The organism is Jujubicoccus corallicola (assembly GCF_047345645.1).
Lineage (GTDB): Bacteria > Pseudomonadota > Alphaproteobacteria > Rhodobacterales > Rhodobacteraceae > JBLEFH01.
Genome location: NZ_JBLEFH010000004.1, coordinates 55,287 through 280,709, shown reverse-complemented (window position 1 = coordinate 280,709; position 225,423 = coordinate 55,287). Strand labels below are relative to the sequence as shown.

Below are 225,423 nucleotides of genomic sequence, written 5' to 3'. Positions count from 1 at the left end.
CGAGCCATTCCTGCGGGTCACGCTCTTCGTTCAGGACCGGGCCGAGATCGCCCATGATGCCCGCGCGCTCAAGGCGTTCCAGAACCTGTTCTTGCTGGGCGCAAAGGCTGTCGAGCGCTTCCTGCGCGGATTTCGCACCCGAGGACGCATCCCCGATATTCTGCCACCAAAGCTGTGCCAGCTTCGGATAGTCAGGAATATTGGTGCCGGTCGGCGACCACTGGGTCCGGGCCGGGGAGCGGTAGAACTCGACGAGACCGCCAAGCTCCGGCGCGCGCTCGGTGAAGCTTTCATGGTTCACGGTCGACTCGCGAATGAAGGTCAGGCCCGCATGGGCTTTTTCCACGTCCACGGTCATCGAGGTCACGAATTGGGCATAGAGCCACGCGGCTTGCGCGCGGTCCACCGGGGTGGATTCCATCAACGTCCAGGAGCCAGCGTCCTGATAGCCGATCTTCATGCCTTCTTCCCAATAGGCGCCATGCGGGCTCGGGGCCATGCGCCATTTCGGGGTGCCGTCCTCGTTGAGAACCGCCGAAGCCCCATCGCCCACCATGTCGGCGGTGAAGGTGGTGTACCAGAACATCTGCTGGGCAATCTCACCCTGCGCAGGGACCGGACCGGCTTCGGAGAAGGTCATGCCAGCGGCAGCGGCGGGCGTGTATTCCTTCAGCCATTTGATATATTTCTCAATGGCGTAGACGGCAGCGGGCGCGTTGGTCGCACCGCCGCGGGCCATGCAGGAACCGACGGGCTGGGAGTTTTCATTCACTCGAATGCCCCACTCATCGACCGGCAGACCGTTCGGCTCACCCTTGTCACCAGCGCCAGCCATGGACAGCCACGCATCGGTGAAGCGCCAGCCGAGCGACGGGTCTTTCTTGCCGTAATCCATGTTGCCATAGACCTCGCCCTCATAGCCCATATGCGACAGATCGCGGCCCGTGAAGAATTCGGCAATGTCCTCATAGGCGGACCAGTTCACCGGCACACCCAGCTCATAGCCGTATTCCGCTTCGAAATCGGCCATGTTCTTCTCGTCGGTGAACCAGTCATGGCGGAACCAGTAGAGGTTCGCGAATTGCTGGTCGGGGAGCTGATAAAGCTGCTCATCGGGTCCGGTAACGAAGCTCAGACCGATGAAATCATCGAGATTGAGGTTCGGGTTGGTCACATCCGCGCCCTCGCCTTCCATCCACTCGGTCAGGTTGCGCGCCTGCTTGTAGCGCCAATGGGTGCCGATGAGATCGGAATCGTTGACATAGGCGTCATAGATGTTCTGGCCCGACTGCATCTGCGTTTGCAGCTTCTCGACCACATCGCCCTCACCAATGAGGTCATGGGTCACGTTGATCCCGGTGATGCGCGAGAAAGCCGGAGCGAGGACATTGGCCTCATATTCATGGGTGGTGATCGTCTCGGAGACGACCTTGATGTCCATGCCCTGAAACGGCTCCGCGGCGTCCACAAACCACTGCATCTCCTCTTCCTGCTCCTCGCGGGAAAGGGCCGAGCGCTCGATGGTTTCATCGAGGAAGGCGCGGGCGGCCTCCATATCGGCAAATGCGGGCGCGCCTGTGAGGGTCAGCGCCAGCGCCACAGCGGTGGTGGATGTCAATCCAAGCGTTTTCATAGTGGTTCCTCCCTTATTGAACCGAAGTTTGCGGGGCGCGCGGCCCCGGCATCATCACACCCAGCGGAACACCGCTGCGGCGTAAACAAGACAGACGGCGAGCGCCCAAGGCTGCGGCCCGAGGCCAAGCCCGAGCCAAGCCAGATTGATAAAGGCGCTGCCCAGCAGGGTGATATAGAGCCGATCCCCCCGCGTGGTTTCGAATTGCAGGATCCCCTTGCGCGGCGTCTCCGGGTAACGGATCGCCAGCACGGTGAAGAGGATCAGAAGACAAGCGATGATGACAAAGAAAATCGCTGTCGGTAGGGTCCATGCCATCCAAGCCATAGTTAACGATCCTTCCTCGGGATTGAGTTGAAAAAGACAGGGACGTTGAAGGCAATTTTGTTCACCATTTCCTTCGATGCACCGCCTTTTAGCTCGCCGAAATTGAAAACACGGATGCCGCCTTCGCCATCAACATTCGTTGTAATGGCGATCTCAAAGGTGATTTTCTCTGGTGCCCATACTTCAGTTTCACCGACATAGCCGGGAGCAATCCATGATTCATCTGAGGTTGCCCGTGCCTCCGTAATTCCGAGTTCAATCTCCCGAAGTGTTTCTGCTACAAATTTAGACAACTTCATCACACCCTCCCCAGAGCGAAGCCCTTGGCGATGTAGTTGCGGACGAAATAGATCACGAGCGCGCCCGGAATGATGGTCAGCACGCCTGCTGCCGCGAGGACGCCCCAGTCGAGGCCGGAGGCGGAGACGGTGCGGGTCATGGTTGCCGCGATCGGTTTGGCTTCCACCGAGGTCAGCGTGCGGGACAGGAGCAGTTCTACCCAGCTAAACATGAAACAGAAGAAGGCCGCGACGCCGATGCCCGACGCGATCAGCGGCATGAAAATGCGGATGAAGAAGCGGGGGAAGGAGTAGCCGTCGATATAGGCGGTCTCGTCGATTTCCTTGGGCACGCCGCGCATGAAGCCTTCTAAAATCCACACCGCGAGCGGCACGTTGAAGAGACAGTGGGCCAGCGCCACGGCGATATGCGTATCGAACAGGCCGACCGAGGAATAGAGCTGGAAGAACGGCAGCGCGAAGACCGCGGGCGGCGCCATGCGGTTGGTCAGCAGCCAGAAGAACAGGTGCTTGTCGCCCATGAACTCATAGCGCGAGAAGGCATAGGCCGCCGGGAGCGCCACGGTGATCGAGATAACCGTGTTCATCACCACATAGATCAGCGAGTTGACGTACCCCATATACCAGCTCGGGTCCGTCAGGATTTTGGTGTAATTCGCCAGCGTGAAGTTGTTGGGCCAAAGCGAGAAGCTTCCGAGGATTTCCGCGTTGGTTTTGAAGCTCATATTCACGAGCCAGTAGATCGGGATCATCAGGAACAGCAGGTAGAGCGTCATCACGATGGCCGAACCATTGGGCGCAAAGCGGCTTTTGCGCTTGCGGGTGCGGATCACGCCGTCATCGCCGGGGGTGAGGTCTTCGGGGATCTGAGACATCACTTGCCCTCCCTTTTGTCGAGATTGGTCATGACCGTGTAGAAGACGTAGCTGACCAGCATGATCACGAGGAAATACATCAGGCTGAACGCCGCCGCCGGGCCGAGATCGAACTGTCCCAGCGCCATTTTTACGAGATCGATGGACAGGAACGTCGTCGCATTGCCGGGGCCGCCGCCTGTGACGACGAAGGGCTCGGTGTAGATCATGAAGCTGTCCATGAATCGCAAGAGAATCGCGATCATCAGAACGCCCATCATTTTTGGCAGTTCAATGTAGCGGAACACCTTCCAGCGGCTCGCCTGGTCGATCTTGGCGGCTTGATAATAGGCATCGGGGATGGATTGTAGACCCGCATAGGCGAGGAGCGCGACGAGCGAGGTCCAATGCCAGACATCCATCACGATGACCGTGGCCCAAGCGGCGAAGAAATCCTGCGTGTAGTTATAGGAAATGCCGAGCGAGGCGAGCACATGGCCGAGCAGGCCGATATCCACCCGCCCGAAAATCTGCCAGATCGTGCCAACCACGTTCCATGGGATGAGCAGCGGGAGCGACATGACGACGAGGCAGAAGCTGGCCCAGAACCCCTTTTTCGGCATGTTGAGCGCGACGAACACGCCGAGCGGGATCTCGATCGCGAGGATGATGCCGGAGAACACCAACTGGCGGCCAAGCGCGTTCCACATGCGCTCGGAGTTCAGCATGTCCTCGAACCACATCAGGCCGGACCAGAAAAACTGGTTGTTCCCGAAGCTGTCCTGAAAGGCGTAATTGACCACCGTCATCAGCGGGATCACGGCGGAGAAGGCGACGAGGATCAGAACCGGGAGGACGAGGAACCAGGCCTTTTGGTTAACGGTCTTGTTCATGCGACGACCTCCATATTGTTGCGGGACTCGTTCTCCTTGAGGTCCCGCCAGATCGTGAGGATCATGGCGCCGACATCTTTGGTTTCGAGATTATGCGGGGTATAGGGCGGATTGCGCAGCCACATATTCGCGCCAAGCTCCGTGCGGCCAAACTCCCGCCGGTCGGACGCGACTTCTCCCGCGAGGACGACGTAAAGCTCATCGCCGGGATGGCGCACCGTCGGGAGTTTCCGGCCCGCGCCGATGATCATGAATTCGACCACGCCTCGGGTCCATACCAGCGGCCCTTCGCGCATCGCGACCGGGAGCCACGCCGAAAATTCATAGACGCGGCTGGGGTAATCTCCGGGCGGGAACATGTTCGCCCAACCTTCTTCGCCAAGTGAGAGCGCGGATTCGGCCAGGGCGCGGGTCTCGTCCGTGCTGTCACCCATTTTGTGGAGCAAATAGCTGGGATCAATAAAGAGATCGGAGCGGTGTTTTTGGCCCAAATCATCCAGCGGCGGCAAAGCGCTCGCAAAATCACGCACGATGCCCTCGTCATGGGTCGCCATAAAATCATGGATTTGCGTGTAAATCCGTTGGATCATGGCGTCTCACCGTCCGGGGCGACGCGCCAGTCATTCTCATAGATATTGATGCCTTCCGGGGCCGCGCTGATCCGCGTGCTGCCCGAAGGGATCGGATCATCCTCGCCCAGAATGGCGTTGATCTCGCGGCCCTCGACATCCATCCGCACGATCTTGTGCCGCCCGACATCCTCGACGCGGGTGATCTGCGCCGGGATGCCAATCTCGTCACTCAGCCGGACAAATTCCGGGCGCACCCCGATCTCGACCTTGCCCGAGAGCGGACGATAGCCCGCCCCGAGGCCAAGTTCCTGCCCGCCGACATTGGCGCGGTTCCCGTCTACATCGGCGGACAGAAAGTTCATCCCCGGCGAGCCGATGAAATAGCCGACAAAGCTATGGGCCGGACGTTCGAAAAGTTCCTGCGGTGTGCCAATCTGTACCACACGCCCATCATACATCACGACGACCTTATCCGCGAATGTGAGCGCTTCTGTCTGGTCGTGCGTCACATAGATCATGGTGTGGCCGAACTCGTGATGGAGGCGCTTGAGCTGGGTCCGCAGCTCCCATTTCATATGCGGGTCGATCACGGTCAGCGGCTCGTCGAAGAGGAGCGCATTCACGTCCTCACGCACCATCCCGCGCCCGAGGCTGATTTTCTGCTTTTCATCCGCACCAAGGCCGCGCGCCTTACGGCCAAGCTGGTCTTCCATCCCGATCATCTGCGCGATTTTCTGCACCCGTTCAGCCACATAGGCCGCATCACGACCCCGATTGCGCAGCGGGAAGGCGAGGTTATCGCGCACGGTCATCGTGTCGTAAACGACCGGAAACTGGAACACCTGCGCGATATTGCGCTCCGCCGTGGGCGCGTCGGTCATGTCCACATCGTTAAAGAGAACCCGTCCTTGCGACGGCGTCAGCAGGCCCGAAATGATGTTGAGCAGCGTCGATTTCCCGCAACCCGACGAGCCGAGCAGCGCATAGGCTTCGCCATCGGTCCAGGTGTGGTTCAGCTCCTTGAGCGCGAAATCATCCTCGCCCGAGGGATTAGGCAGATAGGAATGCGCGAGATTGTCGAGAGTGATCTTCGCCATCAGGCCGCCTCCTCCGCCGAAATCAGCTCACCAGAGGCGCCGAACACGTAAATATGCGCCGGATCGAGCCAGACGGTGACGGCATCGCCGGGTTTGATGTCCTTCACCCCATGGACCAGCCCGACCCAGTTTTGCCCGTGATGATCGAGGTGAATAAAGGTTTCCGAGCCGGTGATTTCGCTCACGGTCAGCTTGGTTTGGAAAGACAGCGCATCCGGCGCGGTTTCGGTCAGGCTCAGATGATGCGGGCGGAAGCCGGCGGTGTAGCTGCCATCGGCGAGACTTGCCAGTTGCGGCGGCACCGGGGCGCTTTGGTCTGCACCGAAACGCAACTGGGCGCCGACCTTATCGACATTCAAGAAATTCATCGGCGGATCGGAAAACACGCGCGCCGTGGTCGCATCGACGGGGCGGCGATACACCTCCGGCGTCGGGCCGAACTGCGTGATGCGGCCTTCCCAAAGCGTGGCCGTATTCCCACCGAGAAGCAGCGCTTCCTCCGGTTCGGTTGTGGCATAAACAAAAATCGAACCGGACGCTTCGAAGATTTTTGGGATCTCGGCGCGGAGTTCCTCCCGGAGCTTATAGTCCAGGTTGGCCAGCGGCTCATCGAGCAGCACCAGCCCTGCGTTTTTAACGAGCGCCCGTGCCAAAGCGCAGCGTTGCTGCTGCCCGCCCGAGAGTTCCAGCGGCTTGCGCTCCAGCATCGGGGTGAGCTGCATCAGTTCCGCCGTTTCGCGCACCCGGCGATCAATCTCCGCCTTGTCCGCCCCCATGAGCCGCATCGGCGAAGCGATGTTGTCGTAAACGCTCATGGAAGGGTAGTTAATGAATTGCTGGTAAACCATCGCGACCTTCCGGTCCTGCACCCGCTGGCCAGTGACATCCTCGCCGTTCCAGAAAATCTTGCCCCCGGTCGGCGCATCGAGGCCCGCCATCAGCCGCATCAGCGAGGTTTTTCCGGCCCCGGTCGGCCCGAGCAGCACATTCATAGTGCCATTTTGCAGCTCCAGATCCGTGGGATAGATGTGAAACGCACCGCCCGCCTTCTTCGAGACATTTTCGAGCCGCAGGGTCATGCTGCTTTCCTCTCCTCAGTCATCCAGCTGTCGATCGCGGCAATCTGGTCCCCGCTGAGCCGTAGCCCCAGCTTGTTGCGCCGCCAGACGACATCCGCCGCCGTGCGGGCGAATTCCTTGTTCATTAACCAATGCAGCTCGGCCCCGGTGAGCGTCGCGCCGAAATCGGTGCCGAGATCCGCCGCCGTTTTGGCATCGCCAAGGATCAGCCGCGCTTCGGTGCCATAAGCACGCACGAGGCGCAGCGCCCAGAAATCCGTCAGGAACGGATAATCCGCCTTCAGCGTCGCGACGAGATTGTCCAAGCCATCCACGGGGAAATTGCCACCGGGAAGAGGCGCGCCCGCCGTCCATTCCCCTTTTGAGACCTTCAGATGTTCGCCGATCTTCTCAAGCGCGCTTTCGGCGAGGCGGCGATAGGTCGTGATCTTGCCGCCGAAGATGTTGAGCATCGGCGCGCCCGCCGTCTCGTTCACCGTCAGCACATAATCGCGAGTCGCGGCCGAGGCGCTCGACGCGCCGTCATCATAAAGCGGGCGGACGCCGGAATAGGTCCAGACGATATCGTCGCGGCTGATTTCCTGTTTGAAATATTCGTTGGCGAAATCAACGAGATATTGTTGCTCGTCCGGTGTGCAGACCGGCTTTTGATCCGGGTCCGGGTGATCCGCATCGGTGGTGCCGATCAGGGTGAAATCCGTCTCATAGGGGATCGCGAAGATGATCCGCCCGTCGGTTCCTTGGAAGAAATAGCATTTGTCGTGATCAAAGAGGCGCGGCAGCACGATGTGGCTCCCGCGGACGAGGCGCACACCCTCTTTGCTGGTCACATCGGCGCGGTCCCGGATCACATCGCCGACCCACGGCCCGCCTGCATTCACGAGCATTTTCGCCTGAATCACGCGCCGCGCGCCGCTGTCTTTGTCCTCAACCTCGACCTGCCAGACGTCGTTCTCGACATGGGCGGAAATCACCTTGGTGCGCACCATGATTTCCGCGCCGCGATCTGCTGCATCGCGGGCGTTCAGGACCACAAGACGCGAGTCCTCAATCCAGCAATCGGAATATTCATACGCCTTTTCAAAGCGATCCTTGAGCGGCGCGCCCTCTTTCGCGGATGAAAGATCCAGCGTTTTCGTCGCCGGCAGGATCTTCCGCCCGCCGAGATTGTCATACATGAAGAGCCCGAGGCGGATCAGCCAAGCGGGCCGCCGTCCCTTCATCCATGGCATCACGGTGTTGAGCAGCTTACTTGTTGGCGTCTCGCTCTCGAACCGCATATCCTTATGATAAGGCAACACAAAACGCATGGGCCAAGAGATATGCGGCATGGCGCGGAGCAAGGTTTCCCGCTCGATCAACGCCTCGCGCACGAGCCGGACTTCGAAATATTCGAGATAGCGCAGCCCGCCATGGAAAAGCTTGGTGGAGGCCGAGGAGGTCGCCGACGCCAGATCATTCATCTCGGCCAGCGCAACGGTCAGACCACGACCCGTGGCGTCACGCGCGATACCGCAGCCATTGATGCCCCCGCCAATGATGAAGAGGTCGTAAACGTCGCTCTGCGCCATCCGGCCATCCTCCCAAATCCGTTATTGAGGCGACGCTATCGGAAGCCTTTCCAAAAGAAAAGGGAAATGTTCGATTTTTTTCGCTTTGAGAAAAAGATCCTTACGACAGTTATGGTTTCGCAGGTGTTTTATGTCGCACTGCCATATAATGTAGTTATTTCAGGCTTTTCGTAAGGTAAAGAAACGGACCCTTTTCCATGAAAATACCCTAAACCGCGTAAAAACGCGCATTTTCCGTTGATTTCCTGTTCGGTTTTTTCATACTGCGGTGAAAAGGAAACGCCATGTCATCGACTTTTCGACATTCCGAGATCCTGGACATCGCCCGCCGTGACGGGCGTGTTTCGGTGGAAGGCTTGGCCGATCATTTCGGCGTCACACTCCAAACGATCCGTCGCGATTTGACGGAATTGGCCGATGCGGGGCGACTGGAGCGGGTGCATGGCGGCGCGGTCCTGCCGTCAGGCACGGCGAATATCGGCTACGAGGAACGGCGCACGCTCAACGCCGCCGCGAAAACCGATATAGCCCGCGCCTGTGCCCGCCACATCCCTGATAACGCGTCGATTTTCCTCAATATCGGCACCAGCACAGAAGCGGTTGCGGCGGAGCTTCTGGGTCATAAAAATCTGCTCGTCGTCACCAATAATATGAATGTTGCGACCATCCTTGCGGCCAATGAAACCTGCGAAGTGATCGTGACGGGCGGCAAGCTGCGGCGGTCCGATGGGGGGCTGACCGGCTCGCTCGCCACAGCGACGCTCAAGCAGTTCAAGTTCGACTATGCGGTGATCGGTTGCTCGGCCCTTGATGAGGAGGGCGATCTAATGGACTTTGACATCTCCGAGGTCGAAGTTAGCCGCGCCATTATCGATCAGGCGCGCAAGACCTTCCTTGTCGCCGATCACTCGAAATTCCAGCGCAGCGCGCCCGCGCGCATTGTCGGACTGGCGGCACTGGATATGTTCTTTACAGACAGGCCACTCTCGCCCACGCTCACCCGCGCCTGCGTGGAGTGGGAGACCGAGGTGATCGTTGCGCCATCCGGGGCAATGCGCGAAAGATTCGTGTCCTGACAGCGCCATAAATTTCACAAATATGTCAAAATGAACTTGATGGCTAATATCGTGGAGGCGTAGAGTCCGCCAAGTCCGAAAGGGCAAATTTGGGAGGACAAAATGACGATTTTCACGACTTTGCGTGGCGGCTTGGCGCTCAGTATGACGCTGGCGGCATTTGCTGCGCCGTCAATGGCTTATGAGCCTGAGCAAACAGAATGTATCGCCCCGGCAAACCCCGGTGGGGGTTGGGACTTTACCTGCCGTCAGGTGGGCAAAACCATGCAGGATCTCGACATGATCCCCGGCACGATGCAGGTGACGAACCTCGCCGGTGGCGGCGGTGGCGTGGCCTATGCCGAAGTGGTTAACAAGCGCAATGACGACAATGACCTGATCGTCGCGGCCTCGACCTCGACGGCGACCCGTCTGGCGCAGGGTGCGTTTCCGGGCAACACGATGGATCAGGTGCGTTGGCTCGGCTCCATCGGTGCGGATTACGGCATCATCGCTGTGGCGAAAGACAGCGAGATTGAGACCCTGCCCGAGCTGATGGATTCCATTAAGGAAAATCCGGGCGGCACGGCGATTGCGGGCGGTTCGGCTGTGGGTGGTTGGGATCACCTCAAGGTGCTCATCACGGCCAATGCGTCGGGTATCGAAGATGTGCGCACCATCAAATATGTGGCCTTCGATGGCGGCGGTGAGGCGGTGACTCAGCTTCTCGCAGGCTCCGTGCAAGCCTTCACTGGCGATGCGTCGGAAGCGAAAGGTTTCGTCGACTCGGGCGATATCAAGGTGATCGCGGTTCTCGCGCCGGAGCGTCTGGAAGGCGATTTCGCTGAGTTTCCGACCGCTGTCGAGCAGGGCATCGACGCTGTGGGTGCCAACTGGCGCGGCTTCTACGCACCGGGCGGCATGAGCGATGACGCTTATGAGTTCTGGGTGCAGCAGGTCGCGGATGTCTATGCGTCCGACGAGTGGAAAGCCATCATGGATCAGAACGGCCTCGCGCCGCTCGATCTTTCCGGCGACGCGTTCCAAGAATATGTCGCGGAGTCGATTGAAGAAATTGAAAACATCTCCCGCGACATCGGGTTGATTCAATAAGAAGACCGGGCCGCGAAACATCGCGGCCCTTTTACTGCGGGGCCACAGCCGCGCCTCGGGAGGGATATTATGGGAGACAGAGCCCTTGGTGTTGTGGGCATTTTGCTCGCCGCCTTTTACATCTGGCAAGCGACACTCATTCAGGAGAGCTTCATTCAGGACCCCGTGGGGCCGAAAACCTTCCCGATCATCATCGGGGCGATCCTGGGGATTTCCAGCCTCGTGATCTTGCTCAAGCCGGACCCGCTGCCCGAGTGGCCCGCTGTTGGCCGCCTGATCGAGATCGCCATCGCGGCGGCAGTGATGTTCGCCTATTCGATGCTGCTTCCGGAGATCGGCTTTGTCTTCGCGACGGCTATCGCGTCGGCCTTCCTGTCCTGGCGTCTCGGCGCGCCGCCCCTCAATTCCGTCATCGCCGGTGTCTCCATTGCGGTCGGCATCTATGTCATTTTCCACCTGATCCTCGGCCTGTCGCTGGCTGAGGGTCCGCTCGGCTTCTGAGGAGGGACCGATGGACGCATTATCTGCTCTTGGCCAAGGTTTCGCCGTCGCGCTGACCTTCCAGAACATCGCGCTGGCCTTTATGGGCTGTTTCCTCGGGACCGTGATGGGCGCGCTGCCCGGCCTCGGCCCGTCAAACGGCGTCGCGATCCTCATTCCGCTGGCGTTCTCGCTCGGGCTCGACCCGACGGCGGCGCTGATCCTGCTCACTTCGGTCTATTACGGGGCCATGTATGGCGGGCGGATCAGCTCGATCCTCTTGAACATCCCCGGCGATGAACCGGCGCTGATGACCACGCTCGACGGCTATCCGATGGCGATGCAGGGACGCGGCGGCGAAGCGCTCGCGCTGTCCGGTATCGCGTCTTTCGTCGGCGCGTTCTTTGCCACTTGGGGCCTTGTGTTCCTCGCGCCGCAGCTTGTGAAGGTCGCACTTCTCTTCGGCCCGGCGGAATATTTCGCCCTGTTCGTGCTGGCCTTCGCGACCCTTGGCGGCATTGCCTCGACCAATCAGGCGAAAGCGGCCTTCGCGGCCATGCTTGGCCTCGGCATCGCCATGGTTGGCGTCGACGGGCAAACCGGCGTGCCGCGTTTCTCCTTCGGCAATGTTCACCTTTACGATGGCATCGACTTCCTCGTCGCCATTGTGGGCCTCTTCGCGGTCTCCGAAGTCTTTATCTTCCTTGAGCATCGGGGCGATGGCTCCGGAGAGGGCAAGGACAGCAAGATGGAGATCGGCCGGATCGTTCCCACCAGCAAGACGCTGAAGGAATGCACCCCTGCCATGACCCGCTCGACCATTCTCGGCTTCATCGCCGGGGTGTTGCCGGGTGCGGGCGCGTCGCTTGGCTCCTTCCTCGCCTATTCGATGGAAAAGCGGGTGAGCGACAAGAACGGCACCTTCGGCACGGGCGATCCGCGCGGCGTTGCGGCGCCCGAAGCTGGCAACAACGCGGCCGCAGGCGGCGCGCTGGTGCCGATGCTGGCGCTTGGCGTTCCGGGCTCGGGCACCACGGCGGTTCTGCTCGCCATGCTGCTCGCGCTCAACATCACGCCCGGGCCGCTCCTCTTCCAGGAAAACCCGGATGTGGTCTGGGGCCTGATCGCGGCGCTTTTCATCGGGAACATCATGCTTCTGGCGATGAACATCCCGATGGTGGGCCTCTTCGTCCGCGTCCTGATGGTGCCGCCGAAATATCTCATGCCGATTGTGGCGATGGTCAGCTTTGTCGGGATCTACGGCATCTCCGGCTCCAGCTTCGATCTCAACATGATGATTATTTTCGGGATCCTCGGCTGGGTGCTGCGTAAACTCGATGTGCCGCTGGTGCCGGTGATCCTAGGAACACTGCTCGGCAATCTCATGGAAGCGAACCTGCGCCGTGCCATGACCATTTCGGATGGCGACTGGACGGTCCTCTTCGGCTCGCCGCTGGCGATTGGCCTCTGGCTGATCTCGATTGTCGGTTTCGTGCTGCCGATCATCTTTGGCAAGGCGCTCAAGGCCCGGATGCGTGCCCGCGCCCACAATGACGATGTGACCGACGATCTGGTCGACTAAATGAAAGCCACCCCCGCTGTTTTGCTGACCGTGGGTCTCGCATTGGCGGGGGTGGTGCTTTTCCGGCTGGCGAATTTGCCGCTGCCGTGGCTCTTGGGGCCGATTTTTGCGGGGCTTGCGGGCTCTCTGCTCCGTCTCCCGCTCAAAGCGCCCCCTCATGCCCCGGTTGCCATGCGCGCGATCCTCGGTGTCGCCATCGGCGCCTCCATCACCCCGGATGTGATTGGCCGCTTGCCGAGCATGGCCGCGTCGGTCGCCATGATCCCCGCGATGCTCTTCGTGATCGGCCTGATCGGCGTGCCCTATTTCACCAAACTCTGCGGCTTTGACCGCCCGACCGCGTTCTATTCGTCGATGCCCGGCGGTTTTCAGGACATGGTGCTGTTTGGCGAGGAAGCGGGTGGCAATATCCGCGCGCTGTCCCTCGTCCACGCCACGCGCCTGCTCGCCATCGTGTCCGTCATGCCCTTCCTTCTCACCCATATCTGGGGCCAGTCGCTGACCGGCGCACCGGGGGAAGCGCTCACAGCCGTTGGTGTGGATCAAATCCTGATCATGCTGATCTGCGCAGCGCTAGGCTGGTGGGCGGCGGCCAAGGTCAATCTCTTCGGTGCGCCGATCCTCGGCCCGATGATCTTTGCCATGGTCGCAAGCCTGACAGGTGTGCTCCACGCCCGCCCGCCCGCCGAAGCGATCCTCATGGCGCAGTTTTTCATCGGCATCGGCATCGGCGTGAAATATCTCGGTGTGACGCTTCAGGAAATCCGCACAGTTGTCCTCGCCGCTCTCGGGTTCTGCCTCATCCTGACGGTCATCTCCGCAGGATTCGCCGAAATCGTCGTGATGGCCGGTCTCGCCGCACCGGTCGAAGCCTTTCTCGCCTTCGCCCCCGGCGGACAAGGCGAGATGGTTGTCCTAGCGATTATTGCCGGCGCAGACATGGCCTACGTTGTCACGCACCACCTCGTGCGGGTGGTTCTCGTTCTGACGGTGGCGCCGCTCATCGCGGGCCGTCGCCGCCGATAGACCGCGCGGATAGTCGGTTAGATCCAGCTCCGGCCGCCGCGCCATAAGCCGGAAATTGCTCTCATTGTAAAAATCGCCAAAGGTCTCCGCCACATAGTGAGTCACTGGCTTTTCATTGGAGACAAGCCCTCGCATCCACGTGCGGCGCATGAGCCAACCCGCCGCGCGATAAAGATCAGGTCGCCGCCCGGTCGGCTCAAACACCGGCGCAGGATTGAGCGGCCCATGCTGAAAATGATTGATCCGCCGCAGAAGCGGCGCGGCATATTCGGGCAGAACCGAGGGATGCGGCTCGCGATCCTCGTCCGAAAGTATCCCAAATTTTTGCGAGCCAAGCTGCACCGCCATCCGGCGCACCGTCCCATTCAGATCCTCGCGGAGGCTTTCCTGCGTGACGACAATCACATTTTTTGCGCCAAACAGGGCCTCATAATGGGCGATCAGCCGGTCATATTGAAAGGCGCGCGGATCGAAGCCGAGATACCCCACGATCTTCTCGCCAGCAAAATAGTCGCGCCAAGTCAGCCGCCCGCCTCGCGCCACATATTGCATATAGAGCGACGGAAGCAGCCGCAGTTGCGAGCGGATCGAAATCAGGATCTTCGCATCCGGCGCTATCTCCTTGATACGCTTGGCATAAATATCACTCTGATGACTGCCGTAGTGCGGATTGCCCGTCAAAAGCTCCGAAGAGATGACCGGCACCAGACCGGGCGTTACCTCCGCCTTTGCGACTCGGCGTCGCATCTTGTCTGCGTTGAAATCCAGCCCATGCGGCGCGATGATGTGGTCATGCACCTCTTGATGGCCCGCGATCTGCGCAAACCCATTGCGCGGCCAGAACAGCCGGTTTTGCATCCACGTAGTGGCCGTCTTGTGATAGCCGATATGAAAGACGATCTGCGTCATCCGCTCGAAATTTGCTCCTTCACCGAACAGAGGTAATAACGACGCTTATGGTTGCTCAATGGTTAACCAACGCGAGGGAACGAGCGAAATGTCACATGAACCCGAAAATGTAGACCGCTATTTTGAAAATATGCTCCTGCCAGCGGACCCATTGGGTGACGCGATTCTGACGGCGAGCCGGGATCCAGCGCTGGACCCGTTTGAGGTGTCGCCGCTTCAGGCGCGGTTTCTGGCGCTGCTGGCGGCGGGTGCTGAGCGGGTCCTCGAAATCGGCACACTGGGCGGCTATTCAGCGGTCCAGATGGCGCGGGCGGACGCGCATGTCACGACGCTGGAAATCGATGCGCGCGCCATTGGGGTCGCCAAGACCAATTTCGCGCGGGCTGGTCTGGAAGATCGGATCACGCTGCTCGAAGGGCCAGCCCAAGACAGCCTTGATGCGATGATCGCGGATGAGGTTGCGCCTTTTGATCTGATCTTTGTCGATGCGGATAAGGCGGCGACGCCGGTTTATTATGAGCGAGTCATGAAACTGGCCCGTCGCGGAACGCTGATCGTGTTCGACAATGTGGTGCGCGAAGGCGGCATCGCGGACGCGAGCAGTACATGCGAGAAGGTCCGCGGGCTGCGCACGGCGATGGAGATGATCAAGGCGGATGATCGCGTCATGGCCACCGCGCTGCAAACTGTGGGCGTGAAGGGGTGGGACGGCATGGTGCTGCTCCGGGTTCTTCGCTAAGGGGCCGGCCTTTCGCCCGGTCTCGGGCGGCGCTAGGCTAGCCCAATGCAACCGCTCCGCGTTCAAGGTTTCGATATCTACAAGGGTTGGCTGGATCTGGCGGCGCAACAGGCGCTGGCGGCGAGCCTGCGCGATGTGGTGCGCGCCGCGCCGATGGTGCATCAGGAGACACCGGGCGGACGCAAAATGTCAGTCAAGATGACATCCGCAGGGGCGCTTGGCTGGACATCGGACCGCAAGGGCTATCGCTACGCGCCGCAGCATCCTGCCGGGACCGACCGGCCGGAGATCCCGGAGCCGATCCTTGCCGTCTGGCGCGACCTTGTGAGCGCGGACCGTCTGCCGGAATCCTGTCTAGTCAACTTCTACGGCGAGGGTGCGAAAATGGGGCTGCATGTCGATGATACCGAAGGCGACGTGGACTGGCCGGTCCTCTCGATCTCGCTCGGGGATGAGGCGATGTTTCGGATGGGCGGGCTGGAGCGCAGCGATCCGACGCGCTCTATCTGGTTGCAATCCGGCGATATTGTGATCATGGGCGGCGCCGCGCGCCTTGCCTATCACGGGATCGACCGCATAAAATTCCGCTCATCCACGCTGCTGCCCAAGGGCGGGCGTCTCAATATCACGCTGCGGGCCGTCGCCCGCGACCGGAGGCCGACATGATCCGCAGTCTCATCCTTCTCGGGGCTTTTGCCCTCTCCGCCTGTGTGGGCGAGCCGCGCCCGCCGGAACCTGCCCCTGAGCCGGGGATTTCACTGCGCGCCTCTGCGGCGATTGGGGTGAGCCGGACGAGCTGTGATCCGTCTTGCCCGGAATTTCTGAAGCTGGACGACGATTAACCCCTAACTGGCCTTAGCCTGTGCGGCGAGCCGGGCGTCATGTCCGCTGCGAAAGAAACTCGCGAATTGATCGGCGAGGACGCCGCTTTCCACTGGCCCTGCCGCCGCTTTCGCCTTCTCCATCACATCGCCGGGCAAAATCGCCGACCGCGCGTCGATCAGGTCGCTAACCATGGATGGGGTGAATTCCGGATGCGGCTGGATGGTCAGCGCCTTTTGCCCATAGCGGAGCATGGCGAACTGGCAGAAATCGCTGCCCCCCATCGGCTCGGCATCCTCGGGCAGAGCCGTCACCTGATCCTGATGGAAGGCATTGAGCGCGACCGTATGATCGCCGATCTCGTAATCGACGCGGCCCACGGACCAGCCGCCTTTGAACTTCTCCACCTTGCCGCCAAGCGCCTGCGCGATGATCTGGTGGCCGAAACACACCCCCACCATCGGGCGGCCAGAGGCGTAAATCTCGCGGATCAGATCCTCGAGAGGCGGTATCCAGTCATGATCCTCGTAAGCGCCATGGCGCGAGCCGGTGATGAGCCAGCCATCTGCCTCGTTGGCGCTTTGCGGGAAAATGCCATCGACAACCGCGTAGGTCTCGAAGGTGAAACCGTGGCCGTCGAGAAGCCGCATGAACATATCGTTGTAATCGCCATGGGTGGCGATCAGCTCGTCGGCGTTATGCCCCGGTTGCAGGATTCCAATTTTCATTCGCCTATCCCCTTAACTCGCCTGGCTCGCGGACATGTTCCGGTCCGCCCATCTCACAGCGATGATGCCGAAGCCGATCCCGAACAGCGTAAAATAGAACGGATATTCGAGATTTGTATAGCGGGGAAAATAATTCTCGAAGGCCGCTCCGCGCGCCTGGTCGATGACGTGGAAGAGCGGGTTCCAGAGGAAATAGCTCAGGCTGAATTTCGGGATCATCGCAATCATGTTCGCGGGAATCATTTTGCCGCTTGTGAACATATTGGCGCGCATATGGACCTGCGCGATAATGTCGAAAAGACGCGGTGCGAGCGGTTTGAACGCGAGGATGATGAAGCCAAAGGCAAGGCCCGTGCCCCAAGCCAGCAGAAACGGCACGATCAACCGGCTGGGATGGGCAAGCGGAAAGCCCCCGAAAATCACGTTGCAGGCGAAGGCGATGATCGCGAAGGCGAGGATTTGCAGATATATGATAGAGAGCGACGCGGCGGCGATCTCCACAAGGAAATTCATAGGCGCGTGGAGGTTCATTTTCGACGTGGTCGAGCCGGATTTGATGACCGCTCGCATTGCCTTGTTATGCAGCATAAAGAGGAAGATGCCGGTTGTCAGGAAGACGGCCATATCGCCGCGCAGTGGCACGTCCCGCCCGATGAGCCAGTAAAAGACGAAAAACACCACCATCAGCATAATAGTCTGGCCCATTTGCGACAGAAGGCCGATCACCGGATGCCCGCCATCGCGGCGAATATGGCGAATGGCGGTGTGATACACCACCTCGCACATACTCATGAACGCGGATAGCAGCGTTTTCGGGCGCTCGGCATAGAACATAATTGATCTCCTGCATTCGAGCTTTACCTTGCTCTTCCCCAAAATTCACGGCAATTCTCGCGACGAAACCGATATAGGGAAAGCACATATGGATTACGAAAAGGTCACTGCCGTTCTGCGCGATCTGGCTCTGGAAGCGGGCGACGTCATCATGGAAATCTATGAGGCGGACGATTTCGATGTGCGTGCAAAATCCGATGACAGCCCGGTCACAGCGGCCGATGAAGCGGCGGATAAGGTAATTTCCGCAGGGCTTCGAGCGGCTTTCCCGGATGAGGCGATTGTGACCGAAGAGCAGGCATCGACTCATGACGTGTCGGCCAAGCGGTTCTTCATTGTCGATCCGCTGGATGGGACGAAGGAGTTCATCAAGCGCCGCGGCGATTTCACCGTGAATATCGCGCTGGTTGAGGATGGCGAGCCGCTCCGCGGTGTGGTTTACGCGCCCGCCAAGGGGCGGCTGTTTTACACGGATGCGTCGGGCAAGTCGGTGGAAGAGCAGGGCGATTTCAAAAAGGGCGCGCCGGGTGAGGTGGTGCCGATGAAGGTGGCCGCGCCGGACAATACCGCGCTCCGCGTTGTCGCCAGCAAATCGCACCGGGATCAGGCGACGGATGATTATATCGCGAAATATGAGGTGGAGGATCTCGTCTCCGCCGGCTCGTCGTTGAAGTTCTGCCTCGTGGCGACGGGGGAAGCCGATCTCTATCCCCGCCTTGGCCGCACGATGGAGTGGGATACGGCAGCAGGTCATGCGGTTCTCAAGGGCGCGGGCGGTGCGGTGATCCGGTTCGAGGATCACGCGCCCTTCACCTATGGCAAGGAAGGCTTTGCCAACGGCTTCTTTATCGCTCATGCTCCGGGGGTCGACCTCAAGCAAGGCTGAGCCATGCCGCTCCTTTTCAGCCTCATCCTTTGCGCAAGGCGGACCGATCAGTTGGGTCCGCTGATGGTGGCGCTTGGCCATCAAAGGCTGCGCAATTTCGAGATAATTCTGGTCTCGCCGAGCGGCGATCTTGTGCCGGAGGGGCCGGATGGAATCCCGCTCACCCATGTGCCGTTCGACGAGATGAACCTCTCCGCCGCCCGCAATGCCGGACTGGCGGCGGCGAAGGCACCGCTGGTCGCCTATATCGACGACGATGCGATCCCGGAATTTCCGTGGCTTATGTCGCTGGCCGAAGGATTTGCGGACCCGTCTGTCGCGAGCGCCACCGGCCCAGTGCGGTCCCGTAATGGCGTGTCGATCCAGTCCGGTGCCGTGATGGTAGACCGGATGGGACGGGAGACGAGCTTCATGCCCGATGATGTGTTGATCCGGCAGAAGGAAGGCAGCGCGCTCAAGACCGTCGGCACGAATATGGCCTTCCGTGCCGAGGCTCTCCGCGCGATCGGCGGCTTCGACCCGGCGTTTCACTATTATCTCGAAGAGGCGGACGTGAATCTGCGGCTCGCGGCTGCGGGGTGGTCGGCGGCGTGGTGCTTTCTCGCCGAAGTGCATCACTACCAAGGCGAAAGCCCCTATCGCGGCGTGAACCGGGTGCCGACGTCGCTCTATGAGATCGGCGCAAGCACAGCGGTTTTTGCGGCGAAACATGCGGGCGATAAGGCCGCGCAGCTCATTGATGACGCGCGGGCCGAGCAGCGCCGCCGTGTCTTTCGCTTTCTCGAAGAAGGGCCGCTGGAGCCGGGGGATGTGGATCCTTTGATCGCGAGTTTCGATGAAGGCGTTGAAGAGGGAGCCAATCGCGAACCTTTGGAGACCGTGTTGGCTCATCCCACGCCAGCCCTCCTGCCCGACGCCGAAACCCGCAACCCAAAGGGTCGCTTCCTGAAAGGGCGGCTCTACAACCGTAAATGGCGCATGGACGCGGCGCGCGAAGCCGCTGCGGAAGGCGAAGAGGTCACGCTCCTGATCATCGAGCCAACCGCGCGTCCGCTACGCGTCCGGTTCCATGAAGGCGGCTATTGGCTCCACCAGATCGGTCAGTTTGGACGCGCCAGCCGCAATGATCGCATCTTGCGGCTTCGTAGCACCGTGCGGATTGTCGAGGCAGAACGGCGGAGAATTGCCATGCTGCGGAACTTCCCGATGGTGTGAGGTGTTCGCTTATGTATTGGAATGACGGGTTCATGTCTTTATAGACCCGCAAAACGACCCAATGTGATCGGAGTAGAATTATGCCGCGCGCGGTGACGAAAGCTATCTTTCCCGTTGCGGGTTTGGGGACACGGTTCCTGCCTGCAACCAAATCGGTCCCCAAAGAGATCATGAACCTCGTGGACCGTCCTTTGGTCCAATATGCGATTGACGAAGCGCGTGCCGCCGGGATCGAGGACTTCTTTTTCGTCACCTCTCGCGGCAAAGGCGCGCTTGAAGATTATTTCGACTCCGCGCCGCAGCTTGAGAAAACGCTTGAGGAAAAGGGCAAGACAGACCTGCTCGAAACGCTCCGCAGCACCGATATGCGCTCGGGCCGCGTCGCCTATCTGCGCCAGCGCGAGCCGAAGGGTCTGGGCCATGCGGTTTGGTGCGCGCGTCACATGATCGATTCCGACGAGCCTTTCGCGGTGCTTCTGCCGGATGATGTGATTGCGGGCGAGCGTCACTGCCTTCAGCAGATGGTGGAGGCCTATGCGGAACTCGGCGGCAATATGGTTGCGACCATGGAAGTCAGCCCCGAAGAGACGAAAAACTACGGCGTTCTCGATATCGCCGAGGATCATGGCCGCACCGTGACCGCGAAAGGCATGGTCGAGAAGCCCGAGCCGGGCACCGCGCCGTCCAACCTCGCCGTGATTGGGCGCTACATCCTCACCCCCGCCGTGCTGCGCAATCTCGATGCGGGCAAGGTCGGTGCAGGTGGCGAGATCCAGCTCACCGATGCAATCGCGCAGGAAATCGGCAAAAGCGGCGTCCATGGGATGCGCTTCGATGGGAAACGTTACGATTGCGGCTCGAAAATGGGCTTCTTGCAGGCGACGATCTCCTTCGCGCTCGACCGCCCCGAATTCCGGGGCGACCTGCTCGCCTACATGAAAGCCGAACTCGACGCGCGTAACGCTTGAGATTCGAATGAGAGGAATTTGAGCGCCGTCCCTTGCAGGGGCGGCGTTTTCGTTGGATTTAAGGCTTATGGACTTGGCCTTCGACATTACGCGCATGATCTCGCGCCGCCATCTCGGCGGGACCAGCGGAATTGATCGCGTGGATCGGGCCTATTTCGCATTTGTCCGCGAGGAAGGTGGCATTTTTGTCGCCAAACTCGGCGGTCAGATGCGGGTGCTTTCGCGCGACGGAGCGGAGCATGCGCTCGCACTGCCGCCGCGCTCGAACAACGGGGTTTCAGCGCGGGTGGCAGAGGGTCGCGCATTGATGCGGTTAAGCCAGCGTTGGAAGGGCCAAGCGATCTATCTGAACACAAGCCACAGCAACCCCGGCCCGCGACACCTGCACGCGATGAAGAAGCGCGGTTGCCGGATCCTCTTTCTCATTCATGATCTGCTGCCGCTCAGCCATCCCGAGTATTTTCGAAGCGAGACACGCCGAAGCTTTGACAGTTTCGCCACACATGTCGCGGGATACGCAGATATTGTGCTGGCCAACAGTTCTGACACGGCGCAGCAGTGGAGCGGTTTTTTCCCGCAGGCACCCAAGGCGCATGTCGTGCCACTTGGTACAGAGCCGCTGCCGGAGGTGACGCCGGATCCGGAGGCCGAGCCTTATTTCCTGATGCTCGGCACGGTCGAGCCGCGAAAAAATCACGCCTTCGCGCTGGATGTTTGGGAGCGGCTCGGCGCGCAAGCCCCGAGGCTGCATGTCGTCGGGCGACCCGGTTGGGCCGCGCCTGACCTTTTCGCGCGTCTCGACGCCGCCGTGAATGTGACATGGCATCAAAAGATGGACGACGCGGCCCTCGCAAAGCTTCTCGGCGGTGCGCGGGCGCTTCTTTTCCCTTCCCATGCAGAGGGGTATGGCTATCCACCGGTCGAAGCCGCGATGCTCGGAACACCGACGGTGAGCGCGCCGCTGCCAACGGTGCGAGAGGCGCTTGGCGCTGCGGTGATGCAGCTTCCCTTGGACGAAAACCTCTGGGCCGCCGAAGCGTTAAGACGTTCGCAAGACACATTTCCAGAATTTCTTCGGCGCAGGCATGTCTTTCTTAATTATAATCCGCCATCATGGCGTGAGCATTTCAACCTACTTAATGAGTGTATCGTAAAAAATCACTGCGGATAGCGGATCGCCGCGGGGATGCGTAACTGGGAGGGCGAATGGGTGGGCTTCGCGATAAAATAAAGCTGAACTCACGTCGGGTTCGCTATCGCCTCCGCGCCTTTCGCAAGGCTGCGGAGCTCAGCCGTGTCCGGTTTCGCGCGGATGATCTCGGCCAAGAGGATATTCTGCTCTTCTGCACCCTGCGCAATGAACAGCCGCGTCTTGCGTTTTTTCTGGAGTATTATCGCAAGCTTGGGGTCAATCACTTCTTCTTCGTTGATAATTTTTCGACGGACGGGACCATCGAATATCTGGCGGAACAGCCGGACGTGTCGCTCTGGCGCGCCGAAGGCAGCTACAAACATGCACGTTTCGGAATGGATTGGCTGAATTTTCTGCTGCGCCGGTTCGGCTCCGGCCATTGGTGCCTGACGGTCGATCCTGACGAATTTCTGACCTTCCCGCATGACGACCACCGCTCGCTGCGCGATTTGACAAATTGGCTCGCCAGCCGCCGCCTTTGCGCCTTTCCCGCCATGCTGCTCGATATGTATGGCGACGGCCCGATTGAGGCGGCGTTTATCGAGGAGGGGCGCGACCCGTTCGACGTGCTGCAATGGTTCGATGCGGGCAGCTACAGCTACAAACCGAACAGCTATTTTGGGAATATCTGGATTCAGGGCGGCCCCCGCCAGCGGCTCTATTTCGCGGACAGCCCTCAAGATGCGCCATCGCTCAACAAGATCCCGCTGGTGTTCTGGAACTGGCGCTATGTCTATGCGTCCTCGACCCATATGCTGCTGCCGACCCGTGTGAACCGCTCCGTTTGGGCGCAGTCCGGGGCGGATCGGCCTTCGGGTGTGCTACGCCATGCCAAATTCGTTGCGGCGCTTACGCAAAAGGCTGCGGAGGAGATGGAACGCAAGCAGCATTTTGCGCGGAGCCGCGAATATGCCAGCTATCTTGAAGGCACGGCAGAGAGCCCCATGACGCCGCAAAGCAGTCAATATACGGGCTGGCGGCAGCTTGAGGCTCTGGGGCTGATTTCGCGGGGAGGCTGGCTTTGAGCCTTGGCGTCATCATTCTTGCCCATGAACGTCTTCGCCACGTCACGGCGCTGGCGCGATATCTGGCGGAAAAGGACGTGGAGGTTGTGGTCCATGTCGATACCTCCACCAACGATCCGGATATGGCGCTGCTCGAAGCGCTGGCCAGCGAGACGGGCAAATTGCGGTTCGCGCCGCGCCTGCGCACAAAATGGGGCAGTTTCAATCTGATCCGTGCGACGCAAACGGCGGCGGAGATGCTGCTCGACTTGCCAAATCCGCCGAACCACATCGCCTTGATCTCCGGCGCCTGTCTTCCAATCCGCCCGATTGAGGAGTTCATCGCCTATCTCGCGGCGCATCCGGAGCGGGATCTGATCCAGAGTTTTGAGGACGGCCCGCAGAGCTGGATCAAATCCGGCCTAACCGTCGAGCGGCTGACACTTTATTTCCCCGTAAACTATCAGCGCCACCCCAAAATTTTTGACGCGCTTGTGGGTCTCCAGCGCAAATTGGGGATCAAGCGGCGGCTTCCCCAAGGCCTTGAAATCAAGTTTGGCTCGCAATGGTGGTGCCTGACGGCGCAAACCCTGCGTGCGATCCTCAATGATCCACGCCGCGCTGAATATGACCGATTTTTCGAGCGCTGCTGGATCCCGGATGAGTGCTATTTCCAGATGCTCGCGCCGCTCCATAGCCGCGATCTCGATCGGCGCACACCGATGCTGACCGGTTTCGATCATTACGGCCAACCCTATATTCTTTATGACGACCACCGCAGTGCGCTTGAGAAGTCGGGGTATTTCTTCGCGCGCAAGGCGTCGAAGGACGCGGAGGGGCTTTATAAACATTTCCTCAACCCGGACCGCCCCGCCTCGGAAATCTCGGATTTCGTGCCGCTTTCGATTCAGAACATCATGGGAATGGTCGGCTGGCGGCGTCGGCGTCGGCGCGGGCTGATCTCGCAAGGGCGTTACCCCCACTGGCCGCGCGAAAGTGCGGTGCGCTGGCTGCTGATCGCGGGTGCGGATGGGTTGACCGAGGGCCTCCGTCTCGATCAAGGCGACTGGCAGGGCGCGCTTTACGATGATCCGATGGCGGATGGAGATCATTTCACGGGCGTGCTGCCGCGCTCGGTTGAGATGCGTGATTATATGGGGCCGGATTACCTCACAGCGCTGCTTTGGAATACGCGCCCGCGCCTTCAGGGGCTGCAATGCTGCCCGTCGGATCACTGGTATATCGCGGGGTATGGTGCGGATGATCCGCAATGCCGTCTGATCGCGCTGCGCGGCGGCTGGAAGCTGCGCGTGTTTTCGGAGGCGGCGCGGATTGAGGCCATGTCCCCTGCCAAACGCCGCGCGTGGCTCGTGCAGATTCAGAAAACGGAGGCCGCGTTTCTCGACCGGATTTCGTCGCCAGACCATCAAACGCGCTGCGTGATCCTCGATCTCGAAGACGTGCAGGCGCGCCCCGGATTGTTGTGCGAGACGATCAGCGCTATCACGGGGCATGAAGCGACACTGCCCGAGGAGAGCGCGATGCCGGACCTTTCCCCCATCACTCCGCTGCTGAATGAAGCGCGGGAGGCTGCACAGGCTGGCGTGAAAGCCCTCTCGTGAGCGTCGGCCATTTCGTGATTTTCGGCGCGATGCGCACGGGCTCGAACCTGCTCGAAAGCTATTTGGGCCAGTATGAGGGGCTGACCTGTCACGGGGAACTGTTCAACCCCGTCTTTTTCGCAAAGCATAATTTAACCGAATATATGGGCCTCACCATGGCGGATCGGGAGCGCGATCCGGCGGAGGTTTTGCGGCGGTTGGCGGCGTCGGACTCGGAGAGTCGTCATGGGTTTCGGCTCTTTTCGGATCATGACCCGCGGATGATTGAACGCGCCGCGACCGCGCCGGACATGCGCAAGGTGATCCTGACCCGCGCGCCGGAGGAGAGCTATGTTTCGCTGAAGATTGCGCGCAAAACCGGGCAGTGGAAGCTCGGTCACAACGCTGCGCGGAAAGTCGCTAAAGTGCGGTTCGATGCGGAAGAATACGCCGCGTTTTGCGCCGAGCGTGCGGCGTTCTATGCGCTGATTGATGCGATGATCCGGCAGGCTGGCCAAGCGGCATTTCGCTTGGATTACAGCGAGTTGAAGGATGCCGATCTGATGGCTGGGCTCGCCCGGTTTCTTGGCGCGCAGGATCCGGAGCGGAAGCTCAAGGAGAAACTTGCGCGGCAGAATCCTGAACCTTTGGCCGAGCGGGTTGAGAATTGGGCGGAGATGGAGGCCGCGATTGGAGCGCCGGCCACGATTTCGGCCGCGCCGGTTGAGGATAGCGCGGCGCGCCCGGCCCTCCCGAGTTGGCAATTCACCGACCGCCCTGCCCTGATTTGCCAGCCGCTCGCCGGAAGTGATCCGGCGCCGATTGCTGCCTGGCTCGCCGAAATCGCGGATGCGCCGCCGGAGAGTGGGCTCAATCGCAAGGCCCTCAATCAGTGGCTTGAAGCGCATCCGGCGCATCGCCGTTTTACCATTGTGCGCGATCCGCTGGCCCGTGCGCATGATCTGTTCGCTCGCCGGATCGCTCATGCGGGACCGGATCAATTCACCATGATCCGAAACTATCTGGAAACGCATCGCGGGCTCGTTTTGCCGGAGGACGGACTGCCTAAGGATCCGGGCGCGCATCGCGCGGCATTCGAGACCTTCCTCGATTTCCTCGCCGACAACCTCACTGGTAAAACCAGCCAGCGCACCGATCCGGGCTTTTTGTCGCAGGTGGCTGTGATCGAGGGGCTCAGCAAATTGCTTCCGCCGCATTTGATCCTGGGGGAAGAGCGTTTGGCGGCGGAGCTTGGCGCGCATCTCGGGCAACCCCTGCCCGAATTTGCCTTCCCTGAAACCGGGCTGGAAACCATCCGCGACGCGGCGCTTGAGCGCAAGGCGCGTGCCATATGGCGCATGGATTACCGGGCCTTCGGGTATTAATGCCACAGCGCCGCTCACTTTTGCGGCGGCCATCTTGCTCGCCCGTAACGCTTTCTATAGCGTCCTAGAAAATCACGCTGTTTTCCGGAGACCCCATGCGCACGCGTTCCCGTCTTCTTCTCTGTAGTTTTCTTGTGAGCGGGGCGGTTGCCGTCCCCGGATTCACGCAGTCGATCACCGACCCGGCAAGCCCGGTTTTGAGGCCGAGCTATAACCTTTATGGCGGCACTGGTTTGATCGACATGCCGTCGGCGGATATGCAGCCCGATTGGGAAACCAGCTTCACCTATTCGCAATTCGGAAACACGACCCGCCGCGCGCTCACCTTCCAGGCGCTGCCGCGGATTGAGGCGACGCTGCGCTATTCGACCATCGATGAATATTGGTTCCGCGACGGCGAGTTGGACGATTACTCCGACCGTAGTTTCGATCTAAAAATTCTGCTTCTGGAGGAAGGGCGCTGGCGTCCCTCTGTTGCTCTCGGCCTGCGCGACTTCATCGGGACCGGCCTGAAATCGGGCGAATATATCGCGGCGTCGAAAGCGATTACGCCGGATATTCGCGTGACCGGCGGGATCGGCTGGGGCTCCTTTGCGGGCGAAGGCGGGTTCGATAACCCCTTCGGCAAGATTGCGGACAAGATGTATGACCGCCCCGGCTATGACGAGGACAGCGAAGGCGGTGAGCTGAACGCAGAAAACTGGTTCCGCGGCGAGAAAGCGGCCTTTTTCGGCGGGATCGAATGGCGCACCCCGATTGAGCATGTGACCGCCAAGGTCGAGTATTCGCCGGATTCTTATGAGGGCGAGCAGCGTTATGACGGTTTCGAGCGCGAATCCGACTGGAACTACGGCATCGAATATGCGCCGTCGCCGATGTTCAAGGCAGGGCTTTACTACATGTATGGCTCCGAAGTCGGCTTTGCGCTGAGCTTCAAGGGTAACCCGAAAAAAGCGCCCGCGCCGCAGGATATGGAGCATGGGCCGCTGCCGGTTCAGGCCCGTGCCGCTGGTGCGGATTACTCGACGGCTTGGGCCGCCAACCCGCAGGTGACGCCGGAGCTGGTGGAGATCTGGAACGAGGCGCTTTCGCCGCAGGGCATTCGTCTGCGCGCCGCCCGCGTGACCGGCACGACTGCCGAGGTCGAGATCGTCAATGCGCGGATCGTCCGCACGCCGAAAGCGGTTGGCCGGGTCGCCCGGATCATGGCCCGCTCGCTGCCCGCCTCGGTTGAGAATTTCCGCGTGACGCTGCTGTCGGACGATGATGAGATCCCGGTCTCCACGGTCAACATCGCGCGCTCCGATTTCGAGAGCCAGATCGACCGTCCGCGCGCGGGTGCTGCAAGCTGGCAGACCACGCAGATCACGGACGCCACCCGCTTGACCGGCGATGATGTGTGGCGGCGCGACACGACCCCGGATTTCGACTGGTCTATTCGCCCCGAAATCCCGCTGAACGTGTTCGATACGGATGAGCCGTTCAACCTCGGCCTCAACCTGATCGCCCGCGGTGAATACAAGTTGGCACCGGGCCTTTCGGTGAGCGGTAAGGTCACGCAGCAGATCATCGAGAGCAACACGTCCGAGCCGGATATTTCGGACAGCCCGCTCAAGCATGTGCGTTCCGACAGCCGCGCCTATTATGATATCGACACGCCAATCCTGACCAACCTGACCGCCGATTATGTGTTCAAGCTGGCACCGTCGGTCTATGGCCGGATTTCTGGCGGCTATTTCGAGCGTGCCTTTGCGGGCGTCGGCGGCGAGGTGCTTTGGAAGCCCGCGCAAAGCCGGATCGGTATCGGCGCGGAAGCTTTCTATGTGCGCGCCCGCGATTACGAAAACCAGTTCTCGCTTCTCGATCCCGAAGGCGTCGAAGATTATTGGGGCGGCAATGTCGATGGCGACGCCGACATCTTCCCAACCGATGGCATCGCAACCGGGTTCGTCTCCGTCTATTGGGACACCGGCTGGAATGATTTTGAAGTCCAGCTCGATGTCGGCCGCTATCTCGCGGAAGATTTCGGCGCGACCCTGTCGGTTAGCCGCGTTTACGCCAATGGCTGGGAAGTTGGGGCTTGGGTGACCAAGACCGATGTGTCGTCGGAAGACTTCGGCGAGGGCAGCTTCGACAAAGGTATCATCCTGTCGATCCCGTTCGGCTGGACCGTGCCGCGGGAGACCAAGTTCGACACAAGCGCCTCGATCCGTCAGCTTGCAAGGGACGGCGGCGCCAAGCTGCAGCAGAACAAGCGCCTTTACCCGATGGTCAAAGAGTATGACGAGGGCCATCTCGAAGATAACTGGGGGAGCTTCTGGCAATGATGAAACCGGCTTTGACTTTCGCCGCGATTGCGGGGCTCGCGGGCTGTGCGCAAATCGCGGAATCGCTGCCTGACTCGGTTCTGGAACGTGCGGCTGAGATGGCTGGCGTTCCGGTGGGAACGGAGTCCTCCGGCGGCGGGCAACTGACCCGCGCGCAGATCACGGAAGCCGATGTGGCGGCTGTTCGGATCGGGTTCGGGTCGCCGACGACGGTGCTTTTCGCGCAGGCCGCACATGAGAATTACGTGACGTATTCCGCGCCATCGCTTCAGCAAGTGACGATGCAGGGCAGCCGTGTGACGGGCACGCGCAATCTCGGTTACGATCTGATCTGGGCAGACAGCACGGCAGGCGATCCGCTCGACACCGCGCGCCCACTCTCCAGCTGGCCGGACCGCATTGGCCGTCAGTATTCGATCAGCGGCGCGGGCGTCGATGGCGACATCTACGACTTCGTTTGCAGCTTCCAGCAGACGGGTCAGGCCGGGCAGATCGAGATCATCGAGCGCATTCATAACGTCGTTGAGATCAAGGAAACCTGTCTTGGCGAACGTCTGTCCTTCGAGAACACCCATTGGGCGGACCCGGCGACGGGCTTTGTCTGGAAATCCCGCCAATGGGTCGGCCCGCAAATGGCACCTCTCGAAGTCGAGATCGTCGAGCCGCTTACAGAATAACCGGCAAGAGCAATTTCAGCGCGATCGCCCACATGACAAGTGCAACACAAGCGTCGAGCACTTGCCATGCGCGGCGGCGCGCGAAGAGCGGTGCGAGCAGGCGTGCGCCGTAACCCAAGCTGAAAAAGAAGACGAAAGACGCGGTCATCGCACCGATAGCGAACCAGATCCGGTCCTCGCCAAAGGGCGCAGCGAGCGAGCCGAGCAGGACCACCGTGTCGAGATAGACATGCGGGTTGAGCCATGTGAGCGCGAGGCAGGTCAGCAGCGCCTTCATGAGCGGCTGCGGCGGCGTGTCGGCGGGGTTCAGGGCTTCGGATCCGGCGAGGGCCGAACGGGCCGCGCGAAAGCCGTAAACGATGAGAAACGCCGCGCCGCCATAGCGCATGACCGGCTCCAGCCAGGGCATCCGGTCCATCAGCGCGCCAAACCCGCCAACGCCCGCCGCAATCAGGATCGCATCGGACAGTGCGCAGGTCAGGACAACCCAAAAAACATGCTCGCGCCGCAGTCCCTGCCGCAGCACAAAAGCGTTCTGCGCGCCGATGGCAAGGATCAGGGAAAAGCCGAGCGAAAACCCGGAGATAAGCGCGTTGAACATGGGGGCGTCCTTTCGTGAACGCCACCATGCTGCGTTGGTTCGGGGAGTTAAAGTGGAATTTTAACGATCAGTTGGCGAAGGCCCCGCGTTGGCTGAGCGGCGTGACATTGCCCTGATAGCTTCGCGTCGATTCCTTGATGCCGCTGGCATTGTCACGCAAGCGATAGTCACGGCCAGCGGGGTCGCGGAACAGGCGCTGCGGCGAGGTGATTTCGGCATTGTTTTCGAAGCGGCCGCCTGGGACATTACCCTCTTGGATAAAGCGATGCGCGATATTGTTGTAGACGCGAACATTCTCTGACAGGCGCCCATCTTTATGTGGGTTCACACGGATCCAGGGGCGGTTGAGTGGGGCGTTTTCAGGATTGGTGACGGTGTTATTGTAAATTTGTGCGTTCCGACCGCCATAAAGTGCGATCCCATGATAGCTGGAGACTGAAATGACGTTGTTGCGAATAGTGACATTCTCGAAAATGCCATCAAACATCCCAATTCCTTGGAGCGTACATTTAAGCGCGCTTTCTGGGCTATTGTCCCATTCGAAAAAGGTGTTTCCCTCAATAGTCAGATTTGTGAGGAGTCCTTTATTTTTGCCTCTCTTGGGGGTCCAGCTCTGCAGACCATCGTCGTGATTGCCGCTGACTTTGACGCAGTTGTGGACATAGTTGCTCCGGGCGACCCCATTGCTTCCAATCAAACGAATGCCATCACCGGAGAATCCCTCAATATCGTTTCCTTCGACGAGGCTGTTTGCACCTTCGGCTGTGATGCCGTAGCTGAACCCAAGAACTTTGGTGCCTGTCACAGCGCTGTTCGGTGAACGCATCAAGACACCGCGAATCTGGCGGTTGGACCAATCCTGCTTCGTCCACTGGCGGTAATTCGCGGCATCCGGAGAGATACGCATATCGAGATTCTCGAACCGGATACGGTCAGAAGCCAGATCTGAGTGGACCGCATTGTGATTTTTCTCGGCAACTTCGCCAGCGCCGAGCGCCTCTACGGTGAGGTTGCGAAAGGTCAAGCCATCGCTTCTTCGCAGATCGATTCCCTTGATGATCGCAGTTTTCCCTTCCGCAGAACGGATCACTAGGGGAGTGCTAAAACTCTTCTTCCGCATGAAGATCTTTCCATACCGCCCCGGGGCGAGCAGGATCTCATCACCGCCTTGCGCCTGAGCGATAGCATCGCCAACCGAACCAAAGGGCGCACTCGCGCTACCATTTCCACCCTGCGCGCCGCTCGACACGTAGATCTGCCGCGCATGGCCTAGGGAGGCCGTTAAGCAAAGAGTGAGAATAGTTACGAGAATGCGCATCGGGGCCTCCGGGCCAATCAGAAAGTGAAGCCTTTAAAGAAGCTGACCCGCCAGCGGTCAACCCACGCTTCCGTTAGAGACGGGTTATAGTTTATCCGAACGCATTTGGTTAAAAGTTCGTTAATTTTACCTAGAGCACTATGTTTCTTCACGAAATCCGCTAAACTCGTTCACATTAGCGAGAGGATGCTGTGGGGGCTCACCTCAATGTTGAACGGGACTGGAACACCGCAGTTTCGCCGCCGTATGGCCACGATCGTGTCTCTCGATGTCGCTGGCTATACCCGGCATATGCACCAGGATGAAGACGCAGCGCTGGCCCGCTTCAAGGCGCGGACGGCGCTGGCGATAGCGCTGTGCGAAAAGGCAGGCGGGCGCGTCTTTGGCTTTGCGGGCGACAGTTTCATGATTGAATTTGCCAATAGCGTGGATGCGATGCGGTGTGCGGTGACGCTTCAGGAGGCCGTGGCGGATGCGAATACCGCGGAAACCGCGCTGGATCCGATGTGTTTTCGTGCCGGTCTCAATGCCGGGCTGGTTATCGCGGAGGGCGAGGCGCTTTATGGCGATGCGGTGAACATTGCGGCGCGCATCGCAGCGCAGGCGCAGCCGGGCGGGATTGCCCTCTCCGAAGCGGTTTGGCTTCAGGTCAGCGATAAATTCGACATGTCTTTCATTGATCGCGGCCGCGTTCCCCTTAAGAATTTACCAGGGGAGACGCGCCTCTTTGGATATGGAGAGGGGGCGCTGAAGATTGATATGCAATTTCAAAAGAGTGCGAAGGTGGAGCGAGGCCCGACGGTGGCGGTCTTGCGGTTCCGGAACACTCATGCGGGCGAAGACCCGGACTACATAAATGAGGCGCTGGCGGATGATCTGATCGCCTCGCTCTCGCGTCATCGCTGGCTGGGGGTGATTTCGCGCCAGTCGAGCTTTCAATATGACATTCGCGAGCTGACCTCGCCCAATATCGCCAGCGCGCTTGGCACGCGCTATCTGGTCAGCGGCAGTCTGGAGCGGATCGGCGATGATCTGCGAATCTCGGTGACGCTGGAAGATGCGCCGAACGCGCGGGTGATCTGGCAGGACGATATCCGGATCGACCCGTCGCAACTCATCACCGTCCATGATCGCATCGGCGCGGAAATCGCGGCGCGGCTCACGGGTGAGTTGGGCGTTCATGAGCAAAGTCAGGCGATCACGGGGCAGATCGACGATCTGGAGACATGGCAACTCGTCCACCGGGGCAACTGGCATCTGGCGCGGCGCAGTCAGGATGACAACGGCAAGGCGCGGGACTGCTATGAGCAGGCGTTGGCGCGAGATCCGAACCAGCCGGATGCGCTCTTTGCCTTGGCGTGGTGGTATTTCTGGCAAGCCTGGCTCGGCCATGGCGGGGCGGATGCGGGGCATTACATCTCCAAAGTGAAGGAGCTCTGCAGCCGCGCGATGCTTATGGATTCGCTGGATGCGCGCGGCCACGCCTATCTCGGTGCCGTTGAGGTGATGGCGCGGCGGCCAGAGCGGGCGCGCGGCTATTTTTCCGAAGCGCTGCGTCTCAACCCTTCCTTTGCCTTCGCCCATTCGGGTATGGGCAGCGCGCTGCTGCTCTCCGGCGATCCGGTGGGCGCGCAGGAGCCGCTGACCCGGTTTTCGGTGCTGAGTCCGGCTGATCCGTATGCCTTCCATAACTATGGAGAATTGGCTGCGGCGCATTACTTCTCCGGCGACCATCAGGGGACGATTCTCGCCTCCAGCCGCTCGCTCATGCTGGCGCCGGGCTACTGGTATGCGCGCATTCTGCGGATCGCGGCGACGGTGGCTTGGGAGCGTGGCGACATGGCGATGCAGGCCGCGCGCGAAGATCTCGACGAACTTTATCGCCTCGATTCAGACTTTTCCTTCGAGCGAATCCGCCATGTGCCCTTCGGCGACCCGCAATGGGCTGAAGAAATTATTAAGAACTTGAATAAACTGTGAAGTAGTTCACAGTTCGCCCCTCCGATTCCCGGCTAAATCTGCGTATGTGCAGAGGAGCTGTGAGGGAATGTTCGGTGAGCTTCTATCGACGAAATATTCTGGTCGGGGGGAAGAGCTTGGACATCGGGTGTCGTCCAGGACCGAGGCCCCGCCGTTTCACTTAACGCACCTACGGGGCCGTGGCGTATTCTCGCCGCTGGCTCCGTTGTTTTACTGGGTGCCCCGTGTACAAAAGCGAACCCTCGCTGGGGGATTGCGCCGGATCAAACCGGTTCTCCAAATCGGAGGGCTGGCGATAGTGTCCAAGGCTCAGGATGTCCGCGACGTGCTGGAACGCAGCGACGTATTTGCGGAGCCTTATGGCGCGGATATGATGTTTCTGACGGGCGGCGAGCCCTTCATTCTCGGTATGCAGGGTGGTGAGGCATATCGGAAGCAGAAATCACGCATCATGTCCGCCTTCGAGCCATCGAAATTGCGCGCCGAGGTCGCGCGTTCCGCAGGGCTTTACGCTGACGAGATTGTTCAGCGGGCCATGCCGGGTTTCGATGTGGTGGAGGACCTGATCCGGCGCGTGCCCCAACGGGTGATGCGCGATGTCTTTGGGCTTGAGATCGCCGATGAGCAGCGCTTCGCGGATTGGAGCATCGCCGGAAGTGCGGTGCTCTTCGCCGATTTTCGCGGCAAGGACGAATTTTATCAGCAGGGTTTGACCGGGGCGGAGCGCATCAAGGACGTGATCGACCGCTCTGTCGATGCGATCCGCCATGGCACGCTGCGGCTGACCGAGGGGTTCGACCCGCGCGCAACCGTTCTGGCGCGGCTGATGGAGATGGAGGCGGCGGGCGAGATCACCCGCGCCGAGATCCACGCGATGATGATCGGGATGATTGTCGGCTATGGTCCGACGAATATCCTCGCCGACGGGAATGTGCTGGAGACGCTGCTCCGACATGATGAGATGCGGCGGATTGTGGTGGCGGCGGTTCGCGACGAGGATGACGAACGGCTGGAGGGCGCGCTCTTGGAGGCGCTGCGCTTCGATCCGATCCGCCTTGGTCCGCACCGGATCGCCCTGCGGGATTACGTGATCGCCGCGGGCACCTCTCGGGAGGCGACGATCAAGGAAGGTACCGTCGTCTTTGCCTCCACATTGGGTGCGATGTTTGATCCCGAGAACGTCACCGCGCCCATGATGTTTGACCCTGATCGCACCCCGTCCAACAGCATGGTGTTCGGCCATGGCCTCCATTGGTGCATCGGCGCGCCGATTGCCCGCGCGACGACCGTAGCGATTTTCAAGGCGCTGTTCAGCCGAACCAATCTGCGGCGGGTGCCGGGATGCGCGGGCCGGATGCGGCGCGATGGCCCCTACCCTGCCCATATGCCAGTCACCTTCGATTTGCGCGAGGAGGTGTATGGCGAGAGCGGGCAAAGTCTCGTCACCGTCGCCCTGCCCGTCCCGCGCGACGATGAGGCTGCCGTGCGTGAAGCCCTTGATCTCATTGGCAACCCGATGCGCGCCGATTTTCGGAAGGTCTTTGATGATCTCGGCGAAGTCCATTTCGTCTCGGCCACGCTCACGCGGGACGGCCAGATTCCCTATGACACACCCGCGCATCTTGTGATCGAGATGTCCGGTGACGGGGTGCAGCGCGATGTGATCGCGAGTTTCGCCCGCGCCGCACCGGAACCGCTCCGCGCGACGATCCAGAAGATCGCAGATGGCGAGATGGAGACGGCGCTGAACAAACATGCCCTCAACGTCTCGCCCGCCCCCGGCGGCGCGCTTGGGCTGACCTTTTGCGGAACGCCGGGCCATTCGGTCGGGCGCATCAAGGCGGAGGCGGCGCTTGAGGAGCGTCTGCGCCACCATGTGACCGAGGCACCGGGCGAGATTCAGGACGCCGGCCCGCTACCGCTGCTCGACCATGTGCGCAAGGAAATGAAGAAGGAAACCACCTTCGGCTGGGCCTTCCGCCCCGTCGAAAACGCGCTCGCGGCACCGATCCGCGGCTTTGCAGGTATCTTCCGGCACCCGGTGACGATCCTTGTCCTGCTCGCCCTCGCCTATATCGGTATCCGCATCAACCTGCCGCTGTTCGACCCGGTCACGCGCGAGCAGCTTATGTCGCTGCATCTCGCGAGCTGGCTGCGGGTCGGCGCGTCGATGACGATGTTTCTCGTGGGCACGGCGCTCATTCTCGCGACCATCATCGCGGCCGTGCTGTTCTTCCTGAGGCGCCGGGAGCGGAGCGATCCCGAGGATGCCAGCTTTGCCAGCATGTCGAAAATGCAGGCAGTGACAGCGCTGGAGGATTTCGGCGCGCAGAACCATCTCGCGGCGGTCTCGATCCTCAAGCCAAGCCGCCTGCGCCGCGTTCTGCTGCGGGCGGTGTTTTTCGTGATCGGCGTCGTCGCGACCTTCCGCTCGCCGCCGGGCACCTTGAGCGGCATCCCGACCATCCATTTCGCCCGCTGGGTCGTCCTACCAAAGACCGATCAACTGCTGTTTTTCTCCAATTACGGAGGCAGTTGGGAGAGCTATCTGGAGGATTTTATCACCAAGGCCAGCGCGGGCCTCACGGGCGTTTGGTCGAATACCATCGGCTTTCCGCGCGCCCGCAATCTGTTCCAAGACGGCGCAACGAGCGGGACGCGGTTCAAACGCTGGGCCCGCCGCCAGCAGATCCCGACGCGGATGTGGTATTCGGCCTATCCGGACCTGACGACCTCCGATATTCGCAAAAACGCAGCGATCCGCGACGGATTTGCAAAGGCCGACAACGCGCAGGACGCCTCTTATTGGCTCTGCCAGTTCGGCTCGCTCGCCAAGCCCGAAGAGAGTCTGGAAATCGAGGATATTCAGGGACTTCTCTTCGGCCCGATGGGCAAGCTGCACCTGGGCCGCCTGCTCGCGCTGACCCTGCCCGAGAAGAACGATCCGCGTCTCCTCGAATTTCTCGTCAGCCGCACCCATTTCGGCGACCGGCTCGCCGAAGCGCCGATCCTGCAACTGGCGTTCTCATGGCGCGGCTTGCTCAAGATGAACCTCGGCAACAACCCGGAGGGCGATCACGGCTACGGCTTCTCCCACGCCTTCCGCGAAGGCATGGCGAGCGCCACCCGCCAGCGGATTCTGGGCGACCGCGACGGCAGCGCGCCGGATGCGTGGCATTGGGGGCAGGAGGGCGATGTGGATCTGGTGGTCATGATCTACGCCGCCGAAGAGGCCGAGCGCGACGCGCTTTACGACGAGGTGTTGGAGACCGCCGAGCGTCATGGCTGCACCCGCGTCTCGGATGTGTTCATGAACTTGAGCAAGACCAAGCCTCATGTCGAACCCTTTGGATTCGCGGATGGAATTTCGCAGCCCGTAATCCGCGGGACGCCGCGCAGCTTCCGCAATCCGCATCCCGATCATGTCATCAGCGCGGGCGAAGTGCTGTGCGGCTATCCCGATGATCGCGGCATCACCTCGCCCTCGCCCGCCGTGCTGCGCAACTCGGACCCGCAGATGATCCTCCCGCAATATCCCGGCGAAGAGTTCGGCTATCTCTCGGATTTCGGCCGCAACGGCGCTTACCTCGTGATCCGCGAGCTTTGGCAGCACGCCGACGCCTTCCACGGCTATTGCAAGACGCAGGCGGCGCGGCTCAACGCCAAACATGCGCGGCGCGATATCACGCAGGATTGGGTGGCCGCCAAGATCGTCGGGCGCTGGCAGAATGGCAGCTCGCTCCTGCGCCACCCCTACAAGCCGGGCGATGAGCGCGACAACGACTTCCGTTTCGGCAACGAGGACCCGCAGGGTCTCCGCTGCCCGCTCGGAGCACATATCCGCCGCGCCAACCCGCGCGACTCGCTGGGGGTGGACCGCGACGCGCAAGTTGGCCTCTCGAACCGCCACCGCATCCTGCGCGTCGGCCGCAACTATCAGCGCGGCGAGGAGGAAGGTCTCATGTTCATGTGCCTCAACGCCGATCTGGAGCGGCAATTCGAGTTCATCCAACAGACTTGGATGAACAATTCCGGCTTCCACGGCGTGAAAAACGAGCATGACCCGCTCGTTGCCAACAACAGCGCCGAGAACCAGTATGTGATCCCGACGCGGCAGGGCGGCATGGTGCTGAACGGCTTCAAACCCTTTGTGACCACGCGGGGCGGCGGCTATTTCTTCATGCCGGGCCGCCGCGCCCTGCTCTATCTCAAATCCCGCCTCTTCGCCGACGCCTGGCAGGTCGACGATCAGCGCTCGAAACTTCTTTAGGGGGCGATTTTATGGCAAACTATGGGATGGTTGTGTCGAAAGAACATCTGACCGCGCTGACCGATGATCCGCTGGTCATCAACCTCTTCGCGGGTCAAACGCCGCGCCGTTACGCGGCTCACCACGTGCTGTTTCGCATGGAAGAGCGCGCGGAATACGTGTTTTTGCTGATTTCCGGGCAGGTCGAGATTTCCTATCTCTCGCCGAACGGTCAGCGGATGATCGCGAATTTCGTTCCACCGGGCGGACTGATTGGCGAGATTGCGGTGCTTGATGGCGGGCGGCGCACGGCGACGGCGATTTGCACCACGGAATGCGAGCTGATGGTCCTCTCCCGCCGCGCGGTGATCGCGGCGCTGGAGCAGGACGGTCTCTTGGCCACAGCGATGATCCAGCGCCTCTGCGCGCGCCTGCGGGAGATGCACCAGTCCATGGCGGGGCACACCATGCTCAACCTGCGCGCGCGCCTCGCAACTCGTTTGATCCAGCTCTCCGAGCAAACCGAGGATCGCGAGGGCTGGGTGCGGATCTCGCAAAGCGGTCTGGCGGAGTACACCAGCGCGACGCGGGAATCGGTCAACAAGATCATGGGCGAATACCGTCAGGAGGGCTTTATCGAGACCCGCCGGGGCGCCTATCGGGTGCGCAATGAAGCGGGGTTGCGGGATATGGCCGAGGACGCGCTGCACGCCTATTAACGCCGCCGGTTTCCGGAAACAGAAAAAGCGCCCGGCAATAAAACCGGGCGCTTTCCCTTTACTCGTTACTCTGGCTTCGCCACCAAAGGTCACGTCGCCGTTTAGGCAGAGTATTGCCCCCTCATTAATCAACTCGATGCCGCAACATGCGGCGAACTCGATACGCTCCAGACCAACGACACGACGCGAAGTCGCGTCGTTGATTTGACCCTCACCCAAGCCACGAAAGCTGCGGGTTTGTTGACCCTCACCAAACGGTCGAGTTCATAATAGATTTTTCCTTAGAATTGTAAATATCGTCGTCAAATTATAAAAAATCCATGTAACAATATGAAAATAAACATTTAAATGCATAGGCAAGTTTTTGCTGACGGTTTTGTGATTGTGGCTGCGGCGTTTGGTTCGACAAGAATCATGGTGACTTTTCCGCAAAGAGGCGCCAAATCGGTTTCGAGTGGAATGGGGGCTCTATGAAACGCAATGATTATCCGAATCCGGTCGAACTTTGGTGGCTGGGCTATGAGCTGAGTCTGCTCAGCGCCGAGGCCAGCGCGGTCGTCTCGATGCGCGTGATGGGCATGGCGGGCCTCTGGGGGCAGAGCCGCAATGAAGAAACGCGCATGGTGATGGAAAAGCCCGCCGCCTTCGCCGAATCCGGCATGGCGATGTGGAGCGCCGCCGTCTCCGGCAAGCGGAGCGACGAGGTGCTGAAAGCGGGGATCAAACCGCTGCGGAAAGTGGCCGGCCGCAACGCAAGACGGCTCGGGCGCAAGGGACCGCGGTTTCCGGGGTAGTGGCGCTTTGAGTCGAAGGCGTCAGAGCTTGACGATCTGAGGTTTGTAAACGAGTCCGCGCGCCCAGCCTTTGATAATCTGCCAACGCAGTTTCCAAGGGACCTTGCCTTGGCTCATCTCGGTCAGGATGCGACGGAGCATGACGGCGACGCCGTACGCGCCTTGCTCGCGACGGCGATAATGCGTCTCGTTTCGCACGCCGTAGCGAAATTTCCAGATGTTTTTGTCGTTGATAAGCGCGTAGTTGACGCCTTTATTCTCGGGGGTGTCATGCGTCACGACACTCTCCTGGACGAAGATGCCCGGATAGGTTTTCGCGACGCGCTGTGTAAATTCCGCATCGTCATACCAGATGAAATAGTCGCGGATCGGCAGGCCGTGCTGGTCGATCGAGCGGCGCGGAACGAGGACGGAGACGAATGAGCAACTTCCCACGAGAAACCACGGCGTTTCCGGGCTGTAGAACCGCGGCCAGTCCCATACCGTCGAGGGTGTGTTCATTTCACAAAGGGAGCCGTCAATCCAGTTCACGCGGGAGCACGCGAAGGATGGCTTCCAGACGAACTTTTCCTCGAAGGTTTCGATGGCGGAAACCAGTTTATCAAGCGCATCAGGTTCCGGATAAGCGTCGTCATCCATAATCCACTGATAATCCGCACCCGCTTTGTGAGCTAGTTTCATGCCCTCGTGAAAGCCGCCGGCGCCTCCGACATTTTGCGGCAACCGCTGATATTTCACACGCGGATCATCCTTGCTTTCGACAATCTCACGCGTGTCGTCCGTTGAGGCGTTGTCGATCACATAGATAATGTCTGGACCGCCCTGTTGCGCAATCACGGTATCGAGCACTTTGGACAGTTTTTCCGAGCGATTGAATGTCACAATCACTGCGGCGACGGTTCCAGCCATTCTTGCTTCCTCAATTTATTCTGCAGAATTTACACACACATGCTTTTTACCATGCGGCCTGTCAACCTGAACCGCTGGAATTGGGTTTGAAAGTATTTTATTCATGCGATATCCAGCAGCGAGTAAAGATTACCGATATTTTAACGGCCGCGCGACGTGCCCGTGACCAACGAGTCTTAGAGATTCAGGAGAAAATCACATGTCCCAGTCCTCCCTTGAGCAGCCCGTTGCGCTTCCTTTCGCGGGCGATTTCGGGGGGCAGTTTGCGCCACACGCTGCGAAGGTGATCAGGGATGCGGCGGACACGTGGAAGGTCATGCGGCCCGGTCACCGGATCGACATTATCGTTCGCGAAACCACAAACGTGCATTGGCTTGGTACAAATGTGCGGGAAGGTCGCGCACGTTTTGCTTGGGAAGATGTGTCACCGGGTTATGTCGGTTTCGTCTCAGCAGGGGATATGAACCCGGACGCGCCGGCGATTACGTTGCGGATCACCGTGAGCGCAGCGCCGACGAAAACACATGAGAGCCCGGAAGATGCGCCGTGGCAGGTCACACGAAAATTGGCGCCGCTCTATCGTATTTCGCCTCTTGCCTATGAGACGCTTCGGGATGGCTATGATCAATATGCAAGTTGGCGTGATCATCGGCAGCTTTGGCACAGCCTGCCCTATTGCGACACCATCGACCGCACAGCACCGGAGGCGGCGACGGGTAAGCGCCCGGCCATTCTTATCGGAATGCATTTTCTTGAAATGGGCGGTGCGGAGAAGCTGGGCTTCGATTGCGTGGAATGGGCGCTTGAGGCGGGTTTGCGGGTTTTCGTCGTCGCAGAGCGGACAGCCCTTCACCGCCGCGCCGATCGTTTGCCCGATCATCCCGACGTGACTTTTCTCCGCGCCGATATTTGGCTTCCTCATCATGACTGGGGCACATGGCTGGAGCATTTCGTGGCCGAAGAGAATATCCGGCTGGTCCATATTCATCATTGTGGCCCGCTCTACGGAAATCTCGCGCATCTCCGCGCGACCGCGCCGCATGTCGAGGTGATCGACTCGACCCATATCATCGAATATCGCAATGGCGGTTTCCCGCGCGCGTCGGGCACCTGGACCAATTATATCGACCTGCATCACGTCATCAGCAACGACCTGGCAACGATGTATATGATGCGTTTTGGCGTGGTGGACCGGGTCAAGCTTGGGCGGATGCTTGATGGCGCGACGCAGACCCCGCCGGAGCCGAACCTTACGCCGGGGCAGGATCATCTGACGCTGACCTTTATCGGGCGGCTATTCTATCAGAAACGCCCCATCACGGCGGTTCTGGTGCTGCGGTCAATCCATAAATGGGCGCGGCGACAAGGGCTTGATCTGAAGGTGAATTTTGTCGGAGATGGGCCGTTTTTGAACGAGGTTCAGCGGCTCTCGGCGAAGTGGGGCCTCGCGGATGTGATCACATTCCATCCGGGTGGCGCTGACGTGCCTGCGCTGCTCAGCGGGAGCGATATTCTGCTGCTACCATCGGCAAATGAAGGGCTTGCGTTGGTCTGCTACGAGGCGATTGCCCATGGCGCGATCCCGATCAGCACGAATGTCGGCGGGCAGGGCGAGCTGCTGCCTGAGGAATTGATGACGGCGCAGACGCCCATCCGGACGGTGCCGCAGATGACGAAAATCGTCCGCAAGCTTTGGGAAGATGGGCGGTTTCTCGATCAGATGGTCGCGAAGCTTCACGACAATTACGCGCGGATTTCCAAGGATCCGACCGCGCGCGAAGTGCTGATGCCGCTTTACGAGGCGGTCGCGGAAGGGCGCTCCATCCGCGACTAAGGCATGGGTGCGCCGCGCTTGGCCTCATAGATTCGATACCACTGGCGGCGGGTCAGCCCGGTCTCAAGGGCTGCGGCGCTTGCGGCAATGCGCGCCGGTGTCTGGCTTCCGACCAGCGCGAGCGGCTCAGACGGATGGGCCAGCACGAAGGCGAGGGCGACTGCGTCGCGCGGGCTGCCGAGTTCCTCCGCAATATCGTCAATCACCTTCAAAACACGGCTGAGAGCGGGATGATCCCCCTGCCCCGTGGCGAGCATTCCGCCCGCAAGCGGCGACCACGCCATGGGCCGCAGATTGAGCTCTTGCGCAAGATCCAATGTGCCGTTTTCCATCTCATCAGTCGCGAGCGCGGAAAATTCCGGCTGCGTTGCGGCCATTGGAAAGGGCAGCTTGGCGGCCAGCGCGCGGGTTTGCGCGGTGGTGAAGTTCGACACGCCAACTTCGCGGACTTTTCCGGCGTCGCGAAGGGTGGTTAGCGCCTCTGCGACCTCCTCATGGGACACCAGCAGATCGGGGCGATGGATGAGAAACACGTCCAGCACATCGGTCTTGAGGCGGCGCAGCGAGGCCTCCGCGCTCTGGATCAGCCGCTCTTTGCGCGAATCGTAGGGCGCGGGCGGCTCGATCCCGGCTTTGGTGACGAGAACCACCTCATCGCGAAGCCCCTTATCGGCTGCAAACAGATCGCCAAGCCGCTCCTCTGCCTCGCCGAACCCGGTCTCGCCAAAGCCGTAAATGGGCGCGGTATCTAGGAGCAATTTGCCCGGCCATTCCTGCGCCGCGGCGATCTTCTCTCGCGCGGATTCGACCGGCGTGCCTGCGAAGCGCCAGCAGCCATAGCCGAGCCGCCCGACCTCGAATGGACCGAGAGAGACGGTCTGCGAAATAGGGATAATGTCGCTCATTCGCTTTCCTTTTCAGCGGGATAGCCTTGCGGATTGTTCGCCTGCCAGTGCCAGTGAGACGCGCAGATTTCGGGGATTCCATGCTTCGCGCGCCAGCCCATCTTCTCTGCCGCTTTCTCGGCGGACGCGATAGAGGACGCGATGTCGCCATCCCGGCGCGGCGCAACGGTGTAGGGCACTTTGACGCCCGACGCGGCCTCGAACGCGTGGAGCAATTCCATGACCGTGGTCCCCTGCCCCGTGCCGATATTGAAGACCTCGGCGCCGGTCTCCGTCTCGGCAAAATTGATCGCGGCGACATGCGCGTCGGCGAGATCGACGACGTGTATATAGTCGCGCTCGCCGGTGCCGTCGCGAGTGTCGTAATCATCTCCAAACACAGCCAGCTGCTCCCGCCGCCCGCTTGCGACCTGCGCGATGTAAGGCATGAGATTGTTGGGCGGGCCGGCCGGGTCCTCGCCGATGCGTCCCGACTCATCCGCGCCGACCGGGTTGAAATAACGCAGAAGCACCGCGCTTGCGCCCGCGCGCGCCTTGGCCCAGTCCGTGATGATCTGCTCGGCCATCAGCTTCGACCAGCCATAGGGGTTGACCGGCGCGGTCGGGTGCTCTTCGTCAAAGGGCAGATATTGGGGCGTGCCGTAAACCGTTGCCGAGGAAGAAAAAACGATGCGTTTGCAACCCGCCGCGTCCATCGCGTTGAGCAGCGTCACGGTGCCTTGCGCGTTGTTTTCATAGTAAAGAACCGGCTTTTCGACGGACTCGCCGACCGCCTTGAGACCCGCGAAATGGATGACAGCATCCGGTGCGAAATCCACCAGCGTTTGCGTCAGCGCCTCCGTATCGCGCACATCGCCTTCAACCACCTGAAGCGCGGCGCTGTTCGTAAGCTGCCGCACCCGGTTCAGACTTTCGGGAGAGCTGTTGCAGTAATTGTCGATCGACAGCACATCATGGCCATGCTTGAGAAGCTGAAGGATCGTATGGGAGCCGATATAGCCCGCGCCCCCGGTGACTGCGACTTTCATGATCGTCTCCACGATTAACCTGAACACGTGTCTAGGCAGTCCGTCCCGTGCGATCAACCCGCGCTTGTGATCACAGGGCGATTAAGACAGAATCGTGTCGTCGGAACTGCCGGGATAAAACGGCCCGCCATGGGCGCGCGTATCCATTTTGCGCACAAAATCAGCAACTTCCTTGATCCGAGTAATCGGGAGCATATGCCCTGCCCCATAGATGAGCTGGAAGTCGATATTGGGCTGCTTTTCGGCCAGCGTGATGCCTTGCTGGTCCCGGTCGAGGACGCCGTCTTCGCTGCCGAACATTAACCCTATCGGGCAACGGATGGCGGCAACTTTCTCTTGCGTCAGGTTCAACTCATCCACCGAAGATGCCATCTCGACCATCGCCTGATTGGCGTATTTGGCCGACATCCCAACGACCGCCCCACCCTTCTTGCGGAGCTCATCCGGTACCTCGTCCGGCGAAAACAGCATTTCCAGCGATTTCGTTTCCCGTAGCCGGAGCGCCGGGACGAGGAAAAATTCGGCCAAGAACCGGCGCAGCATGGGCGAGTCGATCACCAGCGGGCGGAAGCTTGGCGGGATTTCGCCATTTGGGACGGTCAGCGGCGAGATGAGCGCCAGCGCGCGTGGTAACTCTTTGTGATTAATAGCAATATCGAGTGCGATCACCGCACCCATCGAGTGCCCGACGATAAGCGGTTGGCCCCAGTCCTGCGCGCGGATGAGTTCTGCGATCTGCGCCGATTGCTGCTGGAGCGCGTTGCCCTGCATCCGGCTGTTGTCGGTCATGCTCTGGCCCCAACCGGGGCGATCCAGCGCGACCACATGATAATTTTCGGCGAGATTGTCGATCAGCCCATAGTCGAAGAACCGATGGTCGCCGGTTATCCCGGCCAAAAGCAGGATGGTCGGCCCGGTTCCACGTTCCAGCATATTGAAACGGGTTCCGCCGACCTCCACGATCTTCTCTGTCGGGACAGGAAGCGTCGGGGCCGTCCGTTCGATCACACGACTTACCAACCAAAGGAACGCCAAAATTCCCAGGCACCACCAAATCAGGGCCATAGCTCCAACTCATTTTAGCGCTTTACCCGCGCGTCAGTATCATGGACAGATTGTGATCTCGCGGCAAGGTCTTTCCCGGAGTTCCGGCTTGAAACAGGTTGGCAATCTTGTCGCAGGTCGCCGTATTGAACTGAGTCTGGAGGCCCGATGCGCGGATATCTCGATCAACGCCAAAGCTTGCATGAGCCTGTCAACGCGCTGAATTATGGCGCATTTCATCCCTGTCGCGAGAATCCGAAGCGGATCGAAGCGCTGGAGGCGGGGGCGAAAGCGGCCGGATTAAAAATTATTTCACCGGAGGATGCCGGGATCGCGCCGATCGCCGCCATTCATCAGGCGGAATATCTCTACTTTCTTCAAAATATTTATACGCGCTGGCGGGAGATCCCCGGCACCAGCCCGCAAGCGGTGCCGAACACGCACCCACAGCGGGCGGTGTCGAGCTATCCGGCAGGGGCGGTTGGTCAGCTTGGCTGGCATATGTATGACGCGTCCTGTCCCATCGGGCCGGAGAGCTGGAATGCGGCCTATTGGTCGGCGCAATCGGCCATCGCGGCGGCGGATGATGTGCTGGAAAACGGGGGCGGGGCCTATGCGCTTTGCCGTCCGCCGGGGCATCACGCCTTTGCGGATCAGGGTGGCGGGTTTTGTTTCCTCGCCAATTCCGCCATCGCGGCGCAGCGGGCGCGCGAGGCGGGCGCGCGGGTCGCCATCCTCGATATCGACGTGCATCACGGCAACGGCACGCAAGGGATTTTCTGGGAACGCGGCGATGTTTTGACGCTCTCCATCCATCTCGATCCCGACGATTTTTATCCGTATTTCTGGGGGCATAGCCATGAGCGCGGCGGCGGCGCGGGGGAGGGGGCAAATCTCAATCTTCCGCTTCAGCGCAAGGCTGACGATGCGGCGTTTCTGGACGCGCTCGACCGGGCCATGGCGCAAATCGAGATGTTCGGAACGGAGTTTCTTGTGATCGCGGCTGGTCTCGATGCCTTCATCGGCGATCCCTTCGCCGCGCTTGGCGTCACCACGGAAGGATTTGCGCGGATTGGCGAGCGGATCGGCAAAGCGGGACTCGACACGGTCATCGTTCAGGAGGGCGGTTATCTCTGCCCCGAACTCGGCGACAACCTGACCGCGCTTCTTACAGGCTTCCGCAGCGGAAGCGGAGTTTAGCGATAACAGAACCTTATTTGTGATCACAGGCTAAAATCTTGTGATCACAAATGTCGCTTTTATGACGGTTACCCCGTTTTTTCTTTGTTATCACGAGATCACTCTGTTTAAATGCCGGGCGAGTCAGCGCGGCGGGCTCTCTTGCTGCGCGCTTCGACGGCAATAATGAGAGGACGTCAGGATGAATATCCACGAATATCAGGCCAAGAAATTGCTGCGCGATTACGGTGCGCCAGTCTCTGATGGCCGCGTTGTACTCGACGCATCGGAAGCTGCGGAAAAAGCGCGCGAACTTCCCGGCCCGCTTTATGTGGTGAAATCCCAGATCCACGCCGGTGGGCGCGGTAAAGGCACGTTCAAGGAAGAGCGCGCCGGTGAAAAGGGCGGCGTCCGTCTCGCGAAATCGCCGGAAGAAGCGGCGGAATTTGCAGAGCAAATGCTCGGCTCGACGCTTGTGACGCACCAGACAGGCGAGGCGGGCAAGCAGGTCAACCGCATCTATATCGAAGACGGCTCCGACATTGCACGTGAGCTCTATCTGGCGATGCTGGTGGACCGGAAGTCCTCGCGTATTTCCATCGTTTGCTCGACCGAAGGCGGCATGGATATCGAGGAAGTGGCGGCGTCCACCCCCGAGAAAATCACGTCCTTCAACATTGATCCGGCGTCGGGCCTCCAGCCCTGGCATGGCCGCCGCGTGGCCTTTGCTCTCGGCCTTGAGGGCGACCAGATCAAGCAATGCGGCAAGCTGATCGGCACGCTTTACAAACTGTTCACCGAAAAAGACGCCGAGATGCTGGAGATCAACCCGCTGATCGTGACCGAGGACGGCAATCTCAAATGCCTCGACGCGAAAATGGGCTTTGACGGAAACGCCATGTATCGCCACCCGGACATCATGGAGCTGCGCGACGACACCGAGGAAGACCCCAAAGAGCTTGAGGCCAGCAAATACGACCTCAACTACATCGCTCTCGACGGTGAAATCGGCTGTATGGTGAATGGCGCAGGCCTCGCCATGGCGACGATGGACATCATCAAACTCTACGGTGCCGAGCCGGCAAACTTCCTCGACGTGGGCGGCGGCGCGACCAAGGAGAAGGTGACGGAAGCGTTCAAAATCATCACCTCCGATGACAACGTCAAAGGTATCCTCGTCAACATCTTCGGCGGCATCATGCGCTGCGACGTGATCGCAGAGGGCGTCGTGGCCGCCGTGAAAGAGGTGGGCCTTAAGGTTCCGCTAGTCGTGCGTCTCGAAGGGACGAATGTCGAAAAAGGCAAGGAAATCATCAACAATTCCGGCCTCGACGTGATCGCCGCAGATGACCTGAAAGACGGCGCCGAGAAGATCGTGAAGGCGGTGAAGGGGTGAGATCAACGGAGACCAGCAAAGGCCAAACGTTCTGATATGGCTTGGATTTTGATCCCTCTCGCTCCTGTCGCGATGCTGGCCTACGTTAATTTCGTAGTTCAGAAGCCGCGTGCGATCGGCGTGTTGATTGCGATACTGATCGCTTCAGCGCTTCTCTTAATCGCTCACGGAAGTTCGCTTGGTGAAGGACGTGGCAAGGACAGCGCTCTTTTGCTGCAGTTCGGCGGGATGATTTTCATTTGGTCTCTGTCCGTTGGTTTCGCTCGTTCTCTCGGGCTGTTGTTTGAATCGCGCTCGTCTCAGATCGCAATGATGATCGTCGGGCCGGTTCTTCCTGTCGCTGTTCTGATAGCGGCTCAAATCGATACAATATTTTGGTAGGAGGCCCAGAATGGCCATTCTCATAGACGAAAACACGAAAGTCATCTGTCAGGGTCTGACGGGCTCGCAGGGGACGTTCCATACGGAGCAAGCCATTGCATATGGCACCAAGATGGTGGGCGGTGTGACGCCGGGCAAAGGCGGGATCGAGCATCTCGGTCTGCCGGTGTTCAACTCGGTGCATGAGGCGAAGGCGGAGACCGAAGCCAATGCGTCGGTGATTTACGTGCCGCCGCCCTTCGCCGCGGACTCGATCCTTGAGGCGATTGATGCCGAAATGGAGCTGATCGTCTGCATTACCGAGGGCATTCCGGTGCTCGATATGATGAAGGTGAAGCGCGCGCTGCAAGGCTCGAACTCGATCCTCGTCGGGCCGAACTGTCCGGGTGTGATCACACCGGATGCGTGCAAGATCGGCATTATGCCGGGCCACATCCACAAGCGCGGCAAGGTTGGCGTTGTGTCCCGCTCGGGCACGCTGACCTATGAGGCGGTGAAGCAGACCACGGATGTGGGTCTCGGCCAGTCCACCTGCGTTGGTATTGGCGGCGATCCGATCAAGGGTCTTGAGCATATCGACGTGCTGGAGATGTTCCTGAAAGATCCCGAGACCGAGTCGATCATCATGATCGGTGAGATCGGCGGCGATGCTGAGGAAACCGCGGCGCAGTTCTATGCCGATGAAGTGAAAGCCGGTCGCGGCAAGCCGATTGCGGGCTTTATCGCGGGCCGCACGGCGCCTCCGGGCCGCCGCATGGGTCATGCCGGCGCGATTGTCGCGGGCGGCAAAGGCGGCGCGGAAGACAAGATCGAAGCCATGCAGTCGGCGGGTTTCGTGGTCGCCGACAGCCCGGCGACGCTGGGTGAGGCGGTGCTGAAAGCCATGGGCAAATAAGCGTGAGGGTTGCCATCGATTGTGGCAGCCCGACCTTTTGCCAATTAAGGAACAGTGCGGGCCAAGGGCGGGCCGCACGGAGAAAGTAAGGTGGTTATGCGCAGTGCAGTGGCGCTTATATTTCTTCTCGGAGCCTGTTCGCAGCAGAGTTTTCTGCCGCGCCAGTATGATGCCGCCTTCGAGCCGTCCGACCTGCAAGTGACCCGCAATGCGGAAGGCTATTACATCGTCGGCGATGAGCAGCAGATTTCCGAGCTGTTCCATACGGGGCGCGACCTTTGCGGTGAGCTGGGCAAGCGCTCGCTCGGGCTGCGGCGGATGAGCGATGTGGGTGAGACGCCGATCCGCGGCCAACTGGTGTGCAAGTAACGGTGCTTTATGGGGATCTTTGAAGCCTTCAAAACCTGTATGCGGAAGTTCGTCACCTTTTCGGGGCGGGCGAGCCGGTCTGAATATTGGTGGTTCGTGCTGGCGACCTATCTGATTTTGGCCGCGATCGGGACAGTGGAAAGTGCGATCATCGGGCCGTCGGTGACGGAGACCGCGACGACGACTTACGACATGCAAGGCAATGTGACGGGGCAGAGCGAGTCGATCTCTTATGGCTATGGCGACGGTCCCGTGACCAGCTTCGTGTCGCTGATTTTCCTGATCGCCTGCATCTCCGCCGGTGTGCGCCGGTTGCATGATATCGGCAAATCCGGCTGGTGGCTGCTCATGCTTGGCTGGTTTCCCTTCCTGGCGATTCCCTTCACCTTTTTGCTTGTCTTCATCGGGTTCAATCTGCCGGGCGTGAGCGACGCGTTCCTGATCGGGGAAACGCTGATGATGACGCTCATCCCTGTGGCGCTGCTTGCGATATTCGGCTGCGCCATCTGGCTTCTCGTTTTGCTGATCCGCCGCTCGGAGCCGGACGACAACCGCTTTGGTCCGATGCCGCGTGAGGCGCGCGATGCGTTGGCCCAAGACACCCGCGCTGAAGAGGGGGCCAGCTGATGCCGCTCTTCAAGGTTCAGGATAAGCTGTATTATTACGCGCATGTGCCGAAATGTGCGGGGTCGTCCGTGAAGGTTTACCTCTATGAGCGCTTCGGCGAGATCGGGTTTAACGACCCGCATTACATGGCGCGGAGGGAGCCGCATCGCTGGACGAAAACCTCGGCGCAGCATGTGACTTACAAGGATCTGACGCGGCTTATCCCCGCCGATTGGATCGCCGGCAGCTTTACGGTGGTGCGCAATCCCTTGTCGCGCCTGATTTCCGCTTATCAGTTTCAGCGGGATGTGGAGCGGATGATCGACCCGTCGCTGACCATCGAAAACTGGTTCGCGCGCTGGATCGAGAGCAAGGACGAAACGCCGTTTCAGTATGACAATCATCTGGTGCCGCAGACGCTGTTCGTGCCGCCGGGCGCGAAGGTTTTCTATCTGGAGCATGGGGTGAATGCGATCATCCCATGGCTGGATGCGATAGAGGGCGGCGCGAATGACATGCGGATTGTGGACAGCATCAACACCGCAAAAGCCAAGGGTGAGAAGCCTGTGCCGTCGCAAGAATTGCGCGATATGGTTAGCGAGGTCTACGCAGAGGATTTCGAGCGTTTTCAGTATCGTATCGATCAAAAAATGCCGTTGGCCGATGCGCCGGAGCAGGGGGCGCCGACCCATGGAGACATTCGCAACATGAAGATGAGAAAACTGAAATATAAGGTAAAACGAAGGCTAGGGCTGGCGAAGGACGTTTGAGGCAGCGAGCGACGCGAGATCAGCGGTAGCGGGAAAGAGAGAAAAGACATGAACGACCAATCTTCGAATGACCAATTCCATGAAAGTTCATTTCTACAGGGGCATAATGCGGCCTATGTGGAGCAGCTTTATGCCAAATATGTCGACGACCCGGATGGGGTGGACAAAAGCTGGCATGAATTTTTCCGCCAGCTTGAGGATCGCCCGGCGGATGTGACGGCAGAGGCCGCGGGCCCGAGCTGGCAGCGTTCGGACTGGCCGCCGGCGCCGAAGGAAGAGTGGATTGCCGCGCTAGACGGGCAGTGGGGTGATGACCCGGAAGCCAAGGTCGCCGAGAAGATTGCCGGCAAGGCGAAAGAGCTTGGCAAGGACGTGGATCCGAAAAGCGTTCGCGGCGCGGTGCTGGACAGCCTGCGCGCGCTGATGCTGATCCGGGCTTACCGGATCCGGGGGCATCTTGCGGCCAATCTCGACCCGCTCGGCATCGTCAACGATGAGAACCACCCGGAACTCGACCCGCGCACTTACGGCTTTGCCGAAGCGGACATGCACCGCCCGATCTTTATCGACAACGTCCTCGGCCTTGAAACCGCGACGATGGCGGAGATCGTCACGCTCTTGAAGCGCACCTATTGCGGCACCTTCGCGCTGCAATTCATGCATATCTCGAACCCTGAAGAGAGCGCTTGGCTCAAGGAGCGGATCGAGGGGCTTGGCAAGGAAATCGAGTTTACCAAACAGGGCCGCAAGGCGATCCTGAACAAGCTGATCGAGGCGGAGGGCTTCGAGAAGTTCCTGCATGTCAAATACACCGGCACCAAGCGTTTCGGCCTCGATGGCGGCGAGAGCCTCATCCCGGCGATGGAGCAAATCATCAAGCGGGGTGGGAGCCTTGGCCTTGAGGAGGTCGTGATCGGGATGCCGCACCGCGGGCGCCTCTCGGTTCTGGCCAATGTGATGGGCAAGCCTTACCGCGCGATCTTCAACGAGTTTCAGGGCGGCAGCTTCAAGCCGGAAGACGTGGATGGCTCGGGCGATGTGAAATATCACCTCGGCACCTCGTCGGATCGTGAGTTTGACGACAACACGGTCCACCTCTCGCTGACGGCAAACCCGTCGCACCTTGAGGCGGTGAACCCGGTCGTTCTCGGCAAGGTCCGCGCCAAGCAGGACCAGAAGGCCGACACGGAACGCACCAAGGTTGCGGGCGTGCTGCTCCACGGCGATGCGGCCTTTGCGGGGCAGGGGGTTGTGGCGGAGGGCTTCGGTCTTTCGGGCCTCTCGGGTCACCGCACGGGCGGGACGATCCATATCGTCGTGAACAACCAGATCGGCTTCACCACCAGCCCGCGTTATTCGCGCTCCTCGCCCTATCCGACGGATATTGCGCTGATGGTGGAAGCGCCGATTTTCCATGTGAATGGCGACGATCCCGAAGCTGTGGTCCATGCGGCCAAGGTGGCGACGGAGTTCCGCCAGAAGTTCCACAAGGATGTCGTGATCGACATGTTCTGCTATCGCCGCAACGGGCATAACGAGGGCGACGAGCCCATGTTCACCCAGCCGCAGATGTATAAGACCATCAAGCAGCACAAGACGACCTTGCAGCTCTATTCCGAACGTCTCGTGAAAGAGGGCCTGATGCCCGAGAGCGAGATCAAGGAGATGCAGGACAGCTTCCAGAAACTGCTCTCCGAAGAGTTCGAAGCGGGTGAAGAGTTCAAGCCGAACAAGGCGGATTGGCTGGATGGTCGCTGGTCGGGGATGAAGAAGCATTCCGGCAAATATCAGCGGGGCAAGACCGCCGCGCCGATGGAGCAGCTCAAGAAAGTGGGCGAAGCGCTGGTCAATGTGCCGGAGAGCCACAACGTCCACAAAACGGTGCAGCGTCTGCTGAAAAACAAGGCCGAGATGATCGAGACCGGTAAGGGGATCGATTGGGCGACCGCCGAGGCGCTGGCGTTCGGCACGCTGATGGCGGATGGCTACCCGGTGCGCCTGTCGGGGCAGGACAGCACGCGCGGGACGTTCTCGCAGCGGCATTCGGGCATCATCGATCAGGTGACCGAGCAGAAATATTACCCGCTCAACAATATCCCCGGCGTGACCGCGCATTATGAAGTGATCGACTCGATGCTTTCGGAATATGCCGTTCTGGGCTTCGAATATGGCTACTCGCTGGCCGAGCCGAATGCGCTTGTCCTCTGGGAAGCGCAGTTCGGCGATTTTGCCAATGGCGCGCAGATCATGTTCGACCAGTTCATCTCCTCGGGTGAGGCGAAATGGCTGCGGATGTCGGGTCTGACGATGCTGCTGCCGCATGGGTTCGAAGGGCAGGGGCCGGAGCACAGTTCCGCTCGTCTAGAGCGCTTCCTCCAGATGTGTGCGGGAGACAACTGGATCGTTGCGAACCTGACCACCCCGGCCAACTATTTCCACGCGCTGCGCCGCCAGATGGTGCGCAGTTTCCGTAAGCCGCTGGTGCTGATGACGCCGAAATCGCTGCTGCGTCACAAGCTGGCGACCTCGACCCTTGAGGACATGGCGACCGGCAGTTCCTTCCACCGGATCCTTTGGGATGACGCGGACAAGAATTACGGCGGCCAGTCGGAGACGGATCTGAAACCGGATGGGGAGATCAAGCGCGTCGTGATCTGCTCGGGCAAGGTCTATTACGACCTGCTCGAAGAGCGGGATTCGCGCGGGATCGACGATGTGTATCTGCTGCGTCTGGAGCAGTTCTACCCGTTCCCGAGCAAGTCGCTGACCGAAGAGATGACGCGCTTCAAAAAGGCAGACGTCGTCTGGTGTCAGGAAGAGCCGAAAAACCAGGGGGCCTGGTTCTTTGTCGAGCCGAATATCGAATGGGTGCTCGATCAGGCCGGAAACGAGACGAAACGGGCGCGCTATGTGGGCCGTCCGGCGGCGGCCTCGCCCGCAACGGGCCTTGCCAGCACGCATAAGAAACAGCAACAGGCGCTGGTCGATGAGGCGCTGACGATTGAAGGGAAAAAATGATGACAGAAGTTCGTGTACCTACGCTCGGCGAAAGCGTCACAGAAGCCACCGTTGCGACCTGGTTCAAGAAGCCCGGCGACAAGGTGGAAGCCGATGAGATGCTGTGCGAGCTGGAAACCGACAAGGTGACCGTCGAGGTTCCCGCGCCTGCGGCTGGCGTTCTCGAAGAGATCGTCGCACAGGAAGGCGAGACCGTAGGCGTTGATGCGCTGCTTGCCAATATCGGTGCGGGTGATGGCGCCAGCACCGGCGAGAAAGACGGCGCGGGTCAGGCGGGTCCTGAAGAGACCGCCAAGCGCAGCGATGAGGACAGCGCCGCAACCAAGAAAGAACAGGAAGCGGAAGATGCCGAGCACAGCGGTGGCGGCTCGGGCGAGATGATCGAGATCCCGGTTCCGTCCCTTGGCGAGTCCGTGACCGAAGCGACTGTTGGCTCGTGGATGAAGCAGCCCGGCGATCAGGTCGAGGCGGATGAGATCATCTGTGAGCTTGAAACCGACAAGGTGTCCGTCGAGGTGCCGGCCCCTGCGGCGGGCGTGCTCTCCGAGCAGGCTGTGAAGCAGGGCGAGACGGTCGAAGCGGGCGGCGTTCTCGGCAAGATCGAGAAGGGCGCGACGGGCGGCGCGTCGAAATCGGCTCCGAAAGAGGACTCGAAAGACAGCGTTTCGGCGGCGTCCGGCTCCGCCAAAAAAGATGTCGAGGACGCGCCTTCGGCCAAGAAAGCCGCGGCGGAAAAAGGCGTTGATATTGCTTCGGTCAAAGGCTCCGGCAAGGATGGCCGCGTGATGAAGGAAGACGTGCAGAAGGCACAGGCCGGGGCATCCGCGCCGAAAGCCGCCGCTGCGCCGACCTCCGCCGATCAGGCCGACCGCGAAGAGCGCGTCAAGATGACCCGTCTGCGCCAGACCATCGCCCGCCGTCTGAAAGAGGCGCAGAACACCGCCGCCATGCTCACCACCTATAACGAGGCGGATATGAGCGGCATCATGGATCTGCGGAACGAGTTCAAGGACCAGTTCGAGAAGAAACATGGCGTGAAACTCGGCTTCATGTCCTTCTTCACCAAGGCTTGCTGCCATGCGCTCAAAGAAGTGCCGGAAGTGAATGCGGAGATCGACGGCACCGATGTGGTTTACAAAAACTACGTCAATATGGGCATCGCCGTTGGCACGCCGTCGGGCCTTGTCGTCCCGGTTGTGAAAGATGCGGATCAGAAGAGCTTCGCTGCGATCGAGAAAGAGATCGGCGAGCTTGGTAAGAAAGGCCGCGACGGCAAGCTTTCCATGGCCGACATGCAGGGCGGCACATTCACCATCTCGAATGGGGGTGTGTATGGCTCCCTGATGTCCTCGCCGATCCTGAACCCGCCGCAGTCGGGGATCCTCGGGATGCACAAGATCCAGGAGCGCCCGATGGTTGAAGGCGGCGAAATCGTCATCCGCCCGATGATGTATCTCGCGCTTTCCTACGATCACCGCATCGTGGACGGCAAAGGCGCAGTGACCTTCCTCGTCCGCGTGAAAGAGGCGCTGGAAGATCCGCGCCGACTCTTGATGGATCTCTGATCCACGGCCATACGCCAAGATCAGCCCGTGCGAGCCATCGCGCGGGCTTTTTTGTTGACTTGAAGAGCCGCGCCCGCGCTCAATGAGGGCGGAGGTGCCCGATGTCCATCGAATTTCTGATCGCGGCTTTTGTGGTCGTGCTGATCCCCGGAACCGGGGTGATCTATACGCTGACGACGGCGCTGGCCCGAGGGCGGAGGGCAGCGTTTTGGGCGTCCGTTGGCTGCACGCTTGGGATCGTTCCGGCGATCCTCGCGGCGTTTCTCGGCCTCTCGGCGCTGCTCCACGGCGGGGCGATTGTCTACACGATCCTGCGCTATGCCGGGGCGGCCTATCTGCTCTATCTCGCATGGCAGACGTGGCAGGACCGGGGACCGATCAGCTTCTCCCGCGACGTGGAGATCGCCCCGATGCGCATCGCGCGGACCGGGTTTCTCATCAACATCCTGAACCCGAAACTGTCGATTTTCTTCCTCGCCTTCCTGCCGCAATTCCTCAACCCGGCGCTGCCGCACGGCCCGCAACTCGCCGCGATGAGTCTCGTTTTCATGGGCATGACCTTCGCAGTGTTTGTGATCTACGGCCTGCTCGCCGCGGGACTCCGTAGCCTGCTCGTGAGGCCGAAAACGCAAAGCTATCTCCGTCACGGCACCGCCGGTTTGTTTACGCTTTTCGGCGGCCGTCTCCTGCTTTCTGACCGATAACCTTAAAGGACACCCCCATGCAGCTTCTCGTGATTTTCGACGCCAGCGGCTACGACGCCTTCAAATCGGCCCATGATGATGGGGAGGAGAACCGCAGCCATGCGGGGATCAGCACCATGCAGATCTGGAAAGAAGCGGGCGGGAGCCGGGTTCTGGCGCTTTACCGCGTGTCCGACAAGGGCAAGGCGGAGGCGTATCTCTCGGGGGAGATGGAGCTGGTCACCAAGGCGGCGGGTGTCTCGGGATCGCAGCATTATTTTCTGGAAACCGCTTAACGCGACGCGCCCGCCTGCGGCATTTTGGTTCCATCTGCCATCGATTCATGCTTTAAATCTTAAAAAACGGGCGCAGACCCATGGCAGACACAGGTGTATCGATGCGTAAATTCTTATCCCTTATGGCCGTAGCCGCCGTTCTCATTGGCTGTGGCGGACCTCCGCAAGAAGATGTTGGCCCGCCGCTGGTGGCGCCGGAATTGCGGGCCGATTATGTGACCATCGACAAGAGCGATCGGCAGCTTCTGCTTTGGCGTGATGGTAATGTCATCCGGTCCTATGAGGTTGGATTGGGGAAAAACCCGGTCGGGCACAAGATGGAGCGCGGCGACAGCAAGACGCCCGTGGGGAACTACATCATCGATTGGCGCAACCCGAACTCGCAATATTACCTCAGCCTTCACATTTCCTACCCGGATGCGAATGACATCGCACTGGCGCAGGCCGAAGGGCGTGATCCGGGGGATATGATCATGATCCACGGGGCGCCGAATGGCTATGCGACGGTGAAAAGCGCCCTTGGCGGCGCGATTGACTGGACCGAAGGCTGCATCGCCGTGCAGAGCGATGAGATGCTGGAAATCTGGCAGCATGTGCCGGACGGCACGCCGATCACGATTACGGAGTGACTATGACCGCTGAACTGACGGTGCTGGCCCTTGCGGGACTTCTGCAAGGGATCCAGTTTGTGCTGATGGCCGTGCCTGCGAACCGCGAGCTTGGGCCGGGCTACACCATGTCCGCCCGCGACCGGGAGCCGAGCAAGGAGATGTCCGTGACGACCGGGCGTCTGCGCCGGGCGCTGGAGAACCATTTCGAAGGGCTGACCCTCTTTGCACCCGCTGCGCTTTTGGTTGGGCTGTCTGGGCAATCGACGGCGTTTACGGCGCTGCTCGCATGGGCCTATCTGCTCGCGCGCATCCTCTACGTCCCGGCCTATGCCTATGGCTGGCGTCCGGGCCGCTCGATCATCTGGTTCGTCGGATTCGGCGCAACCATGCTGCTCTATCTCTGCGCCTTGCTTTGAGATTGCCGCTGCCGCCGCGCATTGCTAGCCTTTGGCAAAGCGCGGAGGAGGCGACATGGCGCAGCCGATCCAGATCTTTCTTGGCGAGACGTCGCCCGAAGAGGCGGGCGCATGGTATTGCGAGATCATGGGCGGACGCGAGAAGGACGGCACCGTTTGGCTTTTCGATCAGCCGCTCGATTTTATCGAAGGGCCGGGGCAGGATCCGGAGAGCCGTGTCGTTATCGAGAATGGCGATGATCTCAACGCGCTGATCCGCCGCACGGCGGAGGCGGGCTCCGAGGTTGTGGAGCCACCCGCCGAAGGGCCGGACGGCGTGACACGGGCGATCCTGCGGGACGTTTTTCACCACACATGGCGGTTTGAGGTGGAGGGCCCGGTTGGCGCGCCGCCGTCGGGTGAGACCGAAGAGCCAGAGACCGCACCGAGCGGTGCGGCGATTGGCACCTGAGGGCAGATCATGCGCAATTATCTGGATGTTTACGCTACCAACGGCTTTATACCCTGCGCCTGAGGCGTTAACTAGGCGGCAAGACGCCAAGGATTGGAGAGAATTATGGCAGAATATGACGTTATCGTAATCGGCGGCGGCCCGGGCGGCTATGTCTGCGCGATCCGGGCGGCACAGAACGGCCTCAAGGTGGCTTGTGTGGAAGGGCGCGAGGCGCTTGGCGGCACCTGTCTGAACGTCGGCTGTATTCCCTCCAAGGCCCTGCTTCACGCGACCGAAATGCTGCATGAGAGCGAGCATAACTTCGAGAAGATGGGCCTGATGGTCGATAAGCCCAAGGTCGATTGGGCGAAGATGCTGGACTACAAACAGTCCGTCATCAAAGGCAACACGCAGGGCATCGAATTTCTCTTCAAGAAGAACAAGATCGACTGGCTCAAGGGCTGGGGCGAGATCACCGGCAAGGGCGAAGTGAAGGTCGGCGACGAGACGCATAAGGCGAAGAATATCGTGATCGCGACGGGCTCGGATGTGGCGACCCTGAAGGGTGTGGAGATTGACGAGAAAACCGTGGTCAGCTCGACTGGCGCGCTGGAACTCGACAAGATCCCCGAGAAGATGGTCGTGATCGGTGCGGGCGTGATCGGGCTAGAGCTTGGCTCGGTTTACAAGCGCCTCGGTGCAGATGTGACCGTGCTGGAATATCTCGACCACGTCACGCCGGGCATGGACGGCGAAGTGCAGAAGAACTTCAAGAAGCTGCTGGAAAAGCAGGGCTTCAAATTCGTCATGGGCGCGGCGGTGTCGGGTGTCGAGACGACCGACAAGGGCGCGAAGGTCACCTACAAGAAGGGCGACAAGGAAGAGACCATCGAGGCGGATAAGGTTCTCGTCGCGACCGGCCGCCGTCCTTTCACCGACAATCTCGGCCTCGACAAACTTGGCGTCGAGATGACCGACCGCGGGCAGGTGAAATCCGACGGCGGCAAGACCAATGTGGACGGGATCTGGGTGATCGGCGACGTGACGACCGGCCCGATGCTCGCCCACAAGGCCGAGGATGAAGGCGTCGCCGTGGCGGACCATATTGCTGGTAAGCATGGCCATGTGAATTACGGCGTCATTCCGGGCGTGATCTACACGCATCCCGAGGTGGCTGCGGTCGGCAAGACCGAGGAAGAGCTGAAGGAAGAGGGCCGCGAATACCGCGTCGGCAAATTCCCCTTCCTGGGCAATGGCCGTGCGAAGGCAAACCTGTCCACGGATGGGTTCGTGAAGATGCTGGTCGATAAAGAGACGGACCGCGTGCTTGGCTGTCACATCATCGGGCCGGGCGCGGGCGATCTCATCCACGAGGTTTGCGTCGCCATGGAATTTGGCGCGGCGGCGGAGGATATCGCTATGACCTGCCACGCGCACCCGACCTATTCGGAAGCGGTCCGCGAGGCGGCTCTGGCTTGCGGCACCGGTGCGATCCACGCTTAAGTGCAGAGATCAAACGAAAGAAAAGGGGGCGTTCCGCGCCCCTTTTTTATTGCGCGTCAGCCTCACCAAGCTGGGCGAGGATCTGCGTGCCGGGCGCTGTTTTCGCTCCGGGGCCGGGTTGAGGCATCACATTTTGCGCGGTCAGCGGCTGGCGGCATTCCCCGCAACAGACGGTCGGCGTCATCACCTCGCAGCACCCTTCATGACCAAAAAGGAGCGGCGTGCCGTCCGGCGGCGTGGCCCATTTGTCGCCCCAAGCGGTCAGCGCGGCGAGGATCGGGACCAGCTCTTCGCCCGCCTTGGTAAGCGCATAGGTGATCCGGCCGCCATCACTTTGCCGTGCGATCAGCCCTTCTTCGGTGAGATGTTTGAGCCGTGCGGCGAGAAGGTTGCGTGACATGCCGAGATCCTCGATCAGCGCATCGAAGCGGTTAATCCCGAAATAGAGATCGCGGATAATAAGCGGCGTCCACCAATCCCCCATTTTTTCAAGGGCTTGCGCGAGCGAACAGTAGAAATCTTTAAAGCTTGATCGTTTCATAGGGTCATGATAGTTTTCTTATTGAACTTGATATCGCGCGAAACACGCAAGATCAAAGGATTAGGCTTAAAATGTATCATAGCATCGTCGAAAAAAAGATCCGTGTGCTTTTTGGTGAGATCAGCCGGGGGCGTATGGAGCCTATTTTCGACGGGTTTGCGGATCAGTTCGAGCATCGTTTCTTTGGTGAGCACGCGCTTGGTGGAGCGCGGCACACGATGACGGCCACGCGGGCATGGTATCAGCGGCTGTTTCGGCTGCTACCGGAAATTCGTTTCACGGTAAACCGCGTGGCCGTCAGAGGGATGCCCTGGGACACCATGGCCGTCGTCGAGTGGAGCGAGGAAAACCGCGCCGCCGATGATGTGCGTTCGGTGACGAACGGCGTTCATGTCGTCTGGATCCGCTGGGGGAAAATCACGCGTATGCTGATCATCCCGGAAACCGACCGCCTGGTCGCGACGCTGGAACGGCTTGATCAAGCAGGATTTTCGGAAGCGAAGGCCGCGCCGATCACGGATTAATGCAGCCGCACATCCGCGCGGTAGAGACCGTCCTCAATCGTATCGAACATCTCCGTCACATCGGGATGCTCGACCGGCGTGCCGCTGTCGTCGGGCACGAGATTCTGTTCCGAGACATAGGCGATGTAATAACTTGAGTCGTTCTCGGCGAAGAGGTGATAAAAGGGCTGATCCTTGGACGGACGCTGCTCCTCAGGAATCGCATTCCACCAGTCTTCAGTGTTCGAAAAGCTGGGATCCACATCGAAAATCACCCCGCGAAACGGGTGCATACGGTGCTTAACGACCTGACCAATCATATATTTCGCGGTCTTACCCAACATACCGACTCTTAGTTACTTAGCATTAACTTATCATTTCAAGCGGCTCTGGTAACATATTTCTAGGGCAAGGAAACTGTTTTTCCGCGCTTCATTTTGTAAGCGGTGACACGCCGAGCTTGCTTCGGTGCTTAACTTTCCGCTTAAAATTGGTTAGAAAGAAGATCAGAAAGCCGCGAAGATGGCTGCAATGATGATGAGGCAGAGTATGTGGATGAAGCGTTTTCTCGCGCTGTTTTTAGTCGCATTTTTGGGGTCCTGCGGGTCCGGTGTGGAATCGCCGCCGAGCAGCGTCTCGAATGCCTGTGTGATGAAGCGTGAGCGTCCGCACTGGTTCTCCGCGCTGGAGCGCAATGAGCGTCGCTGGGGGGTCCCGGTGCATGTGCAGCTCGCAACCATCTGGCAGGAAAGCAAATTCGTCGGTGACGCGCGGCCGCCGCATAAATATGCGCTCGGGTTTATCCCGATGGGCCGCCGCTCCTCCGCGCTTGGCTATTCGCAGGCGCTGGACGGGACATGGGACGAATATGTGCAGCAGGCGGGCCGCCGCGGTGCCTCGCGCACCCGGTTCTCCGACGCGATTGATTTCATGGGCTGGTATATGGACCGCACTGAGCGGATCAACGGCATCCCGAAATGGGACGCCTATAACCAGTATCTCGCCTATCACGAGGGCAATACCGGGTTCCGCAACAAGAGCTATCTGCGCAAGAGCTGGCTGCCGCCGGTCGCGCGCGGCGTGGCGGCGCAGGCGGTGAATTACGAGCTGCAACTGCGGAGCTGCTAAAGCCCGCATCCCCTTGCTTTTCCGGTCTTTGCGCGGCATTCACAATGGAATGCCGCTTTCAAGGAGCCCGTCATGTCGAAAGAGGGACAGCAAAGACCGATCCGCTTGCCGGATATTCAGGCCGCGAAGGGCGGCACGCCGCTGGTGTGCCTGACCGCCTATACCGCGCCGCTGGCTGCATTGGTCAATGACCACTGCGATATTGTGCTTGTCGGCGACAGTCTCGGGATGGTTGTCCATGGGCTCGACACGACAGTGGGCGTGACCATGGAGATGATGATCCTTCACGGGCAGGCCGTACGGCGCAAGCTGACCCGGCCGCTCATGGTCGTGGATCTGCCCTTTGGCGCCTATGAGGGCAGCAAGGAGAAGGCGCTGGAGAACGCGGCGCGGCTCATGGCGGAAACCGGCTGTGAGGCGATCAAGCTCGAAGGCGGCGAGGTGATGGCCCCGACGATCAAGTTCCTGACCGAGCGCGGCATTCCGGTGATGGCGCATATCGGGCTGACGCCGCAGACGGTTCACGCCCTCGGTGGTTATCGGGTGCAGGGCCGCGGCGAGGCGCGGGACAAGGTTCTGGCCGACGCGCGCGCGGTTGAGGAGGCGGGTGCGTTCGCGGTTGTGCTGGAAAAAGTCACGGCGTCGCTCTCGCGGGAGATCACCGAGACCATTTCGATCCCCACCATCGGCATCGGCGCTTCGGCGGATTGCGACGGGCAGATCCTCGTGACCGCCGATATGCTGGGTCTCTTCGACGATTTCCGCCCGAAATTCGTGAAGGTTTACGCCGAACTTGGCCAGCAGGTCAGCGAAGCGCTCGGCCAATATGCCGATGATGTGCGCCACCGCCGCTTCCCCGGCGATGCGCAGATTTTCAAGGACAATTGATGCAGCAGGTCCAGACTCCGGAGACGCTGAAAGCGCAGGTTCTTGCGTGGCAGCGGGACGGCGATGTGGTCGCGCTGGTGCCGACCATGGGCGCGCTCCATGAGGGGCATTTGGGGCTGGTGCGGCTTGCCCGTGAGGTGGCGGACAAGGTCGTCGCCTCGGTCTTCGTGAACCCGACGCAGTTCAATGATCCCGATGACTTTGCGGCCTATCCCCAGACGCTTGAGGATGACGCGAAGATGCTGGCGGATGAGGGCTGCGATCTGCTTTATGTTCCGAATGGCGCGGCGATGTATCCGCACGGCTTTGCGACGACGGTGCATGTTGAGGGGCCGTCCGAAGGACTTTGCGGTGCAAACCGCCCCGGTCACTTCGATGGCGTCGCGACGGTGGTGAGCAAGCTGTTGCTGCAATCGGGCGCGGATAAGGCGCTGTTCGGGGAGAAGGATTTCCAGCAGCTTGCCGTGATCCGCCGCCTTGTCGCCGATCTGAATATTCCCGTCGAGATTGTGCCGGGGCCGATTGCGCGGGCCGAGGATGGGTTGGCGCTCTCCTCGCGCAACCGGCGGCTATCAGATGAAGAACGGGCGATTGCGCCGCAGATGAATCGCATCCTGCGGGAGACCGGCGAGAAGCTGACGGCCGGGGCGGATACGTCGATTTTGCCGGAGTCGATGCAGGCGATTGAAGCCGCCGGGTTCCGCAATGTCGAATATCTCGAATTGCGCCGCGCTTCTGACCTCGTGCCGATGAGCGCCGCCGACGCGCCGGGGCGTTTGCTGGTCGCTGCGTGGCTCGGCGATGTGCGGCTGATCGACAATATTCCCGTCGCGGCCAAGGGCTGATGGACCGTCTCGCCGAAATGCGCGCCTTTGTCGCCGTGGTCGAGCAGGGCGGTTTCACTGGTGCCGCGTCGGCGCTGGATGTGTCCAAATCGGCGATCTCCAAACATATCGCGGCCCTCGAAAAGCGGCTCGGCGTGCGGATGCTGAACCGCACGACCCGCAAGGTGAACCCGACCGAGGCGGGCTATCTCTATTTCGAACGCGCCCGTGCGATCCTTCAAGCGACGGAAAGCGCGGATGAAGCCGTGCTGGCGCTCAGCGACGAGCCGGTCGGCTCGCTGATCCTCTCCGCGCCGGTGGATTATGTGGAGATGGTCCTCTCGCCGCATCTTGGCGAATTTCTGGAGCGTTATCCGCGGATCAATCTGACCTTTGAGCTCGACAACCGCGTGGTGGATATCGTCGAGGGCGGGTTTGATGCGGCGATCCGCATCGGTGATCTGCCCGATAGCAGCCTGTTGTCGCGGCGGATTGGCGAGATGGAGGTCGTGCTGGTTGCCAGCCCCGATTATCTCGCGCGGGCGGGTACGCCGGAGACGGTCGCCGATCTTGCCGATCATCAGCCGATCCGTCACAGCCCGTCGGGCGCGGCGATCTGGCGGTTTCGACGGAAAGATGGCACCGAGGCGGTGCATCGGCTCGAAAGCCCGCGGCTCACGCTCAACAATGGCGCATCGGTCATGCGCGCGGCGGTGGACGGGGCCGGGATCGCTTCGCTCCCGGATTTCGCCGTTGCCAAAAATATCGCGGCGGGCAAGCTGGTGCGCGTCCTGCCAAATGAGATCACCGGCGCCTATCCGATCCAGATCGTCTGGCCCGCCGGGCGGCATATCCTCCCGAAACTCCGCGTTTTCATCGACTTCATGGCCCAAATCGGTACAGGAAACGACACATGACAGATATTGCGACCCGCGTTTACAACCATCGCTGGGCCATCGACCCGATTGTGCGGTCCGTGATCGACACGGATTTCTATAAGCTACTGATGTGCCAGTCGGTTTACCGGCACCACCCCGACGTGCGGGTCGAATTTGCGCTCATCAACCGCAGCAAGGACATTCCGCTGGCCGAGATTATCGACGAGGGCGAGCTTCGGGCGCAACTCGACCATGTGCGCGGCCTGAAACTCTCGCGCGGCGAAAGCACCTGGCTGCGCGGCAACACGTTTTATGGCCGCCGCTTCATGTTCCAGCCGGACTTCATCGACTGGCTGGAGAATTTCCGATTCCCCGATTACGAACTGAGCCGCGACGGCGACCAGTTTTCGCTCCGTTTCGAGGGCAATTGGGCCGAGGCGATGATGTGGGAAATCCCGGCTTTGGCGATCATCATGGAACTGCGCGCGCGGACGGTCCTCAACGATATGGGCCGCTTTGAATTGCAGGTGCTCTACGCCCGAGCCATGACCCGCGTATGGGAGAAAATCGAGGCGTTGCAGAAGCTTGAGGATCTCAACATCGCGGATTTCGGCACGCGCCGCCGCCACAGCTTCCTGTGGCAGGACTGGTGTGTGCAGGCGATGATCGAGGGGCTCGGTCCGCGCTTCAGCGGCACATCAAACTGCCTTATCGCCATGCGGCAGGAGGTCGAGGCGATCGGGACCAATGCGCATGAATTGCCCATGGTCACCGCCGCGCTGGCGGATAGCGACGAAGAGCTGGCCCGCGCGCCCTACAAGGTTCTGGAGGACTGGCACGCTGATTATGACGGCAATCTGCGGATCATGCTGCCGGACACTTACGGCACCAAAAACTTCCTCGAAAACGCGCCGGATTGGCTGAGCAATTGGACCGGGGTGCGGATCGATTCGGGGGATCCGGTTCTGGGGGCGCAGATGGCGATTGATTTCTGGAACGCCCGCGGACAGGACCCGGCGGAGAAGCGGATCATTTTCTCAGACGGACTCGGTGTGGATAAAATCACCGAGCTTTACGAGACGTTTAACGACAAGGTCAAACTCAGCTTCGGTTGGGGGACACTGCTGACGAATGATTTCCGGGGCCTCGCGGAAAACGACGCGCTCGCGCCGTTCTCGCTGGTCTGTAAGGCGGTGGCGGCGAATGGCCGGCCAACGGTGAAGCTTTCCGACAACCCGGCCAAAGCGACCGGGCCAGCGGATGAGATCGCCCGCTATCGCCGCGTTTTTGGCGAGAGCGAGCAGGCGGCGGAAGCGCCGATTGTCTGAGGCTTAAAGCATCCGCTGCGCACGGAGGATTGCGCCGTCGAGGGCGGTGCCGTGGGCTTCGACGATGTCGTAGCCCGTCAGGCGTTTCGCGAAAATCTTGCCGAGGCCACCGAGGAAGGACACGGGGCCGGGGGCTTTCTCCACGCAGGTGCGAATCGCCGCGTCGAGATCGGCGAGCGCCCAGGCAACAAGTTCTTCGGCGAGCGCATCGCCCTGTTTTTCATGGTCCAGAATCATCGGGGCGAAGGTGCCGTAATCGCCGGGCGTCGCATGTTTTGCGAAGGCCACGAGGCCCTGGGCGCCGTGGAAATGGGCGATGATCGCTTTGGAAAGCGGCGTTTCCGGGCGCACGCCGTCATTGGCGAGCAGGCTTTCCTGAAGCAGCCGATGGCCGAGCCGCGCGCCGGAGGACAGATCGCCCACGTCAAACCCCCATCCGCCAATCGTGGTGATGTCGCCATCCCGCTTCAGGGCAAAGATCGACCCGGTGCCGACAATCGCCAGCGTGCCGTCGCCGCCATTGAGTGCGCCGTCATGGGCCGTGTGGCCATCATTGACGATTTCGAGACTGGTAAAGGGCAGGCGGGGGCCGAGGAGTTCGGGATAATCGCCGAGATTCGCGCCCGCGAGGCCCATCACGGCGATGCTGTTCTTGTAATCGGGCGTCTTACCAGCATCGCCGAAGGCTGCGTCAATCGCCGCCATGATGTTCTTGGCGGAGCCTTCCAGATCGGTGTTGATGTTGGCCGACCCGCTCTGGCCCTTGCCAAGCACGTCGCCTTCTTCATTTGCCACAACCGCACGGCACCCCGTGCCGCCGCCATCGACTCCGATCAGATAGGTCATGCGCTGGTCCTCCCGCGTTATGTTTGCCCTAACATACCGCACAGATAGGGCCAGCGGAATTTCCAGCGCAAGACTTATTTCGTGAGAATTAACTTGCCCTGACGGGTGATGCGCAGCGTGTAGGTCTTGTCGTCCAGCTCGATATTGGCGAGCGGCCCGCCAGCGGTCAGTTCCCGCGCGTCATAGGAGGGGAGCGCTTGCGGCTCCGGGCGGCGCTCGGTGGTGAAGTCGTGGATCTGATAGGTCATAACGTCCTCATAGCTTGGGCGGCACCCGCCGCATGAGGGTATCCTGACACAATCAGTCGGGAAATCAATGACAAAATTAGTCAGGTTTTAATTTTTTGTGCAAAAACCTGTATTTAGAAAAATTCTAAGCAGATTAGCTGCGGGAGAGGGCCAGTTTCGCGCCGAAGCCGATGAAGGTCACGCCGAGGGTGCGGTCGATCCAGGTGGAGACCGAGGGGCGGCGGGAGAGCAGGACGGTCAGGCGTTCGGCCAGCAGCACGATTCCGAGATAGAAGACACTGCTCACGGCGACGAGAATCAGGCCGTGGAGGAGCAGTTGCGCGGGCACGGGGCCAGCGGTGGGGGAGGTGAACTGCGGCAAAAAGACCAGGAAGAACAGTACGGCCTTGGGGTTCATGAGATTCACGAACAGCGCCTGACGCCAGAGTTTCCACGGATTGCTTTCCGCCGGGCCACGCTTGGCCAGAAAGCCGCCGCCGGTGCGCAGGGCCTGAACGCCGAGCCAGATCAGATAGAGCGCGCCGATGATCTTGATCGCCGTGAAGGCGGTGGCGGAGGCGGCGAGGATCGCCGAGAGGCCGAGAACCGCCATCACAACATGCAAAAGCGCGCCGGTCATGGTTCCACTCATGGCCCAGAGACCCGCCGTCCGGCCGCCACCCAAGGTGCGCGACAGCACGAAAGCCGTGTCCGGACCCGGTGACAGGTTCAGAAAGAAAACAGCCGTGAAGAAGGCGGCCCAATGGGCGAGGTCATAGGCGAAGATCATCATTCGCCCAGAACATGATTCGGCATGTTCGGGCAAGAAAAAACCGCCCCGGAGGGCGGCTTTTTGAAACGGTATTAGCTTGCGCTTAGTGCAGCTTGGTGCCGACCTGACCGATGGCGTCGTTGATAAGCGCATCGGATTTCTCACCGGGCAGCTTGGCCGCAAGGATCTCGCGAGTCGCTTCCACGGCCACTTCGGCGGCGCGGTTGCGCACGGAGCGCACGGCGTCGTCTTCGGCGGCCTTGATCTGCTCTTCCGCTGCTTTCAGGCGGCGCGCGATGTTGTCCTTGAGGTCCGCTTTCGCCTTTTCGGCTTGGTAAGCGGCATCCTCACGGGCCTTGGCGACGATCTCGTCGGCCTCGCGCTGCACGTCCTTCTGCTGACGCTCATATTGCGCCAGCATCTTCTGGGCTTCCTCGCGCAGTTCCCGCGCCTCGTTGAGTTCGATACGGATCTTTTCCGCACGATCATCGAGCATGGCGGTCAGCTTCGCCGGCACCTTCGCCGCGAGCAGGATGCCCACGAAGATGATGAAGGAGATGAGGACGACGATGTCGGTGTTATAAAGAAAATCCATTCCTTAACCCTCCACGCGCTTCTGCACGGCGGTGTTGACGTCTTCGTCCGAGATGTTGAGCCCGAGGCTTTCGATCAGCGCTTTCGCGGTGTCCTTGGCAACGGTGTTCACATTCTCCAGCGCGCTGTCACGGATCTCCGCGATACGGGCTTCGGATTCGGAGGTCTTGGCCGCGATCTCGGCATCCGCCTTGGCGATTTCTGCGTCAATCTCGTCCTGGATTTCGGCGCGCTTCTCGTCCGCGATCTTCTGCGACTCGGTGCGGGCATCGGCCAGAGCGGCTTTATATGCGGCTTCCGCCTGCTCCGCCTTGCGGCGATAATCGGCCGCCTGGTCGAGATCATGCTGGATCACGCCATGACGGTCCTCAATCGTGCCGCCAATCCGGGGGATCGCGAAATTCTTGAGGATGAAATAGAGCGCCGCGAGGGCGATCAGCAGCCAGAAAATCTGGTTCGGCCATGTCGCGAAATCGAGCTGCGGCATGCCGCCCGACTCGTCATAGCCGTCTGCGCCGGTCCCGGTGTAAGTCTCGCCGCCATGATCACCATCCGCTACAGGGGTGGCACCATGATCGTCAACGACAACCGCTTCGGCGTTTTCGTTTTGGGGTGCCGCGTCACCGGCCTCTTCGGCCTGAGCCAGCACGATCTGCGGCAAATCTGCCTTTTGACCAGCCATGGTCATCCCCCTATCTGATAAAGCTGCGGCTCGCGCGTGATCCGCGCGAGCCCCTTAGGTGATGTTGGGGGCCGAAGCCCCCGGTCGCTGTGATTAGACAGCGAACATCAGCAGAAGGGCGATCAGGAAGGAGAAGATGCCGAGAGCTTCCGCAAAGGCGATGCCGATGAAGAGGTTCGCGGTCTGCTCGCCAGCGGCGGTCGGGTTGCGCAGGGCGCCCTGCAGGAACGAGCCTGCAACGTTACCCACACCGATACCAGCACCTGCAAGGCCGATGGATGCGAGGCCAGCGCCGAGGTACTGACCGAGTTCTGCGATATTGCCTTCCATGATACGTCTCCTATTGGCTTGGAAGTTAGTGTCCCGGATGCAGTGCGTCGTTCAGATACACCACAGTGAGAATTGCGAATACATAGGCCTGCACACATGCCACGAGCAGCTCGAGCGCGTAGACTGCGACCATCGCGCCGATCGGCAGGATCGCGAACAGACCCAGTGCGCCGGCAAAGCCAGCGAACACCTTGAGAACCGCGTGGCCTGCCATCAGGTTGCCGCCCAAACGAATGGAGTGGCTGACGGGGCGCACGAAGTAGGAAATCACCTCGATGAATGCGAGCGGGATGCGCAGCGCAAAGGGGGCCGAGGACACCCAGAACAGTTTGAGAAAGCCCAAACCGTGTTTCATGAAACCGATAGCGGTCACGCCGACAAAGACGAAGAGCGCAAGCACGGCGGTGACCGCGATATGCGCTGTCGGCGTGAAGCTCATCGGGATGAGGGCGAGCAGGTTTGCAAAGAGGATGAAGAGGAACACCGTCAGCACATAGGGGAAATATTTCAGCCCTTCGCGCCCGGCGACGTCTTCGACCATCTCATGCGTGAACCCGTAGAAAATCTCGGCGACCGACTGCGCCCGGCTCGGCACGATGGCACGGCCACGCGAGCCAATGACCATGACGAGGGTGATGGCGAGAACCGTCAGGCCCATCCACAGCGCGATATTGGTCGGGGTGAACCACGACACAGCGCCGTCCCCGAAGAGCGGGTTGATGATGAACTGGTCCATCGGGTGGATGTTAAAGCCGCCGTCCGCCGGTTTCCCTGCCATGCCCTTCGTGTCCTTCTGCCTGCCCCTTACGTGGTCGGGGGCGTGTTATCGTCTTGCGGAGCGTCCTCCGCGTGGCCCGCATTGAGGCCCTTTGCCTTGTCACGCTGCGCCTGCATTTCGCGGGCCGAGCGCATCACTGTCTTGATCCCGGCTGCAAATCCAAACAGCCCGAAGATCATCAGGAAGATCGGAAGCGTTCCGAAGATCACGTCCAATCCGTAGCCAAGCGTCAGGCCAATCACCATGGCCACCGTCAGCTCAATCACCATACGCCAAGCGAACCCGGCCCCGGTATATTCCGCCGTGTCGCGCTTCTTGCTGACACGGGTGCGTTCCTTATACCCCTGCGCCTTTTTGATCCGGCTATCCAGATCCTTCAGCGGGTCGGTTTTGTTCGGATCGGCCACTGGCTGCTCCTTGGAACGGTTGAGCGGAACCTAGGTGGAACGGGGTTTTTAGTCAAGCAGATGTGAGTTACGTAACATATTGAAAGTTATGCTGAAAAAATGATCAAACATGCACCGTGTGATTCAACTGGATGGTTGAGTAACGATGAAAGTCAACTTAACCACCCGGTTGAGTGTTGTATGTGCGCTTAAATTTCCTTACGCGGCGCGGCTGTTGCCGGGTCCCCTGTGTTGGGCGTTCCCTTAGGCTCGATCAGCAGCATATGTGCCTCGTTCCTCGCTACTGGGCGATGCTCGACACCTTTCGGCACGATGAACATCTCACCTGCCTTCAAATTTACGGTCCGGTCCGGCATCTCGATGTCGATTTCTCCTTTCAGGACGAGGAAGAAATCATCTGTGTCCGGGTGAGAATGCCAATTGAACGCGCCCTCGACCTTTACCACCATTACATCATACCCGTTAAACGCCGCGACGGTATGGGGCGACCAGTGATCTTTGAACTGCGCGAGCTTGTCCGCAAGGTTGATGGCGTCGGTCATAATGTCCTCCTGAGTTGCAGGCCATTCTAGGCCCAAAGCCGCGTCTTTAAAGCGGTAAAACGATCAACCGATGGGTTGAGTAATGCTTGACGCGCTGCGCGCCACGCCGCAATCATCGCCCATGTCCGACCCACTCGACCGCATCTTCGCCGCTTTGGCCGACCCGACCCGCCGCGCGATCCTCGCGCTTCTGGCGGAGGACGAGATGGCCGTCACGGACCTTGCCGCGCCGTTCGAGATGTCTCTCGCCGCGATTTCCAAACATATCGGCGTGCTGGAAACGGCGAGCCTCGTCAGCCGCGAAAAGCGCGGCCGGGTGAGTTGGGTCCGGCTGGAAGGCGACGCCCTTCGACCCGCCGCTGTCTGGATGCAGGCCTTCGGGCAATATGACGCGCTGGATCTCGATGCGCTGGAAGCACTGCTTGTGTCAGCCAAACTGCTCGATGAGGGCTAGGCTTACTTGATGAAACCAAATTTGCCGGAGAATTTTTTGGCAATCTTTTTGCCACCGGGCAGTTTCCGAATATTAACTCCGGCCCTATCGCGCAGTGAAGTCTTACCGCCCAAAGACCGATCTCCCTCGATGCGGGCGTTCATTCCTGCAAAGGCTGGCCCACCCATAAGGTCCTGTGGATCAAACGGCTCTTCCGGCGTTTGCGACCATTCGTCATTCGAATGTAGGCGCGTGATATGCAAAAATCGCGGCGCGAGCATCCGGTGGCTGCTGTTCGCCATATAGGGCAAATGCATCAAATTATATTCGGACGGCAGAACCGTATAGTTCAGATCGCCGTAATAGAGCATCTCGCGGAGGAGTGGTTGGTCGTAATCCCGCTTCTCTTTAATGAAACGCCGCTGCCACGTCTTGAAGAATTCCGTGCTGCGCTCCGTGCGGCGGACGCAGAGAACGCCGCCATTGATCTGACGGAAAGAGATAGGGATGTCCTTCGCCGCGTCCATGAACGTAATGGGCGCATTCCCATATTGCTCGAAGCACCCCGCAAACTCGAAACGGTCAAGGATCTCGAAGAGCTCCGGGGCAGGGGCGACAGCGATCACGTCACAGTCGAGATAAACCGTCCGCTCGAAGCGTGATTTAAGGATCGCTTCCATCTTCGGGCGCGTGTTGTTGATTTCGACCTGATGAACCTTATCGAAAATCGGATCATCCACCTCGCGATCCGTGAAAAGATCAATTGCCTTGTCCGGGTTCATCGCCCGTAAATTGCGCGCCGCGCGACGGGCCAGATTGACGTATTTCTGGCCCGTTGCGCCGAAGACAAAGCCGTCTCTGGGATCGGTGGATGCGGGCATGGCGGGCTCTCGGTTCGTTTCGTCTGCGCAAAATCGTTAAGCGGTGCGTGCCTGCTTGGTATAAAACTCTTCGGTTGTTTGTGAAGCGTTTTCCGCCTCTTCGGACGCAGCGGGATGAAGCTTGGGCCGGTAATCCGGCAGCGATTGCTCGAGGCAAGCGCGCAGGAAAACAGGGTCTTGGGCCAGCGCGCCCTCGCGCAGTTTCGCAATCAACCGGTCAGTGTCCTCAACCGAAAGCCCCGCATTACGGACCTCGACGATCTTTTCGTGATCGGTCGGCAGGATTGCATCGCCCGTCACCAGTTCTTCGTGCATTTTTTCGCCGGGGCGCAGGCCGGTGAACACAATCTCGATGTCGCCATCGGGGTTGAGCGCGGTTTTCTCGCTCACACCTGCAAGGCGGATCATCTTTTTCGCCAGCGCGAGGATCGAGACCGGCTTGCCCACATCCAGAACATAAGTTTCGCCACCCTTGGCCATGGCGCCTGCGATCAGCACGAGTTTGGCGGCTTCCTCGCGGGTCATCATGTAGCGCGTCATCTCAGCATGGGTGACTGTGATCGGGCCGCCCGCAGCGATCTGGGCCTGAAAATGCGGCACGGCGGAGCCGGAGGAGCCGATGACATTGCCGAAGCGCACCATAGAGAAAATCGTGCCTTTCGCCTCGGCCTGATAGCGGGCGACGACGAGTTCGGCCATGCGCTTGGTCGCGCCCATCACATTGGCGGGGCGCACGGCTTTGTCGGTCGAGATCAGAATGAAGCGCTCGATCCCGAAGTCGCGGGCGCAGCGGGCCAGAACATCGGTGCCGAGGACATTGTTGCGCACGCCTTCGACCTCGTTCAGTTCCACAATCGGGACGTGTTTATAGGCGGCGGCATGGAGGACCACATCGACCTTATGCTGCTCCAGCGTCGCGCGCACCAGCGGCTCATCGCAGACGGAGCCGAGGCGGAACACCAACTCGACATTCTGAGCATCCTTGATGGCTTTCAGGGCGTTTTCCGCCTGATACAGCGCGTATTCGGAGCGCTCGAAAAGGATCAGCTTTTTCGGGCGTACGGCGATAAGCTGACGTACCAATTCGCCGCCAATCGTGCCACCCGCGCCGGAGACGAGGATCGTGTGGCCCTGATAGGCGTTGAACATTTGCGGTAGGTCGAGGTCGATGCGGTCACGCTCCAGCAGGGCGGTGACTTCGACTTTCCGAAGCTGGCCGGAGACAGACGCGCCGCGTTCGAGATCGAGGAGCGACGGCATCCGAAGAACCTCAACATCCAGCTCCGCCAATTCGCGAATGATCTCATTGAGTTGCGCTTCGGGGGCAGAAGGGATCGCCAGCACGATATGGGTGACGTGCATGTCCTCGACGATGCGTTTCAACTCGCGTTTCGGGTAGATGCTGACCCCGCCGACCTGCACCTTATGCAGCGCCGGGTTGTCGTCGATGAAGGCGACGACCTTGTGACCCGTGCTGCGACCGATGGTGCGAAAGAGATGCTGCCCGGCGGTGCCCGCGCCGTAAATGATCATCTTCTCACCGCCATCCACGGCGTTGCGGGCGCGGGACATGACTTGCAAACCGATCAGCCGTGACGTGATCGAAAAGGTGGCGGTGAGCAGCGCGATCAGGAGAGCCGCCAGAAGAATGCTGCTCTCACCCAGCACCCGCGCCGCGACCCCGAAGAGTGCGCCGAGGCTCAGGACGAAGAAGCCTATGCGGTTGATATCCTTGGGCTCGAAGGATTGCAGGAGCATCCGCGGGATGCCTAAGGCCCAATTAAGCAACATCGCCAATCCGCCGACCGGGAGGATCAGCCAGCCAATCGACACACCCGTCAGCGCCCAGGTCAATGCGGTCGCGAGCAGCACCGCAAGGGTGTCGCAAGCAAGCAAAGTGCTGATCTTCGCGGAACGCGTAAGGGTCAAAAGTGTCGAATACATATATCAGCCAATTTTCGTACACATACTAACGAAAGATTCAGCTTTGAGACAAGGGAGTGTCACGTAAGCAATATATACCCGGATCTTCATGTGACATCTGCGCTTCACTTTATATGAACGAGATCACATAACCTTAGCCGACGACCCCGGATTGGAGAGCCCATGTCACAGCCATTTCCCGATGAAACCGGTGCGCAGCAATTTCTCGGTTATCAGATCGTGATTGACCCGGTGCGCGTGTCCTTGAAAATTGAGGACCAGCATCGCAATCGCTATGGCGCGCTGCATGGCGGGCTGATCTCAACGCTGCTGGATACGGTCTGCGGCATGACCTGCGCGATGGCGGCGGCCGAGGATCCAACCGATCCCACGCGTTTTGCCACCGTCTCGCTCACGGTGAATTTCATGGCGAGCGCCAATGAGGGCGAGGTGGTCGCGGAGGCGGAGATCACCGGTGGCGGCAAGAAAATCAAGTTTGTCGATGCGGTGCTGCGCGGTGAGGATGGCACCAAACTGGCCACCGCGCAGGCTGTCATGCGTCAGCTGTCGATCTGACCCTCAAAAGTCGATCGCGATGCCCCTCTTTTCCCAATCCCCATAACGGATGGGCTCAGGCCCTTTGCGTCCGCCCAATTCGCGGGGCATTTCGACGGGCTGTTGTGCTTTGCGGCGCGCTTCGGCCTCAGTGAGGGCGCGCTCTGCCGCATCTTTGATCCGTGCCGCGCGGGCCTGCTCTTTCGTCTCGGCGTCGGTCATCTTATATTCTCCTTAACGGGCGCTCGGCCCTTGTGGGAGATGTTACGCGATGAATTACGGAAAGACCATGCTGCTGCTGGCGGCGATGACGGCCCTCTTTATGGCGGTCGGGTTTCTCGTGGGCGGACGCGGCGGTGCGCTGATTGCCCTCGTGTTCGCCATCGGCACCAACGCTTTTGCCTTCTGGAACTCGGACAAAATGGCGCTGCGGATGCATAATGCGCAGCCGGTGACGAAAGCCGGTGCGCCGGAGCTTTATGACATGATCGCGCAGCTTGCGAAAAACGCGGATCTGCCGATGCCGGCGATTTATCTCATCCAGAGCGACCAGCCGAACGCTTTTGCGACGGGCCGGAACCCCGAGAACGCCGCGGTCGCGATGACGACCGGGATCGTCCAGCTTCTCTCCCGCGAAGAGCTTGCCGGGGTGATGGCTCATGAGTTGGCCCATGTGAAGAACCGCGACACGCTGGTGATGACCCTCGCGGCGACTCTCGGCGGTGCCATTTCGATGATCGCGAATTTCGGGCTGTGGTTCGGCGGGCGGGATCGGCCGATGGGTGCGCTCGGCGCGATTGCGGCGGCTCTGCTAGCCCCCTTCGCGGCGATGCTCATCCAGATGACCATTTCGCGCACCCGTGAATATCACGCGGATCGCGGCGGCGCGGAGATTTCCGGTGACCCGCTGGCGCTCGCTTCGGCGCTGCGCAAGATCAGCGGGCGGGCCAAGGCGCAGCCGATGGTGACGGCGGAAAACAATCCAGCGACAGCCCATATGTTCATCGTCAACCCGCTTAACGGGCAGCGGATGGACAACCTTTTCTCAACCCACCCGAATGTCGAGAACCGCATTGCCGAGTTGGAAAAACTGGCCAATTCCGGCGGTCTTCGGTCCCCGCGTCAGGCGGTTTCGCGGCAAAGCTCCATTCCCCGGACGGGCCGCTGACTTTGGAACAGAGGCATATGGAGAACAGCGCGGCGGGTCTTGCCGCGCGGCGCGGCGCAGCAGAATTGCTCGCCGCGATTTTGCTGGAAGAGCAGAGCATGGGCGACGCGATCACCGTGCTGGACGATCTGCCGCCGCCCGAAAAAGCGCGCGCCCGCAGTCTGGCGCTGACGGTGCTGCGGCATCTCGGGCGGATCGACGGGCTTTTGCAATCCTACCTCAAAGACGCGCCGCCGCCTGCGCCGTTGATGGCGCTGCGCATTGCGGTTGCGGAAATGCTTGTGGAAGAGGTCGCGCCCCATGCCGCCGTGGATCAGGCCGTCGCGCTCACGCGGGATCTCGGCGCGCCGGGCATGTCGGGTCTGGTGAATGCGGTGGCGCGAAAAATCTCGCGCGAAGGCCCGGCGAAATGGGCGAAACTGCCGCCGTCGCATCTGCCTGCCGTTCTGGCTGGACCCATCAAAAAGGCGTGGGGCAAACCGGCGCTCAAAGGGATTGAAGCGGCCCATGAGCGCGGCGCGCCGCTGGATATTACGGTGAAATCGGACGCGGAGGGCTGGGCGGAGCGGCTCGGCGGGACGCTGACCCCAACTGGCTCGGTTCGTCTGTCGCGGGCGCAAGTCACGGCATTGCCCGGTTATGACGACGGCGACTGGTGGGTGCAGGATGCCGGTGCGGCGCTTCCGGCGCAGATGGTCCCGGACCTCAAGGGCGCGCGCGTCCTCGACCTTTGCGCGGCACCGGGTGGCAAGACGATGCAGATGGTCGCCATGGGTGCAGAGGTCACCGCGGTTGATTCCGTTCATCCGCGTCTGCGCCGGATGCAGGCCAATCTCGACCGCACGGGGCTGGACGCAGAGATGATACTCGCCGATGCGACCGAGTGGACGCCGGGCGGCGCGTTTGATCTCATCCTGCTCGACGCACCTTGTTCGGCGACCGGCACGATCCGGCGGCACCCCGAATTGCCGTTTCTGAAAGACCTAGAGGACATTCGCCCGCTTCTGGAGTTGCAAAAAACGCTGCTGACGCGGGCGGCGGGCTGGCTCAAGCCCGGTGGCGATCTGATCTATTGCGTGTGTTCGCTTCTGCCCGCTGAGGGGGAGAAGCAGGTCGCGGCCTCGGATCTTACTGCACGCGAAACCGCGCTGTGCCCGGATTGGCAGATCGCGCCCGGACAGATCCGCGCCCGGCCCGATTATTGGCCGGAGATCGGCGGTATTGACGGGTTCTTCATGGCGCGGCTGACAGTCTAGCGCGGGGGCAGGGCATCGGTTAGCCTGCCCGTGATGAAGGGGGCGCGATCCATGACGGACGATCCGGTTTATCCGCTGCGTTGGTTTCTGGCGCGTTTCGGCGCGGGCGCGGCGCTGGACGACTTGCCCGCGCTGGCGGGTGATCCAGAAGAGGGCGCGCGGTTGGCTGGGGGAGACATTGTCCTGCCCTCGGGCGATGTGGATGCCGCGCCGGGCACGACCATTTTCGATGTGGCTCCAAGGGGAGCGGCGGATGTGGAGGCGATCCACAGCCATGCGTGGCTTCCCGCGCTCGCGGCGCATGATCCGGCGAAGGCGGCGGCGTGGCTTGGGCACTGGATGCGCGGTGTGTCTAAAGAGGCGCTTGGCGCGGCGGTAACCGCGCAGCGTCTTGCGATATGGCTCGCGCCGCCGCCCGAATTGCGTGCGGCGTTATCCAGCAACGAAGCGAAGGCGTTCGACCGCCTCCGCACCCGGCAACTGCGCTATCTCGCCAAAATTGACGCGCCAACGCCGCTTTCTGCCTTTCAGGCGCAATGCACACTCTGGGCTGCGGCGATCCAGCGAGGTCACACTACCCGTCCCGGAACGTTCGACGCCGCGCTTGGGGCGCTCTTCCCACAAGGCGAGTTAACGACCCGGCAACCCGCTGACCTCGTGCGGATGCTGGACGCGCTGCGCCTTCCGCGTGCGGCGCTGACGGCGCAGAACCAGCCTGCCGATGAGGTGCTGGAGATCACTGTCCACCGCCTCGTCCCCATGATCCGCGCGCTGCGCATGGGCGATGGACGGATGGCGCGGTTTCACGGCATGGGTCTTCCGGCGGCGCGGGTCGACCGGGCGCTGGTCGCGGCCCGGTTTCGCGGCGATGCCTTGCCACAGCGCGTCTCCGGCTTTCACCGCATTTCCGGCGGGCGCACCAAAATCGTGGCCGATGCCGGGCCGACACCGCCCGAAGGGCATCATTCCGGGCTGGCTTTTGAACTCTCCGTCGGTCGCCGCCCGCTCGTGGTCAATTGCGGCGAGGGTCATGGCCCCGGCTGGCAAGCCGCGCTACGCCGACCCGCAGCCCATAGTGGCCCCGAACTGCCTGACCGCGCTTTCGAAGGTGCCGAGACCCATCATCACGATACCCATGGCGGCAGTTGGCTGACCATGGTGCAGGACCCGATCCGCCGCGCGCTTTTCGTCACCCATGACGGCGCGCTCGTCTGGGGCGAGGATCACGTGCTGCGCGAGGTCCAGCGTCTGCGCTTCCACCTCCACCCCGATGTGACCGCGACGCAGGACGACACGGCCATCAATCTCACGCTTGGATCGGGGGAAATCTGGCATTTCGGCCTCCATGGCGGGACGGCCCGACTGGAGACCAGCGTTTACCTCTCCGCAGGCCATTCGCGCGAGACGCGGCAAATAGTGGTCATCCCGAATGATATCGGCTATGGGAGCGGCATCGAATGGAGCTTCTCGCGGGAAGGCGGCGGACCGGACAAGACGGTTCGCGATCCGGTCCCGCGTCTGTGACGCCCTGGCCATGACAAAGGATGCCTGATGACCGACCTCACCCCTATCAAACGCGCCCTGCTTTCCGTGTCCGACAAGAGCGGATTGATTGAACTGGGCAAAGCGCTCGACGCGGAAGGGGTGGAGATCGTCTCGACCGGCGGCACGGCGGCGGCGCTGCGTGCTGAAGGGCTGCGGGTGCGCGATGTGTCGGATCTCACAGGCTTTCCCGAGATGATGGACGGGCGGGTGAAAACCCTGCACCCGATGGTCCATGGCGGCCTTCTCGCGCAGCGCGGGAACGAAGAGCACCGCGCGGCGATGGATGAGCATGGCATCGCGGATATCGACCTGCTTGTGGTGAATCTTTACCCCTTCGAAGAGACGGTTGCGAAGGGCGCGGATTACGACACCTGCATCGAGAATATCGACATTGGCGGCCCGGCGATGATCCGCGCGGCGGCCAAGAATCACGCCGATGTGGCCGTGGTGACGGACCCTGAGGATTACGCCCCGCTGATCGACGCGCTGAAAGCGGGCGGCACGGATCTGGCGTTCCGCAAGCGTCTCGCGCAGACCGCTTACGCCCGCACCGGCGCTTATGATGCGGCGGTCAGCACATGGATGGCGAACGCGATTGGCGAGGAAACGCCGCGCCGCCGCGCCGTGGCGGGCACGCTCGCGCAAAGCCTGCGCTATGGCGAGAACCCGCATCAGTCGGCGTCCTTCTACGTGACCGGCGAGGTGCGGCCCGGTGTCGCGACCGCCAAGCAGATTCAGGGAAAGGAGCTGTCCTACAACAATATTAACGACACGGATGCCGCGTTTGAACTCGTCAGCGAGTTTCAGAACGGCCCGGCGGTGGCGATTATCAAACACGCCAACCCCTGCGGTGTGGCGCAGGGCGACACGCTGCTGGGTGCCTATAAGCGCGCCTATGATTGCGACCGCGTGTCGGCCTTTGGCGGCATCGTGGCGCTGAATGGCACGCTCGACGGCGATACTGCCGAGGAGATTGCGCAGATTTTCACCGAAGTCGTGATTGCGCCCGAAGTCTCCGACGACGCTCGCGCGATTTTTGCCAAAAAGAAAAACCTGCGCCTTCTGGAAACCGGCGGTTTGGCCAACCCGGCGGCGGCGGGTCAGGTCTGGCGGCAGGTCGCGGGCGGCTATCTCGTGCAGGATCGCGACAATGGGCGGCTGACGCGGGATGACCTCAAGGTCGTCACCGAGAAAGCGCCGAGCGCGCAGGAGTTGGACGATCTGCTCTTCGCTTGGACCGTCGCCAAACACGTGAAATCCAACGCGATTGTCTACGCCAAGGGCGGCGCGACCGTCGGCGTCGGGGCGGGCCAGATGAGCCGGGTGGACAGCACGCGCATCGCCGCCCGCAAATCCGCCGACATGGCCGAAGCGCTTGAGCTGGCCGAGCCGACCGTGAAAGGCTCCGTCGTCGCCTCCGACGCGTTCTTCCCCTTCGCCGACGGCCTTCTGACCGCCGCCGAAGCGGGCGCAACGGCCGTGATCCAGCCGGGCGGCTCGATCCGCGACGACGAGGTGATCGCGGCGGCGAATGAAGCAGGTCTCGCGATGGTCTTCACCGGGATGCGGCATTTCCGGCATTGAGAATGGGTTATTTTGAAGCGATCAAAACCTGCTTGCGAAAAAGCGTGTCCTTCTCCGGTCGCGCTTCGCGGGCTGAGTTTTGGTCTTTCTTCATTTTCGCCGCAATAATCGTTTGCTTTCTCCTTCCCGGCCTCTCGTTTCTCCTCGCAAAATTATTGCGGATCGGAGAAATGGACACCGCGAGCAGCGAAGTGATCGCCTTCGTCACGTTTCTCGTTGCCCTGTTGTATTTCTCGATATTCGTGGCACTGACAGCCGCATCTAGCCGTCGTCTCCATGACTTCGGAATGTCAGGCTGGTGGGCAGCGCCGCCAATCTTTCTCGTGATGCTTTATGTCGCTTTCCACATCGTCGCGTCGTCTTTCTTTTTCACTTTGCTAACACTCTCCACACTACAGTTGGGTGGCTCCGAAACGATTGTTTTCATGGACGAGGGCGCGTCCGTGTACATAGGGGGCATATTTACTCACCTTTTCAGGGTGATAGGTCTCTACATCCTCGGTCTTCTCGCCCTCTGCCTTAAACGCTCCGACCCCCACACAAACCGCTATGGCCCGCCCCCGGCGGATGTGGCAAAAGGCGGCGCATGATACGGATACTCGTCACGGCCCTCACCATTTTCGTCCTTGATCAGGCGAGCAAATATTACGTCATGCAGGTGCTGGATCTGCCGATGACGCGGGTGATTGATATTGCCTCGCCTTATCTGACCTTTGTGATGGCGTGGAACACCGGCATCAATTTCGGGCTCTTCGGCGATGCGGATATGAAATGGCTGCTGATCGCGCTCTCAATTGTCGTCTCGGTTGCGCTGTTTTTCTGGGCGCGGAGCAAGCCGGGCAAGACGCAGTTCTGGACCGGGCTTATCATTGGCGGCGCGCTCGGCAATGCGGTGGATCGCTGGCTTTACGGGGCCGTAGCCGATTTTCTCAACATGTCCTGCTGCGGGATCGACAACCCCTATGTGTTCAACGTGGCGGACATCGCGATCTTCGCCGGTGCCGCAGGTTTGATCTTGCTGCCCGGCACAACACCGCGAAAACGCCGCAAAGCTGCGTGACGGCGCCGGTTCAATCAGTTAAGAGAGGCGAAAGACCGGAGGCTTTGATGTTCAAACCGCTTTTCGCCGTGATGGCTTTGGCCGCGCTGACCGCCTGCTCTGAAGGAGCGGGACGCGGCGGTCTTGTGGACCGGATTAGCGACCGGCAAGGGCCGGACGAATTCACCGTGATTCCGCAAAAGCCTCTGGAATTGCCGGAAAATCTTGCTCAGCTTCCGACCCCGCAACCCGGTGCGCCGAGCCGTACGGATCTGCGCCCCGATGTGGATGCGCGCGTCGCGCTTGGCGGCACGGGCGGACCTTCGGCCAATACCGCGTCGGACAACGCGATCGCGGCCGCGACGGGCGGCACGACGGCGGATATCCGCAATGTGCTGCGCCGGGAAGACAACGAATTGCGCAGCCGTGGCAGCGGTTTGCTGCTTCTCGAGCGGGCCGCTGGCGTCAGCGCCGAGGGCCGCCAGTATCGTGACCAGATCCTTGATCCCGGAGCCGAAATGGAGCGGCTTCGCGCAGCGGGGGTTCGCACCCCCGCTGCGCCGCCGGCTGACGAATGATCCGACCCATAGTTGCAGGGCTCCTCGCCCTGAGCGCCGCCCCTGTTTTCGCTGAAACCGGGGATGTGACGGATTTCACGCTGGAAAACGGCATGGAAGTCGTGGTGATCGAGGATCACCGCGCGCCGGTCGTCACGCATATGGTCTGGTATCGCACCGGCGCGGCGGATGAGGCCGAGGGCGAAAGCGGGTTGGCGCATTTCTTCGAGCATCTGATGTTCAAGGGCACGGAAGCCGTGCCGGAGGGCGAGTTTTCGACGCTGATTTCGGAGAATGGTGGCGAGCATAATGCTTTCACCAGCAGCGATTATACCGCGTATTATCAACGGATTGCCGCTGACCGTCTCCCGCTCGTAATGGAGCTGGAAGCGGACCGGATGGAAAATCTCGACATTTCCGAGGAGGCCGTGCGCACCGAGCGCGACGTGGTCCTTGAAGAGCGCAATCAGCGGGTGGACAGCGACCCGGCGGCGCGGTTCAACGAGCAGCGGACGGCGATCACCTGGCTCAACCACCCGTATCGCAAGCCGATCATTGGGTGGCGGCACGAGTTGGCGGCGCTGGAGCGCGATCAGGCGCTGGCGTTTTATGGAAAATACTATGCGCCGAACAACGCGATCCTCGTGGTGGCGGGCGATGTGACGCCGGATGAGGTGCGGGTGCTTGCCGAGGAGCATTACGGCCCGCTGGAGGCGTCGGATGCGATCACCGAGCGGGTGCGCCCGGCGGAGCCGCCGCAGATCGCGGCGCGCCGGGTCGAGTTTACCGATGCGCGGGTCGGCCAGCCCTATGTCGTGCGCAGCTATATCGCGCCGGAGCGCGATGCCGGGGATCAGGAAGACGCGGCGGCGCTGGTCATTCTCGCGGATCTTCTGGGCAGCGGCGGCGTGACCTCTGTTCTGGGTCAGGCGCTTCAGGTCGAGCAGGGCATCGCGCTTTCTGCGGGGGCCTATTACGACGGCGTGTCGCTCGATGACGCGCAGTTTGGCGTCTATGTGGTGCCTGCGGCGACGGTTTCGCTAGAGGACGCCGAGGCGGCGATGGATGCCGCGCTCGCCGATTTTCTCGAAAACGGTATTGATTCGGCGCAGTTCGCGCGGGTGAAAACCCAGATCGCGGCGGCGGAGATTTATGCGCGGGACAGCCAGTTTGGCCTCGCGCGGCGCTATGGCGCGGCGCTGACGAGCGGTCTGACGATTGAGGATGTGCAGGCTTGGCCCGAGGTTTTGGCGGCAGTCACGGAGGAAGATGTGATGGCCGCCGCCGAAGCGCTGTTTGATCCGGCGCGCTCGGTTACGGGGTGGCTGATGCGGCCGGAAGCGCCCGCGCCCGACGCCGAGACGCCGGACGTGCCTTCGCCCGGCGGCGCGGCTCCGGCGGGCGACGCTGAAGCGGTCGCGCCCGCCACGCCTGAGGGTGAGCAGATGCCGGAGGAGAAGCAATGAAACGGTTTCTCGTCGCCTTGTCCCTCATCGCTGCGCCGCTCCACGCTCTTGAGGTAGAAGCGGTCACAAGTCCCGATGGTTATGCGTTCTGGCTGGTTGAAGAGCCGCAAATTCCGATGATCGCCATGGATTTCGTCTTTCCCGGCGGCGCGGCTCTTGAGCCTGCTGACAAGGCGGGCGCGACGGGCTTCATGATGGGCATGCTCGAAGAGGGGAGCGGCGCGCGGAGTGATGTGGAATTTGCGACGGCGCGCGAGGAACTGGCCGCGTCTTTCGGGTTCAGCGCCCGCCGGGATGAGGTGAGCGTGTCGGCGACGATGCTCTCCGAGAATGCGGCGGAGGCGGCGGCGCTGCTGTCGGATGCGCTGAGCGCGCCGCGATTTGATGAAACGCCGCTGGAGCGGGTGCGCGGGCAGCTTATGGCGGGCCGCGCGCAGGATTTACAGGACCCGAATGCGATAGCGCAGGAAGCGCTTTCGGCGGCTGTCTTCCCGGATCACGCCTATGGCCGCCCGGTGAATGGGACCGAAGAGACGATCCCGAATTTGACTGCCGAGGATTTGGAGGCCGCGCGGGTGGCGGCGCTTGGCGTCGATGATGTGATTATCTCGGTTGTCGGCGATGTGAGCGCTGAGGAAGCCGGGGCGCTGATTGATGAGATCTTGGCGGATCTGCCCGAGGAAGGCGCGACGCCGGAGGCGGTTCCCGAGATGCAAGCGTCGGGTCTGACCGAGGTGATCGACCTCGACACGCCGCAATCGGTTGCGATTTTCGGGGAAGAGGGCCTTGCGCAGGATGATCCTGATTTTCTCGCGGCTTATGTCGTGAACCATATCCTCGGCGGGGGTGGTTTTGCCTCGCGCCTCACCGATGAGCTGCGCGAAAAGCGCGGGTTGACCTATGGCGCGGATACGGGGCTGTCGCTGCTCGATGGCGCGCCGATGATGGTCGGGCAATTCGCCGCCAGCAATGAGCGGATGGCGGAGGCGATCGAGATCCTGCGGTCCGAATGGGCACGGATGGCCGAAGAAGGACCGACGGAGGAGGAACTCGCCAAGGCGAAAACCTATCTGACAGGCTCCTTCCCGCTGCGTTTTGATTCGAACAGCAAGATCGCCGGGGTGCTCGCGGGGTTCCAGCGGAGCGGCTATGATCTCGACTATATCGACCGGCGGAACGGTCTCATCGAGGCGCTGACGATAGAGGATGTGCGCCGCGCCGCGTCCCGTCTGCTCGATGAGGAGCGCCTGCGGGTCGTGATCGTAGGCCAGCCCGGTCTCGACTGACCGCAGCGGGCGCGCCTGCCGGGCCATTGAGGCCCGTTGGCGCGCAGATTGCCGGGGCATTCCGGGCGTCTGGTGCGGGCGATGCGTCCTTTGCGACTCGCGGTAAACATGCTAGATCATGTGGTATGACAATCACGATCCCCAAAATACGCCAGCTTGATGATGCTGCCGCCAACCGCATTGCGGCGGGTGAGGTGGTCGAGCGTCCGGCCTCGGCGGTGAAGGAGTTGGTGGAAAATGCGCTCGATGCGGGCGCGACGCGGGTGCGGATCGAGATTGCCGAGGGCGGTAAGACGCTGATCCGCGTGACCGATAATGGCCATGGGATCCCCGCCGAGGATCTGCCGCTGGCGCTTTCGCGTCACGCGACGTCGAAGATCGACGGGTCGGACCTCACGCATATCCATTCTTTCGGTTTTCGTGGGGAGGCGCTGCCGAGCCTTGGGGCTGTCGGGCGGCTGACGATCACCTCGCGGGTCGCGGATGCGGAGGCGGCGAAAATCGCCGTTGAGGGCGGAAAGATGGGCGCGGTCAGCCCGGCGGCGCTTGGGGGCGGGACCGTTGTGGAGTTGCGCGATCTCTTCTACGCGACGCCCGCGCGGCTGAAATTCATGCGTTCCGACCGGGCCGAGATGCAGGCGATCATGGATGCGGTGCGCCGTCTCGCGATGGCGGAGCCGTCGGTCGGGTTTGCGCTGGTTGATACGAGCGGCGAGCCGCGGACGCTGTTCGAGGTGAGCGCCGAGCAGGGCGAGTTGTTTCAGGCACTGGAAAAGCGGCTGACGAAGGTTCTAGGCCGCGAATTTACCGAAAACGCGCGCCCGCTGGAGGCGGCGCGGGATGGCGTGACGCTGACGGGTCTTGCCGCGCTGCCGACCTATGCGCGCGGTTCGGCTGTGCATCAGTATTTCTTCGTGAATGGCCGCCCGGTGCGGGACAAATCGCTGCATGGCGCGCTGCGTGCGGGCTATGCCGATGTGCTGCCGAAGGGGCGGCACGGGGCGGCAGTGATCTTCCTCGACTGCGATCCGACATTGGTGGATGTGAACGTGCATCCGGCCAAGGCTGAGGTGCGGTTTCGCGATCTGAGGAATGTCACCGGCATGATCGTCGGCGCGCTTCAGGCGATGCTTTTGGGCGATGCCGGACGGGAGACATCCGCGACAGTGGCGCAGGAGATGCTGACGCGGTTCCGGCCCGAAGCGCAGGCCGCGCCAGCGTCCGAAGCGCGGGTCTACCAGATGGATTTCGGATCGCGCCCGCAGCCAAGCCGACCCGCGCCGGCGGCGATGCCGCGCGCCACGCAGTTTGCCGGTTTGGCGGAGCCGTCGGCGCGGTTTGAGCCGGAGCCTGTTGTTGAGGAGGATCCCGAAGACCACCCGCTCGGCGCGGCGCGGGCGCAGATCCATGCCAATTACATCATCGCGCAGACGGCGGAGGGCATGGTCATCATCGACCAGCACGCGGCCCATGAACGGCTCGTCTATGAGCGGCTGAAGGCGCAATATGCGGCGGGGGTTCCGTCGCAAAATTTGCTGATCCCGGAGATTGTTGAGCTTCCCGAGGATGATCTGACGCGGGTGCTTGAGGCCACCGACGAATTGGCGCAGGCCGGTCTGGAGATCGAAGCGTTTGGCGGCAATGCGGTCTGCGTCCGCGCGACGCCCGCGCCGCTTGGCGAGACGGACCCGAAGGCGCTGCTTCACGATGTTCTCGACGAGTTGGCCGAAGGCGCGAAAACCGCGTCGGTGTCGGACAAAGTGGACGCGGTGCTGTCGCGCATGTCGTGCCACGGCTCGGTGCGCTCGGGCCGCCGTATGCGCGCCGATGAGATGAACGCGCTGCTGCGCGAGATGGAGGCGACGCCGAAATCCGGGCAGTGCAATCATGGCCGTCCGACCTATATCAAGCTGGCGCTCAAAGACATTGAAAGGCTGTTTGGACGATGAATGAGGTCTTTTCCGACCCGGTGATGATCGCCGGGGCCATCGCGCTTCTGGTGGTTTGTGTGATGCTGCTGGCCATCGTGCTGGGTCTGCGCTCCATGAGCGGCGCGGTGCGGCGGCTCAATGACGGGCAGTTGCAGCTCACCGGCGGGCTGAACCATGTCAGCGAGGCACAGGCGCGCACCCAGGCCGAGATGGTGCGGACCATGGAGGGGCGACTCGATCAGGTGAAGCTTCAGATGGAGAATAGCCTGCACGGCTCGGCCCGGCGGACGGCGCATAGTCTGGGCGAGTTGCAACAGCGGCTCACGGCGATCGACAAGGCGCAGGCGAATATCGAGAAACTGTCGGGCGATGTGCTGGGGTTACAGGATATTTTGTCGAACAAGCAGACCCGCGGAGCCTTTGGCGAGATCCAACTGCGGGACATTGTGACCAAGGCGCTCCCGCCGGATGCGTTTTCGATGCAGGCGACGCTGTCGAACGGGAAGCGGGCGGATTGTCTGTTGCATATGCCGGATCCGCCCGGCCCCATTGTGATCGACGCGAAGTTCCCGCTGGAGGCTTATGAGGCGCTGCGCAACGCGCAGACGGAGCGGGAGAAAACCGAGGCCGCGCGGCATATGCGCACGGCCATCCGCACGCATATCAAGGCGATTTCGGAGAAATATATCGTCGCCGGGGAGACCGCCGACAGCGCGCTGATGTTCCTGCCCTCTGAGGCGGTTTACGCGGAGCTTCACGCGAATTTCCCGGAACTGGTGCGCGAGGGCTTTCAGGCGCGGGTTTGGACCGTCTCGCCGACGACCTGCATGGCCGTGCTGAACACGCTGCGCGCGGTCCTCAAAGATGTGCGGATGCGGGAGCAGGCGGGGGTGATCCGCTCGGAGCTCGCGCTGCTGGCCAAGGATGTGGAGCGGCTGGAGACCCGTGTCGGCAATCTGGGGCGGCATTTCGAGCAGGCACGCAAGGATGTGGATGAGATCAGCATTTCGGCGCAGAAGGCTGGAAAGCGGACCCGCAAGCTGGAGGATATGGAGTTCGATCCGAAACCGGCGGTGGAAAGCGAGGAGATCCCCGGCGTCCGGCGGCTTCAGGTGAAACGCTAGCCCTTTGGCAAGTTTCCGCAGGCGTCGGATTCGCCCGCTTGTTGTGCGCCGCTGCCGAGGCATAGGGTCCAGCTACCCAATGTGGAGGCTAACATGAAAACTCTTTTGCCCATTCTCTCGGTTGCCGCGCTGACGGCGTGCTCGTCCATGGACAGCCTGACCGGAAACGACGCTGCCGCCGAGGCGCAGCGCAGCACGGACAATGCCGCGTCGGAATATTGCGTGGCGCAGGGCGGTGCGATTGAAATTCGCCAAACGGGGCAGGGCGCTGCCGGTCTTTGCACGCTGCCCGACGGCACGGTTGTCGAGCAGTGGGAGCTTTATGAAGGTGCGCAGGCGGCGGCCACGGATGCCGCCGATATGGAAGCGGCTGTTGAAGTCGAGGCTGAGGCGGAAAGCTGACTAGCGCCCTTCGATGCAGGCGATCCACTGATCGACGATATGGTCGCGCTCAAATTTCTGCATCGACTGGACAGCATTCTGGCTGAGGGATGCGGCGAGCGCGCCATCCGTCGCAATCGCCTTTAGCGCTTCAGCCAGAAGAGGAGTCGCGGCCGCGTCGCTTGGAATGGCTTCGCGGTCGCCGACCAGAAGGCCGTTGCGCCCGGTTCCGACGTGATCATTCACGCCGCTACAGGCCGCGAAACCGACCACGGGCACGCCGCAGGCGAGCGCTTCGGCGACGGCGTTGACGAAGCCCTCTGACGCCGCGGGATGGATCAGGATCGCGGCGCGTTGATAGATCGGCGCGGGATCGGTGTTGTAGCCCATGAGGGCGACGCGGTCCGCGAGATCAAGCTCTGTGATCAAGTCCCGCAACATCGCTTCGTCATTGCCTTCACCGTAAATCTCCATGCGCCAGTTGGGCAGATCCGCTTTGGCGAACGCGCGGATCGCGAGGTCCTGGCGTTTTTGAGGGGCGAGGCGGCCCATGCAAAGAATAAGGTTTTCACGCGCCTCCGGGCCGGGGCGAAACCGGTCGAGGTCGAGCCAGTTCTGCACGATCCGCACTTTGGGGCGCAGATGCGCGGGCATCATGTCCTTGAATTGCGGCATGAGAAGGGCGATTTCGTCCATTTTCTCCAGCGCGGCGATCCGCGCAGACGTGGCGTAGGCGCTTGTTTCGCGGCGGCGAAGTTTGCCGAGATCCTGCGCGGGGCTGTTCCGCAGAGAGCCGATCTTGCGCAAGGGTTGCGGGGTCTCGACGCCTGCGAGCGCGATGATCGCGGCGGTCTTAAAGGCGACAACGGCGTCGCTTCCGTGCGTGGTCACATGAGCCTCCAAGGCGCCGCGGAAGCCTTCATATTTGCTCCACCATGCCAGCTTCGAAAGGCCCGGCGGGAGCCAGCTGGCCGTGTGCAGCGCCTTGCGGATCTTGTCGAGCGCGCGCCGCCCGCCGCTGCGATCTGCATCGCGCGGGCGCAGATTGGTGAGCGAAATGCCCGGTTTGACAGGATAATGCGGCGGGCCGTCCTTGCGCTCATAGGTCACGAGATCGACCTCATGACCGCGCTCCTGAAGCGCATTGGCAAGGTTGATGATGACCCGCTCCGCGCCGCCGCTGCTTTGCGCCAGCCCCTCGATGGCGAGGGTGATGCGCATCAGCCGATATCCGCGCGGGTCGGCAAATCGGCCCCTTGGCGGGTGCAGGTGACGGCGGCGGCTCGGGAGGCGAAGCCGAGCAGCGCGTCTAGACCGTACTGATCCATCGCATCGAGTTTTTCGCGTGGGCTGTCCCCGAGTTCTGCGAGCAAGGCAGCCATGAACGTGTCGCCCGCGCCGACGGTATCGACGACTGTGATCGCGGGCGGCGTCGCATGAGACGTCATGCCCGAGCGGTGCCAGCCGCGCGCCGCGCCGCCGCCATCGGTGACGACCACCAGCGCGGCATTGGCATCGAGATAGCTTTTAGCAAACTCATCCGCGGTGAAGCCGAGCATGTCGAGATCTTCCGCCGAGACTTTCACCAGATCCGCATGGGGTTTGAGCGTGTCGAGGCGCTGTTTCCAGACTTCCATCGACGGCTCGATGGTCGGGCGGATATTCGGATCAAGCGACAGGAAGCGGTGCGACTCGCGGGCGGCGAGTTTGGCGAGCGAGTCGGCGGTCGGCGAGACCGCGAGCGAATAGCTGCCCATATGGATGCCGACCACATCATCGCCAAGCGCGGGCAGGTCGAACTCGGTCAGCGAGGTGTCTGCTGTGCCTTTGCCATAAAACGCATAGGCAGGATGACCCGCCGCATCGAGGCCGACGAGGGAGAGAGTCGTTTGTTTCTCCGTGCGGTGCAGATAGCTCGTCGAGACGCCTTCGCCCGCGAGAACGGCGGCGAGCCGCTGGCCCAGAAGATCGGTCGAAAGTCCGGTAAAGAGCGCGGATTTGCCTTCGAGGCGGGAGATGCCTATGGCGACGTTGAACGGGGAGCCGCCTGCGCGCCCGTTGACGTCGCATTTTGCCGGATCATCACCAGGCCCGAAGAAGAAATCGAACAGAGCCTCGCCGCAAATGAGATACATGGCATCCTCCCGTTTTATCGAGGGAGCGGGGTCGTTCCCTCGTTGTAGTCCTTCCAGTCGGTAATATCGGGATAATGCCGGGCGCGCCAGCGATCAACGCGGGGATTCATACGTTTGCGCCAATATTTAGGCGCGAGCGCCAGCGCGCCCATGATCGGATAGCCGAAGGGAAGTTGCGGCGCTTCGCTTGCCTCATAGGTTTGAAGGAGCGGGAAGCGGCGGTCGGGTTTGTAGTGGTGATCCGAATGACGCTGGAGGTTGATCATCAGCCAGTTGGTCACGCGATGCGAGGCGTTCCAACTGTGGCGCGGCTTCACATGTTCATATTTTCCGTTGCCCAAATGCTTACGCGTCAGGCCGTAATGTTCGACGTAATTGGTGATCTCGAGATAGAGGACGGCGACGAACGCCTGAAAGATGAAGAGCAAGAGGCCCTGCCAGCCGCCGATGAGGACGGCGGAGAGGAGGAAGAGCGCCTGCATCCCGAAATAGCGCCAGAAGGCGTTGGCGGGGTGCCAGATCGGGCGGTTCTTCCGCGACAGTAAGTCGCGCTCCATGCGCCATGCGGAGAGGAAGCCGTCCGGCAGCACGCGGGCGAAATAATGGTAGAAGCCCTCGCCATAGCGCGCCGTAACCGCATCGCGCGGCGTGCCGACATAGCGGTGATGGACGAAGAGGTGTTCGGTGCGGAAATGGGCGTAGAGGACTGAGGCGAGGAGCCATTCCCCGAGGCGGTTTTCCAGGCGGTTGCCCTGATGGATCAACTCATGGGCGTAGTTGATGCCGATGGTCGAAGTTGCCACGCCGATGCCGTAGAAGAGGAACAGCTTTTCCCATCCGCCGAGACCTGCGCGCCCGGCCACCCACATGCCGCCGAAAATCAGCAGGATCTGCACCGGCAGCCAGATGAGTGTGATGAGGCGATACCAGAAGAGGCTGTTATCGGGCGTATTGGGGTCTTTGTTTTCGGTATTCTTTGGCGTGAAGGCATCGAAAAGCGAGGTCACGACCAGCCCGTAAAGCGGTGTGAGTAGAAGCCACCAACCGCCGAGCGATGCGCCGAGGAAGACGGTCGGCACATAGAGCAGCGACATCCAGAAGGGCAATGCGTCGAGGAAACGGAAAATGGCGGGCTCCTTTCGCTTCAGAATACTGCCGGACGCGGAGTTTTGTCCACTGCACGCCTCGCTTAGATTGCATTTTAGCGGCACCTCCCATAGCTGATAGGAAAAGGAAGAGGCCTATGACCACTGATGCACTGAGTGCGCCCCATCGGGCGATCGCGCGCGGAATAGATGCGCTTCGGGCTATGGATGCGGATCTGGAAGGTGCGCTTGGCGCGTCCTTCGTTCAGGCGCGGGATCTGGCGCTTGCGGCAGAGGGCCATGTGATCGTGGTGGGTGTCGGGAAGTCGGGCCATATCGGCGGAAAGTTGGCGGCGACTTTTGCCTCAACGGGCACGCCTGCCTTTTTCGTTCACCCGACGGAAGCAAGCCATGGCGATCTTGGTATGATCCGCAAAGGCGATGTGCTGATTTTGCTGAGCTGGTCTGGCGAGACGAAAGAATTGTCCGACATTATCGCCTATGCGGGGCGGTTTTCGATTCCGATGATCGGCATCACCGCCGGGGCCGACTCGATGCTGGCCAAAGCGGCGGATGTGTCGTTGCTTTTGCCGCGTGTAGAGGAAGCCTGCCCGCATAATCTCGCGCCGACCACTTCGACCCTTCAGCAGATGGCAATTGGCGATGCCCTAGCGATTGCGCTGCTCGAAGCCCGCGGCTTTTCCGCCGATGATTTCCGCGGTTTCCATCCGGGCGGCAAGCTCGGTGCGCGGCTGGCCTCGGTTTCTGATCTGATGGTCAGCGGTGATGATCTGCCGTTGATTGACGACGCGGCCAATGTTTATGATGGCCTCGCGAAGATTACAGAGAAGGGCAAGGGCATCGTCGGCATCACCGATCATGCCGGAAAGCTCGCCGGTGTGATTACGGATGGCGATATCCGCCGGCATCTCGAAAGCCATGCCTCTGGCTCCATGAAGGACGTGCTCTGGAATACGAAAGCGTCCGAGATCATGACCAAGCAGCCGCAGATTATTGCACCCAACCGGCCCGCTGCGACGGCGCTCGCGCAGATGGAATCGCGTCGGATTTCCTCCATTTTCGTCGTCGATGAGGCGGGCGTGCCCGTTGGCCTCGTGACCTTCCTGAGATTGCTGCAAGCGGGAGTTGCCTGATGGATGTAAGCATTGTCATTCCGGCCCGGTATCAGTCGAGCCGTTTTCCGGGTAAGCCTTTGCAAATGCTGGAAGGGGCAAGCGGCGTAAAGCGCAGCCTCATCCGCCGGGCCTGGGACGCGGCGCAAGCTGTGGACGGGATTTCCCGCGTGGTGGTCGCGACCGATGATGGCCGCATCGCTGATCACGCGCGCGACTTCGGCGCTGAGGTGATGATGACCTCGAAAGACGCGCGCAACGGCACCGAGCGTTGCGCCGAACTGGCCGAGGCGCTGGGCGGCGATCTCATCGTAAATTTGCAGGGTGATGCGCCGCTGACGCCGGCTGATTTCGTATCTTCGTTGCTCGAAGGCATCGGCGATGCAGATGTCGCCACGCCCGTCCTCAAGACGGACCCGCAGACCCTCGCGCATTTCAAGGAAGACCGCAAAGAGGGCCGCGTTGGCGGCACCACGGCAGTGTTCGGCGCCGACAACAACGCGCTTTATTTCTCTAAAGAAGTTTTGCCCTATGCCGACGCGCCAGGCACCACCGTTTACCACCATGTCGGGCTGTATGCCTACCGCCCGGCGGCGCTCAAAGCCTATGCAGGTTGGGAGATGGGCCGTCTCGAAGATGTCGAGGGTCTGGAGCAGCTTCGGTTCCTTGAGAACGGTGTTAAGGTCAAATGTGTTGAAGTCGAAGGGCGCGGCCGCGTCTTTTGGGAGTTGAACAATCCAGTTGATGTGCCGCGCATTGAGGCGGCGATGAAAGAAATGGGGATGGCATGAGTGTTTCCGTAAACGGCCCGTCGGGCGATGTTGTTTTTTCGCAGGAAGGTCCGTTCGCGCTGATTTGCGGCCCCTGCCAGATCGAAAGCCGCGATCACGCCATGGGGCTGACCGAGAAGCTGGCCGAGATTTTCGCCAAGCGCGACCAGCAGTGGATTTTCAAGGCCAGCTACGACAAGGCCAACCGCTCGTCGATCCATGGCGAGCGCGGGATTGGGATTGAGAAGGGCCTCGACATTCTCGCCGAGATCCGCGAGCAGATTGGGGTGCCGGTTCTGACCGATGTGCATACCGAGGAGCAGACCACCCGTGCGGGCGAAGTCGTGGATATGCTGCAAATTCCTGCCTTCCTGTCGCGTCAGACGGATCTGCTGATTGCCGCCGCGAAAACCGGCAAGGCGATCAATGTGAAAAAGGGTCAGTTCCTCGCGCCTTGGGACATGAAGAACGTGGCCGCGAAACTGGCGGAAAGCGGCAATGAGCGCATCACGCTTTGCGAGCGCGGCGCGAGTTTCGGCTATAATACCCTCGTCACGGATTTCCGCGGCATCCCAGAAATGGCTTCGACCGGCTACCCGGTGGTGTTCGACGCGACCCATTCGGTGCAGCAGCCGGGCGGGCAGGGCACGAGTTCGGGCGGCAAACGTGACTTCGCGCCCGTTCTGGCCCGCGCGGCCGTTGCAGTCGGCGTCGGTGGTCTCTTCATCGAAGCGCATGACGACCCGGACAACGCCCCGTCGGACGGCCCCAACATGCTCCCGCTGAGCTGGCTCGATCCGGTGATTGCGGAACTTCAGGAGATTGACCGCATCGCCAAATCGCGCGGCACCTTGCCGCAATATCCCTGAGTTTTCGGCGGTTTGACGCGCACCATTAACCAATAACGGTTTTGAAATTGGACCCCTCTATTTCGTTAAGATAGAGGGGTTTTAACGTTCCGATGCTAAGAAATCCTTAGGAATTCGGCGCTAGAGAAAAAGGAGCATAAGGCGGGGGCGGTTATGTGCGGCATGTGTGAGCTTACGAAAAACGGATTGCTGGATCCGCTATGCAGTCCGTTTGAGGCCAGCAACACGCTAACGGCCAGCAAGGTTTTCGATGTGTCCGGCACCTCGATCCCGACGCTGACTCAGGTCAATTCCATTGCAAGATATCTCCGCAAAGGGTTTTGGGACGATAATGCTTACGGCCCTGCGACATTGGGTTTTGCCGACCGTGACGTGATCCGGATCGACGTGTCGTCGCTCTCGGCGGATGCGAAAAAACTGGCACTGACCGGGATGAGCTATTGGAGCGAGATCATTGACCGCGACTATGTCGTGACCACGCGCGATGCCGATATCACTTTCACAGATGATCACAGCGCCGATCCGTCAGAGCCCTACGAGGCCTACACGTCGATGAATTTTCGTTACGATGGGCAGGTCGATAGTGCGCTGATCCAGATCACGCCCGCATGGCTGCTCGCTGCGGGAAATAAGGTCGGAACGTATGGCTATCAGACCTATGTGCATGAAATCGGCCACGCTTTGGGTCTCGGCCATGCCGGGCTCTATAACGGCACCGCGGATTACGACCGAAACGCCAAATTCTCTATGGATAGCTGGCAAACCAGCATCATGTCCTACTTCCGGCAAAGCGATAACCACGCGACCCGCGCGAGCGACGCCAATCTGACAACGCCCATGCTCGCCGATCTGATCGCGGTGCGCGAGATATATAATACAGATGCGTCTGACGTCACTGCGCGTTCCGGCAATACGATCTATGGCAACAACACCAATGCTGGCGAAGTTTATGGTGTCCAAGGCACCAGCTATATGGTTGTCGATGGTGGTGGTTATGATCAGTTAAACTATCGAGATTCCATTTATAGTCAGCGTATTGATTTGCGAGGAGGGCAATACAGCTCAGTTTCGGGAGAAGTGGACAATATTGCCATCGCTTATGGAAGCGAAATTGAAATGGCTGTCGGGGGGGAGCATGATGACCGTTTGGATGGCAATTATCTTAACAATCGTCTCCTCGCTCATGGCGGTGATGATCACGTCTATGGTCGAGGAGGCAATGATTTTATACGCGGTTTCTATGGTGATGACCTTTTGAAGGGTGGCAAAGGGGCTGATCGGATTGTCGGAAATTACGGACGGGATATTATTTTCGGTGAACGGGGTGATGATATCCTGAGCGGCGAAAACGGAAGCGATAAGATCTCTGGGAACCGCGGACTAGATAGATTGTTCGGCGGAGCAGGAAACGACGCACTCAGTGGAGGTTTCGGGTCCGACTGGATTGCCGGACAGCGTGGAAGCGACCGTATTTTTGGTGGCGAAGGAAACGATAGGATCTATGGTGGCTCTGGAAGTGACTACATCTATTCCGGTAAAGGCACGGATACCGTCGATGGTGGCCAAGGCAATGACCATATCTATGCTGGCGGCGGTGCGGACGTTCTGCATGGCGGTGCGGGCGCCGATCATTTTTATTTCGCGCGAAACACCGGCGGTGACCGTATTCGTGACTTCAACGCCGATGAGGATGATATCGTCTTTCTCGGCACGCTCAAACGCAGCGATGTCACACTTGAAAAGCTAAATGGCGACAACTGGAAGCTCGATATTGACGACGGCGGTCATGTCGTGCTCGTTGGACTGGATGAAGCGCCCGATCTCGGGTCTATTCTGGAATTTGCCTGAGGCTGACGATGCCATCGACCTGTTTCTCCGCGGCTCTCGCCGCAAGTGTCCTGCTCGCGACACCGCTGCTTGCCAACCCGCTAACCTTTGCGAAACCGTATGTGGGTGTCGTCGGCGGCTGGCAGAGCGGCGAGTTTGAGTGGGAGCAGGGCGAGGAAGACGGGGACGGGCTCGCGATTGGTCTCGTGGCCGGCGCGAATATTCTGACCTATGATATTTCCGATGTGATCAACCAGCTTGGGCCGGTTTATCTGGTTGGTTTTGAGGTCAGCGGCTTTGTCGATGGCCCGTCAGCTGAGGGCGTTTGCGGCAGCGGTTGGTGTGAAGCAGAGGCGGATTACTCGGTCGGGCTGGCGCTGCGGGCCGGGATCGCTTGGGACCGGGCCCTCATGTTCGGCAAAATCGGCTATCGCTCCACCGATTATGAGATCAAGACCAGCATCGGCGGCCAGAGCTATTCCGATGATCTGCGCATCGGGACGGCCGTGATTGGCGCGGGCGGGGATTTCCAGATCGCGGGCAATCTTCTAGGCCGCCTCGAAATCGAATATGCCATTGGCGCAGATGATGATTACGAGCTTGCGGGCCAAGAAGGTTCGCTCGATGCCGGCTATGGCGGCGTGCGCGCTGGACTTCTCTACCAATTCTGAACCGCGCGCCTGAACGGGCCGCCCTTGACAGTCTCGTCGGTTCTGCGGACAGTCAAAGACCATTTTTATAAGGTCCGCGCGCGTTTTGCAGTTCACCAAACTCAGGCTTTACGGCTTTAAAAGCTTCGTTGATCCGACCGATCTCTTGATCGAGACGGGTCTGACGGGTGTTGTCGGGCCGAATGGTTGCGGAAAGTCGAACCTGCTCGAAGCGCTGCGCTGGGCCATGGGCGAGACGCGGGCGAAGGCCATGCGCGGCGCAGGGATGGAGGACGTGATCTTCGCGGGCACCTCGGGCCGAAATGCGCGCAGCTACGCCGAAGTGGTGCTGACCCTCGACAATCAGGACCGCCTCGCGCCGGCCATGTTCAATGATGAGGACCGGCTCGACATTACCCGGCGGATCACGCGCGATGCTGGCTCTGCCTATAAGGTAAACGGCAAGGATGTGCGCGCGCGCGATGTACAGATGCTTTTTGCGGATGCCTCGACGGGCGCGCATAGTCCGGCGCTCGTGCGGCAGGGGCAGATTGCCGAGCTGATCAACGCCAAGCCGAAAGCGCGGCGGCGGATTCTGGAGGAAGCCGCTGGAATTTCAGGACTTTATCAGCGGCGCCATGAGGCAGAGTTGAAGCTGAATGCGGCGCTTAACAATCTTGAGCGGGTTCAGCAGAGCATCGAAACGTTGACCGGTCAGCTGGGCGCATTGGTGCGGCAGGCCAAACAAGCGGAGACCTATCGGCGATTGTCCGAGGAGATCCGCGAGGCCGAGGCGCTGTGGCTTTATGGTCTCTGGGTCGAGGCAGAGACCGCGGCGCGGCAGGCCGAGGAAACGCAGGCCGCGGCGCGGCGCAAGGTTGGCGAGGCCGAGCAGGCGGCGCAAGCGGCGCGGGCCGAGGCGCGCGAGGCTGAGAGCGGCATGAACCCGCTGCGCGAAGAGCTGTCGATTGCGGCGGCTTTGCTCACGCGGCTTGAGGGTGAACGCCGGGCGGCGGGCGAAGCGCAGGCGCGGGCGGAGGCCGAAATCGCGTCGCTTGATGAGCGGATTGCCCAGATCGAGAAGGATCGCGCGCGGGAGGACTCGCTGAATACCGATGCGACATCGGCCATTTCCCAGCTTGATGAGGAGCGTGAACAGCTTCGTGCCGATCATGAAGGCCATGAAGACGCGATGAAGGTGCGGGATGCTGAGGTGAAGGCCAAATTTGCCGATTTGCGCGCGCAGGAGACGCAGAGCGATACGCTTGCGCATGAGGTGGCGCGGCTGTCGGCGCGGCATCAGGCGGTGAAGGCGCGTTATGAGGATGCCGAAGCGGCGGCGCGGCGCGCGCGCGGCGATGCGCAGACGGCGGCGGATGCGGTGAACGCGCTCGCGGCGGAGCGCAAGACCGCTGAGGCGAAACGGGGCGAGGCGGCGCAGGCAGATCAGGCGGCGGCGCAGGCGTTGGCGAAGATCGGCACGGCGCTGGAGGACGCAGAAGCGGCGCGCACGGAGGCGGATGCGGCGCAGACGGAGGCACACGCGTTGCGGGCCGAGCGCGAGGGCCAGTTGCGCGCGATTCAGGCGGAATTGTCGGCGCTGGAGAAATCGCTGGATCGTCAGGCGGTGAGCGCGGCGCGGATTCTCGACGATGTGGTCGCCGATAAGGGCTATGAAACCGCGCTGGGTGCGGCTCTCGGCGAAGATTTGATGCGGCCTGAAGGGCCCGAGGGCTGGCAGGATTTGGGTGCGCTTGATGCGGCGCCGCTGCCGGGCGAGTCGCTTGCCGATCATGTGCAGGCGCCTGCTGCGTTGGCGCGCGCGCTGGCGGCGGTCGGTGTGGTGGAGGTCGCGGACGCGCCCGCGATGCAAGCGCGACTGGCGCAGGGGCAGGCGCTCGTCAGCAAGGCCGGGGATCTCTGGCGCTGGGATGGATTTCACCGCCCGGCGGGTCAGGCTTCGGACAGCGCGGCGCGGCTTTTGGCGGATCGCAACCGAAGGTCGGAGCTGACGGCGCAGCGCGATGCGTTGGCGCGGGACGTTGAAGATTTGGAAACGCAATTTTCTACCGCGCGCGACCGAGCGCAGGCGGCGCGTGAGGCGGAGAAAGCCGCGCGTCAGGGCCGCAATGAGGCGGAGAAAGCGGCGAATGATGCGGCGCGGGCGCTGTCTCTGGCGGGGTCTGCGCTGGAGGCGCTTGACGCCCGCGACGATGCGGCGAAAGAGGCGAAGCAGCGCAGTGGCGAGACGGCCAAAGCCGCTGAGGAAGCGCTGAAAGCGGCTGCGACTGAGCGCGAGGATTTGGGTGATCTGAGTGCGCTTCGGGAGGAGGCGGATCAGGCCCGCGCGGCGCTGGATGCGCTGCGCCTGGCGGCGGCGCGGGCGCGGGATGATGCGGAGGCTGCGCGCCGGGAAGGGGCGGCGCGGGAGAAGCGGATTGAGGAAATTGGCTGGCACGAAAAGCGCTGGCGCGAGCGGCTTGGCTCGACGGGTGAGCGGCTGGCGGATCTCGATGCGCGGGCCGAAAAGGCGCGGGTTGCGCGGGCTGCGGCGGGTGAGAAGCCTGCGGAAATCGCCGCGCAGATTGAAGCGTTTGACAAGGATTTGGAAGCGGCGCGCGCGCGGCAGGAGGCGGCGCAGACGGCGCTAAAAGCGGCGGAAGCGGCGCAGGCGGAGGCGCTCCGCAAGGTTGAGATGGCCGAAGGGGCGCTCTCCAAGGCGCGTGAGGGCCGGGCCCGTGCAGAGGCATTGGCCGATGCGGCGCGCGACAAGGTGGAGGCGGCGGCGCAGCGGATCCGCGAGGATCTGTCGCGCGAGCCGAAGGAGCTTGCGGGGGGTATGGACGGTGTTGAGTTGCCGCCGAGCGAGGAGGTGTCGAACCGGCTTGCGCGGCTGAAGGCGCGGCGCGAATCGATGGGCGCGGTGAATTTGCGTGCCGAAGAGGATGCGCGCGAGGTTGCCGAGGAACGCGATGATTTGCAGGCGCAGAAGGACGATCTTGATCAGGCGATTTCCAAGCTGCGTCAGGGGATTGCCAATCTCAATCGCGAGGGCCGGGCGCGGCTGCTTTCGGCGTTCGATGAGGTGAATGAAAATTTCGCGCGGCTCTTTTCGCATCTCTTTGGAGGTGGGGAAGCGAGGCTGGAATTGGTGGAAAGCGATGATCCGCTGGACGCGGGGCTGGAGATTTTGTGTCAGCCGCCGGGCAAGAAGCTCTCGACGTTGTCGCTTCTGTCAGGCGGGGAACAGACGCTGACGGCGCTGTCGCTGATTTTTGCCGTGTTCCTGGCCAATCCGGCGCCGATTTGTGTGCTCGATGAGGTGGATGCGCCGCTGGACGATGCGAACGTCACGCGCTTCTGTGATCTCCTGGACGAGATGACCCGCCAGACGGAGACGCGATTTCTCATCATCACGCACCACGCGGTGACGATGGCGCGGATGGATCGGCTGTTTGGGGTCACGATGGCCGAGCAGGGGGTCAGCCAGCTTGTGTCGGTCGATCTGTCTGCGGCGGAAGAGTTGGTGGACGGGTAGCGGCCCCTTGGGAGGCCCGGCGGGCCGTCCCTGCGCGCCCGGTCAGCCTGCGGCTGACGCGTTTAGCGGCGGGCGAGCCACCAGCCGGCAAGGGCCGGGACGCAGAAAATCACGAGGAAAATCGGCAGTTCTTCGATAAAACTGTAGCCATGGGATAGGCCGGTGGTGAGGTTCCACGCGGCGATGAGCGCCCAGATCAGCCAGAAGATCGGGAGGGTGCGGCGCAGCGGCCGGTGGATGAAGCGGCCGCCGAGCCAGAACAGCGCTAATAGGGCGAGGCCGACCAGAATGAAGCTGACTGTGCGCATGATTTATCCGTTTGTTTTCAGCACGTGACCGGCGAGATAGAGCGAGCCGCAGATCACCGCGCGAATTTCGCCTTCATTGGCGATGATATGGCGAAGCGCCGCGGGAAGCGAGGGGGCCGTGCTCGCTTCGATTTTCGCCTTGTGGGCGGCTTTTGCGACCGTTTCGGCTGGCAGGCTGGCGGGCGCATCGGGGATATCGACGGCGATCAGGCGGGTGGCCGCGTCTTTCAGCGGCGCGAGAAATCCGGCGATGTCCTTGGTGTCGATCATGCCGCAGATCAGCACGGTGTCGCGGGCGGGCAGGCGGGAGAGCGCTTCGGCCAGCGCCGCGCCCGCCGCCGGGTTGTGGCCGCCGTCGAGCCACAGCTCGCCCTTGGGCATGATATGCGTGAGCGGGCCTTGGGTGAGCCGCTGCATCCGGGCGGGCCAAGTCGCGGTCATGGCGCCCTCGGCGGCGGCTTCGCCGAAGCCGAGTTTGCGCAGGGCGGCGAGGGCGGTGCCTGCGTTCTCCACCTGATGCGCGCCGATGAGGGCGGGCAGCGGCAGGTCGAGAAGGCCGTTCAGATCCTGAAAAATCAGGCGTCCGGCCTCTTCGCGGACTTGCCAGTCTTGGCCTTCCATGATCAGCGGCGCGCTGACGGCGTCGGCGCGAGCCTCAATGGCGTCTCTGGCTTCCGAAGGTTGCCGGGAGATCACGGCGGAGACATTGGGTTTCAGGATTCCGGCTTTCTCGCCTGCAATCTCGGTCAGCGTGTCGCCGAGATAGCTTTGATGGTCGAGAGAGACGGGTGTGATCACGGAGAGTTCGGGCGTGATCACATTGGTCGCGTCGAGCCGCCCGCCGAGGCCGACTTCGAGCAGCAGATAGTTGGCAGGCACGCGGGAGAAGGCGAGGAAGGCGGCGGCGGTCGTGACCTCGAAAAAGGTGATGTCCTGCCCGGCATTGGCTGTTTCGACTTCCGCGAGCAGATCGCTGAGCGCGTCCTCGTCAATCGGCGCGCCGCCGAGCGAGATGCGCTCGTGGAACCGAGCGAGATGAGGCGAGGTGTAGGCATGGACGGATTTGCCCTCCGCCTCCAGCCCGGCGCGGATCATGGCGAGGGTCGAGCCTTTGCCATTGGTGCCGGCGATGTGGATGACCGGGGGCAGGCTGCGTTCCGGGTTGCCGAGCGCGGCCAAAATCCGGTGCATCCGATCCAGCGAGAGATCGATCAGTTTGGGGTGGAGCGCGGTGAGGCGCTCCAATATGGCGTCGCTGCTCATTCAGGGTGGGCGGGCTGTTCCTCCGCCTGGCTCTGAATGGCGTCCTCCGCGTCCGGCGCGGGCAATTCGCCCTTGGTCGCGGGCGGTTCTTTCATCAGCATCCGCAGAATATCGGAGAGCTCATCCTTCATCTTCTTGCGATGCGTCACCCGGTCGAGCATTCCGTGATCGCGCAGATATTCCGCGCGCTGGAAGCCTTCGGGGAGCTTTTCGCCAATGGTTTGTTCGATGACACGCGGCCCGGCGAAACAGATGAGCGCGTCCGGCTCGGAGATTTGCACATCGCCCAGCATCGCGTAAGACGCGGTGACCCCGCCCGTGGTCGGGTGGGTCAGCACGACGACATAGGGCAGGCCCTCTTCATGGAGCTCCTGAAGGGCGACCGTCGAGCGCGGCATTTGCATCAGCGACAGGATCCCTTCCTGCATCCGCGCACCGCCCGCAGCGGAGAAGAGGACCAGTGGCGCGCGCTGGCGCACGGCTTCCTGACAGGCGGTGACAATCGCATTGCCGACGCCCATGCCCATGGACCCGCCCATAAAGGCAAAATCCTGCGCTGCGGCGACCACCGGCAGACGCCAGATCTCGCCCGAGCCGACCAGCATGGCGCTTTTCTCGCCCGTCGCCTTTTGCGCGGCTTTCAAACGGTCGGGATATTTCTTTTGGTCCCGGAAATTCAGCGGGTCCGCCACCGGGCTCGGCACGGCCACTTCACGGTAAATCCCGCCGTCAAACAGGGTCTCGAACCGGTCGCGCGGCGAAATATAGAGGTGGTGGTCGCAATTGGGGCAGGTGTTCAGCGAGTCCTTGAGTTCGCGGTGAAACAGCATGGTCCCGCAGCCATCGCATTTGGTCCACAGGTTGTCCGGCACTTCGCGCCGCGAAAACAGCGAGTTAATCCGTGGGCGGACGTAATCATTGATCCAGTTCATCAGCGGCTCCTTTGCGCATTGAAATACGCTGCGTCACCGGCGATTGCAACGGGAGGTGCCGCTTATCGCGCGATCACGAGGCGATAGCCGACATCGGCGCTGTCTCGCTGCATGAGGGCGCCATAGCTCTCGTGCCATGCGCCGCTTTCGAGATCGCGTGCCAGTTTTGCCATCTCTGCGGACACATCGCCGATGGCGTGGAAGGACGACATGGCGGCGCGGATGCGCGGGTCGAGATAGGCTTCGGGCCGCCGCCAATAGGCGCTGAGGAAGCCATCGTAACAGTCATGGGGGATCATCACTGGATTGATCTCCACGTCGCCAAGCCAATCCTGATAGGCGGTGAGTGGCGGCATTTGGGCATCGTCCAGCGCGGCAAGTTGCGGGAGGTAATCCAGCAGCCAAAAGTCGCGAAAGGCCGGGTCATAGGTCAGAAGGACAATCGGGCCGCGCGTGACACGGCGCATCTCGCGCAGGCCCTTGGGCTGATCCGTCCAGTGGTGAATGGTGAGAATGGCCATCGCCGCGTCGAAGCTGTTGTCGTCGAAGGGCAGGTTCTCGGCACTTGCTTGCAGGGCAGGAGTCGCGCCTTCGGGGCGTTGTCGGATCATCTCCGCCGAGGGTTCAACGGCGGTGACGGCCCGGTCTTCCGGCTCGTAAGACCCGCTTCCCGCGCCAACATTCAGAATGGTTTTTGCATCCCCCAAAGCCGCATGGATTTGCGCGCCGATACGCGGATCGGGTTTGCGAAGCTGGGCGTAGTTCACGCCGATGCTGTCGTAATGGGCGGCCATATTTATGCCTTTGTGAGCGCGCGCGGCGGTTGCTCCGGGGCGCGGGTCAGCCAAAGGGCGAAGGCGGCGAGGATCACGATGGCTTCGGCGCCGAACCAAGGGCCGACGGACGCGTAGTCGTCAACATTGACCGGCAGAGTCCAGTACTGGAAACGGCCCATCGGGTTGTCGAGGCCGAGGAGCAGCAGCGCATAGATATTGTTGCCGAAATGGACCCCGGACGCGGCCCAGATGGAGCCGGTGCGCAGGGTGATGATCCCGGCGATCATGCCCATCAGGAAGGTCAGCCCGACATAGGAGAGGCCGAAGGCGGGCGTGCCCTGGTAATGGGCGAGGCCGAAGATCAGCGACGGGATGACAAGCCCGACCCATTGCTTGCCGAAACGCGCGATAAGCGAGGATTGCAGCCAGCCGCGAAAGACGAGTTCTTCGGTCAGCGTCTGGATGAAGATTACCGGGATGGCGATTGGGATCAGGGCCAGCCAGCCGGGGATGTCGTGATGGACGATGGGGCTGGAAAAGAGATGCGCCAGCGCGATGCCGACAAAGCCGAGGGCAATCGCGGCGAGGGTGCCGAGCAGGTAGTTCTTCACATCGAGTGGCCCGATCACCGCGCGCAGCGGGCGGCCTTGCACGGCCATCACGATCAGCGCGACCGCGAGGGCGGCGACGAAGGGGCCGGCGATGGTCAGGAGCGAGAGTTGTTCCAGCGAGAAGCCGCGGCCCACATGTCGCAGGATCATGGCCGCGCCCGCAAGCCCGCCCACGAAGCCCGCGCAGATCAGCACGAAGCCAAGAATAATGCCGAGAAGGGAAGGGCGCGTGTTCGGAGTCATGGCTTTGCGATAAGGGCTTGTTGAGATGGGCGCAAGCCGCCTCTTGCTCTTGTGAGCGCCGCGTAATTGCGCCAAAAGGGGGCCTAGCGCAACAATACGAAACGAGGCACGCCGATGGCCGACCGAAAGTTTGATAAATCCCGTCTCCCGAGCCGCCATGTGACCGAAGGGCCGTCCCGCGCCCCGCATCGCAGCTATTACTATGCGATGGGGCTTTCGGAGGACGAGATTCACCAGCCGCTCGTCGGGGTGGCGACCTGCTGGAACGAGGCCGCTCCCTGTAACATCGCGCTGCAGCGTCAGGCGCAGGCCGTGAAAATGGGTGTGAAACAGGCCAGCGGCACGCCGCGCGAATTCACCACCATCACCGTGACCGACGGGATCGCCATGGGCCATGAGGGGATGCGCTCCTCGCTGGCGAGCCGTGAAGCGATTGCCGACACGGTGGAGCTGACGATGCGCGGCCATTGCTATGACGCGCTGGTCGGCCTCGCGGGCTGCGACAAATCGCTGCCGGGGATGATGATGGCGATGGTCCGCCTCAATGTGCCGAGCGTGTTTATTTATGGCGGGACGATCCTGCCGGGCCGCCTCAATGGCAAGGATGTGGTCGTTCAGGACGTGTTCGAGGCGGTTGGCCAGCATCAGGCGGGCAATATGTCCGACGCCGAGCTGGAGATTCTGGAGCGCGTGGCTTGCCCGTCCGCGGGCGCATGTGGCGGTCAGTTCACCGCGAATACCATGGCTTGCGTGTCTGAGGCGATTGGTCTGGCGCTCTTCAACTCCGCCGGGACGCCTGCGCCTTATGAGAGCCGCGACCAGTTTGGTGAGGCGTCGGGCCGGGCGGTCATGGATCTCATCGAGAAGAACATCCGCGCCCGCGATGTGGTGACGCTGAAAAGCCTTGAGAACGCCGCGCGGGTTGTCGCCTGCACCGGCGGGTCGACCAATGCGGGGCTGCATTTGCCCGCGATTGCCCATGAGGCGGGGATCGACTTCACCCTTGAGGACGTCTGCGACATCTTCCGCGAGACGCCCTATTTCGTGAACCTCAAGCCGGGCGGTGAATATAACGCCAAGGATATGTGGGAAGTCGGCGGCGTCCCGGTGGTGCTGAAGGAACTGCGCAAGCAGGGGCTAATCCATGAGGATTGCATGACCGCGTCCGGCCGCACCATTGGCGAAGAAATCGACCGCGTGGAGCGGGAGGCCGATGGCCGTGTGATCCATCCGATCACGACGCCGCTGTCGAAAACCGGCGGTGTGGTGGGCCTGAAAGGCAACCTCGCACCGGAAGGCGCGATTGTGAAGGTCGCCGGGATGGCCGAGGAACATCAGGTGTTTACCGGTCCGGCGCGGGTGTTTGAGAGCGAAGAGGACGCCTTCGCCGCCGTGCAAAAGCGCGACTATAAAGAGGGCGATGTGATCGTCATCCGCAACGAAGGTCCCGCAGGCGGGCCGGGGATGCGCGAGATGCTGGCGACCACGGCGGCGCTGTCGGGTCAGGGCATGGGCAAGAAGGTGGCGCTGATCACCGATGGCCGTTTCTCCGGCGCGACGCGCGGGTTCTGCGTCGGCCATGTCGGGCCGGAATCGGCGCATGGCGGGCCGATTGCGCTTTTGCAGGATGGCGACATGATTACGCTCGACGCGATCAAGGGCGAGATTTCCGTCGATCTTTCGGACGACGAACTGGCCAAGCGCAAGGACGCGTGGAAGGGCCCGCGCCCGACCAATTACGCCTCTGGCGCGCTCTACAAATACGCCAAACTGGTGGGCGCGACCCATCTTGGCGCGGTGACGCATCCGGGCGCGAAGGCCGAAACACACGATTATTTCGAGCTTTAAGCCGACGACAGATGCAGAAAGGGCGGCCATGGTGCCGCCCTTTTCCGTGCAAAAGTGACGCAAGGCGAATTTCCTTCGGCGAGACGGTTGCCCGCTGCACCCCTTTCGTGGATAGCTTGCAGGAACAGGCGGCGAAGGGAGAAAACCATGCGTATTGGCGGATTTATTTTGGCACTGGCCTTGGCGGGCTGCATTCCGGGCGGCACGACGGTGATCTCCGAAGGCGATGCGATCACCTTCCCCGAAATTGCCGGGTTTTGCCTGAATGAAGAGGAAAGCCGCAACGGTCCCGAAAGCGTTTTCGCCGTCTATGGCGACTGCGAGGGTGAGAAGGCGCCGGGTGAGTTGCAATTCTCCCTCAGCCCGAATGACGTGACGCCGCCGGACCCTGAGGTGCTGGAAGAGTTCCTTCGGGAGCGCAGTTCCACCCAGTTTGCGGGCGGTGAAATCCTCGCCGAAGAGGTGATTGAGGACACGTTCCTGATCAAGATGAACGATGATGAAGGCCACTCCGGACCGGTCTGGCGCGCCTTCGCGGTGGTCGAGCAGCGGCTGATGAATGCGACCTATATCGCCGGGGAAGATGCGGGCGATGATGCGGCGCAAGTCCAGACGCTGTTCAACGCGGTGAACGCGCTTCAGGCCGCCAACGGCCAGTAATGGGCCGTCTGCGCGACCGATATATCCTGCGGCGGGCCTTGCAGGTCTGGCGGCGGCGTATCGAAGGCTTTGATGGCCTGAGCGCGCCGGAGCAGGAGGTGATCCTGAGCGACGCGGCGAGTTTGCGGGCTGTGCTGAACGGATTGCCGTCTCCGAAACCGCGCGCAGCGGCGGCGCTCGACAAGCCGAGCGATGTCGGGCCCGCCAATTCGGATTGGGCGCAGCGCCTTGGCCTCACGGCAGAGCGCTTTGCGCCGCGCGGAAGCGGGACGGAAAGCGGCACCGCCGTGGCTACGGGCTGCGTTCTTTACCATGATGGCGGCCCGGAGGCGGCGCTGATGATCGGACAGGACAGCGCAGGCGCGGCCCCTTTCCCGGTTGTGATCACAACGATGGGGTTCACGGGCGATTTTCTCTCGCTCGCGACGGGCCTGCCCGATGAGGTCGCCCATTCCAGCCATGCGGACCATATCTTCCGGCTTGACTGGAACGCTTTGAAAGGCCCGACCACGAAGGTTTACGCGCGGTTCAACATCCGCTCTTCGGCGGGGGAGGAGGAGATGACGCGGCTCCTCAATCTTGGCGAGGAAAGCTATGTGCAATTCCCCTTGCGAGAATTCGACCGTACCGATGAGGACCCGATCGAGGCGATTTGGCTCGATCTCATCTTCGCGGACCCGGCGCGGATCACGGTGCGCTTCGACGATCTGATCCTCTCGCGCCGCCATGCGGGCCGGGTCTGACCGGCGCGACGCGGCGTTATTCCCGTCAGTGGATGACTTTGCTTTACGTTTACGGCAAGTTTTCCGGAAAACGCCATCAGGGAGCCAGCCATGACAGCCTATCCGCATCTTTTCGCCCCGCTTGATCTTGGGTTCACGACGCTGAAAAACCGTGTGTTGATGGGGTCCATGCATACCGGGCTGGAAGAGCGCGGCGACTGGAATCGGGTGGCGGAATATTACGCCGAGCGCGCCCGCGGCGGTGTGGCGCTGATGGTGACGGGCGGGATGGCCCCGAACGAAGAGGGCGGCGTTGCGCCCGGTGCGGCGGGTCTCTTCACCCCGGAGGATATTGTGAACCATAAGGTCGTGACCGACCGCGTGCATGAGGCGGGCGGCAAGATCGCAATGCAGATCCTCCATGCTGGCCGTTATGCGATGACGCCGAAAGCGGTTGCGCCCTCGCCGATCAAGGCGCCGATCTCGCCGTTTCCACCGAATGAGCTGGATGCCGAGGGGATCGAGAAGCAGATTTCCGACATCGTGACCGCGGCCGTCCGGGCGCAGGACGCGGGGTATGATGGCGTCGAGATCATGGGGTCCGAGGGCTATTTCATTAACCAGTTCCTCGCGGAGCGGACCAACAAACGGACCGATGAATGGGGCGGCTCGCTGGAGAACCGCCAGCGTCTCGCGGTCGAAGTGGTGCGTCGGACCCGCGAAGCCGTAGGCACGGATTTTATTATCATTTATCGGCTTTCGATGCTGGATCTCGTCTCTGGCGGGCAGCCTTGGGAGGAGATCCTGACCCTCGCCAAGAAGATCGAGACGGCGGGTGCGAGCATCATCAACACCGGCATTGGCTGGCATGAGGCGCGGGTGCCGACCATCGCGACCTCGGTGCCGCGCCGGGCATTTACCTGGGTGACCAAGAAATTGATGGGCGAGGTGGGCGTGCCGCTCGTCACCTCAAACCGGATCAACATGCCCGATGTCGCCGAAAACGTGCTGGCCGATGGCTGCGCCGACATGGTGTCGATGGCGCGGCCCTTCCTTGCGGATGCGGATTGGGTGGCAAAGGCCGAGGCGGATCAGGCGGGCAGGATCGCGCCCTGTATCGCGTGTAATCAGGCCTGTCTCGATCATGTTTTCCAAGGGAAAATGACGAGCTGCCTCGTCAACCCGCGCGCCTGTCATGAGACGGAATTGCAGATCACCAAGGCCGAGACGCCGAAAACCTATGCGGTTGTGGGCGCAGGTCCTGCGGGTCTCTCGGCGTCGCTGACGTTGGCCGAGCGCGGGCACCGGGTGACGTTGTTCGACAAGGCCGGCATGGTCGGCGGACAGCTCAATATGGCCAAGATGGTGCCGGGCAAGGAGGAGTTCATCGGGCTGGTGGATTACTACGCCCGCGCCGTGGAGACGAGCGGGATTGACCTGAAGCTCAACACCGAAGCCACGCCCGAGACGCTTAAGGATTTTGACGGCGTGATCGTCGCCACTGGCGTGTTGCCGCGCGATCCGGGCATTCCGGGGCAGGAAGGACCGAACACGGTTTACTATACCGATGTGCTGCGCGGTGGCGCGAAGGTGGGCGAGCGTGTGGCGGTGATCGGCGCGGGCGGCATTGGCTATGATGTCAGCGAGTTCCTTGTGACCGATGACAGCCCGACGCTGGACCGCGAGGAGTGGGAAGAGGAATGGGGCATTACGGATCCTGCCGAACACGCAGGCGGTCTCGCCCCCGAAGGCCCGCAGCCGGAAGAGCCGCTGCGCAAGATTTACCTTTTGCAGCGCAAGGCGACGAAACACGGCAAGGGCCTTGGCAAGACGACCGGCTGGATCCACCGCGCGAGCCTTGCGATGAAGGATGTCACGCTGGTCGGCGGCGTGAATTATGAGGAAATCGGGCCGCAGGGGATTTTGCTCTCGCAGGGCGAAGCGCGGGAGAATCCGGAATGGCTGGAGGTAGACAGCATCGTGATCTGCGCCGGTCAGGAGAGCCTGCGCGCGCTGGAGGAGCCGCTGAAAGAGGCGGGCGTGCCGGTCCATGTGATCGGTGGCGCGGATGTGGCGGCGGAGCTCGACGCCAAGCGGGCGATTGATCAGGGGCTTCGGCTGGCGCTGACGCTCTAGGCGGAGCGTGCCCTTGCGGAGGGCCGCGTCGCGGCCCGTCCGGTGCGGCCACCAGCCCTGACGGGCTGCGAGCCCGCTAGCGGTAGACGCTCCGCAGGCGGTTCATAACCTCGGTGAGTTTGTTGGCGATCCCCGGTTCGGTCATGGTGTGGCCGGCATCCTCGATCATGTGAAGCTGTGCCTTTTCCATGCCTTGCATGAGGATTTCGGACGCGACCGGCGGGCAGACCATATCGTAGCGACCATGGACGAGATCCGTCGGGATATGTGCGATCTTGGGCAGATCATGGACAAGCTGCGACTCGCTCAGGAAGCAGTCATTCACAAAATAGTGGTTCTCGATCCGGGCGAAGGAAAGGATATGATCGCTCTCGGTCGCGAGAGATGTGCGGGCGGTGAGCGAGGCGGTGCGGCTTTCCCAACCGACCCAGAGGGACGCGGCTTTTCGCGCCTCCGCGCCATCACCGGCGAGGATCGGATGATAGGCTTTTACGGGATCATCAGCCCCGGCCACTGGCGAGAGGAACCGGGCGAAATCTTGCGGGAAAAACTTGCCCGCACCGCCGTGATAGAGCCATTCGATCTCCCGCTGCGTGCCCAGAAAGGTGCCGCGTAGAACGAGATGGCGGACCGCTTCGGGGTGGGCCTGCGCATAGGCCAGCGCGAGGGTCGCGCCCCAGGAGCCGCCGAACACGATCGCGGGTGGCAGGCCGACTTCAGCGCGAATTGTCTCGATGTCTTGAATGAGGTGCTGCGTGGTGTTCGCCTTGATAGAACCGTTCGGGCGCGAGCGGCCCGCCCCGCGTTGATCGAACAGAACAACCCGGTAATGTTTGGGATCGAAGAACCGCCGCATCAGCGCCGTCGCGCCCGCGCCCGGTCCGCCATGGAGCGTCAGAACCGGTATCCCGTTGGGATTGCCCGATTGTTCAACGTAAAGATGGTGGCCGTCGCCCACATCCACAGAGCGGCGGTCATAGGGTTCTATATTCGGATAGATCGGCGCTGTGGCCGTGGCGCTTTCCCTCATGGGCGGACTATGGCATAGCGTTTTAAAGGCCGAAAGGGGCAAAGCATGAGCAGCATCGACGAGGGCGAAGTCAGCAAATTTGCGGCGATGGCCGCGGATTGGTGGGACCCGAATGGCAAGGCGCGGCCGCTGCATCAGATGAATCCGTGCCGCCTAGATTACATCGCCGGACAGATCGCCGTAGAGTTTGCGCGAGATCGCAGCCAGCCAAAGCCGTTTGAGGGGCTGACGCTGGCCGATATTGGCTGCGGCGGCGGGCTTTTGTGCGAGCCGATGGCGCGGCTCGGCGCAGACGTGACCGGCGCAGATGCGGCGCTGGAAGGTATCCAGGTGGCGCGGCTCCATGCGGAGCAGATGGAGCTGGAGATCACTTACCGCCACGCGACCGCCGAGGCGCTGGTCGAAGAGGGCGCGCAATTCGACGTGGTGCTGGCGATGGAGATCATCGAGCATGTCGCCGAGCCAGCCGCCTTTGTCCGCACCCTGTCGGACCTAGTGAAGCCGGGCGGGCTGCTGATTATGTCCACCCTCAACCGGACCCCGCAAAGCTATGCGATGGCGATTGTCGGGGCGGAATATATCCTGCGCTGGCTCCCGGTCGGCACCCATGAATGGCAGCGCTTCGTGACGCCCGATGAGCTGGGCGAGATGATCGACGACGCGGGCCTGAAAGAACTGGACCGCCGCGGGATGGTGTTCAACCCACTAACCCGGCGCTGGAAACTCTCCGATGATCTGGCGGTGAATTACGCGCTGACGGCGCGGAAGGCTCACGGCTGATCGGCTTCGCGGTTCATGTCGCGATTGGATAAAAGGCTGAAGAACGCGCCCACCCCGTAAAACCAGACACTCGCGCGATGCTGATGCGTTACGCGGGCAAAGCCGCTTAACCCTCCAGCATGGCGCGGAGTTTGCGCAAGACTGGCAGTGTGGAGCGGATTTCCAGCGGGTCGAGGACTGTGCTGACTTGCGAGAAGGTCGAGCGGAACGCGTCCATCGCCTGATCGCGAGCCTGAATCCCGGCGCGGGTGATCGAGACATGTTTGCGGCGCGCGTCGTCCCAGTCCGGGCGGATATGCACATAGCCGGAGGATTCGAGCCGCGTCAGCGTGTTGGACATTGCGGCGCGGCTCACATGGAAGGCGCGCGCGAGTTGCGCCGGACTGCGTTCGGTCGAGAGGGTCGCGAGCAGGTTCAGCACGGAGACGTGGCTGAGTTCCATCCCCTTGGGAAGCGCGCGGCGCAAATGGCCGCGGAGCATCTGATCCACCACATCAAGCTCTGTAAAGAGCATCATGACCAGCGGATCACTCTGTGGGGTCTCGCGATTCATGATCGCAAGTTTATCAGGCGGCCAGCAGCGGGTCGAGTTTCCCGGCGCGGTCGAGGGCGGCCAATTCGTCGCTACCGCCGATATGTTTCCCGTCGATAAAGATCTGCGGAACGGTGGTCCGGCCGCCGGCTTTGTCGATCATCTCATCGCGGCGCTCAGGGCTTACGAGCAGGTCGATGATTTCGGGCTCAATCCCCTTGCTGTCCAGAAGCGCGAGGGCGCGCTGGCAGAACGGGCAGGTGGATTTCGAGTAAACGGTAACTGCGGACATGGAAACTCCTTCAACTGAGCGAAACATCTAAGCCCTCTGCGTATGATATGCAACGCGGGCGAGCACCAGCACATTGACCTCGCGCGCGCCGCACATGCGCAGGGCCTGCGTGCAGCTGGCAAGGGTCGCGCCGGTGGTCAGCACGTCATCGACGAGAAGGATGGACCGGCCCTTGACCCTCTCGCGATGCACGGCACTGACACTAAACACATTTTCCAGCGCGGCGAGGCGTTCGGCGCGGCTGCGGCCTTCCTGCGATCCGGTGTGCTGGATCTTTCGCAGAAGGTCCGGCATGGTGCGGGTCTGGCTGGAGAGGTGCTTGGCGAGCAGGGCGGACTGGTTGTAGCGCCGCTTGGCCATGCGCCGCCAATGAAGCGGCACGGGGGCGATCAGATCGGCGCGCGCGATGAGATCGCGGCCCGCGCGAGCCATCCACGGGGCCATCTGGCGGGCGAGATCGGGGCGGTCGCCATGTTTCATCGCGAGAATCGCGGTGCGCAGACTGCCCTTGTAGATCGCCACAGCGCGGGCGGAATCCCAGATTTTCGGCTCCGCAAGACAGGCATCGCAGGGGATATCGCTCGTCCCGGCGCCGAGTTGCGGCAAGCTGCATTGCGGGCAAGCCGGATCGTCGATCATTTCCAGACTGCCCCAGCATCCGGGGCAAAGCGCGGAATCGTTATGCAATTCCTCGTTGCAGGCGACGCAACGCGGCGGGAACAGCAAATGAAGCGATTTCTTGAGAATCGCGCGGGCTTTCATCCCGTTGGTCGCTGGCGTAAATAAATCCAATGACATCAGCACCCCTCTTCGACCTTCCTCTCCTGAAGCAGCGGCGGCAGCGGATTTCTGGCGAATCCTTCCTGCAAGATCTCGCTGCGGAGGAGTTAAGCGATAGACGAAATGTCGTTAACAGGTCGTTTACGAACGGGGTGCTGTTGACGGATTTTATGAAAAGTTACGCCACGTCTTTTCAAAATTTTAAGATCTTGCCAGAGGGCGAGGAAATTGCTCTGGAGCGCGGCGCGCATGACATTGTGGTGCATGGGCTGGGGCTGCATTGGGCGAATGATCCGATCGGGCGGATGGTGCAGGCGCGGTTGGCGCTGAAGCCTGACGGGCTGTTTCTCGGTGCGGCGTTTGGCGGGCAAACCCTGACCGAATTGCGCAGTGCGCTGGCGATGGCGGAAAGTGAGATCACCGGAGGGCTGTCGCCACGCATCGCACCGATGGGCGATATTCGCGACCTCGGCGGTTTGCTCCAACGCGCGGGATTCGCGTTGCCGGTGGCCGATTCCCTCACGCAGAAGGTCAGTTATCGCGATATTTACGCGCTGATGCGGGACTTGCGCGGGATCGGCGAGACCAATGTGATGACCGCCCGGCAAAAGACGCTCTCTCGGCGGGCGCTCTTTGACCGTGCGGGCGAGATTTATGCCGAGAATTTCCCGAGCGAGGATGGCCGCATCCTGGCCAGTTTCGAGATCGTGTTTCTCACCGGATGGACACCCGATGCGACTCAGCAACAGCCGCTCAAACCGGGCAGTGCGCAAATCTCCCTCGCCGATGTGCTGCCGGACCGTGGCGGCAAGGATTGACCGCGCCAGATTCGCCGCTCATTAACAGCGTTAACCAGCCGAAGGAGCCAGTTATGCCCAGACCGGAACATGCCGCACAGGACCACCCGAGCATCCCGAAACGCAAAGTCGGTGTCGTGATCGCGAATCTGGGGACGCCCGATGGCACGGATTACTGGTCGATGCGGCGCTATCTCAATGAGTTCCTGTCGGACCAGCGGGTAATCGACTATCCCAAATGGAAATGGCAGCCGCTATTGCAGGCGATCATCTTGACCAAGCGGCCGTTTTCCTCGGGCGCGGCGTATCGCGGGATCTGGAACAATGAGAAGGATGAGGGGCCGCTGCTGACCATCACCCGCCAGCAATGCGAGGCGCTGGCCGAGAAGCTGCACGGGCTTTACGGCGAAGAGGTCATGGTCGATTTCTGTATGCGCTACGGCAACCCGTCCACCGAAAGCGTGCTGACCAAGATGCAGGAAGCGGGCTGCGACCGGATCGTGTTTTTCCCGCTCTATCCGCAATATGCCGCGCCGACGACGGCGACGGCCAACGATCAGGCGTTCCGCACTTTGATGAAGATGAATTGGCAGCCTGCGTTTCGCACCGTGCCCGCCTATTACGACCGCCCGGAATTTATCTCCGCGCTCGCGACCTCGGTGCGCGAGGCTTATGAGAAGGCCGGTCACGCGCCGGATCTGCTGGTGTGCTCCTATCACGGGATGCCGAAGCGCTATCTGATGGAGGGCGACCCCTATCATTGCCAATGCCAGAAAACGACGCGGCTGTTGAAAGAGGAACTGGGGTGGGACGATCACGCCATCACCACCACTTTCCAGAGCCAGTTTGGGCCGGAGGATTGGCTGCGTCCTTATACTGTTGAGTATGTGGCGGAGCTGGCCAAGCAGGGCAAGAAGCGGATCGCGGTGATTGCTCCGGCGTTCTCGGCGGATTGCGTCGAGACGCTGGAGGAAATTCAGGAAGAGATTCAGGAGAGCTTCATGGAAGCGGGTGGGGAGAGTTTTCTCTACATCCCCTGTCTGAATGACGACGCGCCGCATATCGACGCGCTGACCGAGATTTTGAAAACCGAGCTGGCGGGCTGGCTGACCTGACCGGTTCAGCCACCGTCTCGGATCATCGCTGTCTTAAGCGGCTTTCTTCGGCGCGTTCACCGGCCAACCGGTGAAGGAGTTTTTGCCTACGCGGATGGTGATACGACCATCGGCAAGTTGCTCCTGAACCTCGCCTTGCATGGAAATGCAGCTCGAAAGACGAATAGTGCGATACATGATCTGTGTCCTCCGTTACACATCGTGCCGGGCCCCATGCCCTGCGATCACGTTAATGTGAGATAATTAACAAGTTGCTGTCAGGGACCGCAAGATGGAATGTTATTTTATCGGAATTTGTGAAGACCGCCGATGAAAAAAGATGCAGAACGCATTGTAATGACGGGTGCTTCGGGACGGCTTGGGCGGATGCTTCTCGCCTATTGGCCGGAGGACGCGCCACCGCTGATCCCGCTGGATCGTGCGTCATTTGATTTGTCGATGAGCGTCGAAGAGATGCGCGCGGCGTTTGAGTCGGCCGCGCCGGATCTGATCCTGCATCTCGCTGGCGTCACGCCGACCGGGCCGAAACCGGCCAGCGAGGCGGATTTTCAGGCGCTGAATACGGCGGCGGCAATCCGGGTGATGGAGGCGGCAAAAACGCCGGTTTTTCTGGCCTCATCAGCCTCGGTCTATGGCGGTAAGCACGCGAAAGTGCATGAACTTTCGCCCCTCGATCCGCCGAGCCCTTACGCGCAAAGCAAGGCCGACGCGGACCGCGCGGCGGAGGCGCATCGCCATGTCACCGTTCTGCGCTATCCGACCATCGCGGGGGCCGACCAGCTTTTGCAAAATGCACTGAAGGCGCGCGAAAAGAACCCGCTGCGCCTCGACCGTTTCCCCGATGGGGGCGCGCCGCGCCGCGCCTATATCGGGCCGCGCGATCTGGCGCATATCCATGCGGCACTCGCCAAGGCGCTTCTGTCGGAGCAGGAATTGCCGCCGGTTCTCAACCTCGCCTCGCCCCGTCCGGTGGCGATGGACCGGCTGCTCAACGCCTTCGCAAATGCGACCGGGCGCAGCATTCCCTGGGTGTGGAAACCGGCGGGAGATAGCGCAATCCGCGAACTTGCCTTTGACACAAGGCGTTTATCGCGGTTTTATCGTTTCGATGGGAGTGGTGCGGGCGCAACCGCAATCGCCAATCAGGCGGCAGACTGGTTCAAAAGAGATGGCCAGCTCGACGCATAGGGGGCAGCGGAGGACTGAGAGGCAGAGCATGAATCGCGTGCTGAATTTTCTATTCGCACTTTTGCTATCGCCGATTTTGTTGCCCATTGTCGGGGCCATTTGGCTTTGGATCCGTCTGGCAGAGGACGACGACGCCTTCTACATCGCCGAGCGCGCCGGGCAGGATTGCAAGCCCTTCGGTCTCATCAAATTCCGCACCATGAGCCATGATCCTGAGGATTCCGGTGTGACGGGCGGCGACAAGGCCAAGCGGATCACGCCGATCGGCCGCAAGCTGCGGCGCTACCGTCTCGACGAGTTGCCGCAGATCATCAATGTGCTGAAAGGCGACATCAATTTCGTCGGGCCGCGCCCGCCGCTGATGCGCTATGTGCAGGCTTTCCCGGACATCTACGGCCCGCTTTTGAAGGAGCGCCCCGGCATTACCGGACTGGCCTCGATCCTCTATCATCGCCGGGAGGAGGCGCTGCTCTCCACAGCCGGAACGGCGGCGGAAACGGAGCATCTTTACAGCAATGTCTGCGTGCCCGCGAAGGCGCGGCTGGATCGCTGGTATCAGCAGCGCCGGACCTGCTGGCTCGATTTTCGCATCCTCTGGATGACCATCCACCGCACCGGGCGCGAGGCGCCGGTCAAACGTGTGTCGGCACCAATGCGGCGACTTGTTCGAGCCGCGCGGAATCGGGCCCTCGCAGAACCACATCGCAGATAAACTTGCCATCGATCACATGCGGATAGGAACCGATGGCCACATCGGGGTTGTCCTTCGCGATCTGCCGCAGTTGATCCGCGAGCGCGCTTTCGGGGCCTTTGAACTGCACCGATAGGCTTTGCTGCGGCACACCGCCGGGAATGCTCGGCAGCACGTTCTGGGCCATGGCCCGGAAGATGTTCGGCACCCCCGCCATCACATGCACATTGCCGATGGTGAAACCGGGCGCGTGAGAAATCGGGTTGTCGATCAGCGTCGCGCCATCGGGTATCCGGGCCATGCGCAGGCGCGCGGGCGTCAGATCCGCCTCGCCCTTGGGGTAGTTCTGCGCCAGCGCCATGCGGGCATCTTCGCGCACATCAATGGAAACCCCGAAAAACGCAGCGACTGCATCGGCGGTGATGTCGTCATGGGTCGGGCCGATCCCGCCAGAGGTGAACACGTGATCCGCCGTCTCCGTCATGCTTTTCAGCGCGGCGGAGATCGCGTCCATCTCGTCGGTCACGACGCGGATCTCCCTCAGCTCGATCCCGCGCCGGTTGAGTTCCCCCGCCAGCCAATGGCCATTTCCCTCATGGGTGCGGCCCGACAGGATTTCATCCCCGATAATCAGAATGGCGGCAGTTGGGTTGGGCATGGCGCGTCCTCGTGCTATCAGCCGGGCCATGAAGTTCGACCCGCCCCTTATCCGTGCCACGCTCACCCGCAGATACAAGCGTTTTCTTGCGGATGTGATCTTGCCGGATGGTCGCGAGACGACGGCGCATGTCGCCAATCCCGGCGCGATGACGGGGCTGGCCGAAGAGGGTCAGGCGATCTGGCTTGCGGATGTGGCGGGCGGCGGGCGCAAGCTGGACTGGAGCTGGAAACTGGCGGAGGTGCCGACCGGTCTCGTCTGCGTCGATACCACGCTCTCGAACCGCATTGTCGAGGACGGTCTGGCCCTGGTCCCGCACGAGACCTACCGCCGCGAGGTGAAATACGGGACCGGGAGCCGCGTCGATTTCCTGCTCGATGAAGATCACTATCTGGAGGTGAAGGGCGTCACGCTGTCGCGCCAGCCGGGCTTGGCCGAATTCCCCGACACGACCACCGCGCGCGGGACCAAACATCTGCGCGAACTTGCCGAGATGGTGCGGCAGGGTAAACGGGCGACCATGCTCTATCACTCAATGCGAAACGACGCCGAGGCGGTGACGATTGCTCATGATATTGACCCCGCCTATGCCGCCGCTTGGCATGACGCAAAGGCGGCGGGCGTAGAGATGATCGCGGTCGCCAGCACCATCACGCCGGAAGAGATCACCCTCGCTAAACCGCTGCCGTTGCAAGCGCCGCCCGCTGCGTCTATGTGAGGCGCATCAAAGGAGCATGTGATGACAGAGCAAGGTCAGGTCAATCGCGATGGTATCCGCATCCACACGGACGCGGATTTCGAAGGTATGCGCCGGGCCGGGCGTCTGGCTGCGGAGATTCTCGATAAGGTCTCGGATCTGGTGACGCCGGGTGCGACCACGGGGGAGCTGGACGCGTTCATCGAGGATGAGATCAAGAAGGCCGGGGCGAAAAGCGCGACCATCGGCTATCGCGGTTATGAACATGCCTCCTGCATTTCGCTCAACCATGTCGTCTGTCACGGGATTCCCGGCGACAAAAAGCTGAAGAATGGCGATATTCTCAACATCGACGTGACGGTGATCGTCGATGGTTGGTATGGCGATACGAGCCGCATGTTTGTGGCCGGCGCGCCGAACCGCAAAGCGGAGCGCCTGATGGCGATCACTCATGAAAGCCTGATGCGCGGGATCGAGAAGGTCAAACCCGGCAACACCTTTGGCGACATTGGCGCGGCGATCCAAACCTATGCGGAAGGCGAGCGCACCGGCGTTGTGCGGGACTTCTGCGGGCACGGTTTGGGGCAGGTGTTCCACGCGCCGCCCAATGTGCTGCATTACGGGCAGTGGGGCCGGGGGCCGGTGCTGGAAGAGGGGATGTTCTTCACCATCGAGCCGATGATCAATCTGGGCCGTCCCGAGACCAAAGTGCTCGCCGATGGCTGGACCGCTGTGACCCGCGACCGCTCGCTCTCGGCGCAATATGAGCATTCGGTGGGTGTGACGGCGGATGGCTGCGAGATTTTCACGCAATCGCCGCGCGGCATTTTCGAAAAACACTGGTAAGCGGACTGCCCTGACGGGCAGAAACCCTCCTCCGACCCGCGTTTAAAAACGCGCGCCGGTTGTGGGCGCGTGCGGCGATTTTCATGACTCCTTAACCAGTTTTCGGCCAAGCTGCGGGCATGAGAAAGACATTGGCGGGATTTTTTGAGCGGCCGGTGGCCGGACTGCGGCGGGCAGAGGCACCCCCGGAGCCCGGTCTGGAGGTTCACACCGAAACCGCGCCGTCGCCACCCGCGCGCCCCCTGATCCGCTTTGCAAATGGCTATGGGGCCGGGGAGGCTCCCCGCAGGCCGAACACATCGTCTCCTCATGACAAGAAGAGGGATAAGCCCCATTACTACGGCCACCGTGACCGGCTCCGCTTGCGTTTCATGCAGGCGGGGTCCGGCGCACTTGCCGATTACGAGATGCTGGAACTCGTGCTGTTCCGCGCCATTCCGAAGATCGATGTGAAGCCGCTGGCGAAGAAACTGCTGGAGGTTTTTGGCGACTTCAACCACGTCATCTCCGCGCCGCGTCACCGTTTGCTGGAAGTGTCGGGGGTGGGTGATCGCGTGGTGCAGGAGCTGAAGATCGTCGAGGCTGCGGCGCATCGGTTGGCGCAGGCGAAGGTGATCCAGAAACCGGCGCTCTCAAGTTGGGATGCGCTGATCACCTATTGCAAAACGGCGATGGCGCATCGCGAGACGGAGGAATTTCGCATCCTGTTTCTCGACCGCAAGAACACCCTGATCGCGGATGAAGCACAGCAGAAAGGTACCGTCGATCACGTGCCGGTCTATCCGCGCGAGGTGGTGAAACGGGCGCTGGAGCTGAACGCCTCGGCCATGATCCTCGTGCATAATCATCCCTCTGGCGATCCGACGCCGAGCCAGGCGGATATCGACATGACCGCCCAGATCGAGGACGCGGCGCTGGCCCTTGGCCTGACGCTCCACGATCATGTGATTATCGGCAAGGGCAGCGAAACCAGTTTCCGGGCCAGCGGGTTGCTCTAGCCGCATTGAATCCGCCCCGAAAATTGGGCAATGTCGCGGGCGAAGGAGAGCCGCCAAGCGATGCATAAACTCTATCATCTGCCGCTCTGCCCGTTCAGCCGCAAGGTGCGGCTGGTTCTGGGTGAGAAGAAGATCGAGACCGAACTGGTCGAAGAGCGCCCCTGGGACAAGCGCATGGATTTTCTGCGGTTGAACCCGGCGGGCCAGGTGCCGGTCTTGAGCGCGAATGGGGTGATCCTCGCGGAGAGCCAGGCGATCTGCGAATATCTCGAAGAGCTGCATTCCGACCCGCGCCTCATCCCCACCGACCTTGTGAACCGCGCCGAAGTGCGCCGCCTCTGCGGGTGGTTCGACGGCAAGATGTGGCAGGAGGTGACGGGCAATCTCTTGGTCGAAAAGGTCAACAAGCGGCTGATGAAAACCGGCTCGCCGGACAGTGCCAAGATCAAGGCGGGCCTGCAGAATATCCGCTTCCATATCGATTATTGCGACTGGCTTCTGGAAAGCCGCAAATGGCTTGCCGGGGACAATATGACGCTTGCGGATCTGACTGCCGCGGCGCATTTCTCCTGCCTCGATTATATTGACGTCATCGAGTGGAACCGCTCGCAAAATCTGCGCGACTGGTATGCGAAAGTGAAGTCGCGCCCGAGTTTCCGGGGGCTTCTGGCCGATCAGGTGCCGCCCTTCCGCCCGCCCGCGCATTACCGCGACCTCGATTTCTGATGGATCTGCGCGCCGCCCTTCATGAAGAGGCCCGCGCACTCGGCATCGCGAAGCTTGGGGTTTGCCGTCCGGATGCGATCCCTGAGGCGATGGCGCGCCTCAAAGCGTTTCTTGCCGAGGGCTATCACGGGCAAATGGGTTGGCTGGAGGATCGCGCGCATTGGCGGGGCGATCCGGCGGCGCTCTGGCCCGAGGCGCGGTCGGTCATCATGTTGGCGGAGCCCTACACCCCGACCGAAAACCCGCTGCAAATCCTGAATCATCCCGACCGCGGCGCGATTTCCGTCTATGCGCGTGGGAAGGATTATCACGACGTTCTCAAGAAAAAGCTGAAGCGGCTCGGGCGCTGGTTCGTCGAGAAAACCGGGGCGGAGATCAAGGTGTTCGTGGACACGGCGCCGGTGATGGAGAAGCCGCTGGCGGAGGCGGCGGGTCTCGGCTGGCAGGGCAAGCATACGAATTTGCTGGGCCGGGATCTTGGCAACTGGTTCTTTCTGGGGGCGATTTTCACCACCGAAGAACTGCCCATTGACGCACCGGAGGCTGAGCATTGCGGGTCCTGTCGCAAATGTCTCGATATTTGCCCGACCGATGCGTTTCCCGCGCCGTTTCAACTCGATGCGACGCGCTGCATTTCCTATCTGACGATCGAGCATAAGGGCAGCGTTCCGGTGGAACTGCGCGCGAAAATGGGCAACCGCATCTATGGCTGCGACGATTGCCTCGCCGTTTGCCCGTGGAACAAATTCGCGCAGGAAGCGACCGAGAGCGGCTATTGGGGCCGGATCGAACTGAGCCGCCCTAAGCTGGCGCATCTCGTCAGCCTCACCGATGCTGAGTTTCGCGAGGTGTTTTCCGGCTCGCCGATCAAACGCATCGGGCGCAACCGCTTCGTGCGCAATGTGCTTTACGCGATTGGCAATTCCGGCGAGGCGGGGCTGGTGCCCTACGCGGGCGCGCTGTTGACGGATGAGGACGAGGTTGTGCGCGAGGCGGCGGAATGGGCCGTGGCGCGGCTGGAAGGGGCGGCATGATCCTTTTGAGTTTCGGTCACGGCTATTCGGCGCAGGCGCTGGAGCGGCGGCTTGCCCCGCAGGGCTGGCGGATCATCGGGACAACGCGCGATCCGGAAAAGGCCGAGGCGATGCGGGCGCGCGGGATCGAGGCGCGGCTATGGGGCGAAGATCTGAGCGAAGAGATTGCAGAGGCAACGCATATCCTCTCCTCCGCCGGGCCGCGGGATGATGATCCGGTGCTGGCGGAATATGGCGCGGCGTTGCGGGCCGCGTCGCCGGAGTGGGTTGGGTATCTCTCGACCACAGGCGTTTATGGGGACCATGGCGGGGACTGGGTGGATGAGACGACGCCGCTCCATGGCGAGCAACCGCGCGGCAAAGCGCGGATTGCGGCGGAGGCAGCTTGGGCCGACACGGGTTTGCCGGTGCATATCTTCCGGCTCGGCGGGATTTACGGGCCCGGACGCGGGCCGTTTTCCAAGGTGAAATCCGGTAAGGCGCGGCGGATTATTAAGGAGGGCCAAGTGTTCTCCCGCAGCCATGTCGAAGACATCGCGCAGGCGCTTGAGGCGAGCATGAACGACCCCGACACCGCGTTTCCTGCGATCTACAATGTCGTCGATGACCTGCCCGCGCCGCCGCAGGATGTGCTGACCGAAGCGGCGCGCCTGTTGGAGATGCCGCCCCCGCCGGAATATCGGTTTGAGGACGCGGATATGTCCCCCATGGCGCGGAGTTTTTACGCCGAAAACAAGCGTGTGCGGAATGACAAGCTCAAGGAACGCTTCGATTTGAAACTGCTTTACCCCGATTATCACGCAGGTTTGTCTGCGCTTCTGAAGGCAGACCCGCCGGACGCTTGATTAACAAATGTTTCCCGCCCATAGTTTCGCCGCAACCCACCCGAGGAGGACATCATGGGACTTTGGAATTTTGTGAAAGAGGCCGGTAAGGGCCTGTTTGGCGGCAAAGCGGAAGCGGCGGAAGCCCCGGCCAAGGAAGAAGCGATCAAGAAAGAGCTGAAGGATCTCGGCCTTGATAACAACGAGGTTCAGGTCAAGGTTGACGGCGACAAGGTGAAGGTCTCCGGCAAGAATGTGACGCAGGAACAGCGTGAGAAGATCATTCTGGCGGCGGGCAATGTCGAAGGCGTGGCCACCGTCGAGGACGATCTCGAAGCGGATGATGGCAGCAAGGAGCCGAAATTCCACGTGGTGGAGAAGGGCGACACCCTTTGGGCCATCGCGGAAAAGACCCTCGGCAATGGTGCGGATTATCAGAAGATTTTCGAAGCCAACAAGCCGATGCTGTCGGATCCGGACAAGATCTATCCGGGCCAGACCCTGCGCATCCCGCAGGACTGATAAGCTCGACATGAAAAGACCGCGCTCCATTCGGGGCGCGGTTTTTCTTTGCGGGTGCGCGTGCCTCGGGGCCTTGCGCCCCTTCGGCCCGCAGATGACCCGAAGGTCATCCGCGCAGGATCGGCATCCAGATCTCGATATCGCCCTTGCGCGAGGTCGGATCATAGCCGGGACCGTAACGCTCGAAGGGCAGGTTGCCGCCGATCCGCAGGCCCATGCTGGGCAAAGCCTCGCCCAAGATCGCCGACCATGTTTGCGCAAGCGTGTCGGTCGCGCCGTGATGGGTGAAGACGGCATATTCCGCTTCGGGCAGATACATGCGGTCCGCGTCATCCGGCAAGTCGTCGATTTCCGCGACCTCCACCCCGCAGAGATAGTCGATCACGCCCTCATCCGCGTCCATCCCCTCGGTCACGCCGTAATAAGCATCGCCGATGCCGGGCAAGGGCGGCATCTCCATGAAACGCCGCCATTGCGCGGGCACCACATCACCGATATCGGCGATTTGGTGGCGTTCAGACAGCCCGGCGATATACATGCCGGGCGCGGTGAGGAAACGGGGCTTTTCATGTGTCATAGATTGACTTTGCGCGGAGGGAGGGCGCCAATCAAGCTTCCTCTTCAGCAAAGACCTCCATCGCGGCATTCAGCCCGTTGATCGCCGCGGGCATTCCGCCATAGACCGCCATCTGCCAGATCGCCTCCAGGATTTCGGTCTGGCTGGCCCCCGCTGCGAGGCTGTGCGCGACGTTCACCTTAAGCTGCGGCGCGGTCTGCCCGCCCAGAACGGTCAGCGCCGCGATGGTGCAAAGCTGGCGGGTTTTGAGGTCGAGACCGGCGCGGGCGTAATGGTGGCCGTAAGCCCAGTCGATCAGGCTTTCGCTCATGCCGGGCAGCGTGTGGTCGTATTTCTCCGCAAGCGCGGTTTCGAGATCGGGGTTCAGTTGCGCGACGATATCGCGGGCTTTCTCAAGTGTTGTCATCGGTGTCTCCATTCTCCATGCGCCGGTAGAGCGCGATTTTGTCGTCCAGAAAGCCAAGGGTTCTGGTGAGATCCGCGATCTTTTGGACGACCGCGTCGCGCTGCGTCTCCAGCATCTCACGCCGAGCGGTGACGGTCGCATCGCCCTCGGCCCGCAACTGCGCGTAGTGCAAGCGCTGCGCCTGCGGCATCCCGGTCGCGCGGAGCAGTGCGAGAAACTCCAGCCAGCGCAGATCCGCCGGACCGTAGCGCCGCCGCCCGCCCGCATCCCGCGCGACCGTCGGCATCAGCCCGATTTTCTCGTAAAACCGCAGCGTATCCGCCGTCAGCCCGGTCCGCTTGCACACCTCACCCATCAACATATTCGCCTCCTGACGACTCACTTTCTACCGGCTGGAGCGCACTCCAGCTCAAGCCCTATTTTTGCTGCGCCGCATGATGGTTCAAGTTTTCTGGAAATTCTCATTGTCCTGTTATGCCGTAACGTCAACATTCGTTAAAAAAGGGAGGATACGATGGGCGAGCCAATTCCCCAGCAAGGTGAGTTTGACGAATATCAGGATCCGCCGCGGTCCGCGAAGACGACATGGATCCTGCGTGCGGCGGGGGTGATCGCGGCGATTGTGGTCTGGCTGCTGCTTGGCGGCTCGGCGGAACTGTCGAGCGATGCGCGTTTCGTGGCGGCGATTGCGACGCTCATGGCGGTCTGGTGGATGAGCGAGGCGATCCCGCTGGCCGCGACCTCGCTGCTCCCCATCGTCCTGATCCCGGCCTTCACGGAACGCACCGTCGGCGAGTCGACCGCGCCTTATGCGAGCTCCATCGTCTTCCTCTTTCTAGGCGGGTTTCTCATCGCCATTGCGATGGAGAAATGGAACCTGCACCGCCGGATCGCGCTCCTGACCCTCGCCCGCGTGGGTGCAGAGCCGCGCCGGATTGTTCTTGGCCTGATGATCGCGACCGGTTTCCTGTCGATGTGGGTCTCGAACACGGCGACGACGCTGATGATGCTCCCCATCGGTCTCTCTGTCCTCACCCTTGTCGCCGAACGCGCGGGCGGCGGCCAAGATGTGCCGCACAAGCCCGGCCATGTCGCGCATATCGCCGATGACAATATCCGCCGCTTCGGCGTGTGCCTCGTGCTGGCGATTGCGTGGTCGGCCTCCATGGGCGGCCTCGGCACGCTGCTTGGCAGCCCGCCAAACGCGATCATTGCGGGCTATGCGTCGGATGAGCTTGGCCGCGACATCGGTTTTCTCGAATGGATGATCCTCGGCGTCCCGCTCGCCTTCACCTTCATCCTGATCGCTTGGGTGTTGATGACACGGATCCTCTACCGTTTCGATCTCGACGAGGTGCCCGGCGGCGAAGAGATGATTCAGAGCGAGATCCACCAACTCGGCGCGGTCAGCCAGGGCGAACGGATGGTGATGTTCGTCTTTGGTGGCGCGGCGTTCCTCTGGGTGGTGCCGGGCCTGCTCGCCAGCATCCCCGGCCTTGGCGACAATCTCGGCTGGTTCGGCAATCTCGACGACACGGCGATTGCCATCGGTGCAGGCATCACGATGTTTCTGCTCCCCGGCGATGATCGCGGCAAAATGGTGCTCGACTGGCAGGATGCGGAGGATGGCTTGCCTTGGGGCGTGCTGCTCCTCTTTGGCGGTGGTCTCAGCCTCGCCAGCGCGGTGGCCGCAACGGGTCTCGACAGTTGGTTCGGCCAACAGGTGACAGGGTTGCAAGTGCTCCCGACGATCCTGCTCGTCGGCGCGGTCTGCCTGATTGTTCTGTTCCTCACCGAAGTCACCAGCAACACAGCCACGGCGGCGACTTTCATCCCCGTCCTTGGCGGTGTCGCCGTCGGTATCGGCGCAGACGCAATGACCCTTCTGATCCCGGCCGCCTTCGCCGCAACCTGCGCCTTCATGCTCCCGGTCGGCACCCCGCCAAACGCGATCGTCTTCGGTACGGGCGCAGTCACCATCGGTCAAATGGCGAAAGGGGGCTTCGTCCTGAACATCATCGGCGTCGTGCTGATTACCGTGTTCTGTTACCTGCTCGGCGGGTTCGCGCTCGGGTTGGAGTTTTAAAAATTAATTAAATCAGTGTGTTGAATTGAGTGCGAAGAAAGGTGACAAAGATCATTGATCGTTAGGAGAATTTTCCTATATTGGTCGTAGGGCAGTCATGCGCCGGAATTACCCAGAGTATCCCTATCGGATGCAGGCGAGAGATCGCAATTATGGGCCGGGGGGCTGCCCATTATAATTTACAAAATCTTTGAAAACATTCTTTTGGCTCGGGCTCAAGGATACGCTATCAATATCGGGAAGGAACTTGAGGCCATAACTCATATAATTCCCATGCCTTTGATATATATTTTTACTAATTTCGTTTATGTATTTATCTTCAACGTTTCCATATAAATCTGGCTCGATTGCGGAAGCAATCGCACTCACTCCAAAGTCCGCTATTTGTAACGCTGCGAGTTTTGAGTGGTCTTGGGCGTCTACAGCAGAAATATCGATGGCAGGCCAATGAATTCTGCAATTTTGATCCTTTTTGAGTCTCTCCAAGTACTCTTTGAAGCCATCATAGCTTAAGCCGCCGCGACGAGAAAATACGATCTTAGCTCTGCCGTCACCTTCTTTGACAATAGGACGATAGTCTCTGCAGAACCATGATACTCTCTCAATCAAAAATCTGGTGAGATAGAAATAAAGTTGATTTTTCTCAGTGAATGTAGATGCCTCAGGGGTGTTTTTGTATCCGAGTACGCACGAGAAACGTAACGGACTACCTCCGATAATTTGGCAGGAACGCCGTTTTTGAGAATGGGTCATATCCTTAAAGTGGATATCCCTGCGTTTAGATTTAGGCTTGCACTCAGCTCTAATTTTATCTCGCAATTCAACCAACTCGAGATCGCGACTTGCGCGCACTATGCAAGCGCCGATCACCAGCCAGTGTGAAGCTCCACCTTTACCACCGGGCTGTCTAAATTTGGAGAGACCGTCGTCTCCAGATTCGTCTATATATACATTATAAGAATACGCCATCTCGCAAAATTATATAATTTTATCTTAATATCAAAGGATAGTTCTAAAAAAACGCCCCGCATCTCTGCGGGGCGTTTCGTTTCTAACCAGCGAGTGAGGCTTACTCTTCCTCGTCCGCGGTGGCTTTCTGGCCGATCTCTTCGCCGGTTTCCTGATCGACGACTTTCATCGACAGGCGCACCTTGCCGCGATCATCGAAGCCCATCAGTTTGACCTTCACGTCCTGCCCTTCGGACACGACGTCCTTCGGGTGGCCGACGCGCTCGTTGGCCATCTGGCTGACATGGACGAGGCCGTCGCGCTTGCCGAAGAAGTTCACGAACGCACCGAAGTCCATGATCTTCACGACTTTCCCGGTATAGACCGCGCCCACTTCCGGCTCGGCGGCGATTTCCATGATCATCTTCTTGGCCGCGTCGATCTTGTCCTGATCGTTCGAGGCGATCTTGATCTGGCCGTCGTCGTTGATGTCGACCTTCGCGCCCGACTCCTCGACGATGGAGCGGATCACCTTGCCGCCGGACCCGATCACTTCGCGGATCTTGTCGGTGGCAATCTGGATCGTTTCGATCTTCGGCGCATGTGCGGAGAACGCACCGGCTTCCGAAAGGGCTTTGCCCATTTCGTCGAGGATATGCATCCGGCCACCTTTCGCCTGCGCGAGGGCCTGGCTCATGATTTCCGGCGTGATCCCGGCAACCTTGATGTCCATCTGGAGCGAGGTGATGCCGTTTTCGGTGCCCGCCACTTTAAAGTCCATATCGCCGAGGTGATCTTCATCGCCGAGGATGTCAGTCAGAACCGCAAACTCGTCGCCTTCGAGGATGAGACCCATGGCCACACCGGCCACCGGCGCTTTCAGCGGAACGCCCGCATCCATCATCGAGAGCGAACCGCCGCAGACGGTGGCCATCGAGGACGAGCCGTTCGACTCGGTGATCTCGGAGACCACGCGGATGGTGTAGGGGAAGTCCGTCGGGGCTGGCAGAACCGCCTGAAGGGCGCGCCATGCGAGTTTCCCGTGGCCGATTTCGCGGCGGCCCGGGCTGCCCATGCGGCCCGTCTCACCGACCGAATAGGGCGGGAAGTTGTAGTGCAGCATGAAATTCTCGCGGCTCTCGCCGTCAAGTGCGTCGATGATCTGCTCATTGTCGCCGGTGCCGAGGGTCACAACGCAGAGCGACTGCGTTTCGCCGCGGGTGAAGAGCGCCGAGCCGTGGGTGCGGGGCAGTACGCCCGCTTCCGCTTCGATCGCACGCACGGTGTCGAGCGAACGGCCGTCAATGCGGCTGCCGGTCTTGATCACATCGCCGCGCAGGACGGTCGATTCCAGCTTCTTGAGCGCGGAGCCGAGGTTTTTGTCGTCCAGCTCTTCTTCCGACAGATTGCCCACGATTTCTTCGCGGACAGCCTGGATCGCGTCGCGGCGGTCGCCCTTGTCCTTGATCGCATAGGCATCGCGCATCTTCGCTTCGCCAAGGCCAGCGACCTTCTCGTAAAGCGCGCTGTAATCCGGCGGGGTGAAGTCGAACGGCTCTTTCGCCGCCGACTCGGCCAGCGAAATGATCGCGTCGATCACCGGCTGCATCTGGTCATGACCGAAGGTCACGGCGCCAAGCATTTCCTCTTCCGACAGCTCATAAGCTTCGGACTCCACCATCATCACGGCATCTTTGGTGCCAGCGACGACGAGGTCGAGACGCTGCTCAGGGTTCTGGCGCAGCTTGTGCATGTCCTCGACGGGCGGGTTCAGCACATATTCACCATTCGCGAACCCTACGCGAGCCGCGGCAATCGGGCCCATGAACGGCACGCCGGAAATCGTCAGCGCCGCCGATGCGGCAATCATCGCGACGATATCGGGATCGTTTTCGAGATCATGCGACAGCACCGTGCAGACCACCTGCGTCTCATGCTTGAAGCCCGGCACGAAGAGCGGGCGGATGGGGCGGTCGATGAGGCGCGAGGTCAGCGTCTCTTTTTCGGTCGGACGGCCTTCACGTTTGAAGAAACCGCCGGGGATCTTGCCAGCCGCGTAGAATTTTTCCTGATAGTTCACCGTGAGCGGGAAGAAATCCACGCCCTCTTTGGCTTCCTTGGCGAAGGTGACGTTAGCCATCACACAGGTTTCCCCAAGGGTGGCGATGACCGTGCCATCTGCCTGACGCGCAACCTTGCCCGTCTCCAGAGTCAGCGTCTCACGCCCCCACTGGATCGTCTTTTTAACTTCATTGAACATAGCGTTTCCTTAACCGGGCACCGCCCCTGCGGCCCCGTTTTCCGTTGCCCCTTTCCATCCTGCCGGACCGTTCGGGGCGAAACGGGCGGCACATATGGAAACGCGCCCGGCAAAGGGCGCGCTCCCGAAATCAGATTAACGGCGGATGCCGAGGCTGGTGATGAGCTTTTTGTAACGCTCTTCATCCTTGGCTTTGACATAGTCGAGCAGCTTACGACGCTGCGAAACCATTTTGAGAAGGCCACGCCGCGAGTGGTTGTCCTTCTTGTGACCTTTGAAATGCTCGGTCAGGTTGGTGATGCGATGCGTCAGAATGGCAACCTGCACCTCGGGGGAGCCGGTATCACCGTCTTTCGTCGCATATTCCTTGATGAGCTTTTCTTTGGCGTCTGCTGTGATCGACATCGGGATCTCCTTGTGTTTCGGCCCAGCCGGGATGTCGTCCAGCGGGGTCATGGAAAGATAACACCCCCATGAGAGGGGGTGTGCGGCGGTATATGGCAGATTTTTGGCGGGAAGGGAAGGGGGATGGTAGATCAGCCTAAAAGCAAGCCATTTTCACAATCTTACAAATGTCCGGATGTCATGCGAAGGCGATTTTGGAATCCGATGCGATTGTTCATCCGTTTCAACTACATTAATTGGCACGCCATGAGGTGCAAGTTCTGTGCCAATAATTTCGCGAGATATTTCGCGATATTTTGGAGTATTGGCGTGCTCAAACAAAAAATCAGATTCGAAAATTTCGTCGTAAAAGGTGCAGTAACGTATTTTCCCAGATATTGAGATTAAAATATCTTTCTTTGCGTAAGACCCTTTTAGTGCATCAAAGTCCTTTTGTGTCTGAATGCCTGGCATTGTTTGTTCATCATTTGCTGGAAAAGCGTTCCATCGTGTCGCCTTGCGTTGTATAAAGATCTCAGTTGAGTGCAGAGAATTTTTATCATTAAGTTCTCGCGCACTACATACCGAGATGATTTCAAACCATTTAGCCGGTGTTTGACCGCTGTTTATCGCGGTTAGTGTGACTTCCGGGTGTTCTCCAAACTTGTTCCCCCAAGTGATTGTTGCTGCATCGACATGAATGTATGCACGCGATTGGTCTATTGAGGCTTTACGAGTAACCTCAACGGCCTCCCTTGCCGCCGCATTTGCTTGGCGGGTGAGTAGCAATGTCCATAAAAGGAGGCTGGCTGCGATCATCGCTACAAGAGTCGAAAGCCAAGATGCCCGCATTGCAAGTCGATCAACAGAAATCGATTCCTTTTGTAGAGCGATTGATAGTTCAGCTCCTTGCGCTCTTAAATTTGAAGGCTCTTCAATTTCTTCTATCCAAGCCGGAGTTTCACTCGTTATTTCGAATGAACTTTGACCTAAGGCTGAACGATCTTCCTCCTCTTGAGACAGGACTGAGAAGGGTAAGCTCACTAAGCAAAGCGTGAGTATGATCCTATTAAACTGCATAATTACACCTCAACCCGAAACACCCGATCCGGGTGCAGCATCCCGCCCATATACCGACCAATCGCAATCGGTGCGCCATCCCGTGCGGCCCAGACCATCTCGCCCGGCTCGGCATCCCCGATCACCTCGCCGGGGTTGCCGTTGGTAAGGCGGAGGGCGCCGGCTTCGGTGGCGGTCATGCGGGGGAGGTCCGCGAGGGCGGTTTCGATGGGGAGCAGCAGTTCGTCGATCTCGGGGGTGCGGGCGCGGGTTTCGATGTCGTCGAGGCTCACCGCATCTTCCAGTGTGAACGGGCCGGACCAGACCCGGCGGAGCCACGCGATATGGCCGAGGCAGCCGAGGGTTTCGCCCAAATCCCGCCCGATGGCGCGGACATAGCCGCCCTTGCCGCAGACCATGTGGAGGCGGGATTGGTCTTGTGTGTGGGCGTCGAGGCGGAGGGTGTCGACGAAGAGCGGGCGGGCTTTGAGCGCCACCCCTTCGCCCTTGCGCGCGGCTTTATAGGCGCGTTCGCCGTCGATTTTCACGGCGGAGAAGGCGGGCGGCACTTGCATGATCTCGCCGGTGAAGGCGGGGAGCGCGGCGATCACATCGGCCTCGCTCGGGCGCGCGTCGCGGGTCGCGATCACCTCGCCTTCGAGGTCATCCGTATTGGTCGCCGCGCCCCAATTGACCGCGAAATCATAGGCTTTCAGCGCGTCGGTGAGATAGGGGACGGTCTTGGTCGCCTCGCCAAGTGCGATGGCGAGAAGGCCGGTGGCGTCCGGGTCGAGCGTGCCCGCATGGCCCGCCTTTTGCGCCTCAAACGCCCATTTGACCTTGTTCACGACGGCTGCGGAACTCCACCCGGCGGGTTTGTCCACGATCAGCCAGCCGGAAATGGACCGCCCTTTTTTGCGTCTCGCCATGCGTCGCCCCTTTAGAGTTTCGCCTATAATTTGGGGGGAGCGCCCGTCTCCGCCCAAGTGTCACGGGTCTTTGCATAGAGGAGCATGTCGTCGGGATAAAGATCGGCGATGCGGCGTTCGAGATCGGGTGTTGTGAGCTCCGCGGTCGGGATCGGTTTCACGCTTTCATTGAGCGGCGGCAGACTCTCGATGATCGTCCCAATCTCAGGGATCAGCGGCGCGGCGAGGGCGGTGATCTGCGCGCGGGCGTTGCTGAGGTCGACGGGCTGGAAGCCGAACGCGGTCGCGAGACTGGCGCGATACTGCTGCGGCCGCCAATGGGGGTTGAGTTTGTCACGCCCCCGTTGCCCCATCTGTCGCGCGATCATGTCGAGCAGCAGGTGGCAATTGGCGCGGTGATCGTCCGCGGTTTCGGGCGTGCGTGTGAAGCCGCCGCCTTGCTCCAGCGTCTCGGCGATAAAGGGAAAGGCGTGCGGCCCGGTGCCGATCACCTTGTCGAAATAGAGCGAAAAGAACCGGTCTCGCGGGTCGCGCACCATGAAGATGCCAAGCCCCGCCTCGACTTGGCTTCTTGTGACCGAAATGCGCGGCAGATCCGGCGCGTTGGCGATATCCATCGGGTCGTCGTAAAGGCGGCCATGCGCCAGCCGATACATCAGATTGCGCAGGAAAGTGCAGCCGGTTTTCGCGGTGGTGATGGCGTAAAGCGGCAGGCTCTCCGTGCCGAGCGCCTGAACCTCGGTGGATGCGGGCTGCGTCGGCGGGGCGGGCGGCACCCAGGCTTGCGTTTTCAGCGCGGCGCAAAAATCCCGCGCCTCGACCCAGTAATGCAGATCCGAGCCATAAAGATCCTCGATCTTCTGGATCTGATCCGGGCGCAAATCCTCTTGCGACAGAAGCGTTTGCGCCGGTGTCGGGATGCTTTCCGGCAGCGGCAGCAGCTCGGGCAGCTCCTCCGCCATATACTGCGCGACAACCTCGCCGAACCGCTCCTGCGGCACGATCAGCCCATTGGCGAAAGCGAGCCGCGCGAGCGGGCGGGTCTGCGGGCGCCAGCGTTTGCCAAGCTTTTGCAGCGGCCCGCCTTCCCGCGCCTCGGCGATCCATTCCAGAAGCGCATCGAGATTGCGGCGATGCGTGTCCAAACTCGCGCCGGGCGTGACGTCATAGCCCTCAGATTCACTGAGAAAGGCGACGAGACGCTCCTGCCGCCGCTTACCGGGCAGGAGCGCCGCCGTCACGTAATTCTGCAACAGCCGCGTCACCGGGTTCGACACGGCGGCGATATAGACACCGGTTGGCGAAAGGCCGGGATGGTCGGGGAGGAGCGGGCGGCGCACGATATTCTGCGGATCGGGGAGCCGCATCCCCGCCTGTTGTAGGATTACGCGGCGCAGCACATCCGCGTCGTCATCCATGAGCGGCAGATAGCCAAAACGCGGATCGGTGCCCTTGAGGTCCTTGATCGCGATCCGGCTCTCAGCGGTCATCAATCGTCCCGGTCCAGATCGCGGCGCACCTCTTCGCGGGAGAAGAGTTCCTGCGTTTTCTCAAGCTGATCATAGGTCTCATCGGCGACGAATTTCAGCTTGGGTGCGAATTTCAGATCGACCTGTTTCGCGATCAGATGGCGGATTTCCGGGGCGTTGCGCTTCAGGATTTCGATCACTTCGGCAACATTTCCGCCGCCAAGCGGCATCACATAGGCCGTCGCCTGTTTGAGATCCGGCGACATCCGCACTTCACCCACGGTGATGGAGCGGCCTGAAAGGTCCGGGTCATGCACATCGCCGCGCATCAGAAGGTCCGAAAGGGCGCGGCGGATCACCTCGCCGACGCGCAATTGCCGCTGGCTGGGGGCTCCGTTTCCATGAATGGCTGCCATGACTCTGCCTTTTCTCTTGCTTGAGGCCAACATAGAAGCGAGGCATAGGAATGACAATGAAGAGCAAGACAAAAGGAGCCGCGAGATGATCAATGTCGGGGTAATGGGCGTCTCGGGCCGAATGGGGCAAATGCTGGTCGCGGCGCTGGCGGAGAGCGAGGCGGCGCAGTTGTCGGCGGCGGGCGAGCGGCCGGGTCACGACTGGGCGGGCCAGCGGCTTGGCGATTTCGTCTCGGGCGGGGGCGACGTGAATGTGTGCCAAACGCCGGAGACGGTGTTTCAAGACAGTGATGTGGTGATTGATTTCACTGCGCCCAAGGCGACGCTGCATCACGCGGAACTGGCGCAGAAAACCGGCACGGGTTTGGTGATTGGGACGACCGGGTTTTCGGATGAAGAGCTGGCGGAGCTGGCCAAGGCGGATGCGCCGATTGTGCGGGCCGGGAATATGTCGCTTGGGGTGAATTTGCTCACGGGGCTGACGAAACGGGTCGCGGCGGCACTTGGCCCGGATTTCGACATTGAGATTGTTGAGATGCACCATAAGCACAAGGTCGATGCGCCCTCGGGCACCGCGCTGATGCTTGGCGAAGCGGCGGCGGAAGGGCGCGGCGTGGAGTTGGGCAAGGTGTCGGACCGGGGCCGCGACGGCCAGACCGGTGCGCGCAAACGCGGCGATATCGGCTTTGCGGCGCTGCGCGGCGGCGATGTGGTCGGCGAGCATGACGTGATTTTCGCCGGGGCTGGCGAGCGGATCATCCTGCGCCATGTCGCGACGGACCGGATGATTTTCGCGCGTGGCGCGGTCGCGGCGGCGGCGTGGCTCAAGGGCCGCGCGCCGGGGCATTACGACATGAACGACGTGCTGGGTCTCAAGGACTGAGCCCGGCCGCAGGCGGCGGCGCTTCGGGGGATCGACCCCCAAAGCGCCGCGCTGCCGCCCGAAAGACGGGAGGGAAGGGACATGACGATCACGGTGGAGACCCTGCGCGGCGAGGCGATGCGGCCCTATCTCGATGACCTCGCGACGCTGCGCATGACGGTGTTTCGCGAGTTTCCCTATCTCTATGACGGCTCGCGTGCCTATGAGACCGATTATCTCGACACCTATGCGCAAGCGCCGGGGGCGGTGCTGGTTCTGGCGCGGGATGGCGAACGGGCGATTGGTGCGGCCAGCGCGCTGCCGATGACGAGCGAGACTGACGAGGTGCAGGCCCCGTTCCGCGAAGCGGGTTATGATCTGGACGAGATTTTCTATTTTGGCGAGTCGGTGCTGGAGGCGGGGTATCGCGGCGCCGGGATCGGCAAGGCGTTCATGGAGGGACGGCTTGCCGCCGCGCGTGAGGCGAAAGCGAAAATCGCGACGTTCTGCGCTGTTGAGCGGCCTGAGGATCACCCGATGCGGCCCGAGGGTTACCGCCCGCTGCATGGGTTCTGGCAGGCACAAGGGTTTGTCCATCATCCGGAGATGCGCACGACATTTTCCTGGAAAGACATTGGCGAGACGGGAGAGACCCGCAAGCCGCTGAGTTTCTGGATCAAAACCCTCTGACGGCTCGCGCAGATTCGCTCGCTAAAGCCAACCTGGCCAAATAAGTCGACAACACCCGCACCACACGCGGCTGCCCGAAGGGTCAGCCTCGCGCAGCAAGGGGCATCCCCCGGCGCTGCGCGACCGCTCGGACCGTCAGCCCTGTTTCAGCAACCGCGCTTTCTGGCGCTGCCAGTCGCGCTTCTTCTCGGTCTCGCGCTTGTCGACGGTCTTTTTCCCCTTGGCGATGCCGAGTTTCAGCTTCGCCATCCCGCGATGGTTGAAATAGAGCACCAGCGGGATCAGCGTCATGCCTTCGCGGCCCACGCCTTTGGCGAGCCGGTCGAGTTCCTTGCGCGACACGAGCAGCTTGCGCTTGCGGGTCTCGTCATGGGTGAACGTCTTCGCCTGCTCGTAAGGGTCGATGCGGCTGTTGATCAGCCACAGCTCGCCCTCTTCCACATTGGCATAGCTCTCGGCGATATTGCCTTTGCCATTGCGCAGGCTTTTCACCTCGGAGCCCTCAAGCACGATCCCCGTCTCGATATCGTCCTCGATGGTGTAATTGTAGCGCGCCTTGCGGTTTTCGGCGACGACCTTGTAATTCGGATTGTCCTTGGCTTTGGCCATTAATTCAGCAGGCCGGCGTGGACCATGGCCGCGCGGACCTTCTCCTTTACATCATCTTCCAGCGGCATCATCGGGCTGCGCACATCTTCGGCGCAGCGGCCCAAGAGCGAGAGGCCGTATTTTGCGGGTGCCGGATTCGTGTCAGCGAACATCGCGCGGTGGAGCGGCATCAGACGGTCCTGAATGATCAGGGCTTTCGCGTAGTCCCCTGCCAGCGTCGCTTCCTGAAACTCCGCGCAGAGACGCGGCGCGACATTCGCGGTCACAGAGATACAGCCAACCCCGCCATGGGCATTGAACCCGAGCGCCGAGCCATCTTCGCCCGAAAGCTGGATAAAGTCCGGCCCGCAGGTGATCCGCTGATCCGAGACGCGGCAGACATCGCCCGTCGCATCCTTCACGCCGACAATATTGTCGATCTTCGCCAGTTCGCCCATCGTGTCCGGCTTTACATCCACGATGGACCGACCCGGTATATTGTAAATGAAGAGCGGCAATTCAACCGCCCCAGCGACGGCTTTGAAATGCGCGTAGAGCCCGCGCTGGTTCGGCTTGTTGTAATAGGGCGAGACCACGAGAATCGCATCGGCCCCCACACGCTCGGCGTGATGCGCGAAGCGGATGGATTCGACCGTGTTGTTCGACCCCGCACCCGCAATCACCGGCACCCGGCCCTTGGCTTGTTCGACAGTGATGGCAATGACCTGCTCATGCTCTTCATGGGTCAGCGTGGGCGACTCGCCCGTGGTCCCAACGGTCACAAGCCCGTGTGTTCCTTCACTGATTTGCCAGTCCACGAGATCACGCAGAGCCTTCTCGTCCAGCGCCCCGTTTGCGAAAGGGGTAATTAGGGCTGGGAACGACCCTTTGAACATGAGATACCTCCGGCTATATATATAAGCGTCGCATGGGGGCGCGCGGACAAAATTAGCCCCCTGCTTAAATTGAACGCCCATTACACGCAAGTGACGACGGAGCCGATGCGTTTACCCCATTTGATCATTTCTGCCTGTCTTGCCGTCTCGCCCGCTTTCGCGGCGGCGGAGAGCAACAGCTTTGTGGTGGCGCAGCCGGATCAGCCGGTGATGCGGGCGATGCATGAGTGGGAGACGTTGCGGGGCGGGGATCGGCCCTTCTCCGCCTATGTCGAGTTTCTGGACGCGCATCCCAATTGGCCGGACCGTGATCTTTTGCTCCGTCAGGCCGAGCGGGCCATTACCGAAGCGACACCGGCCCGCGATGTGGTGGCATTCTTTGAGGGCCGCCAGCCGGACACCGGGTCAGGCGCGATTGCGCTTGCCCTGGCGCAGACGGCGCTTGGCGAGGATCCTTCGGCGACGATTTCCTCCGCTTGGCAAACCATGGCGATGACCGAGGAGGAAGCGGCGCAATTTGAAGAGCTGTGGCCGGATTACCTGCCGTCGCTCAACCGCGCGCGTCTGGAGAACCTGCTTTGGGCTGGGGAAATGGATGCGGCGGAGCGGATGCTGCACATGGTCCATGAGGATTACGCGACGCTGGCCGAGGCGCGAATCGCGCTGCGCCGTCAGACGCGGGATGTGGATGAGAAGATCGCCGCCGTTCCCGAAGCGCTCGCCAATGATCCGGGCCTCGCCTTTGAGCGCTATCTCTGGCGCGCCAATAAAGGCCGTTGGGAAGATGCGGAGGAGATGCTCGTCTCCCGCACAGCATCGGCGGGGGCACTCGGGCGGCCCGAGCATTGGGCGCTGCGCCGCCGCGGGATCGCCCGTGAAGCGATGTTCCGCGGGGCCTATGAGCGCGCCTATGAATTGGCGAGCCAGCATTATCTTTCAGCCTCCGCCGGTGGCGCGAATTATGCCGATCTTGAGTGGTTCGCGGGATATGTCGCGCTGACCAAGCTGAACGACCCGTCCCGCGCGCTGGAGCATTTTCGCGCCTTCGATGCGGTGGTCAGCACCCCAATCAGCAAGGGCCGCGCGGGCTATTGGATCGGGCGGGCGCAAGAGGCGCTTGGCGAAGAGCCGACCGGATACCGCGCCGGTGCCGCCCATTCGACTACGTTCTATGGCATCCTCGCCCGCGAAGCCTTGGGCGAAGCGGTGGACCCATCATGGCTCCCCGATGGCATCGAGCCGATTGCGGCCATCCCCGCTCATGTGCGCGACAATGATCTGATCGAAGTCGGTTTGGCTTATCTCGCCGAAGGGCAGGCGGGCCATGCGCGGCGCTTTTTCATCGCCGCTGTCGAGGAGTCGCCCGAAGATGCGCGGGCGATTGCACAGATCGCACTCAACAACGGTGCGCCGACCGTGGCATTGTCAGTTGCCAAATCGGTTGCAGGGCGGGAGATCATCCAGCGCGCTTATTTCCCCATGGTGGAGCTGTCGCAAATTCGCCTCGGCGCCCCGGCGGAGGTTGTGCTGGGCCTGTCGCGGCAGGAGAGCGAGTTTAACCCCCATGCGGTGTCCCACGCCGATGCGCGCGGCATGATGCAGCTTTTGCCGAGCACTGCGGAGCTGATCGCGGGCGAGATCGAGGCGAGCTATGACGAGGCGGCGCTGACCCGCAACTGGCGCTACAATATGCGCCTCGGGAGCGCCTATCTCGGCGCGCAACTGAGCCGGTTCAACAACAACCTGATCCTCGCCGCCGCGGCCTATAATGCGGGTCCGAATGTGGCCAAGACCTGGGGCAAGCAGATGTCGATGCCCAATGGCACCAATGAAGAGGTCGCCGACTGGATCGAGAATATTCCCTATTCCGAAACGCGGAATTATGTGATGCGCGTGCTGGAGGCGAGCTATGTCTATGCCGAGCGCCTTGGCAAGCCGCGCAGCATGTCGGCGCTCATCAATGGCGATCCGCCCGCTTGACCCGGCGGCGATAGAGCGCGAAGAGACCCGAGCAGACGATCACCGCCGCGCCGACCCCGGTCCACAGATCAAACGAGTCGTTGAAGAACATCACGCCAAAAATGCTGACAAAGACGAGTTGCGCATAGGAAAACGGTTGCAGCGAGGACGCATCCGCCACGTCGAGTGCGCGGATTAACGTGAACTGGCTCAGCGTCCCGGTGACGCAGAGCAGCGCTACCCAGCCCCAATCGGCCATCGCAATCGGCTCGACGTGGAAAATCCCGAGGATGAACCCCGCCAAGGCCCCGCCTATTCCCATGTAGAAAAACGTCGTGTCCGGCCCGTCAAGCTGCGTCGCTTTGCGAGTGATGACGTTGTAGAGCGCAAACATCAGCGCGGCGGCGAAGGGGAAGATGACATCGGGCGACACCACCGTCATGCCGGGGCGCAGGATGATCAGCACGCCGACAAAGCCCATGCCGACCGCGCTCCAGCTTCGCCAGCCGATCTGCTCGCCAAGCATCGGGCCGGAGAGCGCGACGATGAGCAGCGGATAGATTACGAAAATCGAATGGGTGCCGACGAGGCCAAGCCGCACGAAGCCGACCATGATGATCGCAATCTCGCAAATGAGCAGCGCGCCGCGCGAGAGTTGCAGCCAGATATTCTGCGTCTTCGCCGCCCGCCGGATCCCGCCGCGCCGCATCGCCGAGAGCGTCAGCACGAAAGCGCCCATGATCAGGAAGCGGATCATGACGATCAGCTCGACCGGATATTTCTCGCCCAGGACACGCGAGGTCGCATCCTGAACCGAGAACACAAAGGTCGTCAGGATCATCAGCGCGATGCCGAGGGGGAGGTTTTTCGGGGTGCTCATAGGGGGTCCGCCTGAAAGCTCGTTCCTTCCGCCATACGCCCCTTGCCGTTCCGCGTAAAGCCTAGCGGAGGCGGCCCCGGCTCATATGGCGTTTATGGCCGTACCCCTTGCTGCGCGTGACCTCAAAACCCGCCGACTCCAGCGCCCGGCGGACATGGCCTGCGGCGGTATAGGTCGCAAAACTGCCGCCGGGCGCGGTGTGATCCGCGACAGCTTGCATCAGATCGCCGCCCCATAATTCGGGGTTCTTGGCGGGGGAAAACCCGTCGAGAAACCACGCATCCGCCTTGCCCTCCCACGCCGGGAGCGTCTCGCGCGCGTCGCCAGCCATCAGCGTAAACTCCAGCCCATCCGGGCTTTCCGGCCAATGCGCCAGCAGGCGGTCCCGCCACGGAGCGAGGGCCGGGAATGCCTCCAGCGCGCGAGCCATATCTTCGGGGCGCATCGGATAGGCCTCGAAACTGGTGAAGCGCAGCAGCCCGTCCTGCCCGCTCTCCTCCCACGCTGCCCAGGCCGTCAGCAACGACAGTCCCGTGCCAAAGCCCAGTTCCGCAATGTGAAAACCGGGCTGAAACCGCGCGGGCAGATCATTGCCTGCCAAAAATACATGCCGCGTCTCGTCCAACCCGCCCGAGAGCGAGAAATACGGATCGTCAAACCGGGTCGAAACCGGCGTGCCGTTCTCCTTCCAATCGAGCGCGGCGTTGAGGCTTGCGGTTTCGGGGCGGTCCTGTTCCATAGGGCGAGAATGGGGCGGCGGCCCGGCAATGTCTAGAAGGGGGCGATGTGGAGATCGCGGTGATCGGTGGCGGTGTATTCGGCCTCACGGCGGCGTATCAGGCGGCGCGAGAGGGCTGGCAGGTCACGCTTTACGAAGAGACGCGGATCGGCGCGGGCGCTTCTGGCGGCGTGGTGGGCGCGCTTGCGCCGCATACGCCGGATCAGTGGAACCCGAAAAAGCAGTTCCAGTTTGAAGCGCTTGATATGGCGGAAAGATTCTGGCGCGGCGTGGCGGAAACGGGCGGCAGGAATCCCGGCTATGGCCGCATCGGGCGCCTGCAACCTTTGCTGGATGACCACGCCCGCAGCTTGGCCGAAGCGCGGATTGGGGACGCTGCGGAGAATTGGGGCGCGGCCTATCGCTGGGAGGTTCTGGCGGCAGATGCCCATCCTGATCTCATCGCCCCCGAAGCCGCACCCGGCGGGCTTTTGTTCGACAGCCTTTCGGGCCGCATCTATCCCGCGCGCGCCTGCGCCTCGTTGGCCTCGGCCTGCCGGGCGCTTGGCGTGAAGATTATGGAGGAGGCGAAGGTCACGGCGGTCGCGGATGATCATCTGGTGCTTGGCGGCCAGACCCGCCGCTCGGACGCCATCATCCTCGCGGCGGGCGTCGAAAGTTTCGCCCTGCTGACCCCACTTCTCGGCGCATCTCCCGGCAAAGGGGTCAAGGGACAGGCGGCACTTCTCGATGCGCGGCTCGACGCTCCGGTGATCTCCGGCGACGGGCTTTACGTGATCCCCCATGCGGGCGGCGTTGGCGTCGGCTCCACCTCGGAAAACAGCTACACCGATCTCGAAACCGATACCCAGCTTGACGAGGTGATCGCTCGCGCCAAACGGCTCTGTCCCGCGCTCCGGGGTGCGCCCGTGATCGAAAAATGGGCAGGCCTGCGCCCCAAAGCGAAACGGCGCGATCCGCTGGTCGATCATGTCGGCGGGCGGCTTTGGGTGATGAGCGGCGGGTTCAAGATCGGGTTCGGCGTCGCGCCGCTTCTGGCGACCCGGCTGACCGACGAGATGGCGGGGCGCGAGTCGCATATCCCGCCGCGCTTCCGGCTGGCCTTCCATATGCAATGAGCCGCCCGAAAGGCGGCCCACACACATTAGTCTAAAAACCCGAAGGGATCACAGCATCGCCGGAACCACCTGATCCGGTGGGCGGTGACCATCTGCGAAGGTCTTGATGTTCAAAATCACCTTCTCGCCCATCTCGATCCGGCTCTCGACAGTGGCCGAGGACATATGCGGCAACAGCAACACATTGCTCAGCTCCCGCAGGCGCGGATTGATGGTCCCGGCATTCTCGTAAACATCGAGACCCGCCCCCGCCAATTCGCCCGCGCGGAGCATCCGGGTCAGCGCGTTCTCGTCCACCACTTCGCCGCGCGAGGTATTCACGATGTAGGCGCTCGGCTTCATCAGCTTGAGACGGCGCGCATTCAGCAGATGGAAGGTCGAGGGCGTATGCGGCGCGTTGATCGACAGGATATCGACCCGCGCCAGCATCTGATCGAGACTCTCCCAATAGGTCGCCTCCAACTCCTCCTCCAGCTTGGGATGAAGCCGTGTGCGGTTGTGATAGTGAATCCCGAGGCCGAACGCCTTGGCCCGCCGCGCAACCGCTTGCCCGATCCGGCCCATGCCGAGGATGCCGAGGCGTTTGCCGTTGATCCGGTGGCCCATCATCGCGGTCGGCGACCAGCCTTCCCATTGCCCGCCAATCATCTGCTGCGCGCCTTCCTTGAGGCGGCGCGGGACGCTCAGGATCAGCGCCATCGTCATGTCGGCAGTGTCCTCGGTCAGAACGCCCGGCGTATTGGAGACCATGATCCCCCGCTGAAGCGCGGTGCGCACGTCGATATGGTCGATCCCGGCCCCGTAATTCGCAATCAGCCGCAACTGATCGCCAGCCTGCGCGAGCAGCGCCTGGTCGATCTTGTCGGTCAGCGTCGGCACCAGCACATCGGCGCGTTTCAGCGCATCGGCCAGCGCTTCGCGGCTCATCGGCGAGTCGGTCTCGTTCAGCTCCACATCGAAAAGCTCGCGCATTCGGGTTTCGACCGGCTCCGGCAAGCGCCGGGTGACGATCACGCGAGGACGGGTCTTTGTGGGCATGGCTGCTCCTTGCTCTTGTGACAGGCGGACGCTATCACCCTAGAAACTTGTCGCGTTAATGAAAAGCCTTGAGCAGCGTTTAGGGGGCGGAATGCGAAACATTATTTCGAGCGCGTTGGCGGCGCTGATTCTCGGAACCGGATGGGCGGCCGCGCCCATTGCCCGCGCACAGGACGCGGCCGAAGTGCTGAGCGAAGCGCCGGTGATCCAGCCGCGCCCGCGTCAGCAGAATGAGGCGGTCGGCTCCGTCACGGGCTACCCGCTGCCGCGGTTCGTCTCGCTCAAGGGGCAGGCGAATGTCCGGCGCGGGCCGGGGCTCGACCACAAGATCGACTGGGTGTTCACCCGCCGCGGCGCGCCCCTTGAGGTGATCGGCGAATATGGCAACTGGCGCCGGGTCCGCGATCATGAGGGCTTTGGCGGCTGGATTCATTACGCGCTGATTTCCGGCGTCCGCAATGGCGAGATCACCACGCATCGCGCGCCGATCCGCACCAAGCCCGACGATTACGCCGAAGTCACCGCGCTGGCCGAAAAGGGCGTCGTGGTGGATCTGAAGCGCTGTCAGGAAGCGTTTTGCGAAATCTCCGTCGGCGAGATCGAAGGCTGGGTCGCGCGCAGCGATGTCTGGGGCGTGAAGCCCGGCGAGACTGAGTTCGACTAAACGAAGCTTGTGATTATCCTTGCCCGCCGCCCTGTTCCCTTCGCATAGTTAACAAAACGAAGGGGGAGGACGCGATGGAGATGGTCGCGCCATTCGACCGTTTGCCCGAGGACGCGCAGGCGGCGCTTACTGAGACATTCGAAACCGTGACCCTCGCGCCCGGCGAGGTGCTCGTTGACGCCAATGCGCGGCTCCCCGGCATGTGGATCGTGCGGGACGGGCATCTTGATGTGCTGGCCGACGATGGCTCGACCGTCGCCGTCGCCGATCAGGGCCAGACCTATGCGGACCGGGAATTGTTGAAATCGGGTCAGGCGTCGGCTCGCGTGGTGGCCCCGGAGGGTGCGACTCTGTCGCTGCTTTCCCGGCTGGACCTTGAGGGTCTGCTCGGCGCGCATCCGGGCCTGCGGCCCTATTTCCGCCGCTCGGAAACTTCCGAGGACAGCGCGACCATTGGTCTGACGGCTCTGCCGGTGCGCAGCCTGATGACCGCAGATCCGGTGACCTGTGCACCCGAAACCAGCGTAACCGAAGTGGCGCAATTGATGCGGGAGAAGAATATTTCCTCCGTCATCGTGGCCGAAGACGGCGCGATGCAGGGGATCGTCACCCATAAAGACCTGACGCACCGCGTGCTGGCCGAAGGCCGCGACGGCACGATGCTCGCGAAGGAGGCCATGCGGGCGGACGGGCCGCAGATCGGGCCGGACGATATGGGTCTCGATGCGCTCCTGAAACTCAGCGCCGCCAAACTCACCCATCTGCCCGTGGTCGCGCAGGGCCGCGCCGTTGGGGTGCTGGCGCAGTCCGACCTCGTGCGCCGTCAGGCGGCGACGGCCAGCCAGATGATCGGCGAAATCGCCAACGCGGCCAGCGCCGAGGATATGAAAGCGGTGATGGCCCGCGTCCCCGCCATGCTCGCGCAACTTGTCAGCACCGGCGCGCCGCCGCACAGCATCACCCGCCGCGTCACCGACATCACCGATGCGATCACCCGCCGCCTGATCGCGATTTTCGAAGCAGATCATGGCCCGGCCCCGGCGGAATGGCTGTGGCTGGCCTGCGGCTCGCAAGGGCGGCAGGAGCAGACCGGGGTGAGCGATCAGGACAATTGCATGATCCTCAGCAAGGGCGCGGACCCGGATGATCCGTGGTTCGTGAACCTCGCGACATTCGTGTCGGACGGGCTGGACACGGTCGGGTTTTTCTACTGCCCCGGCGACATGATGGCGACCAACCCGCGCTGGCGTCAGCCGATCAATGTCTGGGAGCGCTATTTCCGCGGCTGGATCGACAAGCCGGACAGCGAGGCGCAGATGCTCGCCTCCGTCATGTTCGACCTGCGCCCCATTCAGGGCGACGCAGCGCTCTTTGACGGCTTGCAGGAGATGGTCCTCCGCCGCGCCGCCAAGAACAGCATTTTCGTCGCGCATCTCGCCTCCAACGCGTTGAAACATCAGCCGCCGCTCGGCCTTTTCCGCAATATCGCCGTGATCCGGTCGGGCGAGCATAAGAACCATCTCGACATGAAGCTCTCCGGCGTCGTGCCGATCATCGACCTTGCGCGAATCTACACCATTCAGGGGCGGATCACAGCGGTCAACACCCGTGCGCGGCTCAAGGCGGCGCAAGAGGCGGGGATTGTCTCGCAAAAGGGCGGGCGGGATCTGATCGACGCTTACGACTATATCTCGCAACTTCGGCTGGAGCATCAGGCCAAGCAACTCCGCGCGGGCGAGAGGCCGGACAATTTCATGAGCCCGGCCAGCCTGTCGGATTTCGAGCAGGGGCATTTGCGCGATGCTTTCTCGGTCGTGAAAACCATGCAGTCGGCGCTCGGTTCCGGCAAAGCCACGCTGGGCTGACCCATGGCCGCGCCGATTCCTCCCTCCCGCCTCATCCTGCGCCTCGCGGCGGGTCTCGTCGGGATTGGCCTCGGCGCGCTCGCGCTCGGTCTCTGGCTCGGCGCGCGGGAGGCGGGAAGCTGGCAGCCTTTCATCATCCCCGGTTTCATCGCGGGGCTCGGGATCATCGGCGCGGCGGTCTGGCTCGCGCTGCGGGTGCAGGCGCTGATCGTCCGCCCCGCCGATGCTTTTGTGAATGAAATCAAGCTGCACACCCATCACGACCCCGGCCACGACTTCGCCGCCGAGATCCCGGCACTCGGGCGCATCGGCCCGGCCACGGCCGAGATGGCGCGCGCGCTACAGGTCGCGCGGCATGAGTTTGAGGAAGAGCATGAGGCCCGCAGTGCTGATCTCAGAGCGGAAAACGCCCACCTCGCCGCGGTCATTCGCGATCTCGGCGATGCGGTAATCATGTGTGATGCCGAGGATCGGCTGCTGATGATGAACCGTGCCGCGCAAGGGATGTTCGAGGATGCCAAGCTGGACAGGAAGCTGGAACGCTGGCTCGACGTCGCGCCGATCCGTAAGGAAGTGGAGCGGCAGGTGCTGGCCGACGATCCGTCCCACGAGTTGCCGCCGCTCGACATCACCGTGACGCGGCACACCGACGGGGCGCAGTTTCACGCGCGGGTCGGGATCGTCGATTTCGCCGAAGCGGTGGCGCATCTGCGCTATTTCATCTCCTTCCGCGCCGTCGAGAAGACCGCCGAGCGCCCGCTCGCGCCGCGCGACCATCGCCCGGAGTTCTACGATCTCACGCCGCGCGACTTCTCCCGCCCGCCGGAGTTCCTTGAGATCGCGACCTCACGATTTGTTGTCTTCGACACGGAAACGACGGGGCTGGAGCCGAGCAACGGGGACAAGATCGTGCAGATCGCGGCGCTCGGCGTGCGGGGCGGGCGGATCGACGAGGGCGACAGTTTCGAGATGCTGGTTAATCCGGGGCGGCGCATCCCGCAGCGGGCGACTGATGTGCATGGCATCACCGATGACATGGTCGCCGTCGCGCCGGGTCAGGACCAGATGATCGCACGCTTTGCCGACTTCACCGAGGGCGGGCTCCTAGTGGCCCACAACGCCCCCTTCGACATGGCGTTCCTGCGGCAAAGCTCTGAGGGTGCTCACCTTTTCTCCTGGCCCGCGATTTGCACCGTCCTCCTCTCGGCGGTGCTGTTCCCCGGCGAGACCGACCACACGCTTGACCGGCTCGCCGCGCGATTTGGCGTGACAATCCCCAAAGATCTGCGCCACACCGCCATGGGCGACGCCCGCGCGACGGCCGAGGTTTTCGTGAAAATGATCCCACTCGCCAAGGCCGCTGGGATGCACACGGTCGGCGAAATTGTGGATGCGACGCTGCGCATTCGGGAGATCCGCGCGCAGCAGGCAAGATACTGACCATCCTAAACATATGTTAAAATAATTTCTTTTCACGCTGTGGGGACCGTGCCATCATCCGGCAGGATTTTAAGGAGGGCACCCCCTATGAAACTCACCTATGTCGTTCTTCCACTCATGCTCGCTGTGGCGGGCTGTGCAACCACCGGCCCCGGTGTGCAAACCGCGATGACGCCGGGCGCGGCCGCGCCTTCGCCAGCCGCACCCGATCCGGGCAATGGCGCGCAGCCGACCCCGGCGATTGACTGGGGTAGCGACACCAGCGATTTCGCTCAGGATGGCGAATGTGATGATCCGCGCTTCATGGGGCCGGGCATGACGGACACGCCGCTCGTCGAAACCGACATTCGTGCGGATGCGACCGACTGTAGAGCGGCTTACGAAGCAGGCCGCATTTCGCTGAAAAACGCGTAAAATTGGGCGCATAAAACGAAAAACCCGGCCTAAGCGCCGGGTTTTTTATCGGGTCGAAACGTTTAGCCCTTGGGGCGCAGCCGAACGATCACGTCGATATCGGCGATTTCCATGCCATCAGGTGGCTCCGGCATATCCTCGATTCTGAGCTGGCCCGGAATGTCGGCGATCTGCTCACCATGCTCATCGCTGTAATGCCAGTGGAAATGCGAATGGCTATCGGTGCGGGTGTCGAAGAAGCTGCGGCTCCCCTCGACCGAAATTTCACGCACGAGACCCGCATCGCAGAATGCATTCAAGGTGTTATACACAGTGGCCAGCGCCACATCCGGCGCCTCGCGATGCAGCATTTCCGCCGTCACATGGCGGTTCTCACCATCGCCGATGAGAAGCTCGGCAAGCAAAAGTCGCTGCTTGGTCGGACGCAGCCCGGACGCTTTCAGCCAGCTTTCCGCCCGCTCACGCGGTGTATGAAGATCTTTTTCCATGCCTATAATTTAGGGCTTTTGTCTGGAATTGAAAAGGGCAATCCGCTTTGCGCCTTGTATGCTTGCCCCTACGGCGCTGTCGGTGTTAGCTATTCGTCAAACTAATTGAAGGACGTGTTATGACCGACCGCCCCAGCAGTCTCTCCTATGAAGACATCATTCGTTGTGCCAAAGGCGAGATGTTTGGCCCCGGAAATCCGCAGCTTCCGATGCCGCCGATGCTCATGTTCGACCGGATCACCGAAATCTCCGACGAGGGCGGCTCCAGCGGCAAGGGCCATGTGGTCGCCGAGTTCGATATCAAGCCGGATCTGTGGTTCTTCGAATGCCATTTCGTCGGCGATCCGGTGATGCCGGGCTGTCTCGGTCTCGACGCGCTCTGGCAGCTTACGGGCTTCAACCTCGGCTGGCGCGGGATGACCGGCAAGGGCCGCGCGCTTGGTGTGGGCGATGTGAAATTCACCGGCATGGTCACACCGGACACCAAGCTCGTGACCTATGAGGTTGATTTCACCCGCGTCATCGACCGCAAACTCAAAATGGGTGTCGCGAACGGCACGATGAAAGCCGATGGCGAAACTGTTTACCAGACGACCGACATGAAAGTCGGCCTGTTCACCGCATAAGGGAGGCGACTATGCGCCGCGTTGTCATCACCGGGATCGGAATTGTCTCGTCGATCGGGAATAACAAGGATGAGGTTCTCGCCAGCCTGAAGGCTGGCAAGTCGGGCATCACCTTTGCCGAGGAATATGCCGAGCATGGCTTCCGCAGCCAGATCCACGGCAAGCCGGATATCGTACTGGAAGACCATATCGACAAGCGCAATATGCGCTTCATGGGGCCGGGGGCTGCCTATAACTTCCTCGCCATGGAAGAGGCGATCCGCGATGCTGGGCTTGAGGAAAGCGATGTGTCGAACGAGCGTTCGGGCCTGATCGTCGGCTCCGGCGGGCCGTCCACCTCGAACTTCTTCAACGCCCATCAGATCGTGATCGAGAAAGGCAGCCCGAAGCGGATGGGGCCGTTCATGGTCACGCGCTGCATGTCCTCGACCAACTCGGCCTGCCTTGCAACGCCGTTTAAAATCAAGGGCGTGAACTACTCGATCACGTCCGCCTGCTCGACCTCGGCGCATTGCATCGGCAACGGTGTGGAGCAAATCCAGCTTGGCAAGCAGGACATCATTTTCGCAGGTGGCGGCGAGGAAGTGGACTGGACTCTGTCCTGCCTCTTCGACGCCATGGGCGCCATGTCCTCGAAATATAATGACACGCCCGAAACGGCGTCCCGCGCCTTCGATGCGACCCGCGACGGGTTCGTGATCGCGGGCGGCGGCGGTCTCGTCGTGCTGGAGGAACTGGAGCACGCCAAGGCGCGCGGCGCCAAGATTTACGCGGAAGTTACCGGCTATGGCGCAACCTCGGATGGTCACGACATGGTGGCCCCCTCGGGTGAGGGCGGCGAGCGGTCGATGAAAGTGGCGATGTCCACCATCGGCGACCGGGACGTGGATTACATCAACGCCCATGGCACCTCGACCCCGGCGGGCGATGTGACCGAGGTGGAAGCCGTGCGCCGTGCCTTTGAGGGCCGCAAGCAGCCGGTGATCTCGTCGACCAAATCGCTGACGGGGCACTCCCTCGGCGGTGCGGGCGTGCAGGAGGCGATCTATTCGCTTCTCATGCTGGAGCATGATTTCATCACCGCTTCCGCCAACATCACCGAGTTGGACCCGGCGATCAAACCTGAGGAAATCGCCCTCGAGCGGGTGGACAATGCGGGTCTCGATACGGTTCTGTCCAACAGCTTCGGCTTCGGCGGCACCAATGCGACGCTGATCATGAGCAAATATCATGGCTGACGCGATGCCGTGTTCGATGGAGGGCAAGCGCGGCCTCATCATGGGGGTCGCGAATGACAAATCCCTCGCCTGGGGCATTGCGAAAGCGTGTGCTGCAGCGGGGGCGGAGCTGGCCTTCACCTATCAGGGCGAAGCGTTCGGCAAGCGCCTCCAACCGCTCGCGGACAGTGTCGGCGCGAAGCATCTTTACGATGTGGATGTGACCGACGAGGACTCGCTCGACAAGGCTTTCACAGCCATCGAGAACGATTGGGGCAAGCTCGATTTCCTCGTCCACGCCATTGCCTATTCCGACAAGGGCGAACTGAATGGCCGGTTTTCGGACACGACCCGCGCCAATTTCCGCAACTCGCTGACGATCTCCTGCTACAGCCTGATCGACGTGGCGCGCCGCGCGCGGCCGCTGATGGCCGACGGAGGGAGCATCATCACCCTCACCTTCCTCGGCGCGCAGCGTGTGACGCCGAATTACAATGTGATGGGTGTGGCCAAGGCGGCGCTGGAAACCTCGGTGCGCTATCTCGCCCATGATCTCGGCCCGGATGGGATCCGCGTCAACGCGCTCTCCCCCGGCCCGATGCGGACGATCTCCGGCGCGGCCATCGGCGATGCGCGGAAAACCTATAAACACGCCGAAGAGAACGCGCCCTTGCAGGCCAACGCGTCCTTGGATGCGGTGGGTCAGGCCGGGCTTTACCTTCTGTCGGATATGGCGTCCTCGACCACCGGCGATATCCTTTATGTCGATGGCGGCTACCATGTGATGGGTATGCCGCGCCCCGACCGTCTTTGAGGGCTTGATGGGGAATCTGTTTTTTACCGCCGGAGACGGCGCGAAAATTTCCTATGACGATTTCAGCATCGGGAGCGGGGATGTGCCGCTCCTGTGCCTCGCGGGCCTCACCCGCGACAAGCATGATTTCGACTATCTCAAACGCAAGATCAGCAATGTTCGCCTGATCCGCATGGATTATCGCGGGCGCGGCGAGTCGGACTGGACGGGGCCGGACAGCTACACGGTGCCGCAGGAAGCGGCCGACGCGCTGGCGCTGCTCGATCATCTGGGGCTGCAAAAGGCGGCGATCCTCGGCACGTCGCGGGGCGGATTGATCGCGATGTTCCTCGCCGCGACCGCTAAGGACCGGCTGATGGGGATTTGCTTTAACGATGTCGGCCCGAAGCTGGAACGCGCAGGGCTGGAGGCGATCATCGACTATGTGGGCCGCCGCCCGGTGGCCGATACGCTGCAGGATGTGGCCCACCGTCTGCGCCAGAATCGCAAGGGATTTGGCAAGGTTCCGGCCCGCCGCTGGGAAGAGGAGGCGGTGCGCCAGTATCGTCAGGGTGATGGTCGCGTCGAATTGAATTACGATCCGGACCTGCGCGAAAGCTTCCTCGCGGCGATGAAAGACCTCGACAATGCCGACGCCTGGCCACTCTTCGATGCCTGCGACGGCCTGCCTCTGGCCTTGATTCATGGTGCAAATTCAGATCTTTTGAGCGATGCAACGGTCGCCGAGATGCAAGAGCGCCGCCCCGATATGCTCTATGCCAAGATCCCGGACCGCGCGCATATCCCGTTTCTCGATGAGCCAGAGTCGGTTGCGCTTATCCATGATTTTCTGGCAAAGCTACGCTAACAAGGCTGCCAAACAGGCAGCGCAAATGAGCAGGTCATTCTTGTGACGAATGAAAATGGATCGGATGCGGGCCAGAAGCCCGCGCCGCGAGGTCAGCGAAAAGCCCAAGCCAATGTCGCCCCGCAAGGCGGCGAGAGGCCCAAGAAAGTCGCGCCGCAAGCGCGGCCTCAGCGAAAAGGCGGCGGCCAGAACCAGCCGCCCTCCCGCCGGGTGCGCACGGCGGCGGCGCCCGCACGGCCCAAGGAGCGCCATTGGGCGTGGCTGATCAGCCTTGTGATTGTGGTGGTCCTGCCGACACTGGTTGCGATCTGGTATCTCTGGGCGCGGGCGGAGGATCAATATTCCTCCACCGTGGCCTTCTCGGTCCGGTCCGAGGAAATGCAAAGCACGACGGATCTTTTGGCCGGTCTTGGCCAGATCGCCGGGACCAGTTCGACCGACGCCGATATTCTCTACGACTCCATCCGCTCGCAAAGCATGGTCGAAGCGGTGTCGCAGGATCTTGATCTGCGCGCGCTCTGGTCGAAGCCTGACAGCGATCCGCTCTTCTCGCTCGACCCGAGCCTGCCGATGGAGAAGCTGGTCGATTACTGGAACCGCATGGTGCATGTCTCCTATGACAGCGGCACCGGGTTGATCACCGTCGACAGTTTCGCCTTCACCCCCGAGGACGCGCAAGCGTTGACCATGGCGGTGATGGAGGAAAGCTCGCAACTCGTCGATGAGCTGAGCCATATCGCCCGCGAGGACACGCTGGCCTTCGCCCGCGAGGAACTCGACAAGGCGACGGAACGTCTGCGTCAGGTGCGGATGCAGGTGGCCCAATTCCGCAATGACGAGCAGATCATCGACCCCGAAGCCGATGTGGCCGGGCAAATGGGCATCCTGACCGCGCTCCAGCAGGAACTCGCGACGGCGATGATCGACCTCGATCTTCTGCGTGACACCACCCGCGCCAACGACCCGCGGATTGATCAGGCACAGCGCAAGATCACCGCCCTGCGTCAGCGGATCAACGAAGAGCGACGCAATATCGGCGGCGCGAGCGAGGAGGGCGATCAGCGTCTCTCCGGCGTGATCGGCGATTACGAGAGCCTTCTGGTGGACCGCGAATTTGCTGAGCAAGCCTATATCGCCGCCAGCGCCGCCTATGACGGCGCCGTGGCCGAGGCCAACCGCCGCAGCCGCTATCTCGCCGCGCATATCAAGCCGACCCTGCCCGAAAGCGCGCAATATCCGCAGCGCGCCATTCTCGCGGCCATGGTGTTCGGCCTGCTCTTCGTCGTCTGGACGATCGTGCTTCTCAGTGTCTACGCGGTGCGGGACAGCCGATGATCGTTCTGGAACATGTTTCCAAAAGCTTCCGCATGAAAAACGGACAGCGGAAATATGTGGCGCGCGACATCAACGCCCTGTTTCCGCCCCGCACATCGGTGGCGCTGATTGGCCGGAACGGGGCGGGCAAATCGACCCTGCTCAAGATCATCGGCGGCACGGAGGATGCGGATAGCGGGCGCGTTCTCTCCAGCGGCGACATCTCCTGGCAGATCGGCCATGCGGGCAGCTTCCACCCGGAACTGTCCGGCGCGCAGAACACGCGGTTCCTTGCGCGGGTTTACGGGGTGGATACGCAGGCCCTCGAAGATTTCGTCTATGATTTCAGCGAGCTTGGCCCGAGTTTCGACGAGCCGATCCGCACCTATAGCTCCGGGATGCGCGCGCGGCTTGGCTTCGGCATCTGTATGGGCATTCCCTTCGGCTACTACTTGATCGACGAGGTCACCTCCGTCGGTGACGCGCTGTTCCGCCAGAAATGCAAGGAAGTGCTGGCCCACCGTCTCGACAATGCCGGCGCGGTCGTCGTCGCCCATGGTGAGGGGATGCTGCGCGAGATGTGCTCGGCGGGCGCGGTGCTGGAGGACGGCGTTCTCACCTATTTCGACAAGGTGGATGACGCGCTGCGCTACTATAAGGACGTTCTCAGCGCCGCCGCGACGGTGGAAGGCTGAAAGAAAAAGGCCGCCCCGAAGGACGGCCTTTTCGAAACTCTTGAGACCTGAATTAGGCGTTGATGCTGTCTTTCAGAGCCTTGGCGATGGTGACTTTTGCCACGCGATCGGCCGGCTTTTGCATCTGCTCACCGGTGGCGGGGTTGCGAACCATACGCTCCGGACGCGCACGGCAAGCGAATTTGCCGAGGCCCGGAAGGGTCACGGCGCCGCCATCGGACACCTCATTGGTGATGACCTTGGTCAGGGCTTCCAGCATCCCGTTCACCTTGGTTTTTTCGAGGCCGGTTTCCTCAGCCAGCGCGCTCACGAGCTGGGTTTTGGTCATCGCTTTTTTCGTCATTGGGGGTAACTCCCTTGAATTTCCTTGTTAATTCTGCGCGCCGCAAGCCGCCGCGCAGACCGACGCGCCCACATTAGCGAGATATTTCCGAATATTTCAACGCTTAAAACCCATTTGGGGCCGAAAATCGCTTATTTTGCATGATTGCGCTGACATCCCTTATTCCATGGGCTTTGCGCAAGGTTGCACGTTAAGATTTTTGTGACGCCGCGTTAAGGATTTGAGGGTTGCGGCAACGCGTCCCGCCGGGGCGGGGCGTTGCCGTCAAAGCGCGGGCGGGCAGGTCAGAGAAACGCTGTCTCGTTGAAGCTGCGGAGTTTCCGGCTGTGGATCTTCTCCAGCGGCATCTCGCGGAGGCGTTCCATGGCGCGGATGCCGATCAGCAGGTGCTGCGCGACCTGGCGGTTATAGAAATCGGTCGCCATGCCGGGCAATTTCAACTCGCCATGGAGCGGCTTATCGGAGACGCAGAGCAGCGTGCCGTAGGGGACACGGAAGCGGAACCCGTTGGCGGCAATCGTCGCGCTTTCCATGTCGAGCGCAATGGCCCGGCTGAGCGAGAGCCGCGCCACGGGGCCGGACTGGTCTCGCAGCTCCCAGTTGCGGTTGTCGATGGTCGCGACCGTCCCGGTCCGCATGATGCGTTTCAGCTCGTAGCCCTCAAGGCCGGTGACTTCCTCCACCGCATCCTCAAGGGCGATCTGGATCTCCGCCAGCGCCGGGATCGGTACCCAGACGGGCAGATCATCGTCCAGCACGTGATCCTCGCGCACATAGGCATGGGCCAGCACATAATCGCCAAGCCGCTGCGAATGCCGCAGACCCGCGCAATGGCCGACCATCAGCCAGGCATGGGGGCGCAGCACGGCGATATGGTCCGTAATGGTCTTGGCGTTGGACGGGCCGACGCCGATATTGACCAGCGTGATCCCGCCGCCATCCTTACTTTTCAGGTGATAGGCGGGCATCTGCGGTACCTTGCCGCTCGGCTCGCCGCTGAGGCCATTGCGGTCCAGCACGATGTTTCCGGGCTGGACGAACTCGGTGTAAACGCCGTCCTCACGCGCGACCTCGGCTTCTGCGAAGGCGATGAACTCATCCACATAGAACTGATAGTTGGTGAAGAGGACATGGTTCTGGAAATGCGCCGGGCTGGTCGCCGTGTAATGAGCGAGCCGGGCCAGCGAATAGTCGATCCGCTGCGCCGAGAAGAGGGCGAGCGGGCGCGCCCCCGCCTCGTTCCGCGTGACCGTGCCATTGACGATGCTGTCATCGGTGATCCCGAGATCCGGCACGTCGAAAATATCCCGCAAGGGGCGGGTCAGCTCGGCGGCATGGGAGCTATCGACATGGGTGCCCTCCTTGAGCGCGAAATGCAGCGGGATCGGCGTTTTGGAAAAGCCGATGGAGACCGGCAGGCCGTGATTGTCGATCAGCAGGCGGATTTGTTGCTCCAGATAGGCCTTGAAAAGATCCGGCCGCGTGATCGTTGCCGTATAGCTTCCGGGTTGGGACACATGGCCAAAGGCCAAACGGCTGTCGATATGGCTGAAACTCACCGTGGTCAGCCCGATTTGCGGGTAATAGGCGCGGTAACGCGCATCGGCGTCGCCCGCCTTCAGCACGTCCTCAAAGGCGTTTTGCAGAAAGCCGGTCGAGGTCTCGTAGAGCGCGATCAGCCGCGCGACGGCGGCTTCGGGATCGGTGAACCGCTCCGGCTCAACCGTGTCGGGCGTTTTGATTTCCATGTGCAACGTCTCATCCATTTTGGCGCCCTTCATTGGTTTTCATGGGAAAATGCCACGCCAGAGCGGCGTGGGCAATCGCTGCGGCGTGAAGCTTTGGTTACGCTGCGGCGGCAAAGGCTTTGGCGAGAATTGCCTCAAGCTGATCCGCATCCTCCTGGGTGAAGGCGTCGGGCTGATCGCTGTCGAGATCGAAGACTCCGATGAGCCGCGCCCCTGCACAAACCGGGATCACCAGCTCCGAGCGGGTGGACGAGGCGCATGCGATATGACCGGGGAACGCATCCACATCGGCCACAAGCTGCGTTTCGCCAAGCCGCGCAGCCGCGCCGCAGACCCCGCGGGAGAACGGGATGGAAAGGCACCCATGACCGCCCTGATACGGCCCGATTTTGAGCATCTCCGGCCCGGTCACGCGGTAAAAGCCGACCCAGTTGAACCGGTCATCCGCGTGGAACACCTCGCAGGAGATCGTCGCCATTTTTGCGACCTCATCGTCTTCGCCTTCGACAAGGGCGGCGATATCGGCGGCGAGGCGGTCGTAATCGACGGAGGGCATGGCGGGTCCTTGATTTGGAACAGATTGCTTGCGACAAGCAGCTAATCGCCCAAAGGAAGGACCGCAAGATGTCTCAGATCCCGCAATTGCCCGCCGTGCTGATCCGCCCGCAAGTCGCGGCGGCGCTGGAGGAGGATCTTGGCCGGGCCGGGGATGTGACCTCGCTGGCGACACTCGGGCCGGATATGGAGGCCGATGCGGTGATGGCGAGCCGCGATGCGGGCGTGATCTGCGGCATGGGCTTCGCGGCGGAGGCCTTCGCGCTGATGGAGGCGGGGATCAGTTTTGAGCCGCTCGTCGCGGATGGCGATGCGATCGCGCCGGGTCAGGAGGTCGCGAGGGTGCGCGGCAATGCCCGCGCGGTGCTGTCCGCCGAGCGGGTGGCGCTGAACTATTTGATGCAGCTTTCCGGGATCGCGACGGAGACTCGCCGCTATGCCGAAGAGATCGCCGGCACCGGCGCGCGGATCACCTGCACCCGTAAAACTACGCCGGGCCTGCGCATGGCGCAGAAATACGCGGTGCGCTGCGGCGGCGGTGCGAACCATCGCTTCGGTCTCGATGATGCGATCATGATTAAAGACAACCACATCGCCGTCGCCGGGGGGATTCGCGGCGCGCTTGATGCCGCCCGCGCCTATGCGGGCCATATGCTGCCCATCGAGATCGAGGTGGACCGGCTCGACCAATATCGCGAAGCCCTTGAAGCGGGGGCGAAAATCATCCTGCTCGACAATATGGGGCCGGAGGGTCTGCGTGAGGCCGTGGCGCTGCGCCCCGAGGGCGTGGTTCTGGAAGCCTCTGGCGGGGTGGACATCACAACTGTGCGCGCATTGGCCGAAACCGGGGTCGATTACATTTCGACCTCGAAGATCACCATGGCGGCAGGGACACTCGATATCGGGCTGGATATCCATCTATCCTAAGGGGTTAGGGAAGAAACATACCGTTTGGTCTGTTGCACAGCGTCAAAATCCGCCAACATCCGCGTTATCTGCTTTGCTCTTTATTCACAAACTCGCGCAATACAGCTATAGTTGCGGAAAAGAAGAGAACGAGCAGTCCGAGACATTATGGCCCAGTCCCGTCCACCGCGCCTTCCCGGCGCGTCAAAACCGCGTAAATCCACCAGCGGCTCTGGCAAGACCAAGAGCAGCCGGAAACGTGCGAAGCCACAAAAGTCGCGTCTGGAGCGCGGTTTGCGCGGGACCATCGGCGGCTTTTTCAACGTCATCTGGCTGATCACGAGCCGCACGGCGCTCGTTCTCGCGCTGATCGTCGGCGCGGGCGTCATCTATTATTACAACCAGTTGCCGCCTTTCGAGGAACTGCTTGACGGGCGTGAAGGCGGCTCGGTCACCATGTATGACGCATCGGGCGATCTCTTCGCGACCCGCGGCGAGCAATATGGTGGCTCGAAAATGGCCTCGGACGTGTCGCAAAACCTCATCGACGCGATTGTCGCGGTCGAGGACAAGCGTTTCTACTGGCACCCCGGCGTGGACCCGATCGGTATCGTCGGCGCCATGCGCATCAATATGCGCGAAGGCCGCAGCCCGCTCGACGGTCATGGCGGTTCCTCGCTGACCGCGCAGGTGACGAAGTTGGTGTTCTTCGACCGCTCGGCGACCATTGAGCGCAAGATCAAGGAAGTGCCCGCCGCGATGGCGATGGAGGTGAAATACTCCAAGGAAGAAATCCTCTCGATCTATCTCAACCGGGTCTATCTCGGCGCAGGTCTCTACGGGGCCGAAGCGGCGGCGCAGCGTTATTTCGGCAAATCGGCGGCGGAACTGTCCGTGGCTGAAGCGGCGATGATTGCGGGCCTGCTCAAAGCGCCGTCCTCGCTGGCACCGACCAGCAACCTCGACGCCGCGCAGGACCGCGCGACCGTGGTGCTGAACGCGATGCGCGATCAGGATTACATCACGGATGCGGAATTTGAGGATGCGCGCCAGAACCCGGCGACCCTCTCCGCCGCGGCGCAGCGCCGCGCGGGTGGCTATTTCGCCGACTGGGTGATGGAAGCGGGGCCGGATTTCCTGACGCGCAACACCACCGAGGACGTGCAGATCAACACCACCTTTTCGCCGACCATCCAGCGTCAGGCGGAAGAAGCGCTGAATTACATCTTTGAGACCAAGGTGAAAGCCGGGTCCGAAGCGCAGGCGGCGATTGTGGTGATGAGCCGCAACGGCGCGGTCCGCGCCATTGTGGGCGGCCGCGATGCCCCGAACCTGCCGGGCCAGTTCAACCGCGCGACGCAGGCGAAACGCCAGACCGGTTCGGCCTTCAAACCCTTCGTCTATGCGGTGGCGCTCGATCAGGGTATGAGCCCAAACAATGTCATTCAGGACGCCCCGCTCAACATTCGCGTCGGCGGCAAGATCTACAACCCGAAAAACTATGGCGGCGGTTATCGCGGGACGGTGACGCTCCAGCAGGCGCTGGCCTCGTCGATCAACACCTCGGCGGTGCGTCTGGCGCAGGATGTGGGGACGGACAATGTCGCCGCGCTTGCCCATGCCTTTGGCGTTCAGGAAGAGATCGACCGCGGCCCGGCCATGGCGCTCGGCACCTCGGAAATGACGCTGATGGAGCTGACCGCAGCCTATGCGGGCTTCCTCAATGGCGGCGTCTCGGCGGTGCCTTACGGGATCGAAGAGGTCCGTCTGCGCGGCGACAGCACGCCGATCATGGGCGCGTCCGGCGGCGAAGGTCAGCGGGTGATTTCGCAGGAAGCCGCGGGCCAGCTTGTCTATATGCTTCATGAAGTGGTCGAGAACGGCACCGGCCGCCGCGCGCGGATCGAAGGCCGCGAGGTGGCCGGCAAGACCGGCACGACCCAAGGCGCGCGCGATGCGTGGTTCGTGGGCTTCACCGCGGATTATGTCGTCGGCGTCTGGATGGGCTATGACCGCAACGAGACGCTGACCGGCGTGACCGGCGGCGGGCTTCCGGCGGAGATCTGGCATGAGGCCATGGTGCGGATTTCCGAGAACCGTCCGGCGCGACCCCTGCCAATGATCGCACCGCTTGCGCCCAAGCAGACCGAGGAGCAGAAGATCGCGACGAAGCGGCAGCAGAAGGCCGCCCAGAAAGCCCAGCAGAAAGCCGCGCAGAAGCGCCAGAACCAGGGGCAGGTCATCCCCGCCGATCAGGTTGCCGAGCAGATCGGCAACGAGATCAAGGGCGCGGTCGATGGTCTCTTGAACCAGATCCTCGGCGGCGGTCAGTAATGCGGGACGAGCTGGATCTCGGAAACGCAACGACAGGGGGCTCCAGCAGCCCCCTTTCGATTCTCAAATCCGTCTTCGGCCATGATGACTTCCGCCCCGGTCAGGGCGAGATCATCGAGGGCGTGATTGCGGGGCAGGATGTGCTGGCGATCATGCCGACCGGGGGCGGCAAGTCGCTGTGCTATCAGTTGCCCGCGCTTTGCCGGGACGGGCTGACCCTCGTGGTCTCGCCGCTGATTGCGCTGATGCGCGATCAGGTGCGCGCGCTCCGGGCGCAGGGGGTCGAGGCGGGCGCGTGGATCTCCGGGATGGATCCGGATGAGGCGGAAGAGGTCTTTTCGGCGCTGGAGGCGGGGCGGCTCAAGCTGCTTTACCTCGCGCCCGAGCGGCTCGCCAATCCCGGCACGCAGCGGATGCTCGCCCGCGCCAATGTGCGGTTGCTGGCGGTGGATGAAGCCCATTGCGTCAGCCAGTGGGGCCATGATTTCCGGCCCGACTATCTGCGCATCAGCGAGCTGCGGCGCAGTTTGGGCGGGGTGCAGACGGTGGCGCTCACGGCGACTGCCGATGAGGACACCCGCGCCGAAATTATCGCGCGGCTGTTTGATGCGCCGCCCCAGAGTTTTCTGCGCGGGTTTGACCGGCCCAATCTGCATCTGGCGTTCCGGCCAAAGGATCGCCCGCGTGAGCAGGTGATGGCTTGGGTCGCGGCGCGCCCGGAGCAGTCCGGCATCGTTTATTGCGCGAGCCGGGCCAAAACCGAGGCGCTGGCGGACGCGCTACGCAAGGCAGGCCATGACGCGCTCGCCTATCACGCAGGGCTGGAGCCCGAGCAACGCCGTCATGTGGAGGAGCGGTTCGGGCGCGAGGACGGGCTGGTGATCTGCGCGACGGTCGCTTTCGGGATGGGGGTGGACAAGCCGGATATTCGCTGGGTCGTCCATGCGGATCTGCCCAAGAATATCGAGAGCTATTATCAGGAGATCGGGCGCGCGGGCCGGGACGGCGATCCGGCGGAGACGATGACGCTCTTCGGCCCCGACGATATTCGCCTGCGCCGCACCCAGATCGACGAAAGTCTTGCCCCGAATGAACGCAAGGCGGCGGATCACGCGCGGCTCAACGCGCTGCTCGGGCTGGCCGAGGCGCAAGGGTGCCGCCGGGTGCGTTTGCTTGCCTATTTCGGGGAAGAGGCCACGCCGTGCGGGAACTGCGATCTCTGCGCCGCGCCGCCGGAGCTTTACGACGGGACCGAGGCAATCCGCATGGCGCTTTCGGCGGTGCTGCGGACGGGCGAAACCTTCGGCGCGGGTCATCTGATCGACATTCTGGTCGGCGCGCGGACGGAGAAAATCCGACAGCGCGGGCATGATAATTTGCCGACATTCGGGGTTGGGTCGGCGGTCTCGAAGCCCGAATGGCAGGCGGTGTTCCGGCAGATGATGGGGTTCGATCTCATTCGTCCCGTCTCCGAGCGGCGCGGCGCGCTGGCGATGACGGAAGCGGCGCGGCCCGTTCTGCGCGGCGAGGTCGAGATGCAACTGCGCCGGGACGCGATCCGCAGCCGCGATGTGAAGCCCGAACCGCAGGCGATGATTGACGAGGAGGACGCGCCGCTTTTCGGCCTTCTCCGCGCCAAGCGCCGGGAATTGGCGGAGGCGCAGAAAGCCCCGGCCTATGTCGTTTTTAACGATGCGACGCTCCGCGACATGGCCGCCCGCAGGCCCGCCACCCTTGATGAGATGGCGCAGGTCAAAGGCGTCGGCATGGCGAAGCTGGAGAAATATGGTGATGCGTTTCTGGAAATTATCACCGGGGCCAGCCAAGATCCGGTGCATCCCGCGCGCCGCCGGGCGGCCAGCCGGGGTGTGGGCGATGTGTTCGAGGCGCTGAAAGAGGCGGAGGTCACGCTGCGCCGCGGGCCGGACGGGATCGATAAGCCGCTGTCGCTGCCCACAAAAACCCTCGCCGCGATTGCCGAGCGCGCGCCGGACAGCCTTTCCGCGCTGGAACGGGTGCCGGGGATGGGGCCGGACAAGGTGGCCCGCTTTGGCGATGCGTTTCTGGACATCATCGCCGAGCATCAGGGCTGAGTTTTCGCAAATGACGATGCGGCCTTTGCGCATCACCAGAGTGTTTTCCGGACAATGCCCCCTGTCCGCCGCCCGCCAGATCCGCTAAAAAGAAGGCTGCTCCGGTTCGGCGATCTGCCGATGAAAAGGGAATGCGGTCTGGCGATCTCGCCAAAGCCGCAACTGCCCCCGCAACTGTGAGCGGCGAGCGACGGCGCGAATGCCACTGTCCGGCAGCGGATGGGAAGGCGGCCCGAGCGACGACCCGCAAGTCAGGAGACCTGCCTGAGCATTCACCCTGTTCGTTCGCGGGGCGCGTGGCGAGCAACGGAGCACTCCGGCGCGGTGATGGTTCATCGTCGGCGGGATTCTCATTCCAAAGACAGGCTTGCATGGGGTTTCGCCCCGTTTTTGGAGAGAATTATGTTGCTTAAAAAGTTCCTGATGACATCGGCCCTTGTCGGCGCGGCCCTGCCAGTTGCGGCGCAGGAGACGGCGGATGTGTTCATGCTGGACGAGTTGGTCCTGACTGCCTCGCTGATGCCGATCGCGAGCGATGCGCTTGGCCGCGCGGCGACCGTCGTGACCGGCGAAGAGTTGGAAGAGCGAGGGATCACCACGGTGCAGGACGCGCTGCGGGCGACGCCGGGCGTGTCCCTCTCGACCAGCGGGGACAGCCTGACCGGACTGCGGATTCGCGGCTCGGAATCCAACCACACGCTGATCCTGATCGACGGGGTGGAAGCCTCGGCGGAGGATGGCACCTATCCGCTGAGTGGCCTCAGCACCTTTGATGTGGAGCGCGTTGAAATCATCCGCGGCCCGCAATCGGCGTTTTACGGATCGAACGCGGCGGCGGGCGTCGTCAACATCATCACCCGCGCGCCGGAGCCGGGTGTGCATACCGGCGGGATGGTCGAGTATGGCGATGGCTGGAATGCGGGCGGGTACGCCTCGGTCGGCACTGAGAAGGGCGGGCTACGCCTCGGCCTCTCGCGCCATGATGATGACGGCTACGATCATTCCGGCAAAGATGGCGAGAAGGACGGGATCGACCGCCGCACGCTCAGCCTGAAAGGGCAATATGAGGTCGCGCCGGGTCTGACCTTTGGCGGGCTGCTGCGCCGCTCGGATGAGCGCTATGACAATGATTCCACAAGCTGGACGGCGACCACTGCGGACGACTATGTGGTCGATAATGACGCGCCCTATGTGGAGCGCGAAGAGCGGCTGGCCTCCGTTTGGGGCGAATGGGAAAGCTTCGGCGGGCGCGTTTTGCATCGGCTTTCCTATGAGCGGACGGATTTCGATCAGGACTCTAGCGGATCTGGCCTGGCCGAGGCGCAGCAGGAGTCGTTCAAATACCGCCTGAGCTACGGGCTCGACGGTCAGCCGCTCGCCTCCAGCAACCATTTGATGAACCTTCTGGTCGAGCGTGAGGATCAGGAAAGCACCACCAACCCGGAGTATTCGCCGCGCACGGATTCGCTGGCGCTGGAATATCGCGGCAGCTTCGCGAATGGTCTCGATGTGCAGATCGGCGGGCGCTACGACGACAACGACAGCTTCGCCAATGCGCGGACGTGGAATGTCGGGCTGTCCTACGAGCCGCAGCAAGATGGCATTCGGCTTCACGCCTCGGCGGGCACCGGGGTGGTGAACCCGAGCTACATTGAACTTTATGGTTTTTTCGAGGATGCGGCATTTCTGTATCGCACTATTGGCAATCCTGATTTGAAGCCTGAACGGAACCGCAGTTTTGATATCGGCGTAGAGGTGCCTTTGGCGGCTGGTCGCGGGGTGCTTGACGTGACCTATTTCCAAGAGACGCTTGAGGGCGAAATTGACTATATTTCGGCAGTTAGTGAAGAAGATGGCTTCAACGTGTCGAGCCCTATCAACGAGGATGGCGACAGCGAGCGTCACGGCGTTGAGGTCTCTGGCCGCTATGAGGTGAACGATGATCTGCGGTTCCGCGCCGCCTACACATGGCTCGATGCGAATGAACCGAATGGCAGACCCGAAGTGCGCCGCCCCAAGCATGAGTTTGGGTTTGGGGTTTCGGCGGACCTGCTGAATGACCGCGCGCTGGTTGCCGCCGATCTGCGGCATGTGCGCGGTGTCGTCGATAGCCGCTTTTACGGCGCTGGTGGAACCGCGGAGCTCGAGGATTTCACCGTCGTCGATCTGAGCGGCGACTATCGTGTGACCGAGACCGTCACCGCCACGGCGCGGGTCGAGAATGTCTTTGACGAAGACTATTCCGAAACCCTCGGCTATGCGACGCGCGGCCGGGCCGCCTATGTCGGCCTTCGGGCGAATTGGTGATCCGGGCAGGGCTCTTTACGCTCTTCGCCGCCTGCCTCGCGGGGCAGGCGGCAGCCGACCCGCCCGCTAGCGTGGTGTCGATGAATCTCTGCACCGACCAGCTGGCGATGATGCTGGCGGAGGAGGGGCAACTCGTCTCGGTGACGGCCTTGGCGCGGGACCCGTCTTCCTCGGTGATGGCGGAGGAAGCCGCAAACTACCCGATCAACCATGGCCGCGCCGAGGAAATCTATCTGATGGCGCCCGATCTGGTGCTGGCCGGTGCCTTCGAGAACGCTGCAACCCTCGACATGCTCCGCAGCCTCGGCATTGCCGTCGAGGTGTTTGAGCCCGCCAACAGCCTTGAGGACATCTCCGCGCGCCTCGCGCAAATGGGCACTGTGCTCGGCCGCGCGCCACAAGCGGATGCGGCGATTGCCGATTTCGAGACCCGCCTCGCCGCCCTCCAATCGCAAATCACCGAACGTCCGCGCGCCGCGCTTTACTACGTTAATGGCTACACCTCCGGCGACAGCACCCTCGCGGGCCAGATCCTCCAGGCCGCCGGTTTTGACAACGCCGTGACCGCCGCAGGCTATGACGGCACGCGCCCCATCCCGCTGGAGCTGATGGTGATGATCGCCCCCGACCTCATCGTCACCGGCGCCCCCTATCCCGGCACCTCGCGCGGCCAGGATGTCCTGCGCCACCCGGCCCTCAGGGCCATCCCAGACGCTGGCACCGTCCAGACCGACCCGAACTGGATCTGCGGCACCCCCCATGTCCTCCGCGCCATTGAAAACCTTGCCGAGATTCGGCGAGACATGACAGAGTAGGCTCATGGGTTGACGCCCAAGGACGTCAGCCGATATTGCAGGTCAAAATCATTAACGAGCAGCGCCTTGAAAACGATCTATCTCCACATTGGTCATTACAAGACCGGTTCGACGGCCATTCAGGCTTATTGTCACGAACATGCGGATGCATTGCGCGAAGTCGGATATCTCTATCCATCTTCGGCACGGCCCAACAATAGTCCGACCACGCATGGCCATCTTGCCTTAACTCTTGGGCGCGATCATGGGTTTATCCCCCCGGCTTGGTATGGTGCCAAAATCCCGACGGATGAGCCCTATGCACAGATTTTAAGGGAAATTGAGGCGGCGCCCGAGCAGAACATCATTATTTCCAGCGAAGAATTCGTGCAGCTTGCGATGCGCCGCGATCCTGAAGCGGCAGTAGCGGATCTGAAAGCGCGGTTGTCTGGATACGACGTGAAAATCGTTTTCTATTTCCGTGAACCGCTGTCGCTTCTCAAGTCGTGGTATAATCAAGTGAACAAGGGAAGTCGGCCGACGCGGAATTTTCCCACCTTTTTCATGAACGTTGTTCAGTCATTTCTAGGCCAAAGAGGAATCTACCACCACTTCGCGCAGATTTTTGGTCGCCAGAATATGATCCTGCGCCCTTACGGTGCTGTGGGGACAGCCCATATTTCAGGCTTTTTGGAGGCCGTTGGCTGTTCCCACCGACCGTCTGCAGACTTGCCGCTCGTCAACGAAGCGCAGGATTTGGCGAAACTTGAGATCATTCGTTTGAATAAGGAGCGCCCGGCTGATCTGACCTATGATCGCCTGACGATAACAGAGTTCGAAGATCCTGAGCCATTCTTGCAGCGCATTGAGAGAGTAAATCGAGGCTACGGTGAGTTAATGAAGATCGCAGGGCAACCGGCGAGCAGCGCACTTAGTGCCCCAGCGATACTCGATCATTATGCGGCGCTTCTTCTCCCCGCATCTGCCGAAGTTCCCCTTAATCCGAAGGAAGCGGACAGGCTTCGCTCATTGGCAGCGCAGAGCGCAGCCAAAGGTCCGTTGATTGCGGGCGCTTTCAACGATGTCGCCGATGTGATCGACAGCGCCGTGACCGCCGATGAAGCCAAGTCGCAGTTGCCATAACGCCACCAAAACGCGACAAAGGCTTTGACAATGGCGGCTCTGCATGGCACGGGACGCCGATCAACCCATCCGCCATTTGCAGGAGGAATAACCATGGCTGAACCCGAGTGGGGGACAAAGCGCGTTTGCCCGAGCTGCGCGGCACGGTTTTACGACCTGATGAACGATCCGATGACCTGCCCGAAATGCGGCGGCGAATTCACTGTTGAGAGTTTTGACGCGCCGAAGGGCAAATCGTCCTTTGCGACCGAATCGAAGAAGTCCCGCAAAGCGGCCACCGAGGAAGAAGACGAAGATCTCGGTGATGATCTGCTGGATGACGACGATGATGACGTCTCGATCGACGATGACGACGTGCTTGACGACGACGATGACGACACCGTTTCCCTCGATGAGCTGAAAGAGAACAGCAGCGACGGCGACGACGACTGATTTTCCGCTTGAACTGCCCCTCCGGGGGCAGTAGAGATCTGCGGCAAGGGGCCATAGCTCAGTTGGGAGAGCGCTTGCATGGCATGCAAGAGGTCAGGGGTTCGACTCCCCTTGGCTCCACCAATTCCCCCTTGATCCGCACACCAAAGATCTGCCTTTTTGGCAGTAGGATTTGCGTTTTTGTTGAGGATTGGGGGGCTTTAGGCTCGTTCGATCCAACCATAAACTTTATCTTCGACCTCTATAGATTGGATGCCTGCATCCCGTTTCGACCATTAAGTCGCGACCAGCCATAATTGGCAATTTGTGCTATTCCACGCCGCGCTCTGACAGCTTCTATACTTCGCCGCTCGCGCCGGAACCTCCTACCCACTTTTCTCATGATCAAGCCGTTCAACTGGGCGAGCCTTGTTGAGCCCATATAATCAGCAAAATTCCGCTTTTTCTGATCCGCTAATAATCACTCGCTGGATCTGCCAAAGCTATGTCACAAGAGTGAGGTAGCTTTCGCAAGATATCAGGCGGCGCAGCATTTCAAACCCGGAGGACCAGGTGGGCAGATATTCGACAACGGTGAGCAGCAACAGTGTGATGGGTCCGTTGGACGGCGGCGGGACAACGCGGGGATCGCTGTCGCTGCCCGGCTGGAAAGGGCTGGGGAGCCCGGTTTCCGCCTCGGCGCAGTTGCAGATTGAGTTTCTGGCCACGGCCACCGTGCCGAATTATGTCGGCGGCTACACGGTGACGACGATGAGTTCGCAGATGAATGCGCGCTTCACCCCCGGCAATCGCGCGCCGTTTTCGAATGTGGTCGCGCTTTCGGACGCGGCGACGGATATCTATCCGATTTTCGACCCCTATTATCTCGGGTTTATGGGCTACCCGCTGGTCCACGGCAGCGCCAAGTCCAAAGCAATGGGGCTCAACAGCAACCAGATCAACAACGGCTTTACCGCGACCGTCAGCTTTAATGGCGAGCACACGGTCCAAAGCGGTAGCCTGACCCTATCCGATCCGCAGATCACGACCGACACGGCGATCGCCACGATCTCGGCGAAATACGTGGTGAGCGCGCGCAATTACAGCCATGGCGACAACCGGGTCGCGGGAACGAACTATGCCGATGTGGTCGAGATGAACAACGGTCATGACGTGTTTCGCGGCAAGGGCGGCAATGACGTTATCGTTGGCGGCAACGGGCGGGACAAGCTGACAGGTGACGGCGGCGCGGATCGTTTGTTCGGCGGCAACCATAACGATGAGCTTTATGGCGGCGCTGGCGCGGACAGGCTGATCGGCGGGTTCGGCAATGATCTGCTGCGCGGCGGCGGGGGCGAGGATGTGCTCGCCGGAGGCGCGGGCCATGACCGGCTGACCGGCGATGGCGGCGACGACACGCTGAACGGCGGCGCGGGCAATGATGTCATCGACGGCGGCGATGGCCGGGATCGCGGCATCGGCGCGGATGGTGACGACGTGATCCGAGGCGGCCGTGGGAACGACGCGCTGAGCGGCGGCAAGGGGAAGGACCGTCTCTGGGGCGGATCGCAACAAGATACCCTGCGCGGCGGCGCGGATGGCGACCAGCTTTGGGGCGGCCTTCACGACGACCGGCTCTTCGGCGAGGCGGGAAATGACTCGCTTTACGGCGATGGCGGCGCGGATCGGCTGATCGGTCATTTTGGCGCTGATCGACTGCTCGGCGGATCGGGCTCTGACGTATTGCTCGGTGGCGACGGAAATGACCGTCTCTCAGGTGGAGCCGGCAACGACACGCTCAACGGCGGTGCCGGGAATGATCGCCTCGCCGCCGGTGATGGCAGCGATATCCTGAACGGCGGTGCTGGCAATGACGTCCTTTATGGCGGTCGCGGCACGCAGAAATTCAACGGCGGGCAAGGGCGCGACATGATGATCGCGAGCACCGCGGAATCTGACGATGACTTCTATTTTTACAAGGCCAGCGACAGCCGCCCCGGCGCGCGGAACCGCGATGTGATCGAGAATTTCCAGACCAATTATGACACGATCATCCTTTACGAGCTCGACGCCAATGCGAACCAGAATGGCCACCAGCGTTTCGATACGGTGAACGAAGAGAGCCGCGGCGCGTATAGCGCGTGGTACACCGTCTACGACGACCACATCATCATCCGCGCCGATGTGACGGGCGACGCGCGACCCGATTTCGAAGTCGAGTTGCGCGGGATTACCGAACTGGGGTTTCTGGATATTTTGTGAGGTGGTGGTGGTCTGGGCGCTGGTTTGCGCAGACCCCGTGCCACAACGCAACTCAGGCCACGCTTTTTGCCGTGCGCCTATGTTTCCGAAGCGCGCGAAAGTGGGGTGATAGCGGAAGCGCCAATGCTATTGGCTTCTCAATGCTTCAGCAAACCGGAGTCTGCCGAAGCCATTTTTTTTGGCGATACGTCCGCCCTTTCTGTCGCTCCTATGAACTAGGAGCCGGTCGACAGTCTCGAAGATGCCCTACGCCTTCACAATCATTCATGTTTAGGCCGTTCTACTGAGCAGTGAAGGCAGCGTCTTTCCCGAAGCTGCCCCCTAAAAACCACCGTCAAGCGAACACCATATCATCCGCCAACTCGCCGATGGTCATATCGCGCACCGTCAGCATGTCGCCCCCGCCGAAATCGAAGATCACATCACCCCGGCTCTCGGTCGCGTAGTCTTGCGCCTCGGAAAAGTTATCGACACCGAAATTCGCCAGCCGGAGCGTGTCGACATCATCGGCGAAATCAAGGATCACGTCCCGGTCATACCCATGTGCGAAAACGAAGGTGTCGGCACCGTGTCCGCCCGCCAGCCGGTCGTTTCCGGCCTGCCCCGATAGCGTGTCATGGCCATAGTTGCCGGACAGGCGGTCACTCCCGTCGCCGCCATAGAGCTTGTCATGGCCGCCTTGGCCCCAGAGCCGGTCGTTCCCTGCGCCGCCCGACAGGGTGTCACTCCCGCCGCGCCCCCAAAGCCTGTCATGTCCATCTGCGCCCGCGAGGGCGTTCTTACCGCTATCACCGCAGAGAACGTCGTCATAATCCGAGCCGGACAGGTTTTCGACGCTCGCATAGCGGTCGCCTTCGGCGATGCCCGTATTGCGCCCGGCATCTCTCAGATCCACGAAAACACCTGCGTCCGCACCGCGATAATCCGCGCGGTCAGTCCCGTCTCCACCATCCAGTTGATCCGCGCCAGCGCCGCCCATAAGCACGTCGTCACCGTCGCCGCCGTGAAGGGCGTCATCGCCATCCTTGCCATCAAGCGTGTCGTCGCCATCCGTGCCGAAAAGGCGATCCGCAAGATCGGTGCCAGCCCCACTGTCAACGCTCGTTGTGGCCACGGCACTGTCCTCAACCGGCGCGAGCGCATCGGCCATTTCGGGCGCGCGCAGCATGGCGGAGCCGCTGTGACCCACGCCCTCGGCGATCACCAACTCCCAGTTGAACTCCCACCCATGGGCCTCGGCAACATCCTCGCCGGTTTCAAACACGTTCATGCCGCGCTCAAACCGGTTGTCGCCCTGCCGCATGGCCGGACGCGACGTCGAGAGCGACGGATCATTTGAATCGGTGTCCTCGCTCCCGAGATAAATGGTGATCGGCTGGGCAAGATACGCCTCCAGCGCCGCCAGCTCTTCCTCCGGCGTTCCGAGACCGTCAAACCCATAGGGCGCATCTTCGGAGAGCGAGGGCATGACCCAGGTCGACGGATTCGCGATCACGATGCGCTCGACATAGTCCGGAACGCCCTCATAGGCCGCGAGGCGGCTGAGATATTGGCCGCCGCCGGAATGCCCGAAGAGATAGACCGGCGTGTCCGCGTCATGCTGGTCTCGCGCCCAATCGAGCATCGGCTCCTCAAATCGCGTCGTCCATTCAGCCTCCGGCAGGACATCGCCGGACCGGTCCGTGACGCCGCCGCGCTGATACCCGCGGCTGTTGAAGTCATCTTCAGAGAAAACAGGGGCATAGACCGACAGGTTCTGGCTGTCAGCAATGCTCTCGCTCCCTGATTTGTAGAGCGTGCGACTGCTGCCGTGATGGACGAAAAGCAGCCCGTCACTGTCCTGATCATTTGCGTAAATATTCACGTCGAATTGGGTGCCGAGAAAGGTTTCCCGATCCTGAGTCCACATAGGTTTCTGCCTCGATTTGGTGTTTGTGGCTGGGGTGAAAAGAACGCACGGACAGAGCGCACTGCGGGAGCGCGTGCGGGTTATGGTGTCCGTGCATCGGATTTTTGGTTGGACTGCGGCGTGCCTCTGACGGCTTCCTCTTCATTGAGCACGTATCGCTGAGATACGTGATAGCCGTTAGCAATTCCTGATCGTGTGGCGACCCTCCGACACTGTTTCGCAGTCGTTTCCCGATAAACGGGGAAGCCGCCATGCGAGCCGCATCGGCGCGTCTTCTATCGGTTGGCGCGAAATACCGCCGGTAAGGTTAAAGGCACCTCAATCGCGCTATTCATACTTTCTAAAAAGTGGTGACTGGACGGTTAAGGAAAAATGCCCGCGCAAATTGCCGCCGAAAAGCCGGCAATATTTTGCTTTTGATAACCCGCTGCGAACGCTTTGAAAGTTGCTTTTAAAGACTCACGGAAAAGCCAAATCGCCTATTTCTCACGCCCCCGTGAGCCGAAAATTAAACCGTGCAAAGAGCAACATTAAAATTTTCGAAGAAACGGGGTGATCGGGGTCGCCACGCTTGGTCCGTGCGGGGATCGGCGTAACTCTGGGGTCACAGCAGAATGGTCTGCGTGAACCAAGGAGTACGAAATGCGTGATCTTGATGAGATGGAGCTTGAGCAGGTTTATGGCGCGGGTGGCCGGGGGCGTCGTCGCCGTCTGCGTCGTCGGCGTCGGGCACGTCGCCGCAATGCGAGCAACAGCGGCGCGTCGCGGAGCCGGGGTCGCAGCAACAGCAATAGCTGATGTGAAACCTTCCCGAAGCCTCTTGGCTTCGGGGCCTTTTGGGTGAGGTCCTATGCCTTTTGAACTTGCAGATCCGATAGCGGAGGCTGGTCAATCCACGGCCTCGCGCGACGAGCTTTGGCTGCTGGGCCAGCCGTCTTTGACGGATTATCTCGATGTGGCGAAGCAGGATGTCGCGCACGCGCCGCAGCGCCGCGACGAGATCATCGCACAGTGGCGCGCGGCCAATGATTATCTGGCGGATCTGGAAGAGGATGAGGCGGGGCTGGCCGATAAAATCCGCTCCCGCAAGCTGCCGAAAGAGATGCGGTCCTTGGCCGAGGATTTGCAGCAGCAGGATTTTTACCGCGACACCTTTGACCGCGTGCCGACGACGATTGAGATGGTCGAACTGGACCGGATCGTCGTGAGCCAGCGCCATGTGACGCTGCCCTTTGTGCAAGATCTGGCCGCCGGGCTCGACAGCGAGATGACGGGCGCCGAGCTCTTCCACTTCTGTCAGCCGCTGGAGCGCCGGGATGCGCCGGTTGAATGTCGTCGTTTGGGTCGCGATCGCTATGCGTTTTTGTCTGATTCCAGCGATTTACGCTATCACGAGACGACGGTTTTGCGGCCCGAGCAGATCAGTGATCTGAAGCGCTGCGGGCCGGTGGCGGGGGTTGTCGGCATCATTGTCGGGCATGGGTCGAACTTCCTCAGCGGCATTCGTTGGGGCAAGCGGATCGTGCTGCATAATGGCTATCACCGCGCCACGGCGCTGCGCATGGCGGGGATCAAGCGCGCGCCGGTGATCGTGCAGACGGTGAGCCGCCGCGATGAGCTGGACCTCGTCGCCGCGCCGTCGGTGGTGGACGATCCGGCCTTCTATTTCCGCTCGAACCGGCCGCCGCTTCTCAAAGATTTCTTTGATCCCGAACTCAGCATCGTCCTGCCGGTGAAGCGCAAGCGCAAGATGATCGAGGTCAGCTTTTCCGTGAACGAGATTGATGTGGAAGATTTATAGGTGAACAAAGACGCGCCCTCACAATTGTTCCGGCCCGAGGCCATGGCAGAGCAGCAGGATCGCTGGCTCGGCTCCGTGCTGCTCGTGCCGCGCGTCTCGCATATGGTGCTGACGGTGGTCGCCGCGCTGATTGTGTGCGGCCTCATCGCGTTGATTTCCTTTGGCGAATATACGCGCAAGGTGCGGCTGTCGGGCTGGCTGACGCCGCAGCAGGGGCTGTTGCAGGTGGTCGCGCCGCAGACGGGTGTGCTCACGCGGATCGCCGTGCAGGAGGGTCAGACCGTGCAGGCGGGCGAGGTGATGGCCGTGCTGTCGAGCGAGCAGCGCAGCGGGACCGGCGAGACGCGCAAAGAGGTGTTGCGGGCGCTTGGCTCCCGGCGGGCCAGCCTTGTGGCGGAGCGCGAGAGCCAGAGCGCCTTGTTCACCCGTCAGGCGGACTCGCAGCAGGCGCGGCTCGCGGTTCTGGAAGCGGAGGCGGCCAGTCTCGACGCGGAGTTTGCGCTTCAACGTGAGCGGGTGACGTTGGCGGAGGCGTCGGCGGAGCGGCTGCGCGGCTTGCATGGGCGGGGTTTGGCGACGCGGGATGATCTGCAAGCGGCTGAAGAGTCGGCGTTTGAGCAGGCGCTGGCGCTGCAAACGCTGGAGCGCACGCGGGCCAGCGTCAATCGCACGCAGGTCGAACTCGAGGCGGAGATGGCCGAGCACCCGCTTCGCGAAGAGCTGCAACTGGCGGAGATTGATCGCGCCATTGCGCAGATCGAGCAGGAACTGGCGGAGGCGGAAGCGGCGCTGGAAACCGTCGTGACCGCGCCGCGCCCCGGCACCGTGACGGCGCTTCGCGCGGCGGCGGGTGATGCGGTGGACGGTTCGGCGGCGCTGATGACGCTGATCCCCGAAGGCACAGCGCTTCAGGCGCAACTTTACGGACCGAGCCGCGACATTGGGTTTATCGAGCCGGGGCAGCGTGTGCTGATCCGCTATGACGCTTATCCGCATCAGAAATTCGGGCGATATGAAGGCGTTGTCCGCGATCTCTCCCGCGCGACGGTGGGGCCGGGGGAACTCGCCGAAGCGGCGAGCGCAACCGGCGCGGTGACGGCGCTTGGCACAAACGGTCAGCCGGTTTACCGCATCACCGTCGATCTCGACGCGCAAAGCGCCACCGCCTATGGGCGCGACACGCCGCTTCAACCGGGCATGACCCTGCAAGCGGATATCCAGATCGAAACGCGGCGCTTGTGGCGGTGGGTGCTGGACCCGCTCTATTCGCTCAAAGGGGAGCGGCCGGCATGAGCGTCACATCAGGTCTCCAATTCGGATGGCGGCGCAAGCTGCCGATGATCCTGCAAACCGAAGCGGCGGAATGTGGCCTCGCCTCGCTCGCCATGGTGGCGGGCTATCACCGGCGTTCGACGGACCCGGCGGAACTGCGCCGCCGCTACGGGTTCTCGCTCAAGGGGGCGACTCTCAAGGATGTCATGGATGTGGCGGACCATATCGGCATGGCCTCGCGTCCCCTGCGGCTGGAACTGGATGAGCTGCATCTGCTCAAGACCCCCGCGATCCTGCATTGGGACCTCAACCATTTCGTTGTGCTGAAAGCGGTCGGGCGGAACAGCGTCACCATCCACGACCCGGCGGATGGGGTGCGTCGCCTCTCCATGACCGAAGCGTCGCGCCATTTCACGGGCGTCGCATTGGAACTGACCCCGACCGGCGGGTTCGAGCCCAATGAGGCACCGCCACGCGTCCGCATCCGCGCGCTTCTCGGCCATATCGTCGGGTTGCGGCGCACGCTCGGTCACCTATTGCTGATCGCGCTCGTGATCGAGGTGTTCGCCCTCATCGCGCCGCTGTTTCTCAGCTTGACCATCGACAACGCCATCGTCTCCGCCGACCGCAGTTTGCTGCTGACGCTGGTGATCGCCTTCACGCTGCTGCTGTTCCTGCAAACCATGGTCACGGCGCTGCGCGGCTGGATGCTGATCACCCTCGGCGCATCGCTCAAAGTGCAGGCGCGGACCAATCTTTTCAGCCATTTGCTGAACCTGCCCGCCAGTTATTTCGAATCCCGCCACGTCGCAGACATCATGTCACGCTTCGACTCGCAGGACACGATCCTGCAAACCCTGACGCGCGATCTCGTGGTGGCGATCCTCGACGGGGTGATGTGCGTGCTGACCCTCGCGCTGATGTTCATCCTCGCGCCTACACTGGCGCTGGTCGCCTTGGGCGGCGCGGTGCTTTACGGCCTGCTCCGCTGGGTGTCCTACGCGCCGCTGCGCCAGGCCTCGGCGGAAGCGATCATCTGGGAGGCGCGCGGCGACAGCCATTTCCTCGAAAGCCTGCGCGGGATGAAAACCATCAAACTGATGGGCGGGCAGAATGATCGGCGGACCCGCTGGCTCAACCTTCTGGTCGAGACGGTGAACCGCGAGCTCATCACGCAGCGCCTGAATTTGCTGTTCAAAACGGCGAATCTGCTTCTGCTCGGCCTGCTGACCATCGGCATCGTCTATCTCGCGGCGCGGATGATCTTGGCGAACAGCTTCTCGGTCGGCCTGCTGGTCGCGTTCCTCGCCTATAAGGACATGTTCCTGCGGCGGATCAGCGGGCTGATCGACATGCTGGTTGAGCTGCGCATGCTCGGCCTCCATGCCGAACGTCTCGCCGATATCGCGCTGACCCGGCCCGAGCCGAAGAGCGAACCGCGCCTGCTTGCGCCGGTCAGCCCCGTGGCGCTCGACGTGCAGAATGTGTCCTTCCGCTACAGCCCGAACGACCCGCTGGTGCTGCGCAATCTCAGCTTCCGCGTGGAGCCGGGCGAATGGGTCTCGCTTGCTGGTCCGTCCGGCTGCGGTAAGACCACGCTTCTCAAACTCATGGCGGGGCTTTTGGAGCCAACCGAGGGCAAGATCCTGATCAACGGTGAGCCGCTCGCGCGGCTTGGCCCGGACCGCTGGCGCAGCATGATCGGCGTGGTCATGCAGGACGATACGCTCTTTGCCGGGTCCATCGCGGACAATATCTCCTTCTTCGCCGCGACCAGCGATCAGGACCGGATCGAGCACTGCGCCAAGCTGGCGGCCGTGCATGACGACATCATGGCGATGCCCATGGGCTATGGCACGCTGATCGGCGATATGGGCACGGTGCTGTCGGGCGGGCAGAAACAGCGCGTCCTTCTGGCCCGCGCGATTTACCGCGCGCCGGGTCTGCTGCTTCTCGATGAAGCGACCAGCCATCTCGACGTGGCGCGCGAGAGCGCCGTCAACAGCGCGCTTGCTCAACTCGCCCCGACCCGTATCGTGGTGGCGCACCGTCCCGAGACCATCCGCGCCTCGGGCCGTGTGATCACATTTGCGGATGGAGAGATCCAGTCGGACGACTTGCAGGAGGCCAGCGAAACCCATGACGATCCGCCTGAAGATCATCAGCTTTCAGATCATGATCACGGCCATGCTTCTCAGCGTGGGAGCGGTCACGTGGTATTATGTCGATAGGATCGACTACTATTTCGATCGCAATCGCTCGGCGGGGGCGCAGCTCGACAGCGTGATCCGCATGTCCGCGGCGATGAACCGCTATTCCGAAAATGTGGCGGAATTGCTGCTTCTGGGCCGCACCGAACTGTCCGATTTCTACGACGCGCGTGGCTCGCTGGAGAGCAGTCTCGACCGGCTCGAAGACCTCATTCAGGCCGAAGTCGCCTTTATCGTGGAGCCGGAGGAACAGGCGACGGAAGCGACCGAGATTGCCCGCGTCGAAACGATGCGCTCGCTTTATCAGGATATTGACCTGCAAACGCAGCGCCTCCTGCGGCTCCGCGATCAGGGCCGTCAGGAGGAGGCGATCCAGATCTTTCGCGAGGAGATCGAGGAAAGTCTCGACACGACGCTGGAGGGCTATATCAGCGATGCGATTGCGGATGAAGAGGCCGAGCTTCGCAGCTATCAGAGCCGGACCAACCGCCTTGAAGGGGAATTGGAACGTCTCATCACCATCGTGATCATCATGGCCTTCAGCATCTCCGCCATGGGGGCGGTATTTCTGGCCCGCGCGCTGACCCGGCCAATCGCGGCGCTCGAAGAGGCCGCCCGCGAGATCGGCGAAGGCAATCTGGGTTACCGGCTCGACTATCAACGGAGCGATGAGTTTGCCGCGCTCTCGGCGGAACTCAACAACGCCGCCTCGCGCTTAGAGGCGCAGCGGGCGGATCTGCTCGGCGTGAAAGCCGCGCTTGAAGGCGAGGTCAGCCGCCGCACGGGCGAGCTCGAAGAAGCCAATGCCCGGCTACAGAAACTCGACCATATGCGGATGCTCTTTCTCGCCGATATTGGCCACGAGTTGCGCACCCCGCTCACGGTGCTGCGCGGCGAGGCGGAAATCACGCTGCGCGGAGAAAGCCGATCGGTCGAGGAGCATCGCGACACGCTGGAGCGGATCGTCCAGCTTTGCCAGCAAATGACCCGGCTGGTGGAAGATCTGCTCTTCCTCGCCCGCGCCGAAGTCGACGCCATCCGCTTCGACATGCAGCCCCTCGATCTGCACGGCGTTTTCGAAATCGCCCTTTCCGACGCCGCCATTCTGGCCGAAGAAAACGACATGCGGATAGACGCGGACCTGCCTGACACCTCCTGCCGCACCGAAGGCGACGCGGGCCGGCTCTCGCAAGCCATGCTGATCGCCCTCGACAACGCGCTCAAATATGGCGACCCCGGCTCGACCGTGCGCGTCCGGCTTTCCTGCGACGGTGACACCGCCTGTTTCACCGTCTCGAACACCGGCCCCGAGATCCCCGCAGCGGAGCTGCCCTTCGTCTTCAGTCGCTTCTACCGCGCGCGCCAAACCTCCAGCGCAGGCCGCTCCGGCACCGGACTTGGCCTTTCCATCGCGAAATGGATCGTCGAGGGCCATCGCGGACGGATCGAAATGTCCAGCGCAGACCACGAGACCGAGTTGCGCATTTACCTTCCCTTGCTCTGCGGAGAGGCATGATGGCCAAGATCCTGCTCGTTGAAGATGACGCCCGCATCGGCAGTTTCGTGAGCCGGGGCCTCAAGGCCGAGGGCCACACGATAGACATCGCCGGAGACGGCAAAAGCGCCATGGCGATGATGCGTCAGTCCGACTACGCGCTGGTCATTCTCGACCGGATGCTCCCGGATTTCGACGGCGTGATGATCTGCAAACAGATGCGCAGCGAAAGCATCCCGGCGCGTGTCCTGATGCTCACCGCACGGGACGCGCTCGACGAGAAAATCGAGGGCCTGAATGCGGGGGCGGACGACTACCTCACCAAACCCTTCGCCTTTGACGAGCTGATCGCCCGCATCGAAGCGCTCCTCCGCCGCGCCTCCGACGTGCGTTTCGACCCGGTGCTGCAAGTCGCCGACCTCATCCTCGATCCGACGACCCGCCAGGTGAGCCGTGGCGGCCGTGTTCTGGAACTGACCCCCAAGGAATTCGGCCTCCTGCGCTACCTGATGGAACACAGCGGCGCCGTCCTGAGCCGCGCGCAAATCCTCAACAACAACTGGGGTTACGGCTTCGACCCCGGCTCCAACGTGGTCGACGTCTACGTCCGCTACCTCCGCGCCAAAATCGACGGCCCGGAAGAGGTGCCGCTAATCCATACGGTGAGAGGGGCGGGGTATAGGCTGGCGGAGTGAGAAGGGTAGGCTTTCGACTTCCCTTCGGCCGTCTTTCAACTTGCGAACATTGTTAGTGATTGAAGAGCCGAGCCGTTTCTGGCTCGGCTTCAGCGTCACCGCCCGTTTTTCGCGCGCCAGGCTTTGAATGCGTCCTGATGCTCGTCCTTGGTGCAGGGGTAGAGGCCGATGATGCTTTCGCCGTCCTTTACGCGCTCGACCACGAAATCCTCGTAGGCGGTCATTTCGACGGCTTCGTCGGCGACTTCATCGGCGATGTGGGCCGGGATGACGATGACGCAATCCGCGTCGCCCACAATTACATCGCCCGGAAAGACCGGCGCGTCGCCGCAGCCGATCGGCTCGTTGATCGCGATGGCTTCATTATTGGTCAAGTTGGTCGGGCTTGACGGACGCGTGTGATAGGCAGGGATATCCAGCTCAGCGATGGTCGCTGCGTCGCGGAAACCGCCATCGGTGACCACGCCTGCGCCGCCGCGTTTCATGAGGCGCGTGATGAGGATGTCGCCCGCAGACGCGGCCTCGGCCTGTTTGCGGCTGTCCATCACGAGGACATGGCCTTCGGGGCAGGTCTCGATGGCAACGCGCTGCGGATGCTCGGGATTGCGGAATTCCGTCAAGGGGTTACGGTCTTCGCGGGCGGGCATATAGCGCAGCGTGAAGGCGGGGCCGACCATGTTTTGGCCCTTCCAACCGACCGGGTGAACACCTTGGATCACCTGATGGCGCAGGCCGCGTTTGTAGAGCGCGGTGGCGAGGGTCGCCACCGACACGTTCATGAGTTTTTCGCGTGTGTTTTCATTCATTTGCATGTCCTCCTGTATTATTTAAGATCCACCGGCAGCACGTCTTTCGGGATATTCTGATAGCTGACCGGGCGCAGGAACCTGCGGATGGAGAGCGTGCCGACTGAGGTTGCGCCGAAGTTTGTGCTCGCCGGGTAGGGGCCGCCATGGACCATCGCGTCGGCGACTTCCACACCGGTCGGGAAGCCGTTGGCCAGCACCCGGCCTGCCTTGCGCTCGAGGATCGGGAGCAGGCGGCGGGCGGCGTCGGCGTCGCCGTCGTCCATGTGGAGCGTGGCGGTGAGTTGGCCCTCGAAGCCCTTCGCCAGCGTGGCCATCTCGTCAACGCCGCTGACCCGGATCACGAGGCCGAGCGGGCCGAACACCTCTTCGCCAAGGGCGTGGTCCTGCAGATAGGTTTCCGCGTCGGTCTCGTAGAGGTTCGGGCTGGCGTCGCGGCCTTGGCTTTCGGTTGAGAGCAGCGGGGTCACGCTGTTGCGGCCCTCGAAACGGGCCTGACCGTCGCGATAGGCTTTGGCGATGCCGTCGGTCAGCATGGTTTGCGGCGCGGCTTCGCTGAGCGCGGTTTTGGCGGCGGAGACGATGGCGTCTCCGGCGGCACCTTTCTCGATCACCGCGATGCCGGGGTTGGTGCAGAACTGGCCCGCGCCCATGGTCAGCGATCCGGCCCAGCCGGTGCCGATGTCTTGCCCCCGGTTCGCCGCTGCCTCAGGCAGCACGAACATCGGATTGACCGAGCCGAGCTCGCCGAAGAAGGGGATCGGCTCGTCACGCTGCGCGCAGAGATCAAAGAGCGCGCGTCCGCCGCCGAGCGAGCCGGTGAAGCCGACCGCCTTGATCAGCGGGTGTTGGACCAGCGCTTGCCCGACCTCGCGATTGCCGCCTTGGATGAGGCTGAACACGCCTTTCGGCATGTTGGTCTTCTGGATGGCCGCATGGATCGCTTCGGCAACGATCTCGCCGGTGCCGGGATGCGCCGAATGGCCTTTCACCACGACCGGGCAACCCGCGGCGAGCGCCGCCGCGGTATCGCCGCCTGCGGTCGAGAAAGCCAGCGGGAAGTTCGACGCACCGAAGACAGCGACCGGCCCGATGGGGCGCTGGATCATCCGCAGATCCGGGCGCGGGAGCGGTTCGCGATCCGGCAGCGCTGTGTCGTGGCGACGGTCGAGATAGTCGCCCTTGCGGATGTGCTCGGCGAAGAGGCGAAGCTGGCCGACCGTGCGCCCGCGCTCGCCCTGAAGCCGCGCTTCGGGCAGGCCGGTTTCCTGGCTGCCGATCTCGGTGATGGCCTCGCCGCGAGCGTCGATCTCATCGGCGATGGCGTCAAGAAACGCCGCGCGGTCCTCGCGGCTGGTGTACCCATAGCTCCAAAACGCCTCTTCCGCCGCCTCGCAGGCCCGGTTCACCAGATCAACTGATCCGACGCTGAATTCATGGCTCGGCCCATGCGCCGGCTCCGACGCAAACCGGCTCTCGCCAGAAACCCAGTCGCCCGCAATCAAATGCTTCCCGTGGGGGGTGAAACTCATAACGATCTCCCTTAGATCAGCTTGTTGTCTTTGAGAAAGCCGTCGAGCTTCTCTTGTTGTGCGGTGGTCAGCGGCCATGCGGAGGGCGGGCGCGTCGGCCCGCAATCGCGGCCCATGGCCAGCAGCGCAGCTTTGACGCCGGTGACATTGGTGCCGTTCAATTCCTCGGCGCGAATGTCCTCGAATATGCGCATTTCCGAGATCAATCGCTGCGCCTCGATGTAGTCACCGCTGTCGAGCGCGGCGTGGATCGCGACGGATCGCTCGGGCCAGACATTGATGAGGCCGGAGGTGAACCCGCGCGCGCCGACGGCGTAGAAGGGGGGCGCCCAGACCTCGGCGAGACCGTCCACCCAGGTGATCGACGGATCGCAGGCGGCCATGGCTTCGGCGAGTTTCATGGGGTTCGGCGTTGCCCATTTGACGCCGCGCACGCCGGGGACGTCGCAAAGGGCGCGAATGCCATCAACGCCAATCGCGTCATTGCGCAGATAGAGCATGATGGGCAAGCCGCCCGACGCTTCCGACACGGCTTTCACATAGTCCACCGTACCGCGCGGCGCGACGAACGGGTCGGGCGGCTGGTGGATCATAAGCGCCGCCGCGCCGGCTTTGGCCGAGGCTTCGGCAAGGCGGGTCGCGTCGCGAATGCCGCGGCCAACACCGGCGAGAAGCGGCGCGCGGCCGTCGATCATCCGGGCGACTTCATCGACCATCAGACAGGCTTCATCCGTGGTCAGCGCGTAGAACTCGCCGGTATTGCCATTGACCACGGGCATATGGACGCCCGCGTTAATGGCGCGGTCGAGAATGGGGCCGAGCCGGTCCGGGGCGACATCGCCGCCGGGACCGTAAGGGGTGACGAGAATGCCGGAAATCCCCGCGAGGGCGGTATCGAGATCATGTGTCATGGAGGCTCCTTAGTTGATCGCCGGTTCGCCGGGATTGGCACCGAAATCGCGCTCCAGATAGTCGAAATCGCAGCCCGTATCGGCCTGCCCGACATGTTTGGAGAACATGTAGCCCCAGCCACGTGCAAAGCGCGGCTCCGGCTGGACCCAAGCGGCGCGGCGGCGTTCGATCTCGCCTTCGTCGACCAGCATGTCGAGGCGGCGGTTTTCGAGATCGAGCCGGACAATGTCGCCGGTTTTCAGCAGGGCGAGCGGGCCGCCGACGAAACTTTCCGGCGCGACATGCAGCACGCAGGCCCCGTAAGACGTGCCGGACATGCGCGCGTCCGAGATGCGCAGCATATCGCGGTGGCCTTGCTTGATGAGCGCTTTCGGGATCGGGAGCATCCCCCATTCCGGGAAGCCGGGGCCGCCTTGCGGGCCGGCATTGCGCAGGACCATCACGTGATCGGGGGTGACGTCGAGATTCTCGTCGTCCACCGCCTTTTTCATCTCGGCATAGCTGTCGAAGACCAGCGCCGGACCCTCGTGCTGGTAATAGCGCGGGTCGCAGGCGGCAGGTTTGATGACCGCGCCGGAGGGGCAGAGATTGCCCTTCAGCACGGCTAGCGAGCCCTGATGGTAAACGGGGTTCGAGAGCGGGCGGATCACGTCGTCATTGTAAACTTCCGCGCCCTCGAGGTTTTCGCCAAGGCTCTTGCCCGTGACGGTGAGGCAGGAGATGTCGAGCCGGTCCTCCATCTGCTTCATCAGCGCGCGCAGGCCGCCCGCGTAGAAGAAATCCTCCATCAGATAGTCTTTGCCTGAGGGGCGGACATTGGCGATCAGCGGCGTGTCGCGGCCAAGCGCGTCCATATCCTCAAGCTTCAGGTCCACACCGGCACGGCGGGCCATGGCGATGAGGTGGACGACCGCATTGGTCGAGCAGCCGGTGGCCATGGCCACAATCGCGGCGTTCTTGACCGAGGCATCGTTGATGATGAGATCGGGCGTCAGATCCTCCCACACCATATCGACGATCCGGCGGCCGCATTCCGCGCTCATGCGCTGGTGGCCCGCATCGGCGGCGGGAATGGAGGACGCACCGGGAAGGGTCAGGCCGAGCGCGTCGGTGATTGCGGTCATGGTGGAGGCGGTGCCCATGGTCATGCAGGTGCCGACCGAGCGGGCGATGCCGCCCTGAACGCCGAGCCATTCCTCATCGGAGATATTGCCCGCGCGGCGCTCATCCCAATATTTCCACGCATCCGAGCCGGAGCCGAGGATTTTGCCCGCGTAATGGCCGCGCAGCATCGGGCCAGCGGGCAGGTAGATCATCGGAACGCCCGCGCTGATTGCGCCCATGACAAGGCCGGGGGTGGTCTTGTCGCAGCCGCCCATCAGGACCACGCCATCGAGCGGGTGGGAGCGAATCATCTCCTCCGTCTCCATGGCGAGCATGTTGCGGTAGAGCATGGAGGTCGGCTTGGTGAAGCTTTCATCGACGGAGAGCGTCGGCATTTCCACGGGGAAACCGCCCGCCATCATCACGCCGCGTTTCACATCCTTGACCCGCTCCGGGAAATGGCCGTGGCAGGAGTTAAGGTCCGACCAGGTGTTGAGAATCCCGATGATCGGGCGGTCCCGAAATTCCTCTTCCGCATAGCCAAGCTGCATCATCCGCGAGCGGTGGCCGAAGCTGCGCAAATCATCCGGCGCGAACCAGCGCGCGCTGCGCAAGGTCTCCGGTGTTTTGCCTTTTGTGTCTTTCATGCGGGCCTCCCAATTTTTTCTCAATGTATGCGTATACATATTCGAGTGTCAACGAATATGGGCGCGAAAACGTGATTTAATTAAGAGAAAATTTATAATTTGACAGGCGCAGGGTGAATATGGTGAATATCTATGTATGCGCATTCATAAGCAAATTCGCGCATCGCCGCCTCAGGGAGAGAGGCGCCACAAAAAACGCGGTCACCCATGGCCGCACCGGGAGGAAAACATGACTTTTACACGCAGAACTCTTCTTGCGGCGGCCAGCGCGCTTGCTGTTGTCAGCCAGCCGATTCTCGTTGGTGCGCAGGAGCTGCCCCGCAATGTCCGCATGGTGATCGGCTCCAGCTCGACCGGCGGTGACACTTATCAGAACTCGGCCATCATCGCCGATGCGCTTGCCGAAAAGCTCGGCATCAATATCAAGGTTGATGCGGTCGGTGTGGGCGAGGCTTACAAGGCCCTGTCGCGCGACAGCCGCGGCACCACGATCATGATGTTCCACGATCAGGCATATCTTGGAAACCTCTACGGCGTGACCGGCTATGCCGACCCGTTCGAGGATTACATCGTCGGCCCGACCGTCGCGACCAATCCGGGCAATGCCTATCTCGTCGCCAAGGATTCGCCCTATCAGACCATGGAAGACATCCTGACCGCTGCTGAAAATGGCGAGCGCGTCCGCGTCGCGATCCAGCCGGGCGGGGTGTCCGAAATTGGCTTTACCGCGATGAAGAACGCCGCGCGCGTTCGGGCACCGGGTTCCGAAGAGAACATCGTGGCCGTGAATACCGGCTCGCAATCGGACAAGAACCAGTCGATGTGGGATGATCTGTCAGACGTGATCAACGGCTCGATTCAGGCCAATGAGCAGTTCACGCAGCTTGCCGATGACGATCAGAAAGCGATGCGCTTCGTCTGGATCACGGCGCGTCCCGAAACGCTGGAGCAGGCCCCTGAGGCCGGCATGGGCGACACGGACCGTGCGGCGTTGATGAGCTATGCCTCGCCGGAGGCCAGTGTGACCCTCGACGGCGATCAGGATTTCACCTTCGATAAAGAGTTCTTCATGCTCTTTAACAAGGATATGGAACCGGCGATGATCGAACAGATCGACACCGCGCTGACCGAGATTTTCGCCGAAGGGGCCATTCAGGAGCGCCAGAAGGAAAGCTTCTTCATCCCCAACTTCCGCCCCACATCGGAAGCGCAGGCTCATCTTCAGGAAAAGCGCGACACCTATGAGAATGTGATCTCGCAAATCTCCGAATAACGACACCTATGGGTTCGGGCGGCTCTCGCCCGGACCTTTCCGGTTCTCGCAAGGGAGGAGACGATGGGCGACCTGACCCGTGTCACTATTGATTTCGAAACATCGCATCTGGTGTTCCCGACGCTGATCGGCATCGTGCTGGCGGCGCTTGGCCTCGCCATCCTCATCACGCGGCGGCATCGCTTTGCAGCCGCGGGCGGCTACTGGTCCGAGATCATGGGCCGCATGGACAAGACCCGCTTTTTCGGCGCGCTGGCCCTGACCCTGATTTATTTCATCGTCATGGTGCCGATCGGAAATATCTGGCCCAATATCGGCCTCGGCTTTCTCATCAGTTCCATTCCTTACGTGTTCCTGACCGGCGTTCTTTTCATGCATGAGCGGACGACGCGCCAGCTTGTCCTGCTCCTCGTCATCGCGCTCGCCGTGCCGACGCTGGTGTGGTGGCTTTTCACCGACATTTTCTACCTCACCCTGCCCTGATCCCCCCGCGAAAGAGGAGCCCGTTCCATGGAATTTCTGAGCCTCATTTCTCCGCTGTTTATCTTGCTGGTCGTTGGCGGCACTTTCGTCGGGATCATTTTCGGCGCCATCCCCGGCATGACCGCGACCATGGCCGTCGCCGTTTGCCTGCCGCTGACCTATTCGCTGGGTCTGGAAAATGGCTTGGCACTGCTGCTCGGCCTCTATGTCGGGGGGATTTCCGGCGGCCTTGTCCCGGCGATCCTGCTCGGCATTCCCGGCACGCCATCCTCCATCACGACCACATTCGACGGGAGCCCCATGGCCGAACGCGGCGAGGGCGAAAAAGCGCTGCGGATTGGTATCTGCGCCTCGCTCGCGGGCGGGCTTATCAGCCTGTTGGCGCTCTTCTTCTTTGCGCCCGCCTTGGCGGATTTCGCCATCGAGTTCTCCTATGTCGAGAAATTCCTGATCATCCTCTTCGCCCTCAGCGTCATGGCGGCGCTGTCCTCGGATCTGTTGATGGGGATTTTCTCCGGTTTTCTGGGCATCTTCATTAGCCTCATCGGCGTCTACGACATCACAGATGGCGGCAATGGCGAGATGCGGCTTATCCCGCCGGGCCTCGGCTACTGGCTCGAATCCGGTTTCTCGCTGCTCCCGGTGCTGATCGGTCTTTTCGGTCTCGCGGCGATCCTCGACTCCGCCGAGGAAGGCGTGCCCGAAGGCCAGTCGCGCGACGTGATCAAGATCGGCGAGGAATCCACTTTCTCCTTCTCGGTGTTCAAAGGACAGATCGTGAACCTGATCCGCTCCTCCGGTATCGGCACCTTCACGGGTATCCTTCCGGGCGTCGGCGGCTCGGCGGCGTCGATCCTCGCCTATTCCAACGCCAAAACCTTCTCCAAACACCCCGAGCGGTTCGGCAAGGGTGAGCCCGCCGGGCTGATCGCCTCCGAGGCGGGCAATAACGGGCTGACCGGCGGGGCGATGGTGCCGCTTCTCTCCCTCGGTATCCCCGGCGATGCCACGACGGCGCTTCTCATCGGGGCCTTCACGCTGCAAGGCATTCAGGTTGGCCCGCTCTTCATCGGCAACAATCCCGAGACCTGGAACGCGATGATCTTCGCCATGCTGATCGCCAATATCGCCATGTTTACGATGATGTATTTCGCGATCCGCTATTTCGCCCTCGTCGTGACGATCCCGAAACATATTCTCTTCCCGATCATCCTGATGATGTGTGTGATCGGCGCTTACACCATCAATTACGGCATCATGTTCGATGTGTGGACGCTGCTGATCTTCGGGATTTTCGGTTGGCTGATGGTGAAACTCGGGCTGGAGGTCGCGCCCTTTATCATCGGCTTCATCCTCGGGCCGTCCGCGGAGGTCTATTTCGTCAAGAGTTTGGAAAGCTTTGGCAATCTCGCCATCTTCTTCAATAAGAGCTGGATCGCCATGGTTCTCTGGGTGTTGATCATCGGATCGCTGGCAGGCTCGATTTACCTGTCGCGCAGAAGCAATGTGAAGGAAGCGCTCGATTAAGAGCGCCGACCGTTGCAATTTGCAAGGCGAGGTCCAATGATGCGCGGCATGATAAAAAACGGTCCGAGAGAGACAGCCGATCATAAGGCGTCAGGCAAGCGCGTCACCATGGCCGCCGTGGGCCGGATCGCAGGCGTCTCGCAAGTAACCGTCTCGCGCGCGCTTTCAGACCCCTCCAAGGTCTCGCCGGAGACGCTCCGCCGCATCCGCGAGGCGATTGAGGCCACAGGCTTTGTGCCAAATGCGATCGCTGGTGCGCTGGCCTCTCGCAAGAGCATGCTCATCAGCGCGCTCGTCCCGTCGATCACCAACATTATCTACTCCTCTATGCTGCGTCCTTTCAGCAAGGATATGCGTGAGCGCGGCTACCAGATCATGCTTTCGGAAACGGGCTTTTCGGCGGAGGAAGAAGAAAAGGTCATTGCCCTGCACCTCTCGCGCCGCCCCGATGCGATGATGCTGACAGGCATCCACCACAGTGCGCAGGCCCGCAAATCGCTTCTCGGGGCGGGCATCCCGGTGGTCGAGCTCTGGGACATCAGCGAAACGCCAATAGATATCTGCGTCGGTTTCTCCCACGCGGAGACGGGCCGCGCCATCGCGGATTTCGCCATTGAGGAAGGCTTCGGCCCTGTCGCCGCGATCCATGCGGGCGACCGCCGGGCGGAGCGGCGTATGGAGGCCTTCGCCGCGCGGCTCAAAGCGCGCACGGGCGAGGCGATCAGCATCATCAACCTCGAAGCGCAGGCGAGTTTGGGGCAGGGGCGGCGCGGCCTCGCGCGGCTGATGGACGAGACCGATTTCCGCAAAGGTCTGATCTTCTGCTCCTCCGATCTGCTCGCCCACGGCGTCATCACCGAGGCGCAGGCGCGCGGGCTGAAAGTGCCGGACGACATTGCGGTGATCGGCTTCGGCGATCAGGAATTTTCCGGCTTTGTCGAGCCGGGCATCACCACCGTCCGCGTGGATCGCGAGGCGCTTGGCCGTCAGGCCGCCGAGGCGCTTCTGACACGGATGCAGGGCGAGACGGTTCCCAATCCGGTGATGGATCTCGGCTTTGAACTCCTGCGGCGCGGCTCCGCGTGATGCGCAGAGAAAAGCCATGAACATCATTGGCGTGGAGACGCTCCAGCTCGAAGAATTCGACAATTTCGTCTGGGTGCGGCTTCATACCGATGAGGGTCTGATCGGGCTCGGCGAGACCTTCCGCAACGCCGCAGCCGTGATCGCCTATATCCATGAAACCTGCGCACCGCATCTTTTGGGCCAAGACCCGATGGACCGAACCCGCATCTCCCACGCGCTCCGCCACGACATCGGCAACCGGTTCAACGGTTTCCCGACGCGCTCCATCGAGATCCGGGGCAACTCCGCCATCGACATTGCTCTTTGGGATCTCTGGGGGCAGGCCCTCGGCGCGCCCATCACCACGCTGCTCGGCGGGCGCTTCCATGACCGGCTGAGGGTTTACAACACCTGCGCGAATTCCGGCTATAACGGAAAGGCGCGCGCGGGTTACGACACGCAGATTTTCTCCCGCAAAGACCCGGCGCCCGCATCCATCAGCCGCCAAGAGGATCTGCTGATGCAGGTCTATGAGCCAGCGCGGCTGGCGCAGGAATTGCTTGATGAGGGCATCACGGCGATGAAAATCTGGCCATTCGATCACGCTGCGCGGGAGACGCGCGGGCAATGGATCAGCGCGGCGGAGATGACGGATGCGCTCTGGGTTCTCGAAGAAATCCGCAATCAGGTCGGCGACCGGATGGATGTGATGATGGAATATCACGGCCTCTGGTCCCTCCCGCCCGCCAAGGAGATCGCCCGCGCCACCGAAGCCTATGGCATTTTCTGGCAAGAGGACCCGATCAAGCTCGACAATTTCGACGATCTTCGGCGCTACAAAGAAGCGTCGACCACACGTCTCGCCGGATCGGAAAATCTCGGCACGCTCCCGTGGTATCGCGAGATGTTTGCGCGCGGCGCAATTGATGTGGCGAATTTCGACCAAAGCTGGGTTGGCGGGCTGACTGAGGGCCAGCGGGTCGCGCATCTCGCCATGGCCTATGACCGCACCATCTCACCCCATGACTGCACTGGCCCGGTGACGCTGCTCGCCAATCTCCAGCTCATGGCCGCCATGCCAAATGCGCTGATTGTCGAGACCGTCCGTTCGCATCTCGAAGGGTTCTACCGCGAGGTGATGACCGACATGCCAGCGGTCACGGACGGTCATATCGCGCCGCCGAGCGGGCCGGGCCTAGGCGCGGCGCTGAACAGCGATGTGCTTGCCCGCAGCGATCTGCGGCGCACCATAAGCGGCAAAAGCTGTGACTGACGCGCCGACGGTCATTACGATCCCGCCACCGGGCCACACAATAAGAAGGAAGACACCATGACAGATGCCACACATCCCACCCGGTCCGGCGGACAAATCCTCGTGGATCAGTTGCTTATCCATGGTGCCGACTGCGCCTATTGCGTGCCGGGCGAGAGCTATCTCGACGTGCTGAACGCGCTTTATGACGTGAAGGATCGCTTCACCCTCTACAATGCGCGCCACGAGGCCGGGGCCGCCGATATGGCCGAAGCTTACGGCAAGCTGACCGGGCGGCCCGGCATTTGCATGGTGACGCGCGGCCCCGGTGCCTGTCAGGCGGCGGTCGGGGTGCATATCGCCTATCAGGATTCGACGCCGATGATCCTGCTCGTCGGTCAGGTCGGGCGCGGCACGATGGACCGCGAGAGTTTTCAGGAAATCGACTATCGCCAGATGTTTGCCCCCGTCGCCAAATGGGCCGCGCAGATCGACGATGCCGCGCGCATCCCCGAATATATGGCGCGTGCGTTTCGGGTGGCGACCTCCGGGCGGCCCGGCCCCGTCGTTCTCGCGCTGCCCGAAGATATGCTGAAAGATCAAGTCGCGGTGCCCGATGCGCGCCCCTATGCGCCCGCCGTGCCCGCGCTCACCGCAGAGCAAGCGGCCTCCATTGGCGCGGCGCTGCGCAAAGCGAAGCGGCCCATGCTGCTCGTCGGCGGTTCCGGCTGGAGCGACGAGAGCTGCGCCGATCTGCTGCGATTTGCCGAAGCGCATGACCTCCCCGTCGCCACCTCCTTCCGCCGGCAGGATCTGATCGACAATCGTTCCGATTTCTATGTCGGCGATTTTGGCACCGGCGTTGCGCCAAGCCTCGTGGCCTCGCTCGCCAAAGCGGATCTCATCCTGACCATCGGCGCGCGGCTTGGTGAGATCGCCACCAAAACCTACACGACCCTGAGCGTCCCGACCCCGGAGCAAACCCTTATCCACATCCATGTCGATGCGGACGAGATCGGGCGGGTCTATTCCCCGGATCTCGCTTTCGTCTCCGGCCCGGCCGCCGCCCTCCGCGCGCTGGCGGATCTCAAGCTAGAGATGCTCGCGGAAAAAGATTGGCGGGAGACCTTGCGGCAGGACTATCTCGCAGATGCCGAGCCGCCCGCCCACGACTTCCCGCTCAACATGGGCGACGCGATGATCGCCCTTCGGGATATGCTCCCGAACGATGCCATCATCACGCTCGACGCGGGCAACCACACCGGCTGGCCCCAACGGTTCCTGCGCTTCGGGCGACCCGGCCGACAGATCGGCTCCACCTGCGGCTCCATGGGCTACGCGGTCCCCGCTGCCGTCGCCGCGTCGCTGCAAGATCCCAAACGCCAGGTCCTCGCCTTCGTCGGCGATGGTGGGTTCATGATGAGCGGCAACGAAATCGCAACCGCCGTGCAACACGGCGCGCGCCCCATCGTCCTGGTGTTCAACAACGGCACCTACGGAACCATCCGCATGCATCAGGAACGTGACTATCCCGCCCGCGTCTCCGGCACCGACATCGTCACCACGGATTTCGGCGCGCTTGCAAAAGGCCTCGGCGCCGCATTCGCGCGCGTCGACCGGACGGAAGATTTCGCCCCCGCGATCCAAGCCGCTTTCGCGAGCGACCGCCCGACAGTGATTGAGCTGATCACGGATCCGAACCAGATCTCGACGCGCACGACGGTGGCGAAGTTGCGGGGGAACTAGACTCTGGCGGTGGTCCTTTTCTCTTAGGTTCGCGCTAGCGGATAGAACGCAGTCTAAGTGCGCCTTCGCGGCTGACCTCTCCCAAGGAAGACATTGTGGCCGAACGCTGACGACTAGATCTGTCGTTTTCCGGCCCCATCTTCATGCTCCAACCGACCAAGTTGTATCGCAAGATAGCTGACAGCAAACGATCTGTAGCAGGAAAACAAGCCAACGAATGTCATTAACGAAATTTTGGCATGCCAAAATTTTGACATGCAGAAATTTTGCTGTTATACAAATTATGTCAGCTCAACAGGTGACAGAATTTTAGGGAGGAAAATCATGAAACTATTGCAAAGCACGGCGATTCTTGCGGCTTTGACGCTGCCGGGTGCGGCTCTCGCGCAGGACAGCTTTCCGAACGGCACCATCGAAGTTGTGACCCATTCGGGCGCAGGTGGCGGCTCGGATACGACGGCGCGGATGATGATGCGGTCGGTCTCCGAAGTGCTCGGCACGGATATGGTTGTGGCCAGCCGTCAGGGCGGGTCGGGTGCCGTTTCTATGGAATATGTGAACAGTCAGCCTGCGGACGGGCAGACCATTCTCGTTTGGACCACCGGTCATGCCGTGACCCAAGCCAAGAATGGCGCGGAAGGGGCCGAGGGCTTTATCCCGATTGCGCGCGGCACCAATGATCCGCAGGTGCTGATGGTCAAATGCGGCGTTTATGACGATACGCAGGCCTTTATCGACGCGCAAAAAGACGAGTCGATGTCTTATGGCGTGACCCATGTGGCCAATATCGACGATGTGTCGGCCTTTATGTTCGCCAAGGCCGCCGAATTGTCGCAGCCGGAAATCATCCCCTTTGAGGGCGGCGGAGATCTGCTGACCAATCTCGTCGGCGGCAATGTCGATGTGGGCGTTCTCAACTACGGTGAAGCCGCCTCGCAAATCGATGCGGGTGAAGTCTGCCCGATCGTCGTGATGGGCAGCGAGCGTTTGGCGACCGCGCCGGACACGCCGACAACGGCAGATCTCGGGATCGATGCGGATTTCGCGACCGTGCGCGGTTTTGCGGTCAAGGAAGGCACGCCGGATGAGGTCGTCACCGCGCTGCGTGAGGCGATGATGGAGGGCATGCAGAGCCCGGAATATATCGAATTCCTTGAAAGCCAGGGCCTTGAGGCTGGGTCTGTCGCCGATGCGGATGTTTGGGGCGAGCAGATGAACAACTCGGTCAAGCAAATGCGCGAGGCGCTGGTGGAACTCGGCTACGTCGAGAACTGATGGCACAGGCTGGCCGCGTCGTTGCGCGCGGCCAGCATTGAACGGGCCTTCGGGGAGGAAAGCCGATGCCACATCACGTCACAAAATACATGCCACTGGTGCTGTGCGCGCTGATCACCGCCTTTGCTTTCGGCTGGTCCTACACCTTCAAGAAGGTGCCGCCCATGCTCATTCAGGGATTTCAGCCGGGCGCATTTCCGCGGATGGTCGCGACGGTCATCATCGTGCTGGCAGCCTTCGGGATCTGGCGCACGCTGAAAGGCAAGGAGCCCGAGGAGGACACGAGCCCTCTGCCGCGGCCCTTCCATATGACATTGCTGGCGCTGCTGATCGTCGGGCTGCTCATGCTTACCAGTGACTTCCTGCTGGCCCTCATGGCGGGCTGTTTCGGCATCGCCTATTTCTGGGGTGAGCGGCGACCGCTTGTGCTGATCGCGCTTGGCATCGTCGCCCCGATCCTCGTCGTCCTCTTCTTCGATACCGCGTTTCAGGTGCGTTTCCCGCGCGGTTTCCTCATCAACCTTTATTACGGGTGAGATCATGGTCGATATTCTCTCAGGTCTGACCGCGCTCGCCGATCCCGGCCTTCTGCTGCTGATCGTCGTCACCACGCTGGTTGGCACGGCGATTGGTGTGCTGCCAGGTCTCAATGCGACTACGGGTGCGGCGCTCCTGCTGCCCTTCACCCTCACGATGGACCCGGTGGGCGCAACCGTGGTGCTGGCGACGATCTACGGCTCGGCGACCTTTGCCGGGGCGATTACCGCGATCTTGATTAATACGCCCGGCACCTCGGCTTCGGCGACGACCTGTCTCGATGGCTATCCGCTCGCCGCGAAAGGTGAGGCGGGGCGCGCGCTCGGCGTCGCTACGATTGCCTCGACGATTGGCGGGTTCATCTCGATTATCTTCCTCTTCTTCGCCGCGCCGCTCATGGCGGGTCTGGCTTATGATTTCGGCCCGCCGGAATATTTCGCGCTGACGCTTTTCGGTCTCTCGATGCTCGCAACTATTGGCGGCGGGTCGGCCATCAAGAACCTGATTGCGGGGGCCTTCGGTGTGCTGCTCGCGACCGTTGGCGTGGACCTTCTCACCGGCGTCGAGCGCTACACTTTCGGCACCAACGCGCTTTATGATGGCATCGGCTTCGTGCCCGTGATGATCGGTATTTTCGGCATCGCCGAGCTGCTGCGGCAGTCCACCGATCTCGACGGGGAGCGCCGCCTGATTTCCATGCGTGCGGTGAAACTCCCAAGCATGGAGGATCTGCGCCGCATCCGTACGACGATCCTGCGCGGCACCGGGATCGGCACCTTTATCGGGGTGCTGCCCGCCGAAGGCGCGACGATTGCCTCGATGATTTCCTATAACGAGGCGCGCCGCTGGTCGAAGAACAAGGATAATTTCGGCAAGGGCGAGATCGAAGGCATCGCCGCCTCGGAATCGGCCAATAACGCAGCCATTGGCGGCTCACTTGTCCCGACCCTCGCGCTCGGTATTCCGGGCAGCCCGACCGCTGCGATCATTCTCGCCGGTCTGCTGACCCAGGGCATCCAACCGGGACCGACCCTTTTCCAGGAGCAGGGCGAATTCCTAGGTGTGATCTTCGCCGCGTTGCTGGTCGCAAACGTCCTCTTTATCGCTGTCGGCATTGGCGGCGCACCGATCTTCGCGCGGATCACGCTGATCCCCGAGCGTATCCTGTGGCCGCTGGTGTTCCTCTTCTCGATTGTCGGGGCCTATGCGATCCGTCAGTCCGTGGTGGATGTCATCGTGGCGCTGGCCTTTGGTCTTATCGGTCACGCGATGATCCGCACGGGTTTCTCCGTCGTCTCGCTCGCCATCGGTCTCGTGCTCGGGGCCATGGTGGAGCAGCGGCTTGGCCAGTCCATCGCCATGTTCCGCGGAGACTGGTGGCTGATGTTCACCCGCCCGATTGCCCTCGTGTTTTTCGTGCTGACCGCCGTGGCGCTTTTCGGCGGCCCCATATTCAAACTCTTTAAGAAAAAGGAGATCTCGTCGTGAGCAAGATCAAATCTGTCCGCACCCGTGTCTGGCATTGGACAGGGCCGACCGTGCCGCCGCAGGGGCATTTCTGCACCAACGCGTCCGACGCGCTCTACGACAAGGGCGACGCGATGTCCTCCTTCCGCTTCCATCAATGGTTGACCTGTGAGGTCGAGACCGAGGATGGCGCGATCGGGATCGGCAACGCAGCGCTCGCGCCGACCGTGACCAAGAAGGCGATCGACGAATGGATGGCCCCGCTGATCATTGGGGAAGACCCGTTCGACTACGCCTATCTTTGGGAAAAGATGTATCGCCGCACCCATGCCTGGGGCCGCAAAGGGATCGGCATGACGGCCATTTCGGCGGTGGACATCGCGATCTGGGACCTGATGGGCAAGCTTGCGGGCAAGCCTGTGTTCAAACTGCTTGGTGGGCGAACCAAGGAGAAAATCCCGGTCTATTATTCCAAGCTCTACGCGGACTCTGTCGAAGCCATGCAGGCGGAAGCCGAGGAAGCGATGAAGGGCGGCTATACCGCTTATAAGACCCGCTTTGGTTTCGGCCCGAAAGACGGCATGCCGGGGATGCGCGAGAACCTCAAACGCGTCGAGGCGCTGCGCGAGGTGATCGGTTATGACAACGACATCATGCTCGAAGCCTATATGGGCTGGAATCTCGACTATGCGAAACGGATGCTCCCCAAGCTCGCCAAATACGAGCCGCGTTGGTTAGAGGAGCCGGTGATCGCCGACGATGTGGCGGGTTATGCGGAACTCAACGCGATGAATATCGTCCCGATTTCCGGCGGTGAGCATGAATTCTCGATCATCGGCTGTGCGGATCTTCTGCGGCGCGGCGCGGTCAGCGTCCTGCAATATGACACCAACCGCGTGGGCGGCATCACCGCGGCGCAAAAGATCAACGCCATCGCCGAAGCGTTCCAAGTCCCGGTGATCCCGCATGCCGGGCAGATGCACAATTACCACCTGACCATGGCCAATGCGAATTGTCCCGTCAGCGAATATTTCCCGGTCTTCGACGTCGAGGTCGGCAATGAGCTGTTCTACTACATCTTCGAGGGCGACCCGGAGGCGAAGGACGGCTTCCTGCAACTCGACGACAACACGCCGGGTCTCGGGATTTCGATCACCGAGAAACATATCGACAATTTCCGGATTGAGGAGTGAGTCCCATGGCTGCGAACACATTGACCGGGGCTTGGCCCGTTGCGCCGACGCCCTTCAACGAGGACGGAACGCTGGATCTGCCGGGCATGTCCCGCGTGCTCGATTGCATCGTCGATCAGGGGGCGGATGGGGTCTGTATCCTCGCCAATTATTCTGAGCAGTTTCTGCTGTCCGATGAGGAGCGCGAGACGCTGACCCGCCATTGTTTGGACCATCTCGGCGGGCGTCTGCCGGTGATCGTCACGATCTCCCACTACGCGACGCAAATCGCGGTGGAGCGGGCGCGACTCTCCAAGGATCTTGGGGCCGTCGCGGTGATGATGATGGCTCCTTACCACGGTGCGCTGATGCGCGGCACGGCGGAGCAGACCTATGAGCAATTCGCCCGCGTTGGCGATGTGGGCATCCCCATTATGGTGCAGGACGCACCGCTCTCCGGGGTGGAGCTGCCTGTCCCGCTGCTCGTCAAAATGGCCCGCGAGATCGAGATGCTTCAGCATTTCAAAATCGAATGTGTTGGCTCGGCGGCGAAACTGCGCGCCCTGATTGCCGAGGGCGGCGATCACATCGTCAGCCCGCTAGACGGCGAGGAGGGCATCACCATGCTCGCCGATCTCGATGCCGGCGCGACCGGGACGATGTGCTCCGCCATGATCCCCGAACTCATCCGCACGGTGGTGGAAGACCACCGCGCCGGAAACCGCGACGCCGCCGTCGAGGGCTACTCGCGCATCCTGCCCGCCATCAACCATGAAAACCGCCAATGCGGCTTCCGCGCGGCCAAGGCAGCGATGAAGGAAGGCGGGGTGATCGCGTCCGATTTCTGCCGTCATCCCGTTGCGCCGCTTTCGCCGGAAACGCGGAATGAGTTGCTTGATCTCTTGCGCCCACTCGACCCCATTGCCCTAAGATGGGGCCGGTAAAGCAAGGAGCGAAGTCATGTCGAGTCAGAAGCCACTTGAGGAAGAACTGGCGGAATTGGCCCCCATTGAGGGCCGCCGGACGCTGTGCGACGAGGTTGCCGACCGGCTTCGCGAGTTGATCCTCCTCGAAAAACTCGCGCCGGGGGCACCCGTGCGCGAGCGCGAGCTGGCCGAAGCGCTCAAGATCAGCCGCACCCCGCTCCGCGAGGCGCTGCGTATCCTCGAAATGGAAGAGCTGATCATCTACTCGCCCACCCGGCGGCCGTTTGTGGCGGACCCGGATCTGGAGACCTTGGAGCAAAACCTCTCTGTGCTCGGCGCCTTGGAGGCGCTGGCCGGGGAGCAAGCCTGCGAACACGCGACCGACGACGAGATCGCGGAGATCGAAAGCATTTGCCAGGCGATGATCGACGGCTCCGATGTGGAGGACCCGATGACGTTTTTCCGCCGCGATATGGAATTTCACAAGGCCATCGTCGCCGCGAGCCGCAACCGCCCCCTCTTGCAAACACAGCAGCAATTCAACGCCCGGCTCTGGCGCGCGCGCTTCATCTCGTCGCGCCGTCAACCGGATCGTCCCCGCACCTTGCGGCAACATGAAGATGTGGTGCGCGCACTCGTCGCCCGTAACGGCCCGGCCTGTGCGGCCGCCCTGCGCCGCCACCTCGAAACCGCCGTCGAAAACATCACAAAAACACGCACCGAAGAGATTGAGGAGACCAAAACATGAAGCCGCGTATAGGCATTATCCCCGGCGATCCGAGCGGCATTGGCCCGGAGCTGACCGCCAAACTCATGACCTCCGAAGGCGTGCATGAGGCCGCCGAGATTCTCCTGATCGGCGATCGCTGCGTGCTGGAACTTGGTATGGAGCAGGCGGGCGCGGATTACGCGCTGGTTCCGGCTGGTCGCGAGGATTGGAAAGCGCCGGAAGAGGGTGTCGCTTGGCTTGAGACCGAGACCATTGCTCCCGAGGAGATCGAAGTTGCCAAGGAGACGACCCCCTCCGGCCGTTCGGTTCTGGAGACGATGGATATCGCGTTGGAGATGCTTCAAGCGGGCCAGATTGACGCGTTCGTCTTCGCGCCATTCAACAAGGCGGCAATGCATCTCGCTGGCCTGACGCACTCCGATGAGCTGCATTACATGGGCGAAAAGCTTGGCGTGAGCGATTATCTGTCCGAGCTCAATGTGCTCGATGGCATGTGGACCTCTCGCACAACCAGCCATATCGCGCTCCGCGATGTCGCCGACACCATCACCGCCGAGCGCCTCAACGACGCCGTGGATGTGATCGACAAGACGCTCCGCCGATCCGGTGTGAAACGCCCGCGCATTTCGGTGGCCGCGCTCAACCCCCATGCAGGCGATGGCGGCAATTTCGGGCGCGAGGAAATCGACGTGTTGCGCCCCGCCGTGGAGGCGATGCAGCTGCGTCAAATGCCCGTCGATGGGCCGTGGCCGTCCGATACCGTGTTCCTCAAGCTCAAGGCTAAAGAGATCGACGCTGTGGTCACCATGTATCACGATCAAGGTCAGATCGCGTTGAAATTGCTGGGCTTTGATCGCGGCGTGACAGTGCAGGGCGGCATTCCCTATCCGGTGACAACGCCCGCCCACGGCACGGCTTTCGACATTGCCGGGAAGGGCGAAGCCCAAGTAAGCGCGATGCGTCAGGCCTTCGATATCGCCTGCGACATGGTCGCAAATTGGGAATAAGCGTTCCCGAAACAGCACGAGTTTAAAAGGAGCTTACGATGACCTTCACCCCCCACGGGAAGCATTTGATCGCGGGCGACTGGGTATCTGGCGAGCGGAGTTTCGCGTCGGAGCCAGCGCATGGTCCGAGCCACGAGTTCAGCGTCGGCTCGGTTGATCTGGTGAACCGCGCCTGCGAGGCGGCGGAAGAGGCGTTTTGGAGTTATGGGTATGCGAGCCGCGAGGAGCGCGCGGCGTTCCTCGACGCCATCGCCGATGAGATCGACGCGCGCGGTGAGGCGATCACCGAGATCGGGTCTCAGGAAACCGGCCTGCCCGAGGCACGCCTGCAAGGCGAGCGTGGACGCACGGTTGGCCAACTTCGCCTCTTTGCAGAACACATCCGCAAGGGCGACTATCTCGACCGCCGCCATGATGAAGCGTTGCCGGACCGCGAACCGCTCCCGCGCCCCGATCTGCGGATGATCCAGCGCCCCATCGGGCCGGTCGCCGTGTTCGGTGCCTCCAATTTCCCGCTGGCCTTCTCGACCGCTGGCGGCGACACGGCGGCGGCCCTCGCCGCGGGCTGCCCGGTCGTGGTGAAGGGCCACTCTGCCCACCCCGGCACCGGCGAGATCGTCGCCGAGGCGATCCATTCCGCGATTGAAAAAACCGGCATGCCGAAGGGCGTCTTCAGCCTGATCCAAGGCGGCAATCGCGAGGTGGGCCAAGCGCTTGTCCAGCATCCGCTCATCAAAGCGGTCGGCTTCACCGGCTCGCTCGGCGGCGGACGCGCTCTTTTCGATCTCTGTGCGCAGCGCGACGAGCCGATCCCCTTCTTCGGCGAGCTCGGCTCGGTCAATCCGATGTTCGTGCTGCCAGAGGCCGCGGCCAATCGCGGGGAAGAGATCGGCACCGGCTGGGCGGGCTCGCTGACCATGGGCGCCGGGCAGTTTTGCACCAATCCCGGCATCGCGGTGATCGAGAAGGGTGCGGCTGGCGACGCCATCGTCTCCGCCGCCAAAGCCGCGCTCAGCGAAGCCGCGCCGCAAACCATGCTGACCGACGGCATCGCCAAAGCTTACCGCGACGGCCAAGCCCGTTTCGAGGGCCGCAACAGCGTAACGCCTCTACTCTCGACCGAGAGTAAAGGCCGCGACGCCAGCCCGAACCTCTACGAGACCGACGCGGAAACCTATCTGCAGGACCACGCCCTTGGCGAAGAGGTGTTCGGCCCGCTCGGCCTCGTGATCCGGGTCAGCGGCGTCGACGAGATGGAAACGCTGGCGAAGGGCTTCGAGGGCCAACTCACCGCCACCCTCCACATGGACGAGGGCGACACAGACGCCGCCCGACGCCTGCTCCCGATCCTCGAGCGAAAAGCGGGCCGGGTGCTCGCCAACGGCTTCCCAACCGGTGTGGAAGTCGCCGACGCGATGGTCCATGGCGGGCCCTACCCGGCGAGCACAAACTTCGGCGCAACCTCGGTCGGCACGCTCTCTATCCGCAGGTTCCTCAGACCGGTGAGCTATCAGAACATCCCGGAAAACGTGCTGCCGGTGGATTTGCGGCAGGAGCTAAAGGGCTGGATTTTATAGTCCGTTTTATCTTTCGGACGCTTTCTAGCCTTATAGCTCCTCATCAGATCGTCGATGAGATTTTCAATAGATAACTCATCAGAAGCGGCCCCATGCAGTTTTGAAAAAGCATGGGGCCGCCGTTTTTAGATGAAGGATAACCCCCTCACCCGCGCGGCTTATATGCCACCGCGTCGACTTCCACTTTGGCGTCCACCATGATTTGGGAGCGGACGGTGGAGCGGGCGGGGCCGCCGTTAGGGAAATAGCTCGCGTAGACGCGGTTGAAGGTCCAGAAATCGCGGGGATCGTCCAGCCAGACGCCACATTTCACGACGTCTTCGAGCGTGCAATCGGCCAGCGCCAGGGCGGCGATGAGGTTTTCCATCGTCTTGCGGGTCTGCGCTTCGATGCCGCCGGGCTCGATCTCGCCGTTTTCCTTCATGGCGACCTGGCCGGAGATGAAGACGAAATCGCCCGCGCGCACGGCGGGGGCGAAGGGTAGGGGCTGTCCGCCTGCGCCGGTCCGGTCTGCGCCGAGGCGTTCGATATGTTCACTACTCATGAAAAAGACTCCTGATTTGGGGGTGAAAAGAAGGGGCGAGCGAAGCATGGCAAATCACCAGACTTTCCCGCGTGCTGTGACCGGGGTGGAGCAGAGATGCTCGTCGCCCCGGACAAGTTCGACCGCGTGGAGCATGTTGCTGACCACGCAGGCATGGTTAGGGATGATGCGGACGCGCTCGCCAATGGCGAGGTTCATGTTGTCCGCGATCAATACGCCATGTTCCTCGGAGAGATTGGCGATTTTGATGTCGGGCCGACCGAGGACATGGCCGTGGCCGTCGAGGCCGAGCAGATCCGAGGTCAGCACCTTGGTGCCTGCGTCGATCACGGCGCGGGTCGGGGTCGGGGTGGAGACCACGGTGGCGAGCACGCTGAGGGCGCAATCCTCCCATTCGCAGACGCCGCGTTCGACCAGCGAGCGGTCGTTATAGATATAGGTGCCTGCGCGATATTCGGTGGCGGTCGAGACCTGTTCGGCTTGCCACATGCCCGGCGAGCCGCCATTGGAGATGACGGGCACGTCGAGACCTGCTGCTTCGATCTTGGCTTTGGCGCCCGCCAGCCAGCGCTCGACCTCGGCTTCGCGCCCGACGGGCGGATAGGTCATCAGCCCGCCGAAGCGCAAGCCGGGGCTGCCTGCGATATAGCGGGCGAGGGCGGCGGCCTCGTCGGGGGTCTGCACGCCACAGCGCTCCGCGCCGGTGTCGCATTCCACCAGAACGGTGAGCGGGTTTGGCGGGCTTGGCGCGCGGCGAAACGCCTTGGAGAGCCCGTCCACCGTCGCGCGGCTGTCCGCCACCACGCTAATGTAGACCTCTTCGGCGAGTTGCCGCAGGCGCGCGAGCTTGTCGCAACCGACGATGTTGTAGGTGATCATCACATCCCGGACGCCGCCCTCGGCGATCATCGCATCGGCTTCGGAGATCTTCTGGCAAGTGATCCCGATGGCGCCCGCCGCGATCTGACGTTTGGCGAGCATGGGCAGTTTGTGGGTCTTGATATGGGGCCGGTGCTTGAGGCCATGGGCATCGCAATAGTTCTGAAACCGCACGATATTGGCCTCAGCGACATTGAGATCGACCAGCACGGCCGGGGTTTGAATGCGGGGAAACATCAGTTCTTCGGGACCTCATGCGGATTCTCGACGATCGGCCAGATCTGGCGCTCCAGTCGGGTATAGTGGGTCTTGCGCGGGTCGTTTGGATAGGGACCTTCGACGGCGGCGTAGAGGATTTTCGCCGCGATCTTGGCAAAGGCGCCGTGGAAATGGTTGGTGGATTTCACGATCAGGGCCTGTTTGCTCAGGGCGTCGACACCGAGATTGGTGAAAAGGTCAGGTGAGAAGGCCTGCGCCCGGTTCGAGTTCAGCACAATCTCGATGCCATTCGCCTCGACCACGGCGGAATCGCCGAGCGGGACGATGGAGGTGCCGAAACTCTGCACCGCATTGCGCGCGACCCGGCGGACGGTCACATCGAGATCGACCGGCTCGCCCGCCATATCCGAGGTTTTGCCGCCGATGCGCAGGCGCAGCGACGCGCCTTCGCCCGCCGCGTGGCAGAGCCGCACGGCCATCGGGTCCCAGATCGTGCCGAAAGCGATGTTGCTAAGGCCCATTTGAAGCGCCTCGCGCAGGATGATCGTGGAATCTCCGGCCACGCCGCCGCCCGGATTGTCCCAGACATCGGCGATGACGACCGGGCGCTCGGGGAACGCCATGGCTTCGGTGAGCGCCTCGCGGGCGGTGAGGAAATCGGGCTTGGTACGGCCACGCAGGGCGAAAAGTTTCATGCCCAGATGCTGCGCCAGCCGGTCCCCACAGACGCGGTTGTCGTCGGTAATCACGATGATTTTCGCGCCGAGGTCGGGGCTGTCCCCGGCCATGAAGCCGTGAATGGCGGAGATCGACAGCGCCGTTTCCTTGGTCTCCAGCCGCGTCATGCGATCGACAAAACCGCGCATCGGTTCCTTGCTGGTGGGCAGCACATCCATCATTTTCACGTCGAACACCGAGATCTTCGGGTTGATCTCGCCGCGCACGGCGCGGAGCGTGAGATCGACACAGGCCTCACCGGTCTCAACGAAATCTGTGTGCGGGAATTCCTTGAAAACGGTGATGATATTGGCGTTGTCCGTGCGTTTGGCGCTGAGATGGCTGTGCGGATCGAAAGTCACACCGATCTTCACATCCTCGCCGACCATCTCGCGGATACGCTCGATCAGCACGCCTTCGCAATCGACGCAGTTCTCCGCGATCATCGCGCCATGCAGACCCAGAATAACCGCATCAACAGGCATCGCCGCTTTGAGCTGGCCCAGAACCTCGTCGCGAAGCCGGTCCCAAGTGGCGGCATTCACGATGCCGCCGGGCTCGGCCCAGGTTGCGGTCCCTTCGATCAGCTCAATCTCGCCTGCACGGGAGCGGCGGCGCAGAGCGGGGAACACGGCGCTACACAGGGTGGGGGATTCAGGGTGTTGGCCGGGGGGCGCGTAGAAGCTTTGTTGGAAGTCTGTGAAATCCGCCCGGAGCGGGGAGAATGTATTGCATTCCGTTGCAATGGACGCGCAGAAAACGCGCATATCAGATCAATCCTTCTTGGAGAGGTCAGCGACCCGAAGGCCGCTGACCGGGGGCGTGTTATTGGAGATACACCGTCTCGTTGGCGGCGTTCACCTCGGTCTTGAGCTCTTCGAGAAGCTCAACAGCCTTTTCGTCAAGATTTTCAGCGATATAGGCCTCGAACACCGGTTGGGTCGCATCCGCCATGGACTGGCGCTGCTCCGCGGTGAGCGAGGTCACCTCCATCTGATCCATCAGCCCGGCAAGGCCGCGATCCGACGCTTCGATGATCCGGCTGATGCCGCGGCTCGCCTCGACGCAGTTTTCGGCTGCATTGTGCAGAACCGTCCGCTCGCTGTCGCTCAGGCTTTCATAGAAGGCCCGGTTCATCAGGAAGGTGTAGGGCGAGAAGAGGTGGTTGGTCAGGGTCATATATTCCTGCACCTCGGAGAAATTCGAGAAGGAGATGATCGGCACGGGGTTCATCTGCCCGTCGATCACACCCGTCTGAAGCCCCGAATAGACCTCGCCCCAAGCCAGCGGATAGGCCTCTGCGCCAAGCGCCTGCATGATCTTCTGGTGAGACGGCAGGGTCATGGTGCGGATACGGATCCCGTCGAAATCCTCCAACTCCGAAATCGGCTGCTTGGAGTTGGTAACGGCGAAGAACCCGCCCGTGTCCGGGAAGCCCAGAACCACCACATCGCCCAGTTCCGCCTCAATATCCGCGGCGAGGGATGTGCCGAACGGGCCGTCGAACACCTCATAGGTCGAGCTGTTGTCGGCGAAGGCAAAGGGCAGGTTCAGCACGTCGATGCGCGGGTAATAGCTGGCGAGCGCGCCTGTGGAGGTCAGCGTCGCCTGCAAGATCCCGTCGCGGACCTGCTGGACATGCTCGGCGGCGGTGCCAAGCTGGTTGGAGCCGAACACCTCGACGGTCACGCTGCCATTGGTGCCGGCTTCGAGGATGTTCGAAAAGACGGCGGTGCAGGCGTGGGCCGGGTTCTCAAACGGGTCCATCTTGTTGTCGTGACCGAATTTGATGACCCCGCCATCGGCCATCGCCGTGCTGGCTGTCAGCATCGCCGCAAGGGCCGCTCCTGTCGCTAGATGTTTCATAGTTCCTCCTTGTTGGTTGGTTTGGTTAAATCAGGCAAATCCGAGCAGGCGCGGTAGCAAGAGCGCGGCGTCTTCCCAGAAAGCAAAGATGAAGAGCACCGCAATCTCGGCGATCAGGAAGGGAAAGAGCTTGATCGCAATGCGTTCGAGCTTCTCGCCCGTCACTGAGGACAGCACGAAGAGGCAGGCCCCGACCGGCGGCGTCATCAGCGAGATGTTCAGCGCCAGCACAAAGATGATCCCGGCATGGATCGGCTCCAGCCCGATCTGCTCGGTCAGCGGCACGAGGACCGGCGCGAGGATGATCAGGATCGCGGTAATGTCCATCACCATGCCGACGATCATCAGCAAGCCGATGATGATGGCGATAATGACATAGCGGTTGTCGGAGAGACCCAGCACCCCTTCGGCAATCATCTGCGGGATGCGCTCGAAGCTCATCCACCAGCCCAGGATGCTGGCAAAGGCGATGATGACGAAGATGACGCCGGTGATCCGGGCCGTGCGCACCAGCATTTCGTAGAAATTGCGAAAAGTGAGGGTGCGGTAGACGAAGATGCCGATGAAGAGCGCATAGCCGACGGCGAGGGAGGCCGCTTCGGTCGGGGTGACGATCCCGCCGAGGATGCCGCCCAGGATGATGACCGGCATGGCCAGTGCGGTGAGCGAGGAGATGAACGTCTGCCAGACTTCGCCCAAGGTCGCGCCGCGCTCGCTCTTCGGAAGGTTCTCGCGGTTGCCGCCAAGCATGATGACGATCATGCAAACCGCGCAGATCACGAGACCCGGCAGCAGACCCGCCGCGAAGAGCCCGGCGATGGAGACGCCCATGAGCGAGCCATAGACCACCATCAGCCCCGAAGGCGGAATGGTCGGCCCGATGATCGACCCGGCGGCGGTGACCGCGCAGGCATAATCGCGTTTGTAGCCTTCCTTCACCATGGCCGGCACCAGCGTGCGCCCGAACGCGGCCGCATCGGCGGTGGCCGAGCCGGTGAGGCCCGCGAAAAACACCGAGGCCAGCATGTTGGTATGGGCCAGCCCGCCCCGGAAGCGCCCGACGAGAACCTGCGCGAGCTTTACCAACCGGTCGGTAATGCCCGTATCGTTCATGACTTCACCCGCGAGGATGAAGAACGGCATGGCTAGGAAGGGGAAGATATTGAGACCGTTGAAGATTTTCGACGGACCGACGGCGAGAAACTGCGTCCCGCCCATGTCGATCAACCCGACGAGACCGGCAAAACCGATGGCAAAGCCAATGGGCATCCCAAGGGCGATAAGCAGAATGAAAGCGCAAAGAACCCAGATCATACGGCGTCCTCCTCAAAAAGCGGTTCGCTGTGCTGGCCCGTGTCCCGAATGAGGACGAGCAGCATTTGCTGGGAGGCGATGCCCGCGGAAACCGGGATCGCGGCATAGAAGGGCTGGAGGCTCGCGCCGAAGATCATGGCCTGACGGTTGGCCCCGCTCGCGGCGAAGGAGATGCCGAACCAGAACACGTAGAGAAACAGCGTCAGCGCGAGGATATCCATCAGGATGAGAATCGCGCGGCGCAGCCCGGCGGGCAGGCTCTGCACGAAGGCGGTCAGCCCGATATGTTCGCGCCGGGCAATGCCGCTGGAGACCGCGAGCATCGACGCCCAGATCATGAGATACCGCGCCAGCTCCTCCGGCCAAGGCAATTGCCAATGAAAGAAATAGCGATCCGCCACGCCCAGCCAGACATCCAGCACGAGCGCGAGCATGAGGGCGGCGACAACGGCCTCGACCCCTCTGTTGATACGGTCGCTGGCGATTTCAGCAAACGCTTTCACGACACATCCTCCCCAGATTAATTTGTAATTGAGTTACAAATTAATCTGAATGAACGCGCAAATCAATCAATCTATGTTACTAAGGTACATATTCTTTGTCGCATACCCTGATTAAGCCGGAAAAAATCGGCGGAACTGGCCCATCCGGGAGATTCAATGTAGCTAAAATACAGAGGTTTGGAGGCGTCTATGGCAAAGAATGAAGATGCAGATGCACCCTGGGGAACCCTGCCGACTCGCGGTCAGGTGGGCGTCGCCGATGTCATTTCCGCGCTGCGTGAACATGACGGGAAATTCGCGGCACGAGAGCAAAAGGTCGCTGATTTCGTTAAGGAAAACCTCGAAGATGTGACGAATATGACCATCGCCAAGGTCGCCGAGGCGGCTGATGTCAGCACGCCGACCGTGATTCGCTTTTGCCGGACGCTCGGCTGCGATGGCTTCCGCGAATTCAAATTGCGACTCGCCCAGAACCTCGCCGTGAGTCGCCAATATCTGCACCCCGACAACCCGGCGACCGAAAGCCTCGCTGGTGCGCCGCTCGACCGGGTGATCGGCGGCATTTACTCCGCCGCGAGCGCGCTTCACAAACAACTGCCCGCCGATGCGATCAAAAAGGCCGGTCATGTTATAGCCGATTGCCGCTATCTCGTCTCGGCGGGTATCGGGGGCGGCTCGTCCGTTCTGGCGGAAGAGGCCGCGAACCGGTTCTTCCGTCTCGGCATCCCGGCGGCGTCGGCGAGCGATGGCTATCTCATGCAAATGCGCGCGGCGACCCTGACGCCCAAAGACGCGATCCTACTCTTTTCCGCCAGCGGCGAGGCCGACGCCGTCATCGCCGCCGCCCGAGTCGCCCGCAGCTACGGCGCCGAAACGATTTGCCTGACCCGCGCCGGCTCACGCCTCGCCGCGGCCTGCTCGCTCCCGATCCTGATCGAAGTGCCCGAAGATCCTGACATTTTCAAACCCACCACCCTGCGTTACGCCTATCTCGCCGCCCTCGACGCCCTGGCGCTGACCGCCGCGCATAAACGGCCCGAACGCACCAAGGAAACCCTCCGCCGCATCCGCGCCTCGCTCACCGCCTATCACGGCCACACCGGCCCGCAGCCGTTGGGGGATTAAGCGCACGCCACTTTTGAGGCGGCTCACTCCCGCAGTCGCCACCCGGTCGCGAAGATCCAGCGGATGGTGGTGAGGCAGAGGCCGATCATGATGGTGACGGCGATCAGTGACACACCGACGGGCACGTCGGCGAGGTCGAAAAAGGCCCAGCGGAAGCCGGAGATGAGGTAGAGAACCGGGTTGAGTTTGGCGACACTTTCCCAGAAGGGCGGGAGCATCGAGGCGGAGTAGAACGCGCCGCCGAGGAAGACCAGCGGGGTGATGACCATCATCGGAATGATCTGAAGTTGCTCGAAATTCTTTGCCCAAAGCCCGATGATGAAGCCGAGCAGGGAGAAGGCGACGGCGGTCAGCAGGAGGAAGGCGACCATCCAGACCGGATGCGCGATCTGCATGTCCACGAAGAAAAAGCTGGTCGCGAGGATGAGCATGGCGACGAAGATCGCCTTTGTGGCCGCGGCCCCGACAAAGCCGAGAAGCACCTCAATCCAGCCCGTGGGCGCGACGAGGATTTCATAGATCGTGCCGGAGAATTTCGGGAAATAGATGCCGAAGCTGGAATTGGCGACCGATTGCTGGAGCAGGGTCAGCATCATCAGCCCCGGCACGATGAAGGCGCCATATTGGATGCCCTCGACGGACTGGATGCGCCCGCCGATTGCCGCGCCGAACACAACGAAATAGAGCGTCGTGGAGAGGACCGGCGAGGCGATGGACTGGGTCAGCGTGCGGAAAAACCGCATCATTTCCTTCTTGTAGATCGCGCGGACGGACTGCCAGTTCATGCGTGTTCCTCCACCAGATCGAGAAAGACATCTTCGAGATTGGACTGTTTGGTGGCCACGTCGCGCACCGCGAGGCCTGCGCCGGAGAGGTCGGCGAGCAAGCGCCCGATGCCGCTGCGGCCTTTTCCGGCGTGGTAGTCATAGCTGAGACTGTGGCCATCGGGCGCAAGGGTCAGGTCGCGATCCGCCAGCGCATCCGGGAGGGCGTCGATGGGGCTATCGAGTTCGATAATCAGCGTCTTGCGGCCAAATTCGCCCATCAGTTCCGCCTTGGAGCGCACCAGCAGGATCTCGCCCTTGCTGATGACACCGATCCGGTCCGCCATTTCCTCGGCTTCTTCGAGATAATGGGTGGTGAGGATGATGGTGACGCCGTTCTCGCGCAGCTTGCGGACGACCTGCCACATTTCGCGGCGGAGCGTCACATCGACGCCAGCGGTCGGCTCGTCGAGGAACAGCACACGCGGGCGGTGCGCCAGCGCCTTGGCGATCAAGACGCGGCGTTTCATCCCGCCGGACAGCTCGCGGACCTGCGCGTCGCGTTTTTCCCAAAGGGTCAGGCTGCGGAGCACCTCCTCGACATAGGCGGGGTCGGGTGGTTTGCCGTAGAGGCCGCGGGAGAATTTGACGCAGTTCTCCACCGTCTCGAACAGGTCCAGCGCGATTTCCTGCGGCACGAGGCCGATGAGTTCGCGCGCCTTGCGCCAGTCGCTGCGAATGTCATGCCCGCCGACACGCACGGTGCCGCCCGTCGGCACGACCAGCCCGCAGATCACCGAGATCAGCGTGGTTTTGCCCGCGCCATTCGGGCCAAGCAGCGCGATGATTTCGCCTTCCTCAATCGAGAGGCTCACATCGTTCAACGCCTTGGTGCCGCTGTCATATTGCTTGGAAATATGATCGACTTCGATAATCGCGCTCATCTCACCGCTCCCTCAACTGCCGCGCCGACGCTATGTGTTGCGCACCGGCTTGTCCATCGGCGGTTGCCGCTTGCGCAGGGTCAGGGTGAGGATCAGGGCGAGGCCGATGAAGCCCGCCGCGCCGACCGCGAATGCGGTGCTGTAGCTCCAATGGCTGACGAGGGGTTGGCTGGCAATGGGGGAGAAGAATTGCCCCAGAAAGATCGCAGAGGTGACCGCGCCTGAGACAAGCCCGCGCCGCGTCGCCGGGGCCGCGTTGAGGGCGGTGGTCAGGAAGGTCGGCATACAGAGCCCCATGCCCGCGCCGATCAGCGCCGTGCCGAGCATCGCGAAGAGGATCGTCGTGCCGATGGAGAGAAGAAAAAATCCGGCGGCGAGAAGCAGATAGCCGGTCACGGGCGTGCCGATACGGCCCAAAGTCGGGCGGATCCAGCCGGAGATAAACGCCATGATGGCGGCGGCGAACATCATCGAACCCATGGCCTCGCCGGTCTGGCGCGGATCGTCGAGGCCGATGCTGGCGAGGTGATAGGGAAGCTGCGTCGGCACGGCATAGAAGATCACAAAAGTGAGGCCCGCCGCGATGGCCATGATCGCGACCGTGAGCGGCCAGCCCGGTTCGCCCGGTGCGGAGAGATTGGGGTCCGCATCTCCCGTCGCGGCGGCGGAGGGTTCCGGCAAAAGCCGCGAGAGCAGTGGGAAGATGATGATGGAAAAGCCGTAAATGGCGAAGGGCAGGCGCGGGTCGCGCGCGGCGAGAATGCCCGCGATGGCGACGAAGACCAGCCCGCCGACATTCACCGTCGCGATTTGGTAGCCCATCAGGCGGCCACGGGCCGGGCCGTCGAAATAATCGCCGATGAGCGCCGCCTGTGCAGTCATGATCGCGGCGACGCCAAGGCCAAGGGCAAGGCGGCTGGCGAGGATCGCTTCGAGGGAGCCGAGATAGAGGCCCGCGGTTCCGGCCAGCGCATAAAGGATCAGCCCGGCCAGCAGCGGCGGGCGGCGCCCGATCCGGTCCACCACGGCACCGGCGAAAGGCGCGACGATGGCGACCAGCAGCGACGGCGCTGTAATCAGCAGCCGCGTCAGCAGTTCCGCATTGGGGTTGTCCGCGAACATCGCCTGAATACCGGGCAGGGCCGGGGTGATCGTCGCATTCGACATGATCGTCAGCGTTGCGGCGAGCATCAGCCCCCACGCACGGGAATCGCGTAACAGTCGGTCCATCGGGTTCGGGCCTTATTCTGGGCTGTGAGACGGCTTAAGCGGCGTCAAGCAAGGGCGTGGCCGGAGGGCCGCAACGGGGCTACTTATCCCTCAAAGAGCGGGGAAGGTCAAAAGCCTTTCGACCTATGGGCCGGCTCAATGCCGACTATAGACCGGCGTGGCCCCAAGGCTTTTCAGGATCGCCAGACCTTGCGACAGGCGCTGGCTGTCCGCCTCCGAGGTGATGGAACAGCGCACGAAATCCTCGCGCCGCCGGGAGGTGGAGAAATGCGAAGAGGTGACCACGCCGACGCCGCGATCCTGCGCCCTTTTGGTGTAATCATTGGCGTTATCGACGCTCAGCCAGAGATGCGTTGCGGGCATGTCCGGCGCGCTCGGGAAGAAGCGTTGCACCAGTCGCCAGCGCTCCTGCACCTCGCGGCTCTGCATTTCCGCCATCCGCATCGCCTCTTGCGACAGAAGGAAGCGTGTCGCGACGAGCAGCGGCACGGCGGAGGCGAACCAGCTTGTCGTCGCCGGGTCAGCCTCCAGGTTCTTCACAATCGGATGGTTGCCCGCGACAAAGCCGAAGCGCAGGGCCGGGGAGACGCATTTCGAGAGGCTGGAAATGATGATGTGCTCGCCCGTCACCTCGGTCGCGAGCGGCGGTTCTTCGGCGTAACTGCCGTAAACGTCATCCTCGATCAGGGTGATTCCATGCTTCGCAATGACCTTCGCAATCTCCGCGCGGCGGGCTTTGCGCATCACAGTCCCGGTCGGATTCTGCATATTTGGCACCGCCACCAGAACCTTCGCGCCGGTCATCCGGCAGGCCTGTTCGAGCGCATCCGGGAGCAGCCCTTCGTGGTCACATCCGACCCCGTGAAGGCGCACCCCGGTGAGCTGCGCGACGGTCTTGATACCGGGAAAAGTGAACTCCTCCGTGAGCAGTGTCTGACCCGAACGCATGACCGATCCGATGACCGCGTGGAGCGCCGCCTGCGCGCCCACGGTCAGCGCGATATTGAAGTCCGGGCGCTCCATGCCGCGCCAGCGGAGCCAGTCCCGCACCGCCTCCCGCGCGCGCTGAAGATGCTGGGGGCTCGGATAGCGGAACAGATCCTCCTCCTCGTCGATAACCCTATGCATTTCCTTGGCAATTTTCTCGCCAATGATGAGCGGCGGCACGATGGTCGAGAGGTCGATCATGTCGCTGCGGCCAATGGTTTCGGCGAACAACCGGGCGGGCTCGCTGGCGGGCATGATGAAGGTGCCGCGCCCGACCTCGCCGCTCACCAGCCCCTCCTTGGTCGCCTCGTTGATCGCGCGGGTGATGGTCGACAGGTTCACGCCAAGCGCATAGGCCAGCTCGCGTTGCGGCGGCAACCTGTCATTGGCCCGCAGTTCCCCGCTCTCGATCGCACGGCGCAGCGCACGGACGATCGCCGTCGGTTTGGATACCCCCGATTCCAGTTTCGGCGTCCACATTCCCACTCTCCCACCACTTTGTCCTGCATACAATGTAATCATTGACCCAGACAATCTTAACGAGAATTCTTGGAGTTAACATTTTAGGAAAACAAGCGGAAAAAGTGAGAGGTCGCCATGGATGTCGAAGATTGTTTGACCCAAACCATTTACGATCTCTTCACCGTGGAGGGGGCTGTCTGCGCGCCTGTGGGTCTGTCCAAAGAGGCGCGGTCGCTTGCGCTTTCCTGCGGCACCCAAATCGTTTCGCAAGCGACTGAAGACCTGCTCGCTTTTGTGGAACGCGACCCGTCGCTGATGGGGGAGCCGAGCTATGCGCTGGTCTCCAACGGTCCCTTCATGGCGACGCTGTGCTACCGGATCGCGCATTATGCCTGGGTCAATTCGCCGCGGATCGACGCGCGGCGCAATGCGCTGGCGATCTCCCATTTCGGGCGCGTTCTGACCGGCGCGGAGATTCACCCGGCGGCGGAGGTCGGGCGGCGCTTCATCCTCGATCACGGCACCAACACCGTGATCGGCGCGACCTGCGAGATCGGCGATGATTGTTATGTGCTGAACGGCGTCGTCCTCGGCGCGCGCGGGATCGCGGGCAATGCGCCGACCAAGCGGCACCCGACCATTGGCGACCGCGTCGAGATCGGCTCCTTCGCCCGTGTCCTTGGGGATATCCATGTCGGCGACGATGTGTTCATCTGCCCCCATTCCGTCATCACGCAGGATGTCCCGAGCGGAGGCGAGTTTCGCCGCGTGGTAAAAAACGGCCCGGTGAATCTCACGATCCACGAAGGCCGGAGGGGTGATCTGCGCAATGCCGTTTGAAACGCCGATCTTCCGGAGGGGCAATGTTCTGGTCAAAATGGAGGCGATGCAGCCGGGCGGCAGCCACAAGGCCCGCGCCGCGCGCTACATTGTGCGGCAGGCGATGGAGCGCGGCGATCTGACCCCCGGCGGCGATGTGCGGATTTTGGAGAAATCCGGTGGCAATCTCGGTGTCGGGCTGGCCTATGAAGCGTCGCGCCACGGGATTGGCGTCGATCTGGTCATCGGCCTCTCCTTCTCGCGGATCAAGCGCGCGCTTTGCGAGCAATTTGGCGCGAAGGTGATCTGCGATGATCGCTTGCGGAAGGGGGCCACGCCCAAAGAGGTGATCGCCCAGCTTCTCGATGAGAAACCGGAGCAATGGTTTTTCACCGATCAATTCGCCAATCAGGCGAATCTCGCCGCCCATTTGGCCGAGACCGGGCCGGAATTGGTGCGGCAGGTCGAGGCGGCCAAAACGCCGGGCCAGCCGATCATCCTCGTCAAAGGCGCGGGCACGGGCGCGAGTTTCCAGGCGATTGCCACGCGGATGCGCGAAGCGTTCGAGGACCTCTCCTGCGAGATGGTCATGCCCGAAAACTGCGATTTGCTGAAAGACACTTACGGCGATCACGGCCTTGAAGGGTTCGCCGTCGGCGTGCGCCCGCCTTTCCTCGATCTCGATCTGGTCGACCGCATTCATGTTGTTCCCGACAGCGCCGCGCGGCAGGGCCAGCGCGCCATGGCCCGCGAAATCGGCTATTTCCCCGGCATGACCAGCGGGGCCAATTTCGCCGCCGCGCAGAAGGTCGCGCAGGAGAATCCCGAGGCGTTGGTGGTCACGCTCGCCTATGACAGCGGCGAGTCCTATCTTCGCCCCGAACCCGTAGAACCGCCCTCGGCGGTGGAGCTTGCACATGCAGATTAGCAAACCGGCCACCGGGTTTTTCCCGGTGATCAAACTCGCCCTCTGTAACGGCTTGGGCATTTCCTCGGCGGTCATCTCGGTGACCGCTGCGGCGCTTGTGGCCCGGCAGGTCGGCTGGGGCGGCGCGATGGCCACGGTGCCTTACGGGATGCAGTTTCTCGCGCTGCTGCTCGCGACCTACCCGTCGGCGCAGCTCATGAAACGCTTCGGCCGCAAGCCGATCTTCCTGATCGCGGCGCTTTGCGGGGTGATCGGCGGGCTCCTCGGCTTTCTCGCCGTCAAAACCGCCGATCCGCTGATTTTATGCCTCGCCCATATCGCGCTCGGCATTAATCTCGCCAACGCCAATTTCTACCGCTTCGCCGCGCTGGAGGTCGCGCATCCCGCCAAACGCGCCTCGGCCATGTCGCTGGTGGTGTTCGGCGGCACCTTCGCGGCGATTGTCGGACCGATCCTGTCGCGCAAACCGATCTTTTCGCCGGATCTCTTCATCTCTGCCTATCTCGGGATCGCGGCGCTTAGCTTCGCGATTGTGCTGTTAATCGGCACGACGCATCTCCCACGGGCCGAAAAAGCCCCGGCCAAATTTGGCGGGGCGGAGATCAAGGCGGCGCTCAAGGTGCCGCAAATCGCGCTCGGCATGGCCTTCGCCGCCGTTGGCTACGGCGCGATGAACCTCTTGATGATCGCGTCCTCGCTGACGCTCGATCATCTGGGATGCCTCTACACCGAAATTTCGGTAACCATTCAATGGCACGTCCTCGCCATGTTCCTGCCCTCCCTCGTCATGGGCCGGATCATCGCGAATATCGGCGGGCTGACGGTGACGCTGGCCGGGGCGATCCTGCTGATCGCCTCCTGCATTGTCAGCGCCCTCAACCCGCTTTCCATTCCCGTCATCAAACTCTGCCTCATCGCGCTCGGTGTGGGCTGGAACATGACATATGTTGGCGGGTCTTACCTCGTTGGCGCCAATGCGCCCGAGGAACATGCGCTCTCGGTTCAGGCCATCAACGACGTCTCGATTGGCGTCTTCGCGATGCTGGGGGCCTTCCTCCCAGGGCTCATCACCGCGACGATGGGCTGGGCCGGTGCCAATCTGCTGGTGGTTGCCATCATTCTGCCAGTGGCATTGGCGGGGGCGGTCGTCATGAGAAAAAAGCCGGCGAGCGAACCGGCTAACACGGCGATCGCCTCCCATGGGCGCTGAGATGGATCAAAGCCGCGCGGGACTCTTCCCGTTGGTCGGCGTCAGGCTTTGATCCGTAACGAGGGCAGCGTCGTGAACAGCGCTGTCCTCACTTTGCCCCCGAGACATCGCTGCCGGTTCGCTTAATCAAGTGTGATCACAACCTCATGGCCATCCTCGCTGCGGCGCAGCCCCGGCTCGGGGAAGGCGGCGGTGAAGTCGTCGTGATAATAGGGCTGGACGAACCAGTCATGGGAGAGGTCCTCATAACCGATGGTAAACGCGATCTCATGCTCTGTGTCCGGTGCCAGCGCCAGCGGCGCATCGGCGCGCAGCCGGATCGGGCCAAGCCCGCCTTGGATCGCGTCCGCCTCCGGCATGGCGATCTGCGCATTCTCCAGCTTCACCGTCTCCCCATCCGCCATGAGCGCGGCCTTATCCAGAACCGCGCGCGCAAACGCGCTGGCCTCGGCGTCCGAAATCGCCCCGTCTCCATCCCTATCGAGATGCGCGAAAATCGCCTCCCCCTCATTGGCGGACGGCACGATCACCACCGTGATCTGCGCGCTGTCCATCCCAAGCGAAAGCTGCACCTGCTGGTCCACATAGCTATGCGGATGCGCCGCTGCGAGGGCGGGCGCCGCAACCAGCATGGCCGTCAGAACCCGCCTCATTCGACCGCAATCCATGCGTCGCCATAATCATTCTGCGGGTTGCGATACATGTTATGGGCGTGATCCGTCGGATCGCCGTCCATGGCCTGCGGAGAATATTCGAGGATCAGCGACGGCCCTGTGATCCGATAATAACCTGCGCCGAGCGTATCTGTCGGCCCCCACCAGCCGAAGGTGGTTTCGTCCAGTTCCGCCTCGATCACCTCCATCGCGGCGGCGGCGTCATCTTCGTTGATCAAGCCGATCCGCGTCTCGATCAGCGCCACGAGCAGCGCTTTCTGCTCGTCGTTAAGCCCGCTTGCACGGATACCCTCGGCGGCAATCTCGGTGCCATATTCGCCGGGACCGGAGAGCAGGTTGATCGCCTCATCGCTCTGGATCGCGGCCTCCCGCTGCGTCTCGTCCAGGCTGTCGATCATCGCCTGCGCGGCCTCGGTTTCTTCCTGAGTGATATAGACCGCCTGATCCTCAAAGGTGATGTTCAGCGGCTCGCCTCCGGTCAGCATCGGCGAGAAACTCACATCCGGGCCAACCACCGTTGCGTTGATGGCCAGATGATGCCCGCCAAACTGGAACATCCACGGCGCGGTGGTGGAGGGCTGGCCAAGGAACGAGACATAATAATAATCGCTGCCGAAATTCGCGCGGTCGCCGCCGTCCTGCCCGAGCGCGTCATCCGCCGCGACCTGCATGGCCGCATTGCGCGCGCCGTCTTCGCTGAGCACGGTCGCGATGAGCGCATCCAGAGCCTCAAGCTGCGTGTCATTCAGATCGCCCCGCATCACACCGCCGCGTACGACCGCCCCATCCGGGAAGTTGGACCAGTTGGCGCGCTGCGTATTGTCGTCAAAATCATAGATCGCCGCGCCGCGCTGCTCTTCGCTGAGGGTATTCAGAAACGCATCGGCGGCATCGACCATCGCGGCGGTCTGCGCGTCGGCGGCGGGCACCTCAATGCTGTCCTTCAACTCCATCGGCACTTCGGGCGTTTGCAGATTGCCCATCTGCGCCTGCGCCGCGCTGGCGGCGAGGAAGGTGGCGAATGAGATCAATTTGGTTGCGTGCATCATCAGTCTCCTGTGCTTTACTCATGGTTTATACGGTTCGGCGCGGCGGGTCCGTCGAAATCATTGTGAAAGGGACGTTATGTCGCAGAATGAAAAGGTTAGCGCGTTGCTGGCGCAGGACAACTGGACCGCCGAGCGCAAGGCGCTGCGCGCGCATCTGCTGGACGCGGGGCTGGAGGAGGCGGTGAAATGGGGCAAGCTGGCCTACACCCACGACGGCGCGAATGTGGCGATCATCTACGGGATGAAGGCCTATTGCGCGATTGGGTTTTTCAAAGGCGCGCTGCTTGATGATCCGGATGGGGCGCTGGTTGCCCCCGGCAAACATTCGCAGGCCATGCGGCAATTGCGGTTTGAGAGTGTGGCGGAGATCAACGCCCGCGCGGCGCAGATCACTGCGATGATCGCCACCGCGATTGAGGTGGAAAAGCAGGGGCTGGAGATTGCGTTTGAGGCGAAGGACACGCTCACCTATCCGGACGCGCTTCAGGCGGTGCTGGACGAGGACCCCGATTACGCGGCGGCCTTCGAGCGCCTCACCCCCGGACGGCAGCGGGGATGGGTTCTGCATATCAGCGACGCCAAGAAACCAGAGACCCGCCGCGCCCGTGCGGAGAAGGCGCGGGAGAAGGTGATGAACGGCAAAGGCGTCAACGAGCGTTAATTGTCGCAGCCCTGCTGGAAGCCGTTGTCGCAATGCGCCATCAGCCGCTCGGTGTCCGCATCGGTCCAGCCATCGGGCGCGGTGACGGCGTTCCACGGGCCGATATAATCATGGGCGTAGTAGGAATGGCCATGCCCCACCGGCGCGGCGGTGGAGAGCGCCATATCGACCGCGAGCTGGAACTGCGTCACGACCGGCATGAAGGTCAGATAGGGCGAGACATCGGGCGCGCGCTCCTCCCGCATCCATGTCGGCGCGCGCCAGAGCGAGGCGGGCTCGTAGAACACAATCGGGTCGCTGGAATATTGCAGGAAAACCATGCGGATATCGCTCCAGCCGTCCGGGCCGCCTGCCTCCTGAAAATGGCTGGCGAAACGCACGACGCGGCCGTCATCGACCTCCGGCGCGACATAATCGCTGCCCGGATTGCGGTTGCCCATGGCGGAATTCCAAAGCGCCGAGGGGAAGGGCGGGCCCGCCCAAAGCGCGCCGTCGATGGGATCGTCCAGCAGCGTGAAGAAATTCGCGCCATACATGGAGGCCCAAGCCCCGAGGCTGAGCCCGTGGATGTAAAGCTCGGGCCGGTCATTTTCGGGCAAGGTTTTCCAATAGCCATGCACCGTGTCTATCAGCGCGCGGGCCTGTTCCAGCCCGGCATCGGTTTCAAGGATCAGAGCCAGCGGCGATTGCAGATAGGAATATTGCGTCGCAATGGTCGCGATATCGCCGTCATGCATATATTCGACCACATCGAAACTGCCCGGATCGAGCCAGCCCGTGCCGGTCGGCAGGGCGACGAGCAGAACCTCCCGCTCAAATCCGCCAAGGCGCTGCAATTCCTCCAAAGCGAGATCCGCCCGCTCCTGCGGCGTATCGGCATTGGCGAGGCCGACATAGACGCGGATCGGGTCAAGCGCGTCTTCGCCGGTGAAATTGGTGATGCTCTCGGCGGTCGGGCCGCTGGTGACGAAGTTGCGGCCCGGCTGGCCCATGGCGGCCCAGTCGATCAGCGAGTTCGCACCGCCGGGGATATCCGGGTTTTCGGGCGGGGGCGGCGCGGTCTCGAAGAGGTCCTGCGCCGTGGTGTAGGAGGTGTCGAGCGCGCCGATCATCCAGTCCAGCACGCCGTCGCGGGTCACGGTGAAGATAATCAGCACGACCAGCAAAAGCCCGGCGACATTGGCCGTCCGCTCCGGCATGAACCGGTCGAGCCAGACGCGGAGGCGGTTGAAGAGCGCCTTCACCACATAGCCGAGGGCCATCAGCAGGGCCGCCACGAGCAGCGCGAGCAGGGTCATGCGGATGATGTCGCTATCGGCGACCAGCTCCATTCCCATCAATTCGCGGATGCTGTTCTGCCATTTGCCGACCTGCGAGAGCGCGTAGATCACCGTTCCGAGCACGGGGATGGCGAGCACCCCATGTGCGATGACGGCATTGCGCCCGGTGAAGCGCGGCAATTCCATCTGCCGCCAGAGCATCAGCAGGAACCGCCCGATCATATAGCCAAGCGCTGCGACGAGACCTCCCAGAACCCCCTGCACCAGTGCGCCTCGCGGGATCAGCGAAGGCGTTAGCGAGGCCGCGAAGAACAGGAGGCCCAGATAGACGGGCAAGAGCGATAGGCCAAGGGGTCGGAGTGCGCGCATGTCGGTCCCTCTAAATCTCTGCAATTCCAAGCGCGTTCTACCCGCAAAGGCGTTTCGCGAACAGCCCCGGACCCCTGTCAATTTGCCGCAAGGCGCCGCTTGGCCCGATTTTGCCGATCAGTCGGGCAGGCGGATATATTCGTGCTTGTCGTCAATCGGCAGATCGAAGAGACCCTCGCCCCAATTGGCGGCGCGCCACTCCTCTTTCGCCTGCTCGATCCGGTCTTTCGAGGACGAGACGAAATTCCACCAGATATAGCGCGGCCCGTTCATGGTCGCCCCGCCAAGGGCCATGAGCCGCGCACCCTGCGGCCCGGCGGCCACGGTGATCTTGTCACCGGGGCGGAAGACCATCATGCGGCCCGCCTCAAAGGTCTGGCCCGCGATGGTCACGCTGCCCTGAGTGATGTATAGGCCGCGATCCTCATGCTCATCGGGCAGGGGGAAACGGGCGTTCGGCTCCAGCGTCACGTCGAGATAGAAGGTCTCGGAATACATCGTCGCGGGCGCGCTCTCGCCATAAGCATTGCCGAGGATCAGCTTGGCGTTGATCCCACCCTCATTGATCTCGGGCAGCGCGTCCTTGCCGTGATGCTCGAAAATCGGGTCCATCTCCTCGCGATCTTCCGGCAGCGCGATCCATGTCTGGATGCCAAAAAGACTGTGCGGGCCTTGCCGCGCGGTGGAGGAGGTGCGCTCCGAATGGCTCACACCCTTGCCCGCCACCATCCAGTTAAGCGCCCCCGGTTTGATCACCTGATCCGTGCCGATGCTGTCGCGGTGATGAAAATCGCCGGAATAGAGATAGGTGACGGTCCCCAGCCCGATATGCGGATGCGGGCGCACATCGACGCCGCTGCCGGTCAGAAACTCCGCCGGGCCCGCCTGATCGAAAAAGATGAACGGCCCGACCATCTGCCGCTTCGGCGCGGGCAGGGCGCGTTTGACCTCGAAGCCGCCCAAATCACGGGCGCGCGGCACGATCAGCGTTTCAATCGCGTCCACACCGATCTCATCGGGGCAACCGGGTTCCAATGCGGGGTTCCAACTCATGACGTCACCTCCTTGGCTGTTGGCTTCAGCATATGGTCGCGATCCGCAAACACCAAATCAATTCGGTTTCTTGAAAACCGAACGCGGGGTTCGCGCGCTTCGTCATGGCGCGGCGGCGCCAACGCCCCTATTTCTAAGGCAAAGCGGCGCATGAGGCGTCGCCGACATCCGAAAGGAGGATGAGATGACCAGCGGTATTCACCATGTCACCGCGATGACTCGCAAAGTTCAGGCCAATGTCGACTTTTATGTCGGCTTTCTGGGGCTGCGTCTGGTCAAGCAGACCGGCGGCTTTGAGGATGCCGACCAGCTACATCTCATCTATGGCGATGCGCTCGGCTCCCCCGGCTCGCTGCTGACGTTCCTTGTCTGGGAAGATGGCGGGCAGGGCCGTGTCGGCCATGGTCAGGTCGGCGAGATTGCGCTGGCGGTCCCCAAAGACAGCGTCGGCGAGTGGATGACCCGCGCCATGAGGGCTGGAATCCGCGTCGATGGCCCGCGCAAGGAGCTTGGCGAAACCGTTTTGCGGCTCAAAGACCCGGACGGGATCATCGTGAAACTCGTCGGCTCGGACCGTGTGGCCACCGCGCCGCTGGACGACCCGATCGCGCCGACCGGTGTTCACGCCGTGACGCTCTTTACCGAAAACGCCGCCGCGACCGCCGATTTCCTCACCGGTTTTGGCTATCGCAAAGGCCCGGTTGAGGGCGCCATCCAGCGGATGGAGTCGGACACGGATGTCGTCGATGTGCGCGACGCCAAAGGCTTTTTCGAAGGCGTACCCGGCACCGGGACCATCGACCACGTGGCGTTCCGCGCCGCCGATGTGGATGCCGTGCGCGCCAAGAAACTTGAGCTGGCCCGCGCCGCCGAGCCGACCAATGTGCATGACCGGAAGTATTTCCTGTCGCTCTACGTGCGGGAGCCTGCGGGCATCCTCTTCGAGTATGCGACGGATGCGCCCGGCGTCACTGTGGACGAGCCCGCAGACGCGCTTGGCCAAACCCTGATGATCCCGCCGGGAGACGAGGCGCGCGCCGAGGATTTGCGCGTGCTGCTCCCGCAATTCGCCCTGCCGGGCGAGGAAAGGACTGTTATGAGAGACCTGCCTTTTGTTCACCGTTTCCATACGCCGGAGACCCCGGACGGGAGCGTTATCATCCTGCTTCACGGTACCGGCGGCAACGAGTCCGACCTGATGCCGCTGGCGGCCCGGATCAACCCGAACGCGACCCTTCTGGGCGTGCGCGGACGCTCCACCGAGGAGGGGATCTTGCGCTATTTCCGCCGGATCACGGCCACAAGCTTCGATCAGGAGGATATCCGCAGTGAGGCCCGCGCCTTCGAGGCGTTCCTGAAAGGCGCGGTGGAGGCGTATGACCTCGACCCGGAGAAGATCACGGTTCTGGGCTATTCCAACGGCGCGAATTTCGCCGCCGCGGTGATGGCGCTGTCGCCGGGCTTGATCCGGCGGGCGGTCCTCATGCGGCCCATGGCGGCGCTGGAGGATCTGCCCGAGGTGGATCTGAGCGGCACCAAGGTGCTGACCCTCTCCGGCGAAAGCGATCCCTACGGCGCATACGCCCCCCGGCTCGTCGCCTGGCTTAATGAGACCGGCGCCGATCTCGACGCGCAGACCCTGCCCACCGGGCATGGGCTGACCGCCGAGGATCTGGAGCGGGCTCAAAACTGGACCGGCTGGCCAGCATGAAAATGAAACGGGCGCTCTCGGGCGCCCGTTTTCATGTCTGCGCTTCGGGGCTTACCCCTTCGCCTCAATCGCCTTCACAAAATCCGCGACGAAGCCGCCGAGCGTCTCGCGGGTTTTCTCGTCGGTGAGGTTGCCCTCGTCGTCGAAGAGGTTGCCCGCCTTCGAGACCATCATGCGGCCTTCCAGCCAGAGGTCGGTTTTGAGGGTGCGCAGCACGGGCAGCCAGTGGTTTTGCGACAGGATCGTGCCGAAGCCGCCGGGCGAGGCCCCGATCAGCGCGACCGGTTTGCCGCCGAAAAGCTCCAGCCCGTCACCACGCGACATCCAGTCGATGACATTCTTGAACACGCCCGGCACGCCGTTGTTGTATTCGGGGGTGACCATGAGCAGGCCATCGGCGCTCCGCAGCGTGTCCTTCAGCGTTTTCACCGAAGCGGGGAGGCCGCTTTCCTTTTCCAGATCCTCGTCGAAGAGCGGCACGTCATGAATATCGCCGATCACGATCTCCGCGCCGTCCGGGGCCACGTCTTTCGCCGCCCGCAACAGGCCCGCATTGAAAGAGGCTTTGCGCAAGCTGCCGGAAAGGCCAAGAATTTTGGTCATGGGGTGTCTCCTTTGTGAGATGCGAGGGTGATGGTGGCAGAGATCGCATCAGAGGCCAAGCCATGAAAAAAGCCGCCGGATTGCTCCGGCGGCTTTGTGCGGTTGGGGTTAGTCGAGCGGTTTCAGCCCGGCCTCGATCTGCGTCCGGCGGGGCTCTAGGAAGGGCGGGAGCGACAGGGCTTCGCCCATCGTCTCGCGCGGCTCGTCCACATCGAAGCCCGGTCCGTCCGTCGCGATCTCAAAGAGATTGCCGCCCGGCTCGCGGAAATAGAGGCTGCGGAAATAATACCGCTCCACCTCGCCCGAGCTTGGCACCCGCAGCGCGGTCAGCTTCTCGGCCCATTTGTGGATCGAGGCCACGTCCGGCGTGCGGAAGGCCACATGGTGAACCGCCCCGGCCCCTTGCCGCGCGACCGGCAGACCCGGCTGCACCGCGACGTGAAGCTCGGCGGACGGGCCGCCATCCCCCATGCGGTAGACATGGACATGCCCTTCGCCATCGGGGCTGGGATAGTCGCGCACCTTCTCCATATTCATCACGAGGGTCAGCATCTGCTCGGTCCGCTCCAGCTCCGGCACCGAAATGGTGATCGGGCCGAGGCCGCGGATCTGATGCTCCGCCGGGACCGGGCTTTTCTCCCAAGGGTGGCTCTCGCCCGGCTGATCAGCCGTCAGGCGGAAGCGCTGGCCTTCGGGATCTTCGAAATCGAGGCTCCCGCGTCCGTCCAGCGTGGTGATCTCGCCCGTGGACAGCTTCTCGCCGCGCAGGCGCTCGGCCCAATAATCAAGGCTCGACTCGTTGACGCGAAGACCCGTCCGGCTGATCGAATGGGTGCCGCGCCGCTCGGGCGCCACGGGCCAGTCGAAAAAGGTCAGATCCGTGCCGGGGCTGCCCGCGCCATCGGCGAAGAACAGGTGATAGGCGGAGGTATCGTCTTGATTGACCGTCTTTTTCACCCGGCGCAAACCCAGCGTCTCCGTATAAAACCGGTTATTGGCGGGCGCGTCGGCGGTGATCGCGGTCAGGTGGTGAATGCCTGTGAGCTGCATGATCTCACTCCTTTCTAGGTTATGGGCAGGATATGGGCATCGCCGCGCCTTGGGGCAGACCGGGAATGGCCAATACGGCGTTCGGCTCTGGCGAACGGACCCTCTTGCGCGCGCTCGGTTTCGCCGTAAACTCAGCGCCATGCGATACAGTCTGCAAGAGATCGAAACCTTTCTGACCGTGATGGAACTTGGCACCGTGACGGCGGCGTCGGCGCGGCTCAATGTCGCCAAATCCGTGGTCAGCAAGCGCATTACGGATTTCGAGACCGCCATTGGCGCGGCGCTCTTCCGGCGCAGCGCGGGCCGGATCACCCCGACCGAAGCGGCGGAACGTCTGGCCGAACGGCTGCGCCCCGCCTTGAGCAACCTCACGGCGGCGACCGAGTCGGCGGCATGGGGGATGGATGGCAACACCTCGCTGCAAGGCTCGCTCTCCATCGCAGCGCCCATGAGTTTCGGGCTGATGTATCTCACCCCCGTCATCACCGCCTTTGCGGACGCGCATCCGGCGCTCGACATCCGCGTCGATTACGACGACCGCCGCCACGACCTTCTACGCGAAGGGTTCGATGTGGGCATCCGCATCGGCGATATGGTCGACACCTCGCTCATGCAGCGCAAGCTTTGCGAGGTCCGCTCGCTACCGGTCGCCAGCCCCGGTTATCTCGAAAAACATGGCCGTCCCAAGGATTTGGCCGATCTCGTCAATCACGAGGTGATCTCCTACACCCATGTCTCCCACGCGCAGGTCTGGCGTTTTGGGAATGGGTCGAGCAGCGTGTCGCCCAAGGTGGGCGGGCGGCTGCATATCAACAATGGCGAGGCGATCCGCGATCTGGCGATGGCCGGGATGGGGCTTGCGATGTTGCCGGAATTTATCGTCGCCGATGCGGCGCGGACGGGCGCGCTTGTGCCGGTGCTGGAGGATTACGAGACGCGGGAATTCGCCATCTCCGCCGTCTGGCCGCCGATCTCGCCCATGCCGGCCAAGCTGCGCAAATTTGTCGATCATCTTGTGGATGCGCTCAAGGATGGGCGGCCATGGCGGCAAAATGGTTGAAATTGCGGGCGGATTGCGGCCCGGCTATAGTCGCCGCGAAAAGGAGGCACCCATGTCCGAACAGCCCCTCAAAGGCCGCCATATCCTGCTGATCATCGCCGGGGGCATCGCCGCCTATAAATCGCTCGACCTCATCCGCCGTTTTCAGGATCAGGGGGCGGAGGTGACGCCCGTGCTGACCCGCGCGGCGGAGGAGTTTGTGACCCCGCTGACCGTCTCCGCGCTGGCCGGCAAGCCTGTGCATCGCGCGCTGTTTGATCTCACGCAAGAGGCGGAGATGGGGCATATCGAGCTCAGCCGCGCCGCCGATCTCGTGGTTGTCGCCCCCGCGACGGCGGATCTGATGGGCAAGATGGCCAGCGGCCTCGCGGATGATCTGCCCTCCACGCTGCTGATGGCGACGGACAAGCGTGTCCTCATCGCGCCCGCCATGAATGTGCGGATGTGGGATCACCCGGCGACACAGCGCAATCTTAAGCAACTTCAGGCGGATGGCGTGGAGGTGGTCGGCCCGAATGACGGCATCATGGCCTGCGGCGAGTTCGGTCCGGGCCGCATGTCCGAAGTGCCGGAGATTATCGCCGCCGCCGCCCGGATGCTCCAAAGCGGCCCGCTTTCGGGCAAGCGGATCATCGTCACCAGCGGCCCGACCCATGAGCCGATTGACCCGGTGCGCTACATCGCTAACCGTTCCTCGGGCGCGCAAGGCGCCGCGCTTGGCCGGGCGCTTGCGGGCCTCGGGGCGGAGGTGGTGTTCGTCACCGGCCCCGCCGATGTGCCGCCGCCCGAAGGGGTTGGCGTGGTGCAGGTGCAGACCGCGCAGGAGATGCTGGACGCGGTTCAATCCGCGCTCCCGGCGGATGCGGCTATCTTTGCCGCCGCCGTGGCCGATTACCGCGTCGCCAATCAGGCCGCGCAGAAGCTGAAGAAATCGAAAGACGGCGTGCCGGTCCTCGAATTTGTCGAGAACCCGGATATTCTTAAAACCGTGAGCCAGTCGGACAATCGCCCCGGCCTCGTCATCGGCTTCGCGGCGGAGACCGAAAATGTCGTCGCCCACGCCACCGCCAAGCGGGATCGCAAGGGCTGCGATTGGATCGTCGCCAATGATGTGAGCGCCGCGAGCGGTGTCATGGGCGGGGCGGATAACACGATCACGCTCATCAGCGATGAGGGCGCCGAAAGCTGGCAGAAAATGACCAAGGATCAAGTCGCCCGCCAGCTTGCAGAGCGGATCGCGGCGGCTCTGGCCTGAGACGCACGCAAACCTTGCAACGCGCCGGGCGCGCGGTCATAGCCTCGTCGGGAACGAAACACCCGGCGCATGAGAGGGAGCGAAATGGTTGAGATCAAAATGACAGTCGCGGAGGGCGCGAGCTTGCCGCAATACGAAACCAGCGGCGCGGCGGGCATGGATCTGCGCGCCTGTCTGGACGCGCCGGTGACGCTGCCGCCGATGGGGCGGGCACTGATCCCGACCGGTCTCAAAATGGAGATCCCCCAAGGTTATGAGGTGCAGATCCGCCCCCGCTCGGGCCTTGCGCTGAAAAACGGGATCACCTGCCTCAACAGCCCCGGCACCATCGACAGCGATTATCGCGGTGACGTCGGCGTCATCCTTGCCAATATGGGCAGTGAGGATTTCACCGTCTCCCATGGCGACCGCATTGCGCAGATGGTCGTGGCCCCGGTGACGCAAGCGACCCTCACCACCGCCGAAACACTCACCGACACCGCGCGCGGCGCGGGCGGCTTTGGCTCGACGGGGGTGAAAGCGGGCTGATGCTGACGATCCTGGCCCATGGCGGGGCGGTCACCATCGCGATTATCGCGGGGCTGGCCCATGGCTTTGCGCTGGTCTTTGAGCAGCGCCGCGCGGTCCGCTGGATCTGGGGAGCGGCGCTGGCGGTATTGGTCCTCGCCGCGTTGATGCCGCAGGACTGGACCTTCGCCGCGCAATGCCGCGCGTCCCTCTTCACCTTCGCCAAACTGGCGGCCATCGCCGCGCCTTTCCTGCTCTACGCCTACGGCATCCGTCGCATCCGCAAGCGGGTCAAGGCGCGGGACGAAGATCACACATCGGCGGACGGGTAGAACCGGTGTTGGACCGCTTCCAGCCGGTCCCGCAATTTCGCTTCATCATCCGCAATCAGATCGCTCGCGTCTATCTCATCGCCGATCCGCTCCAGAAGCGTCGCGATCTGATCCCCCTCCGCGCGGCCCGAGACCTCTGCAATCCGCGCCAGCGCGTCGATCAGGGTCAGCAACACCATGACATTGCCGCGCGCATTGCGCCGGATCGGGGCGAAGGCCTCAATCAGCAGATCATCGCTCGTCAGGCGCGGCGTCTTGAGGCGCGGGATGCCGTTCTCATCGGTATAGCTGCCGTGATGCAGCCCCTTCTTGCGCGCCCATGCCACCGAGCTTGAGAGCCGGTCGATACAGACAATCGCGGTGTAGCTGTCATTGATCCCCGGCGAGAGCGCGCGGATCGCGATTTCCACCATCAGATGGATCGAGAACCGCAAATCGCCATCGGGGCTGCGCGAGCGGGCGAGGGCGATGCCGTTGAGAATTTCCTCGGCGACGCTGGCCTCGACATTCCCCGTCACCTCGGCGACCGGCATATCTGGCAGCATATAGTCGCCCGGCGAGACCAGCACCTCGATGAAGAGCCCGTTCTTTTCGGCAAGCTCGATCAGGAAATCCGGCGCGAGATAGGAGACATAGCCCGATTGTTGGGCGTTCAGGATCATCTTGGGACCCGGCGGGGCGGAAACCTCGGCGGGCGCGGATTGCTTCTGTTCCTTGCCAATCTCGATCTCGATCTGGTTGTCGAGTTCCAGCGCAATCGCGGCGACCTCTTCGTCGATGGTCACACGGCGCGCCACGGCGTTCACGAAAATCAGCAGCAGGATCACGGACATGCCCGCCAGAATGACCGCGACCAGCACGGAGAAGCGGTGAACATTGCCGTCCGACGTAAATCGCAGCACGATCAGCGAATAGAGGAAGGTCGCGCCGAGCATCCCGACCGCGACCTGACTCAGCCGGTCATCGGTAAAGCGCTGCAAGAGGCGCGGGCCGATATTGCCCGCCGCCAGCGTGAACACCACCAGCACCGAGGAATAGACCAGCGACAGGGCCGACATGGACGCGGTCGTCAGCGACGAGAGCAGCGCCTGCGCCGGGCCGTAATCAATGTCGATCAGCTGGACCCAGAAGCCGGTTTGGTTCTTGTCGATCTGCACGTCGAGCTGCATCGTCGCGAAGGCGAGCACCAGCCCGCCGAGCGTGATCAGGCCCGGAATTGTGAGAAAGCCACGAAGCGGGTCGAGTTTGCGCAGAAGGGTCTTGATCAATTCGAACATGGCAAGGCATCCTAAATCGAGTTGGCAATGCTGGCTACGGCAAAAGAGAGGCGATATGGCGCGAAAACTCACGGAAATTCTAGACCTTAATTTGGCGGCCTCTGATGGCCGGGAAGCGCCGGTGGTCGATCTTTACCTCAATGAAGAGGGCTGGACGGTGGATTACATCGTCGCCGATCTCGGGGACTGGCTGCGAGAGCACAGGGTTGTGATCAACACGCGCCGCACGAACGCCCCGACGGACACGCTCTGGCCCACCGATGTGCCGGAATCGGAGATGGAGAACGCGCCGACCCCCGCCGATCACGAGGCGATTCCCGAGCGCGAATTGGCGGATATGGACATGCCGTCGGTGATCCTCGGCCCGGCGGGCAGTGTCTTTTCGCCTGCCTTTCTCGAAGCGCAGTTTCAGCGCGCTCATGCAGGGGAGAGTGGGGACGAACACGAGAGCCACGGCAACCCGAAACTCCACGCTTTTTCCACCCTGCGCGGCATGGCGGTCTGGGCCAATGACGGCGAGTTCGGCCGCATCGCCGATTTCCGTGCCGATGAAACCGGGCGGACACTGACCTTCCTCAAGATCGAAACCGGCGGGTTTTTCGAGCGCCGCAGTGTCTGGGTGCCGATCGCCAAGGTCTCGCATCTCTATGCCGAAGGCCCCTATCTCGTCCTCGACGCCGCGCGCAGCGACATCGACAAGACGCCCGAAAATGGCGAGCCGAATGAGGATGATAAGGCCTGGGAGGACAACATCATGGCCTATTGGTCGCTCGGAAGTTGACGCGCGGCGGCCATGCGCTGCCCGCCCTTACTCCGCGGGCGCTTCTTCTTCCTCGGCGCTCAGTTCCTGATCGCTTTTCTCTTCGTCGATCTCTTCGGTGACCTGCCCGTAAATCATCAGGGTAAAGACCGCCGTGCCGCCGACAATATTGCCGAGCGCGGCGAGGGCGATCACGGCGATCCAGTCGAGGATCGACGCGCCGCCATGCAGCACCAGATAGGTCATTTCCGCCGAGCCGACGATGACATGGGCGAAATCGCCAAGCGCGATCAGATAGGTGAAGAACAGGATCACCCAGAACCCGCTCGCATTGGCGCTTGGCATCATCCAGACGATGGCGGCGATGAGAATGCCCGCCGGGATGCCGCGCAGGAAGAGCTCCAGCGCCGGGAAGCTGGCGAAATGCTCCGCGATTTCCATGAGGTGCCGGTCGACTTCCGGGCTGGTGACGCCCGCGTAGGTT

General features: G+C 61.8%; 221 protein-coding genes, 1 tRNA gene and 1 riboswitch (2 of these 223 running past the window's edge). Of the genes, 134 read left to right on the top strand and 88 right to left on the bottom strand.

Features of this window, described 5'->3' with window-relative positions; all coding sequences use genetic code 11:
- From ACMA5I_RS09090 to glpD, 9 genes are all read right to left on the bottom strand, one after another.
- Positions 1–1,633, bottom strand: the 5' portion of a protein-coding gene (locus ACMA5I_RS09090) for an ABC transporter substrate-binding protein (protein ID WP_525885943.1). Its footprint begins 92 nt before the window's first position; the window shows 1,633 of its 1,725 coding nt (coding positions 1–1,633); its start codon is at positions 1,631–1,633; the stop codon falls past the left edge of the window.
- Between the two features lie 54 nt (positions 1,634–1,687).
- The gene (locus ACMA5I_RS09085; protein WP_525885942.1) at positions 1,688–1,960 is read right to left on the bottom strand and encodes a DUF2160 family membrane protein; all 273 of its coding nucleotides are present in this window, start codon (positions 1,958–1,960) and stop codon (positions 1,688–1,690) included.
- A gap of 2 nt (positions 1,961–1,962) precedes the next feature.
- Positions 1,963–2,259, bottom strand: a complete 297-nt coding sequence (locus ACMA5I_RS09080; protein WP_525885941.1) for a hypothetical protein — start codon at positions 2,257–2,259, stop codon at positions 1,963–1,965.
- Positions 2,259–3,035 carry a carbohydrate ABC transporter permease gene (locus ACMA5I_RS09075; RefSeq protein ID WP_525886012.1) on the bottom strand — a complete coding sequence of 259 codons (777 nt, stop codon included), beginning with the start codon at positions 3,033–3,035 and terminating at the stop codon, positions 2,259–2,261. The genes ACMA5I_RS09080 and ACMA5I_RS09075 overlap by 1 nt, the downstream gene beginning before the upstream one ends.
- 98 nt (positions 3,036–3,133) lie before the next feature.
- Complete coding sequence (locus ACMA5I_RS09070) at positions 3,134–4,006, bottom strand: carbohydrate ABC transporter permease (protein ID WP_525885940.1); 873 nt, start codon at positions 4,004–4,006, stop codon at positions 3,134–3,136.
- Positions 4,003–4,596, bottom strand: a complete 594-nt coding sequence (locus ACMA5I_RS09065; protein WP_525885939.1) for a cupin domain-containing protein — start codon at positions 4,594–4,596, stop codon at positions 4,003–4,005. The genes ACMA5I_RS09070 and ACMA5I_RS09065 overlap by 4 nt, the downstream gene beginning before the upstream one ends.
- A complete protein-coding gene (locus tag ACMA5I_RS09060) occupies positions 4,593–5,675 on the bottom strand; it encodes an ABC transporter ATP-binding protein (protein ID WP_525885938.1) in 1,083 nt (360 codons plus the stop codon). The genes ACMA5I_RS09065 and ACMA5I_RS09060 overlap by 4 nt, the downstream gene beginning before the upstream one ends.
- The gene (locus ACMA5I_RS09055; RefSeq protein ID WP_525885937.1) at positions 5,675–6,754 is read right to left on the bottom strand and encodes an ABC transporter ATP-binding protein; all 1,080 of its coding nucleotides are present in this window, start codon (positions 6,752–6,754) and stop codon (positions 5,675–5,677) included. Before ACMA5I_RS09055 ends, ACMA5I_RS09060 begins: the two co-directional genes overlap by 1 nt.
- Positions 6,751–8,325, bottom strand: coding sequence for a glycerol-3-phosphate dehydrogenase (gene glpD, locus ACMA5I_RS09050; protein WP_525885936.1), 1,575 nt, complete (start codon positions 8,323–8,325; stop codon positions 6,751–6,753). The genes ACMA5I_RS09055 and glpD overlap by 4 nt, the downstream gene beginning before the upstream one ends.
- Positions 8,326–8,609: 284 nt before the next feature.
- Here glpD and ACMA5I_RS09045 point away from each other — a divergent pair, with 284 nt between their 5' ends.
- The 5 genes from ACMA5I_RS09045 (at position 8,610) to ACMA5I_RS09025 (ending at position 13,581) form a co-directional block, all read left to right on the top strand.
- Positions 8,610–9,401 (top strand): DeoR/GlpR family DNA-binding transcription regulator, encoded by a 792-nt coding sequence (locus tag ACMA5I_RS09045; RefSeq protein ID WP_525885935.1) that lies wholly within the window; start codon positions 8,610–8,612, stop codon positions 9,399–9,401.
- A 102-nt stretch (positions 9,402–9,503) separates the two neighbouring features.
- The gene (locus tag ACMA5I_RS09040) at positions 9,504–10,493 is read left to right on the top strand and encodes a Bug family tripartite tricarboxylate transporter substrate binding protein (RefSeq protein WP_525885934.1); all 990 of its coding nucleotides are present in this window, start codon (positions 9,504–9,506) and stop codon (positions 10,491–10,493) included.
- A 69-nt stretch (positions 10,494–10,562) separates the two neighbouring features.
- Entirely contained in the window at positions 10,563–10,994 is a 432-nt protein-coding gene (locus ACMA5I_RS09035; RefSeq protein WP_525885933.1) for a tripartite tricarboxylate transporter TctB family protein, read from the top strand.
- A 10-nt stretch (positions 10,995–11,004) separates the two neighbouring features.
- A complete protein-coding gene (locus ACMA5I_RS09030; RefSeq protein ID WP_525885932.1) occupies positions 11,005–12,555 on the top strand; it encodes a tripartite tricarboxylate transporter permease in 1,551 nt (516 codons plus the stop codon).
- The gene (locus tag ACMA5I_RS09025) at positions 12,556–13,581 is read left to right on the top strand and encodes an AbrB family protein (RefSeq protein WP_525885931.1); all 1,026 of its coding nucleotides are present in this window, start codon (positions 12,556–12,558) and stop codon (positions 13,579–13,581) included.
- Here the strand turns inward: ACMA5I_RS09025 and ACMA5I_RS09020 are convergent.
- Positions 13,471–14,490 (bottom strand): hypothetical protein, encoded by a 1,020-nt coding sequence (locus ACMA5I_RS09020; protein WP_525885930.1) that lies wholly within the window; start codon positions 14,488–14,490, stop codon positions 13,471–13,473. The genes ACMA5I_RS09025 and ACMA5I_RS09020 overlap by 111 nt on opposite strands.
- Positions 14,491–14,641: 151 nt before the next feature.
- Here ACMA5I_RS09020 and ACMA5I_RS09015 point away from each other — a divergent pair, with 151 nt between their 5' ends.
- From ACMA5I_RS09015 to ACMA5I_RS09005, 3 genes are read left to right on the top strand one after another with little or no spacing between them, the layout of a single operon-like run.
- Positions 14,642–15,229: an O-methyltransferase gene (locus ACMA5I_RS09015; protein ID WP_525885929.1), complete on the top strand. Its 588-nt coding sequence runs from the start codon at positions 14,642–14,644 to the stop codon at positions 15,227–15,229.
- Positions 15,230–15,274: 45 nt separating this feature from the next.
- A complete protein-coding gene (locus ACMA5I_RS09010; protein WP_525885928.1) occupies positions 15,275–15,895 on the top strand; it encodes an alpha-ketoglutarate-dependent dioxygenase AlkB family protein in 621 nt (206 codons plus the stop codon).
- Positions 15,892–16,071 (top strand): argininosuccinate lyase, encoded by a 180-nt coding sequence (locus ACMA5I_RS09005; RefSeq protein WP_525885927.1) that lies wholly within the window; start codon positions 15,892–15,894, stop codon positions 16,069–16,071. Before ACMA5I_RS09010 ends, ACMA5I_RS09005 begins: the two co-directional genes overlap by 4 nt.
- 3 nt (positions 16,072–16,074) lie before the next feature.
- On the opposite strand, the gene ACMA5I_RS09000 is transcribed toward ACMA5I_RS09005, so the two are convergent.
- Positions 16,075–16,779 (bottom strand): type 1 glutamine amidotransferase, encoded by a 705-nt coding sequence (locus tag ACMA5I_RS09000; protein WP_525885926.1) that lies wholly within the window; start codon positions 16,777–16,779, stop codon positions 16,075–16,077.
- Between the two features lie 12 nt (positions 16,780–16,791).
- Positions 16,792–17,613, bottom strand: coding sequence for an ABC transporter permease (locus ACMA5I_RS08995; protein WP_525885925.1), 822 nt, complete (start codon positions 17,611–17,613; stop codon positions 16,792–16,794).
- Between the two features lie 88 nt (positions 17,614–17,701).
- Here ACMA5I_RS08995 and cysQ point away from each other — a divergent pair, with 88 nt between their 5' ends.
- The 9 genes from cysQ (at position 17,702) to ACMA5I_RS08950 (ending at position 28,868) form a co-directional block, all read left to right on the top strand.
- Positions 17,702–18,499: a 3'(2'),5'-bisphosphate nucleotidase CysQ gene (cysQ, locus tag ACMA5I_RS08990; RefSeq protein WP_525885924.1), complete on the top strand. Its 798-nt coding sequence runs from the start codon at positions 17,702–17,704 to the stop codon at positions 18,497–18,499.
- 3 nt (positions 18,500–18,502) lie between these two features.
- Positions 18,503–19,714, top strand: coding sequence for a glycosyltransferase family 2 protein (locus tag ACMA5I_RS08985; RefSeq protein ID WP_525885923.1), 1,212 nt, complete (start codon positions 18,503–18,505; stop codon positions 19,712–19,714).
- Between the two features lie 80 nt (positions 19,715–19,794).
- Complete coding sequence (locus ACMA5I_RS08980) at positions 19,795–20,682, top strand: UTP--glucose-1-phosphate uridylyltransferase (RefSeq protein WP_525885922.1); 888 nt, start codon at positions 19,795–19,797, stop codon at positions 20,680–20,682.
- A 67-nt stretch (positions 20,683–20,749) separates the two neighbouring features.
- Positions 20,750–21,853 (top strand): glycosyltransferase, encoded by a 1,104-nt coding sequence (locus ACMA5I_RS08975; RefSeq protein WP_525885921.1) that lies wholly within the window; start codon positions 20,750–20,752, stop codon positions 21,851–21,853.
- 35 nt (positions 21,854–21,888) lie between these two features.
- The gene (locus ACMA5I_RS08970; protein WP_525885920.1) at positions 21,889–22,899 is read left to right on the top strand and encodes a glycosyltransferase family protein; all 1,011 of its coding nucleotides are present in this window, start codon (positions 21,889–21,891) and stop codon (positions 22,897–22,899) included.
- Positions 22,896–24,500 (top strand): DUF5927 domain-containing protein, encoded by a 1,605-nt coding sequence (locus tag ACMA5I_RS08965; RefSeq protein ID WP_525885919.1) that lies wholly within the window; start codon positions 22,896–22,898, stop codon positions 24,498–24,500. Before ACMA5I_RS08970 ends, ACMA5I_RS08965 begins: the two co-directional genes overlap by 4 nt.
- Positions 24,497–25,864: a hypothetical protein gene (locus ACMA5I_RS08960; protein WP_525885918.1), complete on the top strand. Its 1,368-nt coding sequence runs from the start codon at positions 24,497–24,499 to the stop codon at positions 25,862–25,864. The genes ACMA5I_RS08965 and ACMA5I_RS08960 overlap by 4 nt, the downstream gene beginning before the upstream one ends.
- 95 nt (positions 25,865–25,959) lie before the next feature.
- Positions 25,960–28,191 carry a YjbH domain-containing protein gene (locus ACMA5I_RS08955; protein ID WP_525885917.1) on the top strand — a complete coding sequence of 744 codons (2,232 nt, stop codon included), beginning with the start codon at positions 25,960–25,962 and terminating at the stop codon, positions 28,189–28,191.
- The gene (locus ACMA5I_RS08950; protein WP_525885916.1) at positions 28,188–28,868 is read left to right on the top strand and encodes a YjbF family lipoprotein; all 681 of its coding nucleotides are present in this window, start codon (positions 28,188–28,190) and stop codon (positions 28,866–28,868) included. The genes ACMA5I_RS08955 and ACMA5I_RS08950 overlap by 4 nt, the downstream gene beginning before the upstream one ends.
- Here the strand turns inward: ACMA5I_RS08950 and lysE are convergent.
- Entirely contained in the window at positions 28,858–29,469 is a 612-nt protein-coding gene (gene lysE, locus ACMA5I_RS08945; protein WP_525885915.1) for an L-lysine exporter, read from the bottom strand. The genes ACMA5I_RS08950 and lysE overlap by 11 nt on opposite strands.
- 67 nt (positions 29,470–29,536) lie before the next feature.
- Positions 29,537–30,787, bottom strand: coding sequence for a right-handed parallel beta-helix repeat-containing protein (locus ACMA5I_RS08940; RefSeq protein ID WP_525885914.1), 1,251 nt, complete (start codon positions 30,785–30,787; stop codon positions 29,537–29,539).
- A 246-nt stretch (positions 30,788–31,033) separates the two neighbouring features.
- On the opposite strand from ACMA5I_RS08940, the gene ACMA5I_RS08935 reads away from it, so the two are divergent.
- The 4 genes from ACMA5I_RS08935 (at position 31,034) to ACMA5I_RS08920 (ending at position 38,529) form a co-directional block, all read left to right on the top strand.
- Positions 31,034–32,767: an adenylate/guanylate cyclase domain-containing protein gene (locus ACMA5I_RS08935; protein ID WP_525885913.1), complete on the top strand. Its 1,734-nt coding sequence runs from the start codon at positions 31,034–31,036 to the stop codon at positions 32,765–32,767.
- Between the two features lie 298 nt (positions 32,768–33,065).
- Positions 33,066–37,037 carry a cytochrome P450 gene (locus ACMA5I_RS08930; protein ID WP_525885912.1) on the top strand — a complete coding sequence of 1,324 codons (3,972 nt, stop codon included), beginning with the start codon at positions 33,066–33,068 and terminating at the stop codon, positions 37,035–37,037.
- A gap of 11 nt (positions 37,038–37,048) precedes the next feature.
- Positions 37,049–37,735, top strand: a complete 687-nt coding sequence (locus ACMA5I_RS08925) for a Crp/Fnr family transcriptional regulator (RefSeq protein WP_525885911.1) — start codon at positions 37,049–37,051, stop codon at positions 37,733–37,735.
- Between the two features lie 470 nt (positions 37,736–38,205).
- Positions 38,206–38,529 (top strand): antifreeze protein, encoded by a 324-nt coding sequence (locus tag ACMA5I_RS08920; protein ID WP_525885910.1) that lies wholly within the window; start codon positions 38,206–38,208, stop codon positions 38,527–38,529.
- Between the two features lie 21 nt (positions 38,530–38,550).
- Here the strand turns inward: ACMA5I_RS08920 and ACMA5I_RS08915 are convergent, their stop codons facing one another.
- On the bottom strand, positions 38,551–39,438 hold the full coding sequence (locus ACMA5I_RS08915) for a glycosyltransferase family 2 protein (protein ID WP_525885909.1): 888 nt from the start codon (positions 39,436–39,438) through the stop codon (positions 38,551–38,553).
- A gap of 199 nt (positions 39,439–39,637) precedes the next feature.
- Between ACMA5I_RS08915 and ACMA5I_RS08910 the strand changes: the two genes are divergently transcribed.
- Positions 39,638–41,272: a glycosyltransferase gene (locus ACMA5I_RS08910; protein ID WP_525885908.1), complete on the top strand. Its 1,635-nt coding sequence runs from the start codon at positions 39,638–39,640 to the stop codon at positions 41,270–41,272.
- Here the strand turns inward: ACMA5I_RS08910 and ACMA5I_RS08905 are convergent.
- The 3 genes from ACMA5I_RS08905 to ACMA5I_RS08895 all read right to left on the bottom strand — a co-directional run bounded on the left by ACMA5I_RS08905 (position 41,269) and on the right by ACMA5I_RS08895 (position 44,213).
- The gene (locus ACMA5I_RS08905; RefSeq protein WP_525885907.1) at positions 41,269–42,177 is read right to left on the bottom strand and encodes an aldo/keto reductase; all 909 of its coding nucleotides are present in this window, start codon (positions 42,175–42,177) and stop codon (positions 41,269–41,271) included. The genes ACMA5I_RS08910 and ACMA5I_RS08905 overlap by 4 nt on opposite strands.
- Positions 42,174–43,205: a UDP-glucose 4-epimerase GalE gene (galE, locus tag ACMA5I_RS08900; protein WP_525885906.1), complete on the bottom strand. Its 1,032-nt coding sequence runs from the start codon at positions 43,203–43,205 to the stop codon at positions 42,174–42,176. Before galE ends, ACMA5I_RS08905 begins: the two co-directional genes overlap by 4 nt.
- A gap of 81 nt (positions 43,206–43,286) precedes the next feature.
- Positions 43,287–44,213, bottom strand: a complete 927-nt coding sequence (locus ACMA5I_RS08895) for an alpha/beta fold hydrolase (RefSeq protein WP_525885905.1) — start codon at positions 44,211–44,213, stop codon at positions 43,287–43,289.
- A gap of 204 nt (positions 44,214–44,417) precedes the next feature.
- On the opposite strand from ACMA5I_RS08895, the gene ACMA5I_RS08890 reads away from it, so the two are divergent.
- From ACMA5I_RS08890 to lpdA, 15 genes are all read left to right on the top strand, one after another.
- Positions 44,418–45,449, top strand: a complete 1,032-nt coding sequence (locus tag ACMA5I_RS08890) for a histone deacetylase family protein (protein WP_525885904.1) — start codon at positions 44,418–44,420, stop codon at positions 45,447–45,449.
- 181 nt (positions 45,450–45,630) lie between these two features.
- Positions 45,631–46,824, top strand: coding sequence for an ADP-forming succinate--CoA ligase subunit beta (gene sucC / locus ACMA5I_RS08885; protein WP_525885903.1), 1,194 nt, complete (start codon positions 45,631–45,633; stop codon positions 46,822–46,824).
- 72 nt (positions 46,825–46,896) lie between these two features.
- Positions 46,897–47,205: a hypothetical protein gene (locus tag ACMA5I_RS08880; RefSeq protein WP_525885902.1), complete on the top strand. Its 309-nt coding sequence runs from the start codon at positions 46,897–46,899 to the stop codon at positions 47,203–47,205.
- Positions 47,206–47,215: 10 nt separating this feature from the next.
- Entirely contained in the window at positions 47,216–48,100 is an 885-nt protein-coding gene (gene sucD / locus ACMA5I_RS08875; protein WP_525885901.1) for a succinate--CoA ligase subunit alpha, read from the top strand.
- A gap of 108 nt (positions 48,101–48,208) precedes the next feature.
- Complete coding sequence (locus ACMA5I_RS08870; RefSeq protein WP_525885900.1) at positions 48,209–48,469, top strand: hypothetical protein; 261 nt, start codon at positions 48,209–48,211, stop codon at positions 48,467–48,469.
- Positions 48,470–48,508: 39 nt separating this feature from the next.
- On the top strand, positions 48,509–49,096 hold the full coding sequence (locus ACMA5I_RS08865; RefSeq protein WP_525885899.1) for a DUF805 domain-containing protein: 588 nt from the start codon (positions 48,509–48,511) through the stop codon (positions 49,094–49,096).
- Positions 49,096–49,845, top strand: coding sequence for a sulfotransferase family 2 domain-containing protein (locus ACMA5I_RS08860; protein ID WP_525885898.1), 750 nt, complete (start codon positions 49,096–49,098; stop codon positions 49,843–49,845). The genes ACMA5I_RS08865 and ACMA5I_RS08860 overlap by 1 nt, the downstream gene beginning before the upstream one ends.
- A gap of 48 nt (positions 49,846–49,893) precedes the next feature.
- The gene (locus ACMA5I_RS08855) at positions 49,894–52,863 is read left to right on the top strand and encodes a 2-oxoglutarate dehydrogenase E1 component (protein WP_525885897.1); all 2,970 of its coding nucleotides are present in this window, start codon (positions 49,894–49,896) and stop codon (positions 52,861–52,863) included.
- Positions 52,860–54,428 (top strand): 2-oxoglutarate dehydrogenase complex dihydrolipoyllysine-residue succinyltransferase, encoded by a 1,569-nt coding sequence (odhB, locus tag ACMA5I_RS08850; protein ID WP_525885896.1) that lies wholly within the window; start codon positions 52,860–52,862, stop codon positions 54,426–54,428. The genes ACMA5I_RS08855 and odhB overlap by 4 nt, the downstream gene beginning before the upstream one ends.
- 101 nt (positions 54,429–54,529) lie before the next feature.
- The gene (locus ACMA5I_RS08845) at positions 54,530–55,132 is read left to right on the top strand and encodes a LysE family translocator (protein WP_525885895.1); all 603 of its coding nucleotides are present in this window, start codon (positions 54,530–54,532) and stop codon (positions 55,130–55,132) included.
- Positions 55,133–55,149: 17 nt separating this feature from the next.
- Positions 55,150–55,407 (top strand): hypothetical protein, encoded by a 258-nt coding sequence (locus ACMA5I_RS08840; RefSeq protein WP_525885894.1) that lies wholly within the window; start codon positions 55,150–55,152, stop codon positions 55,405–55,407.
- Positions 55,408–55,529: 122 nt separating this feature from the next.
- Entirely contained in the window at positions 55,530–56,036 is a 507-nt protein-coding gene (locus ACMA5I_RS08835) for a L,D-transpeptidase family protein (protein ID WP_525885893.1), read from the top strand.
- A 2-nt stretch (positions 56,037–56,038) separates the two neighbouring features.
- On the top strand, positions 56,039–56,434 hold the full coding sequence (locus tag ACMA5I_RS08830) for an MAPEG family protein (RefSeq protein WP_525885892.1): 396 nt from the start codon (positions 56,039–56,041) through the stop codon (positions 56,432–56,434).
- Between the two features lie 55 nt (positions 56,435–56,489).
- Positions 56,490–56,885 carry a VOC family protein gene (locus ACMA5I_RS08825; RefSeq protein WP_525885891.1) on the top strand — a complete coding sequence of 132 codons (396 nt, stop codon included), beginning with the start codon at positions 56,490–56,492 and terminating at the stop codon, positions 56,883–56,885.
- Positions 56,886–56,990: 105 nt separating this feature from the next.
- Entirely contained in the window at positions 56,991–58,370 is a 1,380-nt protein-coding gene (gene lpdA, locus ACMA5I_RS08820) for a dihydrolipoyl dehydrogenase (RefSeq protein ID WP_525885890.1), read from the top strand.
- A gap of 46 nt (positions 58,371–58,416) precedes the next feature.
- On the opposite strand, the gene ACMA5I_RS08815 is transcribed toward lpdA, so the two are convergent.
- Positions 58,417–58,854, bottom strand: a complete 438-nt coding sequence (locus ACMA5I_RS08815) for a winged helix-turn-helix transcriptional regulator (RefSeq protein ID WP_525885889.1) — start codon at positions 58,852–58,854, stop codon at positions 58,417–58,419.
- 128 nt (positions 58,855–58,982) lie between these two features.
- On the opposite strand from ACMA5I_RS08815, the gene ACMA5I_RS08810 reads away from it, so the two are divergent.
- Positions 58,983–59,435 carry a nuclear transport factor 2 family protein gene (locus ACMA5I_RS08810; RefSeq protein ID WP_525885888.1) on the top strand — a complete coding sequence of 151 codons (453 nt, stop codon included), beginning with the start codon at positions 58,983–58,985 and terminating at the stop codon, positions 59,433–59,435.
- On the opposite strand, the gene hspQ is transcribed toward ACMA5I_RS08810, so the two are convergent.
- Positions 59,432–59,758 (bottom strand): heat shock protein HspQ, encoded by a 327-nt coding sequence (gene hspQ / locus ACMA5I_RS08805; RefSeq protein ID WP_525885887.1) that lies wholly within the window; start codon positions 59,756–59,758, stop codon positions 59,432–59,434. The two genes, ACMA5I_RS08810 and hspQ, sit on opposite strands and share 4 nt — an antisense overlap.
- Positions 59,759–59,969: 211 nt before the next feature.
- On the opposite strand from hspQ, the gene ACMA5I_RS08800 reads away from it, so the two are divergent.
- From ACMA5I_RS08800 to pncB, 5 genes are all read left to right on the top strand, one after another.
- Positions 59,970–60,542, top strand: coding sequence for a transglycosylase SLT domain-containing protein (locus ACMA5I_RS08800; RefSeq protein ID WP_525885886.1), 573 nt, complete (start codon positions 59,970–59,972; stop codon positions 60,540–60,542).
- A gap of 72 nt (positions 60,543–60,614) precedes the next feature.
- Complete coding sequence (panB, locus tag ACMA5I_RS08795) at positions 60,615–61,430, top strand: 3-methyl-2-oxobutanoate hydroxymethyltransferase (RefSeq protein WP_525885885.1); 816 nt, start codon at positions 60,615–60,617, stop codon at positions 61,428–61,430.
- Positions 61,430–62,275, top strand: a complete 846-nt coding sequence (panC, locus tag ACMA5I_RS08790; RefSeq protein ID WP_525885884.1) for a pantoate--beta-alanine ligase — start codon at positions 61,430–61,432, stop codon at positions 62,273–62,275. Before panB ends, panC begins: the two co-directional genes overlap by 1 nt.
- Positions 62,275–63,171, top strand: a complete 897-nt coding sequence (locus tag ACMA5I_RS08785) for a LysR family transcriptional regulator (protein WP_525885883.1) — start codon at positions 62,275–62,277, stop codon at positions 63,169–63,171. The genes panC and ACMA5I_RS08785 overlap by 1 nt, the downstream gene beginning before the upstream one ends.
- The gene (gene pncB / locus ACMA5I_RS08780; RefSeq protein WP_525885882.1) at positions 63,168–64,460 is read left to right on the top strand and encodes a nicotinate phosphoribosyltransferase; all 1,293 of its coding nucleotides are present in this window, start codon (positions 63,168–63,170) and stop codon (positions 64,458–64,460) included. The genes ACMA5I_RS08785 and pncB overlap by 4 nt, the downstream gene beginning before the upstream one ends.
- Before the next feature lie 3 nt (positions 64,461–64,463).
- Here the strand turns inward: pncB and ACMA5I_RS08775 are convergent, their stop codons facing one another.
- From ACMA5I_RS08775 to ACMA5I_RS08735, 9 genes are all read right to left on the bottom strand, one after another.
- A complete protein-coding gene (locus tag ACMA5I_RS08775; RefSeq protein WP_525885881.1) occupies positions 64,464–65,306 on the bottom strand; it encodes a glucosamine kinase nucleotide-binding domain-containing protein in 843 nt (280 codons plus the stop codon).
- A gap of 74 nt (positions 65,307–65,380) precedes the next feature.
- Positions 65,381–65,554: a hemin uptake protein HemP gene (hemP, locus tag ACMA5I_RS08770; protein ID WP_525885880.1), complete on the bottom strand. Its 174-nt coding sequence runs from the start codon at positions 65,552–65,554 to the stop codon at positions 65,381–65,383.
- A 133-nt stretch (positions 65,555–65,687) separates the two neighbouring features.
- The gene (locus ACMA5I_RS08765; RefSeq protein WP_525885879.1) at positions 65,688–66,326 is read right to left on the bottom strand and encodes a LysE family translocator; all 639 of its coding nucleotides are present in this window, start codon (positions 66,324–66,326) and stop codon (positions 65,688–65,690) included.
- Between the two features lie 82 nt (positions 66,327–66,408).
- Positions 66,409–66,900 (bottom strand): F0F1 ATP synthase subunit B, encoded by a 492-nt coding sequence (locus tag ACMA5I_RS08760; RefSeq protein WP_525885878.1) that lies wholly within the window; start codon positions 66,898–66,900, stop codon positions 66,409–66,411.
- Positions 66,901–66,903: 3 nt separating this feature from the next.
- Complete coding sequence (locus ACMA5I_RS08755; RefSeq protein ID WP_525885877.1) at positions 66,904–67,581, bottom strand: F0F1 ATP synthase subunit B'; 678 nt, start codon at positions 67,579–67,581, stop codon at positions 66,904–66,906.
- Positions 67,582–67,674: 93 nt separating this feature from the next.
- Positions 67,675–67,911, bottom strand: coding sequence for a F0F1 ATP synthase subunit C (locus ACMA5I_RS08750; protein ID WP_525885876.1), 237 nt, complete (start codon positions 67,909–67,911; stop codon positions 67,675–67,677).
- A gap of 25 nt (positions 67,912–67,936) precedes the next feature.
- Positions 67,937–68,689 (bottom strand): F0F1 ATP synthase subunit A, encoded by a 753-nt coding sequence (locus ACMA5I_RS08745; protein ID WP_525885875.1) that lies wholly within the window; start codon positions 68,687–68,689, stop codon positions 67,937–67,939.
- A gap of 26 nt (positions 68,690–68,715) precedes the next feature.
- Positions 68,716–69,096: an AtpZ/AtpI family protein gene (locus ACMA5I_RS08740; RefSeq protein ID WP_525885874.1), complete on the bottom strand. Its 381-nt coding sequence runs from the start codon at positions 69,094–69,096 to the stop codon at positions 68,716–68,718.
- A 188-nt stretch (positions 69,097–69,284) separates the two neighbouring features.
- Positions 69,285–69,638, bottom strand: coding sequence for a cupin domain-containing protein (locus ACMA5I_RS08735; RefSeq protein ID WP_525885873.1), 354 nt, complete (start codon positions 69,636–69,638; stop codon positions 69,285–69,287).
- 121 nt (positions 69,639–69,759) lie between these two features.
- Between ACMA5I_RS08735 and ACMA5I_RS08730 the strand changes: the two genes are divergently transcribed.
- Entirely contained in the window at positions 69,760–70,092 is a 333-nt protein-coding gene (locus ACMA5I_RS08730; protein ID WP_525885872.1) for an ArsR/SmtB family transcription factor, read from the top strand.
- 2 nt (positions 70,093–70,094) lie between these two features.
- Here ACMA5I_RS08730 and ACMA5I_RS08725 read toward each other — a convergent pair whose 3' ends face one another.
- Together ACMA5I_RS08725 and ACMA5I_RS08720 are read right to left on the bottom strand one after the other, a co-directional pair.
- Positions 70,095–70,952 carry a putative nucleotide-diphospho-sugar transferase gene (locus ACMA5I_RS08725; protein WP_525885871.1) on the bottom strand — a complete coding sequence of 286 codons (858 nt, stop codon included), beginning with the start codon at positions 70,950–70,952 and terminating at the stop codon, positions 70,095–70,097.
- Positions 70,953–70,988: 36 nt separating this feature from the next.
- A complete protein-coding gene (locus tag ACMA5I_RS08720) occupies positions 70,989–72,896 on the bottom strand; it encodes a polysaccharide biosynthesis protein (protein WP_525885870.1) in 1,908 nt (635 codons plus the stop codon).
- 162 nt (positions 72,897–73,058) lie between these two features.
- On the opposite strand from ACMA5I_RS08720, the gene ACMA5I_RS08715 reads away from it, so the two are divergent.
- A complete protein-coding gene (locus tag ACMA5I_RS08715) occupies positions 73,059–73,451 on the top strand; it encodes a PaaI family thioesterase (RefSeq protein WP_525885869.1) in 393 nt (130 codons plus the stop codon).
- Positions 73,452–73,454: 3 nt separating this feature from the next.
- Here the strand turns inward: ACMA5I_RS08715 and ACMA5I_RS08710 are convergent, their stop codons facing one another.
- Positions 73,455–73,652, bottom strand: a complete 198-nt coding sequence (locus ACMA5I_RS08710; protein WP_525885868.1) for a DUF1674 domain-containing protein — start codon at positions 73,650–73,652, stop codon at positions 73,455–73,457.
- Positions 73,653–73,701: 49 nt separating this feature from the next.
- Between ACMA5I_RS08710 and htpX the strand changes: the two genes are divergently transcribed.
- The 12 genes from htpX (at position 73,702) to ACMA5I_RS08650 (ending at position 86,788) form a co-directional block, all read left to right on the top strand.
- On the top strand, positions 73,702–74,598 hold the full coding sequence (gene htpX, locus ACMA5I_RS08705) for a zinc metalloprotease HtpX (RefSeq protein WP_525885867.1): 897 nt from the start codon (positions 73,702–73,704) through the stop codon (positions 74,596–74,598).
- A 17-nt stretch (positions 74,599–74,615) separates the two neighbouring features.
- Positions 74,616–75,854, top strand: a complete 1,239-nt coding sequence (locus ACMA5I_RS08700; RefSeq protein ID WP_525885866.1) for a transcription antitermination factor NusB — start codon at positions 74,616–74,618, stop codon at positions 75,852–75,854.
- Between the two features lie 51 nt (positions 75,855–75,905).
- Positions 75,906–77,378: a heparinase II/III domain-containing protein gene (locus ACMA5I_RS08695; protein ID WP_525885865.1), complete on the top strand. Its 1,473-nt coding sequence runs from the start codon at positions 75,906–75,908 to the stop codon at positions 77,376–77,378.
- Positions 77,379–77,405: 27 nt separating this feature from the next.
- Positions 77,406–78,983: a bifunctional phosphoribosylaminoimidazolecarboxamide formyltransferase/IMP cyclohydrolase gene (purH, locus tag ACMA5I_RS08690; protein ID WP_525885864.1), complete on the top strand. Its 1,578-nt coding sequence runs from the start codon at positions 77,406–77,408 to the stop codon at positions 78,981–78,983.
- Between the two features lie 2 nt (positions 78,984–78,985).
- Complete coding sequence (locus ACMA5I_RS08685) at positions 78,986–79,573, top strand: DUF805 domain-containing protein (RefSeq protein WP_525885863.1); 588 nt, start codon at positions 78,986–78,988, stop codon at positions 79,571–79,573.
- Complete coding sequence (gene lspA / locus ACMA5I_RS08680; protein WP_525885862.1) at positions 79,570–80,043, top strand: signal peptidase II; 474 nt, start codon at positions 79,570–79,572, stop codon at positions 80,041–80,043. Before ACMA5I_RS08685 ends, lspA begins: the two co-directional genes overlap by 4 nt.
- Before the next feature lie 47 nt (positions 80,044–80,090).
- Positions 80,091–80,600: a DUF3035 domain-containing protein gene (locus tag ACMA5I_RS08675; RefSeq protein ID WP_525885861.1), complete on the top strand. Its 510-nt coding sequence runs from the start codon at positions 80,091–80,093 to the stop codon at positions 80,598–80,600.
- Entirely contained in the window at positions 80,597–82,045 is a 1,449-nt protein-coding gene (locus tag ACMA5I_RS08670; protein ID WP_525885860.1) for a M16 family metallopeptidase, read from the top strand. Before ACMA5I_RS08675 ends, ACMA5I_RS08670 begins: the two co-directional genes overlap by 4 nt.
- Positions 82,042–83,331 carry a M16 family metallopeptidase gene (locus ACMA5I_RS08665; RefSeq protein ID WP_525885859.1) on the top strand — a complete coding sequence of 430 codons (1,290 nt, stop codon included), beginning with the start codon at positions 82,042–82,044 and terminating at the stop codon, positions 83,329–83,331. Before ACMA5I_RS08670 ends, ACMA5I_RS08665 begins: the two co-directional genes overlap by 4 nt.
- Before the next feature lie 125 nt (positions 83,332–83,456).
- The gene (mutL, locus tag ACMA5I_RS08660; protein ID WP_525885858.1) at positions 83,457–85,280 is read left to right on the top strand and encodes a DNA mismatch repair endonuclease MutL; all 1,824 of its coding nucleotides are present in this window, start codon (positions 83,457–83,459) and stop codon (positions 85,278–85,280) included.
- Positions 85,277–86,386: a DNA recombination protein RmuC gene (locus ACMA5I_RS08655; protein WP_525885857.1), complete on the top strand. Its 1,110-nt coding sequence runs from the start codon at positions 85,277–85,279 to the stop codon at positions 86,384–86,386. Before mutL ends, ACMA5I_RS08655 begins: the two co-directional genes overlap by 4 nt.
- Before the next feature lie 93 nt (positions 86,387–86,479).
- On the top strand, positions 86,480–86,788 hold the full coding sequence (locus tag ACMA5I_RS08650; RefSeq protein WP_525885856.1) for a putative hemolysin: 309 nt from the start codon (positions 86,480–86,482) through the stop codon (positions 86,786–86,788).
- Here ACMA5I_RS08650 and ACMA5I_RS08645 read toward each other — a convergent pair whose 3' ends face one another.
- The 3 genes from ACMA5I_RS08645 to ACMA5I_RS08635 are packed head-to-tail and all read right to left on the bottom strand — an operon-like array spanning position 86,789 to position 89,996.
- Positions 86,789–87,988 carry a glycosyltransferase gene (locus ACMA5I_RS08645; RefSeq protein WP_525885855.1) on the bottom strand — a complete coding sequence of 400 codons (1,200 nt, stop codon included), beginning with the start codon at positions 87,986–87,988 and terminating at the stop codon, positions 86,789–86,791.
- Positions 87,988–88,902 (bottom strand): carbohydrate kinase family protein, encoded by a 915-nt coding sequence (locus tag ACMA5I_RS08640; protein ID WP_525885854.1) that lies wholly within the window; start codon positions 88,900–88,902, stop codon positions 87,988–87,990. Before ACMA5I_RS08640 ends, ACMA5I_RS08645 begins: the two co-directional genes overlap by 1 nt.
- A 14-nt stretch (positions 88,903–88,916) precedes the next feature.
- Positions 88,917–89,996 carry an alkane 1-monooxygenase gene (locus tag ACMA5I_RS08635; protein WP_525885853.1) on the bottom strand — a complete coding sequence of 360 codons (1,080 nt, stop codon included), beginning with the start codon at positions 89,994–89,996 and terminating at the stop codon, positions 88,917–88,919.
- Positions 89,997–90,145: 149 nt separating this feature from the next.
- Between ACMA5I_RS08635 and ACMA5I_RS08630 the strand changes: the two genes are divergently transcribed.
- The 6 genes from ACMA5I_RS08630 (at position 90,146) to ACMA5I_RS08605 (ending at position 98,774) form a co-directional block, all read left to right on the top strand.
- Entirely contained in the window at positions 90,146–91,141 is a 996-nt protein-coding gene (locus tag ACMA5I_RS08630; RefSeq protein ID WP_525885852.1) for a KpsF/GutQ family sugar-phosphate isomerase, read from the top strand.
- A complete protein-coding gene (locus tag ACMA5I_RS08625) occupies positions 91,141–91,911 on the top strand; it encodes a 3-deoxy-manno-octulosonate cytidylyltransferase (protein WP_525885851.1) in 771 nt (256 codons plus the stop codon). Before ACMA5I_RS08630 ends, ACMA5I_RS08625 begins: the two co-directional genes overlap by 1 nt.
- Entirely contained in the window at positions 91,908–92,759 is an 852-nt protein-coding gene (gene kdsA, locus ACMA5I_RS08620) for a 3-deoxy-8-phosphooctulonate synthase (protein ID WP_525885850.1), read from the top strand. The genes ACMA5I_RS08625 and kdsA overlap by 4 nt, the downstream gene beginning before the upstream one ends.
- Before the next feature lie 162 nt (positions 92,760–92,921).
- Positions 92,922–94,607, top strand: a complete 1,686-nt coding sequence (locus tag ACMA5I_RS08615; RefSeq protein WP_525885849.1) for a M10 family metallopeptidase C-terminal domain-containing protein — start codon at positions 92,922–92,924, stop codon at positions 94,605–94,607.
- Between the two features lie 8 nt (positions 94,608–94,615).
- Positions 94,616–95,257 carry an outer membrane protein gene (locus tag ACMA5I_RS08610; RefSeq protein WP_525885848.1) on the top strand — a complete coding sequence of 214 codons (642 nt, stop codon included), beginning with the start codon at positions 94,616–94,618 and terminating at the stop codon, positions 95,255–95,257.
- Positions 95,258–95,342: 85 nt separating this feature from the next.
- The gene (locus ACMA5I_RS08605) at positions 95,343–98,774 is read left to right on the top strand and encodes a chromosome segregation SMC family protein (protein ID WP_525885847.1); all 3,432 of its coding nucleotides are present in this window, start codon (positions 95,343–95,345) and stop codon (positions 98,772–98,774) included.
- 62 nt (positions 98,775–98,836) lie between these two features.
- Here ACMA5I_RS08605 and ACMA5I_RS08600 read toward each other — a convergent pair whose 3' ends face one another.
- The 5 genes from ACMA5I_RS08600 to ACMA5I_RS08580 form a co-directional block, all read right to left on the bottom strand.
- Entirely contained in the window at positions 98,837–99,082 is a 246-nt protein-coding gene (locus ACMA5I_RS08600; RefSeq protein WP_525885846.1) for a hypothetical protein, read from the bottom strand.
- A gap of 3 nt (positions 99,083–99,085) precedes the next feature.
- On the bottom strand, positions 99,086–100,345 hold the full coding sequence (locus ACMA5I_RS08595) for a bifunctional folylpolyglutamate synthase/dihydrofolate synthase (RefSeq protein ID WP_525885845.1): 1,260 nt from the start codon (positions 100,343–100,345) through the stop codon (positions 99,086–99,088).
- The gene (accD, locus tag ACMA5I_RS08590; RefSeq protein WP_525885844.1) at positions 100,342–101,277 is read right to left on the bottom strand and encodes an acetyl-CoA carboxylase, carboxyltransferase subunit beta; all 936 of its coding nucleotides are present in this window, start codon (positions 101,275–101,277) and stop codon (positions 100,342–100,344) included. The genes ACMA5I_RS08595 and accD overlap by 4 nt, the downstream gene beginning before the upstream one ends.
- A 62-nt stretch (positions 101,278–101,339) precedes the next feature.
- Positions 101,340–102,071 carry a methyltransferase domain-containing protein gene (locus tag ACMA5I_RS08585; protein ID WP_525885843.1) on the bottom strand — a complete coding sequence of 244 codons (732 nt, stop codon included), beginning with the start codon at positions 102,069–102,071 and terminating at the stop codon, positions 101,340–101,342.
- 2 nt (positions 102,072–102,073) lie between these two features.
- On the bottom strand, positions 102,074–102,907 hold the full coding sequence (locus ACMA5I_RS08580) for a CPBP family intramembrane glutamic endopeptidase (RefSeq protein WP_525885842.1): 834 nt from the start codon (positions 102,905–102,907) through the stop codon (positions 102,074–102,076).
- Between the two features lie 114 nt (positions 102,908–103,021).
- Between ACMA5I_RS08580 and ilvD the strand changes: the two genes are divergently transcribed.
- The 4 genes from ilvD (at position 103,022) to ACMA5I_RS08560 (ending at position 108,273) form a co-directional block, all read left to right on the top strand.
- Complete coding sequence (gene ilvD, locus ACMA5I_RS08575) at positions 103,022–104,755, top strand: dihydroxy-acid dehydratase (protein ID WP_525885841.1); 1,734 nt, start codon at positions 103,022–103,024, stop codon at positions 104,753–104,755.
- A 147-nt stretch (positions 104,756–104,902) separates the two neighbouring features.
- The gene (locus ACMA5I_RS08570; protein WP_525885840.1) at positions 104,903–105,415 is read left to right on the top strand and encodes a hypothetical protein; all 513 of its coding nucleotides are present in this window, start codon (positions 104,903–104,905) and stop codon (positions 105,413–105,415) included.
- Complete coding sequence (locus tag ACMA5I_RS08565; protein ID WP_525885839.1) at positions 105,415–106,158, top strand: DUF6478 family protein; 744 nt, start codon at positions 105,415–105,417, stop codon at positions 106,156–106,158. The genes ACMA5I_RS08570 and ACMA5I_RS08565 overlap by 1 nt, the downstream gene beginning before the upstream one ends.
- Before the next feature lie 90 nt (positions 106,159–106,248).
- The gene (locus tag ACMA5I_RS08560; RefSeq protein WP_525885838.1) at positions 106,249–108,273 is read left to right on the top strand and encodes a 2,4-dienoyl-CoA reductase FMN-binding domain-containing protein; all 2,025 of its coding nucleotides are present in this window, start codon (positions 106,249–106,251) and stop codon (positions 108,271–108,273) included.
- A 76-nt stretch (positions 108,274–108,349) separates the two neighbouring features.
- Here ACMA5I_RS08560 and pip read toward each other — a convergent pair whose 3' ends face one another.
- Positions 108,350–109,303, bottom strand: a complete 954-nt coding sequence (gene pip, locus ACMA5I_RS08555; RefSeq protein ID WP_525885837.1) for a prolyl aminopeptidase — start codon at positions 109,301–109,303, stop codon at positions 108,350–108,352.
- Positions 109,304–109,348: 45 nt separating this feature from the next.
- Here pip and ubiG point away from each other — a divergent pair, with 45 nt between their 5' ends.
- Positions 109,349–110,083 carry a bifunctional 2-polyprenyl-6-hydroxyphenol methylase/3-demethylubiquinol 3-O-methyltransferase UbiG gene (gene ubiG / locus ACMA5I_RS08550; RefSeq protein ID WP_525885836.1) on the top strand — a complete coding sequence of 245 codons (735 nt, stop codon included), beginning with the start codon at positions 109,349–109,351 and terminating at the stop codon, positions 110,081–110,083.
- A gap of 106 nt (positions 110,084–110,189) precedes the next feature.
- Here the strand turns inward: ubiG and ACMA5I_RS08545 are convergent, their stop codons facing one another.
- The 3 genes from ACMA5I_RS08545 to ACMA5I_RS08535 are packed head-to-tail and all read right to left on the bottom strand — an operon-like array spanning position 110,190 to position 111,705.
- The gene (locus tag ACMA5I_RS08545) at positions 110,190–110,636 is read right to left on the bottom strand and encodes a MarR family winged helix-turn-helix transcriptional regulator (RefSeq protein WP_525885835.1); all 447 of its coding nucleotides are present in this window, start codon (positions 110,634–110,636) and stop codon (positions 110,190–110,192) included.
- A 13-nt stretch (positions 110,637–110,649) separates the two neighbouring features.
- Positions 110,650–110,907 carry a glutaredoxin 3 gene (gene grxC, locus ACMA5I_RS08540; RefSeq protein WP_525885834.1) on the bottom strand — a complete coding sequence of 86 codons (258 nt, stop codon included), beginning with the start codon at positions 110,905–110,907 and terminating at the stop codon, positions 110,650–110,652.
- Between the two features lie 27 nt (positions 110,908–110,934).
- Positions 110,935–111,705, bottom strand: coding sequence for a ComF family protein (locus ACMA5I_RS08535; protein WP_525885833.1), 771 nt, complete (start codon positions 111,703–111,705; stop codon positions 110,935–110,937).
- 191 nt (positions 111,706–111,896) lie between these two features.
- On the opposite strand from ACMA5I_RS08535, the gene ACMA5I_RS08530 reads away from it, so the two are divergent.
- Entirely contained in the window at positions 111,897–112,505 is a 609-nt protein-coding gene (locus ACMA5I_RS08530; RefSeq protein WP_525885832.1) for a methyltransferase domain-containing protein, read from the top strand.
- Positions 112,506–112,558: 53 nt separating this feature from the next.
- A complete protein-coding gene (gene hemH / locus ACMA5I_RS08525; RefSeq protein WP_525885831.1) occupies positions 112,559–113,599 on the top strand; it encodes a ferrochelatase in 1,041 nt (346 codons plus the stop codon).
- A 33-nt stretch (positions 113,600–113,632) separates the two neighbouring features.
- Here the strand turns inward: hemH and ACMA5I_RS08520 are convergent, their stop codons facing one another.
- A complete protein-coding gene (locus tag ACMA5I_RS08520; RefSeq protein WP_525885830.1) occupies positions 113,633–113,776 on the bottom strand; it encodes a hypothetical protein in 144 nt (47 codons plus the stop codon).
- A gap of 132 nt (positions 113,777–113,908) precedes the next feature.
- Between ACMA5I_RS08520 and ACMA5I_RS08515 the strand changes: the two genes are divergently transcribed.
- Both ACMA5I_RS08515 and ACMA5I_RS08510 read left to right on the top strand, forming a co-directional pair.
- On the top strand, positions 113,909–114,787 hold the full coding sequence (locus ACMA5I_RS08515) for an NAD-dependent epimerase/dehydratase family protein (RefSeq protein WP_525885829.1): 879 nt from the start codon (positions 113,909–113,911) through the stop codon (positions 114,785–114,787).
- A gap of 28 nt (positions 114,788–114,815) precedes the next feature.
- Positions 114,816–115,499: a sugar transferase gene (locus ACMA5I_RS08510; RefSeq protein WP_525885828.1), complete on the top strand. Its 684-nt coding sequence runs from the start codon at positions 114,816–114,818 to the stop codon at positions 115,497–115,499.
- Here ACMA5I_RS08510 and ACMA5I_RS08505 read toward each other — a convergent pair.
- Positions 115,420–116,136, bottom strand: coding sequence for a competence/damage-inducible protein A (locus tag ACMA5I_RS08505; protein ID WP_525885827.1), 717 nt, complete (start codon positions 116,134–116,136; stop codon positions 115,420–115,422). The genes ACMA5I_RS08510 and ACMA5I_RS08505 overlap by 80 nt on opposite strands.
- A 28-nt stretch (positions 116,137–116,164) precedes the next feature.
- Here ACMA5I_RS08505 and sfsA point away from each other — a divergent pair, with 28 nt between their 5' ends.
- The 7 genes from sfsA (at position 116,165) to lysM (ending at position 121,783) form a co-directional block, all read left to right on the top strand.
- Entirely contained in the window at positions 116,165–116,854 is a 690-nt protein-coding gene (sfsA, locus tag ACMA5I_RS08500; protein ID WP_525885826.1) for a DNA/RNA nuclease SfsA, read from the top strand.
- Between the two features lie 21 nt (positions 116,855–116,875).
- Positions 116,876–117,679, top strand: a complete 804-nt coding sequence (map, locus tag ACMA5I_RS08495; protein ID WP_525885825.1) for a type I methionyl aminopeptidase — start codon at positions 116,876–116,878, stop codon at positions 117,677–117,679.
- Between the two features lie 119 nt (positions 117,680–117,798).
- A complete protein-coding gene (gene radC / locus ACMA5I_RS08490; RefSeq protein ID WP_525885824.1) occupies positions 117,799–118,677 on the top strand; it encodes a RadC family protein in 879 nt (292 codons plus the stop codon).
- Between the two features lie 60 nt (positions 118,678–118,737).
- Positions 118,738–119,403 (top strand): FtsZ-binding protein FzlA, encoded by a 666-nt coding sequence (fzlA, locus tag ACMA5I_RS08485; RefSeq protein WP_525886011.1) that lies wholly within the window; start codon positions 118,738–118,740, stop codon positions 119,401–119,403.
- Positions 119,403–120,437, top strand: a complete 1,035-nt coding sequence (queG, locus tag ACMA5I_RS08480; protein ID WP_525885823.1) for a tRNA epoxyqueuosine(34) reductase QueG — start codon at positions 119,403–119,405, stop codon at positions 120,435–120,437. Before fzlA ends, queG begins: the two co-directional genes overlap by 1 nt.
- Positions 120,434–121,282: an SDR family oxidoreductase gene (locus ACMA5I_RS08475; RefSeq protein ID WP_525885822.1), complete on the top strand. Its 849-nt coding sequence runs from the start codon at positions 120,434–120,436 to the stop codon at positions 121,280–121,282. Before queG ends, ACMA5I_RS08475 begins: the two co-directional genes overlap by 4 nt.
- Positions 121,283–121,336: 54 nt before the next feature.
- A complete protein-coding gene (lysM, locus tag ACMA5I_RS08470; protein ID WP_525885821.1) occupies positions 121,337–121,783 on the top strand; it encodes a peptidoglycan-binding protein LysM in 447 nt (148 codons plus the stop codon).
- Between the two features lie 106 nt (positions 121,784–121,889).
- On the opposite strand, the gene ACMA5I_RS08465 is transcribed toward lysM, so the two are convergent.
- From ACMA5I_RS08465 to ACMA5I_RS08455, 3 genes are read right to left on the bottom strand one after another with little or no spacing between them, the layout of a single operon-like run.
- Entirely contained in the window at positions 121,890–122,360 is a 471-nt protein-coding gene (locus ACMA5I_RS08465) for a GyrI-like domain-containing protein (protein WP_525885820.1), read from the bottom strand.
- Positions 122,361–122,391: 31 nt separating this feature from the next.
- Positions 122,392–122,766, bottom strand: coding sequence for a carboxymuconolactone decarboxylase family protein (locus ACMA5I_RS08460; protein WP_525885819.1), 375 nt, complete (start codon positions 122,764–122,766; stop codon positions 122,392–122,394).
- On the bottom strand, positions 122,753–123,127 hold the full coding sequence (locus ACMA5I_RS08455; RefSeq protein WP_525885818.1) for a MerR family transcriptional regulator: 375 nt from the start codon (positions 123,125–123,127) through the stop codon (positions 122,753–122,755). The genes ACMA5I_RS08460 and ACMA5I_RS08455 overlap by 14 nt, the downstream gene beginning before the upstream one ends.
- Positions 123,128–123,280: 153 nt before the next feature.
- On the opposite strand from ACMA5I_RS08455, the gene ACMA5I_RS08450 reads away from it, so the two are divergent.
- The gene (locus ACMA5I_RS08450) at positions 123,281–124,852 is read left to right on the top strand and encodes an SLC13 family permease (RefSeq protein ID WP_525885817.1); all 1,572 of its coding nucleotides are present in this window, start codon (positions 123,281–123,283) and stop codon (positions 124,850–124,852) included.
- Positions 124,853–125,002: 150 nt separating this feature from the next.
- Here ACMA5I_RS08450 and ACMA5I_RS08445 read toward each other — a convergent pair whose 3' ends face one another.
- The 7 genes from ACMA5I_RS08445 to rbfA form a co-directional block, all read right to left on the bottom strand.
- Complete coding sequence (locus ACMA5I_RS08445) at positions 125,003–125,821, bottom strand: DUF3800 domain-containing protein (RefSeq protein WP_525885816.1); 819 nt, start codon at positions 125,819–125,821, stop codon at positions 125,003–125,005.
- Positions 125,822–125,921: 100 nt separating this feature from the next.
- On the bottom strand, positions 125,922–128,060 hold the full coding sequence (gene pnp / locus ACMA5I_RS08440) for a polyribonucleotide nucleotidyltransferase (protein ID WP_525885815.1): 2,139 nt from the start codon (positions 128,058–128,060) through the stop codon (positions 125,922–125,924).
- 135 nt (positions 128,061–128,195) lie between these two features.
- The gene (gene rpsO, locus ACMA5I_RS08435; RefSeq protein ID WP_525885814.1) at positions 128,196–128,465 is read right to left on the bottom strand and encodes a 30S ribosomal protein S15; all 270 of its coding nucleotides are present in this window, start codon (positions 128,463–128,465) and stop codon (positions 128,196–128,198) included.
- A gap of 153 nt (positions 128,466–128,618) precedes the next feature.
- The gene (locus tag ACMA5I_RS08430) at positions 128,619–129,488 is read right to left on the bottom strand and encodes a hypothetical protein (protein ID WP_525885813.1); all 870 of its coding nucleotides are present in this window, start codon (positions 129,486–129,488) and stop codon (positions 128,619–128,621) included.
- Positions 129,489–129,526: 38 nt separating this feature from the next.
- On the bottom strand, positions 129,527–130,432 hold the full coding sequence (gene truB / locus ACMA5I_RS08425) for a tRNA pseudouridine(55) synthase TruB (RefSeq protein WP_525885812.1): 906 nt from the start codon (positions 130,430–130,432) through the stop codon (positions 129,527–129,529).
- Between the two features lie 23 nt (positions 130,433–130,455).
- Positions 130,456–131,922, bottom strand: a complete 1,467-nt coding sequence (locus ACMA5I_RS08420) for a sulfotransferase family 2 domain-containing protein (protein ID WP_525885811.1) — start codon at positions 131,920–131,922, stop codon at positions 130,456–130,458.
- Positions 131,922–132,317, bottom strand: coding sequence for a 30S ribosome-binding factor RbfA (gene rbfA / locus ACMA5I_RS08415; protein ID WP_525885810.1), 396 nt, complete (start codon positions 132,315–132,317; stop codon positions 131,922–131,924). The genes ACMA5I_RS08420 and rbfA overlap by 1 nt, the downstream gene beginning before the upstream one ends.
- 85 nt (positions 132,318–132,402) lie before the next feature.
- On the opposite strand from rbfA, the gene dapB reads away from it, so the two are divergent.
- Positions 132,403–133,200, top strand: a complete 798-nt coding sequence (gene dapB / locus ACMA5I_RS08410) for a 4-hydroxy-tetrahydrodipicolinate reductase (protein WP_525885809.1) — start codon at positions 132,403–132,405, stop codon at positions 133,198–133,200.
- A gap of 81 nt (positions 133,201–133,281) precedes the next feature.
- A complete protein-coding gene (locus ACMA5I_RS08405) occupies positions 133,282–133,869 on the top strand; it encodes a GNAT family N-acetyltransferase (protein WP_525885808.1) in 588 nt (195 codons plus the stop codon).
- 135 nt (positions 133,870–134,004) lie between these two features.
- On the opposite strand, the gene smpB is transcribed toward ACMA5I_RS08405, so the two are convergent.
- Complete coding sequence (gene smpB / locus ACMA5I_RS08400; protein ID WP_525885807.1) at positions 134,005–134,478, bottom strand: SsrA-binding protein SmpB; 474 nt, start codon at positions 134,476–134,478, stop codon at positions 134,005–134,007.
- Positions 134,478–135,353: a 4-hydroxy-tetrahydrodipicolinate synthase gene (dapA, locus tag ACMA5I_RS08395; RefSeq protein WP_525885806.1), complete on the bottom strand. Its 876-nt coding sequence runs from the start codon at positions 135,351–135,353 to the stop codon at positions 134,478–134,480. The genes smpB and dapA overlap by 1 nt, the downstream gene beginning before the upstream one ends.
- Positions 135,354–135,458: 105 nt before the next feature.
- Here dapA and ACMA5I_RS08390 point away from each other — a divergent pair, with 105 nt between their 5' ends.
- Complete coding sequence (locus tag ACMA5I_RS08390) at positions 135,459–137,333, top strand: lytic transglycosylase domain-containing protein (RefSeq protein WP_525885805.1); 1,875 nt, start codon at positions 135,459–135,461, stop codon at positions 137,331–137,333.
- Here ACMA5I_RS08390 and ACMA5I_RS08385 read toward each other — a convergent pair.
- Positions 137,311–138,192, bottom strand: a complete 882-nt coding sequence (locus tag ACMA5I_RS08385) for an EamA family transporter (protein WP_525885804.1) — start codon at positions 138,190–138,192, stop codon at positions 137,311–137,313. The two genes, ACMA5I_RS08390 and ACMA5I_RS08385, sit on opposite strands and share 23 nt — an antisense overlap.
- A 61-nt stretch (positions 138,193–138,253) precedes the next feature.
- On the bottom strand, positions 138,254–138,931 hold the full coding sequence (gene mnmC2 / locus ACMA5I_RS08380; protein WP_525885803.1) for a tRNA (5-methylaminomethyl-2-thiouridine)(34)-methyltransferase MnmC2: 678 nt from the start codon (positions 138,929–138,931) through the stop codon (positions 138,254–138,256).
- A gap of 47 nt (positions 138,932–138,978) precedes the next feature.
- On the opposite strand from mnmC2, the gene ACMA5I_RS08375 reads away from it, so the two are divergent.
- Entirely contained in the window at positions 138,979–140,049 is a 1,071-nt protein-coding gene (locus ACMA5I_RS08375) for an NAD(P)/FAD-dependent oxidoreductase (protein ID WP_525885802.1), read from the top strand.
- Between the two features lie 48 nt (positions 140,050–140,097).
- Here the strand turns inward: ACMA5I_RS08375 and ACMA5I_RS08370 are convergent, their stop codons facing one another.
- On the bottom strand, positions 140,098–141,087 hold the full coding sequence (locus ACMA5I_RS08370) for a 2-hydroxyacid dehydrogenase (protein WP_525885801.1): 990 nt from the start codon (positions 141,085–141,087) through the stop codon (positions 140,098–140,100).
- A gap of 91 nt (positions 141,088–141,178) precedes the next feature.
- Here ACMA5I_RS08370 and ACMA5I_RS08365 point away from each other — a divergent pair, with 91 nt between their 5' ends.
- The 4 genes from ACMA5I_RS08365 to ACMA5I_RS08350 all read left to right on the top strand — a co-directional run bounded on the left by ACMA5I_RS08365 (position 141,179) and on the right by ACMA5I_RS08350 (position 145,470).
- Positions 141,179–141,751, top strand: a complete 573-nt coding sequence (locus ACMA5I_RS08365; protein WP_525885800.1) for an SH3 domain-containing protein — start codon at positions 141,179–141,181, stop codon at positions 141,749–141,751.
- 74 nt (positions 141,752–141,825) lie between these two features.
- Complete coding sequence (locus ACMA5I_RS08360) at positions 141,826–143,616, top strand: putative nucleotidyltransferase substrate binding domain-containing protein (RefSeq protein ID WP_525885799.1); 1,791 nt, start codon at positions 141,826–141,828, stop codon at positions 143,614–143,616.
- 3 nt (positions 143,617–143,619) lie between these two features.
- Complete coding sequence (locus tag ACMA5I_RS08355) at positions 143,620–145,056, top strand: 3'-5' exonuclease (RefSeq protein WP_525885798.1); 1,437 nt, start codon at positions 143,620–143,622, stop codon at positions 145,054–145,056.
- Between the two features lie 87 nt (positions 145,057–145,143).
- Positions 145,144–145,470 (top strand): hypothetical protein, encoded by a 327-nt coding sequence (locus ACMA5I_RS08350; protein ID WP_525885797.1) that lies wholly within the window; start codon positions 145,144–145,146, stop codon positions 145,468–145,470.
- Positions 145,471–145,532: 62 nt separating this feature from the next.
- On the opposite strand, the gene irrA is transcribed toward ACMA5I_RS08350, so the two are convergent.
- Positions 145,533–145,958: an iron response transcriptional regulator IrrA gene (irrA, locus tag ACMA5I_RS08345; RefSeq protein ID WP_525885796.1), complete on the bottom strand. Its 426-nt coding sequence runs from the start codon at positions 145,956–145,958 to the stop codon at positions 145,533–145,535.
- A gap of 119 nt (positions 145,959–146,077) precedes the next feature.
- Here irrA and fabA point away from each other — a divergent pair, with 119 nt between their 5' ends.
- The 6 genes from fabA to ACMA5I_RS08315 are packed head-to-tail and all read left to right on the top strand — an operon-like array spanning position 146,078 to position 151,471.
- Positions 146,078–146,584 carry a bifunctional 3-hydroxydecanoyl-ACP dehydratase/trans-2-decenoyl-ACP isomerase gene (gene fabA, locus ACMA5I_RS08340; RefSeq protein ID WP_525885795.1) on the top strand — a complete coding sequence of 169 codons (507 nt, stop codon included), beginning with the start codon at positions 146,078–146,080 and terminating at the stop codon, positions 146,582–146,584.
- An 11-nt stretch (positions 146,585–146,595) separates the two neighbouring features.
- On the top strand, positions 146,596–147,822 hold the full coding sequence (gene fabB, locus ACMA5I_RS08335; RefSeq protein WP_525885794.1) for a beta-ketoacyl-ACP synthase I: 1,227 nt from the start codon (positions 146,596–146,598) through the stop codon (positions 147,820–147,822).
- Between the two features lie 4 nt (positions 147,823–147,826).
- Complete coding sequence (locus tag ACMA5I_RS08330; RefSeq protein ID WP_525886010.1) at positions 147,827–148,615, top strand: enoyl-ACP reductase FabI; 789 nt, start codon at positions 147,827–147,829, stop codon at positions 148,613–148,615.
- Between the two features lie 7 nt (positions 148,616–148,622).
- The gene (locus tag ACMA5I_RS08325) at positions 148,623–149,462 is read left to right on the top strand and encodes an alpha/beta fold hydrolase (protein WP_525885793.1); all 840 of its coding nucleotides are present in this window, start codon (positions 148,623–148,625) and stop codon (positions 149,460–149,462) included.
- A gap of 42 nt (positions 149,463–149,504) precedes the next feature.
- On the top strand, positions 149,505–150,797 hold the full coding sequence (locus ACMA5I_RS08320; protein WP_525885792.1) for a KpsE/RkpR family capsule polysaccharide export protein: 1,293 nt from the start codon (positions 149,505–149,507) through the stop codon (positions 150,795–150,797).
- Positions 150,794–151,471: an ABC transporter ATP-binding protein gene (locus ACMA5I_RS08315; protein ID WP_525885791.1), complete on the top strand. Its 678-nt coding sequence runs from the start codon at positions 150,794–150,796 to the stop codon at positions 151,469–151,471. The genes ACMA5I_RS08320 and ACMA5I_RS08315 overlap by 4 nt, the downstream gene beginning before the upstream one ends.
- A 52-nt stretch (positions 151,472–151,523) precedes the next feature.
- On the opposite strand, the gene ACMA5I_RS08310 is transcribed toward ACMA5I_RS08315, so the two are convergent.
- The 3 genes from ACMA5I_RS08310 to msrC form a co-directional block, all read right to left on the bottom strand.
- Positions 151,524–151,814 carry an HU family DNA-binding protein gene (locus ACMA5I_RS08310; protein WP_525885790.1) on the bottom strand — a complete coding sequence of 97 codons (291 nt, stop codon included), beginning with the start codon at positions 151,812–151,814 and terminating at the stop codon, positions 151,524–151,526.
- A gap of 284 nt (positions 151,815–152,098) precedes the next feature.
- Entirely contained in the window at positions 152,099–153,562 is a 1,464-nt protein-coding gene (locus ACMA5I_RS08305) for an AMP nucleosidase (protein ID WP_525885789.1), read from the bottom strand.
- 97 nt (positions 153,563–153,659) lie between these two features.
- On the bottom strand, positions 153,660–154,118 hold the full coding sequence (msrC, locus tag ACMA5I_RS08300) for a free L-methionine (R)-S-oxide reductase MsrC (protein WP_525885788.1): 459 nt from the start codon (positions 154,116–154,118) through the stop codon (positions 153,660–153,662).
- A 68-nt stretch (positions 154,119–154,186) separates the two neighbouring features.
- Between msrC and nadC the strand changes: the two genes are divergently transcribed.
- The 9 genes from nadC (at position 154,187) to ACMA5I_RS08255 (ending at position 166,367) form a co-directional block, all read left to right on the top strand.
- Complete coding sequence (gene nadC, locus ACMA5I_RS08295; protein ID WP_525885787.1) at positions 154,187–155,044, top strand: carboxylating nicotinate-nucleotide diphosphorylase; 858 nt, start codon at positions 154,187–154,189, stop codon at positions 155,042–155,044.
- Between the two features lie 147 nt (positions 155,045–155,191).
- On the top strand, positions 155,192–157,357 hold the full coding sequence (locus tag ACMA5I_RS08290; protein WP_525885786.1) for a transglycosylase domain-containing protein: 2,166 nt from the start codon (positions 155,192–155,194) through the stop codon (positions 157,355–157,357).
- Entirely contained in the window at positions 157,357–159,450 is a 2,094-nt protein-coding gene (recQ, locus tag ACMA5I_RS08285; protein WP_525885785.1) for a DNA helicase RecQ, read from the top strand. The genes ACMA5I_RS08290 and recQ overlap by 1 nt, the downstream gene beginning before the upstream one ends.
- Positions 159,451–159,535: 85 nt before the next feature.
- Positions 159,536–159,732: riboswitch (cobalamin riboswitch) on the top strand.
- 120 nt (positions 159,733–159,852) lie between these two features.
- Positions 159,853–161,757, top strand: a complete 1,905-nt coding sequence (locus tag ACMA5I_RS08280; protein ID WP_525885784.1) for a TonB-dependent receptor plug domain-containing protein — start codon at positions 159,853–159,855, stop codon at positions 161,755–161,757.
- Complete coding sequence (locus tag ACMA5I_RS08275; protein WP_525885783.1) at positions 161,754–162,572, top strand: ABC transporter substrate-binding protein; 819 nt, start codon at positions 161,754–161,756, stop codon at positions 162,570–162,572. Before ACMA5I_RS08280 ends, ACMA5I_RS08275 begins: the two co-directional genes overlap by 4 nt.
- 66 nt (positions 162,573–162,638) lie before the next feature.
- A complete protein-coding gene (locus tag ACMA5I_RS08270) occupies positions 162,639–163,694 on the top strand; it encodes a hypothetical protein (protein ID WP_525885782.1) in 1,056 nt (351 codons plus the stop codon).
- A gap of 93 nt (positions 163,695–163,787) precedes the next feature.
- On the top strand, positions 163,788–164,126 hold the full coding sequence (locus tag ACMA5I_RS08265) for a TIGR02300 family protein (protein ID WP_525885781.1): 339 nt from the start codon (positions 163,788–163,790) through the stop codon (positions 164,124–164,126).
- 47 nt (positions 164,127–164,173) lie between these two features.
- Positions 164,174–164,249: transfer RNA gene (locus ACMA5I_RS08260), tRNA-Ala, on the top strand.
- A 429-nt stretch (positions 164,250–164,678) separates the two neighbouring features.
- A complete protein-coding gene (locus tag ACMA5I_RS08255; RefSeq protein WP_525885780.1) occupies positions 164,679–166,367 on the top strand; it encodes a calcium-binding protein in 1,689 nt (562 codons plus the stop codon).
- 334 nt (positions 166,368–166,701) lie between these two features.
- On the opposite strand, the gene ACMA5I_RS08250 is transcribed toward ACMA5I_RS08255, so the two are convergent.
- Complete coding sequence (locus ACMA5I_RS08250; protein WP_525885779.1) at positions 166,702–168,276, bottom strand: hypothetical protein; 1,575 nt, start codon at positions 168,274–168,276, stop codon at positions 166,702–166,704.
- 642 nt (positions 168,277–168,918) lie between these two features.
- Here ACMA5I_RS08250 and ACMA5I_RS08245 point away from each other — a divergent pair.
- The 6 genes from ACMA5I_RS08245 to ACMA5I_RS08220 are packed head-to-tail and all read left to right on the top strand — an operon-like array spanning position 168,919 to position 175,749.
- Complete coding sequence (locus ACMA5I_RS08245; protein WP_525885778.1) at positions 168,919–169,074, top strand: hypothetical protein; 156 nt, start codon at positions 168,919–168,921, stop codon at positions 169,072–169,074.
- Positions 169,075–169,126: 52 nt separating this feature from the next.
- On the top strand, positions 169,127–170,077 hold the full coding sequence (locus ACMA5I_RS08240; protein WP_525885777.1) for a hypothetical protein: 951 nt from the start codon (positions 169,127–169,129) through the stop codon (positions 170,075–170,077).
- On the top strand, positions 170,078–171,370 hold the full coding sequence (locus tag ACMA5I_RS08235; protein WP_525885776.1) for an HlyD family secretion protein: 1,293 nt from the start codon (positions 170,078–170,080) through the stop codon (positions 171,368–171,370).
- Positions 171,367–173,580 carry a peptidase domain-containing ABC transporter gene (locus tag ACMA5I_RS08230; RefSeq protein ID WP_525885775.1) on the top strand — a complete coding sequence of 738 codons (2,214 nt, stop codon included), beginning with the start codon at positions 171,367–171,369 and terminating at the stop codon, positions 173,578–173,580. The genes ACMA5I_RS08235 and ACMA5I_RS08230 overlap by 4 nt, the downstream gene beginning before the upstream one ends.
- Positions 173,489–175,075, top strand: coding sequence for a sensor histidine kinase (locus tag ACMA5I_RS08225; RefSeq protein ID WP_525885774.1), 1,587 nt, complete (start codon positions 173,489–173,491; stop codon positions 175,073–175,075). The genes ACMA5I_RS08230 and ACMA5I_RS08225 overlap by 92 nt, the downstream gene beginning before the upstream one ends.
- Positions 175,075–175,749 carry a response regulator transcription factor gene (locus tag ACMA5I_RS08220; RefSeq protein WP_525885773.1) on the top strand — a complete coding sequence of 225 codons (675 nt, stop codon included), beginning with the start codon at positions 175,075–175,077 and terminating at the stop codon, positions 175,747–175,749. Before ACMA5I_RS08225 ends, ACMA5I_RS08220 begins: the two co-directional genes overlap by 1 nt.
- A 95-nt stretch (positions 175,750–175,844) precedes the next feature.
- Here the strand turns inward: ACMA5I_RS08220 and ACMA5I_RS08215 are convergent, their stop codons facing one another.
- The 4 genes from ACMA5I_RS08215 to araD are packed head-to-tail and all read right to left on the bottom strand — an operon-like array spanning position 175,845 to position 180,750.
- A complete protein-coding gene (locus ACMA5I_RS08215) occupies positions 175,845–176,555 on the bottom strand; it encodes an RraA family protein (RefSeq protein ID WP_525885772.1) in 711 nt (236 codons plus the stop codon).
- Positions 176,556–176,572: 17 nt separating this feature from the next.
- The gene (locus ACMA5I_RS08210) at positions 176,573–178,087 is read right to left on the bottom strand and encodes an aldehyde dehydrogenase (NADP(+)) (protein ID WP_525885771.1); all 1,515 of its coding nucleotides are present in this window, start codon (positions 178,085–178,087) and stop codon (positions 176,573–176,575) included.
- A gap of 11 nt (positions 178,088–178,098) precedes the next feature.
- Positions 178,099–178,998 carry a dihydrodipicolinate synthase family protein gene (locus tag ACMA5I_RS08205; RefSeq protein WP_525885770.1) on the bottom strand — a complete coding sequence of 300 codons (900 nt, stop codon included), beginning with the start codon at positions 178,996–178,998 and terminating at the stop codon, positions 178,099–178,101.
- 9 nt (positions 178,999–179,007) lie between these two features.
- The gene (gene araD, locus ACMA5I_RS08200) at positions 179,008–180,750 is read right to left on the bottom strand and encodes an L-arabinonate dehydratase (RefSeq protein ID WP_525885769.1); all 1,743 of its coding nucleotides are present in this window, start codon (positions 180,748–180,750) and stop codon (positions 179,008–179,010) included.
- A gap of 229 nt (positions 180,751–180,979) precedes the next feature.
- On the opposite strand from araD, the gene ACMA5I_RS08195 reads away from it, so the two are divergent.
- The 14 genes from ACMA5I_RS08195 (at position 180,980) to ACMA5I_RS08130 (ending at position 196,787) form a co-directional block, all read left to right on the top strand.
- Positions 180,980–182,023, top strand: coding sequence for a type 2 periplasmic-binding domain-containing protein (locus tag ACMA5I_RS08195; RefSeq protein WP_525885768.1), 1,044 nt, complete (start codon positions 180,980–180,982; stop codon positions 182,021–182,023).
- Between the two features lie 63 nt (positions 182,024–182,086).
- Positions 182,087–182,506, top strand: coding sequence for a tripartite tricarboxylate transporter TctB family protein (locus ACMA5I_RS08190; RefSeq protein WP_525885767.1), 420 nt, complete (start codon positions 182,087–182,089; stop codon positions 182,504–182,506).
- A 27-nt stretch (positions 182,507–182,533) separates the two neighbouring features.
- The gene (locus ACMA5I_RS08185; protein WP_525885766.1) at positions 182,534–184,033 is read left to right on the top strand and encodes a tripartite tricarboxylate transporter permease; all 1,500 of its coding nucleotides are present in this window, start codon (positions 182,534–182,536) and stop codon (positions 184,031–184,033) included.
- A 48-nt stretch (positions 184,034–184,081) separates the two neighbouring features.
- Positions 184,082–185,119: a LacI family DNA-binding transcriptional regulator gene (locus ACMA5I_RS08180; RefSeq protein ID WP_525885765.1), complete on the top strand. Its 1,038-nt coding sequence runs from the start codon at positions 184,082–184,084 to the stop codon at positions 185,117–185,119.
- Positions 185,120–185,135: 16 nt separating this feature from the next.
- A complete protein-coding gene (locus ACMA5I_RS08175) occupies positions 185,136–186,371 on the top strand; it encodes a mandelate racemase/muconate lactonizing enzyme family protein (protein ID WP_525885764.1) in 1,236 nt (411 codons plus the stop codon).
- Between the two features lie 57 nt (positions 186,372–186,428).
- The gene (locus tag ACMA5I_RS08170; RefSeq protein WP_525885763.1) at positions 186,429–188,096 is read left to right on the top strand and encodes a thiamine pyrophosphate-binding protein; all 1,668 of its coding nucleotides are present in this window, start codon (positions 186,429–186,431) and stop codon (positions 188,094–188,096) included.
- A 324-nt stretch (positions 188,097–188,420) separates the two neighbouring features.
- Positions 188,421–189,371, top strand: a complete 951-nt coding sequence (locus ACMA5I_RS08165; RefSeq protein WP_525885762.1) for a Bug family tripartite tricarboxylate transporter substrate binding protein — start codon at positions 188,421–188,423, stop codon at positions 189,369–189,371.
- 65 nt (positions 189,372–189,436) lie between these two features.
- A complete protein-coding gene (locus ACMA5I_RS08160) occupies positions 189,437–189,907 on the top strand; it encodes a tripartite tricarboxylate transporter TctB family protein (protein WP_525885761.1) in 471 nt (156 codons plus the stop codon).
- Positions 189,908–189,911: 4 nt separating this feature from the next.
- Positions 189,912–191,396 (top strand): tripartite tricarboxylate transporter permease, encoded by a 1,485-nt coding sequence (locus ACMA5I_RS08155; RefSeq protein ID WP_525885760.1) that lies wholly within the window; start codon positions 189,912–189,914, stop codon positions 191,394–191,396.
- Complete coding sequence (locus tag ACMA5I_RS08150; protein ID WP_525885759.1) at positions 191,393–192,568, top strand: L-rhamnonate dehydratase; 1,176 nt, start codon at positions 191,393–191,395, stop codon at positions 192,566–192,568. The genes ACMA5I_RS08155 and ACMA5I_RS08150 overlap by 4 nt, the downstream gene beginning before the upstream one ends.
- 5 nt (positions 192,569–192,573) lie before the next feature.
- Positions 192,574–193,491: a dihydrodipicolinate synthase family protein gene (locus tag ACMA5I_RS08145; RefSeq protein WP_525885758.1), complete on the top strand. Its 918-nt coding sequence runs from the start codon at positions 192,574–192,576 to the stop codon at positions 193,489–193,491.
- A 16-nt stretch (positions 193,492–193,507) separates the two neighbouring features.
- Positions 193,508–194,221 (top strand): GntR family transcriptional regulator, encoded by a 714-nt coding sequence (locus ACMA5I_RS08140; RefSeq protein ID WP_525885757.1) that lies wholly within the window; start codon positions 193,508–193,510, stop codon positions 194,219–194,221.
- Positions 194,218–195,210 (top strand): PdxA family dehydrogenase, encoded by a 993-nt coding sequence (locus tag ACMA5I_RS08135; RefSeq protein ID WP_525885756.1) that lies wholly within the window; start codon positions 194,218–194,220, stop codon positions 195,208–195,210. Before ACMA5I_RS08140 ends, ACMA5I_RS08135 begins: the two co-directional genes overlap by 4 nt.
- Before the next feature lie 38 nt (positions 195,211–195,248).
- Complete coding sequence (locus ACMA5I_RS08130; protein WP_525885755.1) at positions 195,249–196,787, top strand: aldehyde dehydrogenase (NADP(+)); 1,539 nt, start codon at positions 195,249–195,251, stop codon at positions 196,785–196,787.
- 145 nt (positions 196,788–196,932) lie between these two features.
- Here the strand turns inward: ACMA5I_RS08130 and ACMA5I_RS08125 are convergent, their stop codons facing one another.
- The 6 genes from ACMA5I_RS08125 to ACMA5I_RS08100 are packed head-to-tail and all read right to left on the bottom strand — an operon-like array spanning position 196,933 to position 202,829.
- Positions 196,933–197,331 (bottom strand): RidA family protein, encoded by a 399-nt coding sequence (locus tag ACMA5I_RS08125; protein WP_525885754.1) that lies wholly within the window; start codon positions 197,329–197,331, stop codon positions 196,933–196,935.
- 54 nt (positions 197,332–197,385) lie between these two features.
- The gene (locus ACMA5I_RS08120) at positions 197,386–198,447 is read right to left on the bottom strand and encodes a D-TA family PLP-dependent enzyme (protein ID WP_525885753.1); all 1,062 of its coding nucleotides are present in this window, start codon (positions 198,445–198,447) and stop codon (positions 197,386–197,388) included.
- Positions 198,447–199,913 carry a M81 family metallopeptidase gene (locus ACMA5I_RS08115; protein WP_525885752.1) on the bottom strand — a complete coding sequence of 489 codons (1,467 nt, stop codon included), beginning with the start codon at positions 199,911–199,913 and terminating at the stop codon, positions 198,447–198,449. Before ACMA5I_RS08115 ends, ACMA5I_RS08120 begins: the two co-directional genes overlap by 1 nt.
- A gap of 58 nt (positions 199,914–199,971) precedes the next feature.
- Positions 199,972–201,012 (bottom strand): TRAP transporter substrate-binding protein, encoded by a 1,041-nt coding sequence (locus tag ACMA5I_RS08110; protein ID WP_525885751.1) that lies wholly within the window; start codon positions 201,010–201,012, stop codon positions 199,972–199,974.
- A gap of 30 nt (positions 201,013–201,042) precedes the next feature.
- On the bottom strand, positions 201,043–202,326 hold the full coding sequence (locus ACMA5I_RS08105) for a TRAP transporter large permease (RefSeq protein ID WP_525885750.1): 1,284 nt from the start codon (positions 202,324–202,326) through the stop codon (positions 201,043–201,045).
- Positions 202,323–202,829: a TRAP transporter small permease gene (locus ACMA5I_RS08100; protein ID WP_525885749.1), complete on the bottom strand. Its 507-nt coding sequence runs from the start codon at positions 202,827–202,829 to the stop codon at positions 202,323–202,325. The genes ACMA5I_RS08105 and ACMA5I_RS08100 overlap by 4 nt, the downstream gene beginning before the upstream one ends.
- A 189-nt stretch (positions 202,830–203,018) precedes the next feature.
- Here ACMA5I_RS08100 and ACMA5I_RS08095 point away from each other — a divergent pair, with 189 nt between their 5' ends.
- Positions 203,019–203,954, top strand: coding sequence for a MurR/RpiR family transcriptional regulator (locus ACMA5I_RS08095; RefSeq protein ID WP_525885748.1), 936 nt, complete (start codon positions 203,019–203,021; stop codon positions 203,952–203,954).
- A gap of 23 nt (positions 203,955–203,977) precedes the next feature.
- On the opposite strand, the gene ACMA5I_RS08090 is transcribed toward ACMA5I_RS08095, so the two are convergent.
- From ACMA5I_RS08090 to ACMA5I_RS08075, 4 genes are all read right to left on the bottom strand, one after another.
- Entirely contained in the window at positions 203,978–204,739 is a 762-nt protein-coding gene (locus ACMA5I_RS08090; RefSeq protein ID WP_525885747.1) for an ABC transporter permease, read from the bottom strand.
- Positions 204,736–205,662: an ATP-binding cassette domain-containing protein gene (locus ACMA5I_RS08085; RefSeq protein ID WP_525885746.1), complete on the bottom strand. Its 927-nt coding sequence runs from the start codon at positions 205,660–205,662 to the stop codon at positions 204,736–204,738. Before ACMA5I_RS08085 ends, ACMA5I_RS08090 begins: the two co-directional genes overlap by 4 nt.
- A gap of 30 nt (positions 205,663–205,692) precedes the next feature.
- Positions 205,693–206,892 (bottom strand): MFS transporter, encoded by a 1,200-nt coding sequence (locus tag ACMA5I_RS08080; protein WP_525885745.1) that lies wholly within the window; start codon positions 206,890–206,892, stop codon positions 205,693–205,695.
- 135 nt (positions 206,893–207,027) lie between these two features.
- Entirely contained in the window at positions 207,028–208,359 is a 1,332-nt protein-coding gene (locus tag ACMA5I_RS08075) for an aminotransferase-like domain-containing protein (protein ID WP_525885744.1), read from the bottom strand.
- A gap of 117 nt (positions 208,360–208,476) precedes the next feature.
- On the opposite strand from ACMA5I_RS08075, the gene ACMA5I_RS08070 reads away from it, so the two are divergent.
- From ACMA5I_RS08070 to ACMA5I_RS08060, 3 genes are read left to right on the top strand one after another with little or no spacing between them, the layout of a single operon-like run.
- Entirely contained in the window at positions 208,477–209,181 is a 705-nt protein-coding gene (locus ACMA5I_RS08070) for a serine O-acetyltransferase (protein WP_525885743.1), read from the top strand.
- Positions 209,171–210,088 carry a PLP-dependent cysteine synthase family protein gene (locus tag ACMA5I_RS08065; protein ID WP_525885742.1) on the top strand — a complete coding sequence of 306 codons (918 nt, stop codon included), beginning with the start codon at positions 209,171–209,173 and terminating at the stop codon, positions 210,086–210,088. The genes ACMA5I_RS08070 and ACMA5I_RS08065 overlap by 11 nt, the downstream gene beginning before the upstream one ends.
- Positions 210,078–211,298, top strand: coding sequence for an MFS transporter (locus ACMA5I_RS08060; protein ID WP_525885741.1), 1,221 nt, complete (start codon positions 210,078–210,080; stop codon positions 211,296–211,298). Before ACMA5I_RS08065 ends, ACMA5I_RS08060 begins: the two co-directional genes overlap by 11 nt.
- Before the next feature lie 122 nt (positions 211,299–211,420).
- Here ACMA5I_RS08060 and ACMA5I_RS08055 read toward each other — a convergent pair whose 3' ends face one another.
- Together ACMA5I_RS08055 and ACMA5I_RS08050 are read right to left on the bottom strand one after the other, a co-directional pair.
- Positions 211,421–211,951 carry a hypothetical protein gene (locus tag ACMA5I_RS08055; RefSeq protein WP_525885740.1) on the bottom strand — a complete coding sequence of 177 codons (531 nt, stop codon included), beginning with the start codon at positions 211,949–211,951 and terminating at the stop codon, positions 211,421–211,423.
- Positions 211,948–213,018: a DUF3500 domain-containing protein gene (locus tag ACMA5I_RS08050; protein ID WP_525885739.1), complete on the bottom strand. Its 1,071-nt coding sequence runs from the start codon at positions 213,016–213,018 to the stop codon at positions 211,948–211,950. The genes ACMA5I_RS08055 and ACMA5I_RS08050 overlap by 4 nt, the downstream gene beginning before the upstream one ends.
- Before the next feature lie 79 nt (positions 213,019–213,097).
- On the opposite strand from ACMA5I_RS08050, the gene ACMA5I_RS08045 reads away from it, so the two are divergent.
- Positions 213,098–213,682, top strand: coding sequence for a YdeI/OmpD-associated family protein (locus ACMA5I_RS08045; RefSeq protein ID WP_525885738.1), 585 nt, complete (start codon positions 213,098–213,100; stop codon positions 213,680–213,682).
- Here ACMA5I_RS08045 and ACMA5I_RS08040 read toward each other — a convergent pair.
- A complete protein-coding gene (locus ACMA5I_RS08040) occupies positions 213,679–215,331 on the bottom strand; it encodes an alpha/beta hydrolase (protein WP_525885737.1) in 1,653 nt (550 codons plus the stop codon). The two genes, ACMA5I_RS08045 and ACMA5I_RS08040, sit on opposite strands and share 4 nt — an antisense overlap.
- Before the next feature lie 117 nt (positions 215,332–215,448).
- Positions 215,449–216,384, bottom strand: a complete 936-nt coding sequence (locus ACMA5I_RS08035) for a pirin family protein (protein WP_525885736.1) — start codon at positions 216,382–216,384, stop codon at positions 215,449–215,451.
- Positions 216,385–216,568: 184 nt separating this feature from the next.
- Here ACMA5I_RS08035 and ACMA5I_RS08030 point away from each other — a divergent pair, with 184 nt between their 5' ends.
- Positions 216,569–218,095: a VOC family protein gene (locus ACMA5I_RS08030; protein ID WP_525885735.1), complete on the top strand. Its 1,527-nt coding sequence runs from the start codon at positions 216,569–216,571 to the stop codon at positions 218,093–218,095.
- A gap of 51 nt (positions 218,096–218,146) precedes the next feature.
- Here ACMA5I_RS08030 and ACMA5I_RS08025 read toward each other — a convergent pair whose 3' ends face one another.
- Positions 218,147–218,698 carry an NADPH-dependent FMN reductase gene (locus tag ACMA5I_RS08025; protein ID WP_525885734.1) on the bottom strand — a complete coding sequence of 184 codons (552 nt, stop codon included), beginning with the start codon at positions 218,696–218,698 and terminating at the stop codon, positions 218,147–218,149.
- Positions 218,699–218,806: 108 nt separating this feature from the next.
- Positions 218,807–219,748 carry a ring-cleaving dioxygenase gene (locus ACMA5I_RS08020; protein WP_525885733.1) on the bottom strand — a complete coding sequence of 314 codons (942 nt, stop codon included), beginning with the start codon at positions 219,746–219,748 and terminating at the stop codon, positions 218,807–218,809.
- 139 nt (positions 219,749–219,887) lie between these two features.
- On the opposite strand from ACMA5I_RS08020, the gene ACMA5I_RS08015 reads away from it, so the two are divergent.
- The 4 genes from ACMA5I_RS08015 to ACMA5I_RS08000 all read left to right on the top strand — a co-directional run bounded on the left by ACMA5I_RS08015 (position 219,888) and on the right by ACMA5I_RS08000 (position 222,902).
- Positions 219,888–220,808: a substrate binding domain-containing protein gene (locus ACMA5I_RS08015; RefSeq protein WP_525885732.1), complete on the top strand. Its 921-nt coding sequence runs from the start codon at positions 219,888–219,890 to the stop codon at positions 220,806–220,808.
- Between the two features lie 52 nt (positions 220,809–220,860).
- Positions 220,861–222,063 carry a bifunctional phosphopantothenoylcysteine decarboxylase/phosphopantothenate--cysteine ligase CoaBC gene (gene coaBC / locus ACMA5I_RS08010; RefSeq protein WP_525885731.1) on the top strand — a complete coding sequence of 401 codons (1,203 nt, stop codon included), beginning with the start codon at positions 220,861–220,863 and terminating at the stop codon, positions 222,061–222,063.
- 84 nt (positions 222,064–222,147) lie between these two features.
- The gene (gene dut / locus ACMA5I_RS08005; RefSeq protein ID WP_525885730.1) at positions 222,148–222,591 is read left to right on the top strand and encodes a dUTP diphosphatase; all 444 of its coding nucleotides are present in this window, start codon (positions 222,148–222,150) and stop codon (positions 222,589–222,591) included.
- A complete protein-coding gene (locus tag ACMA5I_RS08000) occupies positions 222,591–222,902 on the top strand; it encodes a hypothetical protein (protein WP_525885729.1) in 312 nt (103 codons plus the stop codon). Before dut ends, ACMA5I_RS08000 begins: the two co-directional genes overlap by 1 nt.
- Here the strand turns inward: ACMA5I_RS08000 and ACMA5I_RS07995 are convergent.
- A complete protein-coding gene (locus ACMA5I_RS07995; protein WP_525885728.1) occupies positions 222,881–224,179 on the bottom strand; it encodes a DUF2254 family protein in 1,299 nt (432 codons plus the stop codon). The genes ACMA5I_RS08000 and ACMA5I_RS07995 overlap by 22 nt on opposite strands.
- Positions 224,180–224,234: 55 nt before the next feature.
- On the opposite strand from ACMA5I_RS07995, the gene ACMA5I_RS07990 reads away from it, so the two are divergent.
- Positions 224,235–224,960: a PRC-barrel domain-containing protein gene (locus tag ACMA5I_RS07990; protein ID WP_525885727.1), complete on the top strand. Its 726-nt coding sequence runs from the start codon at positions 224,235–224,237 to the stop codon at positions 224,958–224,960.
- 27 nt (positions 224,961–224,987) lie between these two features.
- Here the strand turns inward: ACMA5I_RS07990 and ACMA5I_RS07985 are convergent, their stop codons facing one another.
- Positions 224,988–225,423 carry the 3' portion of a formate/nitrite transporter family protein gene (locus tag ACMA5I_RS07985; RefSeq protein WP_525885726.1) on the bottom strand. 434 nt of this gene lie beyond the right edge of the window, so only the last 436 of its 870 coding nucleotides appear in the window; its start codon lies beyond the right edge, outside the window — the gene reads right to left on this strand; its stop codon occupies positions 224,988–224,990.

Coding starts and splice junctions, on each gene's coding strand:
- ACMA5I_RS08665 (WP_525885859.1), top strand. CDS start 82,042: ATGAAACGGTTTCTCGTCGCCTTGTCCCTCATCGCTGCGCCGCTCCAC.
- ACMA5I_RS08175 (WP_525885764.1), top strand. CDS start 185,136: ATGAACATCATTGGCGTGGAGACGCTCCAGCTCGAAGAATTCGACAAT.
- dapA (WP_525885806.1), bottom strand. CDS start 135,353: ATGTTCAAAGGGTCGTTCCCAGCCCTAATTACCCCTTTCGCAAACGGG.
- mnmC2 (WP_525885803.1), bottom strand. CDS start 138,931: ATGGAACAGGACCGCCCCGAAACCGCAAGCCTCAACGCCGCGCTCGAT.
- ACMA5I_RS09065 (WP_525885939.1), bottom strand. CDS start 4,596: ATGATCCAACGGATTTACACGCAAATCCATGATTTTATGGCGACCCAT.
- hspQ (WP_525885887.1), bottom strand. CDS start 59,758: ATGTTGGGTAAGACCGCGAAATATATGATTGGTCAGGTCGTTAAGCAC.
- ACMA5I_RS08215 (WP_525885772.1), bottom strand. CDS start 176,555: ATGAATGAAAACACACGCGAAAAACTCATGAACGTGTCGGTGGCGACC.
- ACMA5I_RS08580 (WP_525885842.1), bottom strand. CDS start 102,907: ATGACTCCGAACACGCGCCCTTCCCTTCTCGGCATTATTCTTGGCTTC.
- ACMA5I_RS08760 (WP_525885878.1), bottom strand. CDS start 66,900: ATGGATTTTCTTTATAACACCGACATCGTCGTCCTCATCTCCTTCATC.
- ACMA5I_RS08460 (WP_525885819.1), bottom strand. CDS start 122,766: ATGACAACACTTGAGAAAGCCCGCGATATCGTCGCGCAACTGAACCCC.
- ACMA5I_RS08000 (WP_525885729.1), top strand. CDS start 222,591: ATGCTGACGATCCTGGCCCATGGCGGGGCGGTCACCATCGCGATTATC.
- ACMA5I_RS08725 (WP_525885871.1), bottom strand. CDS start 70,952: ATGCCCGCATCCACCGATCCCAGAGACGGCTTTGTCTTCGGCGCAACG.
- ACMA5I_RS08625 (WP_525885851.1), top strand. CDS start 91,141: ATGGATGTAAGCATTGTCATTCCGGCCCGGTATCAGTCGAGCCGTTTT.
- ACMA5I_RS08610 (WP_525885848.1), top strand. CDS start 94,616: ATGCCATCGACCTGTTTCTCCGCGGCTCTCGCCGCAAGTGTCCTGCTC.
- ACMA5I_RS08695 (WP_525885865.1), top strand. CDS start 75,906: ATGACGGACGATCCGGTTTATCCGCTGCGTTGGTTTCTGGCGCGTTTC.
- ACMA5I_RS08065 (WP_525885742.1), top strand. CDS start 209,171: ATGCCGTTTGAAACGCCGATCTTCCGGAGGGGCAATGTTCTGGTCAAA.
- ACMA5I_RS08785 (WP_525885883.1), top strand. CDS start 62,275: ATGGACCGTCTCGCCGAAATGCGCGCCTTTGTCGCCGTGGTCGAGCAG.
- fabA (WP_525885795.1), top strand. CDS start 146,078: ATGACCGACCGCCCCAGCAGTCTCTCCTATGAAGACATCATTCGTTGT.
- ACMA5I_RS08950 (WP_525885916.1), top strand. CDS start 28,188: ATGATGAAACCGGCTTTGACTTTCGCCGCGATTGCGGGGCTCGCGGGC.
- ACMA5I_RS08350 (WP_525885797.1), top strand. CDS start 145,144: ATGAAACTCACCTATGTCGTTCTTCCACTCATGCTCGCTGTGGCGGGC.
- ACMA5I_RS08290 (WP_525885786.1), top strand. CDS start 155,192: ATGGCCCAGTCCCGTCCACCGCGCCTTCCCGGCGCGTCAAAACCGCGT.
- ACMA5I_RS08385 (WP_525885804.1), bottom strand. CDS start 138,192: ATGAGCACCCCGAAAAACCTCCCCCTCGGCATCGCGCTGATGATCCTG.
- ACMA5I_RS08640 (WP_525885854.1), bottom strand. CDS start 88,902: ATGTATCTCATTTGCGGCGAGGCTCTGTTCGATTTCTTCTTCGGGCCT.
- ACMA5I_RS09060 (WP_525885938.1), bottom strand. CDS start 5,675: ATGGCGAAGATCACTCTCGACAATCTCGCGCATTCCTATCTGCCTAAT.
- ACMA5I_RS08165 (WP_525885762.1), top strand. CDS start 188,421: ATGAAACTATTGCAAAGCACGGCGATTCTTGCGGCTTTGACGCTGCCG.
- dut (WP_525885730.1), top strand. CDS start 222,148: ATGGTTGAGATCAAAATGACAGTCGCGGAGGGCGCGAGCTTGCCGCAA.
- ACMA5I_RS08980 (WP_525885922.1), top strand. CDS start 19,795: ATGCCGCGCGCGGTGACGAAAGCTATCTTTCCCGTTGCGGGTTTGGGG.
- ACMA5I_RS08160 (WP_525885761.1), top strand. CDS start 189,437: ATGCCACATCACGTCACAAAATACATGCCACTGGTGCTGTGCGCGCTG.
- ACMA5I_RS08135 (WP_525885756.1), top strand. CDS start 194,218: ATGAAGCCGCGTATAGGCATTATCCCCGGCGATCCGAGCGGCATTGGC.
- ACMA5I_RS08305 (WP_525885789.1), bottom strand. CDS start 153,562: ATGGAAATCAAAACGCCCGACACGGTTGAGCCGGAGCGGTTCACCGAT.
- ACMA5I_RS08650 (WP_525885856.1), top strand. CDS start 86,480: ATGAAAACTCTTTTGCCCATTCTCTCGGTTGCCGCGCTGACGGCGTGC.
- ACMA5I_RS08445 (WP_525885816.1), bottom strand. CDS start 125,821: ATGGCGTATTCTTATAATGTATATATAGACGAATCTGGAGACGACGGT.
- sfsA (WP_525885826.1), top strand. CDS start 116,165: ATGAAGTTCGACCCGCCCCTTATCCGTGCCACGCTCACCCGCAGATAC.
- ACMA5I_RS08370 (WP_525885801.1), bottom strand. CDS start 141,087: ATGCCCACAAAGACCCGTCCTCGCGTGATCGTCACCCGGCGCTTGCCG.
- pnp (WP_525885815.1), bottom strand. CDS start 128,060: ATGTTCAATGAAGTTAAAAAGACGATCCAGTGGGGGCGTGAGACGCTG.
- ACMA5I_RS09075 (WP_525886012.1), bottom strand. CDS start 3,035: ATGACGCTCTACCTGCTGTTCCTGATGATCCCGATCTACTGGCTCGTG.
- ACMA5I_RS08535 (WP_525885833.1), bottom strand. CDS start 111,705: ATGTCATTGGATTTATTTACGCCAGCGACCAACGGGATGAAAGCCCGC.
- sucD (WP_525885901.1), top strand. CDS start 47,216: ATGGCCATTCTCATAGACGAAAACACGAAAGTCATCTGTCAGGGTCTG.
- ACMA5I_RS08865 (WP_525885899.1), top strand. CDS start 48,509: ATGCGGAAGTTCGTCACCTTTTCGGGGCGGGCGAGCCGGTCTGAATAT.
- ACMA5I_RS08085 (WP_525885746.1), bottom strand. CDS start 205,662: ATGAGCGCGATTATCGAAGTCGATCATATTTCCAAGCAATATGACAGC.
- ACMA5I_RS08125 (WP_525885754.1), bottom strand. CDS start 197,331: ATGAGTAGTGAACATATCGAACGCCTCGGCGCAGACCGGACCGGCGCA.
- ACMA5I_RS08510 (WP_525885828.1), top strand. CDS start 114,816: ATGAATCGCGTGCTGAATTTTCTATTCGCACTTTTGCTATCGCCGATT.
- ubiG (WP_525885836.1), top strand. CDS start 109,349: ATGAGCAGCATCGACGAGGGCGAAGTCAGCAAATTTGCGGCGATGGCC.
- ACMA5I_RS08800 (WP_525885886.1), top strand. CDS start 59,970: ATGAAGCGTTTTCTCGCGCTGTTTTTAGTCGCATTTTTGGGGTCCTGC.
- lysM (WP_525885821.1), top strand. CDS start 121,337: ATGGGACTTTGGAATTTTGTGAAAGAGGCCGGTAAGGGCCTGTTTGGC.
- rbfA (WP_525885810.1), bottom strand. CDS start 132,317: ATGGCAGCCATTCATGGAAACGGAGCCCCCAGCCAGCGGCAATTGCGC.
- ACMA5I_RS08045 (WP_525885738.1), top strand. CDS start 213,098: ATGTCGCAGAATGAAAAGGTTAGCGCGTTGCTGGCGCAGGACAACTGG.
- ACMA5I_RS08750 (WP_525885876.1), bottom strand. CDS start 67,911: ATGGAAGGCAATATCGCAGAACTCGGTCAGTACCTCGGCGCTGGCCTC.
- ACMA5I_RS08815 (WP_525885889.1), bottom strand. CDS start 58,854: ATGGGGGATTGGTGGACGCCGCTTATTATCCGCGATCTCTATTTCGGG.
- fzlA (WP_525886011.1), top strand. CDS start 118,738: ATGCATAAACTCTATCATCTGCCGCTCTGCCCGTTCAGCCGCAAGGTG.
- ACMA5I_RS08465 (WP_525885820.1), bottom strand. CDS start 122,360: ATGACACATGAAAAGCCCCGTTTCCTCACCGCGCCCGGCATGTATATC.
- ACMA5I_RS08560 (WP_525885838.1), top strand. CDS start 106,249: ATGACAGCCTATCCGCATCTTTTCGCCCCGCTTGATCTTGGGTTCACG.
- ACMA5I_RS08230 (WP_525885775.1), top strand. CDS start 171,367: ATGAGCGTCACATCAGGTCTCCAATTCGGATGGCGGCGCAAGCTGCCG.
- htpX (WP_525885867.1), top strand. CDS start 73,702: ATGAATTACGGAAAGACCATGCTGCTGCTGGCGGCGATGACGGCCCTC.
- ACMA5I_RS08985 (WP_525885923.1), top strand. CDS start 18,503: ATGCCGCTCCTTTTCAGCCTCATCCTTTGCGCAAGGCGGACCGATCAG.
- msrC (WP_525885788.1), bottom strand. CDS start 154,118: ATGCCCTCCGTCGATTACGACCGCCTCGCCGCCGATATCGCCGCCCTT.
- sucC (WP_525885903.1), top strand. CDS start 45,631: ATGAATATCCACGAATATCAGGCCAAGAAATTGCTGCGCGATTACGGT.
- ACMA5I_RS08180 (WP_525885765.1), top strand. CDS start 184,082: ATGATAAAAAACGGTCCGAGAGAGACAGCCGATCATAAGGCGTCAGGC.
- ACMA5I_RS08860 (WP_525885898.1), top strand. CDS start 49,096: ATGCCGCTCTTCAAGGTTCAGGATAAGCTGTATTATTACGCGCATGTG.
- ACMA5I_RS08075 (WP_525885744.1), bottom strand. CDS start 208,359: ATGTGGACGCCGAAACTGGAATCGGGGGTATCCAAACCGACGGCGATC.
- ACMA5I_RS08710 (WP_525885868.1), bottom strand. CDS start 73,652: ATGACCGACGCCGAGACGAAAGAGCAGGCCCGCGCGGCACGGATCAAA.
- ACMA5I_RS08720 (WP_525885870.1), bottom strand. CDS start 72,896: ATGTATTCGACACTTTTGACCCTTACGCGTTCCGCGAAGATCAGCACT.
- ACMA5I_RS08280 (WP_525885784.1), top strand. CDS start 159,853: ATGTTGCTTAAAAAGTTCCTGATGACATCGGCCCTTGTCGGCGCGGCC.
- ACMA5I_RS08855 (WP_525885897.1), top strand. CDS start 49,894: ATGAACGACCAATCTTCGAATGACCAATTCCATGAAAGTTCATTTCTA.
- ACMA5I_RS08090 (WP_525885747.1), bottom strand. CDS start 204,739: ATGAACTGGCAGTCCGTCCGCGCGATCTACAAGAAGGAAATGATGCGG.
- ACMA5I_RS08565 (WP_525885839.1), top strand. CDS start 105,415: ATGGGCCGTCTGCGCGACCGATATATCCTGCGGCGGGCCTTGCAGGTC.
- ACMA5I_RS08455 (WP_525885818.1), bottom strand. CDS start 123,127: ATGTTGATGGGTGAGGTGTGCAAGCGGACCGGGCTGACGGCGGATACG.
- ACMA5I_RS08810 (WP_525885888.1), top strand. CDS start 58,983: ATGTATCATAGCATCGTCGAAAAAAAGATCCGTGTGCTTTTTGGTGAG.
- ACMA5I_RS08185 (WP_525885766.1), top strand. CDS start 182,534: ATGGAATTTCTGAGCCTCATTTCTCCGCTGTTTATCTTGCTGGTCGTT.
- smpB (WP_525885807.1), bottom strand. CDS start 134,478: ATGGCCAAAGCCAAGGACAATCCGAATTACAAGGTCGTCGCCGAAAAC.
- coaBC (WP_525885731.1), top strand. CDS start 220,861: ATGTCCGAACAGCCCCTCAAAGGCCGCCATATCCTGCTGATCATCGCC.
- ACMA5I_RS08475 (WP_525885822.1), top strand. CDS start 120,434: ATGATCCTTTTGAGTTTCGGTCACGGCTATTCGGCGCAGGCGCTGGAG.
- accD (WP_525885844.1), bottom strand. CDS start 101,277: ATGAACTGGATCAATGATTACGTCCGCCCACGGATTAACTCGCTGTTT.
- purH (WP_525885864.1), top strand. CDS start 77,406: ATGACCGACCTCACCCCTATCAAACGCGCCCTGCTTTCCGTGTCCGAC.
- ACMA5I_RS08420 (WP_525885811.1), bottom strand. CDS start 131,922: ATGACCGCTGAGAGCCGGATCGCGATCAAGGACCTCAAGGGCACCGAT.
- ACMA5I_RS09070 (WP_525885940.1), bottom strand. CDS start 4,006: ATGAACAAGACCGTTAACCAAAAGGCCTGGTTCCTCGTCCTCCCGGTT.
- ACMA5I_RS08040 (WP_525885737.1), bottom strand. CDS start 215,331: ATGCGCGCACTCCGACCCCTTGGCCTATCGCTCTTGCCCGTCTATCTG.
- ACMA5I_RS08220 (WP_525885773.1), top strand. CDS start 175,075: ATGGCCAAGATCCTGCTCGTTGAAGATGACGCCCGCATCGGCAGTTTC.
- ilvD (WP_525885841.1), top strand. CDS start 103,022: ATGGCCGACCGAAAGTTTGATAAATCCCGTCTCCCGAGCCGCCATGTG.
- recQ (WP_525885785.1), top strand. CDS start 157,357: ATGCGGGACGAGCTGGATCTCGGAAACGCAACGACAGGGGGCTCCAGC.
- ACMA5I_RS08325 (WP_525885793.1), top strand. CDS start 148,623: ATGGGGAATCTGTTTTTTACCGCCGGAGACGGCGCGAAAATTTCCTAT.
- ACMA5I_RS08225 (WP_525885774.1), top strand. CDS start 173,489: ATGACGATCCGCCTGAAGATCATCAGCTTTCAGATCATGATCACGGCC.
- panC (WP_525885884.1), top strand. CDS start 61,430: ATGCAGCAGGTCCAGACTCCGGAGACGCTGAAAGCGCAGGTTCTTGCG.
- ACMA5I_RS08585 (WP_525885843.1), bottom strand. CDS start 102,071: ATGGCCGCCCATTACGACAGCATCGGCGTGAACTACGCCCAGCTTCGC.
- odhB (WP_525885896.1), top strand. CDS start 52,860: ATGATGACAGAAGTTCGTGTACCTACGCTCGGCGAAAGCGTCACAGAA.
- ACMA5I_RS08245 (WP_525885778.1), top strand. CDS start 168,919: ATGCGTGATCTTGATGAGATGGAGCTTGAGCAGGTTTATGGCGCGGGT.
- ACMA5I_RS08140 (WP_525885757.1), top strand. CDS start 193,508: ATGTCGAGTCAGAAGCCACTTGAGGAAGAACTGGCGGAATTGGCCCCC.
- araD (WP_525885769.1), bottom strand. CDS start 180,750: ATGAAAGACACAAAAGGCAAAACACCGGAGACCTTGCGCAGCGCGCGC.
- ACMA5I_RS08735 (WP_525885873.1), bottom strand. CDS start 69,638: ATGACCGACGCCATCAACCTTGCGGACAAGCTCGCGCAGTTCAAAGAT.
- ACMA5I_RS08115 (WP_525885752.1), bottom strand. CDS start 199,913: ATGCGCGTTTTCTGCGCGTCCATTGCAACGGAATGCAATACATTCTCC.
- ACMA5I_RS09020 (WP_525885930.1), bottom strand. CDS start 14,490: ATGACGCAGATCGTCTTTCATATCGGCTATCACAAGACGGCCACTACG.
- ACMA5I_RS08130 (WP_525885755.1), top strand. CDS start 195,249: ATGACCTTCACCCCCCACGGGAAGCATTTGATCGCGGGCGACTGGGTA.
- ACMA5I_RS09025 (WP_525885931.1), top strand. CDS start 12,556: ATGAAAGCCACCCCCGCTGTTTTGCTGACCGTGGGTCTCGCATTGGCG.
- ACMA5I_RS08070 (WP_525885743.1), top strand. CDS start 208,477: ATGGATGTCGAAGATTGTTTGACCCAAACCATTTACGATCTCTTCACC.
- galE (WP_525885906.1), bottom strand. CDS start 43,205: ATGAAAGTCGCAGTCACCGGGGGCGCGGGCTATATCGGCTCCCATACG.
- ACMA5I_RS08080 (WP_525885745.1), bottom strand. CDS start 206,892: ATGGACCGACTGTTACGCGATTCCCGTGCGTGGGGGCTGATGCTCGCC.
- ACMA5I_RS08595 (WP_525885845.1), bottom strand. CDS start 100,345: ATGAGCAGCGACGCCATATTGGAGCGCCTCACCGCGCTCCACCCCAAA.
- hemH (WP_525885831.1), top strand. CDS start 112,559: ATGCCCAGACCGGAACATGCCGCACAGGACCACCCGAGCATCCCGAAA.
- ACMA5I_RS08205 (WP_525885770.1), bottom strand. CDS start 178,998: ATGACACATGATCTCGATACCGCCCTCGCGGGGATTTCCGGCATTCTC.
- ACMA5I_RS08975 (WP_525885921.1), top strand. CDS start 20,750: ATGGACTTGGCCTTCGACATTACGCGCATGATCTCGCGCCGCCATCTC.
- ACMA5I_RS09040 (WP_525885934.1), top strand. CDS start 9,504: ATGACGATTTTCACGACTTTGCGTGGCGGCTTGGCGCTCAGTATGACG.
- ACMA5I_RS08520 (WP_525885830.1), bottom strand. CDS start 113,776: ATGTATCGCACTATTCGTCTTTCGAGCTGCATTTCCATGCAAGGCGAG.
- ACMA5I_RS08390 (WP_525885805.1), top strand. CDS start 135,459: ATGCGTTTACCCCATTTGATCATTTCTGCCTGTCTTGCCGTCTCGCCC.
- ACMA5I_RS08110 (WP_525885751.1), bottom strand. CDS start 201,012: ATGAAACATCTAGCGACAGGAGCGGCCCTTGCGGCGATGCTGACAGCC.
- queG (WP_525885823.1), top strand. CDS start 119,403: ATGGATCTGCGCGCCGCCCTTCATGAAGAGGCCCGCGCACTCGGCATC.
- rpsO (WP_525885814.1), bottom strand. CDS start 128,465: ATGTCGATCACAGCAGACGCCAAAGAAAAGCTCATCAAGGAATATGCG.
- ACMA5I_RS08910 (WP_525885908.1), top strand. CDS start 39,638: ATGTCCCAGTCCTCCCTTGAGCAGCCCGTTGCGCTTCCTTTCGCGGGC.
- ACMA5I_RS08670 (WP_525885860.1), top strand. CDS start 80,597: ATGATCCGACCCATAGTTGCAGGGCTCCTCGCCCTGAGCGCCGCCCCT.
- ACMA5I_RS08635 (WP_525885853.1), bottom strand. CDS start 89,996: ATGTCGCTGCTCTATGTGCCGACCGTCTTCCTCGGCGCATCGCTCGGC.
- ACMA5I_RS08715 (WP_525885869.1), top strand. CDS start 73,059: ATGTCACAGCCATTTCCCGATGAAACCGGTGCGCAGCAATTTCTCGGT.
- fabB (WP_525885794.1), top strand. CDS start 146,596: ATGCGCCGCGTTGTCATCACCGGGATCGGAATTGTCTCGTCGATCGGG.
- kdsA (WP_525885850.1), top strand. CDS start 91,908: ATGAGTGTTTCCGTAAACGGCCCGTCGGGCGATGTTGTTTTTTCGCAG.
- mutL (WP_525885858.1), top strand. CDS start 83,457: ATGACAATCACGATCCCCAAAATACGCCAGCTTGATGATGCTGCCGCC.
- ACMA5I_RS09035 (WP_525885933.1), top strand. CDS start 10,563: ATGGGAGACAGAGCCCTTGGTGTTGTGGGCATTTTGCTCGCCGCCTTT.
- ACMA5I_RS08120 (WP_525885753.1), bottom strand. CDS start 198,447: ATGTTTCCCCGCATTCAAACCCCGGCCGTGCTGGTCGATCTCAATGTC.
- ACMA5I_RS08835 (WP_525885893.1), top strand. CDS start 55,530: ATGGCCGTAGCCGCCGTTCTCATTGGCTGTGGCGGACCTCCGCAAGAA.
- hemP (WP_525885880.1), bottom strand. CDS start 65,554: ATGACCTATCAGATCCACGACTTCACCACCGAGCGCCGCCCGGAGCCG.
- ACMA5I_RS08195 (WP_525885768.1), top strand. CDS start 180,980: ATGACTTTTACACGCAGAACTCTTCTTGCGGCGGCCAGCGCGCTTGCT.
- ACMA5I_RS08210 (WP_525885771.1), bottom strand. CDS start 178,087: ATGAGTTTCACCCCCCACGGGAAGCATTTGATTGCGGGCGACTGGGTT.
- panB (WP_525885885.1), top strand. CDS start 60,615: ATGTCGAAAGAGGGACAGCAAAGACCGATCCGCTTGCCGGATATTCAG.
- ACMA5I_RS08940 (WP_525885914.1), bottom strand. CDS start 30,787: ATGCGCATTCTCGTAACTATTCTCACTCTTTGCTTAACGGCCTCCCTA.
- ACMA5I_RS08060 (WP_525885741.1), top strand. CDS start 210,078: ATGCAGATTAGCAAACCGGCCACCGGGTTTTTCCCGGTGATCAAACTC.
- ACMA5I_RS09030 (WP_525885932.1), top strand. CDS start 11,005: ATGGACGCATTATCTGCTCTTGGCCAAGGTTTCGCCGTCGCGCTGACC.
- ACMA5I_RS08450 (WP_525885817.1), top strand. CDS start 123,281: ATGGGCGAGCCAATTCCCCAGCAAGGTGAGTTTGACGAATATCAGGAT.
- ACMA5I_RS08505 (WP_525885827.1), bottom strand. CDS start 116,136: ATGCCCAACCCAACTGCCGCCATTCTGATTATCGGGGATGAAATCCTG.
- ACMA5I_RS09055 (WP_525885937.1), bottom strand. CDS start 6,754: ATGACCCTGCGGCTCGAAAATGTCTCGAAGAAGGCGGGCGGTGCGTTT.
- ACMA5I_RS08655 (WP_525885857.1), top strand. CDS start 85,277: ATGAATGAGGTCTTTTCCGACCCGGTGATGATCGCCGGGGCCATCGCG.
- glpD (WP_525885936.1), bottom strand. CDS start 8,325: ATGGCGCAGAGCGACGTTTACGACCTCTTCATCATTGGCGGGGGCATC.
- pip (WP_525885837.1), bottom strand. CDS start 109,303: ATGAGGGAAAGCGCCACGGCCACAGCGCCGATCTATCCGAATATAGAA.
- lpdA (WP_525885890.1), top strand. CDS start 56,991: ATGGCAGAATATGACGTTATCGTAATCGGCGGCGGCCCGGGCGGCTAT.
- ACMA5I_RS08685 (WP_525885863.1), top strand. CDS start 78,986: ATGGGTTATTTTGAAGCGATCAAAACCTGCTTGCGAAAAAGCGTGTCC.
- ACMA5I_RS08155 (WP_525885760.1), top strand. CDS start 189,912: ATGGTCGATATTCTCTCAGGTCTGACCGCGCTCGCCGATCCCGGCCTT.
- ACMA5I_RS08745 (WP_525885875.1), bottom strand. CDS start 68,689: ATGGCAGGGAAACCGGCGGACGGCGGCTTTAACATCCACCCGATGGAC.
- ACMA5I_RS08360 (WP_525885799.1), top strand. CDS start 141,826: ATGGAGATGGTCGCGCCATTCGACCGTTTGCCCGAGGACGCGCAGGCG.
- ACMA5I_RS08020 (WP_525885733.1), bottom strand. CDS start 219,748: ATGCAGCTCACAGGCATTCACCACCTGACCGCGATCACCGCCGACGCG.
- ACMA5I_RS08935 (WP_525885913.1), top strand. CDS start 31,034: ATGGCCACGATCGTGTCTCTCGATGTCGCTGGCTATACCCGGCATATG.
- ACMA5I_RS08315 (WP_525885791.1), top strand. CDS start 150,794: ATGATCGTTCTGGAACATGTTTCCAAAAGCTTCCGCATGAAAAACGGA.
- ACMA5I_RS08730 (WP_525885872.1), top strand. CDS start 69,760: ATGTCCGACCCACTCGACCGCATCTTCGCCGCTTTGGCCGACCCGACC.
- ACMA5I_RS08905 (WP_525885907.1), bottom strand. CDS start 42,177: ATGAGCGACATTATCCCTATTTCGCAGACCGTCTCTCTCGGTCCATTC.
- ACMA5I_RS08825 (WP_525885891.1), top strand. CDS start 56,490: ATGGCGCAGCCGATCCAGATCTTTCTTGGCGAGACGTCGCCCGAAGAG.
- ACMA5I_RS08170 (WP_525885763.1), top strand. CDS start 186,429: ATGACAGATGCCACACATCCCACCCGGTCCGGCGGACAAATCCTCGTG.
- ACMA5I_RS08105 (WP_525885750.1), bottom strand. CDS start 202,326: ATGATCTGGGTTCTTTGCGCTTTCATTCTGCTTATCGCCCTTGGGATG.
- ACMA5I_RS08570 (WP_525885840.1), top strand. CDS start 104,903: ATGCGTATTGGCGGATTTATTTTGGCACTGGCCTTGGCGGGCTGCATT.
- nadC (WP_525885787.1), top strand. CDS start 154,187: ATGTCTCAGATCCCGCAATTGCCCGCCGTGCTGATCCGCCCGCAAGTC.
- ACMA5I_RS08845 (WP_525885895.1), top strand. CDS start 54,530: ATGTCCATCGAATTTCTGATCGCGGCTTTTGTGGTCGTGCTGATCCCC.
- ACMA5I_RS09000 (WP_525885926.1), bottom strand. CDS start 16,779: ATGAAAATTGGAATCCTGCAACCGGGGCATAACGCCGACGAGCTGATC.
- irrA (WP_525885796.1), bottom strand. CDS start 145,958: ATGGAAAAAGATCTTCATACACCGCGTGAGCGGGCGGAAAGCTGGCTG.
- ACMA5I_RS08830 (WP_525885892.1), top strand. CDS start 56,039: ATGACCGCTGAACTGACGGTGCTGGCCCTTGCGGGACTTCTGCAAGGG.
- ACMA5I_RS08545 (WP_525885835.1), bottom strand. CDS start 110,636: ATGAATCGCGAGACCCCACAGAGTGATCCGCTGGTCATGATGCTCTTT.
- ACMA5I_RS08015 (WP_525885732.1), top strand. CDS start 219,888: ATGCGATACAGTCTGCAAGAGATCGAAACCTTTCTGACCGTGATGGAA.
- radC (WP_525885824.1), top strand. CDS start 117,799: ATGAGAAAGACATTGGCGGGATTTTTTGAGCGGCCGGTGGCCGGACTG.
- ACMA5I_RS08840 (WP_525885894.1), top strand. CDS start 55,150: ATGCAGCTTCTCGTGATTTTCGACGCCAGCGGCTACGACGCCTTCAAA.
- ACMA5I_RS08970 (WP_525885920.1), top strand. CDS start 21,889: ATGGGTGGGCTTCGCGATAAAATAAAGCTGAACTCACGTCGGGTTCGC.
- ACMA5I_RS07995 (WP_525885728.1), bottom strand. CDS start 224,179: ATGTTCGAATTGATCAAGACCCTTCTGCGCAAACTCGACCCGCTTCGT.
- ACMA5I_RS08265 (WP_525885781.1), top strand. CDS start 163,788: ATGGCTGAACCCGAGTGGGGGACAAAGCGCGTTTGCCCGAGCTGCGCG.
- ACMA5I_RS09085 (WP_525885942.1), bottom strand. CDS start 1,960: ATGGCTTGGATGGCATGGACCCTACCGACAGCGATTTTCTTTGTCATC.
- ACMA5I_RS08955 (WP_525885917.1), top strand. CDS start 25,960: ATGCGCACGCGTTCCCGTCTTCTTCTCTGTAGTTTTCTTGTGAGCGGG.
- ACMA5I_RS08030 (WP_525885735.1), top strand. CDS start 216,569: ATGACCAGCGGTATTCACCATGTCACCGCGATGACTCGCAAAGTTCAG.
- ACMA5I_RS08755 (WP_525885877.1), bottom strand. CDS start 67,581: ATGGCTGGTCAAAAGGCAGATTTGCCGCAGATCGTGCTGGCTCAGGCC.
- ACMA5I_RS08050 (WP_525885739.1), bottom strand. CDS start 213,018: ATGCACGCAACCAAATTGATCTCATTCGCCACCTTCCTCGCCGCCAGC.
- ACMA5I_RS09010 (WP_525885928.1), top strand. CDS start 15,275: ATGCAACCGCTCCGCGTTCAAGGTTTCGATATCTACAAGGGTTGGCTG.
- ACMA5I_RS08765 (WP_525885879.1), bottom strand. CDS start 66,326: ATGATGATCTTCGCCTATGACCTCGCCCATTGGGCCGCCTTCTTCACG.
- pncB (WP_525885882.1), top strand. CDS start 63,168: ATGACAGATATTGCGACCCGCGTTTACAACCATCGCTGGGCCATCGAC.
- ACMA5I_RS08600 (WP_525885846.1), bottom strand. CDS start 99,082: ATGCGCACAGTCAGCTTCATTCTGGTCGGCCTCGCCCTATTAGCGCTG.
- ACMA5I_RS08190 (WP_525885767.1), top strand. CDS start 182,087: ATGGGCGACCTGACCCGTGTCACTATTGATTTCGAAACATCGCATCTG.
- ACMA5I_RS08775 (WP_525885881.1), bottom strand. CDS start 65,306: ATGACCTATCTGATCGGAGTCGATGGCGGCGGCACGGGGTGCCGTGCG.
- ACMA5I_RS08880 (WP_525885902.1), top strand. CDS start 46,897: ATGCTGGCCTACGTTAATTTCGTAGTTCAGAAGCCGCGTGCGATCGGC.
- ACMA5I_RS08365 (WP_525885800.1), top strand. CDS start 141,179: ATGCGAAACATTATTTCGAGCGCGTTGGCGGCGCTGATTCTCGGAACC.
- map (WP_525885825.1), top strand. CDS start 116,876: ATGACAGAGCAAGGTCAGGTCAATCGCGATGGTATCCGCATCCACACG.
- ACMA5I_RS08095 (WP_525885748.1), top strand. CDS start 203,019: ATGGCAAAGAATGAAGATGCAGATGCACCCTGGGGAACCCTGCCGACT.
- ACMA5I_RS09080 (WP_525885941.1), bottom strand. CDS start 2,259: ATGAAGTTGTCTAAATTTGTAGCAGAAACACTTCGGGAGATTGAACTC.
- ACMA5I_RS09005 (WP_525885927.1), top strand. CDS start 15,892: ATGATCCGCAGTCTCATCCTTCTCGGGGCTTTTGCCCTCTCCGCCTGT.
- ACMA5I_RS08330 (WP_525886010.1), top strand. CDS start 147,827: ATGCCGTGTTCGATGGAGGGCAAGCGCGGCCTCATCATGGGGGTCGCG.
- ACMA5I_RS08250 (WP_525885779.1), bottom strand. CDS start 168,276: ATGTGGACTCAGGATCGGGAAACCTTTCTCGGCACCCAATTCGACGTG.
- ACMA5I_RS08915 (WP_525885909.1), bottom strand. CDS start 39,438: ATGGCTGGAACCGTCGCCGCAGTGATTGTGACATTCAATCGCTCGGAA.
- ACMA5I_RS08310 (WP_525885790.1), bottom strand. CDS start 151,814: ATGACGAAAAAAGCGATGACCAAAACCCAGCTCGTGAGCGCGCTGGCT.
- ACMA5I_RS08920 (WP_525885910.1), top strand. CDS start 38,206: ATGAAACGCAATGATTATCCGAATCCGGTCGAACTTTGGTGGCTGGGC.
- ACMA5I_RS08025 (WP_525885734.1), bottom strand. CDS start 218,698: ATGACCAAAATTCTTGGCCTTTCCGGCAGCTTGCGCAAAGCCTCTTTC.
- grxC (WP_525885834.1), bottom strand. CDS start 110,907: ATGTCCGCAGTTACCGTTTACTCGAAATCCACCTGCCCGTTCTGCCAG.
- truB (WP_525885812.1), bottom strand. CDS start 130,432: ATGGCGAGACGCAAAAAAGGGCGGTCCATTTCCGGCTGGCTGATCGTG.
- ACMA5I_RS08035 (WP_525885736.1), bottom strand. CDS start 216,384: ATGAGTTGGAACCCCGCATTGGAACCCGGTTGCCCCGATGAGATCGGT.
- ACMA5I_RS08515 (WP_525885829.1), top strand. CDS start 113,909: ATGAAAAAAGATGCAGAACGCATTGTAATGACGGGTGCTTCGGGACGG.
- ACMA5I_RS08675 (WP_525885861.1), top strand. CDS start 80,091: ATGTTCAAACCGCTTTTCGCCGTGATGGCTTTGGCCGCGCTGACCGCC.
- ACMA5I_RS08645 (WP_525885855.1), bottom strand. CDS start 87,988: ATGCGCATCACCCTCGCCATCGAGGGGCTGGCGCAAAGCAGCGGCGGC.
- ACMA5I_RS08405 (WP_525885808.1), top strand. CDS start 133,282: ATGACGATCACGGTGGAGACCCTGCGCGGCGAGGCGATGCGGCCCTAT.
- ACMA5I_RS08615 (WP_525885849.1), top strand. CDS start 92,922: ATGTGTGAGCTTACGAAAAACGGATTGCTGGATCCGCTATGCAGTCCG.
- lspA (WP_525885862.1), top strand. CDS start 79,570: ATGATACGGATACTCGTCACGGCCCTCACCATTTTCGTCCTTGATCAG.
- ACMA5I_RS08890 (WP_525885904.1), top strand. CDS start 44,418: ATGCGCGGATATCTCGATCAACGCCAAAGCTTGCATGAGCCTGTCAAC.
- ACMA5I_RS08630 (WP_525885852.1), top strand. CDS start 90,146: ATGACCACTGATGCACTGAGTGCGCCCCATCGGGCGATCGCGCGCGGA.
- ACMA5I_RS08055 (WP_525885740.1), bottom strand. CDS start 211,951: ATGAGGCGGGTTCTGACGGCCATGCTGGTTGCGGCGCCCGCCCTCGCA.
- ACMA5I_RS08700 (WP_525885866.1), top strand. CDS start 74,616: ATGGAGAACAGCGCGGCGGGTCTTGCCGCGCGGCGCGGCGCAGCAGAA.
- dapB (WP_525885809.1), top strand. CDS start 132,403: ATGATCAATGTCGGGGTAATGGGCGTCTCGGGCCGAATGGGGCAAATG.
- ACMA5I_RS08355 (WP_525885798.1), top strand. CDS start 143,620: ATGGCCGCGCCGATTCCTCCCTCCCGCCTCATCCTGCGCCTCGCGGCG.
- cysQ (WP_525885924.1), top strand. CDS start 17,702: ATGGATTACGAAAAGGTCACTGCCGTTCTGCGCGATCTGGCTCTGGAA.
- ACMA5I_RS08240 (WP_525885777.1), top strand. CDS start 169,127: ATGCCTTTTGAACTTGCAGATCCGATAGCGGAGGCTGGTCAATCCACG.
- ACMA5I_RS08925 (WP_525885911.1), top strand. CDS start 37,049: ATGGCAAACTATGGGATGGTTGTGTCGAAAGAACATCTGACCGCGCTG.
- ACMA5I_RS08995 (WP_525885925.1), bottom strand. CDS start 17,613: ATGTTCTATGCCGAGCGCCCGAAAACGCTGCTATCCGCGTTCATGAGT.
- ACMA5I_RS09045 (WP_525885935.1), top strand. CDS start 8,610: ATGTCATCGACTTTTCGACATTCCGAGATCCTGGACATCGCCCGCCGT.
- ACMA5I_RS08145 (WP_525885758.1), top strand. CDS start 192,574: ATGGCTGCGAACACATTGACCGGGGCTTGGCCCGTTGCGCCGACGCCC.
- lysE (WP_525885915.1), bottom strand. CDS start 29,469: ATGTTCAACGCGCTTATCTCCGGGTTTTCGCTCGGCTTTTCCCTGATC.
- ACMA5I_RS07990 (WP_525885727.1), top strand. CDS start 224,235: ATGGCGCGAAAACTCACGGAAATTCTAGACCTTAATTTGGCGGCCTCT.